This window comes from Flavobacterium panacis, assembly GCF_024649945.1.
GTDB lineage: Bacteria > Bacteroidota > Bacteroidia > Flavobacteriales > Flavobacteriaceae > Flavobacterium > Flavobacterium panacis.
In genome coordinates this window covers 403,699-634,384 of sequence record NZ_JANKMS010000001.1, presented here as the reverse complement: position 1 = coordinate 634,384, position 230,686 = coordinate 403,699, and the positions used below count along the sequence as shown (strand labels likewise).

The 230,686-nt window shown below is 33.8% G+C and carries 175 protein-coding genes (2 of these 175 running past the window's edge); 105 read left to right on the top strand and 70 right to left on the bottom strand.

Annotated features, from left to right (window positions below):
• The 9 genes from NQQ59_RS02740 to NQQ59_RS02700 form a co-directional block, all read left to right on the top strand.
• Positions 1–908: the 3' portion of a RagB/SusD family nutrient uptake outer membrane protein gene (locus tag NQQ59_RS02740; RefSeq protein ID WP_144213374.1), read on the top strand. Its footprint begins 589 nt before the window's first position; 908 of the gene's 1,497 nt are visible here — the last part of the coding sequence; the start codon falls outside the window, past its left edge; it ends in the stop codon at positions 906–908.
• 176 nt (positions 909–1,084) lie between these two features.
• The gene (locus tag NQQ59_RS02735; RefSeq protein ID WP_144213372.1) at positions 1,085–2,293 is read left to right on the top strand and encodes a thioredoxin domain-containing protein; all 1,209 of its coding nucleotides are present in this window, start codon (positions 1,085–1,087) and stop codon (positions 2,291–2,293) included.
• Positions 2,294–2,319: 26 nt separating this feature from the next.
• Positions 2,320–3,534, top strand: a complete 1,215-nt coding sequence (locus tag NQQ59_RS02730; RefSeq protein ID WP_144213370.1) for a TlpA disulfide reductase family protein — start codon at positions 2,320–2,322, stop codon at positions 3,532–3,534.
• Positions 3,535–3,575: 41 nt separating this feature from the next.
• Complete coding sequence (locus tag NQQ59_RS02725) at positions 3,576–4,790, top strand: TlpA disulfide reductase family protein (protein ID WP_144213368.1); 1,215 nt, start codon at positions 3,576–3,578, stop codon at positions 4,788–4,790.
• 28 nt (positions 4,791–4,818) lie between these two features.
• Positions 4,819–5,331 (top strand): protein-disulfide reductase DsbD domain-containing protein, encoded by a 513-nt coding sequence (locus NQQ59_RS02720; RefSeq protein ID WP_144213366.1) that lies wholly within the window; start codon positions 4,819–4,821, stop codon positions 5,329–5,331.
• Positions 5,332–5,348: 17 nt separating this feature from the next.
• Entirely contained in the window at positions 5,349–6,851 is a 1,503-nt protein-coding gene (locus NQQ59_RS02715) for a hypothetical protein (protein ID WP_144213365.1), read from the top strand.
• A gap of 29 nt (positions 6,852–6,880) precedes the next feature.
• Positions 6,881–7,327, top strand: coding sequence for a protein-disulfide reductase DsbD domain-containing protein (locus tag NQQ59_RS02710; protein WP_144213363.1), 447 nt, complete (start codon positions 6,881–6,883; stop codon positions 7,325–7,327).
• A gap of 14 nt (positions 7,328–7,341) precedes the next feature.
• A complete protein-coding gene (locus NQQ59_RS02705; protein ID WP_144221472.1) occupies positions 7,342–9,276 on the top strand; it encodes a protein-disulfide reductase DsbD family protein in 1,935 nt (644 codons plus the stop codon).
• A gap of 319 nt (positions 9,277–9,595) precedes the next feature.
• Entirely contained in the window at positions 9,596–12,385 is a 2,790-nt protein-coding gene (locus NQQ59_RS02700; protein ID WP_144213361.1) for a M16 family metallopeptidase, read from the top strand.
• 445 nt (positions 12,386–12,830) lie between these two features.
• Here NQQ59_RS02700 and NQQ59_RS02695 read toward each other — a convergent pair whose 3' ends face one another.
• The 3 genes from NQQ59_RS02695 to NQQ59_RS02685 form a co-directional block, all read right to left on the bottom strand.
• Positions 12,831–13,238 (bottom strand): hypothetical protein, encoded by a 408-nt coding sequence (locus tag NQQ59_RS02695; protein ID WP_186296552.1) that lies wholly within the window; start codon positions 13,236–13,238, stop codon positions 12,831–12,833.
• Between the two features lie 221 nt (positions 13,239–13,459).
• Positions 13,460–14,866: an alkaline phosphatase gene (locus tag NQQ59_RS02690; RefSeq protein WP_144213359.1), complete on the bottom strand. Its 1,407-nt coding sequence runs from the start codon at positions 14,864–14,866 to the stop codon at positions 13,460–13,462.
• Positions 14,867–14,928: 62 nt separating this feature from the next.
• Positions 14,929–15,930 carry a helix-turn-helix domain-containing protein gene (locus NQQ59_RS02685; RefSeq protein ID WP_144213357.1) on the bottom strand — a complete coding sequence of 334 codons (1,002 nt, stop codon included), beginning with the start codon at positions 15,928–15,930 and terminating at the stop codon, positions 14,929–14,931.
• A gap of 180 nt (positions 15,931–16,110) precedes the next feature.
• On the opposite strand from NQQ59_RS02685, the gene NQQ59_RS02680 reads away from it, so the two are divergent.
• The 4 genes from NQQ59_RS02680 (at position 16,111) to NQQ59_RS02665 (ending at position 20,006) form a co-directional block, all read left to right on the top strand.
• On the top strand, positions 16,111–16,779 hold the full coding sequence (locus tag NQQ59_RS02680) for a VOC family protein (RefSeq protein WP_144213355.1): 669 nt from the start codon (positions 16,111–16,113) through the stop codon (positions 16,777–16,779).
• Positions 16,780–16,781: 2 nt separating this feature from the next.
• Positions 16,782–18,131: an MATE family efflux transporter gene (locus NQQ59_RS02675; RefSeq protein ID WP_144213353.1), complete on the top strand. Its 1,350-nt coding sequence runs from the start codon at positions 16,782–16,784 to the stop codon at positions 18,129–18,131.
• Between the two features lie 121 nt (positions 18,132–18,252).
• Positions 18,253–19,275 (top strand): LLM class flavin-dependent oxidoreductase, encoded by a 1,023-nt coding sequence (locus NQQ59_RS02670; RefSeq protein WP_144213351.1) that lies wholly within the window; start codon positions 18,253–18,255, stop codon positions 19,273–19,275.
• 83 nt (positions 19,276–19,358) lie between these two features.
• A complete protein-coding gene (locus NQQ59_RS02665) occupies positions 19,359–20,006 on the top strand; it encodes a hypothetical protein (RefSeq protein ID WP_144213349.1) in 648 nt (215 codons plus the stop codon).
• A 5-nt stretch (positions 20,007–20,011) separates the two neighbouring features.
• On the opposite strand, the gene NQQ59_RS02660 is transcribed toward NQQ59_RS02665, so the two are convergent.
• Positions 20,012–20,647 (bottom strand): DNA-3-methyladenine glycosylase, encoded by a 636-nt coding sequence (locus NQQ59_RS02660; RefSeq protein WP_144213347.1) that lies wholly within the window; start codon positions 20,645–20,647, stop codon positions 20,012–20,014.
• Positions 20,648–20,813: 166 nt separating this feature from the next.
• On the opposite strand from NQQ59_RS02660, the gene NQQ59_RS02655 reads away from it, so the two are divergent.
• Entirely contained in the window at positions 20,814–21,008 is a 195-nt protein-coding gene (locus NQQ59_RS02655) for a hypothetical protein (protein WP_144213345.1), read from the top strand.
• A 42-nt stretch (positions 21,009–21,050) separates the two neighbouring features.
• On the opposite strand, the gene NQQ59_RS02650 is transcribed toward NQQ59_RS02655, so the two are convergent.
• The gene (locus NQQ59_RS02650; protein ID WP_144213343.1) at positions 21,051–22,271 is read right to left on the bottom strand and encodes a DUF763 domain-containing protein; all 1,221 of its coding nucleotides are present in this window, start codon (positions 22,269–22,271) and stop codon (positions 21,051–21,053) included.
• Positions 22,272–22,405: 134 nt separating this feature from the next.
• The gene (locus tag NQQ59_RS02645) at positions 22,406–23,194 is read right to left on the bottom strand and encodes a polysaccharide lyase (protein WP_144213341.1); all 789 of its coding nucleotides are present in this window, start codon (positions 23,192–23,194) and stop codon (positions 22,406–22,408) included.
• A 645-nt stretch (positions 23,195–23,839) separates the two neighbouring features.
• On the opposite strand from NQQ59_RS02645, the gene katG reads away from it, so the two are divergent.
• The 4 genes from katG to NQQ59_RS02625 all read left to right on the top strand — a co-directional run bounded on the left by katG (position 23,840) and on the right by NQQ59_RS02625 (position 29,292).
• Positions 23,840–26,116: a catalase/peroxidase HPI gene (katG, locus tag NQQ59_RS02640; RefSeq protein WP_144213339.1), complete on the top strand. Its 2,277-nt coding sequence runs from the start codon at positions 23,840–23,842 to the stop codon at positions 26,114–26,116.
• A 234-nt stretch (positions 26,117–26,350) separates the two neighbouring features.
• Positions 26,351–27,223, top strand: a complete 873-nt coding sequence (locus tag NQQ59_RS02635) for a helix-turn-helix domain-containing protein (RefSeq protein WP_257698124.1) — start codon at positions 26,351–26,353, stop codon at positions 27,221–27,223.
• 76 nt (positions 27,224–27,299) lie between these two features.
• Positions 27,300–28,454 (top strand): iron-containing alcohol dehydrogenase, encoded by a 1,155-nt coding sequence (locus tag NQQ59_RS02630; protein ID WP_144213335.1) that lies wholly within the window; start codon positions 27,300–27,302, stop codon positions 28,452–28,454.
• A gap of 202 nt (positions 28,455–28,656) precedes the next feature.
• Complete coding sequence (locus NQQ59_RS02625; RefSeq protein ID WP_144213333.1) at positions 28,657–29,292, top strand: hypothetical protein; 636 nt, start codon at positions 28,657–28,659, stop codon at positions 29,290–29,292.
• Between the two features lie 16 nt (positions 29,293–29,308).
• Here NQQ59_RS02625 and NQQ59_RS02620 read toward each other — a convergent pair whose 3' ends face one another.
• From NQQ59_RS02620 to NQQ59_RS02600, 5 genes are all read right to left on the bottom strand, one after another.
• The gene (locus tag NQQ59_RS02620; protein WP_186296551.1) at positions 29,309–30,112 is read right to left on the bottom strand and encodes a leucine-rich repeat domain-containing protein; all 804 of its coding nucleotides are present in this window, start codon (positions 30,110–30,112) and stop codon (positions 29,309–29,311) included.
• Between the two features lie 168 nt (positions 30,113–30,280).
• Positions 30,281–31,717: a TolC family protein gene (locus NQQ59_RS02615; RefSeq protein WP_144213331.1), complete on the bottom strand. Its 1,437-nt coding sequence runs from the start codon at positions 31,715–31,717 to the stop codon at positions 30,281–30,283.
• On the bottom strand, positions 31,707–34,913 hold the full coding sequence (locus tag NQQ59_RS02610; protein ID WP_144213329.1) for an efflux RND transporter permease subunit: 3,207 nt from the start codon (positions 34,911–34,913) through the stop codon (positions 31,707–31,709). Before NQQ59_RS02610 ends, NQQ59_RS02615 begins: the two co-directional genes overlap by 11 nt.
• A 21-nt stretch (positions 34,914–34,934) precedes the next feature.
• Entirely contained in the window at positions 34,935–36,017 is a 1,083-nt protein-coding gene (locus NQQ59_RS02605; protein WP_144213327.1) for an efflux RND transporter periplasmic adaptor subunit, read from the bottom strand.
• A gap of 146 nt (positions 36,018–36,163) precedes the next feature.
• Positions 36,164–36,556 carry a hypothetical protein gene (locus NQQ59_RS02600; RefSeq protein ID WP_144213325.1) on the bottom strand — a complete coding sequence of 131 codons (393 nt, stop codon included), beginning with the start codon at positions 36,554–36,556 and terminating at the stop codon, positions 36,164–36,166.
• A 246-nt stretch (positions 36,557–36,802) separates the two neighbouring features.
• Here NQQ59_RS02600 and NQQ59_RS02595 point away from each other — a divergent pair, with 246 nt between their 5' ends.
• The 3 genes from NQQ59_RS02595 (at position 36,803) to NQQ59_RS02585 (ending at position 39,530) form a co-directional block, all read left to right on the top strand.
• Positions 36,803–37,381 (top strand): Crp/Fnr family transcriptional regulator, encoded by a 579-nt coding sequence (locus tag NQQ59_RS02595; RefSeq protein ID WP_144213323.1) that lies wholly within the window; start codon positions 36,803–36,805, stop codon positions 37,379–37,381.
• Positions 37,382–37,544: 163 nt separating this feature from the next.
• Positions 37,545–38,402: an SDR family oxidoreductase gene (locus tag NQQ59_RS02590; protein WP_144213321.1), complete on the top strand. Its 858-nt coding sequence runs from the start codon at positions 37,545–37,547 to the stop codon at positions 38,400–38,402.
• Between the two features lie 120 nt (positions 38,403–38,522).
• Positions 38,523–39,530, top strand: coding sequence for a VOC family protein (locus NQQ59_RS02585; RefSeq protein ID WP_144213319.1), 1,008 nt, complete (start codon positions 38,523–38,525; stop codon positions 39,528–39,530).
• Between the two features lie 83 nt (positions 39,531–39,613).
• Here NQQ59_RS02585 and eptA read toward each other — a convergent pair whose 3' ends face one another.
• Together eptA and NQQ59_RS02575 are read right to left on the bottom strand one after the other, a co-directional pair.
• Positions 39,614–41,152 (bottom strand): phosphoethanolamine--lipid A transferase EptA, encoded by a 1,539-nt coding sequence (gene eptA, locus NQQ59_RS02580; protein WP_307777119.1) that lies wholly within the window; start codon positions 41,150–41,152, stop codon positions 39,614–39,616.
• A complete protein-coding gene (locus tag NQQ59_RS02575) occupies positions 41,121–41,948 on the bottom strand; it encodes a phosphatase PAP2 family protein (protein WP_144213318.1) in 828 nt (275 codons plus the stop codon). Before NQQ59_RS02575 ends, eptA begins: the two co-directional genes overlap by 32 nt.
• Before the next feature lie 271 nt (positions 41,949–42,219).
• Between NQQ59_RS02575 and NQQ59_RS02570 the strand changes: the two genes are divergently transcribed.
• Complete coding sequence (locus NQQ59_RS02570) at positions 42,220–42,636, top strand: EamA family transporter (protein WP_144213317.1); 417 nt, start codon at positions 42,220–42,222, stop codon at positions 42,634–42,636.
• 46 nt (positions 42,637–42,682) lie between these two features.
• Here NQQ59_RS02570 and NQQ59_RS02565 read toward each other — a convergent pair whose 3' ends face one another.
• From NQQ59_RS02565 to NQQ59_RS02530, 8 genes are all read right to left on the bottom strand, one after another.
• Positions 42,683–43,423, bottom strand: a complete 741-nt coding sequence (locus NQQ59_RS02565; RefSeq protein WP_144213316.1) for a hypothetical protein — start codon at positions 43,421–43,423, stop codon at positions 42,683–42,685.
• Positions 43,424–43,435: 12 nt separating this feature from the next.
• Complete coding sequence (locus NQQ59_RS02560) at positions 43,436–45,817, bottom strand: TonB-dependent receptor (RefSeq protein WP_144213315.1); 2,382 nt, start codon at positions 45,815–45,817, stop codon at positions 43,436–43,438.
• Positions 45,818–46,003: 186 nt separating this feature from the next.
• Entirely contained in the window at positions 46,004–46,342 is a 339-nt protein-coding gene (locus tag NQQ59_RS02555) for a helix-turn-helix domain-containing protein (protein ID WP_144213314.1), read from the bottom strand.
• A complete protein-coding gene (locus NQQ59_RS02550) occupies positions 46,343–47,104 on the bottom strand; it encodes a phosphatase PAP2 family protein (protein ID WP_144213313.1) in 762 nt (253 codons plus the stop codon).
• 111 nt (positions 47,105–47,215) lie between these two features.
• Positions 47,216–49,627, bottom strand: a complete 2,412-nt coding sequence (locus NQQ59_RS02545) for a TonB-dependent receptor domain-containing protein (RefSeq protein WP_144213312.1) — start codon at positions 49,625–49,627, stop codon at positions 47,216–47,218.
• Between the two features lie 65 nt (positions 49,628–49,692).
• Positions 49,693–50,958, bottom strand: coding sequence for a sensor histidine kinase (locus NQQ59_RS02540; RefSeq protein WP_144213311.1), 1,266 nt, complete (start codon positions 50,956–50,958; stop codon positions 49,693–49,695).
• Entirely contained in the window at positions 50,951–51,628 is a 678-nt protein-coding gene (locus NQQ59_RS02535) for a response regulator transcription factor (protein ID WP_144213310.1), read from the bottom strand. Before NQQ59_RS02535 ends, NQQ59_RS02540 begins: the two co-directional genes overlap by 8 nt.
• Positions 51,629–51,821: 193 nt before the next feature.
• Positions 51,822–53,972 (bottom strand): TonB-dependent receptor, encoded by a 2,151-nt coding sequence (locus NQQ59_RS02530; protein ID WP_144213309.1) that lies wholly within the window; start codon positions 53,970–53,972, stop codon positions 51,822–51,824.
• Positions 53,973–54,318: 346 nt separating this feature from the next.
• On the opposite strand from NQQ59_RS02530, the gene NQQ59_RS02525 reads away from it, so the two are divergent.
• The 13 genes from NQQ59_RS02525 to NQQ59_RS02465 all read left to right on the top strand — a co-directional run bounded on the left by NQQ59_RS02525 (position 54,319) and on the right by NQQ59_RS02465 (position 82,230).
• Positions 54,319–54,570 carry an AcvB/VirJ family lysyl-phosphatidylglycerol hydrolase gene (locus tag NQQ59_RS02525; RefSeq protein ID WP_257698123.1) on the top strand — a complete coding sequence of 84 codons (252 nt, stop codon included), beginning with the start codon at positions 54,319–54,321 and terminating at the stop codon, positions 54,568–54,570.
• A 312-nt stretch (positions 54,571–54,882) separates the two neighbouring features.
• Positions 54,883–56,193, top strand: a complete 1,311-nt coding sequence (locus NQQ59_RS02520) for a BNR repeat-containing protein (protein WP_144213308.1) — start codon at positions 54,883–54,885, stop codon at positions 56,191–56,193.
• A 522-nt stretch (positions 56,194–56,715) separates the two neighbouring features.
• Complete coding sequence (locus tag NQQ59_RS02515) at positions 56,716–59,829, top strand: glycoside hydrolase family 2 TIM barrel-domain containing protein (RefSeq protein ID WP_144213307.1); 3,114 nt, start codon at positions 56,716–56,718, stop codon at positions 59,827–59,829.
• Between the two features lie 93 nt (positions 59,830–59,922).
• Positions 59,923–64,014: a hybrid sensor histidine kinase/response regulator transcription factor gene (locus NQQ59_RS02510; protein WP_144213306.1), complete on the top strand. Its 4,092-nt coding sequence runs from the start codon at positions 59,923–59,925 to the stop codon at positions 64,012–64,014.
• A 46-nt stretch (positions 64,015–64,060) separates the two neighbouring features.
• Complete coding sequence (locus NQQ59_RS02505) at positions 64,061–65,218, top strand: glycoside hydrolase family 88/105 protein (protein ID WP_222104874.1); 1,158 nt, start codon at positions 64,061–64,063, stop codon at positions 65,216–65,218.
• 719 nt (positions 65,219–65,937) lie between these two features.
• Positions 65,938–69,270: a SusC/RagA family TonB-linked outer membrane protein gene (locus tag NQQ59_RS02500; protein WP_144213304.1), complete on the top strand. Its 3,333-nt coding sequence runs from the start codon at positions 65,938–65,940 to the stop codon at positions 69,268–69,270.
• 13 nt (positions 69,271–69,283) lie between these two features.
• The gene (locus NQQ59_RS02495) at positions 69,284–71,263 is read left to right on the top strand and encodes a RagB/SusD family nutrient uptake outer membrane protein (RefSeq protein WP_144213303.1); all 1,980 of its coding nucleotides are present in this window, start codon (positions 69,284–69,286) and stop codon (positions 71,261–71,263) included.
• Between the two features lie 383 nt (positions 71,264–71,646).
• Complete coding sequence (locus NQQ59_RS02490) at positions 71,647–75,522, top strand: glycosyl hydrolase (RefSeq protein WP_144213302.1); 3,876 nt, start codon at positions 71,647–71,649, stop codon at positions 75,520–75,522.
• Between the two features lie 138 nt (positions 75,523–75,660).
• Positions 75,661–76,506 carry a glycoside hydrolase family 16 protein gene (locus NQQ59_RS02485; RefSeq protein ID WP_144213301.1) on the top strand — a complete coding sequence of 282 codons (846 nt, stop codon included), beginning with the start codon at positions 75,661–75,663 and terminating at the stop codon, positions 76,504–76,506.
• 4 nt (positions 76,507–76,510) lie between these two features.
• Positions 76,511–77,638, top strand: a complete 1,128-nt coding sequence (locus NQQ59_RS02480) for a glycoside hydrolase family 43 protein (protein WP_144213300.1) — start codon at positions 76,511–76,513, stop codon at positions 77,636–77,638.
• A 79-nt stretch (positions 77,639–77,717) separates the two neighbouring features.
• The gene (locus NQQ59_RS02475) at positions 77,718–78,743 is read left to right on the top strand and encodes a glycoside hydrolase family 43 protein (RefSeq protein WP_222104873.1); all 1,026 of its coding nucleotides are present in this window, start codon (positions 77,718–77,720) and stop codon (positions 78,741–78,743) included.
• 53 nt (positions 78,744–78,796) lie between these two features.
• Positions 78,797–80,809 (top strand): DUF2264 domain-containing protein, encoded by a 2,013-nt coding sequence (locus tag NQQ59_RS02470; protein WP_144213298.1) that lies wholly within the window; start codon positions 78,797–78,799, stop codon positions 80,807–80,809.
• 65 nt (positions 80,810–80,874) lie between these two features.
• A complete protein-coding gene (locus NQQ59_RS02465) occupies positions 80,875–82,230 on the top strand; it encodes a serine hydrolase (protein WP_144213296.1) in 1,356 nt (451 codons plus the stop codon).
• Positions 82,231–82,285: 55 nt separating this feature from the next.
• Here NQQ59_RS02465 and NQQ59_RS02460 read toward each other — a convergent pair whose 3' ends face one another.
• The 4 genes from NQQ59_RS02460 to NQQ59_RS02445 form a co-directional block, all read right to left on the bottom strand.
• Positions 82,286–82,573 (bottom strand): hypothetical protein, encoded by a 288-nt coding sequence (locus tag NQQ59_RS02460; protein WP_144213294.1) that lies wholly within the window; start codon positions 82,571–82,573, stop codon positions 82,286–82,288.
• A gap of 76 nt (positions 82,574–82,649) precedes the next feature.
• A complete protein-coding gene (locus NQQ59_RS02455; RefSeq protein ID WP_144213292.1) occupies positions 82,650–83,549 on the bottom strand; it encodes a helix-turn-helix domain-containing protein in 900 nt (299 codons plus the stop codon).
• Between the two features lie 18 nt (positions 83,550–83,567).
• Entirely contained in the window at positions 83,568–84,566 is a 999-nt protein-coding gene (locus tag NQQ59_RS02450) for an aldo/keto reductase (RefSeq protein WP_144213290.1), read from the bottom strand.
• Positions 84,567–84,669: 103 nt separating this feature from the next.
• Positions 84,670–86,610, bottom strand: a complete 1,941-nt coding sequence (locus NQQ59_RS02445; protein ID WP_144213288.1) for a glycoside hydrolase family 97 protein — start codon at positions 86,608–86,610, stop codon at positions 84,670–84,672.
• Positions 86,611–87,057: 447 nt separating this feature from the next.
• Here NQQ59_RS02445 and NQQ59_RS02440 point away from each other — a divergent pair, with 447 nt between their 5' ends.
• The 11 genes from NQQ59_RS02440 (at position 87,058) to NQQ59_RS02390 (ending at position 108,503) form a co-directional block, all read left to right on the top strand.
• Positions 87,058–89,592 carry a glycoside hydrolase family 95 protein gene (locus tag NQQ59_RS02440; RefSeq protein ID WP_144213286.1) on the top strand — a complete coding sequence of 845 codons (2,535 nt, stop codon included), beginning with the start codon at positions 87,058–87,060 and terminating at the stop codon, positions 89,590–89,592.
• 131 nt (positions 89,593–89,723) lie between these two features.
• On the top strand, positions 89,724–93,092 hold the full coding sequence (locus NQQ59_RS02435; RefSeq protein ID WP_222104872.1) for a SusC/RagA family TonB-linked outer membrane protein: 3,369 nt from the start codon (positions 89,724–89,726) through the stop codon (positions 93,090–93,092).
• Between the two features lie 9 nt (positions 93,093–93,101).
• Positions 93,102–95,123, top strand: coding sequence for a RagB/SusD family nutrient uptake outer membrane protein (locus tag NQQ59_RS02430; RefSeq protein ID WP_144213285.1), 2,022 nt, complete (start codon positions 93,102–93,104; stop codon positions 95,121–95,123).
• Positions 95,124–95,152: 29 nt separating this feature from the next.
• Positions 95,153–96,742: a DUF5123 domain-containing protein gene (locus NQQ59_RS02425; protein ID WP_144213283.1), complete on the top strand. Its 1,590-nt coding sequence runs from the start codon at positions 95,153–95,155 to the stop codon at positions 96,740–96,742.
• Positions 96,743–96,974: 232 nt separating this feature from the next.
• Entirely contained in the window at positions 96,975–98,420 is a 1,446-nt protein-coding gene (locus NQQ59_RS02420) for a pectate lyase family protein (protein WP_144213281.1), read from the top strand.
• Positions 98,421–98,432: 12 nt separating this feature from the next.
• Positions 98,433–99,470, top strand: a complete 1,038-nt coding sequence (locus NQQ59_RS02415; protein ID WP_144213279.1) for a pectinesterase family protein — start codon at positions 98,433–98,435, stop codon at positions 99,468–99,470.
• 77 nt (positions 99,471–99,547) lie between these two features.
• A complete protein-coding gene (locus NQQ59_RS02410; protein ID WP_144213277.1) occupies positions 99,548–101,704 on the top strand; it encodes a rhamnogalacturonan lyase family protein in 2,157 nt (718 codons plus the stop codon).
• 59 nt (positions 101,705–101,763) lie between these two features.
• A complete protein-coding gene (locus NQQ59_RS02405; RefSeq protein WP_144213275.1) occupies positions 101,764–103,407 on the top strand; it encodes a glycoside hydrolase family 43 protein in 1,644 nt (547 codons plus the stop codon).
• A gap of 69 nt (positions 103,408–103,476) precedes the next feature.
• On the top strand, positions 103,477–105,942 hold the full coding sequence (locus tag NQQ59_RS02400; RefSeq protein WP_144213273.1) for a glycoside hydrolase family 95 protein: 2,466 nt from the start codon (positions 103,477–103,479) through the stop codon (positions 105,940–105,942).
• Between the two features lie 138 nt (positions 105,943–106,080).
• Positions 106,081–106,800 carry a rhamnogalacturonan acetylesterase gene (locus NQQ59_RS02395; RefSeq protein ID WP_257698122.1) on the top strand — a complete coding sequence of 240 codons (720 nt, stop codon included), beginning with the start codon at positions 106,081–106,083 and terminating at the stop codon, positions 106,798–106,800.
• Between the two features lie 20 nt (positions 106,801–106,820).
• Complete coding sequence (locus NQQ59_RS02390; RefSeq protein ID WP_144213269.1) at positions 106,821–108,503, top strand: glycoside hydrolase family 28 protein; 1,683 nt, start codon at positions 106,821–106,823, stop codon at positions 108,501–108,503.
• 6 nt (positions 108,504–108,509) lie between these two features.
• Here the strand turns inward: NQQ59_RS02390 and NQQ59_RS02385 are convergent, their stop codons facing one another.
• Positions 108,510–112,871, bottom strand: coding sequence for a hybrid sensor histidine kinase/response regulator transcription factor (locus tag NQQ59_RS02385; RefSeq protein ID WP_144213267.1), 4,362 nt, complete (start codon positions 112,869–112,871; stop codon positions 108,510–108,512).
• A 271-nt stretch (positions 112,872–113,142) separates the two neighbouring features.
• On the opposite strand from NQQ59_RS02385, the gene NQQ59_RS02380 reads away from it, so the two are divergent.
• Positions 113,143–114,501, top strand: a complete 1,359-nt coding sequence (locus NQQ59_RS02380) for an NAD-dependent succinate-semialdehyde dehydrogenase (RefSeq protein ID WP_144213265.1) — start codon at positions 113,143–113,145, stop codon at positions 114,499–114,501.
• A 96-nt stretch (positions 114,502–114,597) separates the two neighbouring features.
• Here NQQ59_RS02380 and NQQ59_RS02375 read toward each other — a convergent pair whose 3' ends face one another.
• From NQQ59_RS02375 to NQQ59_RS02365, 3 genes are all read right to left on the bottom strand, one after another.
• Complete coding sequence (locus tag NQQ59_RS02375) at positions 114,598–115,488, bottom strand: helix-turn-helix domain-containing protein (protein ID WP_144213263.1); 891 nt, start codon at positions 115,486–115,488, stop codon at positions 114,598–114,600.
• A gap of 2 nt (positions 115,489–115,490) precedes the next feature.
• Positions 115,491–115,958, bottom strand: a complete 468-nt coding sequence (locus tag NQQ59_RS02370; RefSeq protein WP_144213260.1) for a nucleoside deaminase — start codon at positions 115,956–115,958, stop codon at positions 115,491–115,493.
• A gap of 148 nt (positions 115,959–116,106) precedes the next feature.
• Positions 116,107–116,454, bottom strand: a complete 348-nt coding sequence (locus tag NQQ59_RS02365; protein WP_257698146.1) for a DsrE family protein — start codon at positions 116,452–116,454, stop codon at positions 116,107–116,109.
• A 258-nt stretch (positions 116,455–116,712) separates the two neighbouring features.
• On the opposite strand from NQQ59_RS02365, the gene NQQ59_RS02360 reads away from it, so the two are divergent.
• The 3 genes from NQQ59_RS02360 (at position 116,713) to NQQ59_RS02350 (ending at position 119,335) form a co-directional block, all read left to right on the top strand.
• Positions 116,713–117,801 carry an NADH:flavin oxidoreductase gene (locus NQQ59_RS02360; protein ID WP_144213256.1) on the top strand — a complete coding sequence of 363 codons (1,089 nt, stop codon included), beginning with the start codon at positions 116,713–116,715 and terminating at the stop codon, positions 117,799–117,801.
• Between the two features lie 40 nt (positions 117,802–117,841).
• On the top strand, positions 117,842–118,540 hold the full coding sequence (locus NQQ59_RS02355; protein WP_144213254.1) for a DUF1826 domain-containing protein: 699 nt from the start codon (positions 117,842–117,844) through the stop codon (positions 118,538–118,540).
• Positions 118,541–118,696: 156 nt separating this feature from the next.
• A complete protein-coding gene (locus NQQ59_RS02350) occupies positions 118,697–119,335 on the top strand; it encodes an MEDS domain-containing protein (RefSeq protein ID WP_144213252.1) in 639 nt (212 codons plus the stop codon).
• Positions 119,336–119,420: 85 nt separating this feature from the next.
• Here the strand turns inward: NQQ59_RS02350 and NQQ59_RS02345 are convergent, their stop codons facing one another.
• From NQQ59_RS02345 to NQQ59_RS02335, 3 genes are all read right to left on the bottom strand, one after another.
• A complete protein-coding gene (locus tag NQQ59_RS02345) occupies positions 119,421–119,798 on the bottom strand; it encodes a hypothetical protein (protein WP_144213250.1) in 378 nt (125 codons plus the stop codon).
• Between the two features lie 442 nt (positions 119,799–120,240).
• The gene (locus NQQ59_RS02340; protein WP_144213248.1) at positions 120,241–120,615 is read right to left on the bottom strand and encodes a response regulator transcription factor; all 375 of its coding nucleotides are present in this window, start codon (positions 120,613–120,615) and stop codon (positions 120,241–120,243) included.
• A gap of 656 nt (positions 120,616–121,271) precedes the next feature.
• Positions 121,272–122,039: a response regulator transcription factor gene (locus NQQ59_RS02335; RefSeq protein ID WP_144213246.1), complete on the bottom strand. Its 768-nt coding sequence runs from the start codon at positions 122,037–122,039 to the stop codon at positions 121,272–121,274.
• Between the two features lie 115 nt (positions 122,040–122,154).
• On the opposite strand from NQQ59_RS02335, the gene NQQ59_RS02330 reads away from it, so the two are divergent.
• From NQQ59_RS02330 to NQQ59_RS02320, 3 genes are all read left to right on the top strand, one after another.
• Positions 122,155–124,173 (top strand): PAS domain S-box protein, encoded by a 2,019-nt coding sequence (locus NQQ59_RS02330; RefSeq protein ID WP_144213244.1) that lies wholly within the window; start codon positions 122,155–122,157, stop codon positions 124,171–124,173.
• The gene (locus tag NQQ59_RS02325) at positions 124,160–124,660 is read left to right on the top strand and encodes a response regulator (protein WP_257698121.1); all 501 of its coding nucleotides are present in this window, start codon (positions 124,160–124,162) and stop codon (positions 124,658–124,660) included. Before NQQ59_RS02330 ends, NQQ59_RS02325 begins: the two co-directional genes overlap by 14 nt.
• A gap of 265 nt (positions 124,661–124,925) precedes the next feature.
• On the top strand, positions 124,926–125,273 hold the full coding sequence (locus NQQ59_RS02320; RefSeq protein WP_144213240.1) for a helix-turn-helix domain-containing protein: 348 nt from the start codon (positions 124,926–124,928) through the stop codon (positions 125,271–125,273).
• 38 nt (positions 125,274–125,311) lie between these two features.
• Here the strand turns inward: NQQ59_RS02320 and NQQ59_RS02315 are convergent, their stop codons facing one another.
• On the bottom strand, positions 125,312–126,703 hold the full coding sequence (locus NQQ59_RS02315; RefSeq protein ID WP_144213238.1) for a nucleotide sugar dehydrogenase: 1,392 nt from the start codon (positions 126,701–126,703) through the stop codon (positions 125,312–125,314).
• A gap of 559 nt (positions 126,704–127,262) precedes the next feature.
• Between NQQ59_RS02315 and NQQ59_RS02310 the strand changes: the two genes are divergently transcribed.
• The 21 genes from NQQ59_RS02310 to NQQ59_RS02210 all read left to right on the top strand — a co-directional run bounded on the left by NQQ59_RS02310 (position 127,263) and on the right by NQQ59_RS02210 (position 147,975).
• Complete coding sequence (locus NQQ59_RS02310) at positions 127,263–127,697, top strand: adenylyltransferase/cytidyltransferase family protein (RefSeq protein WP_144213236.1); 435 nt, start codon at positions 127,263–127,265, stop codon at positions 127,695–127,697.
• A complete protein-coding gene (locus NQQ59_RS02305; RefSeq protein WP_144213233.1) occupies positions 127,687–128,688 on the top strand; it encodes a mannose-1-phosphate guanylyltransferase in 1,002 nt (333 codons plus the stop codon). The genes NQQ59_RS02310 and NQQ59_RS02305 overlap by 11 nt, the downstream gene beginning before the upstream one ends.
• Positions 128,689–128,765: 77 nt before the next feature.
• Positions 128,766–129,890, top strand: coding sequence for a GDP-mannose 4,6-dehydratase (gene gmd, locus NQQ59_RS02300; protein WP_144213231.1), 1,125 nt, complete (start codon positions 128,766–128,768; stop codon positions 129,888–129,890).
• A gap of 7 nt (positions 129,891–129,897) precedes the next feature.
• Positions 129,898–130,854 carry a GDP-L-fucose synthase family protein gene (locus NQQ59_RS02295; RefSeq protein WP_144219732.1) on the top strand — a complete coding sequence of 319 codons (957 nt, stop codon included), beginning with the start codon at positions 129,898–129,900 and terminating at the stop codon, positions 130,852–130,854.
• 155 nt (positions 130,855–131,009) lie between these two features.
• Positions 131,010–131,387, top strand: coding sequence for a hypothetical protein (locus tag NQQ59_RS02290; RefSeq protein ID WP_144213230.1), 378 nt, complete (start codon positions 131,010–131,012; stop codon positions 131,385–131,387).
• A gap of 41 nt (positions 131,388–131,428) precedes the next feature.
• Positions 131,429–132,160, top strand: a complete 732-nt coding sequence (locus tag NQQ59_RS02285; protein ID WP_144213228.1) for a sensor histidine kinase — start codon at positions 131,429–131,431, stop codon at positions 132,158–132,160.
• Positions 132,161–132,249: 89 nt separating this feature from the next.
• Positions 132,250–133,380, top strand: a complete 1,131-nt coding sequence (locus NQQ59_RS02280; RefSeq protein WP_144213225.1) for a glycosyltransferase — start codon at positions 132,250–132,252, stop codon at positions 133,378–133,380.
• Position 133,381: 1 nt separating this feature from the next.
• Complete coding sequence (locus NQQ59_RS02275) at positions 133,382–134,872, top strand: hypothetical protein (protein WP_144213223.1); 1,491 nt, start codon at positions 133,382–133,384, stop codon at positions 134,870–134,872.
• 4 nt (positions 134,873–134,876) lie between these two features.
• A complete protein-coding gene (locus NQQ59_RS02270) occupies positions 134,877–136,166 on the top strand; it encodes a glycosyltransferase (protein WP_144213221.1) in 1,290 nt (429 codons plus the stop codon).
• Between the two features lie 2 nt (positions 136,167–136,168).
• A complete protein-coding gene (locus NQQ59_RS02265; RefSeq protein WP_144213219.1) occupies positions 136,169–137,296 on the top strand; it encodes a glycosyltransferase family 4 protein in 1,128 nt (375 codons plus the stop codon).
• Positions 137,293–137,976 carry an acyltransferase gene (locus tag NQQ59_RS02260; protein ID WP_144213217.1) on the top strand — a complete coding sequence of 228 codons (684 nt, stop codon included), beginning with the start codon at positions 137,293–137,295 and terminating at the stop codon, positions 137,974–137,976. Before NQQ59_RS02265 ends, NQQ59_RS02260 begins: the two co-directional genes overlap by 4 nt.
• 25 nt (positions 137,977–138,001) lie before the next feature.
• The gene (locus tag NQQ59_RS02255; RefSeq protein ID WP_144213215.1) at positions 138,002–139,543 is read left to right on the top strand and encodes a lipopolysaccharide biosynthesis protein; all 1,542 of its coding nucleotides are present in this window, start codon (positions 138,002–138,004) and stop codon (positions 139,541–139,543) included.
• Positions 139,540–140,079: an acyltransferase gene (locus NQQ59_RS02250; RefSeq protein WP_144213213.1), complete on the top strand. Its 540-nt coding sequence runs from the start codon at positions 139,540–139,542 to the stop codon at positions 140,077–140,079. Before NQQ59_RS02255 ends, NQQ59_RS02250 begins: the two co-directional genes overlap by 4 nt.
• Positions 140,080–140,084: 5 nt before the next feature.
• Positions 140,085–141,170, top strand: a complete 1,086-nt coding sequence (locus tag NQQ59_RS02245) for a glycosyltransferase family 4 protein (protein WP_144213211.1) — start codon at positions 140,085–140,087, stop codon at positions 141,168–141,170.
• An 11-nt stretch (positions 141,171–141,181) separates the two neighbouring features.
• On the top strand, positions 141,182–141,730 hold the full coding sequence (locus tag NQQ59_RS02240; protein WP_144213209.1) for a WcaF family extracellular polysaccharide biosynthesis acetyltransferase: 549 nt from the start codon (positions 141,182–141,184) through the stop codon (positions 141,728–141,730).
• A 209-nt stretch (positions 141,731–141,939) separates the two neighbouring features.
• A complete protein-coding gene (locus tag NQQ59_RS02235; protein ID WP_144213207.1) occupies positions 141,940–142,683 on the top strand; it encodes a glycosyltransferase family 2 protein in 744 nt (247 codons plus the stop codon).
• A gap of 25 nt (positions 142,684–142,708) precedes the next feature.
• Positions 142,709–143,155, top strand: coding sequence for a VanZ family protein (locus NQQ59_RS02230; protein ID WP_144213205.1), 447 nt, complete (start codon positions 142,709–142,711; stop codon positions 143,153–143,155).
• The gene (locus NQQ59_RS02225) at positions 143,148–144,548 is read left to right on the top strand and encodes an exopolysaccharide biosynthesis polyprenyl glycosylphosphotransferase (protein ID WP_144213203.1); all 1,401 of its coding nucleotides are present in this window, start codon (positions 143,148–143,150) and stop codon (positions 144,546–144,548) included. The genes NQQ59_RS02230 and NQQ59_RS02225 overlap by 8 nt, the downstream gene beginning before the upstream one ends.
• Positions 144,549–144,565: 17 nt before the next feature.
• Positions 144,566–144,766 carry a hypothetical protein gene (locus tag NQQ59_RS02220; RefSeq protein ID WP_144213201.1) on the top strand — a complete coding sequence of 67 codons (201 nt, stop codon included), beginning with the start codon at positions 144,566–144,568 and terminating at the stop codon, positions 144,764–144,766.
• 72 nt (positions 144,767–144,838) lie between these two features.
• Positions 144,839–145,603 carry a polysaccharide biosynthesis/export family protein gene (locus NQQ59_RS02215; protein ID WP_144213199.1) on the top strand — a complete coding sequence of 255 codons (765 nt, stop codon included), beginning with the start codon at positions 144,839–144,841 and terminating at the stop codon, positions 145,601–145,603.
• Between the two features lie 8 nt (positions 145,604–145,611).
• Positions 145,612–147,975 carry a GumC family protein gene (locus NQQ59_RS02210; RefSeq protein WP_144213197.1) on the top strand — a complete coding sequence of 788 codons (2,364 nt, stop codon included), beginning with the start codon at positions 145,612–145,614 and terminating at the stop codon, positions 147,973–147,975.
• A gap of 54 nt (positions 147,976–148,029) precedes the next feature.
• Here the strand turns inward: NQQ59_RS02210 and NQQ59_RS02205 are convergent, their stop codons facing one another.
• The 8 genes from NQQ59_RS02205 to NQQ59_RS02170 form a co-directional block, all read right to left on the bottom strand.
• The gene (locus tag NQQ59_RS02205; RefSeq protein WP_144213195.1) at positions 148,030–148,764 is read right to left on the bottom strand and encodes a tyrosine-protein phosphatase; all 735 of its coding nucleotides are present in this window, start codon (positions 148,762–148,764) and stop codon (positions 148,030–148,032) included.
• A 189-nt stretch (positions 148,765–148,953) separates the two neighbouring features.
• The gene (locus NQQ59_RS02200; RefSeq protein ID WP_144213193.1) at positions 148,954–151,767 is read right to left on the bottom strand and encodes a M16 family metallopeptidase; all 2,814 of its coding nucleotides are present in this window, start codon (positions 151,765–151,767) and stop codon (positions 148,954–148,956) included.
• A gap of 12 nt (positions 151,768–151,779) precedes the next feature.
• Positions 151,780–154,041: a Gldg family protein gene (locus tag NQQ59_RS02195; RefSeq protein WP_144213191.1), complete on the bottom strand. Its 2,262-nt coding sequence runs from the start codon at positions 154,039–154,041 to the stop codon at positions 151,780–151,782.
• 11 nt (positions 154,042–154,052) lie between these two features.
• A complete protein-coding gene (locus tag NQQ59_RS02190) occupies positions 154,053–155,000 on the bottom strand; it encodes an ABC transporter ATP-binding protein (protein ID WP_144213189.1) in 948 nt (315 codons plus the stop codon).
• 58 nt (positions 155,001–155,058) lie between these two features.
• Positions 155,059–156,435, bottom strand: coding sequence for a RagB/SusD family nutrient uptake outer membrane protein (locus NQQ59_RS02185; RefSeq protein ID WP_144213187.1), 1,377 nt, complete (start codon positions 156,433–156,435; stop codon positions 155,059–155,061).
• A 12-nt stretch (positions 156,436–156,447) separates the two neighbouring features.
• Complete coding sequence (locus NQQ59_RS02180) at positions 156,448–159,837, bottom strand: SusC/RagA family TonB-linked outer membrane protein (protein WP_144213186.1); 3,390 nt, start codon at positions 159,835–159,837, stop codon at positions 156,448–156,450.
• 184 nt (positions 159,838–160,021) lie between these two features.
• Positions 160,022–161,065, bottom strand: coding sequence for a FecR family protein (locus NQQ59_RS02175; protein WP_144213184.1), 1,044 nt, complete (start codon positions 161,063–161,065; stop codon positions 160,022–160,024).
• A 222-nt stretch (positions 161,066–161,287) separates the two neighbouring features.
• A complete protein-coding gene (locus tag NQQ59_RS02170) occupies positions 161,288–161,902 on the bottom strand; it encodes an RNA polymerase sigma factor (protein WP_144213182.1) in 615 nt (204 codons plus the stop codon).
• Positions 161,903–162,220: 318 nt separating this feature from the next.
• Here NQQ59_RS02170 and NQQ59_RS02165 point away from each other — a divergent pair, with 318 nt between their 5' ends.
• A complete protein-coding gene (locus tag NQQ59_RS02165; protein WP_144213180.1) occupies positions 162,221–163,690 on the top strand; it encodes a M28 family metallopeptidase in 1,470 nt (489 codons plus the stop codon).
• Positions 163,691–163,852: 162 nt separating this feature from the next.
• Here the strand turns inward: NQQ59_RS02165 and NQQ59_RS02160 are convergent, their stop codons facing one another.
• The 4 genes from NQQ59_RS02160 to NQQ59_RS02145 all read right to left on the bottom strand — a co-directional run bounded on the left by NQQ59_RS02160 (position 163,853) and on the right by NQQ59_RS02145 (position 166,342).
• A complete protein-coding gene (locus NQQ59_RS02160) occupies positions 163,853–164,047 on the bottom strand; it encodes a helix-turn-helix domain-containing protein (protein ID WP_257698120.1) in 195 nt (64 codons plus the stop codon).
• 27 nt (positions 164,048–164,074) lie between these two features.
• The gene (locus NQQ59_RS02155) at positions 164,075–165,022 is read right to left on the bottom strand and encodes an HPP family protein (protein ID WP_144213178.1); all 948 of its coding nucleotides are present in this window, start codon (positions 165,020–165,022) and stop codon (positions 164,075–164,077) included.
• 33 nt (positions 165,023–165,055) lie between these two features.
• Positions 165,056–165,640 (bottom strand): DUF417 family protein, encoded by a 585-nt coding sequence (locus NQQ59_RS02150; RefSeq protein ID WP_144213175.1) that lies wholly within the window; start codon positions 165,638–165,640, stop codon positions 165,056–165,058.
• A 75-nt stretch (positions 165,641–165,715) separates the two neighbouring features.
• Positions 165,716–166,342, bottom strand: coding sequence for a helix-turn-helix domain-containing protein (locus NQQ59_RS02145; protein ID WP_257698119.1), 627 nt, complete (start codon positions 166,340–166,342; stop codon positions 165,716–165,718).
• 610 nt (positions 166,343–166,952) lie between these two features.
• Here NQQ59_RS02145 and NQQ59_RS02140 point away from each other — a divergent pair.
• The 14 genes from NQQ59_RS02140 (at position 166,953) to NQQ59_RS02075 (ending at position 179,607) form a co-directional block, all read left to right on the top strand.
• Positions 166,953–167,345, top strand: coding sequence for a hypothetical protein (locus NQQ59_RS02140; protein ID WP_144213171.1), 393 nt, complete (start codon positions 166,953–166,955; stop codon positions 167,343–167,345).
• Between the two features lie 328 nt (positions 167,346–167,673).
• Positions 167,674–167,976 (top strand): urease subunit gamma, encoded by a 303-nt coding sequence (gene ureA, locus NQQ59_RS02135; RefSeq protein ID WP_144213169.1) that lies wholly within the window; start codon positions 167,674–167,676, stop codon positions 167,974–167,976.
• A 17-nt stretch (positions 167,977–167,993) separates the two neighbouring features.
• Positions 167,994–168,365, top strand: a complete 372-nt coding sequence (ureB, locus tag NQQ59_RS02130; protein WP_144213167.1) for an urease subunit beta — start codon at positions 167,994–167,996, stop codon at positions 168,363–168,365.
• Entirely contained in the window at positions 168,362–170,083 is a 1,722-nt protein-coding gene (ureC, locus tag NQQ59_RS02125) for an urease subunit alpha (RefSeq protein ID WP_144213165.1), read from the top strand. The genes ureB and ureC overlap by 4 nt, the downstream gene beginning before the upstream one ends.
• 79 nt (positions 170,084–170,162) lie before the next feature.
• Complete coding sequence (locus tag NQQ59_RS02120) at positions 170,163–170,750, top strand: hypothetical protein (RefSeq protein WP_144213163.1); 588 nt, start codon at positions 170,163–170,165, stop codon at positions 170,748–170,750.
• Positions 170,750–171,253 carry an urease accessory protein UreE gene (gene ureE, locus NQQ59_RS02115; RefSeq protein WP_144213161.1) on the top strand — a complete coding sequence of 168 codons (504 nt, stop codon included), beginning with the start codon at positions 170,750–170,752 and terminating at the stop codon, positions 171,251–171,253. The genes NQQ59_RS02120 and ureE overlap by 1 nt, the downstream gene beginning before the upstream one ends.
• Position 171,254: 1 nt before the next feature.
• A complete protein-coding gene (locus NQQ59_RS02110) occupies positions 171,255–171,944 on the top strand; it encodes an urease accessory protein UreF (protein ID WP_144219731.1) in 690 nt (229 codons plus the stop codon).
• 29 nt (positions 171,945–171,973) lie between these two features.
• On the top strand, positions 171,974–172,612 hold the full coding sequence (gene ureG, locus NQQ59_RS02105) for an urease accessory protein UreG (RefSeq protein ID WP_144213159.1): 639 nt from the start codon (positions 171,974–171,976) through the stop codon (positions 172,610–172,612).
• A 4-nt stretch (positions 172,613–172,616) separates the two neighbouring features.
• Positions 172,617–173,414 carry an urease accessory protein UreD gene (locus tag NQQ59_RS02100; protein ID WP_144213157.1) on the top strand — a complete coding sequence of 266 codons (798 nt, stop codon included), beginning with the start codon at positions 172,617–172,619 and terminating at the stop codon, positions 173,412–173,414.
• 8 nt (positions 173,415–173,422) lie between these two features.
• Entirely contained in the window at positions 173,423–174,121 is a 699-nt protein-coding gene (locus NQQ59_RS02095) for a hypothetical protein (RefSeq protein WP_144213155.1), read from the top strand.
• A 32-nt stretch (positions 174,122–174,153) separates the two neighbouring features.
• The gene (locus NQQ59_RS02090) at positions 174,154–175,047 is read left to right on the top strand and encodes an urea transporter (protein ID WP_144213153.1); all 894 of its coding nucleotides are present in this window, start codon (positions 174,154–174,156) and stop codon (positions 175,045–175,047) included.
• A gap of 224 nt (positions 175,048–175,271) precedes the next feature.
• Positions 175,272–177,314 (top strand): TonB-dependent receptor, encoded by a 2,043-nt coding sequence (locus NQQ59_RS02085; RefSeq protein ID WP_144213151.1) that lies wholly within the window; start codon positions 175,272–175,274, stop codon positions 177,312–177,314.
• A gap of 12 nt (positions 177,315–177,326) precedes the next feature.
• Positions 177,327–178,130, top strand: a complete 804-nt coding sequence (locus tag NQQ59_RS02080; protein WP_144213149.1) for a DUF2490 domain-containing protein — start codon at positions 177,327–177,329, stop codon at positions 178,128–178,130.
• 250 nt (positions 178,131–178,380) lie between these two features.
• The gene (locus NQQ59_RS02075) at positions 178,381–179,607 is read left to right on the top strand and encodes a RidA family protein (RefSeq protein ID WP_257698118.1); all 1,227 of its coding nucleotides are present in this window, start codon (positions 178,381–178,383) and stop codon (positions 179,605–179,607) included.
• A gap of 328 nt (positions 179,608–179,935) precedes the next feature.
• Here NQQ59_RS02075 and NQQ59_RS02070 read toward each other — a convergent pair whose 3' ends face one another.
• Positions 179,936–180,820: a helix-turn-helix domain-containing protein gene (locus NQQ59_RS02070; protein ID WP_144213145.1), complete on the bottom strand. Its 885-nt coding sequence runs from the start codon at positions 180,818–180,820 to the stop codon at positions 179,936–179,938.
• A gap of 230 nt (positions 180,821–181,050) precedes the next feature.
• Here NQQ59_RS02070 and NQQ59_RS02065 point away from each other — a divergent pair, with 230 nt between their 5' ends.
• From NQQ59_RS02065 to NQQ59_RS02025, 9 genes are all read left to right on the top strand, one after another.
• On the top strand, positions 181,051–182,478 hold the full coding sequence (locus NQQ59_RS02065) for an amino acid permease (RefSeq protein ID WP_144213143.1): 1,428 nt from the start codon (positions 181,051–181,053) through the stop codon (positions 182,476–182,478).
• A gap of 9 nt (positions 182,479–182,487) precedes the next feature.
• Positions 182,488–183,018 (top strand): contact-dependent growth inhibition system immunity protein, encoded by a 531-nt coding sequence (locus NQQ59_RS02060; RefSeq protein WP_144213141.1) that lies wholly within the window; start codon positions 182,488–182,490, stop codon positions 183,016–183,018.
• Positions 183,019–183,339: 321 nt separating this feature from the next.
• Positions 183,340–183,810, top strand: coding sequence for a response regulator (locus tag NQQ59_RS02055; protein ID WP_257698117.1), 471 nt, complete (start codon positions 183,340–183,342; stop codon positions 183,808–183,810).
• Positions 183,811–183,865: 55 nt separating this feature from the next.
• Entirely contained in the window at positions 183,866–184,630 is a 765-nt protein-coding gene (locus NQQ59_RS02050; protein ID WP_144213139.1) for a hypothetical protein, read from the top strand.
• A gap of 226 nt (positions 184,631–184,856) precedes the next feature.
• Positions 184,857–185,057, top strand: coding sequence for a hypothetical protein (locus NQQ59_RS02045; RefSeq protein ID WP_186296546.1), 201 nt, complete (start codon positions 184,857–184,859; stop codon positions 185,055–185,057).
• 483 nt (positions 185,058–185,540) lie between these two features.
• Positions 185,541–186,017, top strand: coding sequence for a hypothetical protein (locus NQQ59_RS02040; protein ID WP_144213135.1), 477 nt, complete (start codon positions 185,541–185,543; stop codon positions 186,015–186,017).
• 80 nt (positions 186,018–186,097) lie between these two features.
• Positions 186,098–186,622 carry a hypothetical protein gene (locus NQQ59_RS02035; protein ID WP_144213133.1) on the top strand — a complete coding sequence of 175 codons (525 nt, stop codon included), beginning with the start codon at positions 186,098–186,100 and terminating at the stop codon, positions 186,620–186,622.
• A gap of 108 nt (positions 186,623–186,730) precedes the next feature.
• The gene (locus NQQ59_RS02030; protein ID WP_144213131.1) at positions 186,731–187,201 is read left to right on the top strand and encodes a hypothetical protein; all 471 of its coding nucleotides are present in this window, start codon (positions 186,731–186,733) and stop codon (positions 187,199–187,201) included.
• A gap of 100 nt (positions 187,202–187,301) precedes the next feature.
• The gene (locus NQQ59_RS02025) at positions 187,302–187,643 is read left to right on the top strand and encodes a hypothetical protein (protein WP_144213129.1); all 342 of its coding nucleotides are present in this window, start codon (positions 187,302–187,304) and stop codon (positions 187,641–187,643) included.
• A gap of 108 nt (positions 187,644–187,751) precedes the next feature.
• Here NQQ59_RS02025 and NQQ59_RS02020 read toward each other — a convergent pair whose 3' ends face one another.
• Together NQQ59_RS02020 and NQQ59_RS02015 are read right to left on the bottom strand one after the other, a co-directional pair.
• On the bottom strand, positions 187,752–188,921 hold the full coding sequence (locus NQQ59_RS02020; protein WP_144213127.1) for a hypothetical protein: 1,170 nt from the start codon (positions 188,919–188,921) through the stop codon (positions 187,752–187,754).
• Between the two features lie 179 nt (positions 188,922–189,100).
• Positions 189,101–189,514, bottom strand: a complete 414-nt coding sequence (locus NQQ59_RS02015; RefSeq protein WP_144213125.1) for a helix-turn-helix domain-containing protein — start codon at positions 189,512–189,514, stop codon at positions 189,101–189,103.
• 184 nt (positions 189,515–189,698) lie between these two features.
• Between NQQ59_RS02015 and NQQ59_RS02010 the strand changes: the two genes are divergently transcribed.
• From NQQ59_RS02010 to NQQ59_RS01995, 4 genes are all read left to right on the top strand, one after another.
• Positions 189,699–190,259 (top strand): hypothetical protein, encoded by a 561-nt coding sequence (locus NQQ59_RS02010; RefSeq protein ID WP_144213123.1) that lies wholly within the window; start codon positions 189,699–189,701, stop codon positions 190,257–190,259.
• Positions 190,260–190,394: 135 nt separating this feature from the next.
• Positions 190,395–190,775 carry a putative quinol monooxygenase gene (locus NQQ59_RS02005; RefSeq protein WP_144213121.1) on the top strand — a complete coding sequence of 127 codons (381 nt, stop codon included), beginning with the start codon at positions 190,395–190,397 and terminating at the stop codon, positions 190,773–190,775.
• 345 nt (positions 190,776–191,120) lie between these two features.
• Positions 191,121–192,641 carry a carbohydrate-binding domain-containing protein gene (locus NQQ59_RS02000; protein WP_144213119.1) on the top strand — a complete coding sequence of 507 codons (1,521 nt, stop codon included), beginning with the start codon at positions 191,121–191,123 and terminating at the stop codon, positions 192,639–192,641.
• Positions 192,642–192,902: 261 nt separating this feature from the next.
• Positions 192,903–193,715: a formate/nitrite transporter family protein gene (locus tag NQQ59_RS01995; protein WP_222104871.1), complete on the top strand. Its 813-nt coding sequence runs from the start codon at positions 192,903–192,905 to the stop codon at positions 193,713–193,715.
• A 160-nt stretch (positions 193,716–193,875) separates the two neighbouring features.
• Here NQQ59_RS01995 and NQQ59_RS01990 read toward each other — a convergent pair whose 3' ends face one another.
• Positions 193,876–195,141 (bottom strand): DUF4374 domain-containing protein, encoded by a 1,266-nt coding sequence (locus tag NQQ59_RS01990; protein ID WP_144213117.1) that lies wholly within the window; start codon positions 195,139–195,141, stop codon positions 193,876–193,878.
• A gap of 24 nt (positions 195,142–195,165) precedes the next feature.
• Positions 195,166–197,373: a TonB-dependent receptor domain-containing protein gene (locus tag NQQ59_RS01985; RefSeq protein WP_186296545.1), complete on the bottom strand. Its 2,208-nt coding sequence runs from the start codon at positions 197,371–197,373 to the stop codon at positions 195,166–195,168.
• A 124-nt stretch (positions 197,374–197,497) separates the two neighbouring features.
• On the opposite strand from NQQ59_RS01985, the gene NQQ59_RS01980 reads away from it, so the two are divergent.
• The gene (locus tag NQQ59_RS01980; RefSeq protein WP_144213113.1) at positions 197,498–198,475 is read left to right on the top strand and encodes a helix-turn-helix transcriptional regulator; all 978 of its coding nucleotides are present in this window, start codon (positions 197,498–197,500) and stop codon (positions 198,473–198,475) included.
• A 156-nt stretch (positions 198,476–198,631) separates the two neighbouring features.
• On the opposite strand, the gene NQQ59_RS01975 is transcribed toward NQQ59_RS01980, so the two are convergent.
• The 10 genes from NQQ59_RS01975 to NQQ59_RS01930 form a co-directional block, all read right to left on the bottom strand.
• Positions 198,632–199,336 carry an SDR family oxidoreductase gene (locus NQQ59_RS01975; protein WP_144213111.1) on the bottom strand — a complete coding sequence of 235 codons (705 nt, stop codon included), beginning with the start codon at positions 199,334–199,336 and terminating at the stop codon, positions 198,632–198,634.
• Positions 199,337–199,614: 278 nt separating this feature from the next.
• Entirely contained in the window at positions 199,615–200,760 is a 1,146-nt protein-coding gene (locus NQQ59_RS01970; RefSeq protein WP_144213109.1) for a PepSY-associated TM helix domain-containing protein, read from the bottom strand.
• Positions 200,761–200,765: 5 nt separating this feature from the next.
• Positions 200,766–203,348: a TonB-dependent receptor gene (locus NQQ59_RS01965; protein WP_144213107.1), complete on the bottom strand. Its 2,583-nt coding sequence runs from the start codon at positions 203,346–203,348 to the stop codon at positions 200,766–200,768.
• A 130-nt stretch (positions 203,349–203,478) separates the two neighbouring features.
• Complete coding sequence (locus NQQ59_RS01960; protein WP_144221466.1) at positions 203,479–204,405, bottom strand: FecR family protein; 927 nt, start codon at positions 204,403–204,405, stop codon at positions 203,479–203,481.
• A gap of 70 nt (positions 204,406–204,475) precedes the next feature.
• On the bottom strand, positions 204,476–205,006 hold the full coding sequence (locus NQQ59_RS01955; RefSeq protein ID WP_257698145.1) for a sigma-70 family RNA polymerase sigma factor: 531 nt from the start codon (positions 205,004–205,006) through the stop codon (positions 204,476–204,478).
• A 614-nt stretch (positions 205,007–205,620) separates the two neighbouring features.
• Positions 205,621–207,609: a GAF domain-containing hybrid sensor histidine kinase/response regulator gene (locus NQQ59_RS01950; protein WP_144213101.1), complete on the bottom strand. Its 1,989-nt coding sequence runs from the start codon at positions 207,607–207,609 to the stop codon at positions 205,621–205,623.
• A gap of 149 nt (positions 207,610–207,758) precedes the next feature.
• Positions 207,759–209,066, bottom strand: a complete 1,308-nt coding sequence (locus NQQ59_RS01945; protein ID WP_186296544.1) for an OmpA family protein — start codon at positions 209,064–209,066, stop codon at positions 207,759–207,761.
• Positions 209,067–209,094: 28 nt separating this feature from the next.
• Complete coding sequence (locus NQQ59_RS01940) at positions 209,095–213,387, bottom strand: MBG domain-containing protein (RefSeq protein WP_144213097.1); 4,293 nt, start codon at positions 213,385–213,387, stop codon at positions 209,095–209,097.
• Between the two features lie 201 nt (positions 213,388–213,588).
• A complete protein-coding gene (locus NQQ59_RS01935) occupies positions 213,589–214,239 on the bottom strand; it encodes a response regulator transcription factor (protein ID WP_144213095.1) in 651 nt (216 codons plus the stop codon).
• Positions 214,232–215,833 carry a sensor histidine kinase gene (locus NQQ59_RS01930; RefSeq protein WP_144213093.1) on the bottom strand — a complete coding sequence of 534 codons (1,602 nt, stop codon included), beginning with the start codon at positions 215,831–215,833 and terminating at the stop codon, positions 214,232–214,234. The genes NQQ59_RS01935 and NQQ59_RS01930 overlap by 8 nt, the downstream gene beginning before the upstream one ends.
• 403 nt (positions 215,834–216,236) lie before the next feature.
• Here NQQ59_RS01930 and NQQ59_RS01925 point away from each other — a divergent pair, with 403 nt between their 5' ends.
• Positions 216,237–217,898, top strand: a complete 1,662-nt coding sequence (locus NQQ59_RS01925) for a HEAT repeat domain-containing protein (RefSeq protein WP_144213091.1) — start codon at positions 216,237–216,239, stop codon at positions 217,896–217,898.
• Between the two features lie 45 nt (positions 217,899–217,943).
• Here NQQ59_RS01925 and NQQ59_RS01920 read toward each other — a convergent pair whose 3' ends face one another.
• The 9 genes from NQQ59_RS01920 to NQQ59_RS01880 form a co-directional block, all read right to left on the bottom strand.
• A complete protein-coding gene (locus NQQ59_RS01920; protein ID WP_144213089.1) occupies positions 217,944–218,816 on the bottom strand; it encodes a COG4315 family predicted lipoprotein in 873 nt (290 codons plus the stop codon).
• Between the two features lie 65 nt (positions 218,817–218,881).
• Complete coding sequence (locus tag NQQ59_RS01915; RefSeq protein WP_144213087.1) at positions 218,882–219,277, bottom strand: hypothetical protein; 396 nt, start codon at positions 219,275–219,277, stop codon at positions 218,882–218,884.
• A gap of 90 nt (positions 219,278–219,367) precedes the next feature.
• Positions 219,368–219,919, bottom strand: coding sequence for a YceI family protein (locus NQQ59_RS01910; RefSeq protein WP_144213085.1), 552 nt, complete (start codon positions 219,917–219,919; stop codon positions 219,368–219,370).
• A 5-nt stretch (positions 219,920–219,924) separates the two neighbouring features.
• Complete coding sequence (locus tag NQQ59_RS01905) at positions 219,925–220,338, bottom strand: cytochrome c family protein (protein ID WP_144213083.1); 414 nt, start codon at positions 220,336–220,338, stop codon at positions 219,925–219,927.
• Between the two features lie 21 nt (positions 220,339–220,359).
• Positions 220,360–221,202 (bottom strand): DUF5777 family beta-barrel protein, encoded by an 843-nt coding sequence (locus NQQ59_RS01900; RefSeq protein WP_144213081.1) that lies wholly within the window; start codon positions 221,200–221,202, stop codon positions 220,360–220,362.
• 6 nt (positions 221,203–221,208) lie between these two features.
• Positions 221,209–221,613 (bottom strand): OB-fold protein, encoded by a 405-nt coding sequence (locus tag NQQ59_RS01895; RefSeq protein WP_144213079.1) that lies wholly within the window; start codon positions 221,611–221,613, stop codon positions 221,209–221,211.
• A 129-nt stretch (positions 221,614–221,742) separates the two neighbouring features.
• Positions 221,743–224,193 carry a TonB-dependent receptor gene (locus NQQ59_RS01890; RefSeq protein WP_257698116.1) on the bottom strand — a complete coding sequence of 817 codons (2,451 nt, stop codon included), beginning with the start codon at positions 224,191–224,193 and terminating at the stop codon, positions 221,743–221,745.
• 84 nt (positions 224,194–224,277) lie between these two features.
• Positions 224,278–225,177 carry a FecR family protein gene (locus tag NQQ59_RS01885; RefSeq protein ID WP_144221464.1) on the bottom strand — a complete coding sequence of 300 codons (900 nt, stop codon included), beginning with the start codon at positions 225,175–225,177 and terminating at the stop codon, positions 224,278–224,280.
• A gap of 51 nt (positions 225,178–225,228) precedes the next feature.
• On the bottom strand, positions 225,229–225,744 hold the full coding sequence (locus NQQ59_RS01880; protein WP_144213075.1) for an RNA polymerase sigma factor: 516 nt from the start codon (positions 225,742–225,744) through the stop codon (positions 225,229–225,231).
• Between the two features lie 193 nt (positions 225,745–225,937).
• Between NQQ59_RS01880 and NQQ59_RS01875 the strand changes: the two genes are divergently transcribed.
• The gene (locus NQQ59_RS01875) at positions 225,938–226,963 is read left to right on the top strand and encodes a hypothetical protein (protein WP_144213072.1); all 1,026 of its coding nucleotides are present in this window, start codon (positions 225,938–225,940) and stop codon (positions 226,961–226,963) included.
• 61 nt (positions 226,964–227,024) lie between these two features.
• Here NQQ59_RS01875 and NQQ59_RS01870 read toward each other — a convergent pair whose 3' ends face one another.
• Positions 227,025–230,686: the 3' portion of a hybrid sensor histidine kinase/response regulator transcription factor gene (locus NQQ59_RS01870; protein ID WP_144213070.1), read on the bottom strand. The gene runs 388 nt beyond the window's last position; 3,662 of the gene's 4,050 nt are visible here — the last part of the coding sequence; its start codon lies beyond the right edge, outside the window; it ends in the stop codon at positions 227,025–227,027.

Here is a 230,686-nt window from a genome sequence, read left to right as displayed (position 1 = left end):
TTGCTGAAACGTATACTGCAATTATTGCTGATTTGGATGAAGGAATTGCAAATGCTCCTGATTTAAGAAGTAAAAAATACACCAATAAAACTTTTGCAAAAGGCCTAAAAGCTAGAGTATTATTATACAAAGGAGATTATGCTAATGCGGTTACTTTGTGTCAGGATGTTATTGCTAACGGAGGTTCAAACTTTAAATTGGAACCTACTTACGGAGCTATTTTTGACGATCATGATTCTGCTGCTATTTTTACAAGCTCAGAAATTTTGTTTGGTACTGCAGGAGTATCTAACGAGGGAATTGGAATCGGTAATTACTACGGTGGATTTTCTGCTAATATTTCGCAAGTTTATAAAGATGCCATTGCAGGAAGCATGACAGTTGGAGCGCAAAACATTACTTATGATGCAGGTAGAACATCAATCTTTATCACAAATGTATCTTACGGTGGATATTATACCACAAAATACACCTCTAATTTTATTACAGGAACCAACGAATTATTTTACCATATGCGTATAGCAGAAGTATATTTGATTTTGGCAGAAGCAAGTGCAAGAGCTAATAACGCAGTAACTCCAGAAGCACTTCAGGCAATAAACACGATTAGAACCAGAGCAGGAGCGGTAACAACAGGAGGAAATGGTTTTGAAACTTATCCAAATACAATTTCGCTTTCTCAATTTTTAACAGCAGTTCGTTACGAAAAATTAGCCGAATTGTATGCTGAAGGTGGAGAAACGTGGTATGACTTAATCAGATATGATTATGCTGACGGATTTGGTTCTGGATTTAAAGTATCAGATGTAAAAGCATCGGCTACAAACTCAGATAAATTTATTCTGCCAATTCCGACAGAATCTATAGATGCGGGGAATCGTGTTATTAAACAAAATCCATCGTATTAATCTTTAAAATATAGGTTAGAGGAGTTTGTTTTTCCTCTATAAAACTTCTCTAACCTTATATTTCATTTTGAATTATTGAATATAAGAATTCACTTATTTAACAGAAGTGTACGGCCACACTTATGTCTCATTTTAAAGAAAAAAAATAATAACTATAAATCTTAATCAAACAAAAAATGAAAAAAATCGCAGCTGTTTTAGTGCTATTATTGGTGATTCCAAAACTAAGTGCACAAGGAATTTCTTTTGAGCACAGCACATTCAAAGAAGTATTGGCAAAAGCCAAAGCAGAAAAAAAACTGGTTTTTATGGATTGTTTTACCACTTGGTGTGGACCTTGTAAAATGATGGCAAAAGAGATATTTCCGCAGCAAAATGTTGGAGATTATATGAATGCCAATTTTGTAAGCATCAAGATGGATATGGAAAAAGGAGAAGGTATCGAATTAACCAAAATCTATGAGGTAAGTGCTTATCCAACACTGCTTTTTATGGATGCTGATGGCAAAGTGGTACACAGAGCTACAGGTGCAGAAAAAGCAGAAGATTTTATTGAGCAGGCAAAAATCGCTTTCGATCCTACGAAACAATTAGATTATCTAAACAAACAATACGAATCAGGAAATAGAGATCTTGCTTTTTTAGCACAGTATGTAAAATCTTTATATACAGCTTATAAGCCAGATCTTATTGAAAAAGTAGGTAAAGAGGTAATCCCAACAATGAAACCGGATCAGTATTTAACTGAAAATGGTTTTACTGTAATTGCACACGCTGGAGTAGAATACAAAAGCAAAGTCTACAATTATTTAATTAAAAATAAAAAAGCTTTTATCGATAAATCGTACATCGGGAAAGAAAGCTATGATTACGTTATTGGTGCAGCAGTTTCTAACTATTTGGTTGGAATTGCGACTAAAAAAACACTTCCAGAATTAGACAAAGCAATTGCAGAAACCGAAAAAGATTTTGTTTCTCCACAGCAAAGCGAGTACAAAACGTACTATTACAGTCAGTATTATTTAGCACAAAAACAATATGATAAATGGTTTGATTTTAATAAAAAACAAGCAGATGCAGCTTTTGCAAAAAATAAGAAAGAAGCTTTAGGTGGTTACATCAATACCGCTTACAGTATTGCAGTAAATCCAGATTTTGAAAAAGCGGGATTAGATGATAAAGCGATTGCAATGATTGAAAATATTAAAGACGTAGATCCAGAATCACTTGCGGTAAATTATTGTTTGGCAAGTCTTTATCTTAAAACACGCAACAAAGCTAAAGGTTTGGAAAACATTGACACGTACCTCAAAAAAGCATCTGCTAAAGGAGATGAACCAAATGAGCGCGTATTGGCTTTAAAAACAAAAATAGAAAACTTATAAACTAGGAAAACTTAATAAATAAAGCCATGAAATATTTAGGTATAATAAAAATAACGGTTTTGAGCCTGCTCTTGTCAGCTTTTAATTTTAAAGCATCGGCACAGCAAAAATTTCATATTGATGGTACAGTGACAGGTTTGGTTAATGGAAAAATCTACACCTACAAGAACAGCGCTGTTGTCCCAGTAGAAGTTAAAAATGGTAAGTTTCAAATTGAAAGTGAGATGGACGAACCGGTCTTTAATCTTAGTCTGACGAAGGATGCTGAAGTTAATTACAGAGCAGAAAAAACGTTTACTTCATTTTATGTTGAGCCGGGAGTTCAGACTTTAAAACTAGATTATGCTGATTTTAGAAAAGCTGTTTTAAAAGGTTCAAAAACACAGGATGATAGTTACAGATACACCGCAATTACGGATCAAATTAACAAAAAATACAAGAAAGAATTTGATAAAGTAGAAGCACTTAGCAAAAAGTACGAAGCTGCTGTTACTGCCAAAAAAGACGAAAAAACGACAGAAGCTATTAAATACGAAATCAATGATGCTAAAGAATTCTTAGAACCTGCCTACAAAGAAATCGGTGAGGCGACATTGAAATTCTTCAAGGATAATCCGAAGTCTTATTTCAGTATGACCATGTTGTTATATTATTTGAACGGAATGACTTACGACGAAGCTAAAGGCTATTACGATAGTTTTAATCCGCTTTATAAAAATACCAAAAGTGCTCAATATCTAGCGGCTGAAATCGAAAAGATGAAAAAAGGTATTGCAGGTGCACCAGCTGGGCCTTTCAATACAAAAGATATTAATGGAAATCCGTTAAAACTGGAAGATTTCAAAGGGAAATATGTTTTGATTGACTTTTGGGCTTCATGGTGTGTGCCTTGTAGAAAAGGAAATCCACATTTATTGAAGTTGTATGCTGAATACAAACCAAAAGGTTTAGAAATTTTGGGTGTTTCTGATGATGATAAAGCAGAAGACAAATGGAAAAAAGCAGTTGAAAAAGATGGAATTGGTGTTTGGAAACATGTTCTTAGAGGTTTGCAATACAAAGAAGGTACTTACGAAAAAATAAACGAAGATCAGGATATCAGCGAAGGTTACAACATTCATTCATTACCAACTAAAATTTTAGTAGATCCAAACGGAATTATCGTTGCTAGATATGACGGTGGAGAAGCAGATGATAAAAAAATGGATGAAGATTTAGCAGCCATTTTTAAAGCCAAATAAGTAGAAAAAAACAATTGGATTATAATTTAAAAAGTAAATCAATGAAAAAGTTAAACGTAATTAAAATAGCAGTTTTAGGTCTTTTGTTTCAAGGTTTTTCAATGGATTGTGAAGCGCAGGGAAAATATAAAATTGACGGAACTGTAACAGGATTAAGTGATGGAAAACTGTACGTTTTTAGTGGTAATAAAGTAGATTCAGTTAAAGTTACGAAAGGGAAATTTCAGATTAGTGGAGAATTTAAAGATCCTGTTGAAAATTTAGGCATTGCAAAAATCTCTGATTTCAGCAAGATGAATGACAAAATGTATGTGTCACTTTTTGCAGAAGCAGTTCCAATGACTTTGCAGCTCAATTATGCAGATTTTCCAGCGTCGAAACTAACAGGTTCTAAAACACAGGATGATGTTGCGAAATTTAATGCTATAACAGCCAAAATCAAATCGAAATACAAAAAGGAATTAGATCAGTTTGATGCCATCAGAAAAAAATATGATGATGCAAGAGCAGCGAAAAAAAGTGAAGAAGTTTTAGAGGCCATTAAATATGAAGATAATGATGCAAGAGGAAAATTAGAGCCAATGTATGCAGAAATGGAAAAGGCATCTTACAACTTCATGAAAGACAATCCGAACTCGTATTACAGTCTTTTTTTACTAAGAATGAATTCAAGAAATCTGAAATATGATGAAGCCAAAGCATATTACGACAGTTTTAATCCAATATATAAAAAAGGAGATTTGGCTAAAGATTTAGTTACAGAAATTGAAAACATGAAAAAAGGTGTTCCAGGCGCTCCAGCTGGACCTTTTAATAAAAAAGACATTAACGGAAATCCAATCAAATTAGATGATTTTAAAGGCAAATATGTTTTAATCGATTTTTGGGCTTCGTGGTGTGTGCCTTGTAGAAAAGGAAATCCTCATTTATTGAAACTGTATGCGCAATACAAACCAAAAGGACTTGAAATCTTAGGTGTTTCTGATGATGACAGAGCAGAAGACAAATGGAAAAAAGCGGTTGAAAAAGATGGAATTGGAGTTTGGAGACATATTCTGAGAGGTCTGCAATACAAAGAAGGAACTTACGAAAGAATTAATATTGATCAAGACGTGAGCGAAGGCTACAATATTCATGTATTGCCAACCAAAATCTTAGTAGATCCAAACGGAATTATCGTTGCCAGATACGATCAAGGTGAAGCAGATGATGAAAGAATGGATAAAGATCTTGCCGCAATTTTCGCTTCGAAGTAACAGCATCTGATTCTTAATAATCATTAAAATGGCAATCATTAAAAAACTAGCATTAGTCGTTTTTTTAGTTTTTGCAGTGAATTCCTATGGGCAAAAACCAGATCAGGCATTCATTAAAAAAGTAGAAAAAACGGCTGGTGTTTTTAAAATAAAAGATCCGGTTGTTTCAGACCCAGTTTCAGTAGATGCGCAGCTAATTTGGAACAAAAGCAAAACGCAATTGGCTGTAATAGTAAAATCTAAGGTTTTTGACGGATGGCGTATTTACGCGTATGTTCCGCCCACACAACCTTATATTCAGTATCAAATGGTATTGGAACTTCCAAAAGGAGTAACAGCTTTAGAAGATTGGATTAAACCTAATCCATATCCTTATGAGGACAATATTTTTATTTACAAAGGTGAACTTACTTTCATAAGGTATTTTTCAGTTAAGGATTTAGAAGCAAATGCTAAAATTAAGGCAGGACTTTTTTATCAAACCTGTGATATCAAGCAATGTTTATCTCCCAATACTAAGAGTAAAGAATTGAAATTATAAATTTTAAATAGCATCAAATGAAACAAATAAGGGTTAGAATAGTATTAGCAATAATGCTGTTTTGTGCAAATGCTTCAGTTTTCGCACAACAGCATCAAAAAGAAAACATATCGGTTTTATATGTGGGATATGATCCCGCAATTCCGTTGAGTGATGACTTTATTAATTCAGCAATCAATAATGGAGGTTATTCTCCAGAGCGTTTTAAAGAAGATTTCAAAACACGTTACAATGCTTTTGAAAGTTATTTAAAAGAATATTTTTCAAGCGTGAAAGCAGTTGATGCCAGAAGCTACACAATGGACATGTCGGCTTCATATGATGTAACGATATTTGATCAGACTGTTAAACCGTGGGAAAAAGGCGAACGTCAGCCTAATTACAAACCTTCAAAATATTTAAAAGAAGATTTTGATTTTCCTACCATTTTTATAGGTCAAACTGCTCCTCAAATGGGAGAGACTATTGGTTTAAAACTAGATTGGCTGTGTTTGTGCCTAGATGCCGATGCGCATCATTTAAAAGCAGAACATCCAATCTTTAAAGGGCCTTTTCCCGTAAAATTAACAATGGTAACGAAACCGACCCCAGATGGGATTTTTCATTACGCTTCAGGAAAAAATGTGCCAAAAGAAATTCCAATGTGGCGAGTGCAAAAAGAAGGATATCTAGAAGGAAAAGGCTATCGCGTTGGATTAGTATCAAGAGGTGACGGATTTTTAGATTCTCCTGATACGGAATACATTTCAAGCGGTGTAAACAGTAAAGATGTTGGAGCTGTTGCTATTGGGCGTCATGGTAATTTTTTATTATGGGGATTTTCAGCTTCACCAGATTATATGACAGATGAAGCCAGACAAGTTTTTGCTAATACTGTGGTGTACATCAAGAAATTTAAAGGTCAAAAACCGATCGCTAGAAAATACAGACAGCAGATAGCGATTAGATCAACTTATGTCGATGGAATGATTTATGGTTTGAGCACGGAATCTTATGAGAATTATAAAAAATATATCGCTGAAGTTAATGTTCAAAGTGCAAAAACAGTAAAAGAATTAAAAGAAAAGAAAGATAAAGGTGAGAAATTGAGCGAGATGGAAGCTGCAATTTTACAAGTGCAATCTGAACCAATGCCTATACCAAATTGGGGAGAATATGTCAAACAACAATCAGGAGATTTCTTTAAACCTGAATATGTGAAAAATGTTGAGAAATTAAAAAAATATTTAAGTGACAACAAAAAGTATATGTATGCAACACCAGACGATTTTTATTCTTTAAAAATTGATGAGGATATCAAAAAGTTAGGAATTGGGAATAATGACAAACAGCTTTTACAGCAGTGTATTACACTCTTAAAAAGTAGTAAAGAGAAAGATTTAGCCAATAGAGTTCTACAGCGTTACACAGGTTTAGAGAAAAATCCTCAGGAATGGGAGCAATGGTTTAGTAACAATTCTTCTAAATTATTCTTCACCGAAGCAGGAGGTTATAAGTGGTTAATTGATATAACAAAGTAGTTGTGTCATAAAAAATAAAATATCAAAAAATGAAAAAAAAAGTTCTAATGCTACTGATTTTAATCGCAGGATCAGTAAATGCTCAAGTATACAATCCAGTAAAATGGACGACAAGTGTAGTAAAAATATCAGAATCAGAATATGAGCTTATTGCCAAAGCGGCAATCGAAAAAGGCTGGCATTTGTATTCGCAGAGTGTTCCAGAAGATGGTCCGTTACCAACCAAATTTTCTTTTGATGGAAAAGGGGAATATCTGAAAAAAGGAAATACAAAAGAAGAAGAAGGTCATGTGGTTAATGATCCGATTTACGGAATGAAGATTAAATATTTTGAGAACAAAACCATTTTTAAACAACGCATTAAAATAAAGGACAAAACACCGAAACAAATTAATGCAAATGTAGAATTTATGGCTTGTGACGATACAAAATGTCTTCCGCCTAAGCAAGTTGAATTACTTTTTAAAATGAAATAAAAGAACCCCATTTTATGAAAAAAGTATTTTATCTAATAGCTTTTTTACTGGTAACAATCAGTTACGGGCAAAAAGCAGATGCTGTAGTATGGAAAACTATTGTAGAAAAAGTCTCAGATAAAGAATATATATTATCGGCTGAAGCAACAATTTCTTCAGGCGCACATTTGTATTCGCAAAATGTTTCCGGAAAAGGTACAACAGCAACAACTTTTATGTTTGACGACAGCGAAGGTGGTTTTACACTTTTAGGAAACACAACAGAAGAGGAAGGACAAACAATTGAAGATCCAGTTTTAAAGTCCAAAGTAAAAGTTTTTGAAAACAAAACAGTTTTTACACAGAAAATTGCGGTTTCAAAAAAAGTAAATACTATAAATGCTTTTGTTGAATTTGTATATGGAAATTCAGCTGCTGTCTCAGAACTTCAAAGTATTGAACTTAGTTTTGATTTGAATAAAGCAGTAAAGTTTCAGAAAAAAGCGGCTGAGGTTTCAAGTGTAGAGGGAAATAAGGATAAAGATCAAAAGGGAATTTTGGGAATATTTATTATTTCTTTTTTATCTGGTTTTGCCGCATTGTTGACACCTTGCGTTTTTCCAATGATTCCGATGACGGTTAGTTTTTTTACCAAACAAAGTAAAAATAAGGCCAGCGGAATCAGAAATGCATTGTTTTACGGAATTTCAATTATTGTGATTTATGTGGCTTTGGGAACTTTGGTTACGACCATTTTTGGAGCAGATTCCTTGAATGCCTTGGCGACGAACGTAACTTTCAATCTGATCTTTTTCTTACTGTTAATCTTTTTTGCGATGTCCTTTTTGGGCGCTTTTGAAATTGTACTTCCAAGTTCATGGCTTACCAAAGTTGATGAAAAATCGCAGACAAGCGGGATTATCGGAATTCTATTTATGGCGCTTGCTCTTGCTGTAGTTTCTTTTTCGTGTACAGGACCAATTGTTGGAACCTTATTAGTGCAGGCAGCAAGTCAGGGCGGATTGGCACCTATTGTGGGAATGTTTGGTTTTTCATTGGCCATTGCATTGCCATTTGCCATTTTTGCAGCTTTCCCAGGTTGGTTGAATTCACTTCCTAAATCGGGTGGCTGGCTGAATTCTGTTAAAGTAGTTTTAGGATTTTTGGAGTTAGCATTAGCATTTAAATTTCTAAGCAATGCCGATCTTGTTTTGCAGCTTCATCTTTTGGAAAGAGAAACTTTTCTAGCCATTTGGATTGCCATTTTCGTAGCTCTGGCTTTGTATCTTTTTGGAAAAATAACATTAGCACATGATTCTCCGCTACCTCATATTTCAGTTGGAAGATTAGGTCTCGGAATTTTTGTATTGGCTTTCATTGTTTATTTGATTCCAGGTTTATGGGGAGCTCCATTACAATGGATTAGTGGTTTTCCTCCACCAAAACAATATAGCGAATCTCCGTATGGACTTGGAGCAGCAACCTCAGAAGTAAAAACTATTGCAGTTCTTCCAAAAGATGCAGAAGAAGGTCCGAATGGTATTGTAACTTTTCGGGATTATGATGCGGGAATGGCTTATGCAAAAAAAGAAAATAAACCTGTAATGCTTGATTTTACTGGTTTTGCCTGCGTAAACTGTAGAAAAATGGAAGAAAGAGTCTGGCCCGATCCTAGAGTTTTGAATCATTTGAATAAAGATGTTGTGTTGATTTCTCTTTATGTAGATGACAAACGACCTCTTGCCGAAGAAGAACAAATTATCTCCAAAATAACAGGGGAAAAGTTGAAATATATAGGGCAGAAATGGAGTGAATTTCAAATTTTGAAATATAAAACCAATGCACAGCCTTATTATGTTTTGATTGATCATGAAGGTAAAGAACTCAATGAACCAACAGCTTACAATCCGGATATTGAATTTTATAATGACTGGTTGGAGAAAGGAATCAATAATTTTAAATCGTTATAAAGGTTTTTCGATGTTTCATTTTTTATTTTGAATTAGTAAGCAAAAGCAATTTAACCGAAAAACCTAATAAAAAGGGCTGTGAAAAGCAGCTCTTTTAACTCTGATTTTGAATAACCTGAAAAGCTTACTGATAAAAGACCTATTAAATTTCTGAAACAATATGAAAGCATTAAAACTATTTAAGAAGTACTGGTGTGAACAGCTTTATTTTAAAAAATTCGACAATAGAGAATTGGCGTTAATGATATCAAAAGAATCTTCATTGATTGTAAAATCATATTTTAAGAAAACAAACTAGACAATTATAAAAAATAATAAGATGAAAAAATACATCTTTCTGGGCTATTGCTCATTAGCATTCTGTACCCTTATGTCAGCGCAGGGAAAATCAATTAACTTTAAGAAAATAAAAGAGTTAGGAGGAATCGAAGAATATTTGTACCAACCCAATGGTATGAGCGTACTACTTTTACAGGACAATGCTTCTCCGGTTGCAACTGTACAAATTGTATATCGTGTTGGTTCTAAACATGAAGTTTTAGGAAACACCGGATCAACACACCTTTTGGAACATTTGATGTTTAAAGGAACACCAACTTTCAATAAGAAAAACGGAAATACCATTACGGATGTTTTGCAAAATACAGGAGCACAGTTAAATGCTACAACATGGTACGATCGTACAAACTATTATCAAACACTTCCAAGTGATAAAATCGAACTGGCACTTCAAATCGAAGCCGACAGAATGCGAAATTCGTTATTGACAAAAGAAGACAAAGAAGCCGAAATGACCGTTGTACGTAACGAATTTGAGCGTGGAGAAAACAACCCAAACAGTTTACTGGACAAGGAAATCTGGGCGGCAGCTTATATTGCACATCCGTATCATCACTCAACAATCGGATGGAAATCGGATATTGAAAAAGCGCCGATTGAAGTTTTAAAGAATTTCTATAATACCTATTACTGGCCCGATAATGCGACTCTGACCATCATCGGAGATTTCAGAAAAGAAAATGTTTTTGAACTGATTGAGAAATATTTCGGAAAAATCACAAAAGCGCCGCATGTAATGCCACAGCCCTACACAGAAGAGCCTCAACAATATGGAGCACGTAAAATTGTGGTGAGAAAACCAGGAGAATTGGGTGTTGTAAACAAAGCGTATAAAATTCCAGGCGCTTTGCACGAAGATTTACCAGCTTTAAATATTCTGGCTCAAATTATTGGTAATGGCCCATCGGCAATTTTGAACAAAACTTTCGTTGATACCCGTTTGGGAATTTATTCTTATGCCAGTGCAACAAACTTCAAAGAAGTGGGACTTTTCACGATTGGCGTAGGTTTTCCAACGACTTCAAAACATGAAGATATTGATACTAAAATCAGTGAGGTTATCGCTAAAATCCAGAAAGAAGGCGTAACTCAGGATGAGGTAAATCGTGTTGTAGCCAATATCAACGCACAAACTATTCTGGGAAGAGACGGATCAGGGGATGTGGCTTCAGAATTAAATGAGGCAATCGCTTCTGGAGATTGGACAGACTACATTACAGGAGTTGATCGATTGAAAAAAGTAACTCCAGCAGATGTTTTGCGTGTAGCCAACCAATATTTGGTGGAAGACCAAAGTACAACAGGCTATTTTATTCCAAAACAGTCTGGAGCACAAAATAGTAATACTGGCGAAGCTAATAATTATATGCCAGTAAATGAGCCATTTTATTACAGACATCCAGAAGAAGGACATTCTCATGAGGAAGCTTTATCCGCTCCATTTTTAGTGAAAAATACAAGTGAAGAAACTACAGTGGCTGAAACCTTAATTGAGAAATCAGCTTCTGCATTCAAAAGAGAAAAAGTTTCAGGAATTGATGTGGTTTCTGTAAAAACTTCAGCAAAAGATTTTGTGACTGTTGCAGCGAGTATTTCACTTGGAAATTATGCCAGCGAAAGCAAAAATGATATGATTCCAGCTTTAACAGCTTCGATGTTATCAAAAGGAACAACGCTTAACGACAAATTTAAATTCTCAGAAAAACTTCAGAAATTAGGAGTTTCATTAAACGTAAACGCCTCATCTTTCAAAGTGAATATTGGTTTCAAATGTCTGAAAAAAGATTTGGATCAGGTCATTACACTATTGGCTGAAGAATTGCGAAATCCATTGTTTGACGCCAAAGAATTTGAAAACCTTAAACAGCAGTTTATTGGAAACACTCAGCAAAGTTTAAACGATCCAGGAGAAAGAGGAAGCATTGCTTTATCTCAGTCAATTTACACCAAAAACAATCCAAACTACAGTTTAAGTGTCGAGGACAACATCGAAAACATCAAAAAAGCGACATTGGAAGAAGTAAAAGCTTTCCATAAAAAGTATTTCGGAACAGCTTCAATGCGTTTGGTAATTGTTGGAGATACCGATGGAGCAAACTTGAATAATTCCCTAAAAAAATCATTCAAAAACTGGAACGGCGGAGTTACAGAAAAACTAAAATTTGAAGAAGCTTCAAAAGCCGCAGCAAAAACAGAAGTAGTCACAATTCCAGAAAAACCAAGTGCAGAATTATTCATCGGACAGTTTACAGGATTAAAAAGAGCTGATGCTGATTATGTTCCGTTTTTCATCGGAAATTATACTTTAGGAGCAGGATTTGCAGGGCGTTTAATGCAGACCGTTCGCGACAATGACGGTTTGACGTATAACATTTCATCTGGTTTGGGAGGAAATATTGAAACAGGAGGTTACTGGTTTGTGAATGCTTCCTTCAATCCGAATTTATTCCAAAAAGGTCTGGATGCGACAATGGTTCAGGTCGATAAATGGGTAAAAGACGGAATCACAGCAGAAGAATTGGAAAACAAGAAAACGAACCTAATCGGAAGTTTTAAAGTTGGAATGTCTACCACAAACGGAATGGCAAGAACTATTTTGAGTTTCATCGAAAGAGGTTTAGAACCAAACTACATCGACCAATATCCAAAAGACATTGATAAAGCAACCTTGCAACAGGTAAACGACGCGATTAAGAAATACGTCAAATTAGATAAGATGATTATCATCAAATCTGGCTCTCTTGATAAAGACGGTTTACCTTTAAAATAGTCTCGGTTTTCAGTCTCAGTCACGGTTTTCAGCTTTGAATTCAACTTTGTCAAAGTTAGGCTACTTCGACTAAATTTTATAAAAAACCTTATCATTTTGGAAAGCTAAATTTATCATTTTGATAAGTATTTGCAATCTAAATGATAGGGTTTTGTTTTTATTGTGTTGATAATTAGAGGTTTGTTTCGTTTTGAGAGTTTTGGTACAACGTTTGTTTTGAGTCTTTCACAAATTAATGTAGACGCGAAATAGTAAGAAAATGAAAACCAATAAAACAAGAAGTAAAGAGATTACAAAACAATATTTATCAAATAATGCTAGACAAAATAAGAGTAGGATCATTAATTTAATGGTATTTACTATAATGTTTTTTATTGCGCTTTTGCTTATATCACAAATAGTTTAATTCCTGAGCTATTATGAAAACTATAACGCTTAAAAAAGATTAAACAGCATTTTTATCTAGTGCAGAAATTCCGGAATCAGTTGATTTTATTATTGAAAAAACAAGATCAGCCCATACATTTTGGGTCAAACAAATCTGTGAAGTAACTTTATCATCTGCTATTTCCCGTGGAACTGGTATCTCTGGACGTTCACCAGAACTCCTTGAAGCGAAAATAAAAAAGGGAGATGCTATTATAGCATTTGCTGCAGATGGAAGGTGGGCAGGTTTTTCTTTTATTTCTTCTTGGGAAAATGGCAGTTTTGTATCTAATTCTGGATTAATTGTCGCGCCAGAATTCAGACATACTGGACTTGCTAAAAAAATTAAAAGAAGGATTTTTGAACTTAGTAAAGAAAAATATCCAAAGGCCCGAATTTTTAGTCTGACAACTGGATTAGCAGTCATGAAGATGAATCATGAATTAGGTTTCGAACCTGTCACATATTCAGAACTAACTAATGATGACCATTTTTGGGAGAATTGTAAAACCTGTGTCAACTGTCCAATATTAATAAGTAAGGAAAGAAAAAACTGCTTGTGTACTGCAATGCTTTATGATCCAAAAGAAAAAACAACTTGTTTTACAAAAGAGTAAACAAGTTGTTTTTTTTATATAATAATAGAATTTAAGCTTCCTTTTCAATAGAAGCCTCCAACATCAAATAATGAAGGTCGATATTCTGTACAAAAGGTTTTAATAATTCGCTTCCTGGGCCATACATCGCCAATTCTACATAATCTCCGGAATGATCCATACTGATCCATCCTACATTATTATGTTTTTTCTGAATTTCTGAATACGCTTTAAAAGGCAACTTTTTATAATTGTATAAACCGTCTTCATGTTTTTCAAGTCCTGAATAGAAATCCAATAAATGTTTTGCCTCGTCATCTGTTAAGCTGATTTTATTGGTTTCTTTAATCCAGTCTTTAATTTGCTGTAGATTAAAATCGGCATGAATAGCATTTAAAATATATTCATTGGTATATTTATAATCAGCAATACTGTTGAAATTTTTTACGGCATCGGCTCCATAGATAAGTCCAGGATTTGCATTTCCGTGATCTGTGGTAATGATTACTAGGGTTTCTTTGTCTTTTTCGGCAAAATCGATTGCTGTTTTCACCGCTTCATCAAAAGCCAACTGATCGTGAATCAAGGCTGCAATATCATTTGCATGCGCTGCCCAGTCTACTTTTCCGCCTTCAATCATCAATACAAAACCATTTTTATGATCTTTCATCTGGTCAATAGCTGCAGCACTCATTTCTGCCAAAGTAGGAGTGTGTTGTAATTCTGCAATATTGTTTCTATCAATTGTATACGGTAGTGCTCCAGTAGCAAAAACGCCTAAAGTTTTGGTACCTTTTTTTATGTTTTCTAAATCTGATTTTCCTTTTAAAACCTGATATCCTTTTTCTTCATAAATCTTGTAGACATCTTTTTTATCTGCTCTTTTGGAAGCATTAAAAAATTCATCACCGCCACCCATCATAACATCAAGTCCCAAGTCAGCATACATTTCTGCAATTTCATTTTCAGCATTTCGGCTATCTGAATTTACACAAAAACCTGCCGGAGTAGCATGTGTTATCGTAACCGTTGTAACACAACCAGCTTTTTTCCCAGCGTTTTTAAATTTCTGCCAGATTGGAAGATATTTTTCACCATTTGCACCAATATTCAATACGCCGTTTTTAACTCTATGACCACCTCCAAAAGAAGAACTTGCAGCAGCAGAATCGGTAACAGCAGAACTTGCAGATGCCGTATCCATTAAAGCTCTTGAAACTTTATTCTCTTTGTAAAGATTCATCCAGTTTCCATTTTTACCCAGAATATTTTGCGAGTACAAATTAGCCATTTGCAATGTTCCAGAACTCATTCCGTCACTAATTAGGAAAATTATATTTTTTGCTTTTTTACCTTTCTTAGTTATCGCTTCTAAATCATTTGAAAGAATAACGGATGGACTAAGTGTAAATAGTCCTGCCAATACTGATGAGCCTTTTAAAAATCTGCGTCTGTTCATTTTAATTTATTTTGTAAAGCGTAAATTAAATACATTTTAAAATCTAACGCAACTTTATTGCATTAAATAATTGTTTTGTTTAGATGAAGTTTTAACTGACTCGGGACTATTCCGTATTTCTTTTTAAACGCTGCCGAAAAATTTCTTTGGTTTTTGTAGCCCATTATGTGAGCGATTTCAGTAATATTTATATTTTGTTCGAGCAAAAGATTTCTGGCTTGTTCCATTTTGATGTCGTTCCAAAAGGCAAAAACTGTAGTACCAAATAACTCTTTAAATCCTTTTTTTAAAGTAAATTCATTAGTTCCAACTTGATGCGCCAGATCGATAAGAGAGTTTGCCGAATCCAAATTATGAAGCATGAACTCCCTTACGGAATAAATCTTCTCAATATCTGATTTTTTAAGGGAAGGAGAAGAGATTGGAGCGCTGGAAAATTGCTCTAACTGTAGCAAAAGCAGCTCAATAACTTTTGCTTCAAGAAACATTCTTTTAAAAATTCCTTTTCTTTGGCAATGCATGATCTCATAAATAATTTGATACATCTGATGCGTTGCATGGTTGTTTTTTACACTTAAAAGGGAAGATTTTCCTTTTTCAATATTATTTCGAAATGTATCAAATAAAGCAGTTTCTTGGGGGATAAATTTTTTGAAAAAAGACGGTGATAAATTAATTTCACAAAGTTGAAATTGATCACTTTCCCAGTTCATTTTTCCACACATAGAGTTGGTATAGACAAGATTATGTTGATGAGTTTCAAATGATACTTTTTGGTCAAAATTTTCAGCCATTGCTGTGCTTTTTCCTTTTAAAGAAAAGTGCATTTCTATGGTTTCGAAATCACTTTCGAAACATACTTGCATTTTTTCTCTTAAAATCGCGCTTCCGAAACCTATATGAACGCCTTCAAAGTAAATTTCTTTGTAATAACCTTTACCTAAAGGAGATTCCAAGCAAGTGGTGTTTTCTTTTATCCCTTCTTTATCAGAATAGAAGGATTCGGGGTATTCTTTTTCAAAAAGTATGTTGTTTGGTGTGGCATCATATAATTTTAAATTCATGGCTGATAGTTTAAATATTCCCTATTTCAGACTTTTTATTCCTTTTAGCATACCTCTGAAAATCTTATGTAGTATTACTTTTGCACAAATCTAAAAATTATTTAGAATAATTCTTAATAGTAAAAGTTTTTTGTTGTAGAAATTTCTCATAAACATTACATCACCAATAATAAAAAATAAATGAATAACGAAAATACCATACAGCTAAGCCATGTGTTGTACAGGGTTACAGATCTTTATGAAGCAGTCAGCAAACTCAATGATGCCGGATTTATTGTAGAATATGGAGCACTTCCAGAAGAAGCATATAATGCTTTTATATGGTTTGAAAAAGGAGTATTTATCGAAATATATGAAAATCCCCGATTATCCCGATTTACAAAATGGTTTATGAAAATTGCAGGATACAAGCCAATATTAGAGAGAATGGAAAAATGGGAAAGTATTGATAACAGTTGGTGCGAATGGTCTCTTGAATCTTCTTTGGCAACACTTCAAAAGGAAAAAGATTTATTTAAAACGAATAAAATTCCATATCGTTTTCATAAAACCAAAAGAATTGATAAAGACAGAAGAAAATTAAAATGGGAATTATTGATTCCTAATGATATTGTTTTCCCATTTATAATGTCGGCTTATACTCCAAATCCAAGACCAAATAGTGTGAAGCATCCCAATGGAGCAGAAGGAGTTGAGCTTCTGCTAATAGGAAGTGAGCTTTTAGATAGAGCACTGCTGGATAAAGTACTCATCGATCAAACGAGTATTGAGTTTGTTAAAGGCGCTCAAGGATTACAAACTGTAAAACTGCTAAACACTGATTTAAAAATTGAAGATATATTAAAATAAGAATGGATAAAGAGAAACAATTTATATTAAACGGAAGTCTGCCTAAAGTAATGTGGCAGATGTCTTGGCCTGCGGTAATTGCAATGGTATTGTACGGAATGAATAATTTTCTGGATGGCATTTTTGTTGGACATCTTATAAATAATACGGCTTTGGCAGCTGTCGGAGTAGCTTATCCGTTGGCACAATTTGTACAAGGATTTGGCTCTTTGATCGGAATGGGAGCTGGATCGGCTGTTAGTATTTGGATCGGTGCAGATGATAAAGAAAAACTGAACGGTGTTTTAGGATCAGTAAATTATCTCAGCATTTTGTTCACGATACTAATTACAATTCCCTGTTTTTTTTATGCTGAAGAACTGATTTATATGATGGGAGGACGTGATGAGATATTGGTACTTGGAGCAGAATATTTTAAAGCGACTATCTTAGGAAGTTTTTTTTGGATTCATGGCCTTGCTCTTAATATGATTATACGTGCAGAAGGACGAATGAAAACAGCTGCATGGATGATTGCGGGCGGACTTATTGTTGATGTTTTATTAAAACCTTTATTTATAGAAACATTTGGATGGGGAGTTTCCGGAGCGGCTTGGGCTACTAACATTTCAATGATTATCTATACCGTTTTGGGGATTTGGTATTATAATGGAGAAAAATCTTCTTTTAAAAGTAAATTCTGGTCGGTTAAAAAAGATAAAGCTATTATCAAAGAAATATTTTTATTAGGAATGCCGGGTTTTATAATGATGATGATGATTGTTGTCCAGAATATTGTAGTCTTTAATGTATTGGCAAAATATGGAACTCCAGCTGACATTACTTTTTTTACATCAGTAAATCGATTTTATATTCTTCTCAATACACCCTTATGGGGACTTATGCGCGCATTACAGCCAGTAACAGGAATGAATTATGGAGCACGTCAATATACAAGATGCATAAAAGCTTACTATTTATTTTCTGTTGCAGGTTTAATAATTCTGTTGCCTTTTTGGTTGTTTGTGATGTTCGATCCTTCTGGCGCGATGTCTGTAATGATTCCGAATACAGATTTTACGATGAGTCAATTAAGGGATTTTCGCTTTTATATGAGTATTCTTCCAGGACTTTCTTTCGTTTTCATGTCGATGGTTTGGTTTCCTTCTATAGAAGATGTAAAACCTGCTTTTCTAATTACTATTTTGAGACAGGTAGTATTGTACATTCCGATTATGCTTACTGTTCCTTATTTTTATGGTGTTAGCAGTATTTATACAGCAAGCGCAGTGATCGACTGGATTATTTTTGGAATCGTAATTTTGACGGTTTTGAAAAGTTCACAACGACTTAATTACAAATTGACAACATAATTATAAAATGAATTTCATATCGACTTTATGATAAATTATTGAATACTTTCCAGACAGAAATTATAGACACACTCAATAATGATGCGTATCTTTGAGATTGTAATTACTAATAATGCTATCTATGAAGAAAATAGGATTTCTATCGTTTGGACATTGGGCCAATCATCCTTCGTATAAAGCTCGTACAGCAGCAGATACACTTCTTCAATCTATCGATTTGGCCGTTGCTGCAGAAGAAATTGGTTTGGATGGAGCTTATTTCAGAGTGCATCATTTTGCGCGACAGTTGGCATCACCTTTTCCTTTACTTTCTGCCATTGGTGCAAAAACAAGTAAAATAGAGATTGGAACTGGAGTGATCGATATGAGGTATGAAAATCCTTTGTACATGGTCGAAGATGCCGGTGCAGCAGATTTAATTTCTGAAGGACGTTTACAATTAGGCATCAGTAGAGGATCGCCTGAACAAGTGATTGATGGCTGGCGTTCTTTTGGTCATGAACCTTTAGAAGGAGAAACAGATGCCGATATGGGACGCAGAAAAGCGCTGGAATTTTTGCAAAGACTAGACGGTGAGGGATTTGCAGAGCCAAATCCGTATCCCATGTTTCCAAATCCGCCGGGATTATTGCGCCTGGAGCCACATTCTGAGGGACTGAGAGAACGAATCTGGTGGGGAGCTGCATCTAACGCTACTGCTATCTGGGCAGCTGAGAACGGAATGCACCTACAAAGTTCTACTCTAAAGTATGACGAAAATGGTAAACCTTTCCATGTTCAACAGGCAGAACAAATCAGATTATATAAAGAAGCCTGGAAAAAAGCTGGACATCATTATGAGCCAAGAGTTTCAGTAAGTCGTTCCATCTTTGCACTGGTAACAGATGAGGACAGATATTACTTTGGAAATCAAGGTAAAGAAGCAGATAGTTTTGGTTATATTGAAAGTGATAAACGCGCCATTTTTGGTAAAGGTTATTCAGCCGAACCAGACAAACTTATCGCTGATCTGGCTCAGGATGAAGCTATTCAGGAAGCGGATACTTTATTGCTTACAATACCCAATACTTTAGGTGTCGAATACAATGTGCATATATTGGAATCTATCTTAAAATACGTTGCTCCTGAATTAGGCTGGCGTTAATTTTTAAACCAATTAAGCTCCTTTTTTAAGGGAGCTTAATTGGTTTTAATCTTTTCTTTTAAATTAAAAAATGCAATCCAAAAATGAATAAAGTACTATTAAAGAACATTTCAATTTTCTTGTTTTTACTATCGGCTTTTTTTTGCAGTGCGCAGGAGAATTCAACTGTAGTTGTCAATGAAATTTATTCTCCATCTAAAAAAGAGAAACTTTCAACAGATGCTTACGACGTCTTTAAAACAAATAAATTTTTGAATTTTAAAAATAAACAAACTCTTATCGAGAAAATTGAAGGTTCTGTTTATAAAAGTATTGATTTGAAGAAATATTTCTCAGTTCAAAAAGATTGGGAAGAAATTGAAAAAGAAGATATTAATGCATTTGAAAAAGATAAAAAATCGGAATATTCTTTTCAGAACAATGTAATGACAGAAACAAAGACAGAATACGGAAGTTATGAGGTTCGTAGAGAAATTAAAACAGTTTACAATCCAAAATGTTTCGTACTACTTTACGAGAAAAAGTATTATGTTGGAAGTAATTACAATCGTACAGAAAGCATTGTAAATGATTACGACAATCAAAATAGAGTGGTGAAAATTACTAAACGTACGGAATATCCCAAGAAAGAGAACAATACGGAGTCAGTGATTACGGTAAAATATGAAAATGATATTGTGAATATTTCAAGTGAGAACGGAAATATACTTTGTCAATTTACTGCTAAATAAAATAGCTAAGTCGTTTTATTTGGTTTACTAACGTATTTATTTCCTTTAATAAAAAAGCGCCAAGGTAAAAGTGCATGCTCTTGAGCATAGGCAACTCCTACACGAGGCGAAGCAAAAATCTGATCTTCAGTATATCTAATGCCATGATCTTCCAACCAGATTTCATCTCCGTTTAAATCTTTTTTATTAAAAGAAGCATCAATTCCCATCGCTTTTGCAGCCGAACCAGGACCAGATGAAATGGCTGATTTAGTAGAAATCATATTTCTTCTTTCTTCCATAAATTGCTTTCCTTCCAAAGGCTCAATTGCTCTTATTAAAACAGCATGCGGTTCTCCTTCAACAGAACTTACAATATTGAAAAGATGATGAATTCCGTAGCATAAATAAACATAGGAAACACCACCTGCACCAAACATAATTTCAGTTCGGTTGGTTCTTCTTCCTCCATAAGCATGTGATGCTTTGTCCTGAACACCAAAATAAGCCTCAGTTTCTACGATAATTCCGGCACTTATTTTTCCATCAATTTGGGTGTAAAGAACTTTTCCTAAAAGATCTTTCGCCAGAAAAATAACATCAGAATTTAAATAATACGAAAATGGTAATTTAAAAGGATATTTTGAAGTCTTTTCAGTCATTGAATTATATGTTGGAATATTTCTCTAAAAGTAAATTTAAAACTTTCTGAATATAATCAGAAATGAATCATTTGTATTGTGCTAGTTTTATAACTTTTAAAAGTGATTGTATAAGCAAGAATTTGAGATTTCAGGTAATTTTATTGAAATTTAAATTTTGCAGATTATGAAAACAAACAATCAGAATTCAGATACTGCTAAAAAAAGCGGCTCTGATCATAGAAGTGATACAAGAAAACATCAATACAGAGATCATGATGAAGTTTTAACTAACGATGAAAATTATGATACCGATACTCATAAATTTAAAGGAGAGGAACCTGATTTTGATTATAAATTAGAGAATGAAGAAAAGAAGTAAAAATAAAATGTCTCAGATTTAATCTGAGACATTTTTATTAGGTTAAAACAATTCAAGTTGATTGTTCGGATTTGAAGGTTTATTTTTTGGAGGTTTAGCGTCTCCAAAAACCGTTTTTCCTCCATATTTGTACGATTCGTCTCGTTCTTTTTTAATTAAGGCATCAAAATTAGAATTGGGAGTAAAACCTTCTTCGGCTTTTCTTGAGATTTCAGATAATTTTCTGATGGCATCAATTTTATCACTATTTCCGATTTTTGCTCGGTTAATAGCCCTTTGCAAAGTATCAATGGTTTCGTCGTATATTTTTACCGGAACAGGAAACGGATGTCCGTCTTTTCCTCCGTGCGCAAAAGAGAAACGCGCAGGATCTTCAAATCGGGTAGGAGTACCATAAATTATTTCGCTAACCAATGCTAAAGACTGTAAAGCTCTTGGTCCCATTCCTTTTAAAAGTAATAGCTCTTCAAAATCTTCAGGTTTGTTCTCATGAGTTGTCCAGAGCATTGCACCAAGTCTTTTCATGTTAACATCCTCAATTCTGACATCATGATGTGCAGGCATAGAAAGATGCTGCATTTCTTTTATAATTTTTGTTGGAGATTCTTTGACTAACTCCAAAATACCTTCTCTTGATTTTGTGGCTTTCTCAGCGGTTAGATTTAAGATTGTTCCTTGATTTTCTCCATAAATAAAAGTATGAGGTTCATTTATAAAAGACTTTAAATCCGGTGAATGCCAGTGATATCTTCTTGCTGTTTTAGAATTAGGATTCATTCCTTGTTGTATAACAGCCCATTGTCCTTTATTGTCAACAATAAAATTATGTTGGTACAACTGAAATCCGTCCTGAATTGCTGTATTGTCTACTTTAGCAGTAAGTCGACTGCAATTGGCCAGATTGTTTCCGTCAAGACCTGTTTTTTCGCCCACAAATAAAAGTTCTTGTGGCGTTAAAAGTGAATTTTTGCCCTTTCCTCCACAGATATAAATACCAAGTTCTTTGGAATGCGGATTGACAGATTTTTTTAATGCTCCCAATACAGAAGTAGTAATTCCAGATGAATGCCAGTCCATGCCCATTACAGCACCAAAACTCTGAAACCAAAAAGGATTACTCAACTTACTCACAACTTCTGAAGTAGAAAATTCTAAAGCTATCGTTTCGACAATTGCAAAACCAAGTTTAGACATTCGTTCTGAAAGCCATAATGGAACTTGTCCATAATGTAAGGGAAGATCTGCTGTACCGGAACGTTTCATGTTGAGTAATTGTGTTTTACAAAGGTAACAAAAATGCATCTAAACCAAATAGTTAAGATCAGCCAACTGAAGTAAATGGAAATAAAAAAATCTCTAAATTTTTGATTTAGAGATTTTTAATTTTTTAAAGTATACTATAATGCATCCCAGGAAGCGCTAGGGTAATAAATAGAACTTGTAACAGGCGCTTTCCAATAATCCTGACTACCGCCACGGAAAGTATGAAGACTTACGGCATTAATATTTCGTTTGGCATCATTGGTTACCCAACGGATTTTTTGATTTAATATCTCAGTACCATTCACATAATATTTTACATATCCATCTGTATTAGAACCAGTATTTAACTTAACCGATATTTGACAATTATAAGTAACTCCTTCCTGTATGTAATATTTTTTTCCAAAATCATTACCAAATTGTCCAGGCTGATCTTTGTAATAGACATAGGGCTGAAGATAAGCTCCACTTCCTTTCGTACTGTTTGATCCATTTGGGCAATACCACATAAAGCGTGCACTTCCTCCATTGCCGTCCCATCCCGGATCACCGCCCGTATTCTGGTCGCCAATTAGAATACCATAACCGCATTTACCACCTCTGCTCCAGTAAAATCCCGAATTAAATTTCATCGTAAACCAAACGGTATAAACGCCTGTTGACCAAACGCCATAAGATGTACACAAACCACCAGGACATGAAAGTGTGTTGGTTTTCAATGTAATGGTTCTGGCTCCAGCATCCGCTACTTTGGCTGTGGTATTACTTTCTAATGTTTTATCAGAAAGGTCGTCTTTGTCATCGATTTTTGATGACTCTTTGTTAATAGCTTGTTTTACTTCTACATCTTGTTCCTTTTCGCAGGAATAAAACATTACAGTTGCAATAAAAAGCAAACTTGTCAATTTTAGATTTTTTTTCATTTTTGAAAAATTAAGGTTAGTAAATGATTAATAGTTAATAAATTAAATAGATTGTGGTTGTATCTATGTCTTTTACGAGTTTGTAATTGACAATGTAAAGTTGTTCAATAATAATTTTTGTCAGGAGTAATAAAGTCCGTTTTTACGTACATAAAAATCCAGTAGATATATTTTTAATATATTTTTCAGATTTTGAAAAAAGAATCACTCAGAGAAAATAGCGTAAAAACACAATCTTCAGATCATTAGTTATAAAAGTTGCTTGAAGATTAAAAGAAATAGAAAATAGAAGCACTTCTGAGTTTACACTATATAAAGAATCTATTTTTAAGAGAAAGAATATCTAGCATTCAGCCTTTCTTATTTATAATAAATATAAACATCTGTACGATACGGATTTATGGGGTGTAGAAAGATTCTTTTTACTAAATTTATATAGTTAAAAGTCTAATATTTATAAAATTGTTTATAGGTTCCTGAGAATAAAAAAGACATTTTTAATTACTATTTGTGTTATAAGTAATTACGTTTAAAAATTTTCATTGAATAGATTTTGTCTATTTAGAAAGTAGTATTTATGATTCACAAACTTATTTTTCTCTTTTATTAGTTCTTAATTTAGTAAAAAATAAAAAATTTAAAACTATGGATAATCAATCAAATGACATCAGCAAATGCCCTTTTCATAATGGGAGTATGGACAAACAAGCTGCTTCAGGCACAAAAAATCGTGACTGGTGGCCAAAACAGTTAAAAGTAAGTATACTGAGACAGAATTCATTATTGTCGAATCCACTGGATAAGGATTTTAATTATGAAGAAGCTTTTAAAAGTCTTGATCTTGAGGCGGTAAAAAAAGATTTACATGCTCTTATGACTGATTCACAAGATTGGTGGCCTGCAGATTTTGGTCATTACGGAGGTCTTTTTATACGTATGGCATGGCATAGCGCAGGAACTTACCGAGTACATGATGGACGAGGTGGAGCCGGAGCAGGACAACAACGATTTGCACCTCTTAACAGTTGGCCAGATAATGTGAGTCTTGATAAAGCACGAAGACTTCTTTGGCCAATTAAACAAAAATATGGACAGAAAATTTCTTGGGCCGATTTATTGATCTTAACTGGAAACGTTGCTCTGGAATCAATGGGCTTTAAAACATTTGGTTTTGCAGGAGGACGTGCAGATGTTTGGGAAGCGGATGAAGCTGTATACTGGGGATCTGAAACTACTTGGTTGGGTGGAGATGAACGTTATAAAGACGGTTCTGAAGGAGTGCCAAAAGATCATGGTGTTGTGTCATCAGATGATGATGCAGACGGAGATTTTCATAGCAGAAATCTGGAAAAACCACTTGCAGCAGTTCAAATGGGACTTATATATGTAAATCCAGAAGGACCAGACGGAAATCCAGATCCTATTGCAGCAGCTAAAGATATTAGAGATACATTCGGAAGAATGGCTATGAATGATGAAGAAACGGTAGCCTTAATAGCTGGTGGACATACTTTTGGTAAAACGCATGGAGCAGCTCCTTCTGAAAATGTTGGTGCAGAACCTGAAGCGGCAGGTTTAGAACTACAAGGATTGGGATGGAAGAATAGTTTTGGATCAGGTAAAGGTGCTGATGCCATTACAAGCGGATTAGAAGTAACCTGGACCACAACGCCAACACAGTGGAGTAATAACTTCTTTGAAAATTTGTTTGGTTTTGAATGGGAGCTTTCTAAAAGTCCAGCAGGTGCACATCAATGGGTAGCAAAAAATGCTGAGGCAATTATTCCAGATGCTTTCGATGCTAACAAAAAACATCTTCCAACAATGCTGACTACGGATTTGTCATTAAGACTAGATCCTGAATATGAAAAAATATCACGTCGCTTTTTAGAAAATCCTGATCAATTTGCAGATGCTTTTTCAAGAGCTTGGTTTAAACTGACACACCGTGATATGGGGCCACGCGCTCTTTATCTTGGATCTGAGGTTCCGCAGGAGGAATTGTTGTGGCAAGACCCGATTCCAGAAGTAAATCATGCCGTAATTAACGATCAAGATGTTGCACAGCTAAAAGAAAAAATAGTAAATACAGGATTAAGTATATCTCAGTTGGTTGCAACAGCATGGGCTTCTGCTTCTACTTTTAGAGGATCAGATAAACGTGGTGGAGCAAATGGTGCCCGCATCAGACTTGCACCACAAAAAGACTGGGAAGTAAATAATCCAGCTGCACTTAAAGTAGTTTTAGACAAATTAGAAACTATTCAAAACGAATTTAATGCGGCACAGCATGACGGGAAAAAAGTTTCATTGGCTGACTTAATAGTTTTAGCTGGTTCTGCAGGAGTTGAAAAAGCAGCTAAAGATGCTGGTATTTCTGCCGTTGTGCCTTTTTCTCCTGGTCGTATGGATGCATCTGCAGAACAAACAGATGTTGAATCGTTTGGATATTTGGAGCCAAAATCTGATGGTTTTAGAAATTACAGAAAAACAAAATCATCTGTATTAACAGAAGAACTTCTTATCGATAAAGCGCATTTATTAACTCTTACTGCACCAGAATTAACTGTACTTTTAGGAGGTTTAAGAGTTTTGGATATTAATGCAGACGGTAGTAAAAATGGAGTGTTTACAACAAGACCGGGTCGTTTGACCAATGACTTCTTTGTAAACCTACTCGATATGAACACACAATGGCAGTCGGTTTCTAATGATAAAGAACTTTATTCAGGAAACGATAGAAGTACAGGACAGCCAAAATGGATAGGAACTCGTGCCGATCTTGTTTTTGGTTCAAACTCAGAACTGAGAGCTATCGCTGAGGTTTATGCCGCTTCTGATGCCCACGAAAAGTTTGTAAATGATTTTATTGCAGTATGGGCTAAAGTAATGAATCTGGACAGATTTGACTTAAAAGCATAATTTATTTCAGAGATAACAACTTTAAAAGACGCCGATTTAGGCGTCTTTTTTTATTAAAGTTTATCCATTCGAAGTAAAATGGTTTGAGCCTTTAATTTATTTATGTAAACTTGCACCACAATTCTGAACCGCAGTTTCCTCTTTCAATAAACGTTATTTTTTTAGAATTCCTTTCGATAAAATCATTCCAATATTCTTTATTGAAAACTGCGTAAATAATAAATTCCCTTAGTTTTGAAAAGACTTGAATTAAACAAACATATTACAAAACGAGAAGACCAAAGTTTATCTTTTCGTGTTTTTGATCTCACAAAAGAGCATTTACAAAATTATTTCGAACCTCATAAAAAAGATCATTTTAGTATTTTGATGGTCGAATCAGGAGAAATTGAAATTCATTTGGAAGAAGAAATAATACATCTAAAAGCAGGTAAAATTTCGATGATATTTCCAGAACAGATTTCGTATGTTTCCTTAATTTCAGACGATTTATCGGGTAAAATTATTCTGTTTGAAGAAATTCTGTTTTGTTCGGATATTTTAAAAAATGAATTACTGTCTTATAATGTTAATCTTTCGTCGCATTTAAAATGTATCTTTTTATCCCCGGCAGAATTTACCCATGCGAAATCAATGGCTTCTTATATCGAGAATATTTATTCAGATCCAAGTCTTATTCGTAAAGAGCAGGGAAGGTTTTACATTAAAATTTTATTATTAGGATTAATAGAATCTGTACATGGTCAGCATCCTGTTTTTCAGCATGAAAGTGATAAAACGCTTTATATTCGATTTAAAAAAATGCTGAATGAACGTTATAAGGAAGAAAAAACGGTTCAATTTTATGCATCAAATCTGGCTGTTACTACTAAAAAACTGAACAGTATTACAAAGAAACATTGCGGTGAAACGGTTATCAATGCTATTCACAATAGAATTCTTCAGGAAATCAAGAGAATGTTGCTTTTCTCTGATCTTTCTCATAAACAGATTTCATTAGAACTAGGTTTCAGTTCACCTTCTGCACTTAATAAATTTGTAAAAAGCAAACTAGACGAAACCCCAACCGAACTGCAGAAAGAACTGGCTCAAATTTATATCAAATAGACCTGATTGTATAACACCGCCCGTCATACCTGAAATACTTTTGTACTTGTATTAAAACATAAAATATAAGTATAAAATGAGCAAGTTATTTATTGCAGGAGAAGTTTTCCATGGTGCAGGAAGTCTTGAAGAATTAAAAAACATTAAAGGAAGCAAAGCTGTAATTGTTACAGGTGGAAGCTCAATGAAAAATAGTGGTTCTCTAGATAAAGCAGCGGCTTACCTTAAAGAAGCAGGAATTGAAGTGAAAATTTTTGAAGGTGTAGAAGAAGATCCATCATCTGAAACTTGTTTTAAAGGAGCAGAAGTAATGAAAAGCTTTCAACCTGACTGGGTTATTGGTTTAGGAGGATGTTCAGCAATCGATGCAGCAAAAATGATGTGGGTTTTTTACGAATATCCAGATGCTGATTTCGACGCTATGATTAAGCCTTTTAACGTTCCTGTTTTACGTAAAAAAGCAAAATTTATTGCGATTCCATCTACTAGCGGAACGGGTACAGAAACAACTGGTTTAGCGGTAATTACAGATCGTGAAAAAGGGGTGAAATATCCTATCGTTTCTTACGAACTAACTCCGGATATTGCGATTGTTGATGGTGAAATCTGTGCGTCTATGCCAGCACACGTGACTTCAAATACTGGTTTGGATGCATTAACGCACTGCGTTGAGGCGTATGTTTCTAATATTGAGAATAATTATGCAGATGTACTTTCTAAAGGAGGTTTAGAAATTGTTTTCAATAACTTAAAAGAAGCAGTTCAAAATCCATCAAACATTCAGGCGCGTCAGAATATGCACGATGCTTCTTTTATGGCAGGATTAGCTTTTAATAATGCATGGCTTGGAATCGTACACTCGTTATCTCACCAAGTAGGAGCGTTGTACGGAATTCCTCATGGTGCTTCTAACGCAATCTTTTTACCAAATGTTATTCGTTACAACGCAAAAGAAAGCAGTCGTTTTCCTGATTTAGCAAAAGTAATTGGAAAAGAAACTGCAGAAGATTTAGCACAGGCTATAGAAACATTAAGAGCTGATGTAAACAATCAAGCAGCTATTAAAGAATTCGGAATTTCTCGTGAAGACTGGGACAAAAATCTTGATTTTATTGCCAACAATGCATTTTTAGATCCATGTACAGGTTTCAACCCAAGAAAACCTACTGTTGAAGAATTAAAAGAAATATACAATGCTTGTTATGATGGTGTTGTGTATAATGAACAATAATACGCTTATTGAAATATAATTTAATTTGTTAAAGATAAAGCTGTCAAGTATTTGACAGCTTTATTGATTTATATTGATTGTGAATTTAAGTAGAAACCAGAAAATCTGGATTTATCAAAAAACTGGACTATCTATAACTTGGTATTCCTTACTAATTTTGTATAGTAATTAGTAGAAGTTTATCAATTATAATAATTTAGGTATGTCAAAATTTCATCTTAATATTCAAGAATTAATTCAGGGAGAATTTATATTAAACAAAGTAAATATTGCATTTGTGTTTCAGGTAAATTGCCCAGGTTGTTTTATATATGGAATTCCGATTATGAATGATCTTTACAAATCCTTTAAGGATAAAGCAGGATTTATTGGAGTAGCTACTGCTTTTGAAGATTTTGAATATAACAACGAAGAAAGTTTAAAGCTGTTATTAAATGATGGTACTTTAGTGGGAGAAACCAAAAAGCACTATCAATCTAATTATGAACTTTCTAATTACCCTGAAAAACTGAATTTTCCAGTTGCTTTTGATCGTATTACAGCTTCTGATGAATTCGTCACTACAGAAATGATTAAACTAATCTGCGACGCTGTGCCGAATTTTGAAGCTTATTCTGAAACGGAGCAAGAGATTTTAATCCAAAAGGTAAAAGCATACTATGATCAGATTCCTGTAATAGCCGAAACATTTACTATCAATCAGTTACAAGGAACACCATCCTTTATTATTTTTGATGAAAGTTATACTATTTTAGGAAAGTATTTCGGTTACCAAAATCTAGATGTATTAAAAAACAAATTAGAAGATTTGCTGACTCAGAAAAAAAGTAATGCTTAATAGGGGCTTAAAATCTTTACTTTTCCCATATTTTTCTGATCAGCTTTAAAACTGGAAATTTTTTATTATCAGTATCTTCATTTAATGGAGTTTCATTTATTGTAGTTGTTTCAGCAACACTTGCATTAGAGTTTAGCTCATTTTCATATTTTTTTAATTCTATTTCAAAAAGTTCATCTTCATCAAGAGGTTGTTTTAGATCTGCACCTCCTTTGTGCGGAAAAGAAACATAGTTTTCATGTGGTTGTGGAAGTTTAGATTCACATTCTTTTGAACATAAATTCACAAGTAAAGGCAAAACATCAGTAGCAACCATTAAGGAAATCCAAAGTTGATTGGTCTGTTCATATGTCATCTGTTGATCACAGACACTACAAGTCAATGTTTGTCCAGAGTAACGCACCGGATTATGGTTTAAACGAGGAAATCCCATTCTATTTTTATAATTGCCATAAAGTGCTCTTGTGCTTACTCTGCTACTTTTGAGATTTTTGCATTTTGTGATTTCATATGGAAGCCAATGCAAATCATACGAAGTGTAAGGATCAAAATATTCAAGCGCTTCCATTTCTCCAATTTCTGGAGGGATACGTTTAAGCTTACTACCGTAAAGCCATACTTTTTTAACCTTTTTTAGATTGGAAATAGTTTCTGGTAGTGTATAAATTTGAGCAAATAATTCGGGTCCAAGTTCTTTTGACGGAGAAAACTCTTCAAGATTTTCTGCAGCAACCTTGTCAACATATTGACAAAGCTTTTTCCAAGCAATAGAATTTCTGTCTTGTATATCATTTTCAATCTTAGAGATTCTTTTTTTCATTTTTTTGCTTGAGGTCGTTTGATGTAAAAATATAAAAGTTATTTAATTTGTAGAAGAACTTTAGAAAGTATCAAATACTGATTCTTCAATTAAATTTATAATTAATTTTAAAAAAAAGAGACCAGCTTTTCAACTGATCTCTCTTCCCAAAAATAAAAATGAAAACTACTAATTCCAGCCGCCGCCCAATGCTTTGTATACATTTACGAAGGCACTCATTTGCTGTTTTTTGGTTTCAATAAGTTCAAACTTAGACTCTAAAGCATCTTTCTGCGTTAGTAAAACTTCCATATAATCAGCTCTAGCTGAACTAAAAAGATTATTTGAGATTTGAATAGATTCGTTTAATGCCTGAACCTGTTTGGACTTCAAATCATAACTTTTTGCTGTATTCTGAATTTTAGACAACTGATTTGCTACTTCAACATAAGCATTTACCAAAGTTCTTTCATAATTGTAAACAGCCTGAATTTGTTTCGCGCTTGCTGTAAGGTAACTTGCTTTAATAGCATTTCTGTTGATTAAAGGAGCAACCAAATCGCCTGCAATAGAATACAATAAAGATTCTGGAGAAGTCAGTAAATATTTGGTATTGAAAGCTTCATATCCAATTCCGGCTGAAATACCAAGTGAAGGATAAAAATTGGCTTTAGCGGCTTTAATATCCAGTTTTGCAGCAACTAGTTCCATTTCTGCTTTTTTGATATCAGGACGGTTTTCCAGCAACTGAGATGGTATTCCGGCATGAACATCTGCAGGAGTTATAGTATTGAAACTATCACTGTTTCGAGTAATTTTTTGAGGAAAACGCCCCAACAAGAAATTGATTTTATTCTCCGTTTCCGTAATCTGCTGTTGAATATCAAATTGCAGACTTTGTGTACTTAAAATCTGTGCTTCAAAACGGCGTACAGCCAGTTCGTTTACTCTGGCAGCCTCTTTTTGTATTTTTACTACTTTTAAAGCATTACTTTGAATATCAATATTTTGTTTAATGATTTCCAACTGATTATCTAATGCTAAAAGTTCATAATACGAGTCGGCTATTTCTGCAATTAAATTTGTAATTACAAAATTCTTTCCTTCAATAGAACCTAAATAACGATTTAAAGCTGCTTTTTTAGCATTATGCAATTTATTCCATATATCTATTTCCCAACTTGAAGTCAGCGCAAAACGATAATTAGGAAGCGGATCTGGAGTTTCTTTTCCTGGCATAATTTCAGTTGTAGCTTCACCAGAACCAGTACTTGTGTATCTTCCAGATTTGGTTACATCTGCTCCAGCATTAAAACCAACAAATGGGAGGTATTCTCCTTTTCTTGCTTTTACTTCGCTTTTAGCAATTTCGATTTCTTGAAGTGTGATATTTAATTCTTGATTGTTTTTTAAGGCAATGTCAATCAGATTTTCAAGATTTTCGTCTGTAAAGTAACTTCTCCATTTAACTTTTCCAGTATTGATAGTGTCTAATGTATTATCAGTATATTTTTCTGGTACGGTTCTGTTTTCTGTTTTTTCTACAATTGCTGGTGTTTTACAACCAGCTATAGAGAGTAATACGCAGGCAAGACCTGCGTATTTGATATTTTTATTATTCTTCATTTTCCTCCGTTTGATTGTTTTTTGAAAAATCATCTACATGATGCATGAATTCATCAGATAAAGAACTTTCTTCTTCTCCTTTAATTAGTTTTCGGCCTTGTGCCATCGAACCAAAAATGTAGTATAATCCAGGAACTATAATTACTCCGAAAATGGTTCCGAAAAGCATTCCTCCAAGCGCAGAACCTCCAATGGTTCTGTTTCCAATTGCACCCGCTCCAGAAGCAAAAATCAACGGAATTAAACCAGCAATAAAGGCAAATGATGTCATCAAAATTGGTCTAAAACGAACTTTGGCACCTTCGATAGCGGCTTCGAGAATAGTAGCGCCCTGCTGATGCTTGAGGACGGCAAATTCGACTATCAGAACGGCATTTTTACCGAGCAAACCGACGAGCATGATCAATCCGATTTGTGCGTAAATATCGTTCTGTAATCCCATCATTTGAAGAATGACGAAAGAACCCAAAATTCCAACAGGAATAGATAGAATTACCGACAACGGAATAATGAAACTTTCATACTGTGCAGCCAATACAAAATAAACAAAAGCCAATACGACTAAAAAGATATAGATTGATTCATTTCCTTTACCAGCTTCATCGTAAGAAAGTCCTTCCCATGCAATGTCATAACCTTTCGGTAATGTTTTTACAGCCGTTTCTTGCACCGCTTTAATAGCATCTGCCGTAGTATATCCTTTAGCGGGCTGCCCTTGAATGGCTGCTGAATTGTACATGTTGTAACGCGTAACCTCGTTTGGCCCTTGTGTTTTCTTAAGAGTCATAAACGCAGAATAAGGCACCATTTCTCCATGATCATTTTTCACAAAAAGATTTAATACATCCGACGGAAGTCTTCTGAATTTTGGATCCGATTGTACATACAATTTAAAGAAACGTCCAAATTTGATAAATCCTTGTTCGTATGTACTTCCGATCAAAATGTTAAGGTTTTCCATTGCTTTACCAATAGAAACTCCTTTTTGCATCGCTAAATCATTGTTTATTTCTAATTCGTATTGTGGATAATTGGCAGCGAAGAAAGTAAACAGACCAGAAAGCTCTTTACGTTTGCCTAATTCGGCCATAAACTGTTTGTTGATTTTATCAAATTCCTGATAATTGGTACTGGTTGTTTTATCCAATAAACGCATAGAAAAACCTCCAGAAGAACCAAATCCCGGAATTGCAGGCGGTTCGAAAAACTCTACAACAGCTCCTAAATCTTTAGATTTTTTTTCTAATTCTTCCATGATTTCTGTTACAGAATGTTTTCTGTCAGACCATGATTTTAAGTTAATCAAACAAGTTCCGGCATTAGAACCACGACCTTCCGTCATAATTTCGTAACCAGCTAAAGAAGAAACAGATTCAACACCTTCAACTTTTTCACAGATTTTCTGCAATTTCTGAGCAACCTGATTGGTTCTTTCTAAAGTAGCACCAGGCGGCGTTTGAATAATTCCGTAAATCGTTCCTTGATCCTCACTCGGAATAAATCCAGAAGGTAGAACTTGATTTTCTATGAAAATAAAAGCACAAAACGCGAATAAAATTCCGAACGTTAAAACTCTTCTGCTTACGATTGCTTTTAAAACCGTAACATAACGTCCCGTTAATCTTTCAAACCATCTGTTAAAAGCATCAAGAGATTTTGTCAATATATTTCCTTTTTTCTCTTTTCCATGATTGTTTTTCAAAAGAATCGCGCAAAGAACAGGAGTAAGGGTTAAAGCTACAATCGCCGAAATGATAATCGAACTTGACATTGTTACAGAAAATTGTCTGTAGAAAGTTCCAACTGGCCCAGACATAAACGATACCGGAATAAATACAGATACCATAACGGCTGTAATGGCGATAATTGCACCTCCAATTTCACCTAAAACTAATTTTACAGCATGATAAGGTGTAATATGTGGAAATTCTTCAAACTTGGCATGGACAGCCTCGACGACGACAATCGCGTTATCTACCACAATTCCGATCGCTAATACCAAAGAAAATAATGTTACCAAGTTGATTGACATTCCAAACAACTGAATCACAAAGAAAGCTCCAATCAAAGAAACCGGAACAGCAATAATCGGGATCAAAGTCGAACGCCAATCTCCTAAAAAGATAAATACCACCAAGGCAACCAAAATAAAGGCATCTCTCAAAGTATGAACCACCTGATCGATAGAAGCATCTAAGAATTGAGAAACGTCATAACTGATTTTATAATCCATTCCTGGAGGAAAACTGCCTTTCATTTCTTCCAGTTTCGCTTTAACGGCATTAATTACGTCGCTGGCGTTACTTCCGTAGTTTTGTTTTAATACAATAGCGGCAGAAGGATGACCGTCAAGATTCGAGTAAATATCAAAAAATTCACTTCCTAATTCTACTTTTGCAATGTCTTTTAAGCGAATGCTTTCACCTTCAGAATTCGCGCGAACGATTACATTTTCATATTGTTTAGGCTCGTCGTATCTTCCTTTGTAAGTCAGTACATATTCTAGAGATTGTGCTGCGATACCAGAACTTTGTCCCAAACGTCCAGGACGACCAATAATACTTTGTTCCTGAAGTGCTTCCATAACTTCTTCAACAGAAATTTTGTAGGCTCTCATTCGGTCAGGATTCAGCCATACACGCATTGCATATTTACGACTTCCTAATATTTGAGTTCTGGCAACCCCTTTTACACGGCTGATTTCTGGGATCATTTTTACATCGGCATAGTTGTAAAGGAATTTTTCATCCATGCTTTTGCTTTTGGAGTAAAGATTGACATACATCAACATACTCGGCTGAATAGGAGTAATTACAACTCCTTCACGTTGAACTAGTTCAGGTAATAATGGCATTACCTGATCGACCCTTGTTTTCACTCTAATTACAGCTTCATTAGGATCGGTTCCCGGTTCAAAAATTATTCTCAATGTTGCTTCTCCCGCACTTGTGGCGTCTGTCGCCATGTATCGCACACCTTCTGTACCGTTAAGAGAGTTTTCTAAGGTAATTAAGGTCGATTTTACCAATACATCGGCACTGGCTCCGGGATAAGCAATAAAGATATTTACAGTTGTGGGCGCAATTTGAGGGAATTGCGATATAGGAAGCTGTTTGATCGACAGCGTACCTAGAAAGACAATTATAATCGAGATTATAATTGCAAATACGGGTCTATGTATAAACTTATTAAACATTTCTTCTTTTTTAAGATTCGGTTATTCTGCGTACAGTTCTAAATTGGACATAACCGATTCAGGTTTTAATACTTCGTAGTCTATTTTTTGATTTTCTTTTACAAGACGAAGTCCTTCTAAAAGTATTTTATCATTAATAGATAAACCTTCTTTTATAACAAATAAATGTGGCATTTCGGCAGCAATAACAACCTCTCTAGATTTTACAGCGTTGTTCTTATCAATTACATAAACATATTTTTTATCTAATACTTCGAAAGTAGCTTTCTGTGGTATTAGCATAGCATTTTTAAGTTCGATTGGCATTTGGATACTTCCAGTTTCTCCGTGTCTCAATAATCTTTTCGGATTAGGAAAAGTAGCTCTAAAAGGAATGTTTCCTGTTTCGTTATCAAAATCTGCTTCAATGGTTTCTACCACTCCAGGATATTCGAATTTTTTGTTGTTAGCCATCAAAAGGTTGACTTTCATTTTGCCATTTTTCCCTGCTTTTTCCTGATAATCCAGGTATTCAGATTCCGGAACATTATAATACACCCACATTGAGCTGTTGTCTGCCAGTTCTGTCAATAATTCCCCTTCATCAACCAAACTTCCTTGACGCACGTGAAATTTGTCTATGATTCCGTCAAAAGGAGCTCTGATTTCTGTAAACTGAAGATGAACTTTGCTTAAAGCCATTTCTGCATTTGCTTTTTCTAGTTTCGCTTTTGCCATTGCCAGTTCATTTGGAGAAACGACTTTTTCGTCAGCTAATTTTTTGGCATTTTGATATTCAATTGAGCTGAAACTTACTTCTGCTTTAGACTTTTTTAATTCAGCTTCGTAAAGTGCAGGCATGATTTTAAATAAAAGTTGTCCTTTTTTAACCATTTGTCCTTCATCAACATAAATTTTTTCCAGATAACCGCGCTCTTGAGCTCTTATCTCAATATGTTGTATAGAGTGTATCTGTGATACGTAATCTTTTGTAATTGTGGTGTCTCTTTCAATTGGAGTAGTAACCATAAACTTGGTTTTTTCCTCTTTTTCTTCTTCTTTTTTGGAGTTACAGCTTGTAAAAACTAAGGCGCACAAACTCATGATCATGAAAATTCTTTTCATAATTATTTCAGCATTAAAATGTAATTTATTTTTGATTTTTAAGTAAAAGGCCTTTGGAAATAGACCATAGAAGTTCGTATCCGTCTTTTTTAGAGGATAAAAACAATAAAGAAACTAGCTATTAAGTAATAGCTATTCGTAAAAAATCAAATTCTGAAAACCTGAAGCAACAGATATACTTTATTATCAAGTAAACTGAAAATTTTGCAGTCATTTACTTTTTGGGTAAAAGCAGTCGAAGAAACGACAAAATGATTGCTGCTGTGAAAAATTAAAAAGTAATTATTTTTTACCAGTTGTTTTTGAACTGTAGAAAAATTCTCTTCGTTTTCTTCATTATCAAAAAGACAGATTTTTCTTTTAAAGGAATCAAAAGAACGTCCTCTGTTTAAAGTATGTTCATTTGTTGAATTGTCCTTTGATATGGTAATGAAAGAAAAATTTTTATAAGAAAAAGTATTAAAGTGTGCATAAGCATTGCCAGATCCGTTTATAAGCAGGACAATTGAAAGTAAGAGTTTAATGCACCAATTTTTCATAAGAGTCACAAATTTAAACAAACGATGTCATAAAAACAAAGGAGTCATTTTATAAATTGAATAAAATATCGTTTTATTAACAAACCGTTTCTATAATTTAGAATTTTATTTTTTTGATGAATAAAAATAGTTAATCACTTAAAATCTGATTCATATATAAATACCTTGGTATTACTGAAGGATTTTTATGAAAATTCTTGTATCAAATCAAATTTGTTCTAGAGGTTTTATATAATTTTACAATCTATGTATGAAATATTCCAAAAGTATCTTGAAGACAAAGCTGAACTGACTCAGGCAGAATCAGAGCGTATACAATCATTTGCTATTATTAAAAAACTTCGTAAAAGACAATATCTACTCCAAGAAGGCGATGTGTGGAAATACGATGCATTTATTACACAGGGTTGTGTAAGGACTTATACGGTTGATGAAAAAGGAAGTGAACATGTCAATAGTTTTAGTATTGAAAACTGGTGGACTGGAGATCGTGAAAGTTTAATGATGCAACAACCATCACGTTTTAATATTGATGCGATTGAAGATACGGAACTGGTACTTTTTACCCACGAAAATTTTGAATTGCTTTGCAGGGAAATCCCAGCTTTTAATACTATGGTAAATACCATTTTGCAGAGAAGTTTTATAGCAGCTCAAAACCGAATTCAGGCTTCACTGACTTTAACTGCCGAAGAAAAGTATTTAAACTTTATCAATAAATATCCAGGGTTTGCATCACGTATTCCACAGACGATGATTGCTTCCTATTTAGGAATGACACCAGAAACACTAAGTCGTATTCGAAAACAGACGGCAAAAAAATAATACCATCAGGAGCTTTTAAAGCTCCTTTTTTTATGCCCTTTCCAAACTCTTGATCTAAATCAAGTTTTTACTTATTTCTAATCAATGTACAGGTTTTGCATTAGACGCAACTTTGTAATGTTCAAAAGAAACAAACATTATAAACATTTAAATAATAGAAATCATGTCAAAAACAATTTTCATTACAGGAACAAGTACAGGCTTTGGAAAACTTACAGCAATCACTTTAGCAAATGCAGGTCATTCTGTTATTGCAGGAATGCGTAACACAAAAGATAAAAATGCCGATGCAGCAAAAGAATTAGGCGCTGTAGAAAACATTGAAGTAGTAGATATTGATGTTACCGAAGATGTATCAGTAAATAAAGCTATTGAAAAAGTACTAACTAAATACGGAAAAATTGATGTCTTGATCAATAATGCAGCAGTGAGCGGATTTGGTTTGCTTGAAGGTTATTCTATTGACCAAGTTCGTAAAATGTTCGATGTCAACGTTTACAGTGTACTTCGTATGTATCAGGCAGTTCTTCCTTCTATGAGAAAAGAAAAAAACGGACTTGTAATTAACATTACAACTGGAGCAAGCGGACACACACTTCCTTTTATGGTTCCTTATATCGCTTCAAAATTGGTGGTAGAAAGCTTTACAGAAGGATTACAAGATGAACTAGCAGACTACGGAATTGAAAACGTAAGTATTCAGCCAGGAGTTTATCCAACAGAAATGAACAACGGATCGAAAGTGGGTATTCATGCCGATAAAACAGCAATTGTTGAAGAATACGGTGATGCAGCAACAGAAAAATTCAACGCTTTAGGAACAGCATTATTTGGTAAAATGGCGCAGTTTGATATGAATCCGCAGACTATTGCTGATGGTATTTTAGAATTAGTAAGCATGAAAAAAGGGGAGAGACCGCTTCGTTTTCCGCTTGATGCCATTGCACAGGGAACTGATAAAGAATTCATAGAAGCTCGTGCAAATATTAAAGCAAAATGGGTAGCGGCTTACACTAATTAATTTAAGCTTTAAAGCAATAACAATATCAATAACAATATCAATAAACAATATCAATAACAATAACAATATCAATATCAATATCAATAGCAATAGTAATATCAATAAACAATATTTAATATCATGAAAACAACTTATAAAAAATCAAATAAAAAAGTACAAACTTCAGCTGCAGCAATGCTTAATTTATTAATACTATTTTCAGCATCCGAAAAAACAGTTGCACAAAACAATGCAGGAATCGTAGGAATTGATCATGTCGGAATTAATGTTCCAGATCTCAACAAAGCAGTTACATTTTTTAATGATGTACTTGGTTTTACACCTGTAACGCAGTTAGGACCAATTCCGCTTGACGCTGAATGGAAAAAATTAAATCATATTAATCCGAATACTGGAGCCGTTACTATAAAAATGATCAATGCAGGAAATGGCGCCAGCATCGAAGTATTTGAATATGCAGATAACAAAGGAAGTTTGAATCACCCAAATACAGATGATATTGGAGCATCGCATATTGCTTTTTATGTGAATGATATTGCTGCTGCAGTACAATATTTAAAAAGTAAAGGAGTAAAAATCTTAGGAGAACCTTTTACAATGCCATCGGGAGATACAGCAGGAGAATCTTGGGTTTATTTTGAAACACCATGGGGTTCTAAAATGGAATTGGTTTCATATCCAAACGGAAAAGGCTATGAAAAAGAAAGTCCTAAAACGATCTTATGGTCTCCAAAAAATAAATCAGTTAAAAAAGCTTCCTCAGATGATTTTGATTCTAAAAAAAATACAGCAATAGTAGAAAATCACCTTAAAATCTGGAATGAAAAAGACGAAACAAAACGTAAAGCATTATTAAATCAAGTCTATGCTTCGGATGTGGAAATGGTTGACCGTCATTTTATTGCTGAAGGAATTGACGAAATCAGTAAGTTTATTGTAGAACTTCAGACTAAAAATCCTGATTTTAAATTTACAGCCAAATCGGTTGAAACGAATCACAATATTGTTCGATTGTATTGGCAGTTTGGTTCAAAAGCAAAACCAGCTGTTGTAAGCGGAATGGATTTGTTTGTGATTGAAAATGGTAAAGTTCAGAAATTGTATGTGTTTGTAGAAAAGGAAGCATAATTTTTGAATTGAATATCATCATAATTAAAAAGCCGGAAAAAAATAATTTCCGGCTTTTTAATTTCTTATTTTCAGTGTATCAATTACTTAAAAATATTCAATTTTTCATCATAAATAGGACTTTGAATATTTAGAAAATGCAAGACACTATGAAAGACGTATTGTTGAGAAAGTTCTTTATTGGGTTTAATTTGTTTTGCAGAATCAGACATCCAGACAATAAAAGGGATTTCGTATTGTTCTTTCGGGGCAATACTTAATGGAAGACCATGCATATACAGATTTTTTTCTCCAAGAGATTCCCCGTGATCCGAAACAAAAATCATGGTACTGTTATAATCTTTTAACTGCTTTAAATCTTCAATCACATTATGCAGGATATAATCGGTATAAACAATAGTATTGTCGTAGGCATTTATTAATTCAGTTTGAGAACAATTTCCTAATTCAACACTATTACATACCGGTTTAAAAGTTTCAAATTGAGGAGGATATTTTTTACTATACGTTGGGCCGTGGCTGGTGCTGGTATGCAGTATAATCAATATTTTATTTTTGGTACTGGACAAAATTTGCTCTTTTAATCCTGTTAAAAGAACTTCATCATAATTACATTCTTCGCCTTTACAATCTGGCATTAGAAAATCTCTTTTTTGATAATTTTTGATATGAACAGGCGGTTCTCCCCAATTTGTAGTTCTCCAGACCACTTCTACATTATTTCGGTACAAGTAATTGGGAAGGATTTCGTAGAGATCATCTGTTTTTTTAAAATCTAAAATAGCTTTTACACCACCAGTAGTATAAGTAGCAGAGGACACAGCATTAAAATGATAGAGATTTTCTGTTTTAGAAAGATAAGGATTTGTATTTTTTTTATAACCGTATAATGAAAAGTTCTCCCTTCTTGCAGATTCTCCAATTACCAGAACCACAACAGATTTTTTGTTGTCTTTTATCGTGGCATTAGGCAGTAGAATCTCTTTTTCATTTTTTTTGTGTTTGTGAATATAAAAAAGTGAAGTATTTACGGTATATGACCACGGCATTGCTAATCCTCCTAAGGTTTTCGAATTTTTATCAATCCATAACCAGTTTCCGGCATTCACAAAAACTAAAATTAGAAGAAACAAAAGAGTTACAGAAAATGTCGTCAAAAACTTTTTAAAAGATACTTTTATTATTTCAGTTTTAATGATGTAAATACTCGGTAAAATGCCTAGAAATAGGAGGTAGATTATCAATTTAAAAGAGAAAAAGCTACTAGATTCATCATAATTCGTATTCAGGATATTTCCCACCATACTTTCGTCTATAATCACACTGTAGGTATTGATAAAGTAAACGGCCAGTGCATTTATATTGAAAAATAATAGTAACAGAAATTTTCCGAAATAACGGGATAAAAACAAGAATAAATAAAAAGCAAAAAAGTTTGCCACTACCATAGCAATTACTAAACTGATAATGATAATTATTCCGTTAAAACTTTTATAATCAACATGATTGAAAACAAAAGTAAAGAAAGGATAATGGAAAAATAAAAAATTTAGGAAACTCATTAATAGCGCAAACTGAGCTATTTGTAAACTACTTTTTGATATATACTGTAGTAATTTCATAAAGAGAAATAATTAAGACGATTAAAGATATATAATATATGGTTAGGTTTTCATCGATTATTTTAGTTACAAGACAACTGGCGCAAGCTAAAAAGCCCAGAATAAAAACGGGATAATATTTTTTATTGTTGATCCACTGCCAGATATTGTATTTTCTACTTATAAAAATGCCCAGCAATCCTGAAAAATAGCCAATAATTCCTCCGACAATTACATCAATAGGATAATGAGCTCCAACGGCAACTCTTGTAAAGATGAGAATCAATCCTGTGATGATAAATAAAGCAGACCAGAGTATTTTGCGTTTCATTTCTAAAGGCATAAATCCGAACAATAAAACAGTCAAGGTTGTAAAAATAGTTATCGAATGCCCTGAAGGCAGACTGTTGTTCCCACAAACTGTTTTTCCGATAATGAAAAAGCTATTGTTTTCAAAAACAGCAGCAGGTCTTGGTACACCAAAAAAGCTTTTAAGGACATTACAAAATACAAGAGAAATAATAGATGCCGATAGTAGAGATTCCCATATTTTTGGAGCATAAATAATCAGTATACTGAGTAACGAAAAAGGAATCAGTGCATTTCCTGTTTGTGTGAGATTGTATTGAATTTTAGGATATTGCGCTAATTTAGAATTTAGAAAAAAGAAAGCTTCCTTTTGGATTTTTATATAAGAATCTGCATGAAGTGCATTTTCTTTATAAAGAAAGCATACAATTAAAAAGAGGAAAATAAACGGCGGATAAAATGACGATAATTTCAGTTTTGAATAATTGTTTATAACACTCGAATTCATTTGTTTTTGTTTACAGTTTTGTTTAACATCTGGTATTTTCAAAAAATAATGAAGGAAGGTTATAATCCAATTTTGAATAAATTCTGATTTTTTTTCAGATTAAGTTTTATTTAATGCAGCTTTAATGTAAATTTCATATAGACTGTTTTTTAGGGCAAAATTGATCTGTTTTTTGAAGATTTTTTTGCGTAAACAGTACAGAATTTCTTCAGATTTACGTTCCAAATTTGCTCTTGAATAAGATCCTTTTAATCTTTAATACAATACAATTATGTGGTGGATTTTTGCATTGCTTTCAGCTTTTTTTGCAGCTTTGACTGCTATTTTCGCTAAGATGGGAATTAAGAATGTAGATACTGATTTGGCTACAGCAATCCGAACAGTAATTATTTTGATTTTGGCCTGGGGAATTGCCTTTTTTAAAGGAGGAACAAAGAGTATTTTTTTCCTAACAAAAGAGAACCTTATTTTTCTTTGTTTATCAGGAATCGCAACTGGTCTTTCTTGGATTTTTTATTTTAAGGCGTTACAAGCTGGAAAAGTTTCTCAGGTTGCACCAGTAGATAAAATCAGCGTTGCGATTACAGTAGTATTATCGGTTTTGTTTCTGCATGAAAGAATAAGTCCGCTTGGAATTTTAGGAATGCTACTTATTATCTCTGGTACCGTTGTAATGATCTATAGTTAATTAAAAAAGCCAAATCTTTTTATATAAAGATTTGGCTTTTTAGTTATTAGTTTTCCAATAAGAAATAATTACAGCGATGTCTTATGGCGCTATAATTTACGCCTTTGTAAACACCCGATTTAGGTTCATTATAATCTTGTCGGATGATATACAAACCTTTCATGGTGGTATAAAAGACAGCTTCTCCATTTTTGTCCAGAATTACTTCTTTTTCCCAGTTTTCCGGATTAAAAATGCGAATTTTTGTGCCTTCTTTTGAGGTTTTATTTTGAAAAAATGCCTTAAGAGTTACTTTTTTGTCTTCTTTATTAAGAATTAAATCCAGTATTTGAACAGGCTTTTCTACAATCTGAGTTATTTGACCAACATTATATACTGCTGATATATAATCAATTGGTAGTACGTTTTTCCCACCTGTAGCAGAACGATCTACAACAGGATGTTTGTCATTAATTCCAATGATTCTGTATCTGCCTTCGTTAGAAGGAATGAAAATTCCCAACCAGCAGTCTTTTTGTTTGTTAAGAGTCAGTAATTGTTCTGAGCCTTTAGAATCAATAATTCGTATTTGAAAGTCACCGGCTAGATCTAATTCTTTTCCAGTATCGCGATGTCTTACACCAAATTCATCCATGCTGCCGTAACATAATTCTATTTTTACCTTTTCGTTTACTTTGCCAGAACCTTTTACATCAATCCAATAAGCTGCTGCAAAAGAAGGTGTAATAGTTAAGAAAAATAAACAGAAAGTATAGAATAAGTATTTGCATTTATTTAATTGATTCACTTGTATTGAATTTTAGAATTTTAAAGCAAAACTACCAATAAACTGAGCAGGCATTTGCGGAGTCAATCTTACATTCCATGCTTTTTCGCTTGTTAGGTTATTAACCTTCACACTAATTCTGTATTTTGGCTGATCATAGTATAGAGAAGCATCTAAAAGTGTATATTCTGGAATAGTTACTTTAGTAGTCTGCGTATTGATTACATAAGACATGCTTCCATAATTAACACCAAAACCAGCACCAAATCCTTGAAGTTTTCCTTCTGGAATACGATAGCTCAACCATAAATTTACAGTATTGGCAGGACCAGAAAGCGCAGGACGAAGTCCGTTTACCGTTGCATCTGCTTTTGTATATTCACTGTCGTTATAAGCATATCCTGCGATTACATTAAAACCAGAGAATGGATTTGCAGTAAATTCAGCTTCAAAACCTTTGCTTCGCTGTGTTCCATCTTGAATAGAATAGTTGGTATCTGCTGGATCTGGTCTTAGAGAATTTGCCACACGAATATCGTAAACACTTATTGTACCCACTAAACGATGATCAAAAACATCACCTTTTACACCAAATTCTAACTGGTTAGCATGTTCTGGCTTGAATGCTGTTCCGTCCAAAGCTTGTCCGCTTTTGTTTAAGAAACCATTCATGTAATTCGTAAATACCGATAAATGATCTTTACTTATTTCATAAACTGCTCCTAATTTTTGAGAAAGAGAAGTCTGATTGTATGGACCTGCAGAAGTTCCGTTAGCGCCAAGTCCTCCGGCGGTTACACCAGTTGCAATATTGTAAACACCAAGATATTCGTAACGATCCACACGAAGACTCAACATAGTCGAAAGTCGGTCTGTAATATTAAAAACATCTGAAACATAAACAGCATAAGTATTGTCTCTGTTTTTTTCTTTACGTAAAGTACCGCTTCCAGACTCAGCCAAATTATCAATCATTTGTTTGTTTGCACCAGAATTTGCAGGTGGATTAATAAAATCAAATGTTGGAGAATTGATGGTAAGTCTGTCAAAATCATTATAATTATTATAGTAATCTAAACCAGCGACCATTCTGTTTCTGAACTTTCCAATTTTAAAGTCACCAATAAAATTCTGCTGAATATCAGTTGCAATAAAGTTCGTATTTCCTGTAATAACTTGTACTCGTGCTGTGGTATCACTTAAACCGTTTATTGCAGTAATATAACCATCAATAGTAGAACGAGCTCTAGAAATAATGGTTTGCGAAGTCCATTCTTCCGATATTTTATAATTAATTTGTCCGAAGATGTTTAGCATTTGAGTATTATAAACCAAATCATTACTCATGAAAGTTCTTTCGTAAGGAAAAGCAATATCAACAATAGACTGCGTTTTATTGCTTCTGTTGAACGGATTAAAACGAACTACAGAAGTACCTTTTTCCTGTCCAAATTCAACATCTAAAAGAATAGAAAGTCTGTCTGTAATTTGGTATGAAAAACTAGGAGCAATACTAATGTTCTTAGTAAAACCTAAATCCTGAAAACTTTTCTGATTGGTTGTAGCTGCATTTAAACGAAATAAAGCTGTTTTGTCTTCATTTACAGGCGTATTCACATCGGCAGTTAGACGATTAAAGTTATAACTTCCACCAAAGTAAGCTATTTCTCCACCAAAATCATTGTATGGTTTTTTAGTTACACGATTGTAAACTCCACCATAACTGCTGGCAACACTTGCTCCGAACAAAGTAGCCGAAGGTCCTTTTATAGCTTCAACACGTTCCAGATTTACAGGATCAATAGAAGAGAAGGCAGCTCCTGCAACTCCATTACGCGCATTAGGTTCTGTTTCAAAACCACGCGAACGAAATGTTACTCTTCCCTGATTGGCAATCATTGGAATTCCAGCTCCAGGAACATTTTTAGAAACACTTCCAAGATCGATAGCCGATTGTTCAATAATAACTTCTTTTGGAACAGTATTGTAAACTTGTGGATTTTCTAAGTTTTTCAAAGGTAAACGCGCTACGTATTTACTTTCTTTTTTCGAAAATCTATTCACATTTCCAGAAACCGTAACTTCTTGAAGTGCCATTACATTTTCTTCTGGCATTTGAAAATCTGTAGTGGTGGTTTGACCTGCAATTACTGTAGTTTCAATAATTTGTTCTGGAGCTCCTAAAACTTGTATTAAAATGTGGTAGGTTGATGCAGGCAGATTTTTAAAGTTGTATTTACCTTCTTCATCAGTAAGAGTTGATTTTTTTAGTTCTATTATAGAAACAGAAGCAGAGGCAAAAGGCCTTCCATCAACAAGTTTGATCTGACCAGTAATGGAGCCCGTAGATTGAGCATGAACGGCAGTTATGTTTAGCAACAGAAAAGCTACTAGACATATGTAAAATTTTGGCATAAAATATTGTATTATGGAGTTTTAAAATGAGCCACAAATATAAAACGCATTATTTAGATTTAGTCTTAATAATGGCTTAAGATTATGATTTCTTAATGTTATATTATTAAATTACTTGATAGTCAGTACATAAAAAAAGCCTACTTATTTTAAATAAGCAGGCTTTTCTTAAAAAATTAGATTTTACTATTTGTTTAGACTTTTCAATCTTCTAATTTCTTCTTTTAATTCTTTGTTTTCTTTTTGAAGAGCATTTATTTTCTCCAGCATTTCCAAAGGTGTAAACGTATTGGGCTGACCAGATTTTCCAGATGGAAGACTTGCTCGTCTATCATTTTCATAAATTTCTTCTTTGCTGACTCCTAAAACCAATGCTATTCTGTCCCATTCAGAATCAGTGATGCTTGTAAGACCACGTTCTTTACGGCTGTAAGTTCCTTGTTTCATATCTACAAGTACAGCCATGACATCTTGTTTGATCTCACGCTTTAAGCGCATTTCCTGAAGTTTTGTTTTTTTTATCATTTAAAATTGCATTACAAGACCGCATCCGGCCTGTTTTCCATTATAAAAAGGAGTTATCATCGAAGAAACTTTGTTTTCTTTTGATGGAAATATTTTGTTTTTCACATAAGGATATAACCAATATGCTGCTTTTGTACTCAAAATTCCAATTCCAGCTCCAGCCACAACATCTGTCAGCCAATGTCTGTTGTTGTACATTCTAAATAATCCTGTTCCCGTAGCAACCACATAGCCGCTGATACCATACCAGATAGATTGATCTTTATATTCCTGATATAAAAATTCTGCTCCTGCAAAAGCATTAGCAGTATGTCCAGAAGGAAAAGAATTGTTACTCGTTCCATCTGGTCTTTCGACTTTTGTGATGCTTTTTAAAGCAAAAACAGTAGCACTCATCATTAAATAAGAACTTGCCAGAATGATCGATCTGTCTTTTAAATTATTTTTTCCTTTAATACCCATGGCATTCAAAGCATATACAGAAGCAGCCGGAGCATATTGCGAAAAATCATCAATCGTAATTTTATGATCAATGTCTTCCTGAACTTCTTCTCTGATATTAGAATTATAGCTTTTCAGCTGGTCGCTTTCTAAACCAATAACTCCATAACCAATTAGTACAGTGGGAATAATCAACTGCTTATAATTGAATTTTAAATTCGAAATAGTATCCGTTTTAACAATAGTATCGTTAACTGTGTTCTGCGCATTTAAAAGCGCATTACTGAAAAATAATACGAAAATTACTCTAAAGATTTTCATGTGAATTAGCGTTAAAAAATAAAGTAATTTTCTTCGATAAGTAAAATGCTTAACTATTACGCAACGAAATTCACAACCAATTTTGAATTAAATCTGAATTTTTGAAAAAAGTTAGAATTTATAACTGTATCCAAAGTGAACAACCTGTGTTTCATAGTAATCCCGACTATTGTATGAAAATCCCATTCCCTGAATTTCTCTCTTAATTACCAGCGTATTGAAAATATCAGAAGCATTTAAAAAGACTTCTCCTTTTCCTTTTTGAACTGTTTTCTTAAGACCTAGATCGACTGAAAATCTAGAATTAATTTTTCCTTGTGGAATAATATCTGGTGCTAAATAAATCATGGAAATTTGACCTTTTAGCGTTTTATCGAATTGAACGGTATTATTCCATTTTAAATTTCCTGAAACCATCTGTTGACGTTCTCCAAAATAAGTACTTGGCTGCGGATATAAATTGGTAACCGAAAATGCATCAATGGTATTTTGATAGATATTCCCATTCAAATTAAAAGAATACCAAGAGTTTAGTTCTTGCGCATAAATAGCCTCAATACCAGCTGAAGAACTTTTGTCAGCATTTTGAAAAACATTGTAAATCAAAGTACTACCTGGAACTGTTGTAGCAATTCGGGTTATGGTTCCGTTTACAATTCTATAGTACAGAGAGGCTGTCAAACTTCCTTTTTCGATGGTTTTTTTATAGCCTAATTCAAATGCGCTTGTAAACTGTGGTCGTAAAGCAGGGTTGCCGACTTTGATAATCTCTGCATCATCATATTTAGGAAAAATACGAATATCAACTTCATTCGGTCTATCAACCCTGCGATTGTAAAATGCTGTAATTTTATTTTGCTCGTTTATTTTATAACCAAAACGCACGCTCGGAAAAGGTTCTGTATAATTATATCCATCACTTTTATACGTTGGATGATTAGGATTAACATCATAATTTAATTTTACGTATTCCAAGCGAAGTCCAATTTCTGCTTCGATTTTATCTGTTTCATAAATATAGTTGGAGTAGAGGGCTGGAATAATTTCTTTGTACGTTGCCCATCCGCCTGCATTGGCATCAATAGGAGAATTTTCACCAGGAAAAAACTGCATATTGGTTGGGATTTCTCTGTTTCTAAGTTTGAAACCGGTCTCAAAACGCCCGTATTTTAATGGACGAACATAATCCAAATTCAAATCCAAAACCTTTTCATCTGAAAGAAGTTTAAAAGCATCTTTTCCAGTAAAATCGGGCATTATATTGGTGAAGAAATATTGTTCATCTTCTCTGTGATAGGTATAATTAATTCCGGCAGTTAATTTACGACCAGCTTCTTTAAATTTATGTTCGTAGGAAGCACTCGCCATCACAGTTGTTTTGAGCTCATCTTCTAAAAATTGCCACAAACGAAGACGCTGTGAATAATCTTGATTAAAGAAAGGTTCATCTCCATTATCAATAATTTTTTCACTTCCAAAAAGTCCAGAAAAGGCAAAAGTATTGTTCTCGTTATAATTCCAGTCGATACCGGTTTTAAGAGTGGTAAAATGAGTGTTTCGATTTCTAACCGTCTGCTGATTAACCACACTACCATCGTCATAAGTACGTGTTACAAATTCATTTTTATTGAGTGTTTCTGTATACAGATAATCAGCCTGTAGGTAGGCATTTATTTTTTCTTTTCGATAGTTTAAGGACAACGAAGGATTGATTTTTGGAGTCATTTGATACTGAGGACGTACTGAAGGAAGATTTGTTTTTCTTTCCCATAAAGCGCCATAACCAGAACTGATTCCGATTTTACCATTAAAACCTTCCTGTTTGTTTTTTTTATAAATGATATTGATTATTCCTGCATTTCCGTTAGCATCAAATTTAGAAGATGGATTATTGATAATTTCAATTCTTTCAATAGCAGAAGCAGGAATGTTATCCAGACCCGACTGATTTCCAAAACCAGTGAGCGCAGTTTGTTTTCCATCAATTAAGATCATTACTTTATCATTTCCTCTCAACTGAATTTTTCCTTCATTAGTTGTAATTCCGGGAAGACTCTGCATGGACTGAAGAACAGATCCGCCGCTCTGTGCAATATTATCGGCGACTGAAAAGACTTTTTTATCGATTTGAGTTCCTGAATTAGAAGATTTTGCAGTAACTACAACTTCAGTCAGGTTATTGATATCTTGCTCGATTTCAATAGTATTAAGATCAAGATAATCAGAAAGACTTCCAACAAATAATTTTTGTGTTTTGGTTTTAAAACCTATAGAAGTAATTTCAAGCAGATAATTTCCCGAAGTTATATTTGGAAGGATAAAACGTCCGTCTTCGCTGGTTACAGTACCTGCTATAAATTTTTGATCAGTGGCATTTTTAATTACGATATTGGCAAAAGGAACAGGTTCTTTAGATACATGATCTTTTATAAGACCTGAAACTGATGCAGTATGGTTTTGGGCGGAAACGCTGCAAACTTTCATTAATAGAAATGAAAACAGCAAAATCATTTTTAATTTCATTATACTGGATTATAAATTATTGCAGTACAAAGATTAAAAGTGATTTTGCAGAAATTCTGAATTGGCTAAAACCTTACGCTGAAACTATGAAGATTATTTTCAAAAGAGTAATTAATAGCCCAATTATTGACCTCCGCAATTTTTTTGACTATCGCAAGTCCCAGACCACTCCCTTGAGAAGAAGGATTATTTTTAGAAAATCTATTGAAAAGTTTTTTGGTGTCAAGGGAAGTTTCAACACCAGTATTTTGAAAAATAATTTCATTTTCGAGTGTAATTACTACAATCTGACCGCCTTTTTTGTTATGACGAATAGCATTAAGGAACAGGTTGTTAATTAGAACTTCGGTCAGAGCAGGATTAGCAATAATGTCTAAACTGTTTCTAAAATCAATTGTAATAGCAATTTCTTTATAATCGGCCTGTTCTGTAAAAAAGTCAAGATGTTTTTCAATATAACTGTTGATGGTAATCGGGCTTTTTTCTAGATAAATTTCATTGTCAATTTTGGAAAGAAGCAATAAATTTTTATTGAGTCTGTTGAGTCTGGAAACATCATTAGAAATTGAACCAACAAGATTTGATTGGTCTTTATTGAGATCAAGCTGCGACAAAGTTTCTATTTTAGTCTGAAAAAGGGCAAGAGGAGTCTGAAGTTCATGTGCCGCATTTTCGATGAACTCTCTCTGACTTTTGTAAATAGCCGTATTTTTTTCAATTAAAAGCTCTAGACTTTTGTTTAAGCGGTCAAATTCGTCAATATGAGTTGGAGGAAAATCGGGCGCTTTATTTTTATCAATTTCAAAGTCATGAATCTGATTTAAAGTATTATAAAAAGGCTTCCATAATTTGACAGAAGTTATTTTTGAAAGCCATATAATACCAACAAGAAGTATGATGATAATTAATAAAAACATGGCTGCTACACTAAAAACCATTCCTTCCATTTCCAGAAGATTGATTCTTTCTGTATAGGTATATTTTTTGCCATTAATAGTAACAGGAGCATAAAGAATTCGGAAAGGTTCATCTGCTTCCGCAATGTCATCATACATGATAACGCCTACAATACTGTCTTTTTTCACCCCCATATCAGGAACAATCATAACATCGCGATTGTACTTATTCCAGAGTGTAATATCATTTTCTGTAAAATTAGAATGACTTTCTTTTACAAAAGCGCCTTTATGCATTAAAAGGACTTCTTCTGTCTCGTAAATATAAAGCCATTGACTGATGAAATAAAATACGGGAGCCGCTATCAGTAGAATGATAACAGAAAAAATCAGAAAGCTTTCTGTGCTTTTTTGAAGTAATTTTTTTTTATTCATCTTCCCATCTGTATCCGAGTCCGTAAACTGTTTTGATATAATCGCCAGCTCCAGCCTGATTGAGTTTCTTTTTTAAATTTTTGATATGAGCATAAATAAAATCGTGATTGTCCAGCATATCGGCCATATCGCCAGAAAGATGTTCTGCAATAGCTGATTTGGATAATACTCTTTCTTTGTTACCAATAAGGAACAGCAGCAAATCTATTTCTTTTTTGGTCAAATCCAGTTTTTGATCTTTTACGGTAACACTTTTAGAGAAAATATCAATTGTTATTTCATTAAAAACAACACTGTTACTTCCGTTAAAATTTTTACGGCGTATAAGAGCCTGCATACGCACAAGAAGTTCAGAAAGATGAAAAGGTTTGGTAAGATAATCATCTGCACCAAGATTAAAGCCTTCTATTCTGGTTTCAAGGGTTTCTTTTGCCGAAATAATAATGACACCCTCAGTCTTATTTTTCTTTTTTAATTCCTTTAATATTTCAAAACCATCACCATCCGGCAACATTAAATCTAAAAGAATACAATCGTAATCATAGTTTTCAATTTTATTGAGTGCCAGATTGTAGGTATGAGCCGTTTCACATTGTATACTATTGCTATTAAAGTAATCTTTAATGTTTTGCGCAATTTCTTTTTCGTCTTCTATAATTAAAATCTTCATGCTACAAATGTTATTTTCAATTTTGAAGAAAATCTGAATAGGCTGTTTTTTGATTGACTAAATTTAGAAAAAAATATTTACTTAGGATAATTTGCAATTAGTTCGTAAAGTATTTATTCTCTACAGATTTGAATAAAAAAAGGCTGCCCTGAAAGACAACCTTTTTATTAGAAAAGCTTATTTTTATGTATGCTTAAAAGGAATGAGAAAGACTTACTGTCATACGTGCGCCGTTCTCTTTTACATAACTCATGTTATTTACTTGCCATTGCGAAATCACCGAATAGTAATCTTTGTTGAGTAAATTTTCTACTCCTAAACGTAGTGTTGTTTTTTCATTAAACACATAACTTGAGGAAAGATTAAAAGTCGTAAATGCTTTTATAGGCCCTGTCCCGTAAGTGTAGGCTCCGTTTACAGGTTCAAATCGGTCTCTTCCTGAAGTATTTACCATCTGCATAAAAATCGACCAGTTTTCTAATGGTCTGTACGAAGCAAAAGCGGTTAGTTTAGGAGGGTTAATACGATCTCCACCAAGATAAACTTCGGCTGTTGTAGTTTCTCTTTTTCCTTCTGTATAAGAATAGTTTGCGCCAAGATCAAATTTAGGGTGAAACCTATATTTAGCACCAAATTCGAAACCATAAATTTTTTCAGGAGAACGTGAAATCTGCGGATTACCATCTACATAAACATAAGAAGCTCCTAATTTAGAAGTACTGTAATAAACAGCTCCTTCATAAGAAAGATCTGAAATTACACCAGAAAAACCAACTTCGTAGTTATTAGCTACTACAGCTTTGATAGAAGTATTGCTGACCGTATTTTCCTTTGCTTGACGCAGGACAAGCCCTAAATCGGCTACACTGAAACTTTGAGAAAAGCTGGCAAAAGGTTTAAAAGCTGTCCATTTAGTATAACGAAGTCCAGCATTAAACATAAGAGTATTAAAATCTAAACTTCCACCATTAACGTTAACGCCACCGCCAACATAAGTGCCTGCTACGTAGTTTCGAATAGCAATGGTAGTGTAATCAGGAACTTTTATGTGCACATTTTCAAGTCTTAGACCTGTTTTTAATACCAAATTTGGACCAAACATATTTTTAATTTGGAAATAGGGTGCAAGGTTTGACATTTTCATTTCAGGAATAACAAGTCTTCCGTCTGTTAAATGAGTATCTGTGATATCAGAAAGGATATCGAGACCATAAGTTACATTTCCATTAATTAGATCGTTTACTTCATACGGGCTATTCATATTAAGACGAAATCCAAGTTTTTTACTCTGAGTGGCAGGTTGTCCGTTGTTTTCAAAAAAGTCACTGTAATTAATTACAGTCAAGTAATCCTGAAAATATAAAACAGCGCTCAGATCGGTATGTCCGATAATATTCTTTCCTGTGTAGGTTAAACTTGCATTGTGATTATACGGAGTCCCTTCAGATTCGCCTGGCCTAGTACCTTTTACACCAATAGTTGGTCTATCAAAGTTTCCGTAAACTCCTGCTTGAGCAATGTAATCGGTAACTTGAGTACTTTTATAATAGTTGTACATAGCTTCTAGACGATTATTTTCATTAAAATCATAACCTAATTTAGCGAAAGCATTCCAGTTTCTAAGATCGTTCATTCCGTAATCAGGTGAAAGGACACGACCTTTTGCGTCACGATAAAGACCTGTTTCTTCATATCGTCCGCTGACTACATAGTTGAATTTATCTGCTTTACCGCTAAAAAGCTGAGAAACAAAGAATCCTGCAGTTTCTTTCGGTTTGATAAGCGAAAATGCGCTTCCAACTTCAGTTGTACCGCTAAAAAGTTTGTTTTGATTGGCCTTTTTGGTGATGTAATTGATAAGTCCGCCATCGGCACCATTACCATAAATTGCTGTAGCTCCTTTTATAACTTCTACACGTTCCAAAGCAGCTGGATCAAGTGAACGTATATCTTTTGCGCCATCTCTCAGTGGAGTAGATTGAGGAATACCATCAATCATAATCAATACTCGACGACCGCGAAGTGTTTGTCCAAGGTTTGAAGTTCTGTTCGTACTGAATCCTAATCCGGGAACTGAAGCACCTAAAATATCACTCATATTAGTGCTTATGCTTAGCTGTTGTTGAAGTTGTTTTTTAGAAATAAGAGTAACTGATGATGGTACTTGATCAAGACTTTCTGCCTGTCTGGTAGCAGAAATCACTACTTCATGAAGTTCATTGTCCGATTTAGATTTATCTCTAATAGTATCTTGTGTAATATTGTTTTGGTTTGTTTGATTTTGTTGTGCGTGTATAGAGCTTGCTGCGAGTAGCAACAGCATTACGGGAATATAAATTTTCATTTTACTTATTTAGACTTAATTAATATAAGGCAAAAATATGCATTTCAGTTTGTTGCTACAATCAATAAAGAATGATGTTTACTTAATTGGTAAGATTTCTTAGTTATTCTGTAAATGCAACTTATTGTTAATTAGGACTATGTGTATTTTGTGATTGCACTTTTTTTATTTCCTTTAAGTAATATCTTAAGTAAATCTTAAGAGAAAAGTTACTCTGTTACAGTGAAAATTAGAAAACTAAAAAGTAACAGCTGAATTTTAAAATTTGGTTACTTTTTTTTAGATAATTATTGGACATTATAGTAGACATAATTTGATTTTTATAAATAAATTATTTCTTCTGTGTATGAAAGTACTGCCAGTTTTTAATACGTTTTTAAATCATTTTAAAGGAAGAAAAGGGATTTCATTTCTACGTGAAAATGATAAAATTAAAACCTATAATCCTGTTTGTTTCTTTGGAAGTGAAGAAGATCCCGAAATTAGAAAACGTTTTACAGAATCGGATATAAAAACTGTTGAAATTCCAGGTTCACACCATTATAACAATGATTACACTAAAATTGCAGAAATCATTTTAAAAGAAATGAAATTGTAAAAGACGATTTTTAAGTTTGTTGTTTTTACTTACTTTTTCAAAAGATATAAAAACGCTAAATCTTTCGGTTTAGCGTTTTTTAGTTACCCAAAAACAGCACTATACTTTCAATACAATTTGTTAATTCAAATAAGAATGAATTAATTTGTGATGCCATTCCGAAATTTTGCAAGTTTTTCTCAAAATAGAAAATAAAGTATATCTATAAAAGTCAAAACTTTTATTCTGAGATAGCTTTAACTGCAGAGACATTTATACTCAATCAACAAAAATGTAATCCTAATTAATTATTTTGTTAAAAGAAAAAGAAAAATGAAAATCAATTTAAATAGTCAGTTAAGTAAAATTTTAATGCTGATCGTTTTCTCAGTTAGTGTAAATGCTCAGTTAAAAACTACTGAGAGTGAAGTCGGATTAGGTTGGAGTAACAATTCTGTCAATACAGTTATTTTTAGAAATAGTGCACTTACTTCTTTCAAAGGAGATCAATACACAGCTTATTATGATCCGGAAGGCAGAATGGTTTTAGCCAAAAGAAAATTAAACTCAAAAAAATGGGACAAACTCATTACTCCATATAGTGGAAATGTAAAAGATGCCCACAATGATATCAGTATTGTAATAGATGGAGAAGGTTATCTTCACGTGAGCTGGGATCATCATGATACGCGCTTGCGTTATGCTAGAAGTAAAAAGCCATTTTCTCTAGAATTAGGAGAAGAAAAACCAATGACAGGAATCGATGAAGATAAAGTAACGTATCCTGAATTTCATAATTTATCAAACGGAAATCTATTGTTTTGCTACCGTTCTGGAGCTTCTGGAAGAGGAAATTTAGTTATAAAATCGTATGATCTAAAAAAACAAGAATGGACCTCTTTACAAAATAATTTACTGGATGGAGAAAACCAACGTAGTGCGTATTGGCAAATGTGTATAGGTAAAAAAGGGATTTATATTTCGTGGGTTTGGAGAGAAAGCTGGGATGTGTCGACGAACCATGATGTTTGTTATGCTTTTTCTGCTGATGGAGGAAAAACATGGCAAAAGTCTACAGGAGAAAAATACATTTTGCCTATTACAAAAGCAACAGCTGAACATGCCTGGGAAGTGCCACAAAACAGCAGTTTAATAAACCAAACAGCTATGACTGTAGATGAAAAAGACAATCCGTATATCGCTACTTACTGGAATAATAACAGTAAGCCACAATACAAAGTAGTCTATTTATCTGATGGAAAATGGAATTTAATGGATACCGATTTTCGTAAAACATCTTTTAACCTTGGTGGGGGCGGAACTAAAAGAATTCCTATTTCACGACCTGAAATTCTGGTAAACAAATCGATGCTGTATTTGCTTTTTAGAGATGAAGAAAGAAATAATAAAATAACCTTAGCTTCTGCCAATTTAAAGACTAAAAAATGGCAATTAGATGATGTAAGTCGCCTTACAGTAGGGCAATGGGAACCTAATTTTGATAAAGAACTCTGGAAAGAGAAACAAGAACTACACATTTTTTCTCAAAATGTAAATCAGGCAGATGGTGAAGGATTGGTAAACGCAAATCCGGAGCCTGTTCAAATTTTGGAAGTAAAACAACTACCTGTTTTGAAAGATTAATTATCTGCGAAAAAGAAATAAATCTTAAATTATTTCAAACACATATATACATAGATTTATGAAGTTTTAGAAAGGCATTTCATTTGTTTAAATAAACATAGCGAAAATCTATGTTAAAGAAATAAATTGCTTTATTGTAGGTTTTTTTTAACTACAAATCCTATGTTTCTATGTGTTGAAACTAAATTTAGGACTAGTTAATTTTTGAGGTAATTTTTATTATAAATATAATTTTTCCCTTTCACATTTTTTTATTTCATAATTATGAATAATGTGAAATAATGCCTTGTAAATACATTTTTAATGTGCTTTTGCGGAAATACCCCTTCTAATTTACTGTAACGCCCCTCTTATCTTATAGGTGGTTATCTAAATTTGTGAAGTTGATTTTATTTCGGAACTAGGCACGTTATTTTTTAGTGAGGAAAATGCATTTTTTTAAATGTATTTCTAATAAGTACTTATTGCCCATTCTGAAATAAATGGAAGAGTATTAAATTTTAAAAACCATTGTGTAGTTAAATGAAAAAAATTGTATTAGCACTTACTTTGTTTTTGGGTCTGCAAAATAATTATGCCCAGAATAATGAATGGGAAAATCCTCAAATTTTGGATCGAGGAAAAGAAGCAGGACGAAGTTCATTTCTTCTATTTAGTAATGAAGCTGAATTAAAGGAAAACAATCCAAAAAAATCGGCATTATATCAAAGTTTAAACGGACTTTGGAAATTCGATATTGTAAAGACTCCAGCACAAAGACCTGCGAATTTTTTCGAGCCAGGACTTAATGTTAGCAAATGGTCAGAAATTCAGGTGCCTTCAAACTGGGAGTTGCAAGGATTTGATATTCCTATTTATACCAATATTGTGTATCCGTTTCCTAAAAATCCTCCTTTTATTGCGGGAGATTATAATCCTGTTGCAAGTTACAGACGCAATTTTACGATTTCAGATTCTTGGAATGACAAAGAAATCATACTTCATTTTGGTTCTATTTCAGGTTATGCGCGAGTGTTTTTGAATGGAAAAGAGGTCGGAATGACAAAAGCATCCAAAACTCCTGCTGAATTTAATATTACTTCTTTTCTAAAGAAGGGAGAAAATTTACTTGCGGTTCAAGTTTTTAGATGGCACGATGGAAGTTATCTAGAAGATCAGGATTTCTGGAGATTAAGCGGAATTGAACGCGATGTTTATTTACAGGCAATGCCAAAAACTACGGTTTGGGATTATTTTATAAAAAGCGATTTAGACAATCAATACAAAAACGGACTTTTTAGTTTGGATGTTACCTTGAAAACTTTCCAAAACAATAAAATCAAAAATCCATCTGTAAAAGTAGAATTGTTTGATAAAGAAGGGAAAACGGTTTATTCTGAAAGTAAAAAAGCAAACGCAAAAGAAACCAATATCAGTTTTTCAAAAACCATTGAAAATGTAAAACAATGGAATGCTGAAACACCAAATTTATATAGCTACACCATTACATTGTTAGACAGTAAAGGAAATATTCTGGAAGCAGTTTCTAAAAAAACAGGTTTTAGAAAAGTTGAAATCAAAAACGCACAGCTTTTGGTTAACGGAAAAGCAGTGATGGTAAAAGGTGTGAATATTCACGAACATGATGATGTTAATGGACACGTTCCAAACGAAGAATTAATGTTGAAAGATCTTCAGTTAATGAAAGAATTCAACATCAATGCTATTCGTATGAGCCATTATCCGCACGATACTAAATTTTATGATTTGTGTGATGAATATGGTTTTTATGTCGTTGACGAAGCCAATATCGAATCGCATGCAATGGGTGCAGAATGGCAAAACTGGTTTGATCAGAAAAAACATCCTGCATATTTGCCAGAGTGGGCGCCGTCACATTTAGATCGTATCAAAAGAATGTTTGCATTTGATAAAAATCATCCGTCGATTATTATTTGGTCTTTAGGAAATGAGTGCGGAAACGGACCTGTTTTTTACGATGCTTACGATTGGTTAAAACAAGTCGATACAACACGCCCTGTTCAGTTTGAGCAGGCTGGAGAAAATAGAAATACGGATATTGTTTGTCCGATGTATCCTGGAATTAAAAGTATGAAATCTTATGCTGAAGCTAATAAAAACCGTCCGTACATTATGTGTGAATATGCACACGCAATGGGAAATAGCGGTGGAAATTTTCAGGAATATTGGGATATCATCAACAGCAGTAAACACATGCAAGGTGGTTTTATCTGGGATTGGGTTGACCAAGGAATAAAAACCAAAGATGCAAACGGAAAAACATTTTGGGCGTATGGTGGAGATTTAGGTGGTTCAAAATTACAGCATGATGAAAATGGTTGTGCTGATGGAGTTATTTTCTCAAACAGAACGCCAAAACCAGCTTTAAGCGAAATCAAAAAAGTATACCAAAATATTCATTTTCAGCTTTCTGGTTCAGATTTAACAGTAACGAATTTGTATAATTTCACCACTCTTTCTGATTATAATTTCAAATGGGAATTGACTAAAAATGGTGTAAAAGTAAAATCAGGAGAATTTAATTTGAATAATGCGCCTGCAGAAAGTAAAAAAGTCGCTTTAGATTTAGGTTCAATTGATGAAAATTCAGAATATTTTTTAAATGTTTATGCGGTTTCAAAACACGATGCGCCATTAGTAAAAAAAGGACATGAGTTTGCAAGAGAACAGTTTGCAATAGGAAAAGGTTCTTATTTTAAAAACAATAACAGCGAAAAAAGTACTTCAAAATTAAAGTATGCTGTAAAAGGTAATTTGGTGTCATTTGAAACAGAAAAGATTGCGGGAGAATTTGATCTTCAAAAAGGAGAAATTTTAAAATACAATTTGAAAAACGAAACGACTCCAATTTTTACCAATTTCCCAACTCCATATTTCTGGCGTGCTCCAACTGATAATGATTTTGGAAGTAACATGGAAAATAAACTGGTAGTTTGGAAAGAAGCATCGCAAAATGCAAAAGTGGTAAGTGCAACAGTAGACAAAAAATCTTCTGAAGGTTTAGTGATAAAAGTAGTTTACAAATTAGCAGGAGTCGATCTTCCTTATACAGTAGATTATTTAATTCAAAATAATGGAGCGATAAAGGTTACTGCCGCTATAGATTTGTCAGGAAAAGAATTACCAGAAATGCCTCGTTTTGGAATGCGTGCGAAGTTGAATGGAGCATTCGAGAATTTAAGTTATTACGGAAGAGGTCCTTGGGAAAATTATTCGGATAGAAATTCAGCAGCATTTATTGGAGAATACTCCGATAAAGTAATCAATCAGTACACTAAAAGTTATATTCGTCCACAAGAAGGTGGTTATAAAACAGATGTTCGTTGGTTAGAGCTACAAAATGCAAATGGCAAAGGAGTAAAAATCGAAGGATTACAGCCACTTGGATTTAGTGCACTCAATATCTCAACTGAAGCTCTGGATCCAGGAAAAACAAAAGCACAAAGACATCCATCAGATTTGGATTTAGATTCTAAAGAAGCAGTGTATCTTCATCTCGATTATAAACAAAGAGGTCTAGGCGGTGATGACAGCTGGGGACGTTTGCCACACGATCAATATCGATTATTAGACAAACAATACCATTATTCTTATATAATTTCACTTGTAAATTAGTGTTTTTAGTTATGTTTGTAAAAAGAAGCCTATGAGTTCTGCTCATAGGTTTTTTGACTATCTAAGTTTCCAAAAAACCAACCAAACCAACCCGTGAAAAAGCAAATCCTAGTTTTTTTAGCATTTGTAATTTGTTTTACAGCTAAACCACAGACTGTAGGGAATTCTATTCCCAAATTCGGACAGAAAAAATATAATATTGGATATCTCGGAATCAAAAACGGTTTGGCGAATAATGCTGTAACCTCAGTTTACAAAGATAAAAGAGGTTTAATGTGGTTTGGAACTTATGACGGCGTAAGTCGATATGATGGTTACAATTTTTTGAATTTCAGAAATGAACCAAACGATCCCAATTCTTTAGCCAACAATAGAATTGTAAGTATTTGCGGTACTCAGAATGAAATTTGGATTGGAACAAAAGGAGGAATTTCGGTTTATGATTATCTGAGCAATCAGTTTAAGACAAAAAATTATATCGATGCAAAAACTTCTAAAAGTACACGAATCGATATTGTTGTCAATCAAATTCGCGATTATAAATCGAAAATGTACATTGCAACAGCAGGAAAAGGCTTGCTTTATGCTGCAAAAGAAAAAGGAATAATTGTTCAGATTCCGCTTTTAATAAACGGAAAAATGCAATGGGATTTTCATGTACAGGAAATGGATTTCGATCCATCCGGAAAGTTGTGGTGTTCTGTTGCAGGAGTTGGTTTAGTAGCGATGGAATCGGGAGCAAAAAATCTTTCTCTTGTTTTTGAAAGTTCTATTGCGAGTGGCTGTATTTTAATCGATAAATATTCGAATATTTGGTTGGCTACAGAGGAAGGACTTTTAAAATATAATACCCAAACAAAAACGCGTCATCTTTATAACAATCAGGAAATTCAATATCCAATTTCTGATTTGATGTTTAAGGCGGCTACCAATGAACTTTGGATTGCTACAAACGGAAATGGTGTTGTAAAATACAATTACAATAAAGATTCTTTTTCGTTGCTAAATGCTTGTCTTGACGAAGAAAAACTCAATAGTAACGCCATATCATCGCTTTATTTCGATAATGAAAATCGAGTTTGGATTGGTACTTTAAGAGGTGGTGTAAATACAATCGAAGAGACGAAAAGTCCTTTTGTTACGATTTCTAAAAATGAGCAGTCTAAAAATACTTTGCCAAGTGATTTTATTCTTTCGTTATGCGAGCAAGATTCAGAAAATCTTTGGATTGGAACAGATGGAGCTGGAGCAAGTCTTTGGAACCGAAAAACAAATACTTTTACCAATTATGCTTATAGTGCCAATAATCCAAATTCGCTTAGCAACAATTTCGTTTCAGATATTCTTAAAGACAATAAAGGAACTTGGTTTGGAACTTATGGTGGAGGCGTTTGTCTTTTTAATTCCCAAACCCATAATTTCAAGAAATACAATCTGTATAGTCCAAAAATAAAAGCAGTTCAAAAAAATATTTGGGTATTATATAAATGTAAAAAGAATATATTGTGGGCAGCTTCGCCAGATGAAGAAGGTTTGTATCGATACAATGAAAAAACTGATCAGTTTGATTTTGTCGATGCTAGAATTCGCGGTATTATTTCGATAGCAGAAGATCAAGAACATCTTTGGATTGGGAATTTTTCGAAATTATTTCAGTTAAATCCTAAAACGCTTCAAAGCAAATCAATCGACGTAAAATATCCTGTTCGTTCCATTGTTCCACATTCAGATACAAAAATGCTGATGGGTACAGAAGGCGGAGGTTTGATGATCTTGAATCCGAAAACCTTTCAACGAAAATTTCTAACACAACGAAATGGACTTCCAAATAATTCCATTTTAAATATTGTGAGAGATAACCAAGGAGTTTATTGGTGTAGTACATATAACGGAATATTTGCCTATAATATGGATACAGGCAAAATTACAAGTTACCATGATGCTGATGGACTTCAGAGCAATCAGTTTAATTACAATGCAGCATTGAGACTTTCTACGGGTGAAATTGTCTTTGGAGGAATCAAAGGTTTTAACATTATTGATACGAAAATAAACAGTCAGGTTCATGCTTTTCCGAAACTAATCGTCACTTCGATTAAAGTAAATAATAAAACGTATGATCAAGACGGTTTAGGCGCTTTTGGAATTAATCAATTAAAATTGCCTTATGACGAATCGATGTTAAATATTGATTTTGCTGCATTAGAATACAGTTTACCAGAGAAAATTTCATACGCATATTTTTTAGAAGGCTGGGATTCGCAATGGCATTATGTGGATAATATTCGAAGTGCCAATTATTCCAGAATTACAGAAGGAGATTATGTGTTGAAAATTAAATCTACGAATGCAGAAGGAATTTGGAATTCAAAATCTATTTCACTTCCAATCACAATATTGCCGCCTTGGTACAGAAGTGGTTTGGCTTATTTTATCTATTTTATACTGATTTGTGGCGTTATTTATCTAGTCGATAGATACCAACGTCAGCAGGCAAAATTGAAATATGAAGTGAAATTATCACAGGATTTGGCTAAACAAGAGAAAGAGTTGAATGAGAAAAAAATAACCTTTTTCACTAATATTTCTCATGAGTTTAGGTCTCCTTTAACGATGATTATTAATCCGCTAAAAGATATCATTTATGGGACTGATCAGCAGATTGATCCTGGTGCAATTGAAATGGTTTACAGCAATTCCAGAAGATTATTGAGTCTTGTGGATCAGCTGCTTCTTTTTAGAAAAACAGAAACAGAGACAGGAAAACTTAAAATTGGTCAAATCGATATTGTAGAGCTTGCCAAAGAAGTTTTTAGTTGTTTTGTTCATCATGCCAAAACAAAAAAAATAGACTACAGTTTTAGTATTTCTGAAGAGAGAGTTCTGGTATATGTAGATCGTGAAAAAATAGAAATGGCTTTGTTTAATTTGATTTCGAATGCCTTAAAATTTACCGAAAAAGAAAACGGAAGTGTCGCTGTCAATTTGAGATGTAAAGAAAATGAAGTGATTATAAAAGTCGTGGATAATGGTGAAGGTGTTCCAAATGCAGATAAAGAGAAAATTTTTAATCTGTTTTATCAGTCCAATACTAACATAAAAAACAATCGTAAAGGATTTGGTATCGGACTTTATCTAGTAAAACAATTTGTGAATCAGCATTCTGGACAGGTAAGTTGTCGGGACAATAAACACGGCGGATCAACTTTTGAAATCAGATTACCACTTGGAAAAGAACATTTTGGAGATATTGAAATCAGAGAAGATTTGAGTGACAGAACTTTATTTTTGGAAGAAGCTTTAGAAGATACTGTGATTCGCGAAAATGTATTGCAAACTCTTGAAGAACCTGAAACGGTTAGTGATTTAATTAAAGATGCCAAAAGTATTCTTGTAGTAGATGATAATCCACAGATACGAAATTATTTAAAGCGAATATTAGCTTCAAAATACCATATTACATTGGCTGAAAATGCAGAAGCAGCTTTAGCAATAATTAAAAAAGTACAACCAGATTTAGTCATTTCGGATGTGGTAATGGGAGAAATGAATGGCGTAGCTTTTTGCAAACAGATAAAATCGGATGAGGAATTAAAACACATTCCTGTGATATTGCTTACCGGAGGAACTTCAGAAGATGTAAAACTAAAAGGAGCAGAAGTTGGCGCAGACGATTATATTACAAAACCATTTGATAATGACTATTTATTGGCGAGAATCTCTGGAATCTTAGCAAGAAGAGACAGTGAGCAAAACTATCTACTTAATTCTGTAACCAAAAAAGAAGCAAATCTAAAATTATCTGATGAAGATAAAAAGCTGATTGAAAAGATTGCAGAAGTAATTGATGCCAATCTGGATATAGAGAATTTCAATGTGCATGATTTGGCTTTTCATTTAGGAATGAGTTATTCTTTAGTCTACAAAAAAATTAAAAAGATTACTGGTAAATCGGTGTCAGAATTTACGAGAAATGTACGTTTACGAAAAGTGGCCACTTTATTAATTACTACAGATTTGCAGATCAGTCAAGCGGCTTCGATTGCAGGTTTTGGTGATATTAAGTATTTTAGAAAACACTTTCAACAATTTTATAATATTAATCCTTCTGAGTTTAAGAAGAAGTATCAAAACGTAAAAGATAATAAATACATACTGAATGAAAGTTTCTGGAAATCAACCTGATTCTTTGATTTGTAACAAAATAATTAAACCTTAATCTAAAAATATAATGATGAATTTTAGACAATCATTTTTTATCGCAATAGCTTCGGTTTCGCTTGTAGCTGTTGGATGTAAAAGCGGTAATGTAAATCAGGAAAGCGGAATTAAAGAATCTAAAAAAGAAGTTATTGCTATTATTGACAAAGTAAATGACCGCTGGCAGACGACACATCAGGAACCTGGGAATGCTTTTTGGCATGTTTCGGCTTATCATACTGGAAATATGGAAGCTTACAAAGTCACTCAAAACAAAAAGTATTTTGATTATTCTATGGCTTGGGCCGAGAAAAACCAATGGATGGGCGCAAAATCAACTGATAAATCAGAATGGAAATACAATTACGGAGAAACAGATAAACATGTACTATTTGGAGACTGGCAGATTTGTTTTCAAACTTACATTGATTTATACAATTTTACAGGGAAAAATGACCCAAAAAAAATTGCCCGTGCCCGTGAAGTTATGGAATATGAAATGAGTACTTCTGCAAATGATTATTGGTGGTGGGTTGATGGATTGTATATGGTAATGCCTGTGATGACAAAGTTGTACAACGTTACTGGAAATGAATTGTATTTAGAAAAACTACATTCTTACCTGCAATATGCTGATAGTATTATGTATGATTCTGAATCGAAATTATATTTTAGAGATGCTAAATATGTTTATCCGAAACATAAAAGTGCTAACGGAAAGAAAGATTTTTGGGCAAGAGGCGATGGTTGGATATTTGCTGGTTATGCGAAAATTATTCAAGATTTACCAAAATCCGCTAGACATAGAGAGGAGTATATCAATCGTTTTAAAGATATGGCTAAAGCGTTGGCAGCAACACAACAAAAAGAAGGATATTGGACAAGAAGTATTTTAGATCCAGAACATGCTCCAGGACCAGAAACCAGTGGAACAGCTTTTTTTACCTATGGTTTTATGTGGGGAATAAACAATGGATATCTGGATAAAAAAACATATTTACCAGTGGTACAAAAATCATGGAGTTACTTAACCACTTTTGCTCTTCAACCGGATGGTACTTTAGGATATGTGCAGCCTATTGGCGAAAAAGCAATTCCAGGACAAGTAGTAGATAAAAATTCAACTGCCGATTTTGGAGTGGGTGCTTTCTTATTAGCAGCGTCAGAGGTTTACCGTTATGTGAAGTAATTAAATAATTTTTTATAATATTGAAAAGGCAGTCCAATGGGACTGCTTTTTTTGTTTTCTAGCTGTAGATTTTTAGAACATAGCCAATGGTTTCAAGCATTGTGATGCAATGAAAATTCATATTCATTCGTTTTTTGTTATGTCTACCAACACCTCCCAAGGTTTAAACCTTGGGTTATGTTTTATTAGATGTGTGTTTAATTCCTATATTTCGCTCCTCTGGAGCTTTTTTTCGTATTACATTTCGTTTCTATAAATATTTCGTCCCTCTGGGACTCTTTCTTGAAATTCAATTAAAATTAAAACGGTTTAAAGATTCTTCCTTTTCGAAATGTTGCTACTAATTTCTAAGGTTCCAGCGGAGCCAAATATTTATAGAAAAATTTACATATTTAGGAAAGAGCTCCAGCGGAGCGAAATATTTCAATTCAATGTAATTATCGATATTATATTATAAATATTCTTTTTTTGCCATTCATACAAAAAAAAGACGTTTTGTGCCTATAAATGCGGATTTACCCCTTTTATAATGTTGTAATTACCCCCTTTTACTTTTGCTTCTTACGTTAGATTTGCAATGCAGACTAGACGTAATCACTTAATAATGTGTGCTTAAAAAAATTTGAAAAATAAAATTGTAAAAAATACACTTATTTAATACTGTTACGATATTTTGCAGACTTATTAACTAATCGATTAACCAAAAATTACAACCAAAAATGACAAACTTTATTAGGAAAATTAAAGATCCTGATTATGGATCTGGATTTGATTTGAAAAAGAAACTTACACTACTTTGTGTCTTGGTTTCATTGTCGCAGGTACATGCATTTTCTACTGATTCCAGTAGTATAAAAGAAACAGAAAAAGTACAGTCACAAAATACTATTAGTGGCCAAGTTAAGGACGAGAAAGGAATTCCACTTCCTGGAGCTTCAGTTACAATAAAAGGTACAAAGAAAGGTACCATAACAGATTTTGATGGAAAATTTACTCTGGAAGGAGATGGCAGTTCCGTATTAGTAATATCGTTTGTTGGTTTTGTAACGCAAGAAGTAGCTACAAATGGTAAAACGAATATCTCGATTCAATTGAAAGAAAACGCAGCTTCATTAGACGAAGTAGTGGTAGTGGGATATGGTAAAATGAAGAAAAAAGATTTAACCGGATCAATTGTTCAGGTTAAAGCTGATGCTTTGGCAAATCAAAACCCTCAAACAGTTCAGGATTTATTGAGAGGTGTTCCAGGGCTAAAAGTAGGCTATGATCCTTCTGCAAAAGGAGGAGGATCGTTACAGATTCGTGGACAAACTTCCGTTTACAATCCTGATGGTGCTAATCACAATTCGCCACTTATTATTTTAGACGGAATGCAGTTCTACGGAGAACTTTCTGAAATTAACCCTGATGATGTTGGTCAAATTGATATTTTAAAAGATGCATCTGCAACAGCAGTATATGGATCTAAAGCGGCAGCGGGAGTTATTGTTATTTCAACCAAAAGAGGAAAAACAGGAAAACCGATCATTAATGTCACTTCAAATATGACTATTGTCAATAAAAGTGCTTATCGCGGTGTTTATTCTCCTGAAGGATATATAAAATACAGACAAGATTGGGAAACTGCTAAAACGTATGGTCTTAATACAACATCTGGAAATTATGAAGCATGGGTAACAGGAACAGCTGCAGGTAAACCAGGTTATTATACAAATCCAAGTCAATTAAGTGAGTTTGGTATAACTCAAGATCAATGGTTGGCGTATCAACCAGCTTCGCAAATTCAAGGAAAAAGCTTAAATGAAGTTTGGGGACTTCGTCTAGGAATTACGGATGCTTCACTTTTGAAAAACTTTACAGAAGGAAAAACACACGATTGGTATGGTAGCACTTTTAGAACAGGTATCAATCGCGATAATAACTTAAGCGTTTCTGGAGCAAGTGATAAAGTAAATTATTATATGTCTTTAGGATATTTAACGTCAGAAGGAGCCATTCAAGGAAATGATTATTCTGCTGTTCGTGCCAATATGAAAGTAGATGCTAAAATTACAGATTGGCTTGAATTTGGAGCAAACGTTAACTTCCAAGATCGTTCAGATGGAGATATTTCTGTTGGGACAGGAACAAATTATTGGGATGCAAATATGTTAAGAAACAGTCCATTTTCTAACTTTAAGGAAGCAAATGGTGATTATGCAAGACAACCAATGGGACCAACAATTGGAGGATATAATTATTACTATGATCGCCAATACATGGATCTTGATAAAGGATATACAGTTTTAAATACTATTTTTAATGCAAAAGTAACTTTACCTTTTGGAATTACATATTCGTTTAATGCTGCACCGCGTTATCAATTTTTCTACAATCGTTATTTTCAGTCAGCAGGTAACAAAAACTGGAATGCTGTTAATATAGGAGTAGATAGAGAAAATGGTAAAAACTTTACTTGGAACCTAAATAATACTTTAACGTGGGATCATACATTTAATGGAAAACATCATATTATAGCCACTTTTGTTCAGGAAGCAGAAGACCTAAAAACATGGTGGGACCGAATTGATGCGAATAATATTCAGCCTTCAGATGCTTTAGGATATCATAATATTGCTAATGCAACACTTGCAAATAGTTCTTTTAGTTCAAACGACACACATCAAACAGCTGATGGATTAATGGCCAGACTTTTCTATTCGTTTGATGATCGTTATATGGTAACGGGAACTGTACGTCGTGATGGATATTCGGCATTTGGAGCTTCTTATCCTTATGCAACTTTCCCATCTGTTGCCTTAGGATGGAATTTCAACAAAGAAAGCTGGTTAAACTGGAAACCATTAAGTACAGGTAAATTACGTTTATCATGGGGTAAAAACGGGAACAGATCACTTGCAGATCCGTACTTGGCTTTAGCGAACTTAAGTTCTGGTACAGGAGCCACAATGGGATATATAGATGCTTCAGGAAATATTGTAGATATGAAATATCTTGGAATAGACCGTATGGCAAATCCTAATTTACAATGGGAGAAAACAACAGCAACCAATATTGGTCTTGACCTTGGTTTCTTGGAAGACAGAATTACAACTACAATTGATGTTTATAGATCGGTTACAAATGATATGATTATGAGTCAGCGTTTGCCTGAGTTCACTGGATTTTCATCAATTGCAACCAATTTAGGGCAGGTTGAAAATAAAGGTATTGAGATAAGTCTGAATACGGTAAATATGAAAAGACCAAACTTTGAATGGACTACAATGGTTGCTTTCTCTTATAACAAGAACACTATTAATGCATTGTATGGTAATATGGAAGATATTAAAGATGCAAATGGAAATGTTATTGGAAGAAGAGAGGCAGATGATAAAACAAATGGTTGGTTTATTGGCAGACCGATTTCTCAAATCTGGGATTATAAAGTAATCGGTATTTGGCAAAAGAATGAAGTGGAAGAAGCTGCAAAATACGGACAACGCCCTGGAGATCCAAAAGTTGAAAATAGCTATACAGCTGATGATGTGAATGGAAAACCAACTTATAATGAAAAAGACAAACAGTTTTTAGGTCAGACAACACCACCGATTAATTGGTCGTTACGTAATGAATTTAAAATTTACAAAAATTGGAATTTGGCTATTAACATGTATGCGTATATGGGGCACAAATCAATGGATGGACGTTATATGAATACGTATAACGATGGTAGTTTGTATACGAATAATTACAATCCGTTCGTAAATCCGTATTGGACAATTGACAATCCAACCAATGATTGGGCACGTCTTGATGCGAGAGGACCAGCAGGAGCTGGAGTAGCAAAACTATACGATCGTAGTTTTATTCGTTTAGACAATATTTCTTTGGCTTATTCACTTCCAAAAGATCTTATTGATCGTATCCATGTTAGAAATTTCAAAATTTACGCTTCGGTTCAGAATGCTGCAACATGGTCAGCTTCTAAAGAATGGAAATACTATGGTGATCCGGAAACAGGAGGTCTTGCAACACGAATGTTTAATTTAGGATTTAACGTTTCACTTTAACAATTATTCAACAATGAAAAAATATATAAAAAATAAAATTCTAATCCTTGTGCCTTTAGTAGCTTCCGCTCTTTTGGTTTCTTGTTCAGAGGATTTTTTGGAGCCGGATCCGCTTTCATTTTACGAGCCTGAGACTACATTTAGTACAGAATCTGGATTGCAGGCAGTTTTAGCTAGTGCCGATAAACAACTTCGAAATAATTACATTCACTATAATAATGCTGGTAACAGTGTGCCAATTGGTACTGAATATGTTTTCTCTGATATGTCAAAATATGGAAAAACAGATAATAGCAGTACTATTGCAGATTTCGCCAACACTATGGTGCCTACAATGAGTTATAAAACTGCAACAAATGATGATTTTTACTTCGGATTTTATTGGACAGAAGCTTACACAGGTATTAAACATGCTAATACTGTATTGACGTATATTGATAAAGTGACAAGTTTAACAGAAGAAGTAAAACGTAAATATATTGGTCAGGCTTACTTTCACAGAGCGTATCGTTATCTAAATCTAGTATATCAATTTGGTGATATTCCATTGATTACAAAAATTTTGGAAGTTCCAAAACAAAGTTATTATTCGACTAAAAAAGAAGCTATTATTGAAATGATTACAGCAGATATGGAAAAAGCTGTAGAATGGGTGCCAGAGCAATCTAAACTCCCATATTTAGGAGTAGTAAATAAAGGAGCGTGTCGTCAATTACTGATTAAGTGTTACTTAGCTTCTGGAAGATTTAAAGATGCTGAAAATCAGGCAGATTTATTAATTAATCAATCAGGTTATTCTTTAATGCAAGGTTCTTTTGGAACTTTTGATGCAGGAGGAAACCCAACAACATGGCCTATTACCAGAAATGTAATCTGGGATTTACACAGACCAGATAATAAGGTTATTGCTGCCAACAGAGAAGCTATCCTTGTGATGCCAAATAGCGGAGTACAATCCTTTTTGCCATTTGCTTCAATGAGAATTTTTGGTCCAAACTGGAATTCAGCTACAGTTACAACACCTGATGGTAAACAAGCGGCAAATCGTTTTGCTTCAAACAATGCCAATTATCAAGCGAATTATGATTACGCAAGAGCATTAGGACGTGGTATTGCTACTATTAGTGCTTCGTATTATTCACAACATCCTATGTGGGTTGTAAACGGTGTAGAAGACAAACAAGATCTTAGACATAACAGTACTGTAGGGAACTGGGTGAATATGGAAAACCTTAAATATAGTGATAAGACTTCTGCCTACTATGGACAAAATTTTAGGTTGAAAAATGGTACGACTTTATTGTCAAAAGATACATTACGTGAATGGTTTGATTTTCCACTTTATAAAATCTATCTGCATGATGTTGTAAATGAAACGAATCCAAATGCAAATGACTTTCAGGGAGCAAGTACAGGAAGTAAAGCACATTGGTACTTATATCGTTTGGCCGAGACTTATTTGTTAAGAGCAGAAGCACGTTTTTATCAAGGGAATACTGGTGGTGCAGCGCAAGACGTAAATATTATCAGAGCTAGAGCAGGTGCATCACAAATGTATGGACAAGTTACGATTGGTGATATTTGTGCAGAAAGAGGAAGAGAACTTTATCTGGAAGAATGGAGAAATGTGGAGTTAAAACGTATTTCACATTGTCTTGCACTCAGCGGACAAGCAGATGAATGGGGCCAAACCTACAGCAAAACCAATTGGGATAAACAGTCAGGGACCGATCCGGCCGGAGGTAGTTATTGGTATCAGCGTATTTCACATTATACCCTTTACAATAAATATCCAAGTGGAATCGTAGTGCCAAACGGAACCAAGTTTTATACCATGGACAAGCGTAATAATTACTGGCCAATTCCAAACAGTGCCATAACGGCCAATATTAAAGGGAAATTAAGTCAGAACTACGGTTATGATGGTTATGATCCAAATGTTAAGGTTTGGGACAAATGGCAGGATGCTGTCGCAGATGAAGATCAACTTTAATTATTTTTAATAAAAATGAACTCAAAACTGCCGTATCGAATTGTTCATGTTTACTGCAGTTGAAATTTTATAAAGATTTCTAATTTTTATAAATACTGACTATTAAAGTATCATCTCTATTGTTTTTTTGGAGGTGATACTGGTAGTCATTATAACTCGAATGAAAATATATTTTGGCTTTGATTTACAAAAAAGCTTAGGTTTAACAACAACCTAAAATTCCAATACAATTTTGCCTGTTAATAAATGCGAAAGAAACTTTCGTACTCTTTTTTGTGTTTAACACAAAGAGTTTGAAATTTTCTTACGCCAATAATTTTGCCGGTTAACAATGAAAGCATTCAACAAAAATTTTAAAATAATTTTTAAAACAAATACTTCATATGAAAAATCTTTACGCATTTTTATTATTATGGTTATCGGTTTTTGTATTCAAGATACATGCTCAAGTTCCTAATTTACCTGTAAAGGCAAATTTAGCCACAACATTAAATGGTTCTAAGACATTTACAAATGCTGTGAGTTCAGATGTTATTTCATTTCCATTATCCAATCAGACAGAGTTTACCTTAGAGGTAAAAGCCAAAGTCAATTCGGCTGTAGGCAGAGGACTAGATGTTGAGGTTAAAAATGCAATTGGCGTTGGATTTAGAACTTCCTTAGACAAAACTACTTTTAATAGCACCACCATCTTATCAACTCCAGAAAAATTAAGTACTTCTGTAGATAACGCACAGGAACAAACTTATCGTTATGCTGTAAAAGACGGTGTTGCCAATATTTATCAGGATGGTCATTATTTAACTTCTAAAACTCTTGATTTTTTAAATGATACCTCAGGAGCTGCCATAGCATACGGCGCTGATAATTTACTTGGGAGATGGGCTGGAACTACTGGAAGTAACTCAGGAAAACCTAACGATTATGGATGGGCAAGTACCTCTACTAGTCTTCCGTGGAATACTGCGAATTCAACTTCAGGAGTCAGATATTTGGATGTAACTTCCGGACATTCATTTGAGTCAGATAATACAGTTTACAACGGAAGAATAATGTACATTAGATGGGATAATGCCGCTTATTCTGCAGCAACATATAGTTATCCAGTCAAACTGGAGCAAGGTTTAAGGTATGAATTTTCATGGATTTACGAATTCATTTCTAATGCCTCGCCAGGGGTAAAACTTAACGTAGCAATATCTTCAGGAGCTGACGGATCGGGTGTTATCGCTTCTAAAACATTCACAACAGGAAATGCTAACAAATTGCGAAAAGGAGATTTATCTTTTGTTTCAAATTTGGATGGAAATTACTACCTGACCATCACAGGCGATTACGCACTTTTTGCTATTGCCGACTTAAAACTTAAATCTTCCAATTTAATCAATACTTGGGACGGTTATTTTAATGATAATGCAGGATCTCCAGCTACTTATGGATGGACTAATGTTGCCTCTCCATCTATTTTTAATACCGCAAACAGTACAAGCGGAACACGATTTATGGATGTAACTTCAGGTCACACTTTTGAATCAGATAATTCAGTTTATAGCGGAAGATTAATGTACATTAGATGGGACACTACTGTTCTAGAGAATTCAGTTTATTCTTTTCCAGTTCAATTAGAAGCTTCAAAAGGATATCAGTTTTCATGGTTGTATGAATATATTTCCAATCTTAGTCCAGGATCGCAAATGACTGTATCTGTTTCTACTGCTGCAAATGGCGGAGGAACAGTTTTAGAAACTAAAAATTTTACGTCAGGAGCTGTCAATAAACTAAGAAAGGGAGATTTGTTATTTCAATCACAAACAGCAGGAACGTATTATATCAATATAAGCGGAGCCAAAGCACTTTTTGGAATAGCAGATTTAAAAGTTCAGGAACAACAGACAGCAAATATCGTAATTGGTAAAAACTATGCAGCTGGAGCTGTAGATATGGCGATTACTTCAGTTACATTCGAAAACGTAGCTTATTCACCAGAAAAAGTCATTAGTCCGTCACTTCAAACTGTAAACATTTCAAGCAATACAAGTACAGGAGCTTTTTCAAAATCAAAAGTAGTTTTAAGCGGAACAGCTTCCTTATACCTTAAAAACGGATACAATCCTTTAATCAATTCGACGGTAAACCTAACTTCAACAGATAACAGTTTGTATTTTGAAAACATCAAACCTAGCGAAGTAATCAGTACTCAGTTGCAGTATGTTTCGGTAAACGGCGTTTTAGCAAGCAATGGTACAACTGTAAATGTTACCAATTATGGTTCAGGTTCAGTTGTTACGCCCTACGTTGCAGATTATAAGCCATTGCAGGTTTTTACAGAAGAAAATTTTGGAGGAAGTTCTCAGCAATATGTTACAGTAACTCCATTTGATAATTTAGGATCATTTGATAATGCCATCAAATCATTCAAATTGAAAAAAGGGTATATGGCAACTTTTGCAACAAGTGCAGACGGATCAGGATACAGCAGAGTTTATATTGCAGAAAATGAAGATCTTGAAATATCAGCTTTACCAGTTAATTTGAATGGAACAATTTCGTTTGTCCGAACAATGAAATGGCATCAGGTCAATAAAAAAGGACTTGCTGGCGGAAGTACAGAAGCTATTAATTCAACCAATATTACTTGGTATTATAATTGGAATACTGGAATGGATACTACACCAAACGTAGAATATGTTCCGATTCGTCAAACCCAATGGTGGCCGGCATTTGCACCAGCTTATACCAAAGAAGGATATACCCATTTATTAGGATTTAATGAACCAGATCGTCCAGATCAGGCCAACATGTCTGTTGAAGCTGCAATAGATTCATGGCCAGCGCTTTTAAAATCAGGATTAAGAGTAGGTTCTCCTGCAACTTCAGATCCTTACAATGCGTGGATGGGGAATTTTATGACACAGGCAGAAGCTAAAAATTATAGAGTTGATTATGTAGCATTGCATTGTTATTGGTATAAAAGTGCCGCACAATGGAAAAGTGATTTACAGTACATCTACGACAAATACAAAAGACCAATCTGGATTACAGAATGGAATATTGGAGCAAACTGGACAGCGAATAATTTCCCAGATGATGTGACTACGCTGACAGATGCCAATGCAACAAAACACAAGAATGATTTGGCCGCTATTTTAGCCGTTTTAGAAGGTGCCGATTATGTAGAACGCTATTCGATATACAATTGGGTACAAGATGCCAGAGCAATGTATGTTACCATTAATGATGCTTTTAAAACAAGAAATCCAAACTGGCAAAATTATGTTTGGCTGCAAACCGCTCCAGTAATTTCAACAACAGCAACAGATTATACGGTTTTAACTCCTGCTGGACAATATTATGCCAATAATGCATCGGCAAAAGCTTATAGTTCAAGCAGAGAATATATTCCGTTATGGAAAACAAAAGTAGAAACCTTGAGTTATACGCTTTCTTCAGATTACAAAAATATTACTCTTAAATGGACAGGAACCAATCAGGAGTTAGTAAATAAATATGTTTTGGAAAGAAAGTTAGCTGGTGAGAGCGCATTTTCAGTTTTTTATGAATCAACCAATTACAATGTTATAGAGAAAATTGATTTGGTTCATTCACATGCCGAATATAGAATTAAAGTTATCGGTAAAGACAATGTAGAGTCGGCATATTCGGCGATATTGGTTTACGATCAGCCAGTTATTCCTTCCATTCCAACAAATTTGACTGGAGAAGCTGTTTCATCATCAGCAATCAATTTAAAATGGTTGTCCGTAACAGGTGCTGAATCTTATAAAATAAAAAGATCGACAACAATTAATGGTACTTACGAAATCATAAATGCTTATGTAAAAGACACCATTTTCGCCGATACTAATTTAGAAGCAAATAAAGATTATTTCTATAAAGTAGCATCAGAAAACGCAGGAGGAGAAAGCGATTATTCTACTGCTTTACAAGTTAAAACGTTGTCATCTGGTAATTTATCAACAAAAAATGCAAATATAACAGATTTAAATAGGGATGGAAGTGTTTATACAATCAGTGCATTTCCAAATCCAACAAATGGTCAGTTTGATATTGTTTTGCCTCCGAATGAAAATAGTGCTAGAATCGGAATTTACACCTTAGATGGTAAAGTAATTTCAAATGGTGATTACGGAAATGTTGATGGTAAAATTCATTTGAATATCGAAAATCAGCCTTCGGGAATGTATTTGATAAAAATTCAATCACATCCCGATGCAACACTTCGAATCATTAAAAAATAACGAATTGCAGAAAAATAAGTAAAGTTTGGTTAAGTGTAGAAGTGATGAGGGATCTTTCGAGATCCCTTGTCATAATACAAAATCTTTAGCATTTTCAAAGATTGTTTAGGATTAAAAAATAGATATAAAATGAGATTTATGAGTAAGTTTTTGGTGTTAGGAATTGTCTTGATGCTACTTTTTGGTTTCGTCAGATACAAACAAAAGGAATTAGTTTCTGAAGATTTTAAGTTGGTCTGGGCAGATGAGTTTAATACAAATGGTCCTCCTGATGAAAAAAACTGGAACTATGAAACAGGTTTTGTAAGGAATGAAGAAAACCAATGGTATCAAAAAGAAAACGCTGTTTGTAAAGATGGTTTTTTGATTATTGAAGCCAAAAACGAAAACAAAATCAACCCGAATTTTGTATCAAAGAATCATAAAGATTTTGCCAAAAATAGAGATTCCATAAAAGTTACTTCTTCTTGTTTAATTACCCGCGGAAAACATTCCTGGCAATATGGAAGATTCGAAATGAGAGCTAAAATTCCCGTTGGAAAAGGAATGTGGCCAGCCTTTTGGAGTTTGGGAATAAAAGGCAATTGGCCTGCAAATGGCGAAATTGATATTATGGAATATTACACAGGAAAAATTCTGGCTAATGCAGCATGGAAATCGAAAGAGTCTAAAACAGCTTGGGATAGTGAAACATTTAAACTAAGTGATTTTAAAGACAAGGTATGGGCAAACCAATTTCATATTTGGAAAATGGATTGGGATGCACATTCTATTAAGTTATATGTAGACAATCAATTATTGAATGAAATTACGGTTGATAAAACAATAAACTCCGCCGATCAGGAAATTATTCCGTTTCAACAACCTCATTATTTATTGGTGAATCTCGCTGTTGGAGGAATAAATGGAGGAGCATTTACCAAGGCCGATCTTCCATCAAAATACATTATAGATTATATCAGGGTTTATCAAAAAAATAAGTAAAAAAATGAAATTAAAATTTTCAATCATTATCGGTTTTGTATGTTCTTTTGTTTTTTCGCAAAACAATTATTTTGTTCCGGGAAAACAGTGGAAAGATACAAATGGAGTTCATATTAATGCCCATGGCGGCGGTATTGTTTTCGTTGAAGGAACTTATTTTTGGTACGGAGAATATAAAACTTCTGGACGTTCAGGGAATACCTCATTAGAAGGAATCAGTTGTTATTCCTCAAAAGATTTATACAATTGGCATAACGAAGGAATTGTTTTAAAAGTAGAACAAGATCCTATGTCAGAAATCACAAAAGGATGTGTAATGGAACGTCCAAAAGTTATTTTTAATAAAAAAACGGGTAAGTATGTTATGTGGTTTCATTTGGAGCTAAAAGGACAGGGGTATGATGCTGCAAAAGCTGCCGTTGCAATAAGTGATTCTCCTAAAGGTCCTTTTAAATTTGCAAAATCATATCGTCCTAACAAAGGAGTTTGGCCTTTAGATTTTAAAGACGAACACAAGAAGTCTTTAAATAATGAAACTTCTCTAAAATGGTGGACTCCAGAATGGTTGACCGCAATAAAAAACGGAATGCTGGTTCGTAAAGATTTTGAAAAAGGGCAAATGTCACGAGATATGACGGTATATGTGGATGATAATGATAAGGCTTATTTGATTCATTCATCTGAAGAAAACTTAACGCTTCATATTTCAGAACTTACAGATGATTATTTAGATTTTACTGATAAATGGACGAGAATGGCTCCAGCAGGTCATAATGAAGCTCCGGCTATTTTTAAGCAAGACGGAATGTATTATATGATAACATCTGGTTGTACGGGCTGGGATCCGAATGAGGCGAGATCCTTTAAATCCAAATCAATTTTTGGACCTTGGGAATCTTTGGGAAATCCTTGCGTAGGTAAAGATTCAGAACTTACTTTTCATTCGCAAAGCACTTATATTCTTCCAGTACAAGGAAAAAAGGATCAGTTTATTTTTATGGCCGATCGATGGAATCCGAAAAATCCAATCGATGGCTCTTATGTTTGGCTTCCAATAAAATTAGAAAACGAGAAACCCATTATAAAATGGTTTGACAAATGGAATTTAAACACTTTTACAGAAAATCAATAAAAATAAAACAGTGGTAAGTACCAGTAAATTTATAAATTAGGAGTTACTAAATATGCCCATTGTTTTAAAAATTATACAAATGAAAACTCAGCAGAATTATTTTAAACAGAAATCACATTTTGTTTTTTCGATGTTTCTATGTCTCTTTTATTTTTCTTTTGCAATTGCTCAGAAAAGTAAAACAGTAAAAGAAGCGGTTCCTTTGGATTCAATAAGATTAAGCGATCCCGCTATTTTGGCAGATAAGAAAACCAATATGTATTATATGACAGGTACAGGTGGTAGACTTTGGAAAAGCAAAGATTTAAAATTATGGAGCGGTCCGTATGATATTGCGAAAACAGATCCAAATTCTTGGATGGGACCAAAACCTATGATTTGGGCTGCAGAATTACATCTTTATAAAAATAAATATTACTACTTCGCCACTTTCACCAACCAAAAAAAGATCATAGATACCGTTGATGGCATTAGCATAGAACGTCGTGCGAGTCATGTTTTGGTTAGTGATAAAGCTGAAGGACCTTACACACCAATGAAAGATGCAATCTATTTACCAGCCAACAAACCAACATTAGACGGCACATTTTGGATAGATAAAAACGGAAAACCTTATATGATCTATTGTTATGAATGGTTGCAAAACGGTAACGGGACAATGGAAGAAATCGAACTTAAACCAGATTTAAGTGGTTCAATAGGAGAGGGCAAATTGCTTTTTAAAGCCAGCGATTCGCCTTGGAGTAGGGAAAAAGATAAGAACGGAAATGATAAACCGAATAAAGTTACAGACGGTCCTTATTTGTTTACTACAGGTTCTGGCCGTTTGGGAATGATTTGGACCAGCTGGATTTATGATGTTTACACTCAAGGAGTAGCCTATTCTGAAAGTGGTACTTTAGACGGTCCTTGGATTCAGGAAAAAGAACCTATAACACCACCAAATTTTGGTCATGGAATGTTGTTTAAAACTTTTGAAGGGAAATGGCTAATGTCGGTTCATAGTCATAAAAAAGTTGGTGATAAAACCGTGAGAATACCAAAACTTTTTGAGGTTGATTTATCGGGAGATAAATTAGTGGTAGGAAAACCTTATTTGCCCTAAAACAGAAAACCAAGAAATGTATTGAATTGAAAAATTTGAAAAAAACTTTAAGAATGAATAATTTGAAAATGTGGCTTTTAACCACGATGTTTAGTCTGTCTTTATTTTCACAACAAAAAGAAAATACCAATACCGTTTTTAAAATTGTTAAACCGGATTATAAATTAAGTCCTTATACCGGAATGACAAAGCAACATTGGAAAGATGCTGGACTTTATTTATTGGAAGGTGCTTTTAGTTATATTCATAATTTGGATGATCCGATGAAGTTTCCAAAGCAACCAGGAAAAAGTTATCCGCAGGATGAAGGCAGAGTTCCGACAGAAAAATTGGAAGGTTTGAGCAGAACGTTATTTATTGCTTCTCCGCTTCTTAAAGAAAATCCGAATTTGGTCATCAATAATATCAAGGTTGCTGATTATTACAGATATCAGTTTAGCAAATTGGTCGATCCAAATAGTCCGTCTTATATTGTTCCAAGACCTAAAAATGGTGGACCAAGCCAGAATTTGGTTGAATACGGAGCAATTGCCATGTCTTTGCTTACCAATCCTGAAGTGCTTTGGAAACCATTACCGCAAGATCAAAAAGATGCATTAGCAAAATCGATGTTGAGTTATGGCGATGGACCAACAGTATCGTCTAATTGGAAGTTTTTCAACATCTTCGTTTTAAGTTTTTTCAAAGAACAAGGTTACGCGGTTAACGAAAAATTGCTGGAAGAATATCTTCAAAAATGTTTAAACGATTACAGAGGCGAAGGCTGGTATAATGACAGTCCGGCTTACGATTATTACAGTATGTGGGGATTTCAATTGTACGGTTCGCTTTGGGCTGAATACTTCGGAAACAAATATTACCCTGAATATGCTGCAAAATTCAGAAGTAATTTTAGAGATCTGAATTCTAATTATCCTTTAATGTTCAGCAAAAATGGCGAGATGATTATGTTTGGCAGAAGTATTAGCTATAGAATTGCATCAATTGCTGCTTTTCCTTTTATGGGATTAGAAAATGATCCGTCAGTCAATAATGGCTGGTTACGTAGAATTTCATCAGGAGTTTTAAAACAATTTTTAGAGAATCCTGATTTTATGAAAGACAATGTGCCAACACTTGGTTTTTATGGCGCATTTGAGCCAGCGGTTCAGGTTTACAGCTGTAGAGGAAGTGTGTATTGGATGGGAAAAGCTTTCATGGGACTTTTATTACCAGATGATAATCCGTTTTGGACAGCAAAAGAAAATGACGGAGATTGGGAAAATAAATTCAAAAAAGACAATGTCTATAATAATTTCTTAAATGGTTCAAAGATTTTAATTACAGATTATCCAGCTATTGGAGCTTCAGAAATCAGAGCTTGGTGTCACGAAAAAAAGAAAGATGATTGGCAGGGATTTAGATCAACAGAAAACTATAATCGTTTGTCTTACAATAGTGCTTTTCTTTGGCAAGCTGATGGTTCTAACGGAGAAGTAGCAATGAATTATGTTTTTAAAAATGCAAAACAAGAATGGGAACCATTGCGACTATTTACTTTTAAAAAGTTTGAAGATGGTGTTTATTATCGTAATGCCGTTTTAGAAACCAATGAAAAAATTCAGATGAATCTGGCCGATATTCCTTTACCAAACGGTATTTTGAGAATTGATAAAAATAATAGTGCTGAAGCTGTTTCTGTTAGATTGGGTCATTATGCTCTTCCTCAATTAAACAAAGAAATTAAAACGACAACACAGAAAGTTGATGGAAAAACAGTTACTATAATTGACAATGGAAAATATCAGGTAGCGATGATTCCGTTTTTAGGTTGGGATAAAACTGAGGTTGTTTCTTGCAAAGATTTACATCCTGAAAGTGAAATTAGTAAGGTAATTGATGTCGCAAATAACTTTAATCCAAATGATAAAAAATCTACTGTTTATGCGACTTTGATGTTATGGAAAAAGTCTGGAGAAAAATGGAAAAAAGAAGAACTTGTTCCAGTAAAAAATATTGAAGAGACTACTAATTCAGTAGTAGTTCAATTTAGTAATGGTGTAAAGAAAACAGTTGATTTTAATTGATTGTAATAGCTTTTTTTCAATATGATACAGTTAAGTAGGTTATAAAATGTAAAAAAGATACAAAGATGAAACTATTATTTTTTGCTCAAGCAATTTGCCTTTTCTTGTGTTTAAATAGTTACGGCCAAAATTTCCGTTCAGAGAAAGAATTGGATAAACTTTTGGCTTCACATTTTTCTGGTGAAACGCCTGGTGGCTCTGTATTGATATCAAAAAATGGAAAAATAGTTTATAAAAAAGCATTTGGAAGCGCAAACCTCGAATTAAATGTACCTGTTAAGCCAGATATGGTTTTTAAGTTGGGTTCTATAACAAAACAATTTACAGCTGTAGCGATTTTACAATTAGTAGAGCAAGGTAAAATCTCTTTGCAAGACAGCTTGCAAAAATTTGTTCCAGATTTCCCATCAAATTTCAAAAAGATAACTATTGAAAATCTATTGACTCATACTTCAGGAATAAAAGATTATATGCAGATTGACTTTAAAGAACCTTATTTAGAAAGAAGAGATTTTGAACCAAAAGAACTTATTGATCTTTTTAAAAATGTTCCATTAGAATTTGAACCTACCACTAAGTATAAATACAGCAATTCAGGTTATTATTTATTAGGTTATATTATCGAAAAAGTAACGGGTAAAAGTTATAAAGCTTACTTGCAAGAAAATATTCTGACACCCTTGGCTTTAAATCACACTTATTTTGACAACTCCAATAACATTATTCCCAACAGAGTAAGTGGTTATCGAAAGGATAATTCGAAATTTAAAAATGGTGATTATTGGAGCATGACTATTGCTTATGCTGCAGGGGAATTGATTTCAAATGTTGAAGATTTATGGAAATGGAATGAAGGATTGTATTCTTATAAAATTCTAAAAAAAGAAACCTTAGAAAAAGCCTTTGTACCCTTTAAACTAAAAGATGGAAGTCTGATAGAATATGGTTATGGCTGGATACTAAAAAATGTAAATGGAATAAAATCAATTGAACATGGTGGTGCAATTACAGGATTTTTAAGCAATGAAATCTATTATCCCGAAGAGAATGTGTTTATAGCAGCATTATTTAATTGTGAATGTGCTCCAAAGGACGAATTGTCGGTTGATATTGCCAGTCTAGCATTGGGAAAAACATTTCAGACGGAAGTAAAAGTAGATGCTGCCTTACTAAATGAATATGTTGGTATTTATACCTTATCAATAGATACTAATAGAACAATCACAATCACAAATGAAAATGGACATTTGTTTGCAAAGATTTCTGGACAGGGAACAATTCCATTAATTTTTCAATCGGATACAAAATTTCAGTTTAAGAATGTTTTAGGTGCAGAATGTGAATTCGTAAAAGAGAATGGAAAGGTTACAAAATTTAATATAAGTCAGAATGGGAATTTTGAATGGATTAAAACAAAATAATGCAGTTTGAACTGACATTTAGAATTGTTTCTTTTCATTTAAAATAAATATGAAACTAATTGCAATATGCCTTACTGTCTATTTTAATAAGTCCTTTTAAAGTGATGCAACTTTGGTCAGTAACTGGATTTAAAAAAATGTAACCCGCATCATTAAGTTGTATTAAAGCCTCCAGAATTTCTACCTGTTCTTTTCTTTCATTAGAAATTCTGTCGGAAGTTGCAGTAGAAATGGTCGAAATTGAATTTATAAATGAAGTTAATTCTTCTAAAGTGAAACTACCATTGTATCGTGTAGAAAGTAGCTGCAAAATTTTTGTAAAAAGGGTAGGTAAAGTTTCCATACTAAAATCGCTTTACTTCTATATACGAAGATTAGCTTATTCTAGTTTTATGGAAAAATGGATTGAGATTTAACTTTCAATTATTTCTAATCTTATCCCGAAATTCCAAGGGAGCCATTTGTGTTCTTTTTTTAAACAATGTACTAAAGGACTGTGGATGTTCAAAACCAAGATTGTAGGCAATTTCACTAACAGACAATTCTGTTGCCGATAGTTTTTCTTTGGCTTTATTGATTAGTTTTTCATAAATATGTTCTTTTGTGTTTCTTCCTGTATGTATTTTAAGAAAATCGCTGAGATAATTAGGAGAAAGATTCATCGCTTCGGCTATTGAACCAACACTTAAAAGACCTTTTTCTGCCAAGTCATCATTGTAATAATCATTTATAAACTTTTCAAATTTTGTTAGGAGAGCATGACTGTTATTTTTTCGTGTAATGAACTGTCTTTCGTAAAATCGGCTGGAATAGTTTAGAAGCAGATCGATCTGTGATAAAATAATTTCCTGAGTATGACGATCAATATGTTGGCATTCTTTGTCGATTCTGTCCAATATTTCAATCAGATATTTTTCTTCTTGTTCTGACAGATGAAGGGCTTCATTTACTGCATAAGAGAAAAATCCGAAATCAAATATTCGCTGTGCTAAAGGATGTTTCAACAGAAAATCTTCGTGAAATATGAGTAAATAGCCCGCTCCGCATTCCATATTATGATAATCCAAATACTGCACCTGGTTAGGTGCAGTAAAACTTAGTACGCCTTTATCATAATCATAATGTCCTTGACCGTATCTTATTTTTCCTTTTGCCTCTCTTTTTAAAGCAACACAATAGAATTTATTGACAAAGCCTTTCCATACTTCATCATCCAGAAAAATACTTTCAGATAAGTTGATAACACTAACCATCGGGTGTTTAGGTTCGGGAAGAGAAAGTAAGCGATGAAAAGCAGATACAGATGCAATAGTATTCATAAAAACGTCTTTTTAAAGTTAGTCTAGAAGTCCCATACTGAATTCATCATAAGGAGCTCCGGTATCTGTTCCCAAAGGTACGATACTTTCAAGTTTTAGAAGATCGTTATGACTCAATTCTATATCCACCGAGGCTATATTCTGTTCGAGATACTTTCTGCGCTTGGTTCCAGGAATAGGTATAATTCCTTTGTTGATGATCCATGAGAGTGCAAGCTGAGAAGAAGTTACCTTTTTTTCTTCGGCCATTTTTTCCATTGCTTCTACAAGTTCAATATTTTTATGAAAATACTTTTCCTGAAAACGCGGAATAGCCCTGCGAAAATCATTTTCTGGAAGATCATCAATAGAACGAATTTGCCCTGATAAAAAACCACGTCCTAAAGGAGAATACGCCACAAAACCGATTCCAAGTTCTTCCAGTGTTTTCAAAACACCTCTTTCTTCCACGGTTCTTTCAAACAAAGAATATTCACTTTGAACAGCCGTAATGGGATGAATGTCATGAGCTTTTTTAATAGTTTCAGAAGACACTTCCGAAAGCCCGATATATTTCACTTTTCCTTCTTTAACAAGTTCACTCATCGCATCTACTGTTTCTTCTATTGGAGTATTTTTGTCCAGACGATGCATGTAATACAGATCGATATAATCGGTATTCAAATTTTTGAGTGAACGTTCGACTGCTTTTTTGATGTATTTTTTACTTCCGTTTATGGCCCAAGTCACTTTTCCGCTGTCATCAATTTCCCATCCGAATTTTGTTGCTAAGATATAATTGTCACGATCTTTTCCAATAGCTTTAGCAATTAGTTGTTCGTTTTTTAAAGGACCGTACAAATCAGCCGTATCCAGAAAATTACCTCCAAGTTCCAGCGAACGATGAACGGTATGAATTGCTTCTTTTTCATCTGCAGGCCCATACATATTACCTTCTTCAAAACCCGTCATTCCCATACATCCCAAACCAATTGGAGGAATGATTAATCCCTGATTTCCTAATTTAATCTGTTTCATCTTTTCTAATTTTTGTTCCATACAAATTTCGATAGAAGACTATAATTAAATGTTTGCAGATTACAGAAGATTGTATTCAGATTACAGGTAGTAAAATAGATTTCTAAAGTTCATAAATAACCGTACCACCGTTTGGAGCCAATTTTAAATCAAGCTCCGTATTTCCATTGAATTTTTTATTCATTAACTCTGAATCAGAATTTTGACTATCCTTGATGATTTTTGTGTTTTTACCTTTCAGCATCGGCAGATTAACGTGAATTGTCTTCTCTTTATTTTCTCCATTAATAGCTGCGATATACCATTTATTTCCTTTTCGGCGTGCCATGACACAAAATTTACCTGGATAACCGTCAATAAGTACAGTTTCGTCCCAAACCGTTGGTACAATTTTTAAGTAATCGAATAAGTAATCTGGTTTTTCTTTAAGGTTTTCAGGAACCAGACCCCAATGTTGTACTGGAGAAAAAAAGATAACAGCTGTAGCCATTTCAAAAGCATCAGTAGTTCTACGGATACTACCTTTTTCGGGATTTCTGTTGAACCTTTTATTGAGGAAAACAGGACCAAAATCCATTGCAGCTACTGCATTTCTCGTAAATGGATAAATACAGGCAGTTTCAGGGTAATTATCACTAAATTTCTGTTGAAAAACAAGATTTTCAGAAGCTAGAACCGCTTCGCTGGTCATATAATTAGGATACATTCGTTCCCATCCACGAGGCAGAGTTGCACCGTGAAAATTAATATTAAGACCATATTGTGCTGCATCAACTAATATATCATGATAAAGCTTCATTGTGGCCTGTTTATCTCCTCCAAAAAAATCTATTTTTAAACCTTTCACACCAATTTCCTGTAGCCAGCTCATTTCTGCTTTTCTTGCTTCGGCAGTATTCATTTTGTCTTTGGGTGTTTGCGGCGCCGAATTCCACTGTCCGTTAGAATTGTACCACAATAAAACTTCAACATTTTTTGATTTGGCATATTGCACCAATTCAGCCATTTTCTGTTTTCCAATGTTCACGTCCCAAAGAGCATCAATTAAAATATATTCACATTTTAAATCTGAGGCCAAATTGATAAAAGTGATCTGGTCATTATAATTACAACTTTCATCCTGCCACACAATCCAGCTCCAAGAAGCGCGACCAGGATTAAAAACTTTTGAAGAACTCACTACAGGTTTGACAACATCAGTTGCTACTGTAGATTCTACTATCGGTTTCAAATCCGTTCCCATAGTGATCGTTTTCCATGATGTTTGCATAGGTAATGTAGAAACGGCGTAAGAAGATTCAAGTCCGTTATTTTCTCCATTTTGAGGAAAAGCAACAGTGTATGTTCCATCAGAAGAAGCATCACTCAATCGAGTGCCAGGATAAGTTCCGCTATTTCCTGTTTCAGAAATAAGTACCCAACCCTTATTTAGATGAAAGAGGGCAGGGAAAGTATAACCTAAACCATATTGTGATGCTTTATTTATCACTTCTTCGCGGGTATATTCTTCTTCATAAGAAGGTTTAGTTTTTTCCCATCCACTTAAAGGAGGTGCCTGAGGCGTAATAAAGGTTTTAGAATTCTGAGGGATTTTAAAACCAGTTATTTCATTTGTAATAGTACATTCCGCAGACTTTTTACCGTTTTCAGGAATGATATAGCTAAATGCAGCATCACGCTCGCTCAGTCTGAATACAATTTGAATAGTGTCATTCAACTTGTCGGCAAGAGTAAACTGGACTTCTGTTGCTTTATAATTAACCTTACTTATTTTGGAACGATTTAAAGTATAGTTGTCCTTTATTTCTTTTGAAGTATGTTTAAGTAACCTTAGTCCTGAGGTAAAATCTCCAACAGAACTTGCCAAACCAAGCGGCGATTTGGAGATGAATTCATTATTCAAGAAAAACAAGCTGTAATAGGCTTTTCCATTTTCGATAGTGAAATCCAGTCGTATCTTTTTTTGAGGACCGGTTTGTGTCACTGTCTGTGAGGTTAGAAGATTCGAAACAACAAGGCATAAGGCAAGGATATAAGTTTTCATGTAATCTGTTAGTTAGAAAGTTGTGGTTTTTAAAAGATAAATGTAAAAATAACATTTTAATTTTCAAGCTCTTTTTAAAAACAAGTTTTAGATTATTATCGAATGTAGGACTACAATCGTTTTAATGATGCAAAATAAATTTGGGAGTCTTTAATCAAAGACAAAATGTTTTCAAGTCTCTTTATAATTGAATGACAAAAAAGTTAAAGAGCAACTTCCTTCTTAATTATTCTTTGAAAATAGAAATGCAATTACGATTCGAAATCGTTGTAAATAAGGGATAATGATCAAAAATTGGAAGGATTTGACCAAAATTTAAAAGTCTCAGCTGCTTTAATAAAATACTTTTGACGAGGTATAATTACTGATTGTTTAGTTTTTTAATATATAAATTATACAATCAGTAAAAATACCTTCTTTTTATTATGATAATAGTCTGAGTTTTACATGAAAAAAATACTATTTACGGCAGCCTGTTTTACCATATTCTGGAATATGTGTGGCCAGAAAAAAATGACCTTATGGTACAATAAACCAGCTGCTTCCTGGACTGATGCAATGCCTCTTGGTAACGGAAGATTAGGTGCTATGGTTTATGGCGTACCTCAATCTGATACGATTCAGATAAATGAAGATACTTTCTGGTCGGGAAGTCCATACCAGAATGTTAATCCAAACGCTAAAAAGAATTTAAAGACAATCCAGAATTATATTAGTGAAGGCAATTACATAGAAGGACAAAAACTTTCACTTGAAAATATTATTGCTGATAGAAAAACAACTTCTCACGGTCAGGTGTACCAGTCAATAGGAAACTTAGTTTTGACAGTACCTGAACACAACAGCTATACTGATTTTTATAGAGAACTGGATTTGAATACAGCTGTTGCACTGACTCGATATAAATCAGATGGCGTGACGTATACAAGAGAAGTTTTTACTTCATTTCCAGATCAGTTAATTATCATTCGCCTGAGTGCCGATAAAAAAGGAAAAGTCAATTTTAAAACCTCTTTTGCTGGACCATTAAAAACAAATATGGTCACTGCAGTTTCTGAAGTACCTGCTGGACAGAATAGTGTACTTGTAGTAAAAGGGAGATGTACAAGAGAGAAAGAGGAAAATATTCCCAATCTTTTACATTATAATGCACAGATAAAAGTAACGGCCAAAGGCGGAACCCAAAAAGCAGACAACGGAAGTATTATGGTCAAAAATGCTGATGAAGCCATCATTTACGTTTCTGTTGCGACTAATTTTATTAATTATAAAGATATTTCGGGAGATGCTGAAAAGCGCGCGAAGGCTTTTTTATCTAAATTTTCAAAGAATTACAATAAGGCTAAAGAAGATCATATTGCATTCTATCAGAAACAATTCAACAGAGTGAAGTTGGATTTAGGAACATCTGAGCAATTGAAAAAGCCAACCGATCAACGTATTGCTGAGTTTGGAACATTTGAGGATCCTGTTTTGGCGGCAACCTATTTTCAGTTTGGACGTTATTTGCTGATTTCTTCATCACAACCGGGTAGTCAACCGGCTAATTTGCAGGGAATCTGGAATCCTAATTCAGGTCAGTATCCAGCTTGGGATAGCAAATATACCACCAATATTAATGTGGAAATGAATTATTGGCCTGCCGAAGTAACTAATTTAAGTGAATGCCATGATCCTTTTATACAACTAATTAAGGATGTTAGTGTTACAGGAAAACAAACGGCATCTGAAATGTATGGAAGCAGAGGCTGGACACTTCATCATAATACCGATTTATGGAGAATGACGGGAGCTGTCGACAATACAGCAGGAATTTGGCCAACTTGTAATGCGTGGTTTAGCGCTCATCTTTGGGAAAAGTATTTGTTTTCAGCCGATGAAAAATACCTTAAAGAAGTATATCCAATCCTGAAAAGTGCCTGCGAATTCTATCAGGACTTTTTGATCAAAGATCCAAAAACAGGTTATTTGGTGGCATCACCATCTATTTCTCCCGAGCATAGTCCTGGTCTTCATTATTATGATATTACAAAAGCGGATGGTACTGCTGGTAAAGAGCGATGCAATGTTTTTGCTGGAGTTACGATGGACAATCAGATGATTTTTGATTTATTGTCTAATACCATTGATGCTGCCGAAATTTTAAATAAAGACAGAGATTTTGCCAATCAACTGAAAGGTATAAGAGCTCAATTATCACCGATGCAGATTGGAAAATACACTCAACTACAGGAATGGATGGAAGATTGGGATCGTAAAAATGATGCACATCGTCATATTTCTCATTTGTGGGGAGTTTTTCCGGGAAGAGAGGTTTCACCTTTTAAAACTCCTGAACTTTTTGAGGCTTCCCGAAATTCACTGGAAGGTAAAGGAGATGCTAGTCGCGGATGGTCTATGGGCTGGAAAGTTTGTCTATGGGCGCGTTATCTGGATGGCAATCATGCCTATCTGCTCATTAAAAATCAGCTGAATCTAAAACCCGCAAATGCGACAATTAAAGATCCTGATGGGGGAACTTATACGAATATGTTTGATGCTCATCCGCCTTTTCAAATTGATGGCAATTTTGGGTGTACTGCTGGAATTGCAGAGATGTTGGTGCAAAGTCATGACGGAGCTGTTGCTTTATTACCTGCCTTGCCAGATGTTTGGTCTGAGGGTTCAGTTTCTGGCTTAAAAGCTCGTGGTGGTTTTGTGATAGAAAATTTGGAATGGAAAAATGGGAAAATACAGTCTGTCTCGATTAGATCAACTGCGGGAGGAAATCTGAGACTGAGAAGTTATTCCAAACTTAAAGGAAGTAGTCTTGTAAAAGCAACAGGAGAAAATTCCAATCCGATTTTTAAATATCAGCCTGTGGCAGCACCTCTAATTTCTGATCAGGCAGCGCTTAAAGGAATTCAAATTAAGGAAGTTTCAGAATATGATAGTCCTACAGAGAAAGGAAAGTTGTATACATTCCGTTCTGCAGAATTTTAGAATCAATGTTTAACAATTAAAATAATAAAAGAGAATAATTATGAAAAATGATAAACCATAGTTTTTAGGCAGATTCCTGACCAGAACTGCGGTATTATCAGAAACACTATCTAACCAACCAACCAAAATTTATGAAAAGAAGAGTAACCAAAAAACAATTTGATTTCTTCAGCGATTGCAGGAGAAAAACCAAAACAAAAAGCGCTCTGCTACTCTATATGCTGCTATCTTCTGCAGTATATGCGAAAGAGGATAAAAAAACAAAACACCATGAAACCAATTTAATTTCAAATACCAGATTAAATCTGAATGCAGTTTATGAAAAGCTGTTTTTTCAGGAAAAAGAAGTGACCGTAAAGGGACGCGTTTCTGATGAAGCTGGATTGGGAATACCTGGAGTTTCTATTGTAGTGAAAGGAAAAAAGATCGGTGTAGTAACCGATATGGATGGAAATTTTACAATAGACAGAGTTCCAGAAAAATCCATTCTAGTATTCTCTTTCGTGGGAATGATTACGCAGGAAATTCCGGTTACGGGTAAATTAAACATGAATGTTGTATTGAAGGAAGCTTCAACAGATCTGAATGAAGTTGTAGTAATCGGTTACGGTACAACAAAACGAAAAGATTTGACTGGATCTGTTGCGTCGGTGAGTATGGAACAGTTGAAAGATATTCCGGCTACTTCTGTACTACAAGCAATTGCAGGACGTATGGCGGGGGTTAATGTAACTGTTGCAGATGGTTCACCTGATACTCCAATCAAAGTTCGTGTCAGAGGAGGAGGTTCTATTACTCAGGATAACTCTCCATTGTTTATAGTCGATGGCTTTCAGGTTAGCAATATCAATGATATAGCGCCAGGTGACGTAGAATCTATAGATGTTCTTAAAGATGCTTCTTCTACTGCTATTTACGGTGCACAAGGAGCAAACGGAGTAGTTTTAATTACGACAAAATCAGGAAAAGCAGGTAAGACGGAAATTACTATGAATGCTTATACAGGTATTAAAAATACGTATAATCTGACCGAGGTTTTATCGCCTTATGATTATGTTTATTTTCAAAAAGAATTAGATCCGGGTGTCAATACTTCCAGTACTTCATTTTACAGTATGTACGGAGCATGGGATGATATTGATATTTACAAATCAAAACGCGGAACAGACTGGCAGGAAAAACTCTACGGCAATACAGGGATTCAAAAACATTTTGATATTGGTATGATGGGAGGAGAATCAAGTCTTAAATACAAGATCAATTACACCCATGATGATGAAGATTATATAATGTTGAACTCTGCCTATAAAAGAGATTATCTGAGTTTCAACCTCAATAAAAAGATAAATTCTAAACTAAACTTTGATTTTAATTCAAGGATTTCGAACACAGTGATTACAGGTCCAAGTGTTTCTAGCGGAAGTAAATTGAGAGACGGGATTAAATATGCTCCGATTTACAGCTTAAACAGTACAGGTGGTGGATTAGGAGGTTCAGACGATGTAACTTCTGCGGAAGCTTTAAGTTCGCTTAATGATCCTGTTTATAATATTACAAATGAATACAAAGATCAAAACAGGTTTAATGCCACAATTAATGCCGGTATTACTTGGAAGGCAGCAAAAGGCCTGACGGTTTCGTCTAAAGGAAGTTACGCAGCCAATCGAGATTATACAGATAATATCTGGCTTAATAAAACAGGTGAAGCCAGTGCAAACGGAGGACAGCCAGTGGCAAGACGCATTGATTTTAAAGGCTATTTATGGACCATTCAAAATACAATTTCGTACAATCTGGAGCTGGACAATAAAATGCATAAAATCGATGTAATGGCTGGACAGGAAATGTACAATTCAGAAGGAAGAGAGATGAGAAGTGATTCTAAGTTTTTTCCAGTAGATTTTACTGCGCAAGATGTATTGGCAATGTGGAATTATGGTACTCCTCAGCCAACTTACACTACTATAATGGAACCTTCAAGAACATCTTCTTTGTTCGGACGTATCAACTATACTTTCCGCGATCGCTACATTTTGACCTTAACAGCGAGATCAGATTCTAAGAATGTTTTTTCTAAAGAAAATAGAGAAGGTTTTTTCCCAGGAGCAGCATTTGCATGGAGATTATCAGATGAGTCATTTATGAAACTGACCAAAAACTGGCTTTCAAATGCTAAAGTACGTTTGAGTTATGGAGAAGTAGGAAATGCCAGAGTAGGTTCGTACTGGAGACAAGAATACGGATTCCAATCTACCAGCAGAAATCTTTATTATATAAATGAACAGCCACAAAGCGCATTAGTTACGTCAAATGTTCTGAAGAATGAAAACTTAACTTGGGAAACTACGGTATCTGCGAATGCAGGACTTGATCTAGGTTTCTTCAATCAGCGTTTGACAGTAAGTGTAGATGCTTATAAAAATGATACTAAAAACTTAATACTTGGAGTAGCATTGCCTTCGAATTCTGGGTATCAGACTCAGTACCAAAATATTGGTAGAACATCGAATAAAGGATTGGAAATAACCGCTTCTGGTGATATCGTCAGAAATGAAAAGTTCTTATTGTCAGCGAGTTTTAATATTGCATTCAACGATAACAGAGTAAAGGAATTAGATGGATCGAGTGAAATGATTGTTGCTTCTAACTGGGCTCCTGCCGTTGGAAGAGATGATTTTAGAGCTATTGTTGGCCAGCCAGTTGGATTGATGTACGGTTATGTTTCGGATGGAATGTACACTTTTGATGACTTTACGTATGATAATGTACAGAAAAAATGGATTTTAAATCCAGGTGTTGCTGATGCTTCTAAAGTTATTACTACATCTGGAAATTATTTTGGTCCTGGACATATTAAACTTAAAAAACTAAGTGGTGACGGAACTGTAATTTCTCCAGATCAAGATAGAAAAGTAATCGGAAGAGCACAGCCTAAACATGTTGGAGGGTTTTCTATCAGTACCGCATACAAAGGGTTTGATCTTTCGGCCATGTTTAACTGGTCTTATGGAAATGATATCTATAATGCGAACAAAATAGATAATACGACTTTCAGCGGTTCTAAAAGATACCAGAATATGAGTACCGAAATGAGCATTGACAGACGTTTCACGACTATTGACCCTACAACAGGATATAACATTATGTTTGGAGAAAATGCCAATCCGCAGTTGTTGCAAGAAATCAATCAAGGTAAGAGTATGTGGCATCCGCTTTCTAATTCTACCATCTTAACGGATTGGGCTATCGAAGACGGATCATTTTTAAGATTAGGAACACTAACATTAGGTTATACACTGCCAGAAAGTATTATAAAAGATGGTGCAGTAAAAAATGTACGTTGCTATTTTACTGGATATAATTTGCATATCTGGACCAAATACAGCGGACAAGATCCTGAGGTAGACGGAATACGAAACACACCTTTGACACCAGGTGTGGACTGGTCTGCTTATCCAAAAGCAAAAACATTCCTTTTTGGAGTTAATGTAACATTTTAATTAAAAGACATGAAAAAACTATTATACTATTCCAGCTTAATTTTAATGATTGTTTGTGTGGCCTGTAATGATGATTTTTTAGATACTACATCGCCTTCAAAATTAAGCTCCGAAACCGTTTTTCAAACACCGTCTATGGCCAAAGCAGCCATAATGGGGATATACGGAAGAATGACAGACACTTACATCTACGGACAGAAATTATCGGTTAACTGGCAAGGATTTTCAGATATAGAGAGCAATCAAGGATTTACTGCTACGGCTTATAATTCGACAACGAGCGATCAGGGTGCAGGAAATTTTTATGATGATTCGTACAATCAAACCACAAAATGGGAAGGTCTATTTCAATTGGCTGAATTAGCTTCTGCAGCAGTAGACGGAATTCGAAATTCTCCTATTCTTGAAACTCAGGAAGATAAGATGAAGCCACTTTTAGGTGAAGCGCTTGTAATGAGATCACTGGCTTATTTTGAATTGGTAAGAAATTGGGGAGATGTGCCGTATAAAGAAGGAACTTCTAAGTCCGATTTGTCTAATGTTTACATTGGTAAAGTAGACCGAGATCTTATTTATGCCAGTTTAGTTAAAGATTTGGATGAAGCTCAGGGATATTTACCTTGGCTGAAATCTACGTCTGAGTATAACACAGCAGAACGTATTACTAAAGGTTTTGCAAAAGGACTTTTAGCGCGAGTTGCTCTTTTTGCAGGTGGTTGGTCTTTACGTGACGGAAATCTGTTTTCAGGAACAGAATTAGAACATCATCCGACAATTCCTGAAGCTGGTGGTTATTTTGTGGGAAGAGTTAAAAACTGGAAAGAGTACTATCAGATTGCTGCACAACAGACCGCTGAAATAATCGGAAGTCCTTCCAATCCGCATCATTTAGATCCAGACTATGAAAATATCTGGAAAACAGTTTGTGGACTGCAACAAAACAGTAGCAATGAAAATTTATTTGAAGTAGCTTTTGGTCTTGGAAATAATGGAGATATTGGATCATTGATGGGGTATGAAGTTGCAGGAAGCAGCCGATACGGAAGTAGAGGTTTTGGAGGAACTTATGTCGCTTCTCAAGCCTATTATTTCTATTCTTTTACTCCAGAAGATAAACGTAGGGATGTTACGCTAAGCTGGCTGAACTATACAAAAGATAATATTGAGGGCGTAAAGAATGATCCGTTAAGTGTAAATTTTGCAAAATGGAGAATGTACTGGATGCCGGGATCTTATTTGGCTATGCATAAAACGGCAACTTCGAGAATTGCTACTGGTGTAAACTGGATTGTAATGCGTTATTCGGATATCTATTTGATGTATGCAGAAGCAGAAAGTGCTATTAACAGTGCTGATGGCGTTAACTCAGTAGCAGGAATATCTCCGAGACAGGCATTAGAAAAAGTTCGCGAAAGAGCTTTTGGAGCAGGTTCTTCTCAAATTCAGGTTTACGATTCTAATTTTCTTGAAGCAATCATTAATGAGAGAGCATGGGAATTCGGATGTGAATCGATTCGTAAACATGATTTGGTGCGTTGGGGTTTATTGTTTGATAAAATTGAAACAATGAAAAAAACGCTTTGTCTGATGTTTGACAATAAACAATCGGTAAAAATCTTTGACAAAAATTATCAGCCTACAGATTTCCCAAGAACGGTTTATTACAAATATAAAGATGCCGAATACATTGATAAAAGTTCACTTAACTATTATAAAAATCTTCCAGCAAGTCCTGGGCCAGAATATAAAAGTGTGAGTTGGTTTCCTGTGAATGCAGAAAAACCACTTACCGGTACCAATAAAAACTATATAGACTGGCCTGTTAAAACGCTTTTGGCAGCGAGTGGTCTGGCAAGAGAATATGATTACTCAGGATTTTTAGGTTCATTGACCAATGGAACTGAAATTCAAAGTAGTCTTGCGCAATACACAAAAGGTAACGGAACCTGTTATTACAGACACTTCTTTGCTATTTATTACGAGGATATTTTCGAATCTAAAGGTAAAATAACCAACTCTTACGGATTTTAATCAATGACATTAATCAAATTTTAAATAGGATGAAAAATATAATAGGAATTTTAGGTGTCATGATCCTTATTTTGTTTGTGACTGCCTGCGAAAAAGATTATAATGACTGGAAAGTAGATTCCAGTTATGACCGTCTTTTTAAGTCAATTATTTTCGATGCTTCGGCAGTACAGCCAACCTCTGTAGAAATAAAATTTACAAAATCGATTGGCGCAACAAAGTATGTATTCGAATTTAGTAAAGACAGTTTGCAGTTTAATACTATTGTAGAAAGAGTTGAGCTTCTAGCAGATACATTAACTCCTTTTGCTAATTCTTCCGATCAGTCTAAAATAGAATACAGACAGACTTTCGACGAATTGGACGGTACAACAGGTTATTCGGTGAGAATGAAAAGCATTGATGAGGCTTCTGGAAAAGAATCTAAATACAGTCAAATTTATTTTGTTACTTCTGCAGAACAGTTGTTTAAAGGATATAATTCAGCATCATCTACGATTGGGTTAAACTGGACTATTAATCCAAGAGTAACCAATATTAGTTTGTATGATGAAGCTTCAACCTTGGTTCAGAATATTGTTTTGACAGAACAACAAAAGGCTGAAGGGACTGCTCAGATTGCAAATTTGAAAGGAGGAACTACGTACACTGCTAAAATTTTTAACGGAACTGCTCTTCGTGGTAGCTTACCCGTAAAAACAACTGGTATATTCGGCAGTACTACTTATAAAGTGTTGCTTACAGATACAGCTTCGAGTATAGGAACGGCACTTCAAGGGCTAGTGGCTGGCGGAGCAAAAGATATAACAGTTGAATTTGGAGCAGGTGAAAGTTATTCGATAGGAGGAGATGTAACGATTCCAAGTGGTGTCAATAATATCGCTTTTTCTGGAGCAAAAAACAACAACGGAGTTTTGACGAATATCACCAACATTAGATTTAGAGTTCAGGATAAAATCAATAACCTGATGATCCAGAATTTAACCACTACTTCGGCTGATAGTTTCTTTATAGACTTAGGAACAAAGGTTGTAAATGATATTTTGGTAGAAGGATGTACGATTTCAAAATTAAATTCCATTGTCAGAGTAAGCGGAACCAGCGTTATTGGAAATATTATTGTAAATAACTGTTTGGTTTCACAGACTGGAGGTTATGGTGTAATGAATGTTGGAGCAGGCGGTACAGTTAAATCAATAAATGTTACCAATTGCACTCTTACCGAAATCAATACGCGCTTTGCAGATGTAAGAGTAAAAACCAGTATCAATTTTAGAAATATTACCTGTGTAAATGTAAAAGAAGCTATGGGACATCTTTGGAATTTTGATAATAATTTTCCAGTATTAGTTTCAATTCAGAATTGCATTATAGCTGGTCCTAACGGCGCAACGGCTCTTAGCAGCACTAGCGGAACTTACAACAGCATCACTATTAATTATGGCGGAAATTACAAAACCAAAGATGTTATAAACGGTACAAGACCGATGACTGGTATTACAGAAGTTCCATTAAACATAGCCGATTTCTTTGTTAATCCGACTATAGGAGATTACCATATAAAACCAGGTATCGGATTTGCCGGAACAGGTGTTGCCGGAGATCCAAGATGGTTTTAATATAAAAAATTGTTTTTGTTTAAGTTAAATCGTGGTTGATTTAATGGGGGAATTCTATCGAATTCCCCTTATTTCAAAAAAAATAGAATGAATAAAGGTGTCTGAATAATGGTTTCTATGATTTAATAATGGTATTTTTAATTGTAGTTTTTGGAAAAAATTGTTTTTACCACCTTATTGAATTGTAAATATTTACAGCATTTTTTGGATACCTTAAATAATAGTATTGATTATGGGAAATAAAAAAATAAGGAGCTGTTTGTTTTTGAGTGCTTTCTTCTTTATCAGTTCAGTTTCCATTGGAAGCGAAAGAACAAATCAGAAAGAAACATCAGATAAATCCGCTGAAGAAATAGACGCTTTTCCTGGAGCAGAAGGATTTGGACGATTCACTACAGGCGGAAGAGGCGGAAAAGTTCTATTTGTAACCAATTTAAACGATTCTGGACCAGGAAGTTTTAGAGAAGCGGTAACGGCAAAAGGAAAGCGTTATGTGCTGTTTAAAGTTTCAGGAAACATAGCGTTAAAATCCAGATTAAGTATTAACGAAAATGATCTCACTATCGCTGGACAAACCGCACCAGGTGACGGAATCTGTATAAAAGATTATCCAGTGGTTCTTAACGCAGATAACATAATCGTGAGATACATGAGATTTAGAATGGGAGATGCGGCAAAACAACAGGCAGATGCTTTAGAATCCAGATTTCATAAAAATATTATTGTGGATCATTGCTCGTTAAGCTGGTCTTCTGATGAAACGGCTTCTTTGTATGCAAATGAAAACACAACTTTTCAATGGTGTTTTGTCACAGAAAGTCTAAAAGTTTCGGTTCATGAAAAAGGATCACATGGTTATGGAGCTATTTGGGGAGGAAAAAAAGCTTCTTTTCATCATAACTTATTAGCACATCATGACAGCAGAAATCCAAGATTGGGAGAATCTGCAGGAACTTCATTTGCACTTACAGATTTGGTTGATGTGCGTAATAATGTGATTTATAACTGGGCTGGAAATAGTTGTTATGGCGGAGAAGCCATGAATGTAAATATTGTCAACTGTTATTATAAACCAGGACCAGCTACGGGAAAGTCATCTAAGATTATTGCGATTGATAAGAACAAAATTCCAGGAAAAGAGGTTTTTAATATTTGGGGTAAATTTTATATAGATGGAAATGTTGTAGAAGGCAGTAAAGAAGCCACAAAAGACAATTGGACTTACGGTGTATACAATCAATTTCATCCAGGTTATGGAATAATTCCAGAAAAAGAAAAAGAAGCTATGAGAATGAAAGTTCCTCACAACATAAACAATAATCTTCATACAGATACAGCGCAGCAAGCCTATGAAAAAGTCCTGCAATCTGGCGGAGCATCATTAGTAAGAGATGCGATTGATATACGAATTGCTACTGAGGTTAAAAACGGAACTTATAGCTATGAAGGTTCCAAAGGAAGCACTAAAGGTATTATCGATTCACAACAAGATGTTGGTGGATGGCCTAATTTAATAAGTAAAGAAGCTCCCATTGACAGTTCGGGCGACGGTATTCCAGATTACTGGAAAAAGAAAAAGAATTTAGATCTAACAAAAAACAATCCGAACGGTCATGATTTAAGTAAGACTTATGAAAATATTGAAGTCTATATTAATAGTTTGGTTTTGAATAATTAAAAAAATAAAGAAATGAAATCCATTGCAATTTTCACATTAAGTATAATCACGTTTTTTTCTCCAAATCTGCATGCCGAAAACAGCATTCATTTAAAAAAAGAAACAAAAAAGATAAAATATGATATTGTAGTAGCACAAGACGGAAGCGGCAACTACAGAACAGTACAGGAAGCATTTGATGCTGTTCCCAAACTAAAATCTGAACGTACTGTTATTTTTGTTAAAAACGGAACTTACAAACAAGTCCTAACTTTAGAAGCAGATCGAAATAATGTTTCGCTGATTGGAGAAGACAGTAAAAAAGTTATTCTTACTTATGATAATTATGCAAGCAAAATTAATCCATCAACAAATGCCAATTATGGTACGAGTGGTTCTTCAAGCTGTTTTATAAAAGGTTCTGGTTTTTATGCAGAAAACATAACATTCGAAAATGCTTCAGGACCAGTAGGACAGGCTTTGGCAATTCATATTCAGGGAGATAAAGCAGTATTTTACAATTGCAGGTTCTTAGGTTTTCAGGACACACTTTATGGCGGAGATGCACGTCAGTATTTTAAAAATTGTTACATAGAAGGCAGTACCGATTTCATTTTTGGAGGTTCAACAGCTTTCTTTGATAATTGTGAACTTCATACCAAAGGAGGAAGTGCCATTACAGCAGCTTCAACCAAAGATTATGTGAAATATGGATATGTATTTAATAACTGTAAAATTACAGGAACAGGAACCAACATAACAGATTTGGGCAGACCATGGAGACCAAATGCAGCAGTTGTATTCCTAAATACGGTAATGTCAGATGCTATAAAACCAGCAGGTTGGAACAATTGGGGGAAAACAGAAAACGAATCAACTGCAAGATATGCAGAATATAACTCAACAGGAATTGGCGCTTACAAAAATGAAAGGGTAAAATGGATGACGCAACTAACAAAAGACCAAGCAAAAGTATACAGCGTAGAAAATGTGCTGAAAACCACTTATGCTAATCCTGCAGTTGTCGATAACTGGAATCCTCAGAAAGTGATTGATTTATATCAAAAATAGCATTCGATTTTAAAATCAGATGGCACGATGTTACTACCAAAAATACCAATTTTTCTTTTCACCAAAAATTAATTGCTATGAGTAAAAAATACAAAAACTTAAAAAAAATAATTGTTTTAGTTTTATTAGGTATAACAACCCAAATTACGGCACAACGTACTGTAGAAAAACTCAATCGCGGATTGGTTGCGATGCGTTTAAATGCTAATCAGGTTTATGTTGGGTGGCGAATGCTTGGTACAGAACCAACTAACGTAAGTTATAATTTGTATTGCAATGAGGTAAAAATTACAGAAACTCCCCTTACTACAAGTACCAATTTTACTCATGATGTTACTTCTAATGGTACATATACAGTTCGAGCAGTTATTAATGGTACTGAAGAACCAGCATCAGAAGCAGCGACAGTTTGGGCCAATCAATATTTAGATATTCCGATGCAGATTCCGCCTGGAGGAACCAATGTAAGTGGATCTTATACTTACGAAGCAAATGATTGTAGTGTGGGTGACGTTGATGGTGACGGGCAATATGAAATTTTTGTAAAATGGGATCCAACCAATTCAAAAGATAATTCTCAGCCAGGTTATACAGGTAATGTTTATATTGATTGTTATCGTTTAGACGGAACTCTTTTATGGAGAATTGATTTAGGGCAAAATATTCGTGCTGGTGCACATTATACCCAATTTATGGTCTATGATTTGGATTCTGATGGTAAAGCCGAATTGGCCTGTAGAACATCAGACGGTACAATAGACGGTACAGGAGTTGTTATTGGTGATGCCACAGCAGATTATAGAAATCCTAATGGAAGTAAGACTTCAACGAGTACGTATGGCGCTGTCATTTCTGGCCCTGAATTTTTAACTATTTTCAATGGTGAAACAGGAAAAGCAATGGCTACTACAGAATATCTTCCAGCTCGTGGAACTGTATCTTCGTGGGGTGATAGCTATGGAGGACGTTCAGAACGTTTCGTTGCAGCAATCGCTTATCTTGACGGATCTAAACCAAGCCTAGTAATGGGAAGAGGTTATTATACAAGACTCGTTCGTGTTGCCTGGGATTGGAGAGATAATAAGCTTTCACAACGATGGATTTTTGACAGCGGTACTTCTGGAAATTCAGCTTATGCAGGCATGGGAAATCATCAAATGACTATTGGAGATGTTGACGGAGACGGTAAAGATGAAATTATTAATGGTTCTAGTGGAATTAATGATGATGGAACAAAATTATATTCCAATTCGTTAGGCCATGGCGACGCTTTACACATGACCGACATGGATCCAGATCGTCCCGGAATGGAAATATGGCAATGTCTTGAAGAACCTGCTAAGTATAAAACAAATGGTTTGGTTTTCTTAGATGCCCAAACCGGAGCTACAATTTGGGGATTACCAGCAAATACAGATGTTGGTCGTTGTAACGCTGCAGATATTGATCCACGTTACAAAGGATATGAATGTTTTGGAAGCGCTGGTGTAAAAGATGCTTCAGGGGTTACTACAACTACCAACTTTTTAATGGATTGCAAAGGAAACCTTATCAGCAATAAAAAACCAACGCAAAATTTCTCTATTTGGTGGGATGGTGATTTGAACCGTGAATTATTAGATTCCAATAAAATTGATAAATGGGATTATATCAATGGCAAAACGGTTAACATATTAACAGCCACAGGATATTCATCTAATAATACTACAAAAGCCACGCCTTGTTTGAGTGCGGATCTTTTTGGAGATTGGAGAGAAGAAGTAATTTTTCGTAAAACAGATAATACTTCGCTAAGAATATATTCCACCAATATTCCGACCGAACACAAATTATATACTTTGATGCACGATACGCAGTATAGAACTGCTATAGCTTGGCAAAACTCTGCTTATAATCAGCCTCCGCATCCAGGGTTTTATCTTGGTGTAGATATGGCAGCGCAAACCAAACCTAATATTGTGGTACCAAGCGGTAACTTATCGACAGACGATTTTTCAGGAGTAATCTCTTCGCCAAATGCTGTTGTTTATCCAAATCCGGCAAACCATTCTTTTACAATTGCTGCTAAAGGAAATTTCACTTTTGTGATTCACAATACACTTGGACAGGAAATATGGAAAGGAAAAGGTGAAAATGAATTACAAATAAAAGACAAAATAGTAACTCCTGGAATGTACATCATCACTATAAAAACAGAAAAAGGATCTTCTGTTATAAAGCTAATAAAAGGGTAAACCAATAAAATTCTGCTCTATTTAGGAATTAAAAAAAATGATTTAAATAAAAATAATAAATGAAGTTCTCTCTCTATCTAATAGCCATTTTTTCTTTTAACGCGATATCAGCACAACAAATTCAAAACAAAACGCCTTATGTCTCTAAAGTCTGGTCTGCAGATTTAGGAAACGGAAGCTATCAAAATCCTATAATTCATGCTGACTATTCAGATCCAGATGTTGTTCGTGTTGGAGATGATTATTTTATGACTTCGTCCAGTTTCAATTGTACGCCAGGACTTCCAATTCTGCATTCTAAAGACATGGTCAACTGGAAAATTGTTAATTACGCTCTTCCAAGAGTAGCACCAATTGATCATTATAACACTGTGCAGCACGGAAATGGCGTTTGGGCACCAAGTATCAGATATCATAATAATGAACTCTATATTTATTGGGGAGATCCAGATTTTGGAGTTTACATGGTTAAAACAAAAAATCCATTTGGAAAATGGGATGCACCGATTTTGGTTATGGAAGCAAAAGGCGCTATCGATGCCTGTCCACTTTGGGACGAAGACGGACGTGTTTATCTTGCTCATGGATGGGCAGGAAGCCGTGCAGGAGTAAAAAGTATTCTTACAGTTAGAGAACTCAACAAAGAAGGCACGGCGGTAATTGATGAAGGAAATCATGTTTATGACGGACACGAAAAAGATCCAACAGTAGAAGGAGCTAAATTTTATAAAAGAAACGGTTATTATTACATTTTTGCTCCTGCGGGAGGTGTCGCAACAGGCTGGCAGCTGGCTCTACGTTCTAAAAACGTGTATGGACCTTATGAAAGAAAAGTGGTTTTAGAACAAGGAAAGTCAATCATAAACGGACCACATCAAGGGGCTTGGGTAGACACGCCAAATGGAGAATCGTGGTTTTATCATTTTCAGGATATAGAAGCCTATGGAAGAGTTGTTCATCTTCAACCCATGACATGGAAAAACGATTGGCCACTTATAGGCGAGGATCTGGATAAAAATGGTATTGGTGAACCGGTTTTAAAATACAAAAAGCCCCATATTGGTAAAACATATCCAATTGAAACACCACAGGAATCAGATGATTTTAAAGGAGATAAAATTGGTTTACAATGGCAATGGCAGGCAAACCCAGATATTGTATGGCATGCCAAAATGAGAGATTCAGATAACTTAAGATTGTTTTCTATGAATATGCCAGAAGGAGCAACCAATTTATGGATGGTTCCAAATCTGTTGCTGCAAAAGTTTCCGGCAAAAAACTTTACGGCCTCTGCTAAAATTAAATTAACGGTAGAAGAAGCAAAATCAGGTAAAAAAGCCGGATTAATTATTATGGGAATGGATTATGCTGCATTGCAAATAACTCATGATGAAAAAGGATTTTATATACAGCAAACAGAGGTGAAAAATGCAGCAAAAGGCGGAGAAGAAGTGGTAAATGAAGCACAGAAATTAGCTAAAAACGAAGCTTATTTTAAAGTCGAAGTTACAGGAAAAGGAATAGACGCAAGCTGTCAGTTTAGTTATTCGGAAGATGGTAAAAATTATAAAAAAATAGGAAAACCTTTTACGGCGGTTCCAGGAAAATGGATCGGAGCTAAAGTAGGTTTGTACAGTGTAAGTACTAAAGAATCAAAAAGAGGAGGTTATGCTGATATTGACTGGTTTGAAATTAGTAAATAAATCGATTTTTAAAATTTGAGAGCCTTTTAAGAAAAATATAAATTCCTTGTAAGGAAATAAGACATACAAATGAATAGATTCAAAATTACTCTGATTTTTATAATAGTATTCAATATTGTAAAAGTTGATGCCCAACAGAAATTAAAGCTACAATACGATAAACCGGCAGCAAACTGGAATGAAGCTCTACCGCTAGGGAACGGACGTTTAGGTGCAATGGTTTTTGGAAGTCCACAGAAAGAAGAACTACAGCTAAATGAAGAAACAGTATGGGCTGGAGAACCTGGAAATAATGTTCCTAAAAATGTATTTCCAGATATTGAAGCCATTAGAAAATTATTATTTGAAGGGAAAAATAAAGAAGCGCAAGATTTGGCTAATAGTACATTTCCCAGGCAGGCTCCAAAAGATTTAAATTATGGAATGCCTTATCAAACCGTTGGAAGTCTTTTTATAGAATTTCCAAACCATAATAATTATACAGCATATCAGAGAGATTTAGATATTGAAAAGGCTGTTTCATCTGTACAGTATAAAATAAATGGAGTAACTTATAAGAGAGAATTCCTAACTTCTTTTTCAGATGATATTATTCTGATTAGATTAACAGCGAGCAAGAAAAAAAGTATTAGTTTTTCTTTATCTGCCAATACTCCTCAGCTTTCTCATAACTTTAAAACAGAAAAAAATAAATTGTTTTTTGAAGGAACAACTGGAAGTGTAGACAATAAAACAGGTAAAGTAAAATTTGTTGGGGAAGCGGCTTGTACTTTGACTGGAGGAAGCCTTAAAGCTGAAGGTGAAAAACTTGTAATTAAAGATGCTGATGAGGTTATTATTCGTGTTGCAATAGCTACAAATTTTAAAAATTATAAAGATCTTACTGCTAATCCTACTGAGAAAGTAACTTCGGTTTTGGCTAAAGCTTCAGAAAAAAGTTACGAAGTATCTTTTAAAAATCATGTGGAGGCCTACCAAAAATATTTTAAACGTGTATCCTTGTATTTAGGAGATTCTCCGCAATCTAATAAAACAACAGACGTAAGAATCAAGGAATTCTCAAATTCTTATGATCCTCAGTTAGTCGCATTGTATTTTCAGTTCGGAAGATATTTACTGATTTCAAGTTCGCAACCGGGCAATCAACCAGCGAATCTTCAAGGAATCTGGAATCATAAATTGAGTCCGCCTTGGGACAGTAAGTATACTGTAAATATTAACACCGAAATGAATTACTGGCCAGCAGAAATAACAAACTTAGGAGAAATGCACCAGCCTTTATTCAGCATGTTAAAGGATTTAGCAGAAACAGGAAAAGAAAGTGCTTCAGAAATGTACCATGCACGAGGATGGAATATGCATCATAATACCGATTTATGGCGAATGACTGGAGTTGTTGACGGTGGCTTTTACGGACTTTGGCCAATGGGCGGTGCTTGGCTTACACAACACCTTTGGCAACATTATTTGTACACAGGAGATCGTGAATTTTTAAAGGAATATTATCCTGTTCTCAAAGGTGCTGCGCAGTTTTATTTGGATGTTTTGCAACAGGAACCTGAACATAACTGGCTTGTTGTGGCTCCATCAATGTCTCCCGAAAATACGTATGAGAAAAGTGTAGCGGTATCTGCAGAAACCACAATGGACAATCAATTGGTTTTTGATACTTTTAATAATATTCTGAATGCTTCTAAAATTTTAGAAGTAGATAAACCTTTTGCCGATTCTGTAAGTGTTGCTCTAAAAAGGCTTCCACCAATGCAGATTGGACAATATACGCAACTTCAGGAATGGCTTCATGACTGGGATAAACCAGGTGATCATCACAGACATATTTCTCATTTGTACGGACTTTTTCCGTCTGGACAAATTTCACCTTTTAGAAATCCGCAACTTACTGAAGCTGCAAGAAATACGCTAATATCAAGAGGTGATGTATCTACAGGTTGGTCAATGGGATGGAAGGTAAACTGGTGGGCGAGATTATTAGACGGAAATAGAGCCTTTAAATTAATAAAAGATCAGTTGAGTCCAGCGCCTACAGAAAGTAAAGGAGAATCTGGCGGAACTTATCCTAATCTTTTTGATGCTCATCCGCCATTTCAGATTGATGGTAATTTTGGCTGTACTGCCGGAATTACAGAAATGCTTTTACAAAGTTATGATGGCGCTCTTTATCTTTTGCCAGCTCTGCCAGATGATTTTAAAAATGGAAAAGTTAGCGGTTTAAAAGCCAGAGGAGGTTTTGAAGTGAGCATTGAATGGGAAAATGGAAAAGTAAAACAAGTAACTGTAAAATCTGAATTAGGAGGAAACTGCAGACTTCGCATCGCTTCGGAAGTAAAATTAAATGGAAAAACTAAATTGGAAGAAGCGAAGGGAGACAATACAAATGCTTTTTATAAAGTGGAATCGATTAAAGAACCATTGATTTCTAATAAAGCAGTCTTAAAAGGTTTTAAATCTCCAGAGACAAAATTGTATGATTTCCAAACTGAAAAAGGACAGACTTATATTTTTAGTAGCATTTAGAAAATGTAAAACCAACTTGCATCAGAATTTTTAATTAATAATTACCAAACAAATAAATAGTATCACATGAAAATAAAAACAGCACTATTTTTTCTGACCACTGTATTTTTTTTAATGGCTTTCAATCCACCTAAAAAAGTGACAACAATTTACCTGATAGGTGATTCTACAATGGCTGATTATAGCAATAATTATGAACCAGGCAAAGATTATATGAAAGTAAGATATCCAGTTACAGGTTGGGGACAGGTTTTTCAACAATTTATGAGTTCGGACAGTCTGGTTAAAGTAAAAAATATTATCAAAACTGATAGCGCTTTCGTAGATGATCGTGCAATGGGAGGAAGAAGCACAAGAACCTTTTTTCAGGAAGGACGATGGAGAGCAGTATTCGAAAAACTTAAAAAGGGAGATATTGTCATCATGCAGTTTGGTCATAATGATGGAGCAAAAGACAAAACCGAAAGATATGTTGATGTACCAGGTTATAAAGAGTTTTTAAGGTTATTTGTATCTCAGTGCAGAGAGAAAAAGGCGTATCCGATTATATTAACTCCTGTAGCGAGAAATTTTCCGTGGAAAGATGGTATTTTAAATGATGTTCATGGCGATTATGACCAAGCACCAAAAGATGTTGCAGCAGAGATGAATGTACCTTTAATAGATCTGAACAAAGCTTCAAGAGAGTTTTTTACGAAAAAAGGAAAAGAATTTGTTTCTGAAAAATACTTTATGAATTTACCAGCCGGAGTTTATGAAGCTTATCCTGAAGGTCAAAAAGACAACACTCATTTTCAGCCGGCAGGAGCAACAGAAGTAGCAAGGTTAGTATTTGAAGGATTACAAAAAATTAAATAACAATATTAAAAACTATATAGATGCAGTATCCTATAAAAATCCTATTCGTCATTTTAATTTTTTCAATAAATATTAATGCCCAAATACCAGGTAAACTAACAACAAAGGAAATATATAATGATATAGAATTTTCAATGCCAAAAGTAAAAGAAGCAGTATTTCCAGATTATAAAGTAAGTGTTACTGAATTTGGTGCAATAGGTGATGGTATATATAAGAATACGACAGCTATTAATTCGGCAATTAAACATGTTTCGGATAAAGGTGGTGGAAAAGTAATTGTGCCAGCCGGCATTTGGCTTACTGGTCCCATTATGCTAAAAAGCAATATCAATCTACATTTAGAAAGTGGAGCAGTACTTCTTTTTAGCAGAGATTTCAATGATTATCCTTTACAAAAAGTAAGTTTTGAAGGTTTGAATTCTTATCGATGTACTTCACCAATTAACGCACTTGGAGAAACCAATATTGCTATTACTGGCTTTGGAATTATCGACGGTAGTGGCGATGCTTGGCGACCAGTAAAGAAAATGAAAATAACTGATGCACAGTGGCTCGGACTAATAAAGTCAGGTGGAGTTTTGTCTAATGATGGGCAGATGTGGTTTCCTTCTTTGGGAGCTAAGAAAGGGAATGAGATTGTCTCCAAGTTTAATTTTCAAGTAGAAATAGATAATCCGGATTTACTAGCTATTAAAGATTTTCTACGTCCAGTTATGGTTAGTTTAGTGGAGTGTAAGCAAGTTTTGTTAGATGGACCCACTTTTCAAAATTCACCAGCATGGAATCTTCATCCTTTAATGTGTGAAGATGTTATTATAAGAAATTTATCAATCAGAAATCCGTGGTATTCTCAGAATGGTGACGGTCTTGATTTGGAATCCTGTAAAAATGTGCTGATTTACGAGAATACTTTTGATGTAGGAGATGATGCTATCTGTCTAAAATCAGGTAAAGATAAAGACGGAAGAGACCGAAATTTTGCTACAGAAAACGTGATTATCAAGAAAAATACAGTTTACCACGGACATGGAGGATTTGTTGTAGGAAGTGAAATGTCGGGCAGTGTACGTAATATCCATGTTTCAGATTGTTCTTTTATCGGAACTGATATGGGAATTCGTTTTAAAAGTACAAGAGGAAGAGGAGGAATAGTGGAGAATATTTTTATTTCTAATATTAATATGACCAATATTGTGACCGAAGCAATTGGTTTTAATCTTTTTTACGGAGAAAATGTGCCCAATTTTGAAGATGATGACAAAGGTGTATCAGTAGAAGAAAAACAATATCAAATAACAGAAGAAACACCTTCTTTCCAAAATATTTTTATGGAAAACATTCAGGTCGTAGGTGCAGCAAAAGCAGCTTTCTTTATGGGACTTCCAGAAATGAATTTAAAGAATATTCATTTAAAAAATTCCATGTTAAAAGCAGATCAGGGCATTGATATCATTGATTCAGACGGAATGCAGTTTACCAATGTAAAAATTATTTCATCAAATAGTGCAGAACTTCAGATTTACAATGGTAAAAATTTAGATTTCAATGCTGTTTCTTTTAATAAAAAAGCAGATGCCAAGGTTAAAATTCTAGGGAATAAAACTAAAAATATCAGCTTCAAAAAAACAGATTTTAAGACATCCGAAAAACAGGTTGTTTTCAGTAAAAAGGTAAAATCTTCTGAAATCACCTTTCATTAAATTGATTTAAGATTCATTCTTCTGGTTATCGTTTCTTTGTTTGAGATAATCAGAAGGTGACATTTGAAATATTTCTTTAAAACAAGTACTAAAATAACCAGAGCTGTTAAATCCAACTCTGTATGCGACATCAGCAATATCAGTTTCTCCTGCATCCAGAAATTGTTTGGCTCTTTTTACCCTCATATCTTTAACAAATTCGACTGGAGTTATATTGGTAAGACTTTTGAATTTTCTATTAAAAGTAACTCTTGTCATATTCATCGAAGCGGCTATAACATCAATATTAAATGCTGGATCGGTTAAACCTTTTTCTACTACCGCGATTATGTCTTTCAGAAATTGTTCATCTTTTGTGGTGATTACAATTTCGCTTGGTTCTAGCGTAATGGTTTTTACATTAGACTGCAATTGATCAAAAAAGCGCTTTCTGTGTTTGATTAAATTATCAATCGATGCGATTAAAAAGTCGGTATTAAACGGTTTTGTAATGTAGTAATCAGCTCCATAATTCAATCCCTGAATCTGGTTTTCTATAGAAGATTTAGCACTTAAGAGAATTACTGGAATATGGCTGGTTTCTACATTGTTTTTCAGCGAATCCAGAAGTTCAATTCCATCCATTTCTGGCATCATAATGTCGCTTAGAATCAGGTCGGGACGTTTTTTGATAGCAGCTTGTAAACCTTTTTTTCCATTTGAAGCTTCCAGTACACTGTAGTATTTCTGTAACTGACTTTTCAGGAAAAAACGTAGCTCGTCATTATCTTCAACAATTAATACAGTAGGAAGTTCAGCGTCTGTTATAATTTCTAAGTCTTCATTTTTTCGGCTAGCTGTATTGTCAATAAAATGATTGGTATTTTTTTTAGTTTCTACTTTTTCCAAGTTAGAAATCTGCAATACATCAGTATCCAGATCTATTTTTATGTTGACGGTTAATCCTCCATTATTGTTGTTTAAAGCATAAATTTTCCCACAATGCAGATTAATATATTCTCTACAAAGAGCCAGTCCAATTCCTGTTCCGACATTTTTACTTTTACCTGTATTGGTTTCATAATAAAGCTTAAAGATGTCTTCAAGTTTATTCTCTTCAACACCAGTTCCTTCGTCGGCAATGCTTATTTTTAGAATAGTATTTTCTTTTTTTACTTCTATCGCTATTATACTATGATCAGGAGAAAACTTTAAAGCATTAGATAAAAGATTGTAAAGCACTATATCTATTTTTTCTTTATCCAGATTGACAGTAAGATTTTCGAGATCTGAAATCGTTTTTATTTTAATATTTTTCTCGTGTGCAATCTGAGAAAACAATGAGATGATTTCATTTATAAGAAAAATCAAATCAAAAGACTGGACATGCAGATCTTCGCTACCACTTTGTACTTTTCTAAAATCCAGTAACTGGTTCACAAATCTTACCAATCGGTTAGTATTTTTTCTAACAGTTGTGATATACTCATTTCCCTGAGAACTTAAATTTTCATTTCTGGCAATTTCTTCCAGCGGATTTACGATAAGGGTTAAGGGTGTTCTTAGTTCGTGCGAAATATTAGTGAAAAAACTCAGTTTCAGTTCTGTCATTTCCTGCTCGACAGTAACTTTATTGCGCAATTGAATCATGGAAGATGCTATTCTTCTTCCTGTTTCCAACAGTATTATTAAAAGAATAAAATACAATAAATAAGCCCAGTTGCTTCTCCAGAAAGGAGGAGTAATGGTGAAAGATATTTTTTTCTGTGGTATTCCATTGTACAATTCAGGATTTAAGCATTTTACTTCAAACTCATAATCACCAGGAGGAAGGTTGGTGAAAGTTGCCTTTTTCTGATTTCTCACCTCATGCCACGTATTATCGAGCCCTTTTAACTTGTAGGCGTATAATTGTTTATTGTCTGACCTGTAATCTAAAACCGTGTAATAAATACTTACCGTATTGTGCTGATAGTCCAGCTGAATATCATCACTGTAGTTCACGTCTTTTTTTAGAGGATATTCTTCAGATTTTACATTTGAACTTTTATTGTTGATTTCAAAACCTGTAAAAACCATTTTAGTTTTGATTTTTTGATTTTCGATTTTCGCCGGACTAAAATCAATGTATCCGTTTCTGCATCCAAAAATTAAATTTCCATTTGGGAGTTTTAAACTGGAAGATTCAGAAAAACCATTTTTGACTAAACCATCATAAGAATCATAATTTCTAAAGGTTTTCTTTTTCAGATCAAATTTTGAAATTCCGTTTTCTGTAGCGAGCCACAAGTTTTTTCGATCATCTTCGATCATACTTAGAATAAAATCACTTGGCAAGCCGTTTTCTTTTGAAAAATTGGTGAATTTCAAATGACTTCCTGTTTTTTGTGCTAAATTAATTCCTCCTCCAGCAGTAGAAATCCAGATTTTATGGTCTGAATCTTTATACATGTGTAAAATGTCGTTGCTACCCAGACTGAATTTATCTCCCGAAATTTTCACGTATCTTGAAAATTTAATTTCGTCGGCATTATAATTACCAGGATCAAAAGTTACTAAACCATTGGTTGTGGCAACCCAGATTTGTCCATCATAACCATTGATAAGGTACCTGACTTTATTAGATTCAATTGTAGGATAGTTTTTGAAGTTTTTTACAAAACGGACTTTTCCGTTATCTTCTTTAAGAAGGTTAATTCCGTTGCCATAAGTACCTATCCAGATATTGGCTTTTGGGTCAATTAGTACGGAATATATAGAATTACTTCCAATACTTTCAGGGTCGTTTTTATTGACTTTAAACGGGGTTAAATAATACTGGTTAAGATTCTTGTCGGTTGGAGAAGCTTTAAACAGTCCACTTCCTTTTGTACCTAACCAAATGTTGCCTTTTCCATCTTCTGTAATCGAATAAACCAATCCAATTTCCCCATTTTTATAATTTGCAAAAAGGTTTTTTAATTCTTGATTATCTTGATAAACCTTTAGTTTTCCAGCTTTTGATGCAATCCATAATCTATTTTTTTTATCGGTATAAACTGCTCTGATTTCATTTTCTGATTTGTCTTTAGCACTGTCAACCAAAAGCTGTTGCTGGAAGATGTTTTTTTGAAAGATAATTTTATTTATACCTCTGTCGTTAGTACTCATCCACAGAATACCAGAAGGATCAAAATACATGCTGGCCACAATATTGGACAGTTTCTGATTTTCATCACCAGGTTTATTGAAGAAAAAATCTACTGTTCCTGTTTTTGCATTGTACCATCCAAATCCTCCGCCTTTAAGTTTGATCCAAACGCGGTTAAAATTATCTTCAAATACGCCAAAAGTATGATCGAGCTGTAGAAATGTAGCATCGGTTTGTTGTGAAAAAAAACGAACAGTTTTTACTTTAGGGTTAAATAAAATTACCCCATGTTTATCAGGCTCGACCCATAACATACCTTGCTTGTCCTGAAAAATAGTATAAACAGGAGAAGAAGATATTTTTTGAATAGACTGAATATTTAAAGTTTTTAAACTAAAAGTAATGAGTTCTCCAGTGGCAGTCGAAACAAAGAGTACATCTTCTTTTTTAGATTTTAAAACCGCATTGATGTCTTTTGAAGTAAGATGGAATTTTGTAATTTTTTTTGCTGTTTTGTCATAACAAATTAAATCCCCCTGATTGGTGCCAATCCAAACCTGTTTATCTAGTACAGACAAACATTTTACATTAATGTTTTTTAAAATAGTTTTACTACTATAATCTTGTGTTCCGTTTTTTGAAATTATATCTAATCCATTTTCCGTTCCTACCCACAGAGAATTGTCTTTATCTGCCGTTAAAAAATGGATAGCATTAGAAGCGATTTTAAAACCAGAAGAAAGTTCTTTTGAAAAATGAACAAGTCCAATCTGATTGTTTTTGCCTTTTCTAGCCAGATAGATTCCTTTATCTAAAGTGGTGAGCCAAACATCCCCATTAGTAGAGGTAATGATTTCCTCAAATACAATTTTGTTGGTTCCTAAAATACTGGCTATAGAAAGGAATTTTTCGGTGCTTTTTTCAAATCTATAGATTTGACGGTCATAAGCCTTTAACCAGATATAACCGAAAGCATCTTCTTTCATCAAATCTATACGATTGTTTCCTAAAGTACTTTTATCGCCCGCTACCGCTTTGTAGGTAATAAAGTTTTTACCATCAAAACGATTAATGCCATCCCAGGTTGCAAACCAGATAAAGCCTTCTTTGTCTTTTATTATATCTCTGATATTGTCATGAGAAAGCCCATCTTCTGCAGAATAATTTTCAATCTTACACTTTATCTGTGCAGATAACTTGGTTGCAGAAGCAATAATTAAAAATAAGATGAGATATCTAAATAATAAAAGTTTCTTCATTTAAAAATTGATCTAAGATATATCAGTAGAAATTAATATTCGCGGTTTTACAGGAACTGGCTTTTGAGCAAGGACTAGATTAGAGCATAAAGAAACAAAACACATAAAAACAGCGCTTCATATAAAAAGTATTTTTAGGATGTAATCGATTGCATTTTGCTAATATATAAATTTAAATGATTGGATACGAAAAGCCAGCTGAAGAGAATAATAAAATTTAAAAAAAATTGTACCTTTTACTGAGCTTTTAATTAAAATAAAAATTAGTGTTATGATAAAGTCTGTAAATCCTTACACTCAGGATATAATATATGAGGTTGCTGAATTTGAAAAAAAAGATATTGAAAATGCAATAAACAGGGCAGAGGAACAATACAAGAAATGGAAAGAAGTTTCTTTTTCAGAACGTTCAGTATTGATGAAAGCTGCTGGTCAGGAGCTTAGGAGAAATTCCCATGAATATGCCCAAATTATTACTCAGGAGATGGGAAAGCCTATTACTCAGTCAGTAGCAGAAATTGAAAAATGTGCCAATTTATGTGATTATTATGCGGAACATGCTGCTGAAATGCTTGGTAATAAAGTAATTGAAACAGAGGCACATAAAAGTTATGTAAGTTATGAACCAATAGGAATTGTTTTAGCAATTATGCCATGGAATTATCCCTTCTGGCAAGTTATGCGTTTTGCAGTACCAGCACTCATGGCAGGAAATGTTGGAATATTAAAACATGCCAGTAATGTGATGAAAAGTGCCATGAGCATTGAAAAAGTATTCGAAAGAGCAGGTTTTCCTAAAGGTTCTTTTACGAATCTGCCTATTAATAGTAAGGCAGTAGAGGAAATCATTAGAAATCCTAAAGTCAAAGCAGTCACTTTAACAGGAAGTGAAGCAGCAGGAAGGTCTGTAGCTGCAATTGCCGGAAGTGAAATTAAAAAATCGGTACTCGAATTGGGAGGTAGTAATGCCTTGGTTGTTTTTGCAGATTGTAATCTCCAGGAAACGGTAAAAACTTGTGTACAGGCACGTTTTCAGAATGCGGGACAAAGTTGTATCGCTGGAAAACGTTTGCTTGTAGAAGCCTCTATTGCGGCAGAATTTACAAAAGCATTTTTAGAAGGTGTTAGTAAACTTCGTCCTGGAGATCCATTGAGTGAGGAAACAACAATAGGAACAATGGCACGAGTTGACCTTGCCGAAGAACTGGAAAAACAGCTTCAGGATGCTGTAAATAAAGGCGCAGAAGTCTTGATTGGTGGTAAAAGGAATAATGCTTATTTTGAACCTACTGTTTTGCGTAATGTTACAATAGATATGTCAATTTTTAAAGAAGAAGTTTTTGGCCCATTGATTGGAATTACAACTTTTAAAGATGAGGAAGAAGCTGTGGCACTTTCAAATAGTAGCCCGTTTGGACTCGGAGTTACCATTTTTACCGAGAACTTTGAAAAAGCATCCAAATTGATACCGAAGTTTGATGAAGGAGCAGTATTTGTAAATGAATTGGTAAAAAGTGATCAAAGATTGCCTTTTGGAGGAACTAAGACTTCAGGATATGGACGTGAACTTTCAGTAGACGGTATTCAGGAGTTTGTAAACAAGAAGACGGTTTATATCAATAAATATTGAGTATTGTAATAAAATAAATCTTTTGGCTAAATTACAGCCAAAAGATTTATTTTACTTATTGTCTCTTTAAATTTCCTGATTTTAAATGTTGATTGTTTAATTCAATAAATTATTATTTCCTCGATTAAAACCAATTGTATCTCTATATAATTGTGGAGATATATCCGTTTTTCCTTTAAATACCCTGCTGAAATAATATTCGTCGTCATAACCAAGCTCGTAGGCAATTTCTTTGACGGTTTTGTTTGTGAGATAGAGCTCTCTTTTTGCTTCCACAATTATTCTTTCGGTTATCAAGTCAGAAAGAGTCATGTTGAAATGATTTTTTGCGGCTCTTGCAAGCACAACAGGACTTACATGAAGCATATCAGCATATTCGCTGGCAGAATGTTTGATTCTAAAATTATCTTCAATAGCATTTCTTAAATTTTGTATCATAAGAATTTGTTTGTCATTGCTTTTGGTGTCTTTTACAGAATGTTGTTCTAGTTTTATTCTGGTCGCGAGAACTAAAAATATTTTTAGGTAAGAAACAAGAACTTCATCTTTTCTTAAAGCTTCCGTTTTCAGTTCATTAATAATTTCTCCAACAATATTTAGCAGTGCTTTTTTATTATTTTCATCAAGTGAAATAAAGGGTTTTTCGTAGATATTGTTAAAAAGAATACCGTTCGAAGCAATTTCTTTATGATGTCTATAAATACAGAAAAAATCGTGATGAAATTGAATAGAAATACCTACTAATGGTCCTTCGGAAGCCAACATAAAAGGCTGATACGGATAAAAAGCAAACAGCGTATTCTCTTTAAACGAGTATTCGCAAAGATCGACTTTGGCAACTCCTTCTCCTGAAGTAATAATGATTATAGTAAAATAATTATTACGCTGAATATGATCAAAATAACTGCTGTTATCAAACTTAAATACTTTGAATGATAAATTGCCATTTTGTTGATTAACAAGTGTATATACAGATTGTGATAACATAATTATTTAGGTTTGCATAATTCTGAAAATTGAGCATTAAGCACATTACATTCTTCTGTACAGATATCACCAATTATTTTAGGTTTGTTCCCCCATTTTGGAACATCTTCAGTTGAAAGAACACTAAATTGAGAAGTGAATCCACCAATGTAGGGAACAGCTGTACCGTAAATAATTTCAGCTATTTTGTGATGTCGAATCATATAAGAACACATAATACAAGGTTCATGCGTTGTATACATTCGAGCAAGATGTAATTTATCGGAATGACCATTTTTTAAAGCATCTCTTATGGCCATGATTTCAGCATGATTGGTAATGTCTCCTGTTGATTTTCCCGATTCAATACCTGAGCCAATTATTTTATCGTCTAGTACAATCAATGCACCCACTGGCGGATTACCAGCTTCTAAAGCACTTTTGGCTAAATCTAAACATTGATTCATGTAATATTGAAAATCTTCTTGCATAATAGATTAGGACTTAAATTTGGTTTTATGAATGTCTTCCAAAATAGGCTAATTTACTTAAAAAAATAACCATTCACAGATTACTTATTAGCTGAAAACATTTAAAACTGTCCTCTTATAAATAAGAGAACAGTTTTAAAAAACTGGATTAGAAAATCAAAATATCGTAACCTTCTTTTTTAAGATTTACAAAACTTGGAAGTCCAGGAGTTCCAGGAACTTCGTTGTCGTTTAATAATTCATAACCAGAAACTTCGGTGCCAAATACAGCAACGCATCCTTTAGAAAGACCGTGAACATGATCTTTTACTTCTTTGTATAAGGCATTAACTGGATGTTCCGTTTTTTCAAGCTCTTCAGGCCATCTTATACCTGTACCTTGAAAAATGATTTTTACATCTTCACCCTCGTGTTTGAATTCATAAGCTGATGCCAAAGCATTGAATACACGTCCTAAAGCTTCTTCTGAACCTGCTTTTGGATCAGAAAGAATAATAATAGCTGTTTTTTTTATTTTGAATAGTTTTTATTAACAAGGCAAAGATCTTGCGGTTCTGTCTGCAATAGAATGGAGAAAATTTACTTTATGATGGAGAATTTTCATTGTGCTATTTCATGCGTGAAGCCTTAAAAAGTTTAGGTTTAATATGTCCATTATAAAGTAAAAATCATCCATTTCTAACAATGGATTATCTCGACAACTTTGCATTCAATTAATAATTCACATCAGTAGAACTTTAAAAAAATAAACAATATGTCTGTTTCTGATTTATTTAAACCACTTAGTTTGCTACATGGCCCAGCAATGAGAAACCGTTTTATGCTGGCACCGTTAACCAGTCAGCAAAGTGATTTCGACGGTACCGCATCTGAATATGATCAATTTTGGATGGAGCAACTTGCAGAAAGCGGTTACGGATTAATTCAAACCAGCGCTGCAACAGTTGAAGCTGGAGGTATCGCGTTTGAACGCCAGTTAGGTATTCACAGTGATGATCACTTGTCAGGATTGACAAAAATGGCATCGGCTATTCGAGACGGTGGTGCATTGTCTGCGGTGCAATTACATCATGCGGGACATCGAGCTAAACCTTCAATTGGAGGAATTCCAGCTCCAGCGTCTGGTAAAACATTAGAAGGAATTAAAGCCATTACAACCGAAGACGTAGAGCGAATTCGTGATAGTTTTATTGCTGCCGCAAAAAGGGCTCAACTCGCAGGATTTGACGGAATCTCAGTTCACGGAGCTTTTGGATGGATTCTTTCTGAATTTATGTCACCAAATTTAAACGATCGTACAGATAAATACGGAGGAAGCCTTGAAAACCGTGCTAGATTTACTCTTGAAGTTATCGAAGGTATTCGTAAAGCTTGTGGTCCCAATTTTCAAATTGGCTGGCGATTGTCGATTGAGCGTTATGGACTCCTTTTGGAAGAACTTAGAGAAGTTACTGCCGATATTTTCGATCGTGAATTAATAGATTATCTGGATTTAGCACTTTGGGATTCCGCTCAGATCGTTCGTGATGGAACTTTTAAAGGAAAAACGATGTTGAGCGTTTTTACCGAACTTCCGCGTAAAGGCGTGCGTTTAGGAGCAGCAGGAAAAATTATGAGTGCGCAGCGTGCAGGAGAACTTTTAGATGAGGGGTGTGATTTTATACTTATTGCTCGTGCGGCAATTTTGCAAAGAGATTTTCCTCTTCAGGTAAAGGCAAATCCAATGTACGATAGTCCACAGTTGCCTGTAATGGCAGATTATCTGCGCCAAGGCGGACTAAGTGAACGTTTTATTGAGACAATGAGAGGATGGCAGACTTTTGTAAAAGCAGGTTCTTTATAAAAAAATGAATATTTTTGTAACTCATCTTTAATAACACACCATGAGTAATTCATTTCCTGCCAGTAACCAAATAGGTATGGTAGCTTCTTTTTCTGAACTTGTAAATACAGATTTTAAAGGAGAAATGAATGCATTATGCTGGTACAGAAATATGGAGGGCGATTTTAACGAAATTGTAAATCAGTTATCTCTAAAAGAAAATATAACCGAAATTTTCACTGAAGATTTAATCGCTCTCTCATTATCCGAAAAGGGGAGCAAAGCCAGAGAAATAATCTTAAATGATTTGAAATTATTAGCAGATTTTGGAGCTTCTCCTTCACTTAATTTACTGAAATGTTACGAACGTGATGAGGAGTTTGATTTTATATCGACTGACGTTTATTCCTTTCATGTTGATCGTTCACCCATTGCAACAGATACTTTTTTATGTACTTATCACGGAGCGGCAAGCGACATTGTATCTAATTCGCTGGCAAAGCAAAAAATTCTAATTCCTGAAATCCGTGCAAAGTTAAAAGAGCTGTACGATGGAGAAGAGGAAGAATTTCAAAACTTTTTGATAGAAAACTATTTTGATTTGCATTATCAGATAAATGAAGGTATAGAACCTATTAATTTAGGTTTAATGCATCTTTGGCGTTTGGCTGTAGATCATCCAAAACAAAAAGTGCTTCCTTGTATTCATAGGGCACCAATAGAAAATGAAGGGGAATATCGTTTGCTATTGATTTGTTAAAGGGAACGTTTAATTTATTAGTAAAGAAAAGAGATCTACTCCAGATTTGTAAGGATTTTGAGACTAGGAAAAATAGTGTTTTTTTGTAAAAGAAAATATATTGGATGTTTCAGAAAAGAGTGCGTTCTGAAGAAATTAATTGCGTATATTTGAGTTATGAACAAACAAACATCTTTTTCTGTCTGTGGAGAATCCTTGTCAGCTCCAATGCATATTTGTGGATTTTTCGATTCTAGAGAACAACAATATGAGATTATCATTCCTTATATAATGGAGGGCTTGCAAGCGAATGAAAAAGTCATTAATATTCTTGAAGGAAATCGTCATAGTGAACATTGCAGATGTCTAGCAAATAATGGAATATCTATTGCTGAAAAACTTTCAAGTGGTCAATTGGAAGTACTGGCTTCTGAAAATACTTATATTAAAGGAGGCGAGTTTGCTGCTGAAAAGATGTATAAAATGCTCGAACAAACCTTATTATCGGCTTCAAGGGCTGGTTACGAAAGTGTAAGGGCTTGTGGAGATATGGTTTGGGCTCTAAAAAACCTGCCTGGAACCGATGAACTTTTAGAATATGAAGCAAGTCTTAATCTGCTTACTCCAAAACATTCCGTTTCACTAATCTGTATGTATGATGTAAACAGTTTCAGTCCTAGTACTCTTACAGATATATTACTTACGCATCCCTATGTGATCAAGGATGGAAAAATTACTAAAAATCCGCATTATGTTGAACCTTCAGCATTGATTTCAAGTCTTTCGGATTTTCATTCTGGCACACTTAAATCCTAAAAGATATTTACTGACCGTTAAAATTTATTCTTTACTAAAATGTTTGCATCGTTAGTGGAGAATAGTTTTACTTTTCAAGTTAGTTTTAAAGCTGTTTTAATTGTTTTAAACAATTGATTAGATTTTCTGCATCTTTCGCAAGTTTTTTTTCTACATCAATTTTTATAAAATTATTCTTTTTGATAATGATGATTTTATACTGTTTAAACATTAATGCCAGACTTATCATCAGAAGTATTAAGGTAGTTAAAACTGCGATTAGAGCCAGTTCGGATGGTTTTATAATATTATAAATAAAAAAGAATGTAAATAAGAAAGTGTAACTTAAAAAGTTTGTTTTTCTTTTTATAAATCTAATTTTAATGATGTCTTGTGTTTGGATAGTTCTTTTTTGATTTAAAATAAGAAGACTCATTCGATCGGAATATAGTGTTCCAAATTTATTTTGATAGATATGTGGCATTTGGTACTCTAATTACAAACTTTTATATAATTCAATTACCAGCATTTAGACTGGTAATTGAACTTGTATATCTATTGAGTTGTTTTTCTTAAGAAAAAACAAGCTCTTAGATTATTGATAAAGATTCAATTTTAAGTTGGTTAGGTTTAAAATGAAAGAAGAACTTCCCCCAAAAAGTTCTTATCAATATCTTGAATAGAATTGTTTTAAAACAAGTACAAATTTGATGATGTTTTGTGTTTTTTACAGGCCTTTAAAGAAGTAAGATATTCTTAATTATCAAGTTTTATCCTTTTAAAGGTTTTGTTGTTTGATTTTTGTATAAGGACCTTTAAGCTTTATTTTATAAGGGCGGATAATAAAAAAGGAAATGGAAAGTGAAAAAAACTTTTTATAATTCAGAATTTAAAAGTTCTTTTAATTTTTAAATAAAATTAGCTTTTTATAGAGAATCTTTTCTATTAAGTAGATTTTCTATGAGTAGTTTTAATTCATTAAAAGCAAAAGGTTTTTTTAAAAATTGATTTACTCCTAAATCAGCACCTTTTTTTAGGTCTTCAGCCTCTATTTTGGCAGAAAGGAATATAACTGGAATATAGCTGTATTTCGATGTGCTATGTTGTAGCATGAAACCATAACCATCAAGTTTAGGCATCATAATATCACAAAGAATAACATCAGGTTGAAATTCGCAAACTTTTTCCAGTCCTTCTTTTCCATTTTTAGCTTCACAAACTTTGTGGCCAATAAAAGAAAGGAGTTCACAAATGGTCATTCTTAATGTTTCCTCGTCATCAATAAGTAATATTTTAGCCATATAACTTTTGTTTTAGCGCTGGTAATTTCAGTGTTATGCATTTTTTAATAAATACGAGAAATGTTTTTTTTTGGATGTCTATCAATATAAAATTGATATTCAAGCTCTCTCTATGATAAATTCTAAACACATACTTCTCTTTATTTAGGTATTTAGTATCGAAACGTAAAAGCGATACTGATTTACCATAATTTAAACAGCAGACAAATCTTTCAAATAAGTGTCAGATTAAGTCTATACTGCTACGTAAACTTAGATTAATAATTTAAAACACAAAAGAAAAAAGGCAAAATATTATTTTTTATTGTAATAATTATATCACAAAAAATGTTTCATTATTTAGCGCACAAAAAAGAATTTTAGGATTTGTTTAAGGTGTAGAATGCAGAATTTTTTTAAGGTAAATCTGCTAATAGTGTTTTGATTAAAAGTATGTTTGTTTTTAGAGAAATCAGTGGGGGATGGGGCATAACGGCAAATCAGCAGCAATTTAATCACAAACACGCAGTTAAATTGAGTCAAAATTTAAGCATTCAAGAAATTATTTCAAATTATGTTTTTAATTCTGACTCAAATAACATGCTAGAAGTTTTGTCTAGGGGATTATTTTTAAGATCTAATTAGAACTATGCAAAATACAGAGACAAAAAGATAAGTTATTCTTCATTTTCAATAGATTTGATGAAATCACGTGGAGTAATATCAAGATACAATTTGAAACTGGTTGAAAAGTAAGAGAATGAACTGAAACCAGTCTCATCAACGATATATTTGAGATTTCTTTCTCCAGAACGAATCAATTTCACAGCGTAATCTAATCTAAATTCTCTTATGTACTGACTGGCGTTTTTGTTGGTTAGTTTCCGAACTCTTTTATCGAGAGTGGATTTGCTAATTGAAAGATCTCCTGCAAGTTCATTCATGTCAATGTTAGATTTTATTTTTTTGATTAAAATTTCATTTAATGAGGTAATAAAATCTTTTTCGGATAGTTTTATTGTAATTTTTGAAAAAGGGTCGGGGCTGAACTTTTTTTCAATGTTGGTTTTGAGAGAAATTAAGTTGTTTATTTTAAAAATAAGTTCCTGTACTTTAAATGGTTTTATAATAAAATCATTGACACCGTTCTCGAGTTGCTTAAATTTTACATCATCATCTATGTTGGCCGTAATCATGATAAAGGGGATAGTATGGAATTTATGGTTTCTTCGGATTCTAAAGAACAACTCTTCTCCGTTCATATTTGGCATTACCATATCGCAAATGATTATATCGGGAGTGTTTTTGTTTAGATAACCCAGCGATTCTGTGCTGTCCTTAAAATATAATACCTCAAAATTATTTAGTTTTAATATCTCCGATATTGTGTTTCCGAGTACAATATCGTCTTCAATTATGGTGATTTTTGTTTTTTGTTTTAGCATTGGTGAATTTATTTTAAATCATTACGGTTATTTTTTAGATTATGAGTATTATTTTGAATAAAAAACATAAAATGTAATACTTTTAGCTTCTTATTTGAAAAAATGATAAGAAGAAATGGAAAAGCTACTCTCGTATGTTTCTAAAATCAATAATCATCTATTAGAGTGTTCCTCAATAGATGACGCTTTAAATTTTTGTATTAGAGATATTGGTTTAGAGCATGACCTTGATAGATGTTATATTCTAAAAAATATAAATAATAGCAATCTTGTAGGTTTTGATTATGCTTATGCCTATGCTTATGAATGGTGTAATAACGGTATAGAACCTTTTATAAGCCATTTTGGGGCATGCAGAAGCCTTAATACTATTTTTTCAGATCTTGATAGTTTTTTATCAAGAGAAAGATCAAGGTTTGGGACAGGTAAAGATATTGATAATAAGTTATTAAAAAAGGTTTTGGAGGTGCGGGATGTCAAATCATTTTTTTTTGTGCCCATTTTTTCTGACAATCTATTCTGGGGATGGTTAGGACTTGAAGATTGCAAAAATGAACGGATTTGGAGTGAGAAGGAAATTTATGTCATGCACACCATTACCAAGAGCCTAGGGCTTCGAGTCAGCCAGACTGCCACTATATCTAAACTGGAAAGGACCATTGAGAAATTCAATTATTTTATGTCAAGTTCTAATCAGGCCATGTGGGAATTTGATATAGAGACAGGAAAAACAAATTTTAGTTTGAACTGGTTTGGGATTTTAGGATATACTAGTGAAGAAATTAAAGAAAATCCTGATTTCTGGAGAACGATTTTTTCCGTCAGAGACTGGGAAGCTATTTTAGATGAATTTACAGCTTTTGTAGCTGGAAGAATTGATCGTTTTGAAGGAAATATAAAAATCATTCACAAAGACGGGCATTCAATTCCTGCAAAATATTCTGGTCTGCTGAAATACAACAGTTATGGAATTCCAAAAAAAGTTATTGGAACTTATATGGACATTAGTGAACTAGTTGAAAAAGAAAAGCAATTGGTTCTCTCCGAAGCCAAATTTAGGTTCATTGCCGAAAATACCACAGATTTAATCTGTCAATACTCCAAAGAAGGTAGTTTGGTCTATCTTTCAAGTTTAGCACAAGATATTATTGGCTACAATCCCGAAGAATTAATCGGGAAATGTCCTTGGGACTTTATTCATAAAAGGGACTTAAATAGTATTAAACAGTATCATCAGTCATTGGTTAATACACATCAAAGCGAAACCATAACATTCCGATTCCAGAAAAAAGACGGTACTTATGTCTGGCTGGAAGCATCGACAAAAGTAATGCTGGATTCAGAAAAAAATATTGTTGGATTTCAGACTTCCAGCAGAGACATCACCAAACGGATTAAGGCTGACAAAGAGATGAAAGCCGCATTTTTGAAAGAAAGAAAGTTCAATGAATTAAAATCGCGATTTGTTTCGATTGCCTCGCATCAGTTTAGAACACCTTTAACTGTAATTTATTCCAACGCAGAACTTTTAGAACTCAAAACAGATCATTCTGAAAAAAAACTATCTGATGACTGTAAAATTATTGTCTCCAGAATAAAAAATGAGGTCGAAAGAATGACTGAATTAATGAATAATATTCTGGTGTTCGGAAAGCAAGAAGCCAAAAAGATTGAAAAGGTAATTCAGCCTATAGATTTTAATGAATTTATTCAAACGCTAACCAAAACCTATTTTAATGATGACAAGGGGACTGAGATTAAAGTGATAAAAAAAGGTGCGAAAAGAACTTTTTTTACAGACGAATCGCTTATTGTCCATATACTAACAAATGTTATCAGTAATGCCTTTAAATACTCTGCAGGCAGACCAGACCCTGAATTGATTATTAGCTATTTAGATCATAATATCGAGATACAGGTTGTTGACTACGGGTTAGGTATACCCAAAAAAGATATTCCCAATTTATTTACTTCATTTTTCCGTGCTTCCAATACTAATTCTATTATTGGCTCTGGCTTGGGACTTGTTATAGTAAAACAATTTACGGAATTTTTAAACGGAACTGTAGAGTTAAAAACCAAAGAAAATTTTGGAACAACTGTTAAATTGACATTTCCTTATGAGCAAAATTGAAATTCTACTTATAGATGATGAACCAAATGTACGCGAGACTATTAAGGAACTTTTGGTCTTTAAAAATTATGACGTAAGAACCGCAGCAGACGGACAAGAAGCTTTGGCTGTTTTGGAAAACTGGATGCCTGATTTGATTCTATGTGATATGGTTATGCCTGTTATGAACGGTACTGAATTGTTTGACATCGTTAAAAATAATGCATTTTTAAATCACATTCCTTTCATTTTTTTGTCAGCAAAAAACGAAATAGATTTAATAAAAAAATGTCTCATGGATGGTGCAGATGGTTTTTTGGTTAAGCCCTTTAAAATTAATGAATTGACATTGGTTCTTACTACAAGATTAGAAGGGATTGAAAAAAATAAAAGCAAGGAGAACAGATCTTTGTCGACTAAAAAAAAAAGACCACCTACGTTAGATAACTATTCATCTGAAATGCTGTCAGGAAGAATAAAAGATTGCAATTGGTTTGATCGATCTTAAAAATAATCAGGTTCAATAATAGGGAAATACAATTGTTTTTCTTCTTTTTAAGATCCGTTTCTCCAGAAATTTAGCCTTAAGTAAAAAGCTGTTTTCTAATTTTTTGTACTGCATTATAGATCTTTAACAATAGTATTTTAATTCAATGCTATTTTTTTTTAAACAGTACGTACAATTTTAGTTTTTAGCATGGTGATTTTATTTATTTGTTCCTGTAAATAAGCTTTTTAAAATTATCCTATTATCAAACATATTGAATTAAATTATGAACAAAATTGTTTCTAAGAATATCAGAACTATCAGAGAAATGAAAAATCTTACCAGAGATTTTGTCGCTGGTGAATTGGAAATGACTTATAGTGGATATGGTAAAATTGAAAGAGGAGAAATTGATATTTCGATTACTAAAATAGCAAGGTTGGCAGATATTTTTGGAATCTCAATTTCTGATTTGTTATTTTTTGATGTATCGTATTTTTTTAATAATGATGCGGAAAATAAAGAGTTAGAGGAATCCGGAAGCATTAATTCTGGTGTTAAGACATTGAAAATAGATAACAGCAGATTTGCTAGAATGGATTTTCATGAGAAAAAAATAAGAAATAACATGTAGTAAAAAAAAACGCCCCATTTTATTGAGGCGTTTTTTTATTAAGAACCAATTCCTTGATAAACAAAACCAATTTTTTGCAGTTTTGTTTTATCCAGTATATTTCTTCCGTCAAAGACAAAAGCAGGTTTTTGCATAGAGTTGTAAATTCTCTGCCAGTCATATTCGGTAAATTCATCCCATTCAGTAAGAATAGCTATAGCATGTGCGTCTTTGCACGCTTCGTATGGGTTTTCAAATGAGTTGATGCTTTGGGCATTTTTATCAGATGTTCTGGTTTGTAATTCATCCAGATCTGCTAAAATCTTCTTGTTTTTTACTTTTGGATCATAGACACAAACGGTAGCCTGTTCGCTAATTAAGTCATCGGCAGCATAAATAGCAGCAGATTCTCGGGTGTCATTAGTGTCTTTTTTGAAAGCCCAACCTAAGAAAGTGATTTTTTTGCCAGCAACGGTGTTATAGAGCGTTTTTACTATTCCGTCGGCAAATCGTTTTTTCTGATGATCATTCATAATAATAACCTGTTCCCAATAATCAGCTGTTTGTTGCAGACCGTAACTTTTGGCTATATAAACCAGGTTTAGAATATCCTTTTTAAAACAAGAACCTCCAAAACCTACAGATGCTTTTAGAAATTTAGGACCAATTCTACTGTCCATTCCAATAGCTTTTGCAACTTCATTAATATCTGCACCTGTTTTTTCGCAAAGTTCTGATAAAGCATTAATAGAAGAGATGCGTTGCGCCAGAAAAGCATTGGCCGTCAGTTTAGACAATTCAGATGACCATACATTGGTAGTTAAGATTTTGTCTCTCGGTACCCAATTCGCGTAAATGTCAACAAGTGTATTGATTGCTTCTAAGCCTTCAGGAGTTTGGTCACCACCAATCAAGATTCTGTCTGGATTTAGTAAGTCTGAAACAGCTGTACCTTCAGCCAGAAATTCCGGATTAGACAAAATCTGAAATTGTACTCCATTACCAGTATTGTCAAGAATGCTTTTAATGGCTTCGGCAGTTCGCACAGGAAGTGTTGATTTTTCGACCACAATTTTGTTGTCTTTTGCCACTTTAGCGATTTGTCTCGCGCACAATTCAATGTATTTTAAATCTGCAGCCATTCCTTTTCCTTTTCCATAGGTTTTGGTAGGTGTGTTTACAGAGATAAAAATGACTTGTGCTTCTTCAATCGCTTTTTCTACATCACTTGAAAAAAACAAATTTTTCCCTCTTGTTTCTGCGACAACTTCACTCAGACCAGGTTCGAAAATAGGAATGTTGTCTGTATTTTCATCGTTCCAGGCATTAATTCGTTCCTGATTTAAATCTACTACAGTAACTGTAACGTTCGGACATTTTTGTGCAATAACTGCCATAGTGGGGCCGCCAACATATCCGGCGCCGATGCAGCATATTTTATTGATTTTCATTTATTATTGTTTTTAGTGTTTTGCATTCTAATTAAAGGATATTAGTGTGTATTAATCTGTGATAGCTTTAAATCGGTAACAGTGTATTTTCCTTTGTTTCTTTTGAGAAAAGACTCTTACTGACTTGTTTTTTCGAAGAATCTATTGTTTGGATTGCCAAATACCGACAGGAATTATGATTCGGTATTTTAAAGGGAATAAAAGTAATTTTTATGCTGTTTTTTCTATATCCTTTTAAGAGTTATATGTTCCAAAATCTGGTTTTATTGTCTTTTACAGTTTCGATTTTGCTCCTAGGTTTGGAGTAATTTTGCTGGTATAGAGTTTTGATTTTTGATTCTCTAACGGCACAAAAAAAAGGTGTTTTTTCATTATTTTTTTAATGCCTGTTGAAATTGTTAATTGCTACGATTTCTAACACATAAACCATTTTTTTTGAATAGTTATTATGTAACTATTCACGGGGAACCCTTATTCATTTTTTAAAATTATGGTCTCTCCAAGCCTTTTAGCAAATGTTTCCAAAAACAACTTTTTAGATATTTTAAACCAATCGACTATGAAAACAGGAATAACATTTAGTGCTTTTGACCTGCTGCATGCAGGGCACGTTAAGATGCTTGAAGAAGCAAAACAGCATTGTGATTATTTAATTGTTGGTCTACAGACAGACCCGACTTTAGACCGCCCCACAAAAAATAAACCTACACAAACTGTTGTTGAAAGATACATACAGTTAAAGGCCTGTAAATTTGTTGATGAAATCGTTCCTTATGCTACAGAACAAGATTTGGAAGATATTTTAAAAGCTTTTGCTTTAGATATCCGAATCCTGGGAGACGAATATAAAGATAGAGATTTTACTGGTAGAAAATATTGTGAAGAAAAAGGAATCGAATTGTATTTTAATACCAGAGATCATCGTTTTTCTAGTACTAATCTGCGTCATGAAGTTTATCAAAGAGAAGTTTTAGTACAATCGAATGGAAATTAGAAAAGTTACACACGTTGTTTTAACTGGAGGTATCGGAAGCAGATTATGGCCTCTTTCCAGAAAAACTTTACCGAAGCAATATCTTGATATTTTTGAAGGACAGTCGCTTTTTGAAAAGACAGTTGCTCGTAATTTGACTATATCTGATCAAACGATAGTAGTCGGAAATATCGAAAATTACAAAATGAGTAATGTGATTATGTCTAAATTCGATAAGCCTTTTACTCATATCGTTGAAGCTCTTCCGCGTAATACGGCTGCTGCAATTGCATTTGCTGCCTTTTCATCAGATCCAAATGATGTTTTACTGATTACTCCATCCGATCATATAATTGATGGAGATGATTTGTATAATGATGCTTTGCAAAAAGCAGTTCAACTTGCTAGTCAGGATTATTTGGTCACTTTTGGTATAAAGCCGACTAAACCGGAAACGGGTTATGGCTATATTGAATTTGAAGGTGAAAATGTAATTGCATTTCATGAAAAACCAAATTTAGAAACAGCAACAAATTATCTGGAAAATGGAAACTATTTCTGGAATAGCGGACTTTTTTGTTTCAAAGCAGCTAAGTTTCTGGCAGAGCTTGAAAGTCAGGAACCCGAAGTGTACAGAACATCAAAGATAGCCTGGGAAGAAAGCAAAGATGGCTTTCTAGATGCTGAATTGTCTCTAAACATTCCTTCTATAAGCATTGATTATGCTGTTATGGAAAGAAGTGCAGACATTAAAGTTGTTCCCGCTCATTTTGAATGGTCTGACCTTGGTTCTTTCGAATCAGTTTATGATTATTTGGTAAAAAAAGGACACAAAGCTGATGCAAATGGAAATATTCTCATAGGATCTGCTGTACATACTTCTTTTATTGGAGTGGAAAATTGTGTCCTGGTTCATACTCCTGATGCTTTTCTTGTAGTAAAAAAAGAAAATTCTCAGGAAGTAAAACAAGTTTATCAGGAACTAGAAGCGGTTAATTCTCCATTATTATAATAGAACTGTTTTTAAGACAGATCAGAAAATCCAAAAACAAAAAATACAATACCCACCAAACTCTATAATATCATATTATGACTAACACACCAAAAATAGCTTTAATTACCGGGATTACGGGACAAGACGGCGCATACTTAAGCGAGTTTTTACTTAAAAAAAGGTATATCGTTCACGGACTTAAAAGACGTTCTTCTTTATTTAATACCGATCGTATCGATCATTTGTATCAAGATCCTCACGTAGACAACCAACGTTTTATACTTCATTATGGTGAGATGACAGATAGTACGAATTTAATTCGTCTAATTCAGGAAATACAACCAGATGAAATTTACAATCTTGCGGCAATGAGCCATGTTCAGGTTTCTTTTGAAGTACCTGAATATACAGGTAATGCAGATGGCTTGGGAACATTACGAATTTTAGATGCAGTGCGTCTTTTGGGTCTTGAAAAAAAGACTCGTATTTATCAGGCTTCTACATCTGAATTATACGGAAAAGTGCAAGAAGTACCACAGTCAGAGAAAACGCCTTTTTATCCGAGATCACCTTATGCAGTGGCTAAAATGTATGCTTACTGGATTACGGTAAACTATAGAGAGGCTTATGGAATGTATGCTTGCAATGGAATTTTATTCAACCATGAATCTCCTATTCGTGGTGAAACATTTGTAACCAGAAAAATTACACGTGCTGTTTCAAGAATTGCTTTAGGACTACAGGATAAATTTTATTTAGGAAATCTGGATGCCCAAAGAGATTGGGGACATGCCAAGGATTATGTACGTATGATGTGGATGATTCTTCAGGCAGATGAACCAGAAGACTGGGTAATTGCTACAGGAACAACGACTACCGTTCGTGATTTTGTGCGAATGAGCTTTGCTTATGTTGGTGTTGATATTGAGTTTAAAGGAACTGGTGTAGAAGAAAAAGCTTTTGTGGTAGCCTGCCATAATCCTGATTTTCAAATTGAAACAGGTAAAGAAGTTTTGGCAGTGAATCCTCGTTATTTCCGTCCGACAGAAGTAGAATTGTTAATTGGAGATGCTACAAAAGCAAATACCAAATTAGGCTGGGTACCAGAATACGATCTTCAGGATTTGATAAACGATATGATGCAGTCGGATATAAAAGTAATGCAGAAAGACCATCATTTGGAAGAAGCAGGATATCAGACAATGAATTATTACGAGTAAAATGAGAATAGAGAAATCAGCTAAAATATACATTGCGGGACATAAAGGTATGGTTGGTTCTGCAGTCTGGAGAGCATTGGAAAACCAAGGCTTTCATAATCTAATCGGTCAATCCAGTAAAGAATTGGATTTGAGAGATCAGAAAGCAGTTCAGGCATTTTTTGAAAAAGAAAAACCACAGGCTGTAATTGATGCGGCAGCAAAAGTAGGAGGGATTTTGGCAAACAATAATTATCCGTATCAGTTTATTATGGAAAACATGCAAATCCAGAATAATCTGATTGATACAGCTTTAAAGACCGGAATAGAGAAATTTATTTTTTTAGGAAGTTCTTGTATTTATCCTAAAATGGCGCCTCAACCGCTTCGAGAAGATTATTTATTGACGGCTCCGTTAGAATCAACCAATGAATGGTATGCTTTAGCAAAAATTTCAGGAATTAAAGCTTGTGAAGCAGTTCGCAAACAATTTGCTAAAGATTATGTGAGTTTAATGCCTACCAATTTATACGGCATTCATGATAATTTTGATTTAAAAAGCTCACATGTTCTGCCTGCTATGATCAGAAAATTTCATGAAGCCAAAGAGAATAATCATAGCGATGTAATTCTTTGGGGAACAGGAACACCCATGAGAGAATTTCTTCATGTAGATGATATGGCTCAGGCTGTTGTGTTTGCTTTAGAAAACAAGCTGCCAGATTATTTATACAACGTTGGATCAGGAAAAGATTTAAGTATTAAAGAACTGGCAGTCCTAATTCAAAGCGCCGTAGGACACGAGGGAGAAATTATTTGGGATACCACAATGCCTGACGGAACACCACGAAAACTGATGGACAGTTCTAAAATGCAAGAATTAGGATGGAAACAACAAGTTGATCTTAAAGAAGGTATTGAAGCTACATACAAATGGTTTCTGGCCAATACTGAAAACCTCAAAGAAGTTTCTATCGGCTCGTAATCTGTAGTGTTTTCATAGAAGTAAAGTCTTGCCTTAAACCAAAGTCAGATAAAGAATTAGAAATATAGTTTAGCAGCCCCATTTTATATTTTCAGCTCCCAATTATTTTATACAAACGAATATTCAATATAGTTTTAATTTAAAAATAAAAAGTTATGGATGAGAACAAAGTAATGGTATATGATAAATTTCATTATTTCTCGAGATTTTTGAAATATGAGTTTAAGGATATCAATTTTGAAGCAGGTCATAAAACAGATATTCTTTATGGACATGAAATGACCAGTGATCTATCTTTAATCGTTTTTGTTTTTTATGAAGAAAATGATTTGATAGATCTGCTGAGAGTCAATTCATTCGGAATTCCTTTATTGGTGTGTAATCATTGTCCGCAGTTCCTTAACAAGTTTATAAACATTCAAAATATTGAGGTTTTAGAGTGCTTAGACACAAAAAGAGGCTTCAGAAATGATCTCCGTGTTTATTTTGAGGAAAAATTTAATGTTGACGCTTCACATCCAGTTTGTAGATAAAGAATGTTACAACTTCAGATTTTAGTATAAAATTAAGTAAAATGAGAATTCTAAATGAGGGAAAAAGGAGCAGAGTAAGTGATTTAAAAACTTTGAATAAAAATCTGGAAAGTTTTGCTTTCAGAGTATCACATGATTTGCTTTCGCCAGTAAATGCCCTAAAAACACTGGTTTCTTTAATAGAAGAAGAAACAAAAGAAGAGAGTACGCTCGAATATATCAGAATGGTCAAAAACCGAGTATTTCATCTTGACCAGACCATTCGCAATAATCTTAAAAATTCTAAAAATAGCGCTTCAGAACTACAGATCAGCTCTATTTCGATTGAAGAAACGGTTAGAGAAGCGGCTGAAATTTTCTCGCATGAGATGAAAACATTGGGAATTCGTTTTGAGATTAACATTCAGCAAAAAGAAGCTTTCTTTTCGGATAAATTCAGACTGAATACCTTATTAGAAAATTTAATAGCCAATGCGGTCAAATATCATAATAATGTTAGTCTTGAAAAGGAGATAGTTGTAGAAGGTTATTTAGAGAATGATAGACTTCAACTTAAAGTTTCAGATAACGGAATTGGTATTGCAACAGCGTATCAGGAGAAAATATTTGATCAGTTTTTCAGAGCTTCAAATACTATCGAAGGTTACGGAATTGGACTTTATATTGTAAAGCAAACGGTTGAAATTTTAGGAGGAACAGTTCAGGTAAAATCTGTTCAAGGTAAAGGAACCTGCTTCATTTTAGAATTAAAAAACTTTAAAGACGAGAATTAAATAAAGTAGTTTATTGGTTTTAAAATAAGGTTTTTAAGAAATTTAAACATACACTCAACATTTATTAAAAATAATACTTTTAGAAAGAAATGAAGCAATTATTGTATATCGCACCGGTGATAATTGATTTTGAAAAATTGAATGGAGTGTCAAAAAAAATACTAAATCAATACAAGGTTTTTACTAAATCTTATAATGTGACGCTGTTGTCTTATGGTCCTGATTGTCTTTATTATATTAATAACGATTTTTTTGAAACCATACCACTGGATAAAGCAAACAGAAGACTTAAAATGTATTCATTCATTAATGAAAAACTATCCGTTAATAATTATAGTTTTATTTATACCAGATATCATCTTTGCGATTTTTTGTTTCTGAACTCTCTTAGAATATTAAAAAGAAAAGCAAGAAAGATTGCCATCGAAATTCCGACTTTTCCTTACAGACATGAGCTTTTGAAGTGGAAAGGAGGAAAGCTACGCTATGCAATGGATGCTTCGTCTAATTTTCTATTGAGACTTTATGCAGGTCGAATTGTCACTTATTCAAATGATAAGAAGATTTTTGGTATCAATACGATAAATACAATGAATGGTATTATCTACGAAAATGTAATTCCTGTACAGCAGAAAGTCTACAATGAAAACGAAATACATTTGATTTCGGTATCGCTTACGATGAGCTGTCACGGTTATGACCGATTGATAGAAGGAATTAAAACATATTACCAAAATGGAGGTAATGTGAATATTGTCTACCATTTGGTTGGAGAAGGTGACGAAATCATTAAATACAAAGCACTTGTGGAGCAATATGGTCTGGAAAAGCATGTGATATTTTACGGCTTCAAAAGTGGTAATGATCTGGATGCTCTGTATGAGAAAGCAGATATTGCCGTTAACTCGATTGCCATTCACCGAATTGGATTAAAAACAGAAAGTACGATAAAATCAAAAGAATATGCTGCTAAAGGTTTGCCTATGATTTCTTCGTATGCTGTAGATGCCTTTTCGAATCAGGATAATGCAAAATATGTTCATCAGATTAGTGCAGATGAAACTCCTGTTGTCATAGAAGAAGTTATTGCATTTTACAAAAAAATGTACCAGAATACAGCTGTGATTATTGGAGAAAAAATCCGCTCTGCTTCACAAAAAAGATGTGATATGTTTGTTACGCTTCAGGGAGTTATAGAATATTTTAACGCAGAGGTTTAGTTTGAAGAATCTTAATTATATTACAATTGCATTGGCTCTGTTAGGTATAGTAGACAGCTATTATATCTATCACCAGCCGGTTCCGCGAAATGGTCTTGAGTTACTGTTTTTGATTCCTTTGATTTTTACCGTTTGTGTATCTATTTACGGCAATACCATACTGCGTTATCATAAAGAGGGAATAGGTTTGAAAATTTATTACAGTATTGTTTTTGTTCGATATATTATTCAACCTTTTTTAATTACGCTTTCAGAAGGAAAATTAAATTTCAGGATGCCAGAAGCCAAAGCAGCTTCATACGAAACGGCTATTTTTATTTATGCAGTTGAACTTTTTATTGCCTGTATGGTCATAAAAAGATGGTTTCCTTTTTATATAAAAAAGTATCAGAAGAGAGATATTTCACGTCAACAGTTACCGCTTAATTCTTATGGAAAAAGAATACTGATGGTATATTTTTTATTTCTTTTAGTTCGTTTAAATTCTTGGATACCTGGACTTAATATATTGGCATTGAAAGAATCAGTTTCAAAGGTTGCTGTGGTATTTGATGCGACTATTTTTAACAGTTTAAAGATTTTTGTTTTCATATTACTGCTTGCAGAAGCCAAGAAATACAGCAGAAATACAGCAGGTTTTCAGTTCTATTTCAGTTTGGGAGTTGCCGCTGCTATTTTCAATTTTATATCCTATTTCGGAAGTAACCGTTCGTTGATTTATGAAACAGCAATTGCTACAATAACCATTTTGATTGTAAGTTATCCGAAGTTAAAGACCAGAATATTGGCTGTTTTGTTGCCTTTTGCCATCATCATTATGGTGTTGTCTTATATGAATAAACAGTTTGCTGAGGATAATGCAGGAACTTTTGAAACGCAGGATTCTAATGCAGTAACGTCTAATTTTATAGAAGAATATACCAACGGTCTTTGGACAGTTGCACGTTCTTATCAGGCGTCAATCGGTTTGAGTTCGGTGAAGTCTAATGAAGCTCTGATTAAAGATTTTTCAGACGGTCTTTCAGGTTTATCGGATCTTCCTGGATTTAAAACGCTTTCTAATAGTCTAAAAGAGCTACGTTCTTCCTCTGATATTTTTAAAGATTCATTAAAACAAAGAGATGACAGAGGACAAATGTTGTCGTTGTCTGGTGGTTTTTTAATTATTGGTGGCAATATGCTAGGTTGGCCAGTTCTAATTTTGGGAAATTATGTAATGATTATGCTGTTAGTCAGAATGGAAGCAGCTTCTAAAGTTGCGAAAGATCTGTATTACAAGTATATGTATATCTGGATGTCCATTCTTATGGGACTGGTACATTGCTATTGTCTTCAGACTATTATTTTCTGCTGGAGTAAATACATTCTTTTTTACTGGTTTGTCTTATGGGTAAATCGTATGGGAATTTCAAAAATTAATCAATATAGAAAAGTCAATAGTTTCACAAGAGTAAGCCTGAATTATACATCAGCAGGAGGAGCTGCAGTTTAAAAAAATGAAAAATACAAGCCATACAGATAATATAAAAAGAAAAGTGCTCCTTGTAGTAAATACGCAGTTTCCTTATGGAAAATCGGAGGATTTTTTGTCTAATGAATTGGAATATGCAGTAGGTTTTGATGAAATCATCTGTTTTCCAATTTTGGTAAACGGACCCAAAACAGCTCAGGATATTATTTATAAAAAGCCAAAAGAGCACGTTACATTTTATAACAGTGCCTTTTCTTATAAAAGCTGGCAGGCAATTCCAAAGCTTCTTTTGCAGACTCTTACCGATTTAAAATTGTATAAAGAATTACGGCTTTTGGCACGTACTGGCAGATTTACACTTAGAAATATCAAACAACTGTTTCTTTTTCTGTTTATTGCACATAACACTTTAAATACTCTGGATCGTATTTTAAAAGAAAAGTATAAAGATTGCGATATCACCTTGTATTCCTATTGGATGCATATCAGTGCTTTTGTCATTATTGAATTAAAAAAGAGGTTTCAAAATAGCATTCATATTGAAAAAGAAATAACACGATGCCATCGATTTGATCTTTATGAATATGCCGATGCAGGTCTTTATTTGCCTATGAGAAGGTATATTTTATCGAATATGAATGAGGTGCATTCGATTTCAAAAGACGGGATAACATATCTGAAAAATTGGTATCCGAGATACAGTGAAAAATTAAAATTATCACGATTAGGCTGTTTGGATAAAGGAGTAAAGATCTTTCCTAAAAGCGAAACACTTCGTATAGTATCGTGTTCCTGGATGAGACCCGTTAAAAGAGTATCTGCTATTCTTGAAGCTGTTTCAAAGCTTTCAGTTCAAACAGAATGGGTGCATTACGGAGATGGAGAAGAATTTGAAATGATCAAAAACAAAGTAGCACAACTCAATAATCCTTTGGTTTCTGTCACCTTAATGGGAGCTTACAGCAATGAAAAAGTGCTTGAGCATTATGCTGTTAAACCTTATGATGTTTTTATCAACGTAAGCGAAAATGAAGGAGTACCAGTTTCTATTATGGAAGCTATGTCTTTTGGTAAAATAATAATAGCCACCAATGTAGGAGGAACTGCTGAGATTGTTGAAAATGATGTAAATGGCTTTTTATTGGATAAAGATTTTGCTATTCAAGAACTGGTTGATATTCTTTCTAAAATAGCTTCAATGGAAGCAAGACAATTCGATGAAATGTGCGTGAATTCAAGAAAAATCTGGGAAGAACGATGCAATGCAGCAGCAAACTATGAAAAATTTTATCAGCAGCTTAAACCAGCAATCTAATCATGAAAATAAATGTAAACCTTCAGCCAGTAAACAATCAAGGTTCAGGAATTGCACTTTTTGCCAATAAGTTAATAGAGCAATTAAATCGGCATAAATCATATAGCATTTCGGGTTGTTTTAATTTTGTTAGAGGTGTAAAAGAAAAGGATTTGGCACGATTTCCATTTCCTGTAAAATATTCAAGAATTCCTGCTAAAGCGGTTTATTCAAGATTATTAAAAAATCCTTTGCCTTTTTATTACCACGCCATGGCGGCAAGTTCGGCGCCTATAAATTTGTTCCTGACTTATAAAATACCAAGAGTTCGTTACGAGGGGCTTGTAATTACAACTATTCATGATTTAATTCCTTTACGAACAACAACAGAAAACAACAGCATTCAATCAGATTATCATAATGATATTGCTTATGCAATCAAACATTCTGATTATTTGATTACCATTTCAGAAGCATCTAAAAAAGACATTCTTTCGGAGTTTTTATATGATAAAAACAAAATTTTTGTAGTACCCAACGGAGTTGATTTTAAGGTTTACAACAAACAAATAAAAGACGAAAAGCTTAAGGAAATAAGCAAAAAATATCAGCTTCCAGATAAGTTTGTGGTTTATTTAGGCGGCATCAGAAAACACAAAAATGTTGACAATCTGATTCGCGCTTATGCTTTGCTTTCTGATGATATTAGAGAAGAAGTCAGACTTGTTATCACTCAGGGAAATGAAGAATTAAAGAAACTCGCAGTAGATCTTCACATAGAAAAGCAGGTTTTTTTTACTCCCTACATTGACGAAGAAGACAAACCAGCTCTCTATAAATTGGCTTTAGCAATGGCTTTTATTTCATCTTATGAAGGTTTTGGACTTCCCATTATAGAAGCTATGGCAGCAGGAACTCCAGTAATTACTTCGAATATTTCTTCTATGCCTGAAGTTGCCGGAAATGCTGCTGTTTTGGTAGATCCATTTAAGATTGAAGAAACTACAGCGGCAATGGAACGTATTATTCTTGATGAGCAATTTAGAAATGAGTTGATAGAAGCAGGATATAAAAATGCTAAACAATACAGCTGGACTAACGCAGGAGAAGCCATAATTAAATTATGTAATACGGTAAACAAGCAATTATGATCCATTTAATAAAAAAGATAATTCGCTTAAGTTTAAGCTTACCAAAAACCATTTATTTCAATTTCTGTTTGTTTGAACCCAAAACAGCCTTTAAGCTTCCGATACTGGTCGATTATAGAACTAAATTATGCTCGTTGCATAGAAATACAGTCGTATTAAATTCAAAAGCAAAATTTGGAATGATTAAGCTGGGCTGGGGTGAAGGAGCTGAAGGAAACGAATGCAACCGCTTTAGCTACTGGATCATCAAAAAACAATGTAAAGTTATTTTTGAAGGAAAAGCACATTTTGCCCGAGGAGTTTCTCTAAGAGCCGATAATGAAGGAAAAATAATTTTTGGTGAAAATTTTACGGCAAATCAGAATTTCTTTTGCGCAAGTAATACTTCCATAACTTTTGGTAAAAATATACTCGCTGGCTGGGATATTCACATCCGAGATGGAGATGGTCATGTTGTTTATAATCAAGAGAATAAAGTGATTAATCAAAACAAACCCATTAAGATAGGCAACCATGTCTGGATTGCCAGTTATTCATTCATTCTTAAAGGAGTTACGATAGGAGATGATAGTATTATTGCTTTGGGATCAATCGTAACAAGATCTTTCTTCGAGCCCAATATAATCATTGGCGGCGTTCCGGCAGTAATGGTGAAGAGAGATATCCATTGGGAGAAGTAATATGATTTTAAAATTTTAGTTTTTAATGACAACAAACAGAACCCGCAGTTCCATAAAGAATTCTGCGGCAGCTTTAATAGGACAACTAGCAACGATTGTTTTAAATTTTGCGGTACGAACCATTTTTATAAAAACTTTAGGAGCAGCCTATTTAGGTATTAATGGATTATTTACCAATATACTTTCTGTACTGTCCTTTGCAGAAATAGGTTTTGGAACAGCAGTTATATATGCCATGTATTCGCCACTGGCAGTAAATGACGAAATCAAGGTTGCCAAACTGATGAATTATTACGCCAAAGTGTACGAAGGGATTGGTACTTTTATTTTTCTGGCTGGTCTGATTCTGATTCCATTTTTAGATTTTTTTATAAGTGATGTATCAGAACTGCCCAAAGAATTGCCTGCTTTATGGATAATTTATCTGTTGTATCTTTTAAATACTTCAGTAAGTTACTTCTTTAATTACAAGAGATCGTTGATTATAGCGAGTCAGAACGGGCATATTGATTCTTTAAACCAGCTTTATTTCAATTTACTAAAAGGAAGTTTACAGATCATTGCATTACTGGTATTTCGTGACTTTTTAAGTTTTTTGATTATTCAGATTGTCTGTACTTTTTTAGGAAACTATTTTATTTCAAAAAAAGCAGATCGATTATTTCCATTTCTGGCTTCACACAAGGACAAGAAAATTGACAAAATTGATAAAGATGCATTAAAAAAAAATGTATTTGCCATGTCATTCAGTAAGTTAGGTTCTGTTGTAATAACTGGAGTAGATGATTTACTGATTTCCAAATTTGCCGGAATTATAGTAATGGGAATTTATTCTAATTATTTATTGCTGACCAATACCATAAGAATTGTTTTTATGCAGATTATGTTGCCTGTAACGGCAAGTGTTGGGAATTTCGCTGCACAAAAGTCAAATGAAGAGGCACATCAATTTTTTAAAAAGCTCTTCTTTATCAATGCTTATTTTGCTATTTGTTGTTTTACAGCTTTAAGCACATTGGTCAATCCTTTTATCAGTCTGATTTGGGGTAAAGAATATGTTTTTTCGGCAGTAATTACACTTTTAATCACCTTTAATTTCTATCTGGATCGTATGAGAATGACTTCTCAAATCTTTATAGATGCCAAAGGTTTGTTTTGGCCCATTAAATGGAAATCTTTATTTGAGGCAGTCATCAATTTATCATTTTCATTTTATTTCCTGTTGGTTTTAAAATGGGGAATAGAATCTGTTATTACAGCTACCATAATCAGCAATCTCACAACCAATATTTGGTGGGAACCTTATGTGGTTTTTAAATACGGTTTTCAAAAAAAAGTAACACAATACTATATAACCCTTATTAAATATACAGCAGTTCTGATTATTTGTTATGGAATAGTAACTGGTTTGCAGTCCTTCTTTTCGGATAACTTTTTAGGTTTTATCGGAAAGGGAATAACAGCTCTTATAATTCCGAACATCATTATTATGCTGTTCTATTTCAGGACAAGCGAACTTCGATATACTGCTGGTTTAATACAAAATATTATAAATAAAAAATTATGATCAAAAGGCTATTTGTAAAATTGGCATTTCATATTGGTAAAATATTTTTAAAACCTTTTGATGGTAGAATGCCTAGATTGTATATGAAGGGATACAATTTCATTCTAAAACTGGCTGGAGTTCATATGAATGGTATGCCACGTTATATTTCGACTCAGGTAAGGTTTGATGATTTTAATAAAATTTACTTATCAGAACGTGTTGTGATTTCAGAAAAAGTAATACTGCTGACACATGATTATTCTCTAACGACTGGTCTTATTGCATTGGGAAAAATGCCAGAAACAGATTTTGCTTTCAAGAAAGAAATTCATATCGGAAAAAATGTCTTTATCGGGATGGGAGCTTTGATTATGCCGGGAACAATTATTCAAGATAATGTCGTGATTGGAGCAGGAAGCGTGGTAAGAGGCAGCATTCCTTCAGATTCTATTGTGATTGGAAACCCAGCTCAGATTATTGGAAAACTAACCGAAAAAGCCCTTAAATGGGAACAACAAACTACGAATTCATTTGTACAAAAAGATAGAAAATAAAAAAGATGAAACTACTTATTATTGGCCCTTTTCCAAAACCTATTAACGGTTGTTCTTTAGCTAATGAGATTCTTTTGAAACAGTTAAACCTGAAAAATGAGATTTCAGTTCAGACCATAAATACGAGTTCAAAAAATATATCTTCTGAAAATGTTGGAAATTTTTCATTCAGTAAAGTGTTTTCATTTTTAAAGGTTTACAAAGAATTATCCACTATTTCGAAATCTGATATTGTGTATACTACTCCAGGACAAACCTTTTTCGGGATCGTAAAATACATGCCTTTTTATGTGTACTGTCTATTAAAAAACAGACCTTATATAATTCATGTTCATGGAAATCATCTGGGGAATGAATACAAATCGTTGAAAGGACTTAAGAAGAGACTTTTTTCTTATTACATCAAAAAAGCAGCAGCAGGAATAGTGCTTTCAGATTCTTTGCGAAACAATTTTGAAGGACTTCTACCAGCTAAAAAAGTTTTCAAAGCCGAAAATTTTGCACAGGATGATTTGGTTCAAAAAAATGAAGATGCTAAACCGAAAGACATGCTCAGACTACTTTATTTGAGCAATCTGATGGAAGAAAAAGGGATCATTGATTTTTTGGATTGCCTTATTTTATTAAAAGATAAAGGAGTTGTTTTTGAAGCAGATATAGCAGGTAAAATTGAAGACGAATCTGAGCAGATTATAAATGATAAATTTAAAGAACTGCAAGGTTTTATCCAATATCACGGTGTTGTATCAGGGCAACCTAAAATTGATCTGCTCCAAAAATCTAATGTCTTTGTTCTACCCACTTACTACCGTATGGAAGGGCAACCAATTTCTCTTATCGAAGCTATGGCCACTGGGAATATTATTGTGACAACCAAGTTTTCAGGAATTCCGGACATCGTCAGTACAGAGAATGGTTTTTTCGTTCCTGCAAAAAGTCCCGAATGCATCTGCAGTACACTGCTTCAAATTAATGAAAAATTAGAACAATGTGTGGATCAGTACAGCAATATAAACAGAGAATATGTTCAATCTTACTTCACAGAATCTCAGTTTGCAGAAAAAGTTTTTAAAGTTATTAAACATATTTAATTTCAATTATTATGAAAAAAGTCCGTTTAGATTTATTTGATTCAGAGATCGGTCTCGACAGAGGAGCATCTAAAGCAAAAGAGATGCTATGGTACGTAACAAAAGTGGTATTCTTTCTTTCGGCTATTCCTTATCCATCAAAATTCAAAGTGTTTTTATTGAAAGCTTTTGGAGCAAAAGTAGGGAAGGGACTCGTAATAAAACCCAGAGTTAATATTCATTTTCCATGGAAATTAATTGTAGGAGACAATTGCTGGATTGGCGAAGAAGTATTCCTTTTAAATTTTGAATTACTTACCATAGGAAATAACGTCTGTATCAGCCAAAAAGTTTTTGTTTGTGGCGGAAATCATGATTATAAAGATCCTACAATGCCTTACAGAAACGGAGTAATAGTACTCGAAGACGGAAGTTGGGTAGGCGCATCTTCTTTTGTTGGTCCTAACGTAAAAATAGGTATCAATACCATTGTTTCCGTAGGATCGGTAGTGACCAAATCATTACCTGAAAACGGAGTTTTTAGTGGTAATCCGCTTCAATTGGTAAAAGAACGCTGGTAAACTTTGTTGCTACTATTTCGAAAGATAATAATCACTTTATAAAATTAAAAAATAATCTACTCAGGTACATGACACTAGTTTTTTAGACTCAGTGAATAGATAAAACAATACGCTCCATTTCTACTATTCAAAAAGATTTTTTTCGGCACAAATAAGTTGTGGCGCAGCCTTTCTTATTTCAAATTTTCTAATTAACTAAAAACACAATCATGAAAGTTTCTATCATTACTATTTGCTATAATAGAAAAGAAACCATTGCAAACGCCGTGGAGAGCGTCTTATCACAGGATTATCCTGACATTGAATATATTGTTATTGATGGAAATTCAACAGACGGTACCAAGCAAATTCTTCAATCCTATGAAGGAAAAATAAACAAATTCTTGTCTGAACCAGATAAAGGAATGTATGATGCCATTAATAAAGGCCTGAAAATGGCAACTGGAGAAATTATCGGACTCATGCATTCAGATGATGAATTTTATGATCATAAAGTGGTTTCAAAAATTGTAGAAGTTTTTCAAAAATCGCCTTCTTATGATGGAATTTATGGCGACGGAGTTTATGTAACCAACGATGCAGAGGAAAAAATTGTACGTGACAGAATAGGAGGAGAATACAATTACAAAAAATTAAAATCGGGCTGGCTGCCTTTGCATCCAACGGTTTATCTTAAAAAAGAAGTAATAGAAAAACTAGGCTATTATAATCTTGACTTTAAAATAGCTTCTGATACTGAATTTTTATTGCGCTATTTATTTAAAAGCAAAATCAATCTGGCTTATCTGAACACTTACATGGTAAAAATGAGAATGGGCGGATTGAGCACATCGAGAAGCCGTGCGCTTGAAGTTCTTTATGAAGATTACCGTATTTACAGTTATCACGGTCTTCCTGCTTTTAGAGCTGTATTCCGAAAAAAGCTCAGAGCATTGAAACAGTACTTAGACTAATTTTTTTATACAAAATCCCCCTTTAATGAGTAGTAGTAATTGTAAAAACAATAGTAGAGTGTTTACTATAGTAATGTTTTTAATATGTACAGCTGGTGTTTTTTATTATTCCTGGCTTCCGTCTTCCAATCTTGGTACAGAAACTTATTTGCCACAGATTATCGTAGACTGGACTAATGAATATTTGAATTTTCGTACGGCAGTTCCATTTGTAATCTTAGGATTTTTATGTGAAGTCCTGCTGGAATCTTTTACAGATGAGCCATACAATAAAATCATTTTTGTACATCTGCAGACTGTTCTTATCTGTGCAGTTATTGTATGCGCTGCAGAAGCAGGACAGTTTTTTATATCAGACAGACATCCTGATACAATGGATATCTTTTTTGGAATAGCCGGAGGAATTTTCGGTGGCGCCTGTGCTTTAGTATTCAAGAAGTTAAATCATTATTTATTTAATAAAAATGCGTAACAGACATAAATTTACTTTTATTTTTTGCAGTATGGCAGCTGATTTCTGTGCAGTAGTTGCCAGTGTATTTTTCTTTTTACATTTTGCAGCCAATGCTAATGTAGAATGGACTTCGACTTTTGCCACAAGCAGTTATCTTATTGCTGCAGCTGGATGGATATTGGCAGTTTTATATTTTAATTTATACAGACTAGATACAGTGTTTAGTTTGCCCGCTTTTTATCGCAGTAGTTGGCGTGTGTTTTTATGTCAGTTTCTGTTCTGGCAGAGTTGCATTGTACTTTTTCAGGGATTAAAGAGATATCAGATGAGTGTAGATGCCAGTACGTTACAATTTAGTTTTCTGCTTTTTTATCTTCTACTATCAAGAATTGGATTTACTTATGTCTTAAATAATATCAAAAGCTGGGTCAAAAAGCCTTTTACGGTAGCAATCTGGGGATTTAATCCGACGAGTATTCAGTTGGCATCCAAATTAGAAAGCAACTCTTATTTCTTTAATTTTCTGGGTATTATCAACGACGCTGATGAAGACAAGGCAGTTGACAAAGCTTCTTTTAATCATGCGCTTATAAACATCATACATAGCGCTTCAGAAAAAGGAATTCAGGAATTATACATTGTCGTAAAAACAGAATTTATTGATGATCTGAATACGTATTTTGAACTAGCAGACCGATATTGTATCCGATTAAAATTTGTACCAGATCTTTCATCTATTTCTAAGTTCTCTTTCAGTAGTACCAGTTATGAAAATTTTCACATCATTCGACCAAGACATGAACCGTTGCAAAATGCTTATAACAGACTTGTAAAACGAGTTTTCGATATCGTTTTTAGTCTTCTGGTTATCACTTTTGTTTTGTCATGGCTTTATCCAATTCTGGCAATCATTATAAAAAGACAGAGCAAAGGACCAGTTTTATTCAAACAACTTCGAACAGGTAAAAAAAATCAGTCTTTTTATTGCTACAAGTTTAGAAGTATGGCTGTTAATACAGATAGTGACAGCGTTCAGGCTAAGAAAGGTGATATGCGTGTAACTCCGATAGGAAAGTTCATCAGAAGAACAAGTCTAGACGAACTTCCACAGTTTTTTAATGTTTTGCAAGGAGACATGAGTGTAGTAGGACCACGTCCACACATGATTAAACACACAGAAGATTACAACAGCCAGATTAATGATTTTATGGTGCGTCATTTTGTAAAACCGGGAATTACTGGTTTAGCACAAATTTCAGGACATAGAGGAGAAACTAAAAAAGTCTCTGACATGAAGAAAAGAGTTAAAGCAGACATTGAATATCTGCAAAACTGGAGTCTGATAAAAGACTTAAAAATATGCCTTCTTACAGTTGTGCTAACACTGAAAGGAGATGAAAATGCTTTTTAACTAAAAACTAAATAATTATGAACGTGACTTATTATGCAGCCGGATTTCTTTCAGGAATCTCAATTGCCGGTTTTTTTATCGGAAAAGAATTGTACCGATATTATGTTAAAGATAAAGTGCAGAAAAAACAGCTGCACCGATTGTCTAAACTGAATGATAAAATGAAAGTACAGAAAAGTACTCAGTACGAATCCAGACAATTGACGGATTCTCTTTAGTTTCATTTTTAGGTACTTGAAAGATAGTACATTCCAAAATGCCTTGAATTTTTAAATTTACACCAAGATCTAATGAATAGATTATTTTATGTAATACTCTTTAGTATTTTATTTTTCTCCTGTGCCTCTAAAAAGGATATTATTTATTTTCAGGATTCAGCTGATTACGCTTCAGTTACAACAAATTTAAAAGCGGTTTCCATCGAACCAAATGATATCCTTAGCATCAGGATTGGTGCTCTGGTGCCCGAGACAGCTCTTCCGTACAACATCCAGACTCCAAGCACTGTGGGAGTCAGCAGTACAATCGATATTTTAAAAGTACAGGGCTATCTTGTTTCTCCCGAGAAAACGATTGTGCTTCCTGTTCTAGGAGAAATCAGTACTGCCGGATTATCGGTAAAAGATTTAGAAACAAAAATTAAATCGGAGCTAGAAAAGGGTGGACATTTAATAAATCCTTCAGTGGCAGTAAGAATTCTTAATGCTAAAGTAACCATTCTAGGCGAGGTAAAATCACCAGGAACTTACACCTTTTTAGAGCAATCAGTCTCAGTTCCTCAGGCACTTGGATATGCTGGAGATCTTACCATTAACGGAAAACGTGATGATATACTGCTGATTAGAGAATCAGACGGAAAAAGAACCATTACGCATGTTGATCTTACAACAGCAAATTGGTTGAATAAAGACGAGTATCAGGTTCGCCAAAATGATGTATTGGTTGTCAATCCGAATAATGCAAAAGTTAAAACTGCGGGTTATATCGGAAATGCGAGTACGATACTTACTATTGCTTCCTTAATACTAAGTTCTATAATATTAATTACAAGATAAGCCATTTTATGAATACTGATAAAAATGAATTTTTCGATCTCACGGAAGAAACAACCCCCGTAGATTTAAAACAAATTATAAGTAAATATATAAGATACTGGCCTGTTTTTATATTATCTATAATCATCTCTTTATGCTGCGCCTTTGTTTATTTAAGATACGCCAATGTTATCTATAAATCGGAGGCCAAAGTTAAATTGCTTAATGATAAGGAAAATTCAAATTTTAGTTTGGATGTTTCCAAGTTGTTTAATAAATCTACGATCAATCTGGAGAATGAGATTGCTTTGTTTAAATCGGTGCATTTATCGGAACAGGTTGTTAGAAATTTAAATTTGAATGTAGAATATTTCTATATCTCTACTGTCAAATCGAAACAGGTTTATAATCCACCTTTTATAGTTGCTTATAAAAGTGACATGTCTGATTTAGGCAGCATCTTGCAATATACTATTACGGTAACAACAAAAGGATATAAAGTTCAGGATATGTTGTCTGGAGAAATTTTTACGGTCAATGGATTTACATTGGATGGAAAAAAAACAAATCTGCCCATAAAGATCACGCCTGTTTCTCATGCTATGATTCTTAAAAGTAGAGATAAGAGTTTTAATGTAATTTTAAAACCTCTCAATAAAACCGCTTTGGAACTTAGTGGTGCTTTTGAGATTGATGCTGAAGGAAAAGACAGTGACATCTTAACGATTTCATTAAAAGGAATTAATGGTCCTCATTCCGAAGCTGTTATCAATGATCTTATTCATGTTTTTGAAGCAGATGGGATAACCGATAAAAAAGAAGTTTCTCGCAGAACGATTAGTTTTGTGGATGATCGTTTTGTTTACCTTAGAAGAGAATTAGATTCTATAGAAAGCTCCAAAAAAGAATACAAAAAGAATAATAGTCTTAGCTTTATTCAAGAAGATGCAGGTTCAAGTATTTTGCAGAAAACGGCTAAGGAACAGGCATCATTTGATATAGAATCACAGCTTCTTCTGGTTGATTTGCTTATGAAAAGTATTCAGTCACAGCAGGCATTTGAATTGTTGCCTTCAGATATAGGAATCGAAAATGCAGGAGTCAATCAGTTGGTTTCTGATTTTAATACTGCCGTTCTTTCGTATCAAAAAATGAAAACCAGCGCTGGAAATAACAATCCATCTCTACAGCTTTCATCTGAAACCCTTTTGAATTTGAAAGCCAATATCATTAAATCAGTAAAAGGATACAACCAGCAGTTAAAAACATCGCTCGCTCAAAGCGGATCTGCTCAAAAGGCTGCGGAAGGAAGTTTTGCATCTCTACCAGAGAAAGAGAAAGTGCTAAGAAGCATCGAACGTCAACAGAACTTAAAAGAGAGTTTATATTTACTGCTGCTTCAGAAAAGGGAAGAAGCATCCATAAATCTTGCTGTTACTGTACCTAATACTAAAATTATAGATTATGCGATAACGGATATTTATCCTGTTTCTCCGCAAAGAAGCAAGATTATATTGATTGCGTTTTTTGCTGGGATTTTCATTCCATTCGGAATTTTGTTTCTTATTTTTAAACTAGACAACAAAATTTATAATTCATCCGATGTTGAAAATGTAAGCAACGGATTGCCTATTTTGGGAGAGCTTCCGTCATTAAAAGAGACTAAAGATTCTGAAAATGAAAACCTGGAGGCATTCAGGACATTGGCCAATAATACCAATTTTATTACGCCATCTTCTTTAAAAGGCAGGGTTATTTTTGTTACTTCTTCAATAAAAGGAGAAGGTAAAACTTTTGTTTCTTTTAATCTGGCATCAGCATATGCGAACCTCAATAAAAAGGTTATCATAATCGGATCTGATTTTAGAAATCCGCAGTTGCACAGACACTTAGAGCATATTCAGAAAGAAAGTGCAGGATTTAGCAATTATCTACATGATAATTCTTTGAACTGGCGTAATTTGGTTTTAAGTAATGAAAATGCAGGATTTCCGTTTGATATTTTATTGTCAGGAACAATACCGCCGAATCCAACTTTGCTATTATCGAGTCCTGTTTTTCAAAATTTTATTGATGAAGTAAAAGAAGTATATGATTTTATCATTTTTGATACTCCACCAACTTTATTGGTAACAGACACTCTTATGATTTCAAAATATGCTGATACGACCTTGTTTGTATTGCGTTCGGGGATTACGGCAAAAAATCTGTTGTCTTATTCTCTTAAGTTACATAAGGATAAAAAACTGATCAACATGGGATATGTGATTAATGACATTAATTTCAGTTCTAGTTACGGTTATAAATATGCTTACAACTATGGTTACGCTTACGGTTACGGGAGAGAAAATGCCAAGAAATCATGGTTCGAAAAGTGGAAAAATAAAGGATAAAAGATATTCTCTGTTATATGGAATAAAAAAAGCTGTTTGTTAAAACAGCTTTTTTTATTTTAGAAAGATACTATTGTTTAGTAATAACTGATCAAGTTTACTTTTAGTTCGTACTTGCAAAGGTTTAGTTTCAAATTGGTTAATTTCAGCACTACTATGGATGTCTGAACCGGTAAAATCATACATGTTTTTCTCCAGCAACTCAAGTGATTTTCTGTAAATGTTTTTACCGTAATAACCAGTTAATGAAAGAAGGTTAAGCTGAAAATAAACACCAAAATCCTTTAGCTTTTCATATTTTTCAATAGAATCATGTAAATAAAGGTAACGTTCAGGATGTGCAATAATAATTTTGTAGTCTCTAAGCTTAAGTTCAAAAAGCATTTCATATAAATTAAAAGGAATTGAAAATAAGGGAAATTCGATTAGCAGAAAATGATCATCAATACACAGCAATCTTTCGCTTTTGATTTTTTCCATCAAAGAAGCATCCAGCATATATTCGCTGGCGTATTTTGTTATAAAGATGCGATTGGCTTTATCTTCTACAGCAGTTTCATAAGCTGTTTTTATAATTTCGGAAGTATTATTCCATTTAGAAGAGTAGGTGTGGGGAGTGGCAATACTTTTATGAATATTTAAAGTCTTCATATCAGCAATAAGTGCACTAGTTTCCTCAATTGTTCTGGCTCCGTCATCTATGCCTGGAAGCAAGTGATTATGAATGTCAATGTAATTTTTGGGCAGTATATCTTTTAAATAATATTTGGTCTTTAAGAAGGAGAACATAGTAAAATTTTTAGGCTTAAATTTAATTGTTCCGCCACAAGCTTTGCAATCCGAAAAGTTTTAAATCGAAGCAAAAAAGGAATATTTATCCTTTATAGTTTCGGTTTTTTAAAAAGTTTTAATAACAAAAAAGGCTGTCTGGAAAGACAACCTTTAATGACTAATAAAATAAAAATGTATCCTAAAGTTTTACTTTCCTGATTGGATTTCAGGGTTCATAATAACTTCAACGCTACTTGAACTATCCAAAACGTGCTTACTAAACTGCTGAATAGTTTTCTGATTAATTTTAGAAATTAAACTTTTATATTCTTCATCCGTAGAAAACGGAATCTGATTTAAACTGTAATTGTATAAAGTTGTCGCCCAGAAAGAATTTGTTTTAAGGGATTCTTCTCTGTTTTTCAACAACGCTTTTTTAATATCTTCTAAATCATTTGCATTGACTGGATTTGATTTTAAATCGTTTATTTCTTTCCAGACAATCTGCATTAATTTTTCTTGTTTATCAGGATTGCAATCAAAAGTCAAAGCAAGACTGAAAGTTGGTTTTGGAATAATTTCAAGATTACCGCCAACATTTACGCCATAACTTCCGCCTTCTTCTTCTCTAATGGTTTGAAGGAATCTTTTAGATAATAACTCGCCAATGATATACATCGTCATGGCATTTTCTTTTGTGTATTCTGTTTTTCCAGTCAGATTTAGGTAAACAGTGCTTTTTGCAACTTCCATTGGACGATTGAAATGCACCACTGTTTTTCCTTTTTTAGGACCGATATTATGATCTACAAAAGTCTCTTTTACACCTTGATTTGATTTTAAATTACCAATGTATTTCTGAATCAATTCTAAAGCATTATCGGGAATATTTCCAACAAAAACAAAAGTAAAATCTGATGCATTTTTAATTCGATCTCTATAAATCGCTTCTGCTTTTTGTAAATCTATATTCTCCAGAAATTTGTCATTAAAAATAAAAGTCCTTGGATTATTGTTTGAATTGGCTAAATCAACAGCATCTTTAAAAGCATTTTCATTATCTTTTTTAATGGTTTCCAAACGGTTTTTATACTGTTCTTTTAAGATATTGAAAATATTTGGGTCAAAACGAGGTGCTTCTACAGAAAGATAAAGCAATTGCAACATGGTTTCGAAATCGGCTTTATTAGAACTTCCTTGAAATCCTTGCGTATTTTGACTGATAAACGGAGCAGATTGCGCTATTTTTCCCGTTAGTTTTTCTTTTAAACCCATATTATCAAAATTGCCCAAACCTGATGATCTTGCAAGAACTGTAGCGATTTCGGCAGAAGCCAGATCTTCAGTTTTAATCAAAGATTTACCTCCTTTAGAAAAAGCGGTAAGAACAACTTGATCTTGAGAATAAGTCGTTGGCAATACAATTATATTGGCACCATTTTCTAAAGTATAGCCTTTTGCAGCAGTAATTCCTGGAACTTCAAATGTCTTTTTGATCGCAGCAGGTTTTAATTCTTTAGCAATTAAAGGTTCATTGTTTTCCTTTTTGCTGTAAGGTTCCAAAGTTTTATTTTCGACTTTTTTCATTAGCTGAACAAGCGCATCTTTGGTTGGGAAATTAGCTTTGTCTTCCTCAGAACCAGTAACCAAAAGTACTTGATTCGTTGGTTTCTGAATGGTTTTTACATAAGCATTTAATTCTTCTAAAGACATACTTTTTATAATACCAACAATTAGTTTATAATCATCTTCTGGCGAAAGAAATGGTTTGGCTTTCAAGAAATAATTCGTCAACTTTTCAGACCAGCTATCATTGTCGACTTTATCTTTATTGCTAAGAAAATCGTCATAAGAACTGATAAAAAGTTTTTTAGTTCTTTCTAATTCTGCTTGTGTTGCTCCAAAACGTTTTAAACGCTCTGTTTCTGTGTACGCTTCTTCGAATGCTTCAAGGTTTTTTCCTTTTTTTGGTCCAGCCGAAATATTAAAAGAGTTACTTAATCTTGAAATCGGTTGAAAATAAGAACTAAAACCTAAAGCACTACTTTGATTTTTTAAAATCAATTCTTTAAAACGATTGTTTAGAATACTAGTGTAAAAAGAATTCATTACATTTCTGCGAGTCACAATACTGTCTTTTACCAAAGGTTCGTCCAACACATATTGTAATGTAATTGTAGTAGAAGAAGCTTCTTTGTCAGATGCAGTTCCAAAATACAATTCGTCATGTTTCGGAATGGCTTCATAGTTTCTTGCAGCTACTTTTTTGGCTAACGGAATTCCAGAAAAAATAGTTTTTACTTTTTCTTCCATTGCTTCTACGTCAATATCACCGACAATAATTACAGCTTGTAAATCGGGTCTGTACCATTTTTTATAATAGTTTCTTAATTCAGGATATTTGAAGTTATTGATAATGTTTAAATCACCAATAACATCTCTTTTGCTGTATTTTGAACCTTTATACAAAACCTGATCGGTCTGCATTTTTAAACGGAAATCACTTGTACGACGCGTTCTCCATTCTTCTCTAATAACGCCTCTTTCGGCATCAATTTCTTCATTGGTTAAAGAAAGAGAACCAGACCAATCGTGTAAAACCCAAAGTGTTGAATCGATTAGTTTTTCGTTAGTTACAGGAACGGTGCTGATGTTGTATACTGTTTCATCTTGAGCCGTGTAAGCGTTGATATCTTTACCAAAGCTTACACCATTTTTTTCTAACATTTTAATGATACCTTTTCCTTTAAAATGCTCGGTTCCATTAAAAGCCATATGTTCTAAGAAATGCGCCAATCCGTTTTGATTGTCGTCTTCTAGAATGGCACCAACGTTCTGAACAAAATAAAAACTGGCTCTGTCTTTTGGTTCTTCATTGTGAAGAATATAGTACGTTAAACCGTTTTTCAATTTCCCAGTTGTAACGTTCTTATCCAGCGGAATTGTGGTCTTGAACTGCGAAAATGCACCTTGAAAAGACAAGGCCATTACTGCAATGATGATATTTTTTTTAGTATTCATTTGTTTTGAGTTTTATCTTCTATTTCTTCTAATAAGTATAAAAGCACCACTTAGTATAATCAACAATGGGAAGATTCCAATAAATAAGATTTTGTCAATGAAAACTTGATTGGAAGTAATCGTGATTTTATTGTCGATTTTTTGAGGGCGAGTAGTATCAATTGGAAATTGGTAATTACTGAACCAGCTGAAAATATCGGTTACAAACTGAAATGTTCCAGAACCACCGCGGCTTAATTCGGCATTGCCCATAAAATCAGCATCTCCGGCAACAATTATTTTTTGTGTTTTGCCATTGATGTTTCTCGTTAATGCTGTTACCAACGGAATTTCTTTTGAAGACGGCTGTTTTTTTAGATCTTCTGAAATAGAAGTAATTCCTGTCTGAGATTCCCAAACTGGCTGATTATTAGTTTTTAAAAGAGGCGTAACTTTAAATCCTGCATCTTTTACAGCTGTAATACCGCTACTTCCTAAAAACGGAATGGGGTTATTGATTTTACTTAATTTGATTACAGTAGAATCAACATTTTTTTGAAGCTCAGTTACTAGGAAATCAGGCGAATTTGTTTCACTTTCCTGAACTAAAGTCTGTTTTGTAAATCCGATGCCCAATTTATCTGTAATAGAAGCCAAAGCCGAATTCGTTTTTGGTTCTGCCAAAAGCATTAAATTTTTGCCTTGATCAATGTACTTGTTAATACGGTCAACAGCGCCTTGACTTAATTGTGTTTTAGGGTCAGCAATAATTAAAATAGCAGTTTCAGAAGGGATATTCTGCGCATTGATATCAACAGAAGAAACATCAAATCCTTGATTGATTAAAGAGTTTCTAAATGTTATTTCGTTAAATCCAGTCTTATAATTTTTATCTCCGTTTTTATCAATACTACGTTCCATGTTTCCAGTTGCAAATACAATTTTTACGGGATTGGAAACTAAGCGCTTTAATGAAGCTGAAATTTCTTTTTCAAAAGGTACTTTAAACAAGTCATCAAACATTCTTAGATAAGTCTTTTTCCCGTTGTATTCTACAGTTCTGACTACTCTGTTTTGTTCAGGCCCTAGATCGATGATTTTTTTGATTTCTGCAGGAGAATATAATTTTTTAAGTTTCATATCCTGAGACTCGACCATTTTTTCAGCAAGCTGTTTGTCGTTTAATCCTGGGTTTTGGGCATACAAAGCCTCATTTGTTGAAGTATCATAATAATAAACATATTCCATTTCTATTTGAGGCAAAAAACGGGTATATTTTGCAAAACTCGCAATATCTGAATTTTGAGAGTACGGCATTGCCATGTAATAATTAATATCCAATAAGTTAACGTAGGTTGTTATCTTAACTGGTCCTTCTATCTTATCCACAACATCTAAACTGCTTTTGGTTAGGGTGTTGTCTTTATTTCTCGTCATATCATGATAGAAAGTAAGCGGTGCTCTTGAAGTGATATAGCCCAGAGATAAGACAGCTGCTATTAATAAAGTATATTTTAGAACTCTTTTTGATGCAGTTTGAGCATCTCTTCCTGTTTGTAGTTTGTAGATGCTTAATACGATAAAAAGACCGCTTACTAAAACAAAATAGAAGACATCTTTACTAATGATTAATCCTTCAAGCATTTCATTTGCACGTCCAGCTATTGAAAGGAAATAGGTAATGTCTTTTACGATTTCGACATCTTGCCAAAGTTTCCCAATAAAGTTTAATCCAGCTAAAACAACCAAAGTACTAATGGCAGCAACTACTTGATAAGAAGTAAGACAAGACATAAAAAGTCCGATTGCTGCATAGGTGCAAACCAATAAATACAAACCAATTAATCCAGATATAGCAAACTTAAGGTCTAAGTTTTCTATCGAAAAGTAAGCAATTGCAACTTGTAAGCCTAAAATGGCAATAAATAAGAGACAATAAGCCGCAATGGCTAAATATTTTCCTAATACAATTTCTTTAATTCGAATTGGAGAAGAAAGAAGCAATTTGATCGAACCGCTATTGATTTCACGGCTTACTAATCCCATTGTTAAAAGTGGGACATATAAATACAGGTAATTTTGCATTTCGGTATATAAACCACTGAATCCAGAAAAGACAATCTGTGATAAATTGTCCATGCTTTGTCCAATTTTTTGGGCTTTTTCGAAACGTTCGATGGTATTGAAAAATTTCCAGCTTGACTGGATCGAAAATATCACTAAAACAACCCATGCAACAGGTGAGTAGAACATCGTGTTGAGTTCTGTTTTAGCAATTCTGTATATTGTTTTCATTTGTTTATTTTTTAAGAAAGAATAGCGTTTTTAGATGGGGCTTTTTTAGATAATTGAGCGAAGATTTCGTCTAATGAAACTTTTTCAAATTGAATTTCACGAAGTTTCCAGTTGTTGTGAACACTAGTTGCTACAATTTTTTCAGCAATTTCTTGTGTACCACTGAAAGTAATCTGAACTTTTTTAGGAGTTAGGTAAACCGCTTCTGTGATTTCCGAAATTTCTTTGAATGCCTCAACAGCCGGTGGATTTTCAAAGTTCGCCGTTAATTTATCGGCTTCGATATAATTATTAAAAGCATCCAAAGTATCTGCAAAAACCATGTGTCCGTTTTCAATCATTCTGATATCCTGGCAAGTTGCCTGAACTTCAGAAAGAATGTGTGAAGAAAAGATCACAGCTTTGTCTTGGGCAATTTTCTTAATTAAATTTCTAACCTCTAAAATCTGATTTGGATCTAATCCGTTTGTTGGTTCATCAAGAACTACCAATTTTGGTTCGTGAATAATAGCCTGCGCAATTCCGACACGCTGTCTGTAACCTCCTGATAAGTTTTTGATTAAACGATGGCTGAAATGTGAAATGCCACATTTTTCCTTTGCTTTTTCTACTGCATTTCTAAGGTTTTCTTTTGGTACCAATCTTAATTGCGCACAGTGAATCAGATATTCATCGACTGTTAAATCAAGATGAAGTGGTGGAGTTTGCGGTAAAAAACCAATTAATTTTTTGGCTTCAACCGGGTTTTCTTTCAGGTTGATTCCGTCAATATAAATATTACCATGCGTTTGATTTAAAACGCCACAAAGAATGTTCATGGTAGTTGATTTTCCAGCTCCATTTGATCCTAGAAGACCTAGAATCCTGTTTTCTTTGATTTCAAAACTAATATTTTGTATTGCCCAATCCTTACTGTATTGATGCGACAAGTCCTCAACTCTTACAATTGTTGTTTCCATAGTGTTTTTTAAAAGCGCAGGAATGTTTTTCATTTCATCCCTGCGTTATTTTTAGTATTTAGTATCCTGAATTTTGTTTTAAGAAAGGATTCGAACGAATAGCCGTTTCCGGAATTGGATATAAAGCATCTGTAGAAGTCCAGATTTTATCCGTTAAAACAGAAAGAGTTGCGTCTATTTTACCAGTTCTTTTAAGGTCTAACCAACGGTGTCCGTTTTCTGCAAAGAATTCACGTTGTCTTTCCAAAGCAATTAAATCCAATAATTGGTTTGAATTCGTTAAAGTAGTATTGCCAAGTAGCGCTCTGTTTCGGATTACATTAATATCCTGCTGAGCTCCTGTAATATCATTAGATTGTACTCTGGCTTCGGCTCTTATTAGATATAATTCGGCTAATCTAAGTACTGTTGAGCGTTCGATAGGAGAGGCTCCAAATCTGTTTTTGTATTTCGTTGGTGCAACACCAGAAAGACTACCCTGCGTGCCCGTAACATTTCTGGTCCAGTTTGTTTTGCGGTCGTCATCTGTTTCAAATAACGTACTGCCGTTTCTTAATAAGAATGAGGCTGTGTTTGCATTTACAAAAACAGAAGATCCTTCATAACTATAGTTTACGTTGAAATAAGGAATTTGTAAAATAGCTTCATTATTATTTGAAATAAATGGACTATTAGTTGCTGATAATCCTGTTATCATGTTATAAGTTCCTGTTTCATTGATTACAGCAGTTGCATGACTAGCTGCATCGCTCCATTTTCCTAAATAAAGATTTACTCTAGCCAATAAAGTTTCAGAAGCCCATTTAGTAGCTCTAATTCTCTCATTTTTATAATTAGCATAACTTGTTGGAAGGTCTTGCGAAGCTTCTGTCAAATCCTTGATAATCTGTGTGTAAACAACCTCTTGAGTCGATTGTGGCAATAATGCTGATACATTTATATTAGTTGTCAGTACTAAAGGAACACTGCCCCAAATATTCGTTAGATAAAAATAAGAATAGGCTCTAAGGAATTTGGCTTCAGCTACCCATTGTCTGCTTTTGGCTGGAGTCAGTGAAGTACTTTTACTAATTCCTTCGATAACATTGTTTGCATTGTAGACGGTTTTGTACAATTCTGTCCACATACTGCTCATTGTTCCGTCAGTTTCAATAAGTTCATTAGTATTAGCGGTATTGGTTAAACCACTCGCTAGTATCAGTTCATCTGAAGTCTGTCCAAGAATACTATGAACTTGATTGTAGAAAAAGCCCGCCACCATACTTTGGTAAATTCCATTTACAGCCGCTTCTGTTGTAGCATCTGAAGCATAAACCGTTTCTGATGATAACTGGTTGCTCGGAAGATCGACTTCCAAAGCGCTGTCACAGCTTGTTAATCCCAGTAAAATTGAAAACGAAAATACAGCGATATATTTAGTTGAAATATTTTTCATGATTTTTTAGATTTAAAATGTAAACTGAGTTCCAAGTGTGATTGTACGTAATGGAGGCAGAGCCAAACCTTGTGTTTCCGGATCTAGTCCTTTGTAGCTAGTTATGGTAAATATATTTTGTCCTTGAAGAGAAAGACGTACAGCTTGTAAATATCTTTTGGTAGCTTCACTTAACGGAATTTGATAAGAAGCACTTACATTTTTTAGTTTGATATACGAAGCATCTGTAATAACAGCATTTGAGCCGATATAGTTAAAATAGCTGTTTTGGTAACCTGAGCTTAAAACATTTCCTTTTGCTAAATAATCATTGAATTCATCCACCTGAAAATTAACAGTTCCGTAAGGATATCCAGGCTGCGTTCCTGTAGATGCCATCAATGTTGTTCCCTCTTGTTTTACGAATTGAAATAAAAAGTCAAGAGTAAAAGCTTTGTAACTTATAGTATTAGAGATTCCTCCATAATATTTAGGATTATTTGGACCATAATATTTTCTATCTCCTCTGCCGGTTTCTGCAAATCCACTAGAGATTCTTCCGTCTCCATTTGCATCTTCAAATTGAGCGATTCCGTTTGCATCAACACCTGTGAAATTATATAAAAAGCGAGATCCCAAAGGTTTTCCTACTACGTATTGAGAGTAATAACTGGTATTTTCTATTCCAGGAAAAGCAACCAGTTTATTAGAGTTAGTTGAAATATTAAAAGAAGTTGACCAAGTAAAATTTTGATTACGAATGTTAACAGTTCCTAAAGTAAATTCCCATCCTTTATTTTCAACTTCTGCAGGTAAATTTGCTGTATAAGTGGTAAATCCAGCTTGTGGACTTAATGTATAACCAACCAATTGGTTGCTTGAAGTATTTCTATAATAAGCAGCAGTGAAAGAAACACGGTCGTTATTAAAACTTAAATCCAAAGCAGCTTCAAACTTTTTTGTTAATCCCCATTTAATATTAGGATTCGCAATTCTGGAAGCCATCATAGAAGGATTTCCATTTCCGTAAGTACGAGTGTCAAAGGTGTCAGCATATTGGTATTCTCCAATATCGTCGCTTCCAATTTCTCCATAACTGGAACGAATTTTTCCAAAACTTAGTACTGGAACATGCTTCATGAAGTTTTCCTGAGTAAAAACCCAAGCACCACCAATAGAACCGAAGTTTCCAAAACGATTGTTAGCTCCAAAACGTGAAGAACCGTCTCTTCTAAAGTTAAGGTTTAAAATATATTTGTTCTCAATATTATAATTAAGTCTGCTGAAAATTGAAATGTATTTATATTCTGTCGTGCCGTTGTTTGCTGTAACATTTTCTGCAGTCGAAATATTACCAATTAAATTGTCAGAACTGTAACCGCTAGTATAAACATATGCAGGCATTTCTGATTTTCTGTTTTGCCATGAACCTCCAACAAGTGCTGTAAGATTCCCTTTCCATAATGCAGTAGTATAATTAAGTTGCGGCTCTACAGTAAAATTGTTTGTATTATTGGTTGAAGTAGTATAAGATCTTGAAAAATTTGAGTCATATCCGTTGGCTTCATCATATACATGATTGCTTGCAGATGAAGGCATGATTTGTTTCGTCTGCATCTGTGCTCTTCCATATCCTAAATCTGTTTTAAAAGAAAAACCTTTTGCAATTTCGTATTGAAGACTTAAACTTGTAATCAAGTTAAGTCCTTTATCATCAACTCTTTTTCCTAAAGCAGCAAGTGGGTTAATGTCACTAAAATAATCAGGAGACCAATAATAGCTGCCGTCTGCATTATATAAAGGACGATTAGGAGCTGTATTTATTGCATAAGTAGTGATATCAAAGAAAGGAAGTCTGTTATTATCAGTAGCAAAAATTACAGAAGCACCTATTTTTAATTTATTATCTAGCGTACTATGATTAACATTAAAATTGGTAGAGAATTTATCATAACTAAAATCTCCAGGAACAACTGTCGTTTCTTTATGATAAGCTCCACTTAATAGAAAATTGGTTGACTCATTTCCTCCTTTTAAGGAAGCTGAATAATTATTGAAATTAGCAGTGCCTCCAATTAATTTTTTCTGCCAGTTGGTATAGGCATTAGGATCCCAGTCAGTAAGAGCAAGTCCATTGCTAAAATTAGATGCTGTATCTCCATTGTTGTTTAATGCTGTCTGTAGCATATTAAGATAAGCTGGAGTATCTAATGTTTTGATCATATGAGCCACTTCAGAAACTCCAGAATTGGTAGTGATTGTAAATTCTGTTTTTCCAGATTTACCTTTTTTTGTGGTAATCAATACAACACCATTTGCTCCTCTTGAACCATAAATTGCAGTAGCATCGGCATCTTTCAGTATTTCAATACTTTGAATATCGTTCGGATTAATAATATTTAAAGGACTAGTTGATTTTTGAGCTCCTCTAATAACATTATCATCCTGAGCCTGTTGTTTAATATCGTCCCCGATATAAGGAACGCCATCTACAATATAAAGAGGTAAATTTTTCCCATCAATAAAATTTCTTCCTCGAATACTGATATTCATATCACTTCCTGCATATCCAGAAGTCTGCGTTACAAACACACCCGGAGTTCTTCCCTGAAGTGTTTGCAAAATATTGGTTACAGGCTGTTTTTCGATATCTTCTGCAGTAATTTTAACTACAGATCCAGTCGAAGTTCTTCTCGTTGTGGTTCCATACCCAATCACTACAATTTCATCCAGTTTAGCTAAGTCTGGCTGCATTTTTACAGTAACAGAAGTTTGATTTTCTACCACAACATCTTGTGTTTTATAGCCTAGATAGGAAAATCGCAAAGTATGTTTACCTGTAGCTAATTCAATATAAAAGTGTCCGTCAAAATCAGAAATACCTTGTCTGTTGCCTCCTACAAGCAATACAGTTACCCCCGGCAGAGGAAGACCATTTTCGTCAAGAATCTTACCATTTAGCATATAACTGGCTTCTTCTTTTTCGTTTTTTAAGGTGTTTTCTACAGTTTTTGGAGTTTCTTTTTTATAGATGACAACATTTTTGTCTACTTGTTTATAAACAAGATTACTTCCCTGAAATACACTATTTAAAATATCACTTACAGTTCGGCGTCCGCGAGGTGTGGTTACTTTTGGAAAATCTTTTATGATTTGCGGTTGATAAGCAAATAATAATCCCGTTCTATTTTCTATGGTTTTAAACAGCGTCTTGATATCTTGGTTATGAAGTTCAATATCAACAGATATAGACTCCAGATTCTGGCCGCTCATTTCGGTAGCAAAGATCATATGAGTACCGCAGGTCAGTAAGAAAATGTGGAATAAACTGATTCGCATAATCATAATAGTTTTTTTTGACAAATGAAAAAAAGATGAATTCTTTTCACTGTCAAACATGGTTGTTTTACAGCGTAATTTCATAAATTTGCTTGTTTTTTAATGGTTACTGGATTAATTGTTAAAAATCTTGGCCATCTGGTGTAGGAGCTGGATGGCTTTTTTAATTTGGTTTTTGGTTAATTGTTTTTCTTTTGTTTTAAAGGTTAATATTTCATTTTAAAAAGCATTCTAAGTAGGAGGTTAGTCTGCTTTTGTCTTTTCATTTTTACTCACAGCCTTTTCCATCAATTACGATAGAACCAGCTTTATTATATCGGTATTCTGTTTCAATAACACTACAGATTACTTTTAGAACATGATCTAAATCTTCTTCATTTAAGAAACTGGCTGTGATTCGACAGTTCTTAATCTTTTCATTGGCAACAAGAATAGAAACTTTATATTTTTGAGAAATTAAAGAAACCGCTTCGGCCATATTAACATCGTCTAAAATCAGGTAATTACTTTTCCATTCTGTTACTACAGCGGCGCTAACTGTATTTTGTTGAAAGTTCAAAGTAGTTTTATCCACTTTAATCTGCTGGTTTGGAGTAATCACACCATATACTTTTTCGGTATCTCCAACCTGAACTTTACCACGTGCCACTGTAACTTCGATATTGTTGGATGAATTTTGAGCATTGATATTAAAAGCCGTTCCTAAAACTTTAGTTTGTACTTTGCCTGTATGCACAATAAAAGGTTTTTCTTTATTATGCTTAATGTCAAAATAAGCTTCACCAACAAGAGTTACTTCACGAGTATTTTTGTCAAAAGAATCCTGATCGTATTTTAAACTACTATCATCGTTTAATAAAACAGTACTTCCATCAGGAAGATGTACTAATTGTTTTCCGCTAAAATCTACTAAAGTGCTTGCTACAACAACATCTTGTTTAACTTCTGGAGTTGTAAAAGACGGTTTTTGTTGAAAGAACATTGAATTTCCAACTGCAATAAGAACTGCAACACTTGCAGCAACTAAAACAGTTTGCAGAATTCTTTTTCTGTTTCTTTTCTTCGGATTTAAAGGCAGAACTTTAGTTTCAGTTGATGGTTTAGATAAAATGTATTGAAGAATATCATCTCCTTGTTTTTTATCCATTATTTCAGTAACATCATCTTTTTCCAACAGATTCTGAATTTTTTCTTTTAGAAAATCATCATATGCACCCTGCTGAATTATTTCCATCATTTGCAGCTGTTCTGCTTCAGATAATTTATTCTGCAGGTAGCTTTCAAATAATTCTTCGAACTTTTTTTGCGACATTTTTTCGTAGATTAGATTAGTACTTTTTTGGTTAATGATAGATTTTGGTTTTTTTTCTTTTTTTCAGTCCTTCTAATTTTTTTAGGGTAAAGCCAAGTTTATATTGGCCTTTTTATATAAAGACCATTTAAAAAAGTGGAGGGAGTAGTCGAAAGTGAAAAAAATGTAAAAAAAATGTAAAAAAAAGTGAATTGAGGTTTTTTTGAAAGAAAAACCTTTAGACTATAATTTGAAAAATAGAAGAAGCGACATAAATATATTCATGTAGGGAGAAATCTTTGTACGTATAAATTTTAAAGCCTGAGCCATGTGTTTTTTTACAGTCTCTGTAGAAATTCCTAAATCTTCGCCAATTTTCTGATGGCTTAAACCATCTCTTTTAGCCATTTGATACACTTTTTGCTGCTGTGGCGGAAGTTGTTCTACGATCTGATTTAAGATCGTATTGTATTGCTCGTCTTTAATGGTAATATCTGTATCGTTTAAACCCGTTTCTTTTAAATTGATTTCAGATATAATAGAAGTTTCGCGAGCAATTTTTTTGATTGAGTTGAATAAGTGATTTCGAGAAATAATGAAGATATAGTTCTCAAAGTTAGCTATTTCGGATAAGTTTTCACGATTCTGCCAGATTTTTAAAAAGATATCTTGAACAGCTTCTTCAGCTAAAATTTTTGATTTAGTGATCTTTAATGCAGTAGAATAAACAATGTTTTTGTACTTGTTGTAGATAGTTGTAAATGCAAGCTCGCTTCCCTGAGATAATTCAAGAAGAAGTTTTTGTTCTGTGGTATTAGAATTTTGAGACATGCTTGCTGGTAACAATCTATTCAGCAATATTATTTATTTTTTTTTAATTGAAGATTATTTATCGTAAACATGCCCATAAAAATATTGTTTTAATAGTATATGATTAAAATAATAAATTATTGTAAAAATAAATGACAGTGTTTTGAATAAGATTCAATATTGTGTAATCTTGATGATTGATATATTGTAAGTTAAGTCTTGTTTTAATTCATAATTAAACAGATTGTAAATTAAAATTCGATTCTTTTTTGAAGTATATTTATAAAAGATATAGATTTGTCCTTTTTTCAAGCCCTTCTTTTTTATAGGAAAATATTCAATCTATAAATTCAATATTTTTAAATTATGAAAAGGAAGTTATTTTTATTATTCAGCCTAAGCTGTAATTTGATTTTCTCACAATCCGCAAAGAAGCCTTTGGTAACAGCAATTACTTTAAAGGATCTTAAAACGGATATGTACCAAATGGCGGGTGATCATTTTAATGGTCGTGAAGCCGGAACTCTAGATGAATTAAAAGTCTCTGTATGGCTGGCAGAAAAAGCCAAACAAGCCGGAATGTCGCCTGCAGGTGATGATGGTACTTTTTTTCAGTTTTTTGACTTATACAGACATCAGGTTAGCAATAATTCCAAATTTAAAATCGGACAAAAAGAGTTTAAATTATGGAATGATGTTTTAATAGCTGAAACAACCAACAATAAAGTTGATGCGCCTTTACTTTTTATAGGAAATGCTTCTGCAGAAGAAATCAGAAAAATGGATGTAAAAGGAAAAGCGGTTATTGTCATTGCTTCTAAAGAAGGAATTACAGATAATATCTCCCTTTTTGAAAGACGTTATCCAGGATTTGTGAAGCAAAAATATTATGAAGATTTAGCCTATCGCGGTGCGTCAGCGCTTATCATTGTTGCTGATGAATGGGGAGAAAAAAGCTGGTCTGAAGTAGAACCGCAAATGAAACGCGGAGTTTACGGTATTGAAGGCTATCGTGATAAAATGCCTGTTCCGCCTAGAATGCCTGCTTTTTGGGTTCATAATGATCAGTTAGAATTTCTAAAAAATACCAAAGAACATTTAGTTGCCGAAGTAGTTTCTGAAACTTATAAATATCCTTCAGTTAATGTTGTTGGAAAAGTAGAAGGTACAGATCCAAAATTGAAGAAGGAATATGTTCTTTTTAGCGGACATCAGGATCATGATGGTGTGAGACAAAAATACGGACAAGATTCGATTTACAATGGAGCAGATGATAATGCGAGTACCTGTGTAGCAATGTTGGCTATTGCCAGAGCTTTTAAAAAACAACCTGGGAAAAGATCTGTATTATTTGTATTTCACGGTTCAGAAGAGCGTGGATTATTGGGGTCAAGCTGGTATGCATCAAATCCGACAGTTCCTGAAAAAGATATAATCGCCGTTTTGAATGGTGATATGATAGGAAGAAATGATGTAAATCAAGCGGCATTGTTGGGTTCAACAGATCCACATCAAAATTCTCCTGATTTGGTAAGTGCTGCCAAAAAAGCCAATGACGAAGGGCCAAAATTTGAATTGGATAAACTTTGGGACAGACCAGAACATCCTGAGTTTTTCTATTTTAGATCAGATCATTTGCCTTATGCTCAAAAAAATATTCCAGCTGTATTTTTTACAAGCGTACTGCACAGTCAATATCATACTCCGATGGATGAGTCAGAAAACATTGATTTTGCAAAATTGTATAAAATGACAGAATGGATGTATCGAACAGGCTGGATTTTAACGAATGACATAAAACGTCCAGTAGTAGTGCCTCAAAAGAGAGGTTTTTGATTTATATTAATTTTACATTCTGCTGTAGATTTTTCAGAATTTCTTAAATTTTTCAGGAAGATTTTGTCTGTTTACAGCAGAAAGTAAATCAGTATAATTAGATTTGCAATAGATTGAATTACTGTTTCAATTCATATTTGGTATTTTACCATTCTAACAAAATTAATCAACGCTACCATTTTGATAATCTGCTAAAAATTCGGAAGTAGTCATACCAGTTTGTGTTTTGAAAAAACGCATCAAATGACTTGGCTCTGAAAAGTGTAACTCATTTGCGATTTCAGATACATTTTTTTCAGAATGAATGAGGTAGTTTTTTATCTCAAATAAAAGTCTTTGTTTTAGAAAATCAACCAAAAACAAGAATAGTACATTATAGTTTTTTTATTGAAAATTAAAACGCAAGATAGATTTTAATCTGTCATTTTTCAGTAAAAAAATAACGCCCAAAACACTGGTTGACATTATGAGTATATTAAACATGAAATTTGCTGGAGAAAGTTCATGCAACACCATTGGAAGTAGGGCTATAGCATACGCCGGAGGAAGTCTAAATTTTATCATTCGAAGTAATCCAGAAATCATTAATATAGCAATAAAGGCGGCTAATACTTTATTTTCAATAAATAGCAAAATAATAGATCCGATAAGTCCTGCTGTAGTTAAAGTGAAAATCTGTTTGGACAATATTTTGAAACTGTATTTCTTTTTAAGCACTGATTCCAGAGCAACTACAATAACTGGTGGTATTGCAGCCATTCCAAGCTGATTGGTGCTGATACAAAAGTAAAACCAGAGGCTTACGATCATTAAAAAGAGAATGATTTCTATCTTTTTTTCTTTGAAATTGTGATGTTCTGTGGTTTCGCTAATTTGTTTTTTTGATACTGATATGCTCAAAGCGAGTAGTAAGGTAAACAAAATGATAGAGGCTAGAAAAAGCCATGTATGACAGTTGGTTATAATAGGGAGCAGGCCTGTTGCAAGCGCAGGAGGCAGGATATTTTTAAAAAGAAACATGATTGTTAATACTGCTCCAACGCAAAATACCAGTTTTAGAGAAATAGGAATGGGGAGGATGTTTATAAAAAATCCAATAAATGCTGTTGCAGCGGGCAAAACAAATAAATCCCAAGGTTTAGATCTCCATTCTTGAAGATTATAGAAGAAGCAACCAATCGAGAGAGCAGCCAATTCAGGTAGGATGATTTCTTTATCTTTAAAAAATTCTGCTGTGAGAACCATTAAAAGTATTAAGATTAGTCCTTTTATGTAACTCAATGCTGAGGAACGATTTTCGAGAGTTATTTTCTTTAGAAAAAATGAATTCATTATAAAAGTTTTTAACGACTGTCAATTAATGGTTTAAAGAGTTTTTTTCTTTGATTCTAGTATCTTTTTTGCAGCATTTGATGCCATAATAAATCCACCTGCAAGCATGATAAGGTCTTTTAAAACAAGACGTCCAGCTCCTGAAAGATATGGAAAACCAGTTTGTGGTGCAGGATAATCTCCTCCCAGATTCATAACAAAAACTTCTGGTGTAGTGATAAGGAATGAAAGAGTCACAAATGACATTAATAGCGTTAATAATCCTCCGGCGAGAGCAGCTTTAGGAAACCAGATGCCAATAAATACTAGGAGTCCGATGATTATGATAACAGTTCCTAGTGCGTATGAAAAGGTATAAGTTCCGTTTTCACGATGCCATTCGATATTAGACTTGACCACCATTCCTTCAGGGTTTTTATGTTTTTGGTATTCAGGACTTTCTTTAGAGTAGAAAAAACTCATTGCAGGACTGTTGGCAACGAAAGGTACAATTCCGTCTGCTTCATATGGAAAGGCTTTTAAACCTCCGATCCAAAACATAACCACTGCAATTGCAATATGCATTGTATATATTGAAAATTTTTTACTTTCGGCCAGATAATATACTATTTTGCTCATAATTATTTTTTTTATAAAGCAAAACTACAATGATCATAAAGCAAAAGAAATGGACATTATAGGGAATTACGTGTACTATTTTGCCGCAATCGAAATTCCAGTGTTGCTTCTAAAATCTGAAGGAGAAATCCCCACATATTTTTTAAAAAACCTGCTGAAGTAATGTTCGTCTTCAAAATGAAGATTTGCCGCTATTTCTTTAATAGACATATGAGTTAAATGCAGTAATTTTTTAGATTCTAATATAACTCTGTCATATATAAAGCCAGAAGGTGATTTACCTAACTGTGATTTTATTTTTTTACTGAAACTCTCAGGAGTCAAATTAAACTGATTCGCATAAAACTGAACAGATCTTTGGGTCAAAAAGTTTTCTTCTAGAAGTTGCTGAAATTTCAGCCCTTCGTTCATTTTGACACTATTTTCATTTTGAGATGAAATAAGATGCTTTTTAGCTTTACTGGATAAAGCCAAAATTACCTGTAGATAAGCCTTAATGACAGATTCTGAGAAATCGGAATTCTTTACTGTAAGTTCGGAGCCAATCTTATTTAAAATTTCTTCAATTTCAAGAAAAGTTTCTTTGCCCAATTCAACAAATGGTTGCAAGTAAATGTTATTAAAAAGAAGTCCGTTGCAGGCAACTTCTTTTTTATGATATTCAATGCAATAAAAGTCGCCATGGAATTGAAGACGTATCATTTTTTCTGAGCTTTTGTCATTCCATTTAACATGTTGGTATGGACTTAAAAACAAAATAGAATACTCAGGAGATTTGAACTTTCTAAAATCAATTTCATATGAAGAATTCCGGTGTAAGAGCAAAATCTGATAATTAGTACAGACATTTAGCTTGTTGATCTGTTTGGATTCTATTGAGTCAAGTTTGATTTGCATGAGATGATATGGTAACGAATCCTTAAGGTGTGAATTAAAATGATAAATATGTGATTTGTATTAAAGATTATTTTGATGAATTTTCTACAGATTAAAAAATCACTTGGCATAAAATTAAATCATTATTTTTAAAACACTGGTACAACAATAATTATTTCGGTAGAATTTCAGTTGGATTATCAGAATTATATTCTAAGATAGAAAATTAAGAAATAGAATAAAGGAAGAGTATTTAGAGTTAGAAAAATGTCCAACCATAAGAAAGGCTAGTTTTGGTAATCAAAAAAAATGTTAAAATTCCATTATTTGCAAATTTGGAAAAGAAAAGTCAAGATTTGTGCTACTCAATTGTATTTCAACCCCGCTAAATTTGCAAGTATAAAAGGAACAATCCTTAATAATTGAAGTCTTCCAGATGAAGTTAGCTTATATTCTTTTTTTACAAATTTGTCTTTTAACTATCCCAAATAGTTATAGCAATACTATTGTAAATAAGGTAAATAACAATGTCGCGACAGAATCCTTTTTTGAGACTTCAACTCCTGATCACGCAATATTTGGAAAAGGACTATCAGAGTCCAATCCATTAAAATTTGTCTTATTAGAAAATACTTCTGAAACAGAAAAATGCAGCAGTTCTATGCCTGCATCTCCACTTCGTTTAAATGGCAAAAGCTTAAGAGACAACTGTTTTGTTTACACAGAAAGCGTAAAACTAACTACTCTGGGATTGGTGGAGCGTAATATTCCTCCTTTTCGCAACATGTCAAGAAATATCCTATTTCATAGTTTACAAATCCACTTTTAATTTCTTTAAACTGCTTAATTGAAGCTTAGCGCGTTTTATTCATGGTAAAAAATGTTTTTTATCTTGAGTGTAACACCGTGTAAATAGTTTTATAAGATACAGATGCATCTATTGACTATTCATTACATTTTGCAGTAAATAAGGCCTGAGTGCAAGCCTTTTCTATAAAATGCACTACAAACTTATCTAAATAGAATTCTATTTGGAAAGGGCAACTTTTGTCCATTCCTCAACCCATTTTTATTACATCTGAAACCTCATGATTGATCTTAGATTAGTTATGAAGCTTTCAATGCTATCTGTTATTTTTTAACTAAAATATTTTATTATGCATTTAACACCAAGAGAAATTGAAAAGCTAATGCTGCATACAGCTGGCGAACTAGCTCAAAAGAGAAAAGCCCGTGGCTTAAAACTAAATTATCCTGAAACCATTGCACTAATCAGCAGTGAATTGATGGAGCGTGCACGAGACGGTAAGTCAGTTGCCGAATTAATGCAATATGGAGCAACCTTGCTTCGAAAAGAAGATGTGATGGACGGTGTTGCGGAAATGATTCATGATATTCAGATTGAAGCTACATTTCCAGACGGTACTAAACTAGTAACTGTGCACAACCCTGTGCGATAAACCTAAAAAGACAAACAATGATTCCAGGAGAAATTATATTAAAAGATAGTACTATTATCTGTAATGATAGCCGTGAAACGTTAACCATTAAAGTTACCAATACCGGAGACAGACCAATTCAAGTTGGTTCCCATTTTCACTTTTTTGAAGTGAACAGAATGATGTCTTTTGACAGAGAAAAAGCATTCGGAATGCGATTAAATATTATTGCCAGTACAGCAGTGAGATTTGAACCAGGAGAAGAGAAAGAAGTTGAGTTGACTCAATTTGGAGGAAATCAAAAAATCTACGGACACAACAATTTAGTAGATGGAGATTTGTCTCCGCATAATAAAGCTCTTGCCTTAGAACGCTTAGAAGAAGGGAAATTTAAAAATGTGAAATCATGAGTTTAGAAGTAACTAGAAAAAATTATACAAGTATTTTTGGTCCAACAGTTGGAGATCAAATACGTTTAGGAGATACAGAGATTATTATCGAAATTGAAAAAGATTTCTGTTCTTATGGAGATGAAGCAAAGTTTGGTGGTGGAAAAACAGTTAGAGATGGTATGTGCCAATCTTCGACAGCTTTACGTGAGGGTGGTGTTCTTGATTTTGTAATTACTGGTGCTACAATTATTGACCACTGGGGAATTGTAAAAGGTGATATCGGTATCAAAGATGGTAAAATCGTGGGTGTTGGTAGAGCAGGAAATCCAGATACGATGGACAATATTACCCCAAATATGATCATTGGAGCTTCGACAGAAGTTCATGGGGGACATGGGTATATTGTTACAGCTGGAGGAATCGATACGCATATTCACTTTATCAGCCCGACTCAAATAGAAACGGCTTTGTATAGCGGCGTTACGACTATGATCGGTGGTGGAACTGGTCCTGCTGACGGAACAAATGCGACAACTGTTACTCCAGGACAACACAACATTAAAAGAATGTTACAGGCAGCAGAAGCATTTCCTGTAAATGTTGGTTTCTTCGGAAAAGGAAATGTAGCTACAGAAACTCCAATTGAAGAACAAATTGAAGCAGGAGCATTAGGAGTAAAAATCCATGAAGATTGGGGAGCAACTCCAGCCGTGATTGATGCTTCTTTAAAAGTGGCAGACAAATATGATGTGCAAGTAGCGATTCATACGGATACGCTTAACGAAGGAGGATTTCTTGAAGATACTATGAATGCTATTGCGGGACGTGTTATTCATACCTTCCATACAGAAGGTGCTGGTGGAGGTCACGCGCCAGATATTATCAAGGCTGCCATGTATCCTAATGTCTTGCCAGCGTCTACAAATCCAACAAGACCTTACACAACAAATACAATCGATGAGCATTTGGATATGTTGATGGTTTGTCATCACTTAAGCCCAAAAATTCCAGAAGATGTAGCTTTTGCTGATTCACGTATTCGTCCAGAGACAATTGCCGCAGAAGATGTGCTTCAAGATATGGGCGTTTTCAGTATCATGAGTTCTGATTCACAGGCTATGGGTCGTGTAGGAGAGGTAATTACTCGTACATGGCAGACAGCTGATAAGATGAAGAAACAAAAAGGATATCTGGCTGAAGATGCTGAAAACAAAAATGATAACTATCGTGCAAAAAGATATGTTTCTAAATATACGATCAATCCCGCAATCGCGCACGGAATTTCTAATTATGTTGGATCAATAGAAGCAGGCAAAATTGCTGACTTGGTAATTTGGAAACCTTCATTATTTGGAGTAAAACCAGAAATTATCGTAAAAGGAGGTTTTATTGCTGCAAGCAAAATGGGGGACGCTAATGCTTCTATTCCAACACCTCAGCCTATTATTATGCGTAACATGTTTGGTACTTATGGTAAAGCATTAACTAAAACGGTGTTCACCTTTGTATCTCAGGCAGGTATTGATAATAATATTGCTGAAAAATACGGTTTAGAAAAGAAACTATTAGCGGTTTCAAATTGCAGAAATATTGGAAAAGCAGATATGGTTCACAACAATGCAACTCCAGAAATAATGGTAAATGCTGAAAACTATACTGTGACAATTGATGGAGAGAAAATCACCTGCGAACCGGTGGATAAACTTCCATTAGCACAGTTATACTATCTATTTTAATTAATAAAAATTCTTTTTCTCGCTGCGACAACTTGTTTTGTTGCAGTGAGATAGGAATGAAAACATCAATAAGAAGTTTATGAAGACTTGGAAAATTAATTTGGGATTAGTTCTGCTTTTGGTATGTATCTCTTTAACAACGGTTCAGGCACAGAAAGGATCTTTAATGCTTTACGGTTCTTTAACTTATAAAGACAATAATAATACGGGAAGTACTTTTGCTGCAAACCCAATCGGAGTGGGATATTTTTTTAATGATCACGTCGTAGCAGGGATGAATTTTGCTTTTGACCAAGAGAAAAACGCTGCAGGAAATCTTACCGATTCTAAACACGAAATTGGTCCGTTTTACAGTGATTCTTGGAATATTGGAGACCACTTTGCCATCATCGCACAGGCAGACGCACATTATGTATGGGGAAATACGCTTATGAATACTCCTGGATCTTATAGTTACAATGGCTATCTAGGAAGAATTTATCCAATTGTTGCTGTATTGCTTGGACACGGATGGGCATTAAAAGCGAAGTTCTGTGAATTATCTTATGAAAACACAACAGGGAATGATGTAAATAAAACGAGTAATCGAACATTTGTTGCCGGAATAAACGGATCAACATTCGGTTTAGGAGTTTCAAAAAACATCTCCCTTAAAAGAACGAAATAATGATTATACAACAAATAATAGGCAATACCAAAATACATTCAATTGAAGGTTTAGAGATTGATCTACTAGAAATTGAGTGGTTTGAAACTACTAAGAGAATTCAGCGCAAGCGAACAAATTCTGGGATAGAAATTGCAATTAAATTTATTCAAGAAGGACAGCGATTGAATCAGGATGATATTTTGTATCAAGATGAAAAAAAAGCTATTGTTGTGAATATTAAACCTTGTGAAGCAATCGTAATGATACCATCTTCTTTATTGGAGATGGGTACGATTTGCTATGAAATTGGAAACAAACATCTTCCATTGTTTATTCAGAATGATCAGATTATGATGCCTTTTGAAATGCCAATGTTTAGATGGTTGGAAGCTAGTGGTTATAAACCACAAAAACAGGAGATAAAACTTTTGCATTTGCTAAAATCGAATGTAGCGCCTCACGGTCACGGAAATTCATCGCTTTTCACAAAAATCCTAAATATGGCAGCATCAAATGACTAATATCGAAAACACTTATTTAGGAAGTTTGCTGCATTTGGCAGATCCCACTTTGCCGATTGGAGGATACACACACTCGAATGGATTGGAGACTTATGTGCAGGATGAAGCGGTAAATTCAGTTACTTCAGCAAAAGAATTTGTAACTAATATGTTAATGTATAACATCAAGTATAATGATGCATCTTTCTTAAAACTAGCTTATATAGCAGCAGAAAACAATGATTTAGAAACTATAATAAAACTAGATCAGGAATGTAGCGCTTTAAAGAGTCCACGAGAAATACGAGAAGCAAGTCAGAAACTGGGAATTCGATTAATCAAGATTTTTAGAAGACAAAAAGCTTTTGATCTCATAAGTGGTTATGAAAAAGCAATTGCCAATAAAGAAGCAACTGCACACTATTGTATCGCTTTTGGATTGTATGCACAGTTATTAGAAATTCCGTTAGATGAAGCCTTGTTTGCATTCTATTACAATGCCGCGATCGGAATGATTACCAATTCAGTAAAATTGGTGCCTCTCGGACAATTAGAGGGACAAGATGTTTTATTCGAATTACAACCGCTGATTAAAAAATTAGCAAAAGAAACCTTAACAATAGACAGAGAATTGGTTGGTCTTTGCAGCATCGCTTTTGATATTCGATGCATGCAGCACGAGAGACTTTATTCAAGATTATACATGTCGTAAAAAAAAACACAGAAAAAATACAAAGAGAAATGGAAACTAGAAAATATGTAAAAGTGGGAGTTGCAGGGCCTGTAGGTTCAGGAAAAACTGCATTATTAGAACGTTTAAGCAGAAAAATGCTGAACGACTATAATTTAGGCGTAATCACCAATGACATCTATACAAAAGAAGATGCCGAATTTATGGTGAAAAATAGTCTTTTGCCAAAAGAAAAAATCATTGGAGTAGAAACAGGAGGCTGTCCTCACACTGCAATTCGTGAAGATGCAAGTATGAATTTGGAAGCCGTTGACGAATTGGTTTCTCGTTTTCCGGATATCGAATTAATTCTAATTGAAAGCGGCGGCGATAACCTTTCAGCAACCTTTTCACCAGATTTAGCCGATGTAACGATTTTCGTAATTGACGTTGCCGAAGGAGAGAAAATCCCACGTAAAGGCGGACCTGGTATTACAAGATCTGATTTGCTTTTAATTAATAAAATTGACTTAGCGCCTTATGTTGGAGCAAGTTTAGAAGTGATGGAAAACGATGCAAGAAGAATGAGAAAAGGCGCACCGTTTGTATTCTCAAACCTCAGATCTACAGAAGGAATTGATGAAGTTATAGGCTGGATCAAGAAATACGCTTTACTTGAAGATATCGAAGAACCAAATTTAGTTCGTTAATCAAATGGTAAGTACCCTAAAAATAGAAATAGAAGAAAGGGATGGCGAATCATTTTTAAGAGATGCATACGTAACACAGCCCTTTAGGATTATGCCTGTGGGGCAGTATAAATCTGATGGAGCTTCGTATTTGATGATCATGAGTTCGTCGCCTGGAATTTTAAGCGGAGACGTTTATGATATTCAGGTGAATGTAAAAGAAAATGCTCGTTTGCAATTGCAGTCGCAATCCTATCAGCGATTGTTTAATATGGATGGGAGCGCTTCGCAGATCATGAATGTCAAAATGGAAAAAGGAACTTCATTTTCTTACGTACCTCATCCTGTGGTTCCTCATGAAGATTCTACTTTCAAAAGTCATAATAAGATCAACATCGAGGATGATTGTGATTTGACGATAAGCGAAATTATTACCTGTGGTCGTAAACATCACGGAGAAACTTTCAAATATGCTCATTTTCAGAATCTTTTGGAGGTTTATCATCATGACCGAATCATCTTAAAGGACAATGTCCTGTTAAGACCTGATATTATGCCTTTATTGGCTATGGGTTTGTTGGAAGGCTTTACGCATCAAGGAACTTTTGTGTATCTAAATACACGAAATGAGGATGTGAAGGAGCAAATCGAATTCTTTTTTACAGAATTGGAAGGATTAGAAAACGTAGCATTTGGAATCAGTGAATTAGAATCTAATGGTTTTGTCATTAGAATTCTAGGAAATGGAGGAGAGCAAATGTTTGATTTCTTCAGAAAAGTACAAGACGCGCTTTGGGAACAAAAAGTAGCAATACAAATTTAAACAAGCTTATGGATTCAAATTTAATAGCATTATCAATAACAGCAATTAGCATTAGCTTTTTTCATACGGCTTCAGGTCCTGATCATTATTTGCCTTTTATTGTTTTATCTCGATCTAGAAAATGGAGTTTGTCTAAAACCATTATGCTTACAATAGTTTGCGGTTTAGGGCATATTCTGAGTTCTGTAGTTTTAGGAATTATTGGAGTCTTTTTAGGATGGCAAATCAATAAAATAACTTTTTTTCAAGATTTTCGAGGCAATATTGCAAGTTGGGCATTGCTGTTATTTGGTGCAATTTACCTTATTTACGGCCTTTGGGCTGCTTACAAAAACAAAGCGCACAAACATTTTGACGTCATGGGAGAAGACGTATTTGTATATTCGCACAGACATGGTGAAGTGGTTATGCCCACGAATCGAGTAAAAGTAACGCCTTTGGTTTTGTTTGCCATTTTTGTGATGGGGCCAAGTGAACCATTAATTCCTTTGCTATTTTATTCAGGACTGAATCGTTCTGTTGCAGAAATTTCCACAATTATTGGTGTTTTTACATTAAGTACAGTTTTGACTATGCTTGGTATGGTGCTTTTGGGAGTGTATGGATATTCTTTTTTCAAAACAGAAAAACTTGAACGTTATACACCTGCAATCAGTGGAGCTGTAGTTTTAGCCTGTGGCTTCGGAATGGTCTTTCTGGGCTGGTAAATCAAATAATTTTCACTTTTAGAAATATATAAATGAAAAAAATAAAAACAATGGTTGAAACGGTGCTTAAAGGCATTGGTCAAATCATGCTTCAAGAAAGTGCTTGGACGGGTTTGTTCTTTTTAATAGCAATATGTTATGATTCCCTGCTTATGGGAGCTGGCGCTTTGATAAGTTGTATAGTGGCAACTACAACAGCTAGAATCTGCAAGTTCAGTGACGAAAATATAAAAGCTGGTTTGTACGGATTTAATGCTACATTAATCGGGGTGGGATTGGTTTTCTTCTTTGAAACCAGTCCGTTAGTATGGTTGTTAATTGTTTTAGGATCAATTTTAAGCACATTACTAATGGAGTTTTCTATTCGTAAAAAGATTCCGTTTTTCACCTTTACTTTTATTGTAATTACGGTAATTGCTGTTTTGAGTATTCAGCATTTTGAATTAGCAGTTGCAAGAATACCTGGAGCAAATGTAGAGATGCCCGAACTTGAAGATTTTGCAGTAGCAGCGCATGCCTATAGTGAAGTGATTTTTCAGGGAACTATTGCGGCAGGTCTGTTGTTTTTCATTGGGGTATTTCTCAATAACCCAACAGCAGCTTTATACGGATTCCTAGGGGCAATAATTGCGGCAGCAATTGCACATTTTGATCAGGATTCTGTAAAATTAATAGAGGATGGAATGTTTAGTTTCAACGCTGTTTTATGCGGAATTGCATGTAGTGGAACAAAACCAAGAGATGGATTATATGTATTGCTTTCAGTAGTGATAGCAACATATTTTGATATTTTTATGATGCATAATGGATGGATTACACTTACGTTTCCATTTGTTGTATCGATGTGGGTAATTGTTTTCCTAAAAAAAATAGTAGGTCGTTTTGAAAATAAAGCGCAAAAACAAGAGACATCTATTATAAAATAAAGCCCATCGGGTGAAAAATAAAATAAATTTCATTTAGCAAAAAAAATCAAAATTGATCTGCTGAAATCTTTTTAATCCCGATAGCTATCGGGAGCGTGAAATACTTTTAGTGTATCTATTTTTCACGCAGATCTATACAGATTAAAGCAGATTTAAAAAGATTTAATTAAGCTGATGAATAGAATTGAAAAATAATTATGCCTAATGGCAAAAAATAAATCGTAATGAGAAACAAACTTTTTACAGGGATTGTAATAGTATTGTTAGTAGTGCAAAATGGATTTGCTCAACAAGCAAAGAAGCCAGAAACAAACAAATCAGAAGCAGATACAATGCATCTGAGCAAAATAGTTATTAATCACGTCGACTTTAGAAAAAAAATAATGAAAGTCGATTTAAAAATGTCACCCGTAAATTCTGCGCAAGATTTATTGCGAAAAGTTCCTGGACTTTTTATTGCGCAGCATGCAGGAGGTGGTAAGGCAGAACAAATATTTTTGCGAGGTTTTGACAATGATCACGGAACTGATATCAGTGTTATGGCTGACGGAATGCCGGTAAATATAGTCTCACACGCACATGGACAAGGATATGCCGATCTGCATTTTCTGATTCCGGAAACGATCAAAGATATTGATTTTGGAAAAGGAGCTTATTATGCCGATAAAGGAGATTTTAATACCTCAGGTTATGTCAATTTTAGCACGTTTGACAGATTGGATAACAACCTTTTCAAAATTGAAGGAGGTTCTTTTAATACGATGCGAGCTGTTACAATGCTTAATCTTTTAGATAAAAACGATAAGGATAAAAGTTTCTATGTAGCAGGTGAATTCAATTATACAGATGGGCCGTTTGATGTCAAACAGGATTTTACACGAGTTAATTTTTTAGCGAAGTACAGCCAATGGATTGATGAAAAACAATATATCTCTATTTTAGGATCTACTTTTTCTTCAAATTGGAATGCTTCGGGACAAATTCCGGAAAGAGCAGTTGAAGAAGGAATTATAAGCAGATGGGGTTCAATCGATCCAACTGAAGGCGGAAGAACTTCGAGGACAAATCTTGCCATAAAATATAAATATTTAGCCAATGAGAATGAAGAGTTTTCAAGCAATTTATTTTATTCTAAATATAATTTTAATCTGTTTTCGAATTTTACTTTTTATTTAAATGATCCTGTTTATGGAGATGAAATTCAACAGACTGATAATCGTTCTATTTATGGATTAGAAAACAAATATGTTCGAAGATTTGAGTTTGAGAATAGCAGTATGACTTGGACATCAGGAGCGGGTTTTCGTTTTGATGATATCAAGGATTTACAATTAAATCATGTCTTTCAGCGCGATTTACTATTAGATAGAATGTCTGATGGATCTGCGAATGAAGTCAATGTTCACGGTTATACTTCACTTGATTATAGAGTGGGGAAATGGCTCATTAATCCATCAGCGAGATTAGACTATTTTACATTTAGTCTTCATGATCGTCTGGCTAGTTTGCCTGCGGCGAAAGAAGCATCAGCGGCTAGAATAAGTCCGAAACTGAATATTTCTTATACGCAGAACAGCAATGTGCAATGGTATATCAAATCTGGTTTTGGTTTTCACTCCAACGACGTAAGAGTTGTCGTGGCGCAGGATGGAAAAGATATTCTTCCGTATTCTTTTGGAAGTGATTTTGGAGTTATCCTTCGCCCAATAGAAAATATGATTATCCAGCCTGCGATTTGGCACATGTATCTACAGCAAGAATTTGTTTATGTTGGAGATGAAGCTGTAGTAGAACCATCAGGAAAATCACGTCGTTTAGGTTTTGATCTGAGTTTAAGATACCAGCCAATTTCATGGTTGTATTTAGACGGAGATCTTAATTATGCTCATGCTCGTTTTATTGACGAGCCAAAAGGAGAAGATTATATTCCGTTAGTTCCAACTCTTACGAGTACTGGAGGTATTGCAGTAAAACTTCCTTCTGGTTTCTCGGCAAACTTGAGATACCGTTATATGGATTCTCGTCCTGCTATCGAAGATAACTCGGTAAGAACACGCGGTTATTTTGTAAATGATTTGGTACTGGCTTATGGAAAAAGAAAATGGGAAGTAAATCTACAATTTCAAAACATCTTTAACACCAAATGGAACGAAGCGCAATTTGAAACCGAGAGTAGACTTAGAAATGAGACTGCATCAGTATCAGAATTGAATTTTACACCAGGAACTCCTTTCGCTGTAAAAACAGGAATAAGTTACAAATTTTAAATTTTAGAAAATATGAATAAAGTGTCTGCAAGAAGCAAATTGCTCTTGGCAGCGCTTATTTTCGTGGTCACAATCAGTAATTCATACGCACAGTTAAGTCCTCCAGGCTTGGGAGAAGCAAAAAATGCTTCTTGGTTTGCCTTTGGAGTCAGGCAATCTTTAGATTCACTTAAGCAAAAAGAATCGACCACTTATGTAGGCGTTGGGCTAAAAAGCAGTCCAGACGAGAGTAATCCATTTTCAAAAATGGCTATTCTGGTCATCAATGAGGAAATTTCAAATCGTTACAAAAAGAACTGGGAATACTCCTATGCACTAAGTTACAGACGATCTAATAATTACGATTCAGCATCTCCATACGAGACTTTAGATCCGGCAATCGAACAGGAATTTAGAGTATATGGCCGTTATTCGTACATCATGCAAGGCAACGGATTCAAATGGAAAAACACGGTAAGACAAGAATTCAGGAAATTTTTCAATCCTGATTTTAGTAATGTCGAAGAGAATTTTCAGTTGCGAACGAGATTAAAAACACAGCTGACTCTGGATTTAGGAACTACGAAAACACATCATATCATAGGTGGCGCCGAAATGCTTTTTGCTATCAGTAAAGAAAATGAGCCAGAAAAGCAATGGTCAAAATTTGATTACAAAGAAAGCAGGTTAACGCTTTATTATTCGCTGAGTCCACATGAGATTCCATTTGTTTTCGATGTCGGTTACATGTATAATCTTATTGGTAAAGGCTCTGATATTTCAGATGTGAATTACCTAGCCGTAGATATAATTTGGAAGAATCCTTTTGGGAAATAATAAAAAAGTCCAGCACTTAACTCGTTGTGCGAAATTATTTAAACACATAGAAACATAGTTTTTTAAACTTAAAAAGGCGTTTCACTTACAATATTGCACATAGAGCTATGTGTTAAAGCTAACTTTTTCTATAATCTTAAACAGAAGCAATAAAACCTATGTTTCTATGTGTTAAAATTAAATTTTGTTCAATTCATCAAAAGTGGCAGTCATAAAAAAGTAATAATTAAAACAGAAAAACAAACAAATTATGAGCGAAATTAAAAAGAATTCGAGGAACACAGAAAACGCTCCAAAGAGCCCATTTTCTACGCAGACAGTAGCATTTTCTCATTACAACAATTTTTCGGCACAATTGCCTGTAGATCCTAAAACGGGAGAAATTGTAAGCAGCGATATTAAAGAACAAGCCAAACAATGTTTGACAAATATTCAGGCGATTGTAGAAAGTATTGGTCACGTTATGGATGATGCAGTAAAATTGACTGTTTTCCTAAAAAATATTTCAGACATTGAAGCAGTTGACGAAGTGTACAAAACATTTTTCAAAAAAGAACTTCCAACACGTACAACTGTTCAAGTAGCAGCTTTACCACTAGAAGGCGCTTTAATTCAGATTGATGCCCTTATCTCAAATGGAGAAGGAACAACGCCGCAAAAAGCTTTAGATCTTGTAAAAGTGACCAGAAATACAGAAAACGCACCAAAAAGCATTCACGCGCATTCAGTAGCATTTTCTCATTACAATAATCTTTCTGCTCAATTGCCAATTGATCCAAAGTCTGGTGAAATTGTAGCTGGCGGTGTAAAAGAGCAGGCAGAACAATGTTTAAAAAACATCCAAGCAATCTTAGAAAGCATCGATCATGTTATGAATGATGTCGTTAAAACGACTGTTTTCCTAAAAGATATTTCAGATGCTGAGGCAGTAAGCGAAGTTTTAGCAAAATTCTTTCCAAGTTATGTTCCAGCAAGAACCATTGTGAGCGCTTCAGCTTTACCATTAAATGCTTTAGTGCAGATTGATGTTGCGGTTTCTCATGGTGACGGAACACCTCCACAACTTCCAGAAGATGCACGCTTTTTAGTAATTGAAGCAAACAACACAGAAAATGCACCAAAAACGGTATATTCACATACTGTTGCCTATTCACATTATAATCATATTGCAGGTCAATTGCCTTTGGTTCCAGAAAACAATCAATTAGTTGGAAGCGGAATTAAAGAACAAGCTTCACAATGTTTGAATAACATCAAAGCAATTGTAGAAAGCATAGATCATAAAATGGATGATATTGTGAAAGTCAACATTCAGCTTAAAAATGTAGCTGATATTTCGGGTGTAAACGAAATCTACACTTCATTTTTCAGCGGTGATTTGCCAGCAAGAACGGTAATTGTAGTTTCAGCAATTCCGATGGATGCTTTAATTCAAATTGATGCTGTTGTTTCGAACAGTGAAGGCACTCCAGCTTAATTGACAGCTGAAAATAATATTTTTTAAGTAGAGTCTTTTTAGACAAAAAGCGCTTATTACAGGATTGTTAAAGATTCTATATAAGCGTTTTTGTTTTTTAGAAATAAAAAAAAGATCAGTGATAATTTGCGTTTTCGCAAAGCGAATCTGTTTCATCCGTGTTCTGATCGCAGAATTTTTTTAACACATAGAAACATAGATTTTATTGTCTGTGTTTAAGATTACAAAAAAAGCAAGCTTTAACACATAGCGCTATGTGCATTAAAATTAGTGAAAACGCCTTTTTTAAAGCATGCAAAAGCTATGTTTCTATGTGTTAAAAAAAATACTAGTGTTTCAAAAACTGCAATCGATAATCAGAAGGAGATTGTCCCGTCACTTTTTTAAACATACGCGAAAAATAAGAAGGCGACTGAAAATGCAATTCAAAAGCTATTTCGGCAATTTCTTTTGAATTATCCTGCAAAAGAATCTGACTGTGCTGAATCGTAATTTCATTTATCCATTGTTTTGGCGCTTTTCCAGTAGTTTCTTTCACGCATTTGTTCAAATAATTATCTGATATTTTTAGGAGATTCGAATAGAAATCGATGTTTTTATGTTGAATGTGGTTCTTCTGCACCAATTCCCTAAAATGAAAAGAAATAAAACTGGTTCGATTAAGCGATTTATTATCGGTATTTTCTGTTCGTATAATCTTTAACAACGCCGATTGAAGAAGTGCAATCGTAATGGCATTAATATGTTCGGCTTCGTTTAATTCTTCTTCCAGCAATTCAAACAAACGAATCAACCAATTAATTTTATTAGGATCTAAAATCGAAAAAGGAGAGGTGTAAAAAAAGTTGAGATCACTTGTATTTAAAGCAATCTCAGTCACAACCTCATTTTCATAAATCACAAAAAAACCTTCAACATCATCTGATAATTCTAATGTTGCTGTAAAATTTCCTTGTTTAATACTCAGCGCCTGATTGGCATGAATTTGAAAAACATCTGTTTCCAGTTGCTGTTTTAAATATCCTTTTGTTACAAAAATCAGAAAGTTAAAAGTAGTCTGGTACGGATTAACGGGGATTACAATTTTCTTTAAGTATTTTTCAATTCGGTATAATTGTACATTGGAGTTATTAAAAAGATTATGAGTCGTTATATCGGGAAGAAAGAACTTCTTATACTCATAATTGCTAATTAATTTAGGGTTATTCTTCATGCGGATTCAATTTTCTGCTTTAGTTGTAAATGCAAAATATGTAGTTCGTGATAAGGCATAAAAGACAGCGTCTTAAAATGAGATATACAACTAAAAACAGATCACTAAGTTACGTTATTTTTATCGATTTAGGTTAAAACAATTACCGAAGAATCAATTAAAAACCTTTTTTAACTTATCTTCGCTTTTTATACATTCCAAAAACATTCAACATTTTTAAAATCTAATTTGTGAAAAATAATCATGATGCTGTAGAAGAAACTCAGCTTAAACGTGGACTCACTAACCGACACATTCAGTTAATTGCCTTAGGAGGATCTATAGGAACAGGTCTTTTTCTTGGTATTGGCCCAGCAGCCGTATTAGCAGGACCATCTGTTATTTTAGGATATGCTATTGCCGGAATTATCGCCTTTTTTATAATGAGACAGCTAGGTGAAATGGTGGTTGAAGAACCGGTTTCAGGAAGTTTCAGCTATTTTGCCTATAAATACTGCGGTTCATTTGCTGGTTTTGCATCAGGTTGGAATTATTGGATTTTGTATATTCTGGTAAGTATGGCCGAACTTACTGCCATTGGAGTTTATGTACAATTTTGGTGGCCCGAAATTCCGCTTTGGGCATCCAGTTTGTTTTTCTTTCTGGTGATTAATGCTTTGAATTTTGCTTCGGTAAAAGTTTATGGAGAAACAGAGTTTTGGTTTTCTATCATAAAAGTGGTTGCTATTATAGCCATGATTCTTTTTGGTACTTATTTGCTAGTAAGTGGAACAGGAGGAGAGCACGCTACGATTCATAATTTATATAACGACGGAGGTTTCTTCCCAAAAGGGTTGTTTGAAAAAACAGCAACTGGAGATTTTCAAGGTTTATTGTCTGCAATGGCGTTGATTATGTTTTCTTTTGGTGGTTTAGAACTAATTGGAATTACCGCTGCTGAAGCAGAAAATCCAGAAAAAAACATTCCAAAAGCGACCAATCAGGTTATTTATAGAATTCTTATCTTTTATGTGGGTGCGTTGGTTATTCTGTTTGCTTTGTCACCTTGGAGACAAATTACAACAGACAGCAGTCCGTTTGTAATGGTTTTTCAAAATTTAAATGGAATGGAATTTACGTTGTTTGGACAGAAAATCTTTTTTACAAAGCTTATCGCGAATGTGCTTAATTTAATTGTATTAACTGCCGCTTTATCTGTATATAATAGTAGTGTTTACAGCAACTCTCGTATGTTGTTTGGTTTAGCAGATCAAGGAAGCGCTCCAAAGTTTTTAAAGAAGCTAAACAAACAATCTGTACCAGTTAATGCAATTTTAATTTCGTCTTGTTTTGCTGCGATCTGTATTTTAATCAATAAGGTAATTCCGGAAGAAGCTTTTAGTATTTTAATGTCTTTAGTTGTTTCTTGCTTGGTGATTAACTGGGTTATGATTTCGTATACACATCTAAAATTTAGACAAGCTAAAGACCAGGAAAACACCAAAACTAAGTTCGCTTCGATATTTTATCCCGTAAGTAATTATATCTGTTTCGCCTTTTTATTGGGTATTTTAGCCATCATGTGGATGACGAATATGAAAATATCCGTAGAATTAATTCCGATTTGGTTGGGTATTCTTTTTGTGTTTTACAAAGCTTTTAAAGCGAAAAATGCCTAAGTTTTTACTATGATTGTTTTTCTATATCAATGTGTAGATAAGCTTTGTACATGGGTTGCCAATCGTCGAAAACAAAAAAAGTTGCCATTTGTTCAGAGGATTAACGTAGTTCAGTATCCTGATAGAATTTTCTTTGAAACCCATTATCGGATAATAAACTCCTATTCTGTAAGATCAAATGAAATTACAATATTAGAAATCAATTCATCAGATTCTGAAATTGGTAAAACAATTCTCAAGCATCTTGATTTATCTAAAATAATAAAGAAATTTACAGATCAACAGCGTACAGAATATTATGAGGCTTACAAAAAAATTACAGGATTTAAATCTGAAAAAGCTCAGATGAAAGATTCATTACTGGTCTCTATTAGTCGCCAAAATAATCAAATTACATTCTGGCCAACGATCAATGGAGGGACAGATGGAGATCGAAAAGGGTATCATTTCTTAGAAGAAGGAAGAATTGTAATTGGAGATCATGAAGATTTTGAATCAATTGGAAAAACATTAAAATTAGCCTTGAAAAAATGTAGTTGAACTTATTGAAATTTACACCTCGATCGTGCAATTTATTTATGCACAAATCCATTGATAGTATTGTCTAGAGATAGTTATTGTAAACGTACTTCTGAATTCAAAACGTACGTTCTCAAGCTTGATGCTCACACGTGTGGTGGGCTTTTCTGAATATTATCATTATTTTTTAATCATTTAAAAGAAAATTTTCTTACATTTATAAATCTAACTGTTTCAGCGATAGTGTTTTATTGCTGCGGATAGACAAAAGCTTATATTGCCCCCCGGTATAAATTTTTGCAGATTTTTAAATTTTTATCTAACTGCATAATTTTTTAAGCTATGATGTTACAGCAGCCAAATTCTCGTAAACTTATTTATCTGGCCGAAGACGATGACGATGACAGAATCTTATTTTTGGAAGCTCTAAAGGAACTCCATCCTGAAATTGCGGTCAAAGTATCAGAAGACGGGCAACAACTTTTAGACAATCTTCGTCAAACGGTTCAGGATAAACCTGAAATTATATTTCTGGACATCAATATGCCTTGTAGAAATGGTTTTGAATGCCTCAAAGAAATAAGAAGCGGAGAACGTTTTAGTGATGCAAAAATAGTTATGTTTTCTACCAGTAGCAGCACCATACATATTGAGTTGTCTTATAAACTGGGAGCCGATTATTATGCTGTAAAACCTGGCTCTTACCAAGAACTTAAGGATCTACTTCGTGATATCTTGGCGATAGATTGGAGCACTCCGCGAAAGGATAAAAATGAATTTCTTTTGGTTTGCCGAAAGATTGATGTGATATAAGAAGCGATCATATAACGATAGCACGGAAACTTTTTCCGTGCCCATTTCTAAATAAATGAAAATAAGTATTCCGTATGAAGAGTTTAAAGAAATCTTAAATAAAAATGATGCACATATTTTAGGGCATATTATAAATGTAGATTTGAAACAAAAAAAAAGCCATATTTATTACGCATTTGACAATTTGGATGTTTTTATTAAAACATCTAATTTCAATGTAGATCTCACACTTTATGGTGATAATCATGTAACAAATGAAAGTGAAATATATCTTTTTAATTCTGAAGAATCTTTTTTAGAATCTCTTAATGAAAAAGAAGTAAAGGAGATTAACACTCCTTATTTTAAGTATCGTAAGATTTTTAAAAATCCAGCTTTATTTAGGGAAGTTCTTGTGACGGAATTATTTTTAAATCTAAAACTAGAAATGCCAAATAAGATTTCAGAAACGAATCTAGATGAGTTTAATAAAGCGTTATATGATTTTGGATATGATAACGCTAAAAGCTTTTTGTATATACATTTGATTATCTTTTGTGGAGAATTTTTAAATGAAATTGAGAATAATAAAGGCCGATGGACTTCATACACAAGTTCCAGTTATCCATTAATGAGTATTCCTGAATTTATAATGGCCAATAATCTTTCTACTAAAATTTCTATAAACCATTTTTTGGGTAAAGATCTAATCGAGGCGTTTGATAAGAACCAAGCTAATAAGACTTATATTTATAAAATCGAAAATGTGTTCGAATTTAATACTGATTGGCAAAAATTTAGAACGCATATAGCTATAAAAAGTAAGAGACAAAGTAATTAGATTAATCTCAATCGTGCAGATATATTTCCTGCAACGATATCGTAGAATTATACGTATTTTATAATGCTTAAATGTTAAGTTTACTCAACTTTACAGACACGGATTGCAAATCCGCGCTAATGGGAATGGGTTGGGATAAAGGAATTTATTCGGAATTACTGCCCGTAACAAATAAAACTAAATAAAAAAAATAACAATGACACAACTAATTTTAATACTATTGGCAATGATAGTCATAGGCGCGGCTACATATATCACTAAATATAAAGGTAAAGGTATGCCGAAGGTAGGAATTAAAAGAGATAATAATTCAGAATATTTTAAAGATTACCTTAATTTGAAGTTATATTGGACTTCTTTGGGTTCTATTTTTATGGGTATTTTACTTTTACTTGTAATATTGGTATTGGAACTGGCGAATATTTAAAACAAAATCAGAGTTATATATACTTTAGGCATGATATACTTTGTGGGCACGGATTGTAAATCCGCGCGATCGGGTTTAATAATTTAATTTTATATTTGAAATCTAATTAAACTCAAAAATGGAAATTGTATTAATTATTCTGGTAATTTTTCTATTATTTTATGTCCCTAAATATTTTAGGAAACGTAAATAAAAGGCTTTTTTTACAAGTCTATAGTGCAGATATATTTCCCGCAACGATAGCGCGGAAATTCTTTCCGTGCACATTTCTATTATCTATAAAGCTGGATTTTCTTTTTTTAAATCTGTTAAAATATACTTTGCGGGCACGGATTGCAAATCCGCGCTATCAAGATAAATAAAATTCAAGAAAATTGAATAATCTATTTACTGCGCAAAAACATTGCGTACTAAATAAATATCTTTGTCTAATAGATTAGTTATACGCAAATTAGATGAAATTTTTATTTAAACGAAAAGTTTATGGAAAAGAATGTTACAAAAATACCAGCCAACAATATTGTAATCAATTTTTATTGTTTCATTGGAGAAGCTGTATTTAAAACCCAAATGGTTGAACAAGCTTTGAGTCATTCAATTACTCTTAAAATGAATCCTGCAGAAACAAAAGAACGAGCGGATGAATTTTTAAAGAAAAACCAGAGTTATACTTTAGGCAAGGCTATTGGAATTGCAATTAGTGAAAATTTATATAATTTGTCTTTACAAGATGAATTAAATGCCTTTTTAGAGCAAAGGAATTGGTTGATTCACAAACTTATGATTGGAAACGAAGAGGATTTCAATGCTGGTAATATAAAAGAGGAATTGTTAAATAAAATTAAAGATATTTCCGATAAAGCAGAAAGTATTCAACGTGTCATTCAATATGATTTGATAGACTTTTGTTCTTCTAAAGGAAAAGATATGCCAGAAATCCGCGCATTATTAAAATTATAAGATCAAGGAATAAGAATTCGAAAGTAGTCTTTATCGTGTACTAAACACCGAAAAAATTGTAAATAATAAAAAGATCTAGTATGTCATATGAATATCAGTTAACAGTAACAAGATACTACACGGAAAGATATGTAATGATTGGAGTTGGTACTTCAGATTTAGATCAAGCATCATCTTTATCTGAAATGTCAATAAACGAGATTACAAAGACACTAACTGAATTAAATGAAGTTATTTCTGGTAGTCTAGAGTATTTAGATTGGGGTACAGATTTATTCTATGTATTTTCTGAAGCAGCAATATCTCGATATGGAGATTTTGACAAAGTAGAAAGATATGAAGTATCTACGATAGGCTTGAGAGATTTTTTAATAGAATTAAAAAGATTTAAAGAACAATGTCTTGCAGACGATTACTATAAAGCCATAGTTGGTGAAGCTTTTGCTGCAATAAAAGCTAATCCATCAAAATACAAAAGATGGTCAACATCAGATACTGATTTTTTAATTACTTTGAACAATATAATTTTTAGTTTAATATTACAATCTAATGATTTCAATTTAACACAAAGTCAATACGTTGCTCAATTAGAAAGAGAATTTTAATCTCCACGTTGACGCAAGCGTCCGATCGCGAACGAAAAGTATAAACAATATATTATGATATATGAATATCAGATACTCGTAACAAAATATTCAATAAATAGAGCAGTAATGATTGGAGTAAGTACTTCAGATTTAGATCAGGCATCAGCTTTATCAGATATGAATTTAAGCCATATAACAGAAACTTTAGGTGAATTAAATGCGGTTATTGCAGGACAGTTAGATTATTTGAATTGGGGTACAGATTTATTTTATGTATTTTCCAAGAGTACAATATCTCGGTATGGAGACTTTGATAAAGTAGAAAGACACGAAGTGCCTACCTTAGGTTTGAGAGATTTTTTAATAGAGTTAAAGAATTTTAAAGAACAATGTCATGCAGGAGATTATTATAAAACCTTAATTGGTCAGGCATTTACCGCAATAAAAACCAATCCACTACAATATAAAAGATGGCCAACATCAGATATATACTATTTAATTACCTTGAATAATATAACATTTACTTTGGTATTGGAACCTAATGATTTCAATTTTACAGAAAGTCAATATATTGCTCAATTAAAAAGTGAATTTTAGCCCCCACGCTCACGCCAACGGGTTAACAGGAACACTCCAAACAAATCATTTATCTTTGATGACATTGTAAAACAATATAATCCGTAAAAATATAGACAATATGAAAAAGCAAGAAGAGCTAAACTTAAAATTTTATATGAAAATGGGATCTTTCAATGAATTAGGATATATTTTAGACTCGAGTAATGCAATTGGTAATTATAAAAGATTGAATATTCTTCAGTTTTTAGCTAAAGAAGTTATTGTTTATTTAATAGAGACAATAAATCAAATACAAAATAATCAACCTTATGACCCATATTTTTTAAATAGTGCAGAAGAATTTTCAGTATTTGATGTGAAATTTGTATTTCCTTACTTCTGGATTGATGGCCATGAAACAATTCACATGAACAACTTGAAATTATTGCTAATGGAATGGCTAGAATTTAGAGTATCTTAGAATAGTCCGGAAAACTTAAAAATATTTATATTGGATCAAGCAACCCCAATCACGAAGATATATCCCCACGCTCGCGCTAGCAGCGGGCTAAAATAAAACCTATAATTCTTAAAAAGATAAGACTATAACTTCATTATCATCTTGATACATTAAAATACTGTTTCCTACATAAAATGCAGAATTAATATCTCTTTTGAGTCTTTGTTTTAATTTTTCGAATTCTAAATCGTAGATGATTATATCAGAATTTCTTATCACACAAACTAATCTATCTGTAAGATAACCAGTGTGTAATGTGCCAAACGCCAAATAAGCATATTTAGTTTTAATTATTCGCATTGGTTTTTTATTATCTAGGACAGAATATTCCAAAATAGAAAAACTATCGGTGTAAAGTTTATCGTTCGTATATAGTAATACTACAAAACGATCTCCTTTTGAATTAAAACTTAAATGATGAAATGCTCCATTAAAGTCAAGGTCATCCATATCATAAATCAAATCAATAGTTTTTGAATGATTGATTTTAAATATTTTTACACCTTGAACACCATAAGTTACATCATGCGTTATAAAAGCAAATTGGTTTTTTACGTTCGTATTTGTAACTGATTCAATATACTCGTAACCACACCATTCTTTTTCTGGATAAATGAGATCATCACTCAATAAAACATCAAAAGAAACTTCATCTTTCTTCCAAAATATTTTTATGGGTTTGTAATTAAAATCTTCGTCCATAACCGAAATAAACTCATTTTCTTTATGATAAATTACGTATGTTTCATTATTAGTTGTAGAAAATTTTTTGTTATAAACTTTAATTCCATCAGTATCAAAATGGTAATAATTGATAATGTCAGCATTGATAAGAACTATTATCGTGTAATCTTTATCATCTTCTCTAAATGTTTCGATTGTAACATTTTTGTTAAACTCAGGTGAATGATAAAGTTTTAAATCAATTTCATTTAAAAAATTAAGTTCATGGTCGTATATTTTTAAATATAAAGAGTAATCTCTTGATGTCAATTGATATGTTTTCTTATTATGTGCATCAAAATGAATTGCTATTACTTCATAATTATATTGATAATCTAGAATGAAATACTCTTTATTTTCATAATTATTTACAGTGCTTATTTCATTTTTATCTTTGGAAAAATCATATGAACTTAAAATGATGTTGTTTTCGTTTGGATTTTTATTGTTTTTTGCTACATATAATACAATTGACGTGATACCGAAAAAAATAATTAGAAGAAAAAATATTATCATTTGAATCAAAATTTCAGAACCTTAATCATGAAAAAGTTCTAATAAAAGTTGTTTTTTAATAAGTCAGTTAAAAAATTGATGTGAAAAGTATTTTAGCTCCCAATAGCGATTAACAGATTTTAGAAGATCAAATGAGATTTTTATTCTAGTCCACCAAATGGGTTCTGTTTAAAGATAAATCATTTCCCAATCAACTTCTCCAACCTAACCATCATTTCATCCTTCTCCTTCAACATCCTTTCATACAAAGCAATCTTTTCTTCATGAAGTTTAATGAATTGATCAATTGGATTAACAACAGAACTCACATGTCCAGAATTGTTACCAACTGCTATTGCTCCTTCATGAAAAGTATTAGAAATAATATTTATGGCTTGTTCTTCATCAAAATTCTGAAAAGCTTCTACAGGAATTTTCAATACAGCTGAGATTTGTTTCAGTAGATTTTCTTCAATCACGTCTTTCTGCTCCAGCATCGAAATTTTCTTTTGGTTCCAGTCTTCGCCCAGGTCATAAGCCAATGCTTCCTGTTTTATGTTAAGCATTTCTCTAAAACGTTTTACGTTTCTTCCCTGATGTATTTTCTGTTCCATAATGAATATCAATTTTCTAAAAGCTCAAAGATAAAGCCGTGTAGTTAAAAATCCTGAGTTTCAAAGATAGAAAAATATACTATAAAAACGTATTGGTTTTTGTAAGATAATATATCTGTTTTATCGAATAGTTTATCTTTTAGAAAGCATGCAATTTCGCTTGAATATTTTAAATCCATGTAGTATGAAAAAGAATAAAATATCTTTCGAAATGAGTTTTTGGGCAGGATATAAGGCAGGAAATCCGTTTAAAGCCATTCATGCCTTTTTTGCTTTTGCAAATCTTGATTATTATAAACAGCATTTAGGCGAAGTAGTAATTCACTGTTATAAAACAAAAGTCTACAAACAAGACAATCCTTCAGATGTTTTTGTTTTATATACTATTTTGAGTTCTTTTCTCAAAGTGTGTTATTGCCTGAAAAAGAAAAGCAAAAAATGTAAAGTGGCTGCCTCTTTGAGGTCTGAAACGGTTTTTCTTCTTTCTTCCTTAACAAAAGAAGAATACGAGAATCCTTTTATGGTATTTCAAAAAGCTTTCGACGAAAAAACGCTAGAAGAATTTGAGTTATTTCTCTATCAAATCGTTGAGTTTTCCTTGTCTCCACATGCCGCAGATCCCGATCCAGACTTAACGACACCTTATGTTCATTTAATCAGAATGCTCGACGCGGTAGAACTCATAAGAGAACGAGGCGTTGAGAAAATCAAGAAAACGATTCCTGTTGATGCTGTAACGGAATAAAATATCCTTTAGCCAAACGATTATGCTTTTTTCAAACTCTTGATCTATATCAAGTTTTTACTTATCTCGAATCAATTTACAGTTTAGGCATTAAGCGGAAATTTGTAAAATAATTTAATCTTTAAAAATAACAAAATGGAAAATAGTATAAAAAAAGGCACTTCGAATAGCCATGACAAAACCGAAAAAACAGAAATTACAGTAAGCGCTTATTATAAAGTTCATCCAGAAGACAGACATATTTTTATAGACGCAGTTATTCCAGAAATGATTGCAGCTAATAAATTGGAAGGTTGTATTTACTACGCTTTTTCGCAAGATTTGACAGATGAAAACACTTTCCATCTTTTGGAAGGTTGGAGAGATCAGGAAGCTTATGAACGCCACGAAAATTCAGAAACATTTTTGACAGCTCTAAGTACCATGGTAAAAAATGTTAGAATAGTGGATAGAGAAGGAGTGCGTTACGATGTTTCAAAAATGCATATTGACGATCCGAGAGAGAAAGTTTCATAATTAAAGTCACCGATAAAAGCCCATTCATTTGAATGGGCTTTTTGTATAATAAAAGATAGCGTGATTGTAACTTTTGAAGTTATTGGGGATAAAAAGTAACAGTTTCAGAACTTTAAATTGATTTAAAGTCGACACAAATCTAAAATCCGTCTAGGAAATAAGACCATCGATATATTTTATTTCTTCCTGCTTGTAATTTGATCTAATTTAGATTTTTGCTGCTGATCACTAAGAAAGCAGATTAGACTTTATTATTGCTTCAGTTTCTAAAATACATGAAAGTAGTGGCGATAATTCTCGTCTAGAATTTCATTTCACCATTATTAATTTAAAATACCCAATAACATGAAAGCTAAAACCTATTTCTATTGTTGTCTATTTTTAGGCGTTTTTACAATATCCTGTTCAAAAGATAACGATACTGATGACGATGATACTACTGTTACAACAGATAATCCTGTAACAATTAGTGCGACTGCTGCAAAAGGAACATCAGAAGGTTCGTCTGAAACTGGCGCAAACGCCGATGATCTGTTGGCTAATTCAACCTTTAGTGCTACAGTTAAAATTACGTACAATGGTACAACTGCCACTGTAGAAAATGCAGTAACAGGAGTAACAGTTGCCACTTCTGGCGCAGATGTTACAATTACTTCTACTGTAGCCGAAGTTGCTTATGAAGTAACCGGAACTACGACTGATGGAATGCTGAAAATTTATAGCGATAAAAAATATAAACTGACCTTAAATGGTGTTTCTATCAAAAATAATGATGGACCAGCAATCAATATTCAGTCTGGTAAACGCGCTTTTATTGTCTTAAGCGGAACCAATACTTTGGAAGATGGAACGACTTATGCTACCTCAACCGAAGATCAAAAAGGAACTTTTTTTAGTGAGGGTCAGCTTATTTTTTCAGGCAGCGGAATTCTTAATGTTGCAGGAAATAACAAACATGGTATTGTATCCGATGATTATGTGCGTGTACAAAGCGGAACGATTAATATAACGAAAGCTTCTTCAGATGGTATTCATACAAATGATGCGGTTTATATTGACGGAGGTACTTTAAATATTAAAGCCTCTAGTGACGGAATAGAAGCTGAAGAAGGACATATTATCATCAATGGCGGAAACATAACGATCAATGTTGCCGATGATGGAATAGTGGCTTCGTATGATACTGATAACACGATTGATCCTTATGTTGTAATCAATGGCGGAACTATTAATATCACTACAACAGGTACGGGAGGCGAAGGAATAGAAAGTAAAAGTGTCTTGACAATCAATGACGGAGAAATCTATATCAAAGCTGTAGATGATGGAATAAATGCAGGTGATGCTATTTACATCAATGGAGGAACAATTGTGTCCTACAGTACAACAAATGATGGTATTGATTCTAATGGGACGCTTACCGTAACGGGCGGAAAAATCTTTGCCATAGGCGCCAAAAGTCCAGAAGAAGGTTTTGATTGCGATAATAATACATTTAAGATTACAGGAGGTTTGTTGATTGGAGCAGGAGGAGCAACAAGTTCGCCAACTGCAAGTGTATCTACACAAGCTTCTGCTATTCTGGGAAGTGGAAATTCTGGGACTATATATAGTGTATTAGATAGTGATAATGCAGAGGTCATGACTTTTAAATCACCTGTGAGTTTTACGACATTATTATTGTCTGGTAGTAAATTCAGTTTGGGTAAAACCTACAGATTGGTTACGGTTTCTAGTGTTAGTAACGCATCTGAATTTAACGGATTGTACTTAGGAGGAACTTTTAGTAATCCGACATTATCTTCGAGTTTTACGTTGACTTCTATGGTGACTAAAATAGGAGGGAGTACGGGGCCTGGGAGATAAATAAAATGTCTGATTTCTAAAAATAGTTAATTTGACTAAAGTAAAAAAAGCCAGAATATTTCTGGCTTTTTTAAGTTTTATAAATTAGTTTTTGTTTGCAGCTTCATACTCTTCATCAGTAACTGGATTGAGCCAAGTTACAGGTTTTAAATAAATATTTTTAAATACGTATTTGTTTAATTAAGTATTAATACTTATGTTTGTAAGTATAAGTATCTATTTTTAGTTCAAGAATTAACTAATAATCTAAATTTACAAAGTATGATGGACTATATCACACCGAAGGAAGTTGCAGAAAATATGATGACAACTGCAATCAACAAATCAAAATTGAGCATTAAGGATTTATTAATTAGAGGAGCTTTATCTGGAGCTTTGTTGGCAATTTCCGTAGCTCTTGCCTTAATGGCAACTACACAAACTTCATTAAGTCTTATTGGAGCATTTGTATTTCCTGTCGGATTTGTAATTATCGTTATTCTTGGTCTGGAATTAGTAACAGGAAGTTTTTCATTAGTACCATTAGCTTGGCTTGAAGGAAAAATATCAGGGGCAAAAATGCTTAAAAATCTAAGTTGGGTATTTATTGGTAATTTACTTGGAAGCTTATTGTTTGCGGTTTTATTTTGGGCGGCTAGTACAGAAACTGGACAAATAAAAGAACTAGGCTTAATTGAGCAGGCGATAATAAAAATTAGCGAGAAGAAAACTATTGGTTACGCTGGTCATGGAATGTTGGGACTCTTTTCTGCTTTTGTAAAAGCTATTCTTTGTAATTGGATGGTGTGTATGGGAGTAATTATGTCTATGACTTCAAAGTCAACTTTAGGGAAAATATTGGCAGCAGGTATTCCCATTTTTATCTTTTTTGCATTAGGATATGAGCATGCTGTCGTTAATATGTTTGTGATTCCAGCAGGTATGATGTTCGGTGCTAAAGTAAGCATAGGCGATTGGTGGTTGTACAATCAATTAATCGTAACAGCGGGTAATATAGTCGGAGGATTACTTTTTACAGGAATGGCGATTTATTATACGCATACAAATAAAACTAAGTCGGTGATTAATGAATAATTATAATCTGATATTGGATATAATTTAAAGTTGATTTAGAGAATAATATCATTTAAAATTTTCGGTTGAATACGTCATTTAAAAAAAATGAAAAGCCGTTTCAAAAGTAATTTTGAAACGGCTTTTGTTATAAATAGAATTATTAAAAAAAGAATACTAATTATTTGCTAACTGGAAGCCAGTCTAGACTTGTAAATCCTCCTGGACTGTCAAGAGTTAAGGATGGAGTCATTGTAGCAGTTTCTGCATCGAATTTGTATACAATTCCGCTTATAGAAAATGTAGTCATATCGATAATGTTTATTCCTAAATATCCAGTTTTTCCGTCCAAAGGAGAATAATTATTACTGTATTCGGTAGTACGGTAAATAGAAGAAGGATCTGGTGCGCCTGTTACCGCTTTATAAGTAGAATTATAAACATTCACAATCGCAAAACTAATAGGATTGGTAAGTCCCATGGTGGTACCGTATGAATCTGGATTATTACCCATTGTTAGCAAGAAATTACCTTTTCCAAGATACAGTTTTTGAAATACATATTTACCTCCCGAAGCTGCAGTGATATCGAAAAAGTAAGATTTATCATATTCTGTAGTTCCTTTTTTGATTTTCATAAAAGCCGCTGGAGTTTTTTTGCTGTAAGCTCCAGTTTTATCTGGTCCTAGTTTTGTTCCTAAAACGTATAAATCTCCAAGTTCATCTACTTCCATACCGCTTCTGAAATAAGCTCCAATAGATCCTGTACGGGCATCTCTGATTACTTTTTCAAATTTCATTTCAGGATAACTGTATACTGCGATCATTGTGCTGTCAGGAGAAGCGCTTCTAAATGTTCTGGCACTTTCAATATTCCAGTAAGAGGCAAATAGTTTGTTTCCAACCTTTTTTAAATCAGTAAAAAATGCCTTTCCACCGTTTCCGGCCAATTTATTAGAATTGATTTCACCTCTGGCTACAATCTGAAGAGTTTTAGTATCTAGGCGGTACCAGCTGTTAAATTCTTCTTCGGGCTGCCATGCGTTTTTCATCATTAAAATATCGTCTCCCATAGTTCCGAAAGCATGCATCGTTTCAGTTTGGAAATCAGTTACTTTCTCTAGTTCTTTTGAAGCATTGATTTTATAAGCTGTAACAGCACCTGGAGCAGATCCTCCAAACATAAAACTGTAAATAAGACCGTTGTGTGTTAAGTAAGTACGCGAAGCACCATTTTGTTCTATTCCTCTTCCTGTTGTGGTAAGAACACCGTCTAAAGAAGAATTGGTGTACATTAAATCTGCTCCAGCAAGTCCTTTTTTTGCAGTTAAAACAAACATTCCTTCAACTGGTTCAGTTACTTCAGGTTCAGAAGGATTGTCATTTTTGTCACATGCTCCAAAAAACAGAGCAGCGCATATTAAAATTAAAAGTCTATTTGTCTTCATATTTATAAAATTTGAAATTGATTATTAGTATTTATTGATGAAATATCTGAGTTTAAGATAAAATGCCCTGCCTGGTTTCTGTAGGCTGAAATTGTCATAGAGTTTATTGTTGGTGAAATTTCTGCATTCTAAACCAATATTGAATTTGCCGTTTTTCACTGTGTACAACAAATTCAGATCATGTGAAATCTGCTCAGGAACGGTATATTTGGTTTTAGCCGCTCCTTGACTTGCCCAGTAGAGATAAAATTCATGTACATAAAGCATGTTGTAACCAACAGTAAATTTATCTGCCGATTTAAAGACATTTTTAAAAAACACAGAAGCATCTGCATTACCAAACAGATAAGGAATGTTTGGAATTCTTTCGCCATAAGTTTCACTTTTAATACGAAAGGAAGCAGGAAGATCGGCTCTGTAGCGCTGTTTGTCGCGAATATCCTGATAACTTGCATTGACACCAAAAGTGAAAAGCTGTCCGTAAGAATATCTGGCTTCTGCTTCTAATCCTGTATTTGAAACATCCATAAGATTACTCGCCACTGTTTTATTTTCTACATTATTAAACATGTAATAGATAAAATCTTTTGCATAGTAATAGGTCGCTGCTGCATTCAAATAAAGCTGATGATTTTCCATTGGAATGGTATAATTAAATCCAATGTTGAGGTTATCACTTGTTTCGGGTTTAATATTCCAGTTTCCTTCTTTGTTTACAAAGTCCCCAAAAAGATCTTCGCTTTCTGGAAGCCTGTTTGTTTTTTCGTAAGAAAACTTTAATTGAAGGGTAGGTTTTATCTGGTAGGAAGCTGCTAAACCATACCCGAGTTTGTCTATGTTGGAATTGACATTTCTGTAAACGGTATCCAGCGGATTTAGGATCGTTGTTTCAATCAGTGTCGTATTGGCATTTTGATGGAGATGTTTAGCAAATAAGGTAGCATTCCATTTTTCCGAAATATTGTATTGGTAACTTAAACCAGAAATATTCTTATTTGTTTTTTGAGGAATATTGTAAGGTCTTTGATCTAAGGCAACCAAGTTTTCTGTTTTACGATTAAAATGACTGTAAACGGTATTAAAAGCCAGATGATGTTTGTCACTAATTTTATAAGATGCAGTTACTGATCCATTTGCTGCATTATTCTTATAGATATTATGGGCATACCACAATTCACCGCCTTTGCCTTTATATTGAATAGAATCTCCCAGCCATCCATAACGAGCATGTACCGTATCAATACTTTGTTCTTTGCCTAGATTATAGCTGGCATTTATAATTACATCCAGATCTTTGGTAAGAAAGTCTTTCTTTAAGTATTTTAATGAAGGCATTATAATGTCTCCTTTAGTATGCCAAGCACCAAAAACGGTACGTAATTGCGCACCAGTCTGAATCTCCTGATAGTATTTTCCTAAAGTAATGCCTAACAAAAACTGATCGGCCCATTTTTTGTCTACTACTCCTAATTTCAGTATAGCAGTTTCATTGTGATATTGATCATGAAAACGTTTAACTACAGTATTAGGATAATATTTTCCTGTATGAACATCCGCAGCATCAACAGTTACTTTATAATCGTTGTCTGAGTAGTTTTGAAAAGCATTCAGCTGAACCGTAAATCCTTTCTTAGAGGTAAAGGCGGTATTTATATTGGTACGATGGGTATTAAAAGAGCCAAAAGAGTAGGAGACATCAAGATAATTTTTCAATCTGCTGCCTGTAACAATATTAACGGCACCTCCCAATGCGTCACTTCCCAGCCATACAGGTACTACGCCTTTATAGATTTCAATTCGCTCAGCAAAATTTACAGGAATATTGTTGATTTGAAATGAGGAACCAAAGTTGTCCATAGGTACACCATCCAGAAAAAATCGGATTCTTTTTCCTGAAAAACCATTGATAGAAAAGTCAAATGCAGAACCTACACCGCCTGTTTGACGAAGACGCGAGCCTGATACTCGGTCTAAAACACTGGAAATATCCAGAGAAGAATTGTGAAGTTTTTTGGCATCAACGGCTACAACATTAAAAGCTTGTTGGTTTACTTTCTGAGTAACAGATTTGCTGATAATTGTGGCAGTCTTAAGTTTTAAAGTATCTGCAGTAGAAGTAGAGTTGTTGGTTGGTTTTGTTTTATCTGATTGTCCACAAACAGAGAGAAAATTAATGCAACAAAGTAGAAGAGTAGAGTGTCTTATAAATTGTCTGAAAAGAATCGGTTTCAAAATAAATGCTATTACTATTTTTATTTAAACTAAATATAAATTATATTTACAGATGCAAAATTACATTCGGAATAACTAAAGCAGTTATGGCTGAGGAAGTATTTATTATGAATGTGGAATTATTATGGCGTATAGATTTCTAGGTGCTGATTTCAGCGATTTTATTACTACCAGCGACGAAATAGGGATTTCTTTCGTTGGACAGGAGGTGAGTCAGATTAAAATGTCTACGCCCAAATGCAATATATATTATAAAACAGAGGATATACAAGAAGATTTGTTTATTGTAGAAAGCCTTTATCAGATGCAGGATGATGTAAGTATAAATGGCAAAGGAGAATCTGCTCTTCTGGAGATACAGTTTAATTTGTCTGAAAAAGATATTTTTTACAAAGACAAGTTTGATAACGATCACTTGGCCCCTGCAAGATCCGGGAATATTATGTTTCTTTCAGAAGAAGATAATGAGGCTGATATTTTGTTTCAAAAAAATGTGAGGTACGGTACTTTTGATATTCATCTTCCCTTAACGGCATTGAATCATTTTTGGGGAGAATCAAAATTGATGGACAGTTTCATCAAACAGATTAATGAAAATATTAGTGGTCCTCTTTTCCAAAACACAAACATTATTAATTCTCGTATTTACAGTGTAATTCAGGAAATAAAATGTTGTGTATTTGAAGGCCTTTCCCGAAAGATATATTTACAATCAAAAACCTTTGAGTTGATAGCACTGCTGTATGAAGGTACAGAAAAGAGACAAGGATTCGAATTGTCCCATAAAGACAAGGAAAGGTTACATGAAGCGGCTTCAATTATTCGTGACAACATAGAAACACCTTACAGTATTATTGAACTTGCACATAAGGTCGGTATTAATCAGACGAAATTAAAAACAGGTTTTAAATCATTATTTGGCAACACCGTTTTTGGATATCTTCAGGATATTAGAATGGATCAGGCAAAAAGATATTTATTAGATACACAGTTGTCTGTTCATGAGATAGGTGTTCGGGTTGGTTATCAAAATACGTCAAACTTCAGTACTGCTTTTAAAAATACACATGGTTATACACCTAGCAAATTAAGAGAAAAGTAATAATTATTTGATTGTTGAAAATAAAAATTAAATCATTTTGAGTTTAGATATACTATAAATTTTAACTTCGCTTTCATATATATTATAGATTGTATAAAAAAACAGCCCTAAAGACTGTTTTTTCATTTTATGATGTTTACCGTAAGAAAGTTTTATTTATTTAGTTTTAGTCGGACGGACTTCTATTTTGCTTGGAAGCACATTAGGATTCATTTTTAAAAGATCCACTACCATCTGGCCGATATCTGAGGGTTGGATTTTCCATTGATCCTCTTCAATTGGAGTATGGCCATTAAAATTTGAGGTAACCGAACCAGGCATAATAGTGGTGCATTTTACATCATAATCGCGGAGATCCAACATGGCAGCCTGAGTAAAACCTACAAGGCCGAATTTTGATGCATTATAAGCAGAGCCTTTAGCAAAGAAATTGGTTCCAGCCAACGATGCGATTGAAATGTAATAGCCTTTGTTGGCTTTGAGTTGTGGGCAAGTCGCTTTAAGAGTATGGAAAGCGCCCGTAAGATTAGTATCAATCATCGTATTCCAGTCCTCGAGAGACATTTCGTCTATGGGAGCAAATTTCCCCACACCAGCATTGGCAATGACAATATCCAGTTTTCCGAATTTGGATACAATCTGTTCAACTACTTTGAGTTCGTCATCGAAATTTCTAACATCAGACTGTAAGGCAAGCACATTTTGGTTTCCTAATACCTGCTGTGCCTTTTCAAGTGCCTGAGTATCCCTTCCTGAAATCGCTACTTTTACTCCATTTTGTACTAAAGCTTCTGCAATACCGAAACCGATACCTTTCGTCGCACCAGTTACATAAGCTACTTTGTTTTCTATGTTCTGCATTTATAAGATTATTTAAGTTTTTTTATGTCTCCGTTAAAATTTTATGGTTTGTCTACACTTTTAAAAATAAGGTTTATAAAAATACAATAAATTTTTGGTAGTAGGACAGTAAAACAGGCTTAGGCTTTGTGTGTAACTAATACAAAAAGCTAGGAGGAGAAGAGATTGATTTTTAAATTAAAATTTTTATAAACACAATTCTGAATATCAATTTTTTGAGAATTCTAATGTACCAATTATAAAAAATCCTTATTCAAATTTGAATAAGGATTTTAAATTTACTTCTTTACACTTTTTTTATTTTTCCGTCCCCACCAGATTAAAAATCCTGTTATAGGTAAACTGGTACAGATCAAACTAGCAAAAAATGCTAAGATTTTTCCAGGTAGACCAAGTATACTGCCAACGTGTATATCGTAATTTAGACCTCTAAATTTTTCTCCTGTATTTTTATCTTTATAGGTTGTCGTTTTAAGAATTTTAGCGCTGTATTGATCAAACTGAATGGAAACATCATCAATTCGACTTTTAAATGCTACAAAAGTGTATATAACTGCTGATGAATTGGTTTCGCCAGGAATAGAGATGTAATAAAACCGTGCATTAGGATGCAATTGCTTAAGGGTTTGATATACTTTATCCAGCGGTTTAACCGAAACATAATGAGTCGTATCCGATTTTACAATTTCATCTTCATATGTTTTTCCTCCATTTAATGCCCATTGTATTGCGTTATCATAGGATTGAAATGCCCAGACTAATCCAGTCAACGCAAAGATAAGTCCAAATAGAATGGAATAAAATCCGAGGATATTATGCAGATCGTAATTTTTACGTTTCCATTTCGTGGTATCTTTCCAACGAAACCAAACGCGCTGTTTGGCAGCACTTTTATTTTTAGGCCACCAGAGAATCAAACCGCTTATTAAAGAAATAATAAAAATAATCGTTGCTGTACCTACAATTGGATCGCCGATATCGCTTCGCAGACAAAGGGTTTGATGCAACATTCTTATAAAAACAAAGAACTCCGAATTGTATTTCTCAATTTCTTTGACGCTTCCTGTGTATGGATCTATATATACTGAAACACTCTGATAACGATTCCAATACCAAATGGAATCAGGATCTAGTTCTTCTGAAAAAGAAATCGCGGCGGTGCGTTTTGGATCAGTTAATATTTCACACCCAGAAAGTAATTGTTTCGGATTATCTTTATTAGCTTCTTTTGCAATTTCTATTAATCTGCTTACAGGCAGTTTTTGATTTTTTACAGTATCAACATAGTAATAATCATGCACTGCCTGACGCAATTCTTCTTCAAAAGCATAAATACAGCCTGTAAGTCCAAGTATAACGACAATGATTCCAGAAGCTAATCCTAGCCACAGATGTATTTTTAAAATTATCTTTTTAAAAGTCATTACAATTAGAATCTAAATGAGCTGGTTAAAATAAATTGTCTCAACATCTGCGGATTAGAACCCGACCAATACTTTTGATTCGTCATATTATTGCAGGCTAAACCAAAACGCCATTTGTTCTGGTCAAAGAAAACGGTTCCATTCAACAAAGTATAAGAAGGAACAATAACTGTGTTTTCCTGATTGAAATAAGATTTGTCTACATAATTCCCTCCAAAACCAAAACCAAAGTGTTCTAAAACTTTGCCTTGCTGAAATTTGTAGCTTAACCATAAATTGGCAACATTCTGCGGATTACCTACAACTTCGGTTTCAATTCCTGATTCGGTTTGTTTGTATTTGTTTTGATTGAAAGCATAACCTGCTGTAACATTAAAACCTGTAAAAGGATTTGCAATTAAACTAACATCAAAACCTTTACTTTTTTGTTTTCCATCCTGGTAAGTATATTGATTGGCATCCATTCGAACAGCATCTCTCACATCAATATTGTAATAGCTTACAGTAGCTGAGTATTTATTATCCAAAGTATTAATTTTTACTCCAGTTTCCCATTGCGTACCATACTCTGGTTTTAAAACAAAAGGAGTGCCGTCTGGCTGTGTTACAGGAGCCTTGTTTGTAAAACCGCTCATATAATTGGCAAATAAAGACATCTGGTCTTTTATCGGCTGATAAATCAATCCTAATTTTGGAGTAACAGCCGTTTGTTTGTAGCTGTCATCTCCGCCTTCGCTGGTTTTTCTAACGTATCGGTCTAATCTCATACTCAGTAACACCATTAATCTGTCGGTTACATTTACAAGATCAGAAACATAAGTTGCATAACGGTTAATTTTATAATTATATGGATATGCTGCGCCGATTACTTTATCTGCTTGCGGTCTTGTAAAAAGAAGTATTTGTTCTTTTATAGAAATAGTATCTCCAGTTCCTCTTGCTGTATACCTGTCCTGATATTCTTCCATATAATCCAGACCCCAGATAAAACGGTTTCTGACGTTTCCAATTTTAAAATCTCCTTTTAAATTATGCTGAATATTAGTGTTTATAGATCTAAAAGGTCCAAAAACGCGCATTGCTCTTTTGATGCTGTCAGCGCTGATAAAGACACTTTCTGCCTGATAACTTTTCTCTACATTCTCATTATTCACCGATAGATTGGTGTATGAAGTCCATTCTTTAGAAATTTCGTATTTTGCTTCAAAGTAAGTACGGAAAGTATTAGTCACCGCATTAAAATCATCTGCAAACAAAGTCTGTTTGTAATCTAATGGAATCTGATTCACATTGTTCAGATTTAAGATATCAAAATCTAGAGAAGTTGATCGTATTAAATCTTCACGGTTTGCTTCAATATCTAATGAGATTAACAATTTGTCAGTTGCCTGATACGTAATGCTTGGTGCTATTGCAAAAGTATTTCTATGACCTGTGTTTAAAAAACTTCCTTCTTTATTGAATGCAGCGTTTATTCTAAATAATACCGTTTTATCAGCATTTAAAGGACTGTTGATATCCGCAGTAATACGATTCAAAGAATAAGACCCAACAGAATAAGAGATTTCGCTACTGGCAGTTTCAAAAGGTTTTTTAGTCACCAAATTTACAGCTCCTCCGTAAGAAGAAACAGTATTCCCGAATAAAGTTGCAGAAGGCCCTTTTAATACCTCAATACGTTCTATGTTTACAGGATCAATAGATGATCTGGCTCCGGCAACATATTGCAGACCGTTTCTAGCTCCCACATCTGCAGAAAATCCTCTTAATGTTACTAATGTTCCTCCGGCAGGCGAAATACTGCTTACAACACCTGGAATATTGACAAGTGCTCGGGTTATATCAACGTTTAATTGTTCTTTCATTAGTGAACTATTAACGACATTGTAAACCTGAGGGTTTTCTAAGTTTTTCAAAGGCATTTTAGAAACATAATCACTTTTCGTTACCGAGAACTTGTTTATTTTATTTCCATTTACAATTACTTCTTTTAAAGATTCGCTGGTTTCACTTAAAGTAAAATTGACTTTAGTAGTAGAATCTGCTGTAATAGTAATGTTTTTCCTTTGTTTTTCTAAACCGATTGAATTGGTTAAAATGACATAATCTCCTTCTGGAGCCGAAAACGTAAATAAGCCATTTTCGTCAGACATGGCTCCGAAATTTGTTCCTTGAAGTATAACCGAAACAAAAGGAGCAGGATTACCATCAATTGTAGTCAGTTTACCAGAAACTTTGCCTTTTTCGGCGTGACTTTGTAGATTGATGGTATTGCCACGAACACGATAATATACTTTATTCTCGCTGAAAATTTCGTTAATAACTTGGCTTAAAGGTGTTTTATTAAAACTTTTATTGATGATTCTATCTGATTTAAAAACGTTTGGAGCATAAGAAAATGTGCATCCTGTTTGTTCTTCTATTTTTGTAAGAGCATTGGCAATAGTTTCATTTTTAAAACTTAAGGTAACTTCTTTTTCTAAAATTGCATTTTGTGCCGTTAGTTGCTTAGAATTTAAGCATAATATAAGCAATAAGGTGATCTTTAATACACGTGTATAACATGTATTTATTGGGTTAGATTTCATATTTTTGTAGAAAATGTTTATTTAATTTCTTGTTGAATGGCATTCTGCCAGTATGTAGTTTGGACGCAGCATACTGGTTTTTTTATTTTTATGGAAGTTCTAGATGTATTTCATTATTGATTTTTTAGGATTAGTAAATAGTAATTTGATTTCCTTTGATTTCATATTTAAACTTTAAAACAAAGCTTAAATCATCGATAAGGTTGTTAAGAGTTGGATCCTTAAAAGCTCCTTTATAAATTTGATCTTTTAATGAGGCTTTGTTTATCTGAATGGTTACACCATATCTACGTTCTATTTTATGAGAAATGTTTAGGAAAGATTCATTATTGAAATAGAGATCGCTAGTGAGCCATCCTTTATAATATTTTGTATTTACAGAAGTTTTTTTAAGCCCATCATTACTCAGAACGACTTGTTCATTTGGTAATATGATAATAGGTTCTAATAAACCTTTTTTATCTCTAAAAGAAACCTTTCCTTCGTCAAGAGTTAATGTATGGTCTTCATCGGCATAAGCAGATAAATTAAATTTTGTTCCCAAAACCTTAGTTTCAGATTTTTCAGTTTGGATTAAAAAAGGATGCAAACTGTCTTTGGCAACTTCAAAGTACGCTTCTCCAGAAAAAGATACACTGCGGTTTTCAGCTTCAAATTTTTCAGGAAATTTTAAAGTAGAATTAGCATTCAAATGAACAATTGTACCATCACTTAAGGTAATGTCTTTCATTTCTCCAGCTAATGTCTGACAGACCATAATTTTTTCGGGAGTTGAAGAAAATTGTTTAAATAGCGTTAGACCAATTAAAAGTGTAATACTTGCAGCAATGGTCCATGTTGCTGTTTTTAGAAAGATATTTTTCTTTTTTTGAGGTTCAAGTGTAATTTCTTTTTGAATATTACCCCATATTTTTTCTTCTAAAAAAGCAGAGTTAGAAATTTCTTGTTCATCCTCTTGTAGGTTTTTTGCATGAAGCCATTGCTCAACAAGGTTTTTCTCCTCTTCAGAACATTGATTGCTAGCATATTTTTTTAATAATTCGGGGCTTATCTTCATCTTGACTTTATAGCTTGTTACTAGTATAGTCGAGAAAAGAGCAGGGGAGTCCTAGTTCAAATAAAAAAAATTATAAAAATATTTTGGTGAAGTATAAAATGATAACTGTTGCACTAAAATCAGCAGGGATTTTTTCACGGATAAAATTTAGTGCCTTTGTAAGATGATTTTTAACTGTTTTCGGCGAAATATTTAGATTCTCGGCAATTTCAGAAATACTCATTTGTTCTTCTCGGCTTAGACGATATACCTTTTGGCACTGTAGAGGTAAATTTTGAACCGTAATTTCTAAATCTTTTTCTAAGAATTTATGTATAGCGTCATTGTGTTGAAGAAAATTTTGATCACATTCCAAAAGATTACACAATTCGCAATCTATTAAAGTTTGATGCTTTGCTGTAGCCAGCATTCTGTAATAGTCTATGACTTTTAATTTTGCTGCTTTTATTAAATAGTGCTCAATAGACAATGTAATAGTTAACTCGTCTTTTCGATTCCACAAAGAGATAAAGATATCCTGAACCATTTCTTCAGACGCTTCTTTGTTAGAAGTTTTAGCATAACAAATAGCATACAATCTTTTCCAATAATCTTTAAACAGATTTTTGAAATCAGCTGGGTCATTTAAATTATATGTTCTGGTAATCTCTTTGATAGAATGACTAGTTAGGTATTCAATATACTTTTAGTAAATCTATATATTGAAAATTAATCTGGTATTATTTGCTGCAAATGTAATTAATAAAATATTATTTAGATTGATTAAAAATTATTTATTCGGTATTAATACTAAAAACTTTTTAGCGTGATTTTTCGAGATGATTGCTACTTTGTTTTTCAATAAAAAATAAAATTTGATTTATAAGAAAATAGGTATATATACTTGAAATTTTATTGCTGTGAAATCTTACATTTGATTTATGAAGTGGCATTTTATTATTTGGAATGCAGAAATTTTAGATTCTAATTTTTTTGAGGTTATGAGAGACAGATACCACGAGATTATAGCAGGAGAGAAAGAGGCCTTAAAGTTAAGACTCTCACAAATTAAACGACGCCACAATAAAGAACTCTGTGTTTTATTTGCAGCATATGCCGCGATTCTAATTTGCTTGGTGTTCTTTTTACTACCGTTCTAATAATTGATATAAAAAAGTATTTTTTATTTAAAGCGCATTAATCTTTACTAATTGAAGTAACGAATAACCTAAACTTTTACTTTCCCTTTAAATCCTTTACAATTTCAAGAATGCTACAGTGTAGTATATCGAGATGATCCGCAGTTTCAACTGTGAATTTTTTTTCTATGGCTTCTTTTTCAACCGAACGCAAATCATCGCTGAGTTCTTCGAGAAGGAAGAGATGGAGCCAGATTTGAAGCTGTTCGGCAGTGTGAAGTACAGCATTGAAATCACTTCGTTTGACAGCATTCTGAAGTTCTTTAAGTTCGATAGGCGCTTTTTCTATAAACTGACTTGTGACTTCTTTTTTCCAACCTGGTTTAATACGGTCCGTTTCTTCAATTTGGGATAAATCTGCTTTTAGATGTTGCACATTTCGACGTTCTTTTTTTAGAACAGTTTTAATAGCCTGTAGCAGTTCATATTGTTTGAAAGGCTTGGGTACATAACCATCCATCCCAGAACTATAGCAGCGGTCCTGTTCACCAGCGAGGGAATGTGCTGTCATAGCTATTATGGGAATAGAACTGTTCATCTTTCTACGAATATAATCTGTGGTCTGATAGCCATCTTGTATAGGCATTTGTAAATCCATGAGAACCAAATCATAGTGTTGGTGTGATAGCAGTTCGATACCTTGTAAACCGTTTTCTGCGGTATCAATTTCAAATCCGAAGCCTTCAATAACATTCTGTGCGAGTTTCTGGTTGAGACGATTGTCCTCGCAAAGCAGTATTCGGAGTTTACCTAGATTATGTACAGGTTTAGCTTCGGGTTGTTCTTCCTCACCAGAGGCTTTTTTGTAGGCAACAGTAAAGTAAAATTGTGATCCATATCCTTCACGACTCTTAACCTCAATTTTGGAATCATGCAGTTCTACTAGTTGTTTGACAATATTAAGTCCAAGACCTGTACCGCCAAATTTTCTGGTAGTGCTTTCTTCAGCCTGTGAGAAACGTTCAAAAACGGAGTTCAAATATTCCTGAGGTATTCCGATACCAGTATCTTTGACAGAAAAACGAAGTTGAAAAGTATCTTGAGTTTCACCTGTTTTTTTGACCGAAATAGTGACTTCTCCTTCGCTAGTAAACTTTAGCGCATTTCCAGCAAGGTTCACCAATATTTGATTGAGTCTTCCCTGATCGCCTGATACCATTTCTGGGAGTTCTGCGTCGAGATACAGATTAAATTCAACTTCTGGGGCAGCTTTTACTTTTAGAAGATCATAAACATGACGCAAGGCTTTTTTTAGATTGAAAGGTTGAAGATCAAGAGTAAGTCCACCAGACTCAATTTTAGAGAGATCCAGAATATCATTGACAATTAGCAATAAATTTTCTCCCGCCGTTTGTACATCCTGAACAAAAATACGCTGCTCCTGATCAAGTTTGGTTCCAGCCAATAGTTCGGTGAACCCGATAACGGCATTCAGCGGTGTTCTTATTTCATGACTCATATTGGCCAGAAAATTTTCTTTGGCCGCTACAGCACGGTCAGCTATTTTTTTCTGACGTGCCAATTCATTGTTTTTTGTTTCGAGTTCTAAAGTATTAATTACATGGCGCGCTACAATTTTGAGTGCGTTGCGCTGTCTGGCATTGAGTTTTTTGGGCACATGATCAGCTGCACATAACACTCCGATATGATAACCGTCAGGAGTAGTTAGAGGTACTCCAGCATAGAAACGTATTTTAAACCCGCCTATCACATTTGGGTCATTTCTAAAGCGTTCGCTGAGAAGTGTGTCTGGAATTTCAACAAGTCTGGAATCCATAATGGTATAACGGCAGAAAGTAATCTCTCTGGGTACTTCTGAAACTCCCAATCCAATTTCAGATTTGAACCACTGTCGACTTTCGTCAATAAAAGAGATGTAAGCAATTGGAACGCCACAAATATAGGAGACTAGTGCTGTCGCATCATCAAAGGCATTATCAGGAAGTGTATCCAGTATGTTATAACGTTTTAAAGCATCAAGACGCTCAGCTTCATTGTGAGGAATAGGCATAGGGGCAGTATCCATAACATGAAAAATTAAGAAACAAGTTACAAAATACTGGATATGAGTTTTTTATATATTTTATTGCTAAAGGTTATATAATTTACAGTTCAATAATAGATAATAGGTTTAAAAAAAGTTGCCTGCATTAAGGCAACTTTTTTCTTCTAAAATTATTGTTTTGTAAATAGTTTAAGTGAAACCCGACGGTTTAAAGGTCGGTTTTCTATAGGAATATTTGGGACAAGGGGTTCATTCTCACCTTTAGAAAATAAATGCAATCTTTGGCTTTCAACACCATTATTTTTTAGATAATCTGCTGCAGACTGGGCTCGCATCATACCAACTTTAATGTTTTGTTCTTCAGTTCCAATATCGCAGGTGTATCCTGTAATATTTAAATCAATATTCTTATTCTCAATTAAAATTTTGGCAATTTTATCAAGTCTCGAAGCAAGTTCAGGAGTGACTTTGGTATTTCCTACTTCTTCAAAAAGTAATGGTTTTTCGATATAATCACGTTGTTCGGCTGTGATTTCTTTAGTCTCAGCAACTACTACAACCTGTTTTTGAATTTCAGGTTTTGGATCTGTATTTTGAGTTTCTATTTGTGGTTCAATTATTTGAGTTTGTACTGGCAGCTCTTTTTCTTTTTTGAATGTAAAGCCTAGTTTTAACTGAATTCCTGCAGCTAGATATTTTGTTTCCTGGACTATTTTTCTGTTTCCAACAACACCATTTGCTTGTGTAGTATTAATTCCGTTTGGGTCATACGCTACTATATTGGTATCCGAATTATCTTTGGCTAGATCAGATAATCCGTAATCGGCATAAATCCCTGTATAAAGTTGAATATTTTCTTTTAATTTGAAAGTAACTCCTGTTTCTAAGCTCAATAGAAAAATAGTATTAAGTCTTGAAGACGTTTTATCCTGCCAATTGTTTACTGTACCAAATCCATGAGAAGGCAAATCATCTATCAAAAGATTCATATCAGGATAATAGCCATTCAGCTGCAATTCATCGGCGGAAGCTTTACTATTTAATTTTCCTGGAAATAAAACCTTTCCTCCAAATGCGAAGTACCATTGTGAATGAGTCGAAATTGGAGTTCTGAATTGAGCTAAAACAGGAATTGCAAAAGAAATAAAATGTTGACTTTCTTTATAGTTTGAAGACGTTACACGATATTCAAATGCAGAAGTCTCATCATCTACTTCATAATTTGAAATCGTGGTTCCGTCATTCAATTTAAAACTATTTTGATTGTAATTAATGTCTATTCCAGTACTGATTCCCCAATTTTTATTGAAGAAATAAGTATATCCAAGTCCTAAACCTCCGCCAGCTTTTAGTTCGCCATTTCCAAGTGTACTTTCATATAAAATCCCTGAAAGACCTCCATTAAGTTTAGCAGTGATTTCCTGTGATTGTGCGTTGCTGTATATTAAAAATATTCCGATTATAGTTTTAAATCTCATCTTTTCTAATTTTGAATTAAATCTCATTTTACTTTACCAGTAGATTGATTGTTTTCTGTTCACCATTTGGCAAAGTCAGCATTAAAATATAAATCGCTGCTTGAGTTGGCGCTGTAATTTGATTTTGAATTTTTACATTAGAAATCGTCTGAACTATTTTTCCGTTAATGTCAAAAATGTTTAGGACAGAACCATTCAATTGTGCTTCACTAAAGTTGCAATCCAAATTAAATTTGCCAGATGGTCGTACTGGATTCGGATAAATTTTTAGTGTTTTGGTAATTGTAACACCTTTTGCCTCAAAAGGACAGGATTTAATGGCTTTTCCTTCTTTGTTTGTTGCAATGACAAAATAAGTTCCGTTTAAAGCTTGATTTTCATTATAATATTGACGAGTTGCACCAGAAACTGCAATTCCATTTTTATACCATTGCCACGCAACAAAATCTTTCGAATTGTTATCAAAGAAAAGAACATCAGCCCATTGCTGCGTGATAAGTCCGTTTTGGCTAACTTCAATTGGTTTTATAATAGCAATAGCCGGATTATGATTTTGATCTCCATTTTGAGAAGCTGTAATAGTAGAGCTTCCCGAATTTTTAATATTCAAAACAGTACCCGAAACTTCAGCTATTTCAGTATTTGGAAGTGAATATGTTATAGATAATCCGCTGTCTGAAGTGGCATTAAGCGTTATTGAATTTTGGGTATCACAACCAAATTCCAAATCCTGATTCCAACTAATAACCTGATCCGCTTTTGTAATTTCAAAAGTCGAATTTTCAAAAACAATGTTATAATCGGCATAAGCAGTTAAAGTTCCGAGATTGATCGCGTATGTTCCAACATTCTCTCCCAAATCTCTTGACAGATTTCCGGTTAGGACAGCATTAGTGTCTCCATTCATAAGCCCTGAAACAGTATAATCAAATACTGGATCGACAGTTCCATACACTTTTTTATGTCCTGCTGAAGCAGTTATACGAAGTGTATATTGTTCTGTAGTGAAATTAATTTCGTTTCCATAATTTATAAATCTATTGCTGTTAATGGCATAAGTTCTAACATAATAAGTAGTATTTCCTTTAAGGTTGGTCAAAGATGCGTTAAGTGCTCCTAAAGAATCTCCTGTATTTATTTTATTATCTGTAATAGAGGGATTAGGAGTTAGTGAATAAACAAAACCAGTTTCGATTAAACATTGTCCTTTATCTTGATCAATTCCATCAGAAGAAGCACTGCCCAAAAGCAAAGCGCTTGAAACGGTTACATTTCCTGCTGTTGATGTACTTAAACTAATCGGATTAGTAGGTTCGTTAATAATAATAGGCATGGTAACCGAACAAGAGTTTTCATCGGTAACTGTTACGGTATAATTTCCGGCAGAAAGGCCAGTTGCGGTTGCTGCAGTTCCCCCTGATGGAGACCAGGAATACTTGTAATTTCCCGTTCCTCCAGTTGCAACAATGCTTGCAGTTCCGTTAAATCCTCCTTTGCAGGAAACATCGACCTTAGAAGTAACCGCTATAAGTTGAGATGGCTCCGAAATAGTAACTGTTTTAGTTATAAAGCATCCATTTGTATCCGTTATCATTGCCGTGTAAGTTCCGGGAGCCAATCCTGAGGCAGTAGAAGCCGTTCCTCCCGATGGAGCCCATGAATAGGTATAAGTGCCAGTTCCTCCATTAGCAGTTACTGTTGCAGTTCCATTATTGGTATTATGGCAGGTGACATCTGTTTTTGCTATTGTTGCTGTAAGTAAATCAGGTTGATCTATGAGAACGCTTGCTGTGGTCTGACATAAGTTGGCATCTTTTATAGTAACAATGTAATTTCCTGCAGACAGGCCAGATGCTGTAGATGCAGTCCCTCCGGAAGGTGACCATAAATACGTATAGGCTCCAGTTCCGCCCGTAACGCTCACAGTTGCAGATCCGTTGGAACCTCCATTGCAGGATACGTTAGTTTTGGTTATTGATGGTGTAAGTGCGGCAGGTTGTGTAATGGTGTAATTTTCTGTTTTAGTACATCCATTAGAATCCGTTACAGTAAGTGTATGAATTCCAGCAGAAAGACCAGTTGCTGTTGCGGAAGTTCCTCCAGAAGGTGCCCATAAATACGTGTAACCAGAACTTCCTCCAGTTACAGCGACAGACAAGGAACCGTTGGAGCCACCAAAGCAAGTAACATCTGTTTGTCCGGTTTTTGTGACCACAATTGCTGGTGGTTGGATTATGATAAAGTTTTTTACAATTGAACATCCATTGTGGGCAGTGATGGTTACAGAATAATTTCCTGCTGCAAGATTATGTGCCGTATCGGCATTCCCTCCAGAAGGGGACCACATATATGTAAATGGACCTGGTGCTCCCGACGGTATTACCCCCGCACTTCCAGTATTTCCATTATGACATAAAAGGTCAGTTTGAAAAGTAGATGCCACCAGAGTATTCGTAGTAGTAATAACAAAGTTTTTGGTAACTGTACAGCCGTTTGCATCCGTAATTCGGCAGTTATGATTTCCAGGGGCTAAATTTGAAACATTTGCTGTTGTGTCTCGGCTGGGAGTCCATAGATAAGAATAGGGGGCCACACCACCGGATGGCATTACGGATGCCGTACCACCAGACGAACAGGTGGCATCTGTTTGATTCGTAATGGCACTTAATGTTGGAGGCTCGTTTATGGTGAAAGTTTCATCGATTGAAACAGACGTAGCTGCATCTGTAATATTTACCTTGTATGTTCCTGTAGATAATCCGGTTGCCGTTGCGGCTGTACCTCCTGTAGGAGTCCATATATAAAGATATTTTCCGCTTCCGCCTTTAATGTTTACTGTTGCGGTTCCGGTACCTGAACCTTTGCATAAAACATCTGTCTGAGATCTAACGACAGTTAAAGGAATAAGTTCGAGAGTGGTTGTTATCTTCCAGGAATTGTTATCCACTTTGTTATATTCTGTGCTGCAACCAGTCCCTCTCGAGGTACGAAATGCTTTGAGTTCAAAATTTACAGTACCGGTCAAACCGTTGGCAATTGCAATATCCCTTTTGTAATTAGTTGTTTTTGTCGATGTAGTTGTTCCTGAAACAATAGTGCCTTCTGTAGTGTTATTGTTTTTGCAGGTCAGAAAACTTCGTTGTTCATATTGTGAACCTTGTAATGCAGTCATGTTATACTCCACGGTAGTATTCTTTATTCGGTATCCTTCGGGAATCGTAATGGAAAGCTGGCCTGGACAAAGTGTTTCTGCAGCAGTAGTCAAAGATGAACTAGTAATATACGATGTTTGAATATCTCCTTTATCATATAAGGCAGAAATCCTACCTGTTGTAAAAACATGTTTTTTCCAATCACCTAGAACACCCGAGCCACAGTTGGATCTGATCCATACATAGTAGGTTTGTCCAACTAGTAATGAATTTAGGTTTAAAGTTGTGCCGGAAACATTTCCTGTTCGAGTGGTTGCCGGAGTAGGAGCTGTATCTGTCATACTTAAATAATAGTCGTAACCGTTGTTTGGTGATGAGGAAGCAGCAGTCCAGTTAATGGAAACATTATCCATAGCAGCTGACGAACTGATATTTTCTGCTGGTGTACAGGGATTATAGATATCCGCTGAAACGGCAAAGATGTTGGATACACCATTTCCACCGTTTTTTTTTAAGCTGATGCTTTTTATTTCCTTATTTTGGTTTGATGAACCAATAGCTAGTGGAATCTGATAAAGACGAGGATTGGTTTCGTAGTATTGTTCTAAATCATCCGTAACTCTATTTACCCTTCCAATACCCTGCGCAGCAAAATTAAGGCCGGCATACCAATCATCGATCTGTATTCCTGTAAATGTCTGTGTACTTGAATCTGTAAAGTTTACGATGACGTCCATTTTACTGGATCCAGATCCCGATGTAGCCAAGATATAAATAGTGTAAGCCTTAAATGAACGACTGAAAATCAATGTACCTGAATCGTTTAGTTTTGGAAAGCGTAAACAATTATTTCCGCTGTAATTAGCCAGTTGATAGCTTAAATCAGGTGTAGTCGCCACTAAGGAATTTATGATGCCTGATTCAGGTAGACCATATGTAAGCGCTATGCTTGAAGAAGTTGACTGAAAGTTCCTAGCTATAAAAGCGAAGTTGACTCCATCAACATCATGGGTTGTCGAATTTGCGGCTGGACCAATACCATTTGCTATAACATCGGCATTAAAACCACTTTGAATGGTAATCGGTTGATAATTTTGAGCATAAGCAGTTGTAAACTGTAGTATAAATAAAAAGCAACCAAATTTAATTAACGTGTAGAGTTGTTTCATAATCGTCCTTTTGTTTAAAGAATAGTTTTAATAAAACTGCTTCTGAAAAAAGGACAGAAGCATACAGAAAGCTACTGCATCAGGAGAAATAGAAAAGGATTACAGGGGCTTTTGGTTTTATTCAGAGTTTAAAACTAAAACTTTCCTTAGCAAGGACTTAAAAAATGTTCTGAAACTGCTATTTTTTGTTCTGAAATGAAATCAGAAATTTTTGGAGATTTTAAAAATCTTATCTTCAATGTAAAGTTTATCGTTGATGATTTTCCAAACATGATAAGGATTTACAGCTGTACTACGATTTATTCTTTTGAAATGTTTAGCAGGGAAAATCTCTTCTAAATTAGTCATAGTGGTTCTTAAAATCTGATTTTTTCCAGATTTGAGATGTATTTCAACATACACATGATCTGCTTCGGCAAACAAAAAATCTTTTGACTGGAAATAATATATCTGTTTGCCCAGTTCAATTTTAAAAACCGAATCTTCATTAACCAAAGCAAGATTAATAGCTGTTACCAAGTTGACTTTTTCGACTGGTTTAGAAAGATAAGCAGAAGGTCTTAGATGTGTAACCTTTTCCAAAGTACTTGGATCTGTGAGCGCCGTCGTGAATATAAAAGGTATTGAAATAGTAGTATTGATGAATTCAGCCAAATCAAGTCCAGTTTTATCTCCAGAAAGAGAAATATCAATTAAAACAAGATCAAATAGTCTGTTCGAAAGGAGTATTCTAGCTTCTTCATAGCTGTGGGTAATATCAGTGGTAAAAAATGGCTCCAGCATTTTCTTTAAAGACAATGCAATTAAGACTTCATCTTCTACAATTAATATTCTGCTTTTATGTTCAGTCATTAGGAAATACGATTTTGTATTTTGAATTTTCTCTTGTGTAATGCCCTTTTAATTGTTTTACCATTCCTTCAACAATAATAAGTCCCAAAGAATCTTTTTTGGTTTCAAAGTTGAAAATTGTCCCATTGTCAGAATAGTGAATTTTTATTTTATTGGTATCAGTTTTTTTAAGTTGCAGCTGCAAAGCAAGATCTTCTGTAGATTTTGCATGTTTAATAGAATTGGTCACTAATTCATTTACAAGAAGTCCGAGTGACAATATTTTATCTACACTGAAATAAACTTCTTCAGCATTAATGGTATAGGTAAAAATTCGTATACTACTGTTTTGGTGGGTTTCAAAAATCTTATCCAGATAAGTACTTGCTTCAACTCTTGAATGATCCTGATAGTTTACACTGTAAGTATAGAGTTCATGAGCAATCATAATGGTTTTAATACGTTGATAAAGGTCGTCAAATCGGTTTTTATAATCTTCATTTTCTTCCTGGTCTTTTTGAAAATCAATCAAACTTAAAATTACGGCAAGATTATTTTTGACTCTGTGATTCAATTCCTGAACCAGAAACTGTTTTTCTTCTAAACTAATCTGCAAGGCTGAATTGTTTTCAGAAATTTTTTTCTTCTGTTTTTCGATCTTTCTTTTGTTTCTCGTCAGTTGATATGTAAATAAAGCCAGAACAAGAACCGATACAATGAGTGTAGTGTTTAAGATTCGAGTCTTTTTAATATCTTTTTTTAAGGCTTGTTTCTCACTTTTTTCTTTTTCAAAGTTGTATTGCGTTTCAAGTTCTTTAATTTTTAGATCTCGCTGTTCGCTATAATATTTTTTATAATATTCTGAAGCACTTTTATAATAAAACAGACTAGAATCTGGCTTATGCTGTTTTTCAAGTATAATGCTTTTGGTTTCGTATACATCAGCTTTGTAATTGAGAACATTTGATTTTGATACTAAAGCCAGTGCAGAATCTATGTAAGTTTCAGCTGTATTGTATTTTTTGTCCTTTAAATAATAAAAACTCAGATTATTATACATAGATATAATAGCCTCGTAATGATGCTGTTTTTTGTATAAATAAAGTGCGCGCTGGTAATATTTTAACTCTTTTTCTGAATCAGATTTTCGATTACCCAATCCAAGGATAAGTTGTACAACAGGCATGTTTACCGTATCATGAACTTTTTCTGCGTATTTTTCTGCCTGAAGAGCAAGTTGATATGCCTTTTCAGAAAAACCGTTTACACGATAATAAGAAGATTTACGAATTAGAAAATTGGTGTAATTTTTCGATTTCAGATAGGGATAATTAGAAAATATGGTTTCAGCTTTCTTCAGTTCCTTAAAGCAAGAAGCTGCATTTTCGTTAATCTCAAAGATCAGTGCTCTTTCAACATAGATGTTAAGTTGCTGTTCTGGACTTGTTTGAGAATCTGTGTTTAGATTTTGTGAAAGTTTAAAAGCCTCATCATAAAGACCAAGTTCAGTTAAGGTTTTCAGTTTTATAATGTCTAGTTCAATTCCGGCAGAACCGCTATAAGATTCTCTGTTTTTTTCAATAAGATTTAAAACTTCTTTAAATTTACAATACACAATTTTCTGTTCAAGATCCTTCTTTAATGAATTAAAAGAAGACTGACCTAAACAGACTAGAGTAGTAAAAATTAAAAAAAAGCTTAAACGAATTTTCACGATTCCAAAAATAATAATGAGACACACTAAATATATTGAAAGTATATTTTACATGAAAATCAAATGTATAAATTACATTAGATATTGTTTTAATAATTGTTCTGAATCATTTATTCTTTGTTCTGAATTCAATTGAATGATATTGAATTAAGCTTATATAGTTACTTATAAAGATTTATTTTTAAAAGAAAGGACATTATACGTTGTAAGTTATTTTAGATATATTTGTTTGAAAAGCGCAAAATTAACAAGATTGCGGAAGCATGAATTACACATAAAATTCTTCTAACAAATAAAAAAGGAAATGAAAATAAAACTACTTATCACAAGTATTCTTTTAACTTTTTTTACAAAGATTCAAAGTCAGGATTTAACCAATTTTAAGACTGATTTTGAACACTCTTTAAGTGAAACATTTAATGAAGAAAGTTTAGATGATTTATTTCGCAAATACCCAAATATTCTAACCCCTCAAAGTGATATTACACAGTTAACCTCCAATTTAAAAGGAGAAAGTTTGACGGCATTTCCTTTAAGTGATTTCAAAAAGGAGAATTTATATACTGAGAACATTGATAAAATGTTGAATTCAGAAAATCCGAATCAACGTTTACTTTCTTATTTAATGATTGGCGCTTCTAACGATTTGTCAAGAGAAGAACAATTATTAAACAAATTAAAAATAGAAAAAGAAAAAGGAAATTTGCTTTGGTGTGGAATGGCACTTCTGCATCTAAAGACAAAACATACCACCGAAATGTTTGACTTTTTAGTAGAAAATGAAAACTTCGGTGATGCGCACATGATACCTTTATTTTTCAGATTGGATAAAGACAGTTTACAAGAAACGGCATATAAAAGATATGATAGTGAAAACTTAAAAGCTAAAATTTTAGCGGTTCAGATATTATCAATAACAGATAAAAATGATAAAACAGAAAAGATCGTTTTAGACGCCGTTAAAAATTGGGATATCAATATAAAAGGATACGCCATTTATACAGTAAAAGAACTTAAAATAGGGAATTTACTAGAAACCTTTAAACCATTTTTAGATAATGATAAAGTGCGTAAAATTGCCTTGCAGGCCTTAGCTGAAAGTCCAACAAGTAGCGATAATGAATATTTAAAATTATTAATGACTCAAAAAGACAGTATTTCAAATGATTTATTAGATTGTTTTTTTGAATCGAATAAAATTGAAAATCTAAGGTTTTGGTTAACATTATTAGAATCAAAAAAGGTTTCAGATGACTATTTCATTTTTGTTCAGCATAATAAATTGATTTATTCTGATGAAGTATTACCGAATATTCAACACACTTTAAAAGTTTGTAAAAACGAAAAAGTGATTGCACAATTAGTAAGAGCATTAGAAGGAAGAAATGATGCTGAAAGTACTACTATTTTAATTGACTTTTTAAAACACAAAGATTCTTCTGTGAGATATTGGAGTGCCGATGCTCTAAAAGGAAATAAGAATCAAAGATTAATTGATCTTTTACCAGTTTTGATCAATTATGAACAATACAGAACAGTTGCTTTAGTGAATTTGCTTATTGTAAATAATGTAAATAATCAGCAAGATACATTTGAAAAGATATATAAAGAAAGAGGTGAAGCATTGGAATGGGAAAGAGCCTCAATAGAATATTTGTCGAACTTTCCATTAGAGAAACATAAAGAGCTTTTCAAAAAAATCCTAAAAAATAACGAATCAGATTTTTCAATGAGATATGATGCCGCATTAGGATTAGGAAGATTAAAAGATGTTGCTTCAGCCGATCTATTGATTAAAGCTTGTGAAGAAGCAAGAAAAGAAAGTGATTTCAACTGTAGAAACTTTCTGATTGCATTGGCAATGCTTAAAGGGGAAAAAGCAGAAAAAGAAATCAAAACATTTTTAAACAGCGATGAAACGGTTGTAAAAGAACTTGCGAACGAATTATTAAAAAACTGGAAATAAAATCAAACTGGCCCATTTGATTGGACCAGTTTGAAATAGTAAATATTATATAGCAAGAGCAATGTCTTTTACAGGAACTGGCCAAACACCTGGAGCAGGGAAACTAATTCCTTTATTCGCACCTCTAACAGAAGCATCTTGTCCGAAATAATATAATGGCCAACCGTTGTAAGTCAGTTGTGATTTACCAAATACCGTAATTACAGAAAACTTAGATTTGTCCAAAATTGACGGAACAACAATCTTGTCTGTTTCATAAATAGGCCAAACCGAATTATTAGAAAAATCAGCTTTAGTGAAATTATTCTTTTTGAAGTTATCATTCTTAAAAGTATACAATGTCAATCCTTTTGCGTCTGTAAAGTAAGTAGTCGTGCCATCACCAACAGTATAATCAGATTTATAGTTTTTTCCGTCGTGACCTACAAGCTGACTTTTTACCAGCATAATAGAATAATCAGGTTTTGCAATAAACCAAACACCGCCAACACCATCTCCTGTAGTTTGACCTGTAGCTTCACGAGTATTAACTCCGTTTACCACTGGCGCATAATAATATAAAGGCCATCCTTTATACGTTAGTTGTTTTTTAGAAGAAGAGGTTGTAATCGTTCCAAAATCAGATAAAGTTAAGCCATCCGCGATTTTATCGGCAGTCAAATTATCTACATAAAATGGAGGCCATACAGCTTCGCAACCTCCAGAACAAGATGCCTGGCCATTGGCATCAGTGGCAAAAAAGTAAAGCGATTTCCCTTCTTTATCAGTCAGATACGAACCAAATGTTGCGCTTGTAGAAAGACTAATCTCTTTTTTAACTTCTGGAGTTGTATTGTTATTGTCAGTATCGCTGCTACAGCTTGCGATAAACAGGGCTGCAACTGCAGCTAAAGCGAATTTTAATTGTTGTAATTTCATGGTTTTTAATTTAATTGTTGTTATTAATATTATTCGTAACGGGTAAGGTTTCTCTTGAGGTAATACTAGCTTTTCATTGTAAAATGTTGAAGAATCTGTTTAGGGGTTGAAACAATTTTCATATGAATAGAATCAAACCATTGTACTTCGCTGTTGATTTCGGCACAACATTCGTTCTTCGAATTGAAAAAAGCGCTTTTAAAATTGATTTTATCTTCAATATTGAATTGGTTCATTTCGACTAAAAAAGGTTCGGTAAACATTAGATTTTTATAACAGACCAATCCATGATTTCCTTCCTGAATACCCAGATTGAGTGTTCTGAGTTTCTCTCTTGAAAATCCATTCTCATACAAAAAGCGATATAATAATCGTATGGTATAAGAGACATAGGCAGTGTTTTCCATTACCATAACATCATCTACATCTTCACCTGTAACGGTATAGTTTTTCCAGATCATAAAAAATGGGTTAGGTTAGTGGTAAAAAGAAGCCGGCTAAGTATGAAACCGGCCTCAAATAGAATGTCCAATGATGTATTCAGAAGGCATTTATTTAGTCAGTAAAAAGTTGTAATCGATTTTGACTTTATCAGCAATTTTCTTTCTCACCAAACTTGGAATTTCAATGTTGTAATCTTCCGGTTTTGCTTCAAATGAACCATTAAGTGTGATTCCATTAGCAGCTTTTGAAATTTTTACAATGATGGTCACAGGATTTGTCTTGCCGTGAATGGTAAGATCTCCTTTAAGAGTAAAGTTTTTAGGCGTATTGGTGATTTTAGCAATATCAAAATCAACAATTTTTCCTTTTAATGTTGCTTTTGAGAACTTTTCAGATTCCATATAATTTTCATTGAAATGTTCTTCCATTAAAGCCACTTTAAAGCGGAAGCCTTTTATAAGAACCAAAGACGCAAAATCTCCGGTTGATTGTTCTAGTATCGCAGAAACACTTTTGTTTTCGGCGGTAACTTCTTCATAAGAAGGCATTGAAGCCTGAAACTTGATATTTCCGGTTTTTGTGATCAGTTTTTGTGCTGATGCATTGTTTATTCCAAGTAAAAGGAATACAATCAAGCAATTAAAAAATAGTCTTTTCATAGTAATTAATTTTCTTTTAATCCGTCAGTGTTCCATTTTACAATCACATCAATATTGGCCTGAGACATTCTTCCTCCTTGAGGCATAATACCTTGTTGACCATTTTGGAGCTGTATTCTGCCTAATAGTCCAGCATTTTCAACAGCAGCTTTTACTTCTGCATAAGTTGTTAAAGGTCTAAACCCTGCAGATCTTCCACTTTGGTGACAACCAATACAATTAGCATCGATAATTGATTTTACATTTTTAGTGTACGTTACTGCGGTCGATGGCTCTGATGGAGTAACTGGATCAGGATTGCCTGGATTAGGATTATTGGGTTCTGTATTCGTTGGAGTTTCAATATCTTCATAAGTATCCGAATCGCTGCAGCTTGTAAATACGGCAAGTAAAACGGTTAACATTAATACCTTTTTCATAGTTTGTTTTTTTGTGGTTAATTAAAATACTCTGTATAAGTTAAATCCGAAGAAGAAATCTCCTTTGCCCCAGTTTCCAGATGCATTAGTGATGTATCCGCTTTCGCTCATGGATTGTGAATTAGTGAAAATAAGCTGGAAAACATGTCCGCCAGTTTCTACATCAAGTCCTACTGATAAAGGGTTTTTGTAAAAATCAGGTTTGTCAAAATTGTGCATGTATTCTAAGTTTACAGACAATCTTTTAGTGATTTTATAGCGTCCGCCTCCACCAAAAGAAAACTGATTGTCTCTTTCAATGTCAGGATTGTAAAGGTTTTTGTGAATAAAAGAAGGCACTAACTCAAACGACAGTTTTTCACTGAATTTTCTTGAAATCAATACTTGCTGTACCAAAGTAACTCGATGCTTAAATTCTAAACCTGGATATTGGTCCTTCTCCAAAAAAGTATTAATATCAGCAACACTATAACCCACAATATCTACAGGGAAATGATCGTCTTGTCTCACCAATCGGTATTTTAAACCAGTTTCATACATTTTGTTTAAAGTATGTCTAGAAAGACTAGCAGAAAGCCAATCTGTAATTCCATAAATACCGCCCAGTTTTGTAGTAGCATTATCCAGACCGAAAAAGCTGTCAAGACCATCTTTTACTGTACCAAAACGATGCGATACAACAAAATAAAATTCCTTTTTTGCAGGCATTTTTGTGGTTTGTAAGGTTACCAGCTGCAAAGCTTTAAAAGTTGCTGTAGAATAGTTGGCATCTACCTTAGTAGAATCAAGGCTTTTAAGTAAATCGTCCTGCGAATAAGCCATAGTAGCCATAAAAAAGCAGAAGGGGATTAAGAGTTTTTTCATAAATGGTTAATTGTTTGGGTTATTAATCGTGCACTGGTCTAATTTGATTTCCTGAAATAGCTCGTCGTAACCAATGCATTTTCCTTTAATGATGGCATTAGGACTTAAGAGATTGTGTTTTGTTTTTTGAGTGAAAAGGCAGAAAACAGTATTTTCAAGTATCATAACAGAATCTGTTTCTTTGGTTACTTTACCTGTTACCTCGATAGTTTTGTTGAGGTATTTTAAATCTGCTTTTTTAGGATCGGAATTGTAATCCTCAATTAATGTGGATGCCGTTATGCTGGTTTCCGGATTTTCGGTTGATATGTTACGGGCTTCTTTAAAAAGAAAACCGTAATACAAATAGATACCGCCAGAAACGATTAGAAGCAAAACTGCAAGGAGTGTGACTGCTTTTTTTCTTTTCATTTTCAATTTTTTTGATGGGTTTAATAGTAAAACAGGCATGATGCAGATTACCCTACCAAAAAATTGTGATTTTGTCAGAAAAAAATAAAAAAGTATACAAACCGTCTTTTGAGGTTTGTATGTTGTAGTTTATAAAGAAACTCTAAAACTCACATTTGGAGTTCTTTGTAGCGCAAAAGTTTCCACTTCTTCAATAGAATTAGTAAGCGAACTAATTCGATAATATTCGCCTATTTCGTTTTTGCGATTTAAGATATTCAAAATAGATAGTCCTATTTTATATTGAATTCCGTTAGCAGTTTCCCATTTATAAGTAGAAGAGAGGTTAACCTGCGAAAAAGCATGAAGATTGGTATTGTTTGGTCTGTTGTAAACCAAAACAGGATCTGAAGGATCTATATTGGAAGTTTCTGCAGAAGTTTTGGGCCTTCCCGAAGACCATTTGGTTCCCAGAGCAATTTTGAAATTGTTTTTCTCGTACATTACAGCCCACGAAAGAGTATGCGATAACTCAAAATTGTTTGGAAATCTTTGAAATTCGTAATTAGGAAAATCGTAGTTATTATCATTAAAAGTATAACTCATCCATGTCAGAAAGTGATTTAGCTTTTTTTGAATTAGGATTTCTGTTCCTAATACTTCATAATCTCCCGTCGTTCGTACAAATTCTAATTGATTCTGAAAACCTTGACTAGCAGTGATAATGCCGTTTACTCTTTTATAAAAATTCTCAATATCCAAAAGCCAGTCATTCTTTTTGTAGAATAAACTTAAAGACAGCTGTTTGCTTCTCTGAATAGGAACGGTGGTATTATTCGATACAATCCAACGTCTTTTTTCGATTCCGAAATAATCTTTTTGCAAATCAATAATCTGTTGTGAATTTTGACTTTTGAGTTCTCCTAACAGCTCTAGATTAAGGTTTTTATTAATGCCATAATTAAATTGAACTCGCGGCTCCACAATGCATTTTTGAAATTTTTCAATATAATTGATTCGTGCTCCAGCTTTAAAATATAATCTGCTGATGGTATCATTATATTTTCCTTCAAAAATTAAAGCATGCGTTCGAAGTACATCTTTAACTTTTCGATAAAATTCAGGATTGTTGACGCGCTCGAAATTGGTAATACCGATTTCATTGAATTGATAACCGTCACTCAGAATAAATTTAGAATTTAGAATATGCTGATTTTCTAAATTGATTCCGTTATTATTTACCGTATTTTCCTGAATGGCAATTTGATTTCCGATACTGTTTTTCTGATTGCCAAGAAGTTTATAACCCGAATTGTAAATATTGATTTTTGTTGTATTAAAGCTGTTCCAGTTTCTTTGCCATGATAAATTACCACCATAGTTTTGTTGACGTAAAGTGCTGTTTTCAGACCTAAAAATATCGTAGACTTTTGCACTTTGAAAAACTTTCAGATTGTCCTGAATCGTTATTAAATCAAATACTAGCTGATCTTTGGTGCCTATTTTTTGGACATATTTAAATGTAGCATCATAAAAACCGAATTTCTTGTCACTTCGATAATCTACATTTTGCTTTTCATTGAAATCAGTAATGGTAGTATTTTGGAATACTTTATTGAAATATTCTTTATAAGTAGGAGTTTCTACAAAATCGGTAATCGATTTACGGGCAGAAATTTCGATAAAACTCTTTTTAGAAAGATTGTATTTTCCATAAACATCTGCATTTATCATATTGATTCCCGCACTGAAACTGTTTTTTTCTTCCGTTTGAGGAGTTGTAGAAATATCCACTACACTCGATACACTTTCACCAAAAAAAGCAGAACTTCCGTTTTTATAAATCGAAATGTTGTGTGCCAAATTCGGATTAAATACAGAAATCAAACCAAAAAAGTGACCAGTTTGAAACATTCGGATTCCATTCCATAAAAACAAATTCTGATCATGCGTTCCTCCTCGAACGTTGATACTCGAAACACTTTCATCGATGCTGTTTACCCCTGGGATTTGCTGCATGGCTTGCAAAGCGTCTGGTTCTATAAGTCCAGGAAGAATACCAAATTTCTTAGGTTTGATCTCAAATGATCCGTCTGTATTTTTAGAAATACCAGAAGCAAGAATAGATCCAGCTTTAATTTCTTTTAATTCTGTAACTTCAGGTTCCAAGAATAATTTCAAGCAGTTTTTGGTATCAGCATTTCCAATTGAAATTCTTTTGGAACAAAATCCCACATGACTGATTAAAAGCGAGTTTTTATCTATTTTCTTTAATTCAAAATAACCATCTGAATTGGTTGTAGCATGAATTTTTCCCGATAAATTAAGATTGACGCCTTCAATAGGTTTTTTATCTAATGAAGAAAAAATATACCCACAGATTATCGGAGTTTTGTCTTTGTTTTTATAAACATTAACGAATTTGTTGTCAATGTTTTCAAATGACAAATCAGTTTTTTGAGAAAGATAACGCAGTTTCTGTTCTAAAGAAAGTGATTTATTTGGCGGACTTAATTTCAATCCAACGACATTGTCTTCCAGATAATTAAAACTAACCTGATGCTGCTGCTCAATATCAATAATGATTTTACTGAAAGGCACAGTTTTTCCTTTCTCCTGACCCAATAAATTGAGGACATAGAAAAAAATGCAAAACAAAAAATGATATTGTTTTGGGCGCAGCATTTATTTTTCGGCAATAATTATTTTATGGTTTGAAACTTTTTGAATTTTTAAGTTATAAGTTGTACTTAGAATCTGCAATGCGGTATCGAGATTTTCAGCAGGTAATTTTCCTGTAAACAAAGAGGTTGTATCTTTGGTTTTCAACTCAATAGTAATGTTGTATTGTCTTTCCACTTCATCCAAAATAGTTCGGATGTTTTCTTTGTAAAAACTGATTTGATGGTCGATCCATTCTGGTTTTAGCGAATTGGTTTCCGTTTCAATCTGATTTCCATTCTGAAAAGTTACACCTTGACCATGAGTCAAAAGAATTTGTTTGTCTCCGTAATTCACTTTTACACGTCCTTCATAACAAACAACATCAAACCTGTTTTTTCTAACCTTAACATTAAACTGTGTTCCTAAAACGGCTACTTTTCCCAGTTTGGTTTCTACTTCAAAACGTCTTCCTTTTGCTACTTTAAAATAAGCTTCACCTTGTAGTTCAAGATTTCTGTTTTTGTTCCAATTCCATTTTTTGTACTGAATTTCAGAACCTGAGTTTAAAACCACTTCAGAATTATCAGGCAGAGAAAAAGAATTTTTTTCTGCAAAACCTGCCGTTTCTGTCTGAGGTACCAGCATATTAAAAGCAAGTGTGATTCCGAGAGCCAGAATAAAAATCGCTGCTGCACGGAAAAACCATGTTTTGTATAACGGAATTACTTTTGGGGCTTCTTTTTTCTGTGTCAAAATAGAAGAAAGCATAGCGTTTTCATCCAAATCATCCACCGTTAAATGATCTGTATAATTTTTAATTTTTTGATATTTTTCAAAATCGGGACTGGCTTTAAAAGCAGCTAATTCTTCTTCAGTCAAATCATCGTTAAGCCATTTGGCTAGTAAGTGATTCTTTTTCATTGTACCGGTATTATGTTATTAAAACAGTTAGAACTAAATTTACCCTACTTTTTAGAGATCAATTTCTTTACGTAAGCTTAACAAAGCTAAATGAATGCGTTTTTCTACCGCTTTTACGCTGATATTTAAGTCGGCGGCAATTTCGCTATATTTTTTTCCATCAATTCTGTGCATCAAAAAAGCAACACGTTGTTTCTCGTTTAAGTTTTCGATTGCTTTTAAAAGTTTTGCTTGAAATTGTTTTTCTTCCAAAATATATTCGGGAGTCTGATTGGTTTTATCCAAACCTGTAAAATCTTTTTCGTATTTCAAAACCACTTTTTGATGGGCGATTTCATTCAGGCTGCTGTTGTTGGCAATGGTATAGACGTAAGATTTTGCCTTTTCGATTGGAACCGATGAACAGTTCTGCCAAAGTTTTAAGAAAGCTTCTTGTGCAACATCTTCGGCCTTTTCGAGATTACCAAATTTGTAAAAAAGAAAATTCCGAAGCGCTTTAATATGGCTTTTAAAAAAGGACGAAAAAACAATTTCGTCACAAGTGTTTGATTCGGGCTTGTTTGGCATTTAGGTTTGTGGTTTGGAAAATGCAAAAGTATTTGTTTTTAATATAAGTAGGGTAGATGCCTATAAGATTGTTTTATATAAGAATAAAATGCTATTGGCTTTTGATAATTTTGTATTAACAAGAGACTTAAATCCTTGATTTATTAGTAAAAGAACCATTTCTAAATTTTATTACCTTTGTAAAAATCTAAATATGTTGTCTCTAAGAAAATATTTATTAATAGTACCTTTTCTTTTTTTTGGATCTTGCCAAGATGAAATTGACGAGCAAAGCTCTAATACTCAAGGTACGGTAACGAAGGTTTCTCCGTTGACTTCTTATCTGCAACGAGTAGCTATGGTTCCTACTGTACAAGACAATATAATTGACGGATCAAGTTATTGTGCCTTAAAGTTTCCATACACCGTTACAGTAAATAATACGCAGATTGCACTTAATTCAACTGCCGATTATCAAAAAGTATTGGATAATATCAATGCCAGTAATACGGATGATGATATTGTGAAAATAAATTTTCCGGTAACAATGGTGTATTATAATTACATCGAAAAATTCATTCCTAATCAAAGTGATTTTGATGATTTGATTGATTATTGGAATCTTTATCCTGATCTTTTATCTAAAATCAACGGATTAAATATTAATTATCCCATTACAATTGATGTTTACAACACTGCCAATCAAGTGGCAAGTTCAGTGTCGATTATAAGCGATCAGAGTTTTTTTAATTTTATAAAAAACTTAACTGACAGTCAATATCTTTCGTTAAAATACCCAATTTCAATTGTTGATTATAATAATCAGACAAAGTCTCTTAACAATAATCAGGATTTCGAAAATGCTATTAAATATGCAATAGACAATTGCCCTGAAAATAATATTGCAACACTTGACTTTGAGAACGTTATTATTAATGGTTCCTGGAGCATTCCTTATTTTTATAAAGGTTCAGATCAAACGAATTCCTATGATGGTTATTCTTTTGTTTTCAAAAGCGATAAAACAGTTACGGCTTCTAAATCGGGAATTTCAGAAACAGGTCAGTGGGAAGTTAATGTTGTCCAATATGGACTTAAGGAATTGAAATTAAATTTCAATTCAGAATTAATGAGTAAACTGAACAATAGTAGCTGGAAATTATTCGAGTTTAATAATTCGCAGATTCGATTAAGAAATGTTTCTAGTACAACAGATTATCTTTATTTCATGAAAAAATAAGGCTATGAATTAGATAAGATTTTTAAAGTGTAAATTTTCTTTTACAGAGATTTTAAATGCCTTAAAGATTTCCTTTCTGAATAATATTCAATTCCTTATTAAAAGAATTTCTATATTTTTTAATATACTCCGAAGGTTTCATTCCAAATAATTTTACGAACTGTTGACGGAAGTAACGCTGATCTTCGATTCCAACCATAGGACCAACTTGTGCAATGTTAATGTTTTCTGTAAGCATGATTACAGCAGCTCTACGAATTCTAATCGATCGGATAAAAACATTTACAGTTTCTCCCGAAATAGCTTTAATCTTTTTATAAAGACTGGAATGACTCATTCCCATTGCAGCCGAAAAAGTCTTTAGATTAAATTCGCTGTTTTCTAGATTTGCTTCAACGATTTCTATGCATTTATCAAGAAACTCTTTGTATTCGAGAGGAACTTTATTGATGTTTTCGCGAAGCGTTATACTGTCCAAAAAGTATTTGCGCAGTTGCCCTCTGTTACGAAGAACAGAATCAACTCGTGCTAAAAGTATATCACTGTCAAAAGGTTTGGTCACATAATCATCGGCACCTTCTATAATACTTTGCAGATGAATGTCATTGCTGGTTGTAGCGGTGAGAAGTATCACTGTAATATGGCTCAAATCATCATTTTGCTTGATTTTCTTGCATAAATCCAAACCATTCATGCCTTCCATAGAAATATCACTCAACACAATATCAGGCATATGTTTTTCTACCAATTTTAATCCATCAAGACCATTAAAAGCAGAATAAACAATATAGTTTTTAGAGAAAAGTTGCACCAGATAATGATTCATTTCAGGATTATCTTCCACAATCAACAATACCTTTTTTGTACTAACCAGCGCTTCAGGAAATGAAGGCAGATTTTCTTTTTCATATGTATTTTGGGCTGGTAATCCTTCGAGAAGTTCACCCACAAGTGGAGACATATGTTGATGATTCTCGTTAATATTTATTTCTGTAAAATGGTTGTTTCCTTTTAGAAGTTTAATAGTGAAAGAAGTGCCTTCTCCAACTTTACTTTTACACGTTAATTCGCCATGATGCTTATTTACGAAATATTGGGCAACATAAAGTCCTATCCCAAAACCGTTACTGGCTTTGGACTGAATTTGCTTGAATTTTTCAAAAATAGTTGCAATATCATTTTCAGCAATACCGCTTCCAGTATCCGATATAATTATAGAAACATCATTATTGTTTTCAATGAGTTCAATAGTTATGGATCCTTTGTTTGGAGTAAATTTAAAGGCATTAGAAATTAAGTTAAAGAGAGCAATTTCTATTTTTTCATAATCGCCATATATTTCAGTTGGTATATTTTCTTCAATAAATTGGTAATTGATATTTTTGGCTGCTGCCATTTGTGTAAAACTTTCGTAGATTTCACAACAAAGAGTATTTAGATTAATCTTCGAAACTTTTAGTTCATCAAGATCCGTTTCGGCTTTTCTAAACAATAATAGCTGATCCGTAAGACTCAGTAGGCGTTTAGCATTTTTATAGGCAAGACTTAGATCCAGATCATTTTCAGGCTGTTTTTTTCTTTCAATTGCACTCTTAAGAGGATTTATGATTAAAGATAGAGGAGTGCGTAATTCATGAGCCATATAAGTGAACATAGAAAATTGTTTTTCGGCATGTTCCTTATCTTTTTTGTGCTCCATTCGGGCAAGTTTTATTTCATAACGAAGTCTTTCCTTGTTTTTATGATAATTTACGTAAGCATAAATCGCAGCGATTGCAGCGATGAGATAAAAAGTATAAGCCCACCAAGTTCTGTACCAAGGCGGAAGTATTTTTACCGTTGCCAATGTTACTTCATTTGTCCAATTTCCGAAGACATCTGTTATTCTTACCTTAAACGTATAAGTTCCTTCAGTTAGTCTTGAATAATTTGCTCTGTTGTTTTTGGAGGTAAAATTCCAATTTTTGTCCCAGCCCTCCAGAAAGTAAGCAGTATTGATTTTCTCAGAGTTAACATAGTCAAGATATACAAAATCAAAGCTTAATGCCGATTTTTCGTAAGGAAGCTCAGCAGCCGTTATCATTTCTAGTTTTTTCTCTGTTACGTAAGGATTATTTACTGGTAAAGACTGATTGTTTACCAGTAAATCATTTAATAAAAATTTGCCTGTATTTTTTTTGTCTTTAATGCGATCCGGAAAAAAAACATTGAATCCGTTTATACCTCCAAAAATAAATTCTCCTGTAGAAAGTTTAGTGCCTGCATTCCAACTAAATTGAGTTCCCTGTAATCCATCAGTAACACCAAAATTTCTAAAAGTATTGTTTTTAGGATTAAATCTTGAGATGCCATGATAGGTACTCATCCATAAATTTCCTTGTTTGTCTTCCAAAAGACGAAGTACCGTATTACTCGAAAGACCATTTTGAGTGGTATATTTTTTATAAGTTCTTGTTTTTCTATCAAATAAAAGCAGTCCGCCTTCTACTGTACCGATCCAAAGATTGTTGTTTTGATCTTCTGCTATACATCGAATGTTATAATCAGAATGATAATTTTTTACTTTATTTGTTTTGGAATCAATTTCAAAAAAGGAATTGAATGTTCCTCCCCAGATTTTTCCATCTTCGGTTTCGTAAAGACAAGTAACATCGCGTAAAGTATTGCTATAACAGATGAATTTATTTTGTTTTCTGTCAAACTGATAAAGTGCACCTGCATTAGTGACAGCAAGCCATAGTGTATTTTTTGAATCTAAAAAGAGCAGCCATGATTCTTGTTCTGCTTTTTTAGTGAATTGATTATAGATGGAAAAATTTTGAATGGTCTTTGATTTTGGATCAATTCGACAAACTCCGCCTTTCCACATCGCAACCCAAATGGCATTGTCAGAATCTTTGACGATGCTTGTAACAAAATTGCTTTGTATTTTTCTACCAGCAGATGAAGTACTGGAATACACTTCGTAACTATTTTGTTTTCTATTCCAATATCGTATTCCGGCACCATCGGTACCAATCCATATATTTTTCTTTTCATCTTCACAAAAAGAAAGAATAAAGTTTGCAGCTGGATCTTCGTCTTCTTTATTAGTCAGCGGATCTTTGCTTTTGAAATGATTAAAATAGAGTGGTTTTTTGCCCATCATACTTACGCCACCGCGAAGAGTTCCGAACCACATTTCTCCATTTTTACTTTGAAAAATATCATATAAAGATTTACTGTTAAGCAAAGCAACAGGACCGTTCGCACGATATAAAAGGGGAGTAGTCTGATTTTTTGTAAGGGTAAAAAGACCAGCTCCATCAGTGGCAATCCAAAGTCTGTCTTCCTGTTGATAAAAATCACGTACAACTGTTTTTTCTGTAAAGTAATTTTTAGAATAGTTATTCAGGTTGTAATTATAGAGATAAGCACCTTCATCTGAGCCAATCCAAAGTCCTTCCTTTGTTAATTTAATGCAATTTGCACCAGTAATTGTATCGTTTAAAAGTGTTAATTTTTGAGATTTAATATCAAATTTACAAAGTCCTTTTCCTGTTATAAAAACGTAAAAAACTTGTTTATTGGCATTGTATGCTATTGATCTGGCTATATAATGCAATTTTCCATTGAAAGGTATTGCTTTTCCGGTTTTTTCACCTTCTTTAAAAATGACAATACCTTCTTTTGTAGCTACCAGAATAATGTGCAGAGAATGTACTGCGATGATTTCGTAAGCAG

Excerpts from the sequence above, each read along its gene's own strand:
- NQQ59_RS02735 (WP_144213372.1), top strand. The coding sequence starts at position 1,085 with ATGAAAAAAATCGCAGCTGTTTTAGTGCTATTATTGGTGATTCCAAAA.
- NQQ59_RS02730 (WP_144213370.1), top strand. The coding sequence starts at position 2,320 with ATGAAATATTTAGGTATAATAAAAATAACGGTTTTGAGCCTGCTCTTG.
- NQQ59_RS02725 (WP_144213368.1), top strand. The coding sequence starts at position 3,576 with ATGAAAAAGTTAAACGTAATTAAAATAGCAGTTTTAGGTCTTTTGTTT.
- NQQ59_RS02720 (WP_144213366.1), top strand. The coding sequence starts at position 4,819 with ATGGCAATCATTAAAAAACTAGCATTAGTCGTTTTTTTAGTTTTTGCA.
- NQQ59_RS02715 (WP_144213365.1), top strand. The coding sequence starts at position 5,349 with ATGAAACAAATAAGGGTTAGAATAGTATTAGCAATAATGCTGTTTTGT.
- NQQ59_RS02710 (WP_144213363.1), top strand. The coding sequence starts at position 6,881 with ATGAAAAAAAAAGTTCTAATGCTACTGATTTTAATCGCAGGATCAGTA.
- NQQ59_RS02705 (WP_144221472.1), top strand. The coding sequence starts at position 7,342 with ATGAAAAAAGTATTTTATCTAATAGCTTTTTTACTGGTAACAATCAGT.
- NQQ59_RS02700 (WP_144213361.1), top strand. The coding sequence starts at position 9,596 with ATGAAAAAATACATCTTTCTGGGCTATTGCTCATTAGCATTCTGTACC.
- NQQ59_RS02695 (WP_186296552.1), bottom strand. The coding sequence starts at position 13,238 with ATGACTGCTAATCCAGTTGTCAGACTAAAAATTCGGGCCTTTGGATAT.
- NQQ59_RS02690 (WP_144213359.1), bottom strand. The coding sequence starts at position 14,866 with ATGAACAGACGCAGATTTTTAAAAGGCTCATCAGTATTGGCAGGACTA.
- NQQ59_RS02685 (WP_144213357.1), bottom strand. The coding sequence starts at position 15,930 with ATGAATTTAAAATTATATGATGCCACACCAAACAACATACTTTTTGAA.
- NQQ59_RS02680 (WP_144213355.1), top strand. The coding sequence starts at position 16,111 with ATGAATAACGAAAATACCATACAGCTAAGCCATGTGTTGTACAGGGTT.
- NQQ59_RS02675 (WP_144213353.1), top strand. The coding sequence starts at position 16,782 with ATGGATAAAGAGAAACAATTTATATTAAACGGAAGTCTGCCTAAAGTA.
- NQQ59_RS02670 (WP_144213351.1), top strand. The coding sequence starts at position 18,253 with ATGAAGAAAATAGGATTTCTATCGTTTGGACATTGGGCCAATCATCCT.
- NQQ59_RS02665 (WP_144213349.1), top strand. The coding sequence starts at position 19,359 with ATGAATAAAGTACTATTAAAGAACATTTCAATTTTCTTGTTTTTACTA.
- NQQ59_RS02660 (WP_144213347.1), bottom strand. The coding sequence starts at position 20,647 with ATGACTGAAAAGACTTCAAAATATCCTTTTAAATTACCATTTTCGTAT.
- NQQ59_RS02655 (WP_144213345.1), top strand. The coding sequence starts at position 20,814 with ATGAAAACAAACAATCAGAATTCAGATACTGCTAAAAAAAGCGGCTCT.
- NQQ59_RS02650 (WP_144213343.1), bottom strand. The coding sequence starts at position 22,271 with ATGAAACGTTCCGGTACAGCAGATCTTCCCTTACATTATGGACAAGTT.
- NQQ59_RS02645 (WP_144213341.1), bottom strand. The coding sequence starts at position 23,194 with ATGAAAAAAAATCTAAAATTGACAAGTTTGCTTTTTATTGCAACTGTA.
- katG (WP_144213339.1), top strand. The coding sequence starts at position 23,840 with ATGGATAATCAATCAAATGACATCAGCAAATGCCCTTTTCATAATGGG.
- NQQ59_RS02630 (WP_144213335.1), top strand. The coding sequence starts at position 27,300 with ATGAGCAAGTTATTTATTGCAGGAGAAGTTTTCCATGGTGCAGGAAGT.
- NQQ59_RS02625 (WP_144213333.1), top strand. The coding sequence starts at position 28,657 with ATGTCAAAATTTCATCTTAATATTCAAGAATTAATTCAGGGAGAATTT.
- NQQ59_RS02620 (WP_186296551.1), bottom strand. The coding sequence starts at position 30,112 with ATGAAAAAAAGAATCTCTAAGATTGAAAATGATATACAAGACAGAAAT.
- NQQ59_RS02615 (WP_144213331.1), bottom strand. The coding sequence starts at position 31,717 with ATGAAGAATAATAAAAATATCAAATACGCAGGTCTTGCCTGCGTATTA.
- NQQ59_RS02610 (WP_144213329.1), bottom strand. The coding sequence starts at position 34,913 with ATGTTTAATAAGTTTATACATAGACCCGTATTTGCAATTATAATCTCG.
- NQQ59_RS02605 (WP_144213327.1), bottom strand. The coding sequence starts at position 36,017 with ATGAAAAGAATTTTCATGATCATGAGTTTGTGCGCCTTAGTTTTTACA.
- NQQ59_RS02600 (WP_144213325.1), bottom strand. The coding sequence starts at position 36,556 with ATGAAAAATTGGTGCATTAAACTCTTACTTTCAATTGTCCTGCTTATA.
- NQQ59_RS02595 (WP_144213323.1), top strand. The coding sequence starts at position 36,803 with ATGTATGAAATATTCCAAAAGTATCTTGAAGACAAAGCTGAACTGACT.
- NQQ59_RS02590 (WP_144213321.1), top strand. The coding sequence starts at position 37,545 with ATGTCAAAAACAATTTTCATTACAGGAACAAGTACAGGCTTTGGAAAA.
- NQQ59_RS02585 (WP_144213319.1), top strand. The coding sequence starts at position 38,523 with ATGAAAACAACTTATAAAAAATCAAATAAAAAAGTACAAACTTCAGCT.
- eptA (WP_307777119.1), bottom strand. The coding sequence starts at position 41,152 with ATGAAATTACTACAGTATATATCAAAAAGTAGTTTACAAATAGCTCAG.
- NQQ59_RS02575 (WP_144213318.1), bottom strand. The coding sequence starts at position 41,948 with ATGAATTCGAGTGTTATAAACAATTATTCAAAACTGAAATTATCGTCA.
- NQQ59_RS02570 (WP_144213317.1), top strand. The coding sequence starts at position 42,220 with ATGTGGTGGATTTTTGCATTGCTTTCAGCTTTTTTTGCAGCTTTGACT.
- NQQ59_RS02560 (WP_144213315.1), bottom strand. The coding sequence starts at position 45,817 with ATGCCAAAATTTTACATATGTCTAGTAGCTTTTCTGTTGCTAAACATA.
- NQQ59_RS02555 (WP_144213314.1), bottom strand. The coding sequence starts at position 46,342 with ATGATAAAAAAAACAAAACTTCAGGAAATGCGCTTAAAGCGTGAGATC.
- NQQ59_RS02550 (WP_144213313.1), bottom strand. The coding sequence starts at position 47,104 with ATGAAAATCTTTAGAGTAATTTTCGTATTATTTTTCAGTAATGCGCTT.
- NQQ59_RS02545 (WP_144213312.1), bottom strand. The coding sequence starts at position 49,627 with ATGAAATTAAAAATGATTTTGCTGTTTTCATTTCTATTAATGAAAGTT.
- NQQ59_RS02540 (WP_144213311.1), bottom strand. The coding sequence starts at position 50,958 with ATGAATAAAAAAAAATTACTTCAAAAAAGCACAGAAAGCTTTCTGATT.
- NQQ59_RS02535 (WP_144213310.1), bottom strand. The coding sequence starts at position 51,628 with ATGAAGATTTTAATTATAGAAGACGAAAAAGAAATTGCGCAAAACATT.
- NQQ59_RS02530 (WP_144213309.1), bottom strand. The coding sequence starts at position 53,972 with ATGAAAATTTATATTCCCGTAATGCTGTTGCTACTCGCAGCAAGCTCT.
- NQQ59_RS02525 (WP_257698123.1), top strand. The coding sequence starts at position 54,319 with ATGAAAGTACTGCCAGTTTTTAATACGTTTTTAAATCATTTTAAAGGA.
- NQQ59_RS02520 (WP_144213308.1), top strand. The coding sequence starts at position 54,883 with ATGAAAATCAATTTAAATAGTCAGTTAAGTAAAATTTTAATGCTGATC.
- NQQ59_RS02515 (WP_144213307.1), top strand. The coding sequence starts at position 56,716 with ATGAAAAAAATTGTATTAGCACTTACTTTGTTTTTGGGTCTGCAAAAT.
- NQQ59_RS02505 (WP_222104874.1), top strand. The coding sequence starts at position 64,061 with ATGATGAATTTTAGACAATCATTTTTTATCGCAATAGCTTCGGTTTCG.
- NQQ59_RS02500 (WP_144213304.1), top strand. The coding sequence starts at position 65,938 with ATGACAAACTTTATTAGGAAAATTAAAGATCCTGATTATGGATCTGGA.
- NQQ59_RS02495 (WP_144213303.1), top strand. The coding sequence starts at position 69,284 with ATGAAAAAATATATAAAAAATAAAATTCTAATCCTTGTGCCTTTAGTA.
- NQQ59_RS02490 (WP_144213302.1), top strand. The coding sequence starts at position 71,647 with ATGAAAAATCTTTACGCATTTTTATTATTATGGTTATCGGTTTTTGTA.
- NQQ59_RS02485 (WP_144213301.1), top strand. The coding sequence starts at position 75,661 with ATGAGTAAGTTTTTGGTGTTAGGAATTGTCTTGATGCTACTTTTTGGT.
- NQQ59_RS02480 (WP_144213300.1), top strand. The coding sequence starts at position 76,511 with ATGAAATTAAAATTTTCAATCATTATCGGTTTTGTATGTTCTTTTGTT.
- NQQ59_RS02475 (WP_222104873.1), top strand. The coding sequence starts at position 77,718 with ATGAAAACTCAGCAGAATTATTTTAAACAGAAATCACATTTTGTTTTT.
- NQQ59_RS02470 (WP_144213298.1), top strand. The coding sequence starts at position 78,797 with ATGAATAATTTGAAAATGTGGCTTTTAACCACGATGTTTAGTCTGTCT.
- NQQ59_RS02465 (WP_144213296.1), top strand. The coding sequence starts at position 80,875 with ATGAAACTATTATTTTTTGCTCAAGCAATTTGCCTTTTCTTGTGTTTA.
- NQQ59_RS02460 (WP_144213294.1), bottom strand. The coding sequence starts at position 82,573 with ATGGAAACTTTACCTACCCTTTTTACAAAAATTTTGCAGCTACTTTCT.
- NQQ59_RS02455 (WP_144213292.1), bottom strand. The coding sequence starts at position 83,549 with ATGAATACTATTGCATCTGTATCTGCTTTTCATCGCTTACTTTCTCTT.
- NQQ59_RS02450 (WP_144213290.1), bottom strand. The coding sequence starts at position 84,566 with ATGAAACAGATTAAATTAGGAAATCAGGGATTAATCATTCCTCCAATT.
- NQQ59_RS02445 (WP_144213288.1), bottom strand. The coding sequence starts at position 86,610 with ATGAAAACTTATATCCTTGCCTTATGCCTTGTTGTTTCGAATCTTCTA.
- NQQ59_RS02440 (WP_144213286.1), top strand. The coding sequence starts at position 87,058 with ATGAAAAAAATACTATTTACGGCAGCCTGTTTTACCATATTCTGGAAT.
- NQQ59_RS02435 (WP_222104872.1), top strand. The coding sequence starts at position 89,724 with ATGAAAAGAAGAGTAACCAAAAAACAATTTGATTTCTTCAGCGATTGC.
- NQQ59_RS02430 (WP_144213285.1), top strand. The coding sequence starts at position 93,102 with ATGAAAAAACTATTATACTATTCCAGCTTAATTTTAATGATTGTTTGT.
- NQQ59_RS02425 (WP_144213283.1), top strand. The coding sequence starts at position 95,153 with ATGAAAAATATAATAGGAATTTTAGGTGTCATGATCCTTATTTTGTTT.
- NQQ59_RS02420 (WP_144213281.1), top strand. The coding sequence starts at position 96,975 with ATGGGAAATAAAAAAATAAGGAGCTGTTTGTTTTTGAGTGCTTTCTTC.
- NQQ59_RS02415 (WP_144213279.1), top strand. The coding sequence starts at position 98,433 with ATGAAATCCATTGCAATTTTCACATTAAGTATAATCACGTTTTTTTCT.
- NQQ59_RS02410 (WP_144213277.1), top strand. The coding sequence starts at position 99,548 with ATGAGTAAAAAATACAAAAACTTAAAAAAAATAATTGTTTTAGTTTTA.
- NQQ59_RS02405 (WP_144213275.1), top strand. The coding sequence starts at position 101,764 with ATGAAGTTCTCTCTCTATCTAATAGCCATTTTTTCTTTTAACGCGATA.
- NQQ59_RS02400 (WP_144213273.1), top strand. The coding sequence starts at position 103,477 with ATGAATAGATTCAAAATTACTCTGATTTTTATAATAGTATTCAATATT.
- NQQ59_RS02390 (WP_144213269.1), top strand. The coding sequence starts at position 106,821 with ATGCAGTATCCTATAAAAATCCTATTCGTCATTTTAATTTTTTCAATA.
- NQQ59_RS02385 (WP_144213267.1), bottom strand. The coding sequence starts at position 112,871 with ATGAAGAAACTTTTATTATTTAGATATCTCATCTTATTTTTAATTATT.
- NQQ59_RS02380 (WP_144213265.1), top strand. The coding sequence starts at position 113,143 with ATGATAAAGTCTGTAAATCCTTACACTCAGGATATAATATATGAGGTT.
- NQQ59_RS02375 (WP_144213263.1), bottom strand. The coding sequence starts at position 115,488 with ATGTTATCACAATCTGTATATACACTTGTTAATCAACAAAATGGCAAT.
- NQQ59_RS02370 (WP_144213260.1), bottom strand. The coding sequence starts at position 115,958 with ATGCAAGAAGATTTTCAATATTACATGAATCAATGTTTAGATTTAGCC.
- NQQ59_RS02360 (WP_144213256.1), top strand. The coding sequence starts at position 116,713 with ATGTCTGTTTCTGATTTATTTAAACCACTTAGTTTGCTACATGGCCCA.
- NQQ59_RS02355 (WP_144213254.1), top strand. The coding sequence starts at position 117,842 with ATGAGTAATTCATTTCCTGCCAGTAACCAAATAGGTATGGTAGCTTCT.
- NQQ59_RS02350 (WP_144213252.1), top strand. The coding sequence starts at position 118,697 with ATGAACAAACAAACATCTTTTTCTGTCTGTGGAGAATCCTTGTCAGCT.
- NQQ59_RS02345 (WP_144213250.1), bottom strand. The coding sequence starts at position 119,798 with ATGCCACATATCTATCAAAATAAATTTGGAACACTATATTCCGATCGA.
- NQQ59_RS02340 (WP_144213248.1), bottom strand. The coding sequence starts at position 120,615 with ATGGCTAAAATATTACTTATTGATGACGAGGAAACATTAAGAATGACC.
- NQQ59_RS02335 (WP_144213246.1), bottom strand. The coding sequence starts at position 122,039 with ATGCTAAAACAAAAAACAAAAATCACCATAATTGAAGACGATATTGTA.
- NQQ59_RS02330 (WP_144213244.1), top strand. The coding sequence starts at position 122,155 with ATGGAAAAGCTACTCTCGTATGTTTCTAAAATCAATAATCATCTATTA.
- NQQ59_RS02325 (WP_257698121.1), top strand. The coding sequence starts at position 124,160 with ATGAGCAAAATTGAAATTCTACTTATAGATGATGAACCAAATGTACGC.
- NQQ59_RS02320 (WP_144213240.1), top strand. The coding sequence starts at position 124,926 with ATGAACAAAATTGTTTCTAAGAATATCAGAACTATCAGAGAAATGAAA.
- NQQ59_RS02315 (WP_144213238.1), bottom strand. The coding sequence starts at position 126,703 with ATGAAAATCAATAAAATATGCTGCATCGGCGCCGGATATGTTGGCGGC.
- NQQ59_RS02310 (WP_144213236.1), top strand. The coding sequence starts at position 127,263 with ATGAAAACAGGAATAACATTTAGTGCTTTTGACCTGCTGCATGCAGGG.
- NQQ59_RS02305 (WP_144213233.1), top strand. The coding sequence starts at position 127,687 with ATGGAAATTAGAAAAGTTACACACGTTGTTTTAACTGGAGGTATCGGA.
- gmd (WP_144213231.1), top strand. The coding sequence starts at position 128,766 with ATGACTAACACACCAAAAATAGCTTTAATTACCGGGATTACGGGACAA.
- NQQ59_RS02290 (WP_144213230.1), top strand. The coding sequence starts at position 131,010 with ATGGATGAGAACAAAGTAATGGTATATGATAAATTTCATTATTTCTCG.
- NQQ59_RS02285 (WP_144213228.1), top strand. The coding sequence starts at position 131,429 with ATGAGAATTCTAAATGAGGGAAAAAGGAGCAGAGTAAGTGATTTAAAA.
- NQQ59_RS02280 (WP_144213225.1), top strand. The coding sequence starts at position 132,250 with ATGAAGCAATTATTGTATATCGCACCGGTGATAATTGATTTTGAAAAA.
- NQQ59_RS02270 (WP_144213221.1), top strand. The coding sequence starts at position 134,877 with ATGAAAAATACAAGCCATACAGATAATATAAAAAGAAAAGTGCTCCTT.
- NQQ59_RS02265 (WP_144213219.1), top strand. The coding sequence starts at position 136,169 with ATGAAAATAAATGTAAACCTTCAGCCAGTAAACAATCAAGGTTCAGGA.
- NQQ59_RS02260 (WP_144213217.1), top strand. The coding sequence starts at position 137,293 with ATGATCCATTTAATAAAAAAGATAATTCGCTTAAGTTTAAGCTTACCA.
- NQQ59_RS02255 (WP_144213215.1), top strand. The coding sequence starts at position 138,002 with ATGACAACAAACAGAACCCGCAGTTCCATAAAGAATTCTGCGGCAGCT.
- NQQ59_RS02250 (WP_144213213.1), top strand. The coding sequence starts at position 139,540 with ATGATCAAAAGGCTATTTGTAAAATTGGCATTTCATATTGGTAAAATA.
- NQQ59_RS02245 (WP_144213211.1), top strand. The coding sequence starts at position 140,085 with ATGAAACTACTTATTATTGGCCCTTTTCCAAAACCTATTAACGGTTGT.
- NQQ59_RS02240 (WP_144213209.1), top strand. The coding sequence starts at position 141,182 with ATGAAAAAAGTCCGTTTAGATTTATTTGATTCAGAGATCGGTCTCGAC.
- NQQ59_RS02235 (WP_144213207.1), top strand. The coding sequence starts at position 141,940 with ATGAAAGTTTCTATCATTACTATTTGCTATAATAGAAAAGAAACCATT.
- NQQ59_RS02230 (WP_144213205.1), top strand. The coding sequence starts at position 142,709 with ATGAGTAGTAGTAATTGTAAAAACAATAGTAGAGTGTTTACTATAGTA.
- NQQ59_RS02225 (WP_144213203.1), top strand. The coding sequence starts at position 143,148 with ATGCGTAACAGACATAAATTTACTTTTATTTTTTGCAGTATGGCAGCT.
- NQQ59_RS02220 (WP_144213201.1), top strand. The coding sequence starts at position 144,566 with ATGAACGTGACTTATTATGCAGCCGGATTTCTTTCAGGAATCTCAATT.
- NQQ59_RS02215 (WP_144213199.1), top strand. The coding sequence starts at position 144,839 with ATGAATAGATTATTTTATGTAATACTCTTTAGTATTTTATTTTTCTCC.
- NQQ59_RS02210 (WP_144213197.1), top strand. The coding sequence starts at position 145,612 with ATGAATACTGATAAAAATGAATTTTTCGATCTCACGGAAGAAACAACC.
- NQQ59_RS02205 (WP_144213195.1), bottom strand. The coding sequence starts at position 148,764 with ATGTTCTCCTTCTTAAAGACCAAATATTATTTAAAAGATATACTGCCC.
- NQQ59_RS02200 (WP_144213193.1), bottom strand. The coding sequence starts at position 151,767 with ATGAATACTAAAAAAAATATCATCATTGCAGTAATGGCCTTGTCTTTT.
- NQQ59_RS02195 (WP_144213191.1), bottom strand. The coding sequence starts at position 154,041 with ATGAAAACAATATACAGAATTGCTAAAACAGAACTCAACACGATGTTC.
- NQQ59_RS02190 (WP_144213189.1), bottom strand. The coding sequence starts at position 155,000 with ATGGAAACAACAATTGTAAGAGTTGAGGACTTGTCGCATCAATACAGT.
- NQQ59_RS02185 (WP_144213187.1), bottom strand. The coding sequence starts at position 156,435 with ATGAAAAATATTTCAACTAAATATATCGCTGTATTTTCGTTTTCAATT.
- NQQ59_RS02180 (WP_144213186.1), bottom strand. The coding sequence starts at position 159,837 with ATGAAATTACGCTGTAAAACAACCATGTTTGACAGTGAAAAGAATTCA.
- NQQ59_RS02175 (WP_144213184.1), bottom strand. The coding sequence starts at position 161,065 with ATGTCGCAAAAAAAGTTCGAAGAATTATTTGAAAGCTACCTGCAGAAT.
- NQQ59_RS02165 (WP_144213180.1), top strand. The coding sequence starts at position 162,221 with ATGAAAAGGAAGTTATTTTTATTATTCAGCCTAAGCTGTAATTTGATT.
- NQQ59_RS02155 (WP_144213178.1), bottom strand. The coding sequence starts at position 165,022 with ATGAATTCATTTTTTCTAAAGAAAATAACTCTCGAAAATCGTTCCTCA.
- NQQ59_RS02150 (WP_144213175.1), bottom strand. The coding sequence starts at position 165,640 with ATGAGCAAAATAGTATATTATCTGGCCGAAAGTAAAAAATTTTCAATA.
- NQQ59_RS02145 (WP_257698119.1), bottom strand. The coding sequence starts at position 166,342 with ATGATACGTCTTCAATTCCATGGCGACTTTTATTGCATTGAATATCAT.
- NQQ59_RS02140 (WP_144213171.1), top strand. The coding sequence starts at position 166,953 with ATGAAGTTAGCTTATATTCTTTTTTTACAAATTTGTCTTTTAACTATC.
- ureA (WP_144213169.1), top strand. The coding sequence starts at position 167,674 with ATGCATTTAACACCAAGAGAAATTGAAAAGCTAATGCTGCATACAGCT.
- ureB (WP_144213167.1), top strand. The coding sequence starts at position 167,994 with ATGATTCCAGGAGAAATTATATTAAAAGATAGTACTATTATCTGTAAT.
- ureC (WP_144213165.1), top strand. The coding sequence starts at position 168,362 with ATGAGTTTAGAAGTAACTAGAAAAAATTATACAAGTATTTTTGGTCCA.
- NQQ59_RS02120 (WP_144213163.1), top strand. The coding sequence starts at position 170,163 with ATGAAGACTTGGAAAATTAATTTGGGATTAGTTCTGCTTTTGGTATGT.
- ureE (WP_144213161.1), top strand. The coding sequence starts at position 170,750 with ATGATTATACAACAAATAATAGGCAATACCAAAATACATTCAATTGAA.
- ureG (WP_144213159.1), top strand. The coding sequence starts at position 171,974 with ATGGAAACTAGAAAATATGTAAAAGTGGGAGTTGCAGGGCCTGTAGGT.
- NQQ59_RS02100 (WP_144213157.1), top strand. The coding sequence starts at position 172,617 with ATGGTAAGTACCCTAAAAATAGAAATAGAAGAAAGGGATGGCGAATCA.
- NQQ59_RS02095 (WP_144213155.1), top strand. The coding sequence starts at position 173,423 with ATGGATTCAAATTTAATAGCATTATCAATAACAGCAATTAGCATTAGC.
- NQQ59_RS02090 (WP_144213153.1), top strand. The coding sequence starts at position 174,154 with ATGAAAAAAATAAAAACAATGGTTGAAACGGTGCTTAAAGGCATTGGT.
- NQQ59_RS02085 (WP_144213151.1), top strand. The coding sequence starts at position 175,272 with ATGAGAAACAAACTTTTTACAGGGATTGTAATAGTATTGTTAGTAGTG.
- NQQ59_RS02080 (WP_144213149.1), top strand. The coding sequence starts at position 177,327 with ATGAATAAAGTGTCTGCAAGAAGCAAATTGCTCTTGGCAGCGCTTATT.
- NQQ59_RS02075 (WP_257698118.1), top strand. The coding sequence starts at position 178,381 with ATGAGCGAAATTAAAAAGAATTCGAGGAACACAGAAAACGCTCCAAAG.
- NQQ59_RS02070 (WP_144213145.1), bottom strand. The coding sequence starts at position 180,820 with ATGAAGAATAACCCTAAATTAATTAGCAATTATGAGTATAAGAAGTTC.
- NQQ59_RS02060 (WP_144213141.1), top strand. The coding sequence starts at position 182,488 with ATGATTGTTTTTCTATATCAATGTGTAGATAAGCTTTGTACATGGGTT.
- NQQ59_RS02055 (WP_257698117.1), top strand. The coding sequence starts at position 183,340 with ATGATGTTACAGCAGCCAAATTCTCGTAAACTTATTTATCTGGCCGAA.
- NQQ59_RS02050 (WP_144213139.1), top strand. The coding sequence starts at position 183,866 with ATGAAAATAAGTATTCCGTATGAAGAGTTTAAAGAAATCTTAAATAAA.
- NQQ59_RS02045 (WP_186296546.1), top strand. The coding sequence starts at position 184,857 with ATGATAGTCATAGGCGCGGCTACATATATCACTAAATATAAAGGTAAA.
- NQQ59_RS02040 (WP_144213135.1), top strand. The coding sequence starts at position 185,541 with ATGGAAAAGAATGTTACAAAAATACCAGCCAACAATATTGTAATCAAT.
- NQQ59_RS02035 (WP_144213133.1), top strand. The coding sequence starts at position 186,098 with ATGTCATATGAATATCAGTTAACAGTAACAAGATACTACACGGAAAGA.
- NQQ59_RS02030 (WP_144213131.1), top strand. The coding sequence starts at position 186,731 with ATGATTGGAGTAAGTACTTCAGATTTAGATCAGGCATCAGCTTTATCA.
- NQQ59_RS02025 (WP_144213129.1), top strand. The coding sequence starts at position 187,302 with ATGAAAAAGCAAGAAGAGCTAAACTTAAAATTTTATATGAAAATGGGA.
- NQQ59_RS02020 (WP_144213127.1), bottom strand. The coding sequence starts at position 188,921 with ATGATAATATTTTTTCTTCTAATTATTTTTTTCGGTATCACGTCAATT.
- NQQ59_RS02015 (WP_144213125.1), bottom strand. The coding sequence starts at position 189,514 with ATGGAACAGAAAATACATCAGGGAAGAAACGTAAAACGTTTTAGAGAA.
- NQQ59_RS02010 (WP_144213123.1), top strand. The coding sequence starts at position 189,699 with ATGAAAAAGAATAAAATATCTTTCGAAATGAGTTTTTGGGCAGGATAT.
- NQQ59_RS02005 (WP_144213121.1), top strand. The coding sequence starts at position 190,395 with ATGGAAAATAGTATAAAAAAAGGCACTTCGAATAGCCATGACAAAACC.
- NQQ59_RS02000 (WP_144213119.1), top strand. The coding sequence starts at position 191,121 with ATGAAAGCTAAAACCTATTTCTATTGTTGTCTATTTTTAGGCGTTTTT.
- NQQ59_RS01995 (WP_222104871.1), top strand. The coding sequence starts at position 192,903 with ATGATGGACTATATCACACCGAAGGAAGTTGCAGAAAATATGATGACA.
- NQQ59_RS01990 (WP_144213117.1), bottom strand. The coding sequence starts at position 195,141 with ATGAAGACAAATAGACTTTTAATTTTAATATGCGCTGCTCTGTTTTTT.
- NQQ59_RS01980 (WP_144213113.1), top strand. The coding sequence starts at position 197,498 with ATGGCGTATAGATTTCTAGGTGCTGATTTCAGCGATTTTATTACTACC.
- NQQ59_RS01975 (WP_144213111.1), bottom strand. The coding sequence starts at position 199,336 with ATGCAGAACATAGAAAACAAAGTAGCTTATGTAACTGGTGCGACGAAA.
- NQQ59_RS01970 (WP_144213109.1), bottom strand. The coding sequence starts at position 200,760 with ATGACTTTTAAAAAGATAATTTTAAAAATACATCTGTGGCTAGGATTA.
- NQQ59_RS01965 (WP_144213107.1), bottom strand. The coding sequence starts at position 203,348 with ATGAAATCTAACCCAATAAATACATGTTATACACGTGTATTAAAGATC.
- NQQ59_RS01960 (WP_144221466.1), bottom strand. The coding sequence starts at position 204,405 with ATGAAGATAAGCCCCGAATTATTAAAAAAATATGCTAGCAATCAATGT.
- NQQ59_RS01950 (WP_144213101.1), bottom strand. The coding sequence starts at position 207,609 with ATGGATACTGCCCCTATGCCTATTCCTCACAATGAAGCTGAGCGTCTT.
- NQQ59_RS01945 (WP_186296544.1), bottom strand. The coding sequence starts at position 209,066 with ATGAGATTTAAAACTATAATCGGAATATTTTTAATATACAGCAACGCA.
- NQQ59_RS01940 (WP_144213097.1), bottom strand. The coding sequence starts at position 213,387 with ATGAAACAACTCTACACGTTAATTAAATTTGGTTGCTTTTTATTTATA.
- NQQ59_RS01935 (WP_144213095.1), bottom strand. The coding sequence starts at position 214,239 with ATGACTGAACATAAAAGCAGAATATTAATTGTAGAAGATGAAGTCTTA.
- NQQ59_RS01925 (WP_144213091.1), top strand. The coding sequence starts at position 216,237 with ATGAAAATAAAACTACTTATCACAAGTATTCTTTTAACTTTTTTTACA.
- NQQ59_RS01920 (WP_144213089.1), bottom strand. The coding sequence starts at position 218,816 with ATGAAATTACAACAATTAAAATTCGCTTTAGCTGCAGTTGCAGCCCTG.
- NQQ59_RS01915 (WP_144213087.1), bottom strand. The coding sequence starts at position 219,277 with ATGATCTGGAAAAACTATACCGTTACAGGTGAAGATGTAGATGATGTT.
- NQQ59_RS01910 (WP_144213085.1), bottom strand. The coding sequence starts at position 219,919 with ATGAAAAGACTATTTTTTAATTGCTTGATTGTATTCCTTTTACTTGGA.
- NQQ59_RS01905 (WP_144213083.1), bottom strand. The coding sequence starts at position 220,338 with ATGAAAAAGGTATTAATGTTAACCGTTTTACTTGCCGTATTTACAAGC.
- NQQ59_RS01900 (WP_144213081.1), bottom strand. The coding sequence starts at position 221,202 with ATGAAAAAACTCTTAATCCCCTTCTGCTTTTTTATGGCTACTATGGCT.
- NQQ59_RS01895 (WP_144213079.1), bottom strand. The coding sequence starts at position 221,613 with ATGAAAAGAAAAAAAGCAGTCACACTCCTTGCAGTTTTGCTTCTAATC.
- NQQ59_RS01885 (WP_144221464.1), bottom strand. The coding sequence starts at position 225,177 with ATGAAAAAGAATCACTTACTAGCCAAATGGCTTAACGATGATTTGACT.
- NQQ59_RS01880 (WP_144213075.1), bottom strand. The coding sequence starts at position 225,744 with ATGCCAAACAAGCCCGAATCAAACACTTGTGACGAAATTGTTTTTTCG.
- NQQ59_RS01875 (WP_144213072.1), top strand. The coding sequence starts at position 225,938 with ATGTTGTCTCTAAGAAAATATTTATTAATAGTACCTTTTCTTTTTTTT.